At 63.4% G+C, this 218,671-nt stretch carries 232 protein-coding genes, 2 pseudogenes and 1 riboswitch (2 of these 235 only partly in view); of the genes and pseudogenes, 117 read left to right on the top strand and 117 right to left on the bottom strand.

Annotation, left to right across the window (positions count from 1 at the left end; translation table 11 throughout):
* On the top strand, positions 1 to 56 hold the 3' portion of the coding sequence (locus KIP88_RS10930) for a L,D-transpeptidase (protein ID WP_214487876.1). Its footprint begins 736 nt before the window's first position; the window shows 56 of its 792 coding nt (coding positions 737-792); its start codon lies off the left edge, out of view; its stop codon occupies positions 54 to 56.
* Between the two features lie 155 nt (positions 57 to 211).
* Here the strand turns inward: KIP88_RS10930 and KIP88_RS10925 are convergent, their stop codons facing one another.
* From KIP88_RS10925 to KIP88_RS10900, 6 genes are all read right to left on the bottom strand, one after another.
* Positions 212 to 1,048, bottom strand: coding sequence for a DUF2076 domain-containing protein (locus KIP88_RS10925; RefSeq protein ID WP_214487875.1), 837 nt, complete (start codon positions 1,046 to 1,048; stop codon positions 212 to 214).
* A gap of 129 nt (positions 1,049 to 1,177) precedes the next feature.
* Positions 1,178 to 2,020, bottom strand: a complete 843-nt coding sequence (locus tag KIP88_RS10920) for a ChbG/HpnK family deacetylase (RefSeq protein ID WP_214487874.1) — start codon at positions 2,018 to 2,020, stop codon at positions 1,178 to 1,180.
* The gene (locus tag KIP88_RS10915; protein ID WP_214487873.1) at positions 2,017 to 3,063 is read right to left on the bottom strand and encodes a glycosyltransferase family 2 protein; all 1,047 of its coding nucleotides are present in this window, start codon (positions 3,061 to 3,063) and stop codon (positions 2,017 to 2,019) included. Before KIP88_RS10915 ends, KIP88_RS10920 begins: the two co-directional genes overlap by 4 nt.
* Positions 3,064 to 3,138: 75 nt before the next feature.
* Positions 3,139 to 4,116 (bottom strand): ATP phosphoribosyltransferase, encoded by a 978-nt coding sequence (gene hisG / locus KIP88_RS10910; RefSeq protein WP_214487872.1) that lies wholly within the window; start codon positions 4,114 to 4,116, stop codon positions 3,139 to 3,141.
* Positions 4,113 to 5,291: an ATP phosphoribosyltransferase regulatory subunit gene (locus tag KIP88_RS10905; RefSeq protein ID WP_214487871.1), complete on the bottom strand. Its 1,179-nt coding sequence runs from the start codon at positions 5,289 to 5,291 to the stop codon at positions 4,113 to 4,115. Before KIP88_RS10905 ends, hisG begins: the two co-directional genes overlap by 4 nt.
* Positions 5,292 to 5,456: 165 nt before the next feature.
* Positions 5,457 to 6,209 (bottom strand): 16S rRNA (uracil(1498)-N(3))-methyltransferase, encoded by a 753-nt coding sequence (locus KIP88_RS10900; protein WP_214487870.1) that lies wholly within the window; start codon positions 6,207 to 6,209, stop codon positions 5,457 to 5,459.
* A 207-nt stretch (positions 6,210 to 6,416) separates the two neighbouring features.
* Between KIP88_RS10900 and KIP88_RS10895 the strand changes: the two genes are divergently transcribed.
* Both KIP88_RS10895 and ubiA read left to right on the top strand, forming a co-directional pair.
* On the top strand, positions 6,417 to 7,073 hold the full coding sequence (locus KIP88_RS10895) for a hypothetical protein (protein WP_214487869.1): 657 nt from the start codon (positions 6,417 to 6,419) through the stop codon (positions 7,071 to 7,073).
* A 10-nt stretch (positions 7,074 to 7,083) separates the two neighbouring features.
* Positions 7,084 to 8,010 (top strand): 4-hydroxybenzoate octaprenyltransferase, encoded by a 927-nt coding sequence (gene ubiA / locus KIP88_RS10890; protein ID WP_214487868.1) that lies wholly within the window; start codon positions 7,084 to 7,086, stop codon positions 8,008 to 8,010.
* A gap of 200 nt (positions 8,011 to 8,210) precedes the next feature.
* On the opposite strand, the gene KIP88_RS10885 is transcribed toward ubiA, so the two are convergent.
* Complete coding sequence (locus KIP88_RS10885) at positions 8,211 to 8,618, bottom strand: hypothetical protein (protein ID WP_214487867.1); 408 nt, start codon at positions 8,616 to 8,618, stop codon at positions 8,211 to 8,213.
* Positions 8,619 to 9,689: 1,071 nt separating this feature from the next.
* Entirely contained in the window at positions 9,690 to 10,214 is a 525-nt protein-coding gene (locus KIP88_RS10880) for a DUF6101 family protein (RefSeq protein WP_214487866.1), read from the bottom strand.
* A 286-nt stretch (positions 10,215 to 10,500) separates the two neighbouring features.
* Here KIP88_RS10880 and KIP88_RS10875 point away from each other — a divergent pair, with 286 nt between their 5' ends.
* The 6 genes from KIP88_RS10875 (at position 10,501) to lpxK (ending at position 16,040) form a co-directional block, all read left to right on the top strand.
* Positions 10,501 to 11,901: a TldD/PmbA family protein gene (locus KIP88_RS10875; RefSeq protein WP_214487865.1), complete on the top strand. Its 1,401-nt coding sequence runs from the start codon at positions 10,501 to 10,503 to the stop codon at positions 11,899 to 11,901.
* Positions 11,888 to 12,697 (top strand): 3'(2'),5'-bisphosphate nucleotidase CysQ, encoded by an 810-nt coding sequence (locus KIP88_RS10870; RefSeq protein WP_214487864.1) that lies wholly within the window; start codon positions 11,888 to 11,890, stop codon positions 12,695 to 12,697. Before KIP88_RS10875 ends, KIP88_RS10870 begins: the two co-directional genes overlap by 14 nt.
* A gap of 93 nt (positions 12,698 to 12,790) precedes the next feature.
* The gene (locus KIP88_RS10865; RefSeq protein WP_214487863.1) at positions 12,791 to 13,039 is read left to right on the top strand and encodes a DUF4170 domain-containing protein; all 249 of its coding nucleotides are present in this window, start codon (positions 12,791 to 12,793) and stop codon (positions 13,037 to 13,039) included.
* Entirely contained in the window at positions 13,036 to 13,749 is a 714-nt protein-coding gene (locus tag KIP88_RS10860; RefSeq protein ID WP_214487862.1) for a lysophospholipid acyltransferase family protein, read from the top strand. Before KIP88_RS10865 ends, KIP88_RS10860 begins: the two co-directional genes overlap by 4 nt.
* On the top strand, positions 13,712 to 15,046 hold the full coding sequence (locus KIP88_RS10855; protein WP_214487861.1) for a 3-deoxy-D-manno-octulosonic acid transferase: 1,335 nt from the start codon (positions 13,712 to 13,714) through the stop codon (positions 15,044 to 15,046). The genes KIP88_RS10860 and KIP88_RS10855 overlap by 38 nt, the downstream gene beginning before the upstream one ends.
* Entirely contained in the window at positions 15,039 to 16,040 is a 1,002-nt protein-coding gene (gene lpxK / locus KIP88_RS10850; RefSeq protein ID WP_214487860.1) for a tetraacyldisaccharide 4'-kinase, read from the top strand. The genes KIP88_RS10855 and lpxK overlap by 8 nt, the downstream gene beginning before the upstream one ends.
* 85 nt (positions 16,041 to 16,125) lie before the next feature.
* On the opposite strand, the gene KIP88_RS10845 is transcribed toward lpxK, so the two are convergent.
* Positions 16,126 to 16,353: a DUF2093 domain-containing protein gene (locus KIP88_RS10845; RefSeq protein ID WP_214487859.1), complete on the bottom strand. Its 228-nt coding sequence runs from the start codon at positions 16,351 to 16,353 to the stop codon at positions 16,126 to 16,128.
* A 187-nt stretch (positions 16,354 to 16,540) separates the two neighbouring features.
* On the opposite strand from KIP88_RS10845, the gene KIP88_RS10840 reads away from it, so the two are divergent.
* Positions 16,541 to 17,368: a dienelactone hydrolase family protein gene (locus tag KIP88_RS10840; RefSeq protein WP_214487858.1), complete on the top strand. Its 828-nt coding sequence runs from the start codon at positions 16,541 to 16,543 to the stop codon at positions 17,366 to 17,368.
* On the opposite strand, the gene xseA is transcribed toward KIP88_RS10840, so the two are convergent.
* Positions 17,365 to 18,984, bottom strand: coding sequence for an exodeoxyribonuclease VII large subunit (gene xseA / locus KIP88_RS10835; protein ID WP_214487857.1), 1,620 nt, complete (start codon positions 18,982 to 18,984; stop codon positions 17,365 to 17,367). The two genes, KIP88_RS10840 and xseA, sit on opposite strands and share 4 nt — an antisense overlap.
* A gap of 168 nt (positions 18,985 to 19,152) precedes the next feature.
* On the opposite strand from xseA, the gene purD reads away from it, so the two are divergent.
* Positions 19,153 to 20,433 carry a phosphoribosylamine--glycine ligase gene (purD, locus tag KIP88_RS10830; protein WP_214487856.1) on the top strand — a complete coding sequence of 427 codons (1,281 nt, stop codon included), beginning with the start codon at positions 19,153 to 19,155 and terminating at the stop codon, positions 20,431 to 20,433.
* 194 nt (positions 20,434 to 20,627) lie between these two features.
* Here the strand turns inward: purD and KIP88_RS10825 are convergent, their stop codons facing one another.
* The gene (locus KIP88_RS10825) at positions 20,628 to 21,860 is read right to left on the bottom strand and encodes an acyl-CoA dehydrogenase family protein (RefSeq protein WP_214487855.1); all 1,233 of its coding nucleotides are present in this window, start codon (positions 21,858 to 21,860) and stop codon (positions 20,628 to 20,630) included.
* A gap of 124 nt (positions 21,861 to 21,984) precedes the next feature.
* Between KIP88_RS10825 and KIP88_RS10820 the strand changes: the two genes are divergently transcribed.
* Positions 21,985 to 22,890 carry an alpha/beta fold hydrolase gene (locus tag KIP88_RS10820; protein WP_214487854.1) on the top strand — a complete coding sequence of 302 codons (906 nt, stop codon included), beginning with the start codon at positions 21,985 to 21,987 and terminating at the stop codon, positions 22,888 to 22,890.
* A gap of 151 nt (positions 22,891 to 23,041) precedes the next feature.
* On the opposite strand, the gene KIP88_RS10815 is transcribed toward KIP88_RS10820, so the two are convergent.
* Positions 23,042 to 23,500 (bottom strand): nucleoside deaminase, encoded by a 459-nt coding sequence (locus KIP88_RS10815; RefSeq protein ID WP_214487853.1) that lies wholly within the window; start codon positions 23,498 to 23,500, stop codon positions 23,042 to 23,044.
* A 153-nt stretch (positions 23,501 to 23,653) separates the two neighbouring features.
* Here KIP88_RS10815 and KIP88_RS10810 point away from each other — a divergent pair, with 153 nt between their 5' ends.
* Positions 23,654 to 25,777, top strand: a complete 2,124-nt coding sequence (locus KIP88_RS10810) for a pseudouridine synthase (RefSeq protein ID WP_214487852.1) — start codon at positions 23,654 to 23,656, stop codon at positions 25,775 to 25,777.
* Between the two features lie 7 nt (positions 25,778 to 25,784).
* Entirely contained in the window at positions 25,785 to 26,357 is a 573-nt protein-coding gene (rsmD, locus tag KIP88_RS10805) for a 16S rRNA (guanine(966)-N(2))-methyltransferase RsmD (protein WP_214487851.1), read from the top strand.
* A 59-nt stretch (positions 26,358 to 26,416) separates the two neighbouring features.
* On the opposite strand, the gene mutL is transcribed toward rsmD, so the two are convergent.
* Positions 26,417 to 28,222, bottom strand: coding sequence for a DNA mismatch repair endonuclease MutL (gene mutL, locus KIP88_RS10800; protein WP_214487850.1), 1,806 nt, complete (start codon positions 28,220 to 28,222; stop codon positions 26,417 to 26,419).
* 223 nt (positions 28,223 to 28,445) lie between these two features.
* Here mutL and KIP88_RS10795 point away from each other — a divergent pair, with 223 nt between their 5' ends.
* Entirely contained in the window at positions 28,446 to 28,763 is a 318-nt protein-coding gene (locus tag KIP88_RS10795) for a ribbon-helix-helix domain-containing protein (RefSeq protein ID WP_214487849.1), read from the top strand.
* 69 nt (positions 28,764 to 28,832) lie between these two features.
* Here KIP88_RS10795 and KIP88_RS10790 read toward each other — a convergent pair whose 3' ends face one another.
* The 4 genes from KIP88_RS10790 to KIP88_RS10775 are packed head-to-tail and all read right to left on the bottom strand — an operon-like array spanning position 28,833 to position 31,753.
* Complete coding sequence (locus tag KIP88_RS10790; protein WP_214487848.1) at positions 28,833 to 30,401, bottom strand: GMC family oxidoreductase; 1,569 nt, start codon at positions 30,399 to 30,401, stop codon at positions 28,833 to 28,835.
* Between the two features lie 38 nt (positions 30,402 to 30,439).
* The gene (locus KIP88_RS10785; protein ID WP_214487847.1) at positions 30,440 to 30,988 is read right to left on the bottom strand and encodes a gluconate 2-dehydrogenase subunit 3 family protein; all 549 of its coding nucleotides are present in this window, start codon (positions 30,986 to 30,988) and stop codon (positions 30,440 to 30,442) included.
* Between the two features lie 33 nt (positions 30,989 to 31,021).
* Positions 31,022 to 31,417, bottom strand: coding sequence for a VOC family protein (locus KIP88_RS10780; RefSeq protein ID WP_214487846.1), 396 nt, complete (start codon positions 31,415 to 31,417; stop codon positions 31,022 to 31,024).
* Positions 31,418 to 31,753: a cytochrome c family protein gene (locus KIP88_RS10775; RefSeq protein WP_374226453.1), complete on the bottom strand. Its 336-nt coding sequence runs from the start codon at positions 31,751 to 31,753 to the stop codon at positions 31,418 to 31,420.
* A 551-nt stretch (positions 31,754 to 32,304) separates the two neighbouring features.
* On the opposite strand from KIP88_RS10775, the gene KIP88_RS10770 reads away from it, so the two are divergent.
* From KIP88_RS10770 to KIP88_RS10760, 3 genes are all read left to right on the top strand, one after another.
* Positions 32,305 to 32,589, top strand: a complete 285-nt coding sequence (locus KIP88_RS10770; RefSeq protein ID WP_214487845.1) for a hypothetical protein — start codon at positions 32,305 to 32,307, stop codon at positions 32,587 to 32,589.
* Positions 32,590 to 32,763: 174 nt separating this feature from the next.
* The gene (locus tag KIP88_RS10765; protein ID WP_214487844.1) at positions 32,764 to 33,024 is read left to right on the top strand and encodes a DUF2892 domain-containing protein; all 261 of its coding nucleotides are present in this window, start codon (positions 32,764 to 32,766) and stop codon (positions 33,022 to 33,024) included.
* The gene (locus KIP88_RS10760) at positions 33,021 to 33,557 is read left to right on the top strand and encodes an RNA polymerase sigma factor (protein ID WP_214487843.1); all 537 of its coding nucleotides are present in this window, start codon (positions 33,021 to 33,023) and stop codon (positions 33,555 to 33,557) included. Before KIP88_RS10765 ends, KIP88_RS10760 begins: the two co-directional genes overlap by 4 nt.
* A gap of 64 nt (positions 33,558 to 33,621) precedes the next feature.
* Here KIP88_RS10760 and arfB read toward each other — a convergent pair whose 3' ends face one another.
* A complete protein-coding gene (gene arfB / locus KIP88_RS10755) occupies positions 33,622 to 34,041 on the bottom strand; it encodes an alternative ribosome rescue aminoacyl-tRNA hydrolase ArfB (protein WP_214487842.1) in 420 nt (139 codons plus the stop codon).
* A gap of 59 nt (positions 34,042 to 34,100) precedes the next feature.
* Entirely contained in the window at positions 34,101 to 34,631 is a 531-nt protein-coding gene (locus KIP88_RS10750) for a MarR family winged helix-turn-helix transcriptional regulator (protein WP_249790665.1), read from the bottom strand.
* A 140-nt stretch (positions 34,632 to 34,771) separates the two neighbouring features.
* On the opposite strand from KIP88_RS10750, the gene KIP88_RS10745 reads away from it, so the two are divergent.
* Complete coding sequence (locus KIP88_RS10745; protein WP_249790664.1) at positions 34,772 to 35,689, top strand: alpha/beta fold hydrolase; 918 nt, start codon at positions 34,772 to 34,774, stop codon at positions 35,687 to 35,689.
* Between the two features lie 40 nt (positions 35,690 to 35,729).
* The gene (locus KIP88_RS10740; RefSeq protein ID WP_214487840.1) at positions 35,730 to 36,944 is read left to right on the top strand and encodes an ABC transporter substrate-binding protein; all 1,215 of its coding nucleotides are present in this window, start codon (positions 35,730 to 35,732) and stop codon (positions 36,942 to 36,944) included.
* A gap of 27 nt (positions 36,945 to 36,971) precedes the next feature.
* On the opposite strand, the gene KIP88_RS10735 is transcribed toward KIP88_RS10740, so the two are convergent.
* The 5 genes and pseudogenes from KIP88_RS10735 to ileS all read right to left on the bottom strand — a co-directional run.
* Positions 36,972 to 38,417 carry a pitrilysin family protein gene (locus KIP88_RS10735; RefSeq protein ID WP_214487839.1) on the bottom strand — a complete coding sequence of 482 codons (1,446 nt, stop codon included), beginning with the start codon at positions 38,415 to 38,417 and terminating at the stop codon, positions 36,972 to 36,974.
* On the bottom strand, positions 38,339 to 39,727 hold the full coding sequence (locus tag KIP88_RS10730) for a pitrilysin family protein (protein WP_214488026.1): 1,389 nt from the start codon (positions 39,725 to 39,727) through the stop codon (positions 38,339 to 38,341). Before KIP88_RS10730 ends, KIP88_RS10735 begins: the two co-directional genes overlap by 79 nt.
* Before the next feature lie 181 nt (positions 39,728 to 39,908).
* Positions 39,909 to 40,622: a hypothetical protein gene (locus KIP88_RS10725; protein WP_214487838.1), complete on the bottom strand. Its 714-nt coding sequence runs from the start codon at positions 40,620 to 40,622 to the stop codon at positions 39,909 to 39,911.
* Positions 40,623 to 40,715: 93 nt separating this feature from the next.
* Positions 40,716 to 41,213, bottom strand: coding sequence for a signal peptidase II (gene lspA / locus KIP88_RS10720; RefSeq protein WP_214487837.1), 498 nt, complete (start codon positions 41,211 to 41,213; stop codon positions 40,716 to 40,718).
* 564 nt (positions 41,214 to 41,777) lie between these two features.
* Positions 41,778 to 44,762, bottom strand: a pseudogene (gene ileS / locus KIP88_RS10715) (isoleucine--tRNA ligase); the annotation flags it as partial.
* A 249-nt stretch (positions 44,763 to 45,011) separates the two neighbouring features.
* Here ileS and KIP88_RS10710 point away from each other — a divergent pair.
* Positions 45,012 to 45,356, top strand: coding sequence for an MbcA/ParS/Xre antitoxin family protein (locus KIP88_RS10710; protein WP_214487836.1), 345 nt, complete (start codon positions 45,012 to 45,014; stop codon positions 45,354 to 45,356).
* A 9-nt stretch (positions 45,357 to 45,365) separates the two neighbouring features.
* Positions 45,366 to 45,806 carry an RES family NAD+ phosphorylase gene (locus KIP88_RS10705; RefSeq protein WP_214487835.1) on the top strand — a complete coding sequence of 147 codons (441 nt, stop codon included), beginning with the start codon at positions 45,366 to 45,368 and terminating at the stop codon, positions 45,804 to 45,806.
* A gap of 25 nt (positions 45,807 to 45,831) precedes the next feature.
* Here KIP88_RS10705 and KIP88_RS10700 read toward each other — a convergent pair whose 3' ends face one another.
* Together KIP88_RS10700 and KIP88_RS10695 are read right to left on the bottom strand one after the other, a co-directional pair.
* Positions 45,832 to 46,380 (bottom strand): sugar O-acetyltransferase, encoded by a 549-nt coding sequence (locus KIP88_RS10700; protein WP_214487834.1) that lies wholly within the window; start codon positions 46,378 to 46,380, stop codon positions 45,832 to 45,834.
* Positions 46,377 to 47,348, bottom strand: coding sequence for a bifunctional riboflavin kinase/FAD synthetase (locus tag KIP88_RS10695; RefSeq protein WP_214488025.1), 972 nt, complete (start codon positions 47,346 to 47,348; stop codon positions 46,377 to 46,379). Before KIP88_RS10695 ends, KIP88_RS10700 begins: the two co-directional genes overlap by 4 nt.
* Before the next feature lie 240 nt (positions 47,349 to 47,588).
* Between KIP88_RS10695 and KIP88_RS10690 the strand changes: the two genes are divergently transcribed.
* The gene (locus tag KIP88_RS10690) at positions 47,589 to 47,984 is read left to right on the top strand and encodes a response regulator (RefSeq protein ID WP_057835874.1); all 396 of its coding nucleotides are present in this window, start codon (positions 47,589 to 47,591) and stop codon (positions 47,982 to 47,984) included.
* Between the two features lie 163 nt (positions 47,985 to 48,147).
* Here KIP88_RS10690 and KIP88_RS10685 read toward each other — a convergent pair whose 3' ends face one another.
* The 10 genes from KIP88_RS10685 to uvrC all read right to left on the bottom strand — a co-directional run bounded on the left by KIP88_RS10685 (position 48,148) and on the right by uvrC (position 58,393).
* Positions 48,148 to 49,002, bottom strand: a complete 855-nt coding sequence (locus tag KIP88_RS10685; protein WP_214487833.1) for a TIGR01459 family HAD-type hydrolase — start codon at positions 49,000 to 49,002, stop codon at positions 48,148 to 48,150.
* Positions 49,003 to 49,017: 15 nt separating this feature from the next.
* Complete coding sequence (locus tag KIP88_RS10680) at positions 49,018 to 50,487, bottom strand: EAL domain-containing protein (protein WP_214487832.1); 1,470 nt, start codon at positions 50,485 to 50,487, stop codon at positions 49,018 to 49,020.
* 161 nt (positions 50,488 to 50,648) lie between these two features.
* Positions 50,649 to 51,737 carry a YihY/virulence factor BrkB family protein gene (locus KIP88_RS10675; RefSeq protein ID WP_214487831.1) on the bottom strand — a complete coding sequence of 363 codons (1,089 nt, stop codon included), beginning with the start codon at positions 51,735 to 51,737 and terminating at the stop codon, positions 50,649 to 50,651.
* On the bottom strand, positions 51,737 to 52,321 hold the full coding sequence (locus KIP88_RS10670) for a phage holin family protein (RefSeq protein ID WP_214487830.1): 585 nt from the start codon (positions 52,319 to 52,321) through the stop codon (positions 51,737 to 51,739). Before KIP88_RS10670 ends, KIP88_RS10675 begins: the two co-directional genes overlap by 1 nt.
* A 145-nt stretch (positions 52,322 to 52,466) precedes the next feature.
* On the bottom strand, positions 52,467 to 53,813 hold the full coding sequence (locus KIP88_RS10665; protein WP_214487829.1) for an aspartate aminotransferase family protein: 1,347 nt from the start codon (positions 53,811 to 53,813) through the stop codon (positions 52,467 to 52,469).
* Positions 53,814 to 53,919: 106 nt separating this feature from the next.
* The gene (gene prmB / locus KIP88_RS10660; RefSeq protein ID WP_214487828.1) at positions 53,920 to 54,885 is read right to left on the bottom strand and encodes a 50S ribosomal protein L3 N(5)-glutamine methyltransferase; all 966 of its coding nucleotides are present in this window, start codon (positions 54,883 to 54,885) and stop codon (positions 53,920 to 53,922) included.
* A complete protein-coding gene (locus tag KIP88_RS10655; protein ID WP_214487827.1) occupies positions 54,885 to 55,352 on the bottom strand; it encodes a molybdenum cofactor biosynthesis protein MoaE in 468 nt (155 codons plus the stop codon). Before KIP88_RS10655 ends, prmB begins: the two co-directional genes overlap by 1 nt.
* A 9-nt stretch (positions 55,353 to 55,361) precedes the next feature.
* A complete protein-coding gene (gene moaD / locus KIP88_RS10650) occupies positions 55,362 to 55,613 on the bottom strand; it encodes a molybdopterin converting factor subunit 1 (protein WP_214487826.1) in 252 nt (83 codons plus the stop codon).
* A complete protein-coding gene (pgsA, locus tag KIP88_RS10645; protein WP_214487825.1) occupies positions 55,610 to 56,224 on the bottom strand; it encodes a CDP-diacylglycerol--glycerol-3-phosphate 3-phosphatidyltransferase in 615 nt (204 codons plus the stop codon). The genes moaD and pgsA overlap by 4 nt, the downstream gene beginning before the upstream one ends.
* Before the next feature lie 102 nt (positions 56,225 to 56,326).
* A complete protein-coding gene (gene uvrC / locus KIP88_RS10640) occupies positions 56,327 to 58,393 on the bottom strand; it encodes an excinuclease ABC subunit UvrC (RefSeq protein WP_214487824.1) in 2,067 nt (688 codons plus the stop codon).
* A 225-nt stretch (positions 58,394 to 58,618) separates the two neighbouring features.
* Here uvrC and KIP88_RS10635 point away from each other — a divergent pair, with 225 nt between their 5' ends.
* Complete coding sequence (locus KIP88_RS10635; protein ID WP_214487823.1) at positions 58,619 to 59,242, top strand: outer membrane protein; 624 nt, start codon at positions 58,619 to 58,621, stop codon at positions 59,240 to 59,242.
* Between the two features lie 177 nt (positions 59,243 to 59,419).
* Here KIP88_RS10635 and KIP88_RS10630 read toward each other — a convergent pair whose 3' ends face one another.
* Together KIP88_RS10630 and KIP88_RS10625 are read right to left on the bottom strand one after the other, a co-directional pair.
* A complete protein-coding gene (locus KIP88_RS10630; RefSeq protein WP_029583338.1) occupies positions 59,420 to 59,635 on the bottom strand; it encodes a cold-shock protein in 216 nt (71 codons plus the stop codon).
* A gap of 251 nt (positions 59,636 to 59,886) precedes the next feature.
* On the bottom strand, positions 59,887 to 60,747 hold the full coding sequence (locus KIP88_RS10625) for a 23S rRNA (adenine(2030)-N(6))-methyltransferase RlmJ (protein WP_214487822.1): 861 nt from the start codon (positions 60,745 to 60,747) through the stop codon (positions 59,887 to 59,889).
* 44 nt (positions 60,748 to 60,791) lie between these two features.
* On the opposite strand from KIP88_RS10625, the gene KIP88_RS10620 reads away from it, so the two are divergent.
* Complete coding sequence (locus tag KIP88_RS10620; RefSeq protein WP_214487821.1) at positions 60,792 to 60,974, top strand: hypothetical protein; 183 nt, start codon at positions 60,792 to 60,794, stop codon at positions 60,972 to 60,974.
* A gap of 427 nt (positions 60,975 to 61,401) precedes the next feature.
* On the opposite strand, the gene KIP88_RS10615 is transcribed toward KIP88_RS10620, so the two are convergent.
* Positions 61,402 to 62,082: a ribonuclease T2 gene (locus KIP88_RS10615; protein ID WP_214487820.1), complete on the bottom strand. Its 681-nt coding sequence runs from the start codon at positions 62,080 to 62,082 to the stop codon at positions 61,402 to 61,404.
* A gap of 121 nt (positions 62,083 to 62,203) precedes the next feature.
* Positions 62,204 to 62,662, bottom strand: a complete 459-nt coding sequence (locus KIP88_RS10610; protein ID WP_214487819.1) for a hypothetical protein — start codon at positions 62,660 to 62,662, stop codon at positions 62,204 to 62,206.
* Between the two features lie 166 nt (positions 62,663 to 62,828).
* Here KIP88_RS10610 and KIP88_RS10605 point away from each other — a divergent pair, with 166 nt between their 5' ends.
* Both KIP88_RS10605 and KIP88_RS10600 read left to right on the top strand, forming a co-directional pair.
* Positions 62,829 to 63,149 carry a hypothetical protein gene (locus KIP88_RS10605; protein WP_214487818.1) on the top strand — a complete coding sequence of 107 codons (321 nt, stop codon included), beginning with the start codon at positions 62,829 to 62,831 and terminating at the stop codon, positions 63,147 to 63,149.
* A 93-nt stretch (positions 63,150 to 63,242) separates the two neighbouring features.
* Entirely contained in the window at positions 63,243 to 63,785 is a 543-nt protein-coding gene (locus tag KIP88_RS10600; RefSeq protein WP_214487817.1) for a DUF3617 family protein, read from the top strand.
* 107 nt (positions 63,786 to 63,892) lie between these two features.
* On the opposite strand, the gene KIP88_RS10595 is transcribed toward KIP88_RS10600, so the two are convergent.
* From KIP88_RS10595 to KIP88_RS10585, 3 genes are read right to left on the bottom strand one after another with little or no spacing between them, the layout of a single operon-like run.
* Positions 63,893 to 65,278: an ATP-binding protein gene (locus KIP88_RS10595; protein ID WP_214487816.1), complete on the bottom strand. Its 1,386-nt coding sequence runs from the start codon at positions 65,276 to 65,278 to the stop codon at positions 63,893 to 63,895.
* 8 nt (positions 65,279 to 65,286) lie between these two features.
* Entirely contained in the window at positions 65,287 to 66,021 is a 735-nt protein-coding gene (locus tag KIP88_RS10590; protein ID WP_374226443.1) for a response regulator, read from the bottom strand.
* A 2-nt stretch (positions 66,022 to 66,023) separates the two neighbouring features.
* Positions 66,024 to 66,575, bottom strand: a complete 552-nt coding sequence (locus KIP88_RS10585) for a MarR family transcriptional regulator (RefSeq protein WP_214487815.1) — start codon at positions 66,573 to 66,575, stop codon at positions 66,024 to 66,026.
* Positions 66,576 to 66,896: 321 nt separating this feature from the next.
* Between KIP88_RS10585 and KIP88_RS10580 the strand changes: the two genes are divergently transcribed.
* The 3 genes from KIP88_RS10580 (at position 66,897) to KIP88_RS10570 (ending at position 69,532) form a co-directional block, all read left to right on the top strand.
* Positions 66,897 to 67,973 carry a branched-chain amino acid aminotransferase gene (locus KIP88_RS10580; RefSeq protein ID WP_214487814.1) on the top strand — a complete coding sequence of 359 codons (1,077 nt, stop codon included), beginning with the start codon at positions 66,897 to 66,899 and terminating at the stop codon, positions 67,971 to 67,973.
* A gap of 157 nt (positions 67,974 to 68,130) precedes the next feature.
* Positions 68,131 to 69,021, top strand: a complete 891-nt coding sequence (locus KIP88_RS10575) for a branched-chain amino acid aminotransferase (RefSeq protein WP_214487813.1) — start codon at positions 68,131 to 68,133, stop codon at positions 69,019 to 69,021.
* A 322-nt stretch (positions 69,022 to 69,343) separates the two neighbouring features.
* The gene (locus KIP88_RS10570; protein ID WP_214487812.1) at positions 69,344 to 69,532 is read left to right on the top strand and encodes a hypothetical protein; all 189 of its coding nucleotides are present in this window, start codon (positions 69,344 to 69,346) and stop codon (positions 69,530 to 69,532) included.
* A gap of 25 nt (positions 69,533 to 69,557) precedes the next feature.
* On the opposite strand, the gene KIP88_RS10565 is transcribed toward KIP88_RS10570, so the two are convergent.
* Complete coding sequence (locus tag KIP88_RS10565; RefSeq protein WP_214488036.1) at positions 69,558 to 69,776, bottom strand: hypothetical protein; 219 nt, start codon at positions 69,774 to 69,776, stop codon at positions 69,558 to 69,560.
* A 294-nt stretch (positions 69,777 to 70,070) separates the two neighbouring features.
* On the opposite strand from KIP88_RS10565, the gene KIP88_RS10560 reads away from it, so the two are divergent.
* The 4 genes from KIP88_RS10560 (at position 70,071) to KIP88_RS10545 (ending at position 73,093) form a co-directional block, all read left to right on the top strand.
* Positions 70,071 to 70,589 carry a YegJ family protein gene (locus tag KIP88_RS10560; RefSeq protein WP_214487811.1) on the top strand — a complete coding sequence of 173 codons (519 nt, stop codon included), beginning with the start codon at positions 70,071 to 70,073 and terminating at the stop codon, positions 70,587 to 70,589.
* 143 nt (positions 70,590 to 70,732) lie between these two features.
* The gene (hisS, locus tag KIP88_RS10555; RefSeq protein ID WP_214487810.1) at positions 70,733 to 72,205 is read left to right on the top strand and encodes a histidine--tRNA ligase; all 1,473 of its coding nucleotides are present in this window, start codon (positions 70,733 to 70,735) and stop codon (positions 72,203 to 72,205) included.
* 125 nt (positions 72,206 to 72,330) lie between these two features.
* Positions 72,331 to 72,534 carry a tautomerase family protein gene (locus KIP88_RS10550; protein WP_025590867.1) on the top strand — a complete coding sequence of 68 codons (204 nt, stop codon included), beginning with the start codon at positions 72,331 to 72,333 and terminating at the stop codon, positions 72,532 to 72,534.
* Positions 72,535 to 72,697: 163 nt separating this feature from the next.
* The gene (locus tag KIP88_RS10545; RefSeq protein ID WP_214487809.1) at positions 72,698 to 73,093 is read left to right on the top strand and encodes a thioesterase family protein; all 396 of its coding nucleotides are present in this window, start codon (positions 72,698 to 72,700) and stop codon (positions 73,091 to 73,093) included.
* A gap of 100 nt (positions 73,094 to 73,193) precedes the next feature.
* On the opposite strand, the gene proC is transcribed toward KIP88_RS10545, so the two are convergent.
* Positions 73,194 to 74,027, bottom strand: coding sequence for a pyrroline-5-carboxylate reductase (proC, locus tag KIP88_RS10540; RefSeq protein ID WP_214487808.1), 834 nt, complete (start codon positions 74,025 to 74,027; stop codon positions 73,194 to 73,196).
* A 183-nt stretch (positions 74,028 to 74,210) separates the two neighbouring features.
* A complete protein-coding gene (locus KIP88_RS10535; protein WP_214487807.1) occupies positions 74,211 to 74,711 on the bottom strand; it encodes a YbjN domain-containing protein in 501 nt (166 codons plus the stop codon).
* Positions 74,712 to 75,147: 436 nt separating this feature from the next.
* Between KIP88_RS10535 and KIP88_RS47850 the strand changes: the two genes are divergently transcribed.
* Positions 75,148 to 75,282, top strand: a complete 135-nt coding sequence (locus KIP88_RS47850) for an LON peptidase substrate-binding domain-containing protein (protein WP_283848504.1) — start codon at positions 75,148 to 75,150, stop codon at positions 75,280 to 75,282.
* A gap of 498 nt (positions 75,283 to 75,780) precedes the next feature.
* Here the strand turns inward: KIP88_RS47850 and KIP88_RS10530 are convergent, their stop codons facing one another.
* Positions 75,781 to 76,761, bottom strand: a complete 981-nt coding sequence (locus KIP88_RS10530) for a tripartite tricarboxylate transporter substrate binding protein (protein ID WP_214487806.1) — start codon at positions 76,759 to 76,761, stop codon at positions 75,781 to 75,783.
* Positions 76,762 to 76,947: 186 nt separating this feature from the next.
* Positions 76,948 to 77,113, top strand: a riboswitch (FMN riboswitch).
* Positions 77,114 to 77,191: 78 nt separating this feature from the next.
* On the opposite strand from KIP88_RS10530, the gene KIP88_RS10525 reads away from it, so the two are divergent.
* The 10 genes from KIP88_RS10525 to KIP88_RS10480 all read left to right on the top strand — a co-directional run bounded on the left by KIP88_RS10525 (position 77,192) and on the right by KIP88_RS10480 (position 87,573).
* Positions 77,192 to 77,773: a 6,7-dimethyl-8-ribityllumazine synthase gene (locus KIP88_RS10525; protein WP_214487805.1), complete on the top strand. Its 582-nt coding sequence runs from the start codon at positions 77,192 to 77,194 to the stop codon at positions 77,771 to 77,773.
* 166 nt (positions 77,774 to 77,939) lie between these two features.
* Positions 77,940 to 79,157 (top strand): MHYT domain-containing protein, encoded by a 1,218-nt coding sequence (locus tag KIP88_RS10520; RefSeq protein ID WP_214487804.1) that lies wholly within the window; start codon positions 77,940 to 77,942, stop codon positions 79,155 to 79,157.
* A gap of 163 nt (positions 79,158 to 79,320) precedes the next feature.
* A complete protein-coding gene (locus KIP88_RS10515) occupies positions 79,321 to 80,184 on the top strand; it encodes a xanthine dehydrogenase family protein subunit M (RefSeq protein ID WP_214487803.1) in 864 nt (287 codons plus the stop codon).
* A 14-nt stretch (positions 80,185 to 80,198) separates the two neighbouring features.
* Entirely contained in the window at positions 80,199 to 80,699 is a 501-nt protein-coding gene (locus KIP88_RS10510; protein WP_214487802.1) for a (2Fe-2S)-binding protein, read from the top strand.
* Positions 80,696 to 83,116: an aerobic carbon-monoxide dehydrogenase large subunit gene (locus tag KIP88_RS10505; RefSeq protein ID WP_214487801.1), complete on the top strand. Its 2,421-nt coding sequence runs from the start codon at positions 80,696 to 80,698 to the stop codon at positions 83,114 to 83,116. The genes KIP88_RS10510 and KIP88_RS10505 overlap by 4 nt, the downstream gene beginning before the upstream one ends.
* A 177-nt stretch (positions 83,117 to 83,293) precedes the next feature.
* Positions 83,294 to 84,166, top strand: a complete 873-nt coding sequence (locus tag KIP88_RS10500; RefSeq protein WP_214487800.1) for a MoxR family ATPase — start codon at positions 83,294 to 83,296, stop codon at positions 84,164 to 84,166.
* Complete coding sequence (locus tag KIP88_RS10495; RefSeq protein ID WP_214487799.1) at positions 84,163 to 85,365, top strand: VWA domain-containing protein; 1,203 nt, start codon at positions 84,163 to 84,165, stop codon at positions 85,363 to 85,365. The genes KIP88_RS10500 and KIP88_RS10495 overlap by 4 nt, the downstream gene beginning before the upstream one ends.
* Before the next feature lie 12 nt (positions 85,366 to 85,377).
* Positions 85,378 to 86,211 (top strand): XdhC family protein, encoded by an 834-nt coding sequence (locus KIP88_RS10490; RefSeq protein ID WP_214488023.1) that lies wholly within the window; start codon positions 85,378 to 85,380, stop codon positions 86,209 to 86,211.
* 9 nt (positions 86,212 to 86,220) lie between these two features.
* On the top strand, positions 86,221 to 86,682 hold the full coding sequence (locus KIP88_RS10485) for a carbon monoxide dehydrogenase subunit G (protein ID WP_214487798.1): 462 nt from the start codon (positions 86,221 to 86,223) through the stop codon (positions 86,680 to 86,682).
* Between the two features lie 81 nt (positions 86,683 to 86,763).
* Positions 86,764 to 87,573, top strand: coding sequence for an SDR family NAD(P)-dependent oxidoreductase (locus KIP88_RS10480; RefSeq protein ID WP_214487797.1), 810 nt, complete (start codon positions 86,764 to 86,766; stop codon positions 87,571 to 87,573).
* A 109-nt stretch (positions 87,574 to 87,682) separates the two neighbouring features.
* Here the strand turns inward: KIP88_RS10480 and KIP88_RS10475 are convergent, their stop codons facing one another.
* Both KIP88_RS10475 and KIP88_RS10470 read right to left on the bottom strand, forming a co-directional pair.
* Entirely contained in the window at positions 87,683 to 88,636 is a 954-nt protein-coding gene (locus KIP88_RS10475; protein ID WP_214487796.1) for a ribose-phosphate pyrophosphokinase, read from the bottom strand.
* 170 nt (positions 88,637 to 88,806) lie between these two features.
* Positions 88,807 to 89,424: a hypothetical protein gene (locus KIP88_RS10470; protein ID WP_214487795.1), complete on the bottom strand. Its 618-nt coding sequence runs from the start codon at positions 89,422 to 89,424 to the stop codon at positions 88,807 to 88,809.
* Positions 89,425 to 89,557: 133 nt separating this feature from the next.
* Here KIP88_RS10470 and KIP88_RS10465 point away from each other — a divergent pair, with 133 nt between their 5' ends.
* Positions 89,558 to 90,559, top strand: a complete 1,002-nt coding sequence (locus KIP88_RS10465) for an NADP-dependent oxidoreductase (protein WP_214487794.1) — start codon at positions 89,558 to 89,560, stop codon at positions 90,557 to 90,559.
* A gap of 3 nt (positions 90,560 to 90,562) precedes the next feature.
* Here KIP88_RS10465 and pgeF read toward each other — a convergent pair whose 3' ends face one another.
* The 5 genes from pgeF to KIP88_RS10440 are packed head-to-tail and all read right to left on the bottom strand — an operon-like array spanning position 90,563 to position 94,550.
* Positions 90,563 to 91,330 (bottom strand): peptidoglycan editing factor PgeF, encoded by a 768-nt coding sequence (pgeF, locus tag KIP88_RS10460; RefSeq protein WP_214487793.1) that lies wholly within the window; start codon positions 91,328 to 91,330, stop codon positions 90,563 to 90,565.
* The gene (locus KIP88_RS10455) at positions 91,327 to 92,454 is read right to left on the bottom strand and encodes a class I SAM-dependent methyltransferase (RefSeq protein WP_374226442.1); all 1,128 of its coding nucleotides are present in this window, start codon (positions 92,452 to 92,454) and stop codon (positions 91,327 to 91,329) included. Before KIP88_RS10455 ends, pgeF begins: the two co-directional genes overlap by 4 nt.
* Positions 92,455 to 92,462: 8 nt before the next feature.
* Positions 92,463 to 93,308, bottom strand: coding sequence for a prolipoprotein diacylglyceryl transferase (gene lgt, locus KIP88_RS10450; RefSeq protein WP_214488022.1), 846 nt, complete (start codon positions 93,306 to 93,308; stop codon positions 92,463 to 92,465).
* Positions 93,309 to 93,313: 5 nt separating this feature from the next.
* Complete coding sequence (locus tag KIP88_RS10445) at positions 93,314 to 93,802, bottom strand: GNAT family N-acetyltransferase (protein WP_214487791.1); 489 nt, start codon at positions 93,800 to 93,802, stop codon at positions 93,314 to 93,316.
* Positions 93,803 to 93,815: 13 nt separating this feature from the next.
* Positions 93,816 to 94,550: a dienelactone hydrolase family protein gene (locus KIP88_RS10440; protein WP_214487790.1), complete on the bottom strand. Its 735-nt coding sequence runs from the start codon at positions 94,548 to 94,550 to the stop codon at positions 93,816 to 93,818.
* A 199-nt stretch (positions 94,551 to 94,749) separates the two neighbouring features.
* Here KIP88_RS10440 and KIP88_RS10435 point away from each other — a divergent pair, with 199 nt between their 5' ends.
* The 4 genes from KIP88_RS10435 to ychF all read left to right on the top strand — a co-directional run bounded on the left by KIP88_RS10435 (position 94,750) and on the right by ychF (position 97,904).
* Positions 94,750 to 95,043 (top strand): accessory factor UbiK family protein, encoded by a 294-nt coding sequence (locus KIP88_RS10435; protein ID WP_214487789.1) that lies wholly within the window; start codon positions 94,750 to 94,752, stop codon positions 95,041 to 95,043.
* 281 nt (positions 95,044 to 95,324) lie between these two features.
* Complete coding sequence (locus KIP88_RS10430; RefSeq protein ID WP_214487788.1) at positions 95,325 to 96,044, top strand: 50S ribosomal protein L25/general stress protein Ctc; 720 nt, start codon at positions 95,325 to 95,327, stop codon at positions 96,042 to 96,044.
* A gap of 21 nt (positions 96,045 to 96,065) precedes the next feature.
* Positions 96,066 to 96,671 carry an aminoacyl-tRNA hydrolase gene (gene pth, locus KIP88_RS10425; protein WP_214487787.1) on the top strand — a complete coding sequence of 202 codons (606 nt, stop codon included), beginning with the start codon at positions 96,066 to 96,068 and terminating at the stop codon, positions 96,669 to 96,671.
* A 135-nt stretch (positions 96,672 to 96,806) separates the two neighbouring features.
* Complete coding sequence (ychF, locus tag KIP88_RS10420) at positions 96,807 to 97,904, top strand: redox-regulated ATPase YchF (RefSeq protein WP_214487786.1); 1,098 nt, start codon at positions 96,807 to 96,809, stop codon at positions 97,902 to 97,904.
* Between the two features lie 132 nt (positions 97,905 to 98,036).
* On the opposite strand, the gene KIP88_RS10415 is transcribed toward ychF, so the two are convergent.
* Complete coding sequence (locus KIP88_RS10415; protein ID WP_025590606.1) at positions 98,037 to 98,330, bottom strand: DUF4282 domain-containing protein; 294 nt, start codon at positions 98,328 to 98,330, stop codon at positions 98,037 to 98,039.
* A 209-nt stretch (positions 98,331 to 98,539) separates the two neighbouring features.
* On the opposite strand from KIP88_RS10415, the gene KIP88_RS10410 reads away from it, so the two are divergent.
* The 3 genes from KIP88_RS10410 to KIP88_RS10400 all read left to right on the top strand — a co-directional run bounded on the left by KIP88_RS10410 (position 98,540) and on the right by KIP88_RS10400 (position 99,874).
* Positions 98,540 to 98,998, top strand: a complete 459-nt coding sequence (locus tag KIP88_RS10410; protein ID WP_214487785.1) for a MaoC family dehydratase — start codon at positions 98,540 to 98,542, stop codon at positions 98,996 to 98,998.
* 2 nt (positions 98,999 to 99,000) lie between these two features.
* A complete protein-coding gene (locus KIP88_RS10405; RefSeq protein WP_214487784.1) occupies positions 99,001 to 99,480 on the top strand; it encodes a MaoC family dehydratase in 480 nt (159 codons plus the stop codon).
* A 250-nt stretch (positions 99,481 to 99,730) separates the two neighbouring features.
* Positions 99,731 to 99,874, top strand: a complete 144-nt coding sequence (locus KIP88_RS10400; RefSeq protein WP_214487783.1) for a hypothetical protein — start codon at positions 99,731 to 99,733, stop codon at positions 99,872 to 99,874.
* Between the two features lie 35 nt (positions 99,875 to 99,909).
* Here KIP88_RS10400 and KIP88_RS10395 read toward each other — a convergent pair whose 3' ends face one another.
* The 7 genes from KIP88_RS10395 to KIP88_RS10365 all read right to left on the bottom strand — a co-directional run bounded on the left by KIP88_RS10395 (position 99,910) and on the right by KIP88_RS10365 (position 103,779).
* Positions 99,910 to 100,047, bottom strand: coding sequence for a hypothetical protein (locus KIP88_RS10395; protein ID WP_214487782.1), 138 nt, complete (start codon positions 100,045 to 100,047; stop codon positions 99,910 to 99,912).
* Between the two features lie 157 nt (positions 100,048 to 100,204).
* Positions 100,205 to 100,621, bottom strand: a complete 417-nt coding sequence (locus KIP88_RS10390; RefSeq protein WP_214487781.1) for a hypothetical protein — start codon at positions 100,619 to 100,621, stop codon at positions 100,205 to 100,207.
* Positions 100,622 to 100,804: 183 nt separating this feature from the next.
* Complete coding sequence (locus KIP88_RS10385) at positions 100,805 to 101,680, bottom strand: hypothetical protein (protein ID WP_214488021.1); 876 nt, start codon at positions 101,678 to 101,680, stop codon at positions 100,805 to 100,807.
* A 117-nt stretch (positions 101,681 to 101,797) separates the two neighbouring features.
* The gene (locus tag KIP88_RS10380; RefSeq protein WP_214487780.1) at positions 101,798 to 102,232 is read right to left on the bottom strand and encodes a nuclear transport factor 2 family protein; all 435 of its coding nucleotides are present in this window, start codon (positions 102,230 to 102,232) and stop codon (positions 101,798 to 101,800) included.
* A gap of 175 nt (positions 102,233 to 102,407) precedes the next feature.
* Positions 102,408 to 102,674, bottom strand: coding sequence for a hypothetical protein (locus KIP88_RS10375; RefSeq protein ID WP_214488020.1), 267 nt, complete (start codon positions 102,672 to 102,674; stop codon positions 102,408 to 102,410).
* Between the two features lie 167 nt (positions 102,675 to 102,841).
* Positions 102,842 to 103,291 carry a nuclear transport factor 2 family protein gene (locus tag KIP88_RS10370; RefSeq protein ID WP_214487779.1) on the bottom strand — a complete coding sequence of 150 codons (450 nt, stop codon included), beginning with the start codon at positions 103,289 to 103,291 and terminating at the stop codon, positions 102,842 to 102,844.
* 221 nt (positions 103,292 to 103,512) lie between these two features.
* The gene (locus KIP88_RS10365; RefSeq protein WP_214487778.1) at positions 103,513 to 103,779 is read right to left on the bottom strand and encodes a hypothetical protein; all 267 of its coding nucleotides are present in this window, start codon (positions 103,777 to 103,779) and stop codon (positions 103,513 to 103,515) included.
* Between KIP88_RS10365 and KIP88_RS10360 the strand changes: the two genes are divergently transcribed.
* From KIP88_RS10360 to KIP88_RS10350, 3 genes are all read left to right on the top strand, one after another.
* Positions 103,772 to 103,951: a hypothetical protein gene (locus KIP88_RS10360; protein ID WP_214487777.1), complete on the top strand. Its 180-nt coding sequence runs from the start codon at positions 103,772 to 103,774 to the stop codon at positions 103,949 to 103,951. The genes KIP88_RS10365 and KIP88_RS10360 overlap by 8 nt on opposite strands.
* Before the next feature lie 1,467 nt (positions 103,952 to 105,418).
* Entirely contained in the window at positions 105,419 to 105,793 is a 375-nt protein-coding gene (locus KIP88_RS10355) for a hypothetical protein (RefSeq protein WP_214487776.1), read from the top strand.
* 177 nt (positions 105,794 to 105,970) lie between these two features.
* On the top strand, positions 105,971 to 106,267 hold the full coding sequence (locus tag KIP88_RS10350; RefSeq protein WP_214487775.1) for an addiction module antidote protein: 297 nt from the start codon (positions 105,971 to 105,973) through the stop codon (positions 106,265 to 106,267).
* Positions 106,268 to 106,303: 36 nt separating this feature from the next.
* On the opposite strand, the gene KIP88_RS46450 is transcribed toward KIP88_RS10350, so the two are convergent.
* The 9 genes from KIP88_RS46450 to KIP88_RS10305 all read right to left on the bottom strand — a co-directional run bounded on the left by KIP88_RS46450 (position 106,304) and on the right by KIP88_RS10305 (position 115,508).
* Entirely contained in the window at positions 106,304 to 106,444 is a 141-nt protein-coding gene (locus KIP88_RS46450; RefSeq protein WP_249790662.1) for a hypothetical protein, read from the bottom strand.
* Positions 106,445 to 106,575: 131 nt separating this feature from the next.
* Positions 106,576 to 106,830: a non-oxidative hydroxyarylic acid decarboxylases subunit D gene (locus KIP88_RS10340; protein WP_249790661.1), complete on the bottom strand. Its 255-nt coding sequence runs from the start codon at positions 106,828 to 106,830 to the stop codon at positions 106,576 to 106,578.
* The gene (locus KIP88_RS10335; protein WP_214487773.1) at positions 106,827 to 108,254 is read right to left on the bottom strand and encodes a non-oxidative hydroxyarylic acid decarboxylases subunit C; all 1,428 of its coding nucleotides are present in this window, start codon (positions 108,252 to 108,254) and stop codon (positions 106,827 to 106,829) included. The genes KIP88_RS10340 and KIP88_RS10335 overlap by 4 nt, the downstream gene beginning before the upstream one ends.
* Positions 108,255 to 108,285: 31 nt before the next feature.
* Entirely contained in the window at positions 108,286 to 108,786 is a 501-nt protein-coding gene (locus KIP88_RS10330) for a hypothetical protein (protein ID WP_214487772.1), read from the bottom strand.
* Positions 108,779 to 109,405, bottom strand: coding sequence for a UbiX family flavin prenyltransferase (locus KIP88_RS10325; protein ID WP_214487771.1), 627 nt, complete (start codon positions 109,403 to 109,405; stop codon positions 108,779 to 108,781). The genes KIP88_RS10330 and KIP88_RS10325 overlap by 8 nt, the downstream gene beginning before the upstream one ends.
* A gap of 199 nt (positions 109,406 to 109,604) precedes the next feature.
* Positions 109,605 to 112,520 carry an excinuclease ABC subunit UvrB gene (gene uvrB / locus KIP88_RS10320; protein ID WP_214487770.1) on the bottom strand — a complete coding sequence of 972 codons (2,916 nt, stop codon included), beginning with the start codon at positions 112,518 to 112,520 and terminating at the stop codon, positions 109,605 to 109,607.
* A gap of 352 nt (positions 112,521 to 112,872) precedes the next feature.
* Positions 112,873 to 113,085, bottom strand: a complete 213-nt coding sequence (locus KIP88_RS10315; RefSeq protein WP_108522009.1) for a hypothetical protein — start codon at positions 113,083 to 113,085, stop codon at positions 112,873 to 112,875.
* Between the two features lie 307 nt (positions 113,086 to 113,392).
* Entirely contained in the window at positions 113,393 to 114,613 is a 1,221-nt protein-coding gene (locus KIP88_RS10310) for an NAD(P)-binding domain-containing protein (protein WP_214487769.1), read from the bottom strand.
* Entirely contained in the window at positions 114,603 to 115,508 is a 906-nt protein-coding gene (locus KIP88_RS10305; RefSeq protein WP_214487768.1) for a LysR substrate-binding domain-containing protein, read from the bottom strand. The genes KIP88_RS10310 and KIP88_RS10305 overlap by 11 nt, the downstream gene beginning before the upstream one ends.
* Before the next feature lie 90 nt (positions 115,509 to 115,598).
* Here KIP88_RS10305 and KIP88_RS10300 point away from each other — a divergent pair, with 90 nt between their 5' ends.
* From KIP88_RS10300 to KIP88_RS10275, 6 genes and pseudogenes are all read left to right on the top strand, one after another.
* Positions 115,599 to 116,360, top strand: coding sequence for a sulfite exporter TauE/SafE family protein (locus tag KIP88_RS10300; RefSeq protein ID WP_214487767.1), 762 nt, complete (start codon positions 115,599 to 115,601; stop codon positions 116,358 to 116,360).
* A 29-nt stretch (positions 116,361 to 116,389) separates the two neighbouring features.
* Positions 116,390 to 116,614, top strand: coding sequence for a hypothetical protein (locus tag KIP88_RS10295; RefSeq protein ID WP_214487766.1), 225 nt, complete (start codon positions 116,390 to 116,392; stop codon positions 116,612 to 116,614).
* Positions 116,615 to 116,736: 122 nt separating this feature from the next.
* Complete coding sequence (locus tag KIP88_RS10290; RefSeq protein ID WP_214487765.1) at positions 116,737 to 117,444, top strand: glutathione binding-like protein; 708 nt, start codon at positions 116,737 to 116,739, stop codon at positions 117,442 to 117,444.
* Positions 117,445 to 117,610: 166 nt separating this feature from the next.
* A pseudogene (locus KIP88_RS46445) lies at positions 117,611 to 117,721 on the top strand (glutathione S-transferase family protein); the annotation flags it as partial.
* 26 nt (positions 117,722 to 117,747) lie between these two features.
* Positions 117,748 to 118,197: a VOC family protein gene (locus KIP88_RS10280; RefSeq protein WP_214487763.1), complete on the top strand. Its 450-nt coding sequence runs from the start codon at positions 117,748 to 117,750 to the stop codon at positions 118,195 to 118,197.
* 171 nt (positions 118,198 to 118,368) lie between these two features.
* Positions 118,369 to 118,584 carry a hypothetical protein gene (locus KIP88_RS10275; protein WP_214487762.1) on the top strand — a complete coding sequence of 72 codons (216 nt, stop codon included), beginning with the start codon at positions 118,369 to 118,371 and terminating at the stop codon, positions 118,582 to 118,584.
* Here the strand turns inward: KIP88_RS10275 and KIP88_RS10270 are convergent.
* Positions 118,569 to 119,360, bottom strand: coding sequence for a crotonase/enoyl-CoA hydratase family protein (locus KIP88_RS10270; protein ID WP_214487761.1), 792 nt, complete (start codon positions 119,358 to 119,360; stop codon positions 118,569 to 118,571). The two genes, KIP88_RS10275 and KIP88_RS10270, sit on opposite strands and share 16 nt — an antisense overlap.
* An 87-nt stretch (positions 119,361 to 119,447) precedes the next feature.
* Between KIP88_RS10270 and KIP88_RS10265 the strand changes: the two genes are divergently transcribed.
* Positions 119,448 to 120,047, top strand: a complete 600-nt coding sequence (locus KIP88_RS10265) for a TetR/AcrR family transcriptional regulator (protein WP_214488019.1) — start codon at positions 119,448 to 119,450, stop codon at positions 120,045 to 120,047.
* 113 nt (positions 120,048 to 120,160) lie between these two features.
* Here KIP88_RS10265 and KIP88_RS10260 read toward each other — a convergent pair whose 3' ends face one another.
* Positions 120,161 to 121,051: an HAD-IA family hydrolase gene (locus KIP88_RS10260; protein ID WP_308163450.1), complete on the bottom strand. Its 891-nt coding sequence runs from the start codon at positions 121,049 to 121,051 to the stop codon at positions 120,161 to 120,163.
* A gap of 101 nt (positions 121,052 to 121,152) precedes the next feature.
* On the opposite strand from KIP88_RS10260, the gene KIP88_RS10255 reads away from it, so the two are divergent.
* Together KIP88_RS10255 and KIP88_RS10250 are read left to right on the top strand one after the other, a co-directional pair.
* Positions 121,153 to 122,721: a DUF1800 domain-containing protein gene (locus tag KIP88_RS10255; protein ID WP_214487760.1), complete on the top strand. Its 1,569-nt coding sequence runs from the start codon at positions 121,153 to 121,155 to the stop codon at positions 122,719 to 122,721.
* A gap of 5 nt (positions 122,722 to 122,726) precedes the next feature.
* Positions 122,727 to 123,959 carry a DUF1501 domain-containing protein gene (locus KIP88_RS10250; RefSeq protein WP_249790660.1) on the top strand — a complete coding sequence of 411 codons (1,233 nt, stop codon included), beginning with the start codon at positions 122,727 to 122,729 and terminating at the stop codon, positions 123,957 to 123,959.
* Positions 123,960 to 124,025: 66 nt separating this feature from the next.
* Here KIP88_RS10250 and KIP88_RS10245 read toward each other — a convergent pair whose 3' ends face one another.
* A complete protein-coding gene (locus tag KIP88_RS10245; RefSeq protein ID WP_214487759.1) occupies positions 124,026 to 124,934 on the bottom strand; it encodes an AraC family transcriptional regulator in 909 nt (302 codons plus the stop codon).
* A 196-nt stretch (positions 124,935 to 125,130) separates the two neighbouring features.
* Here KIP88_RS10245 and KIP88_RS10240 point away from each other — a divergent pair, with 196 nt between their 5' ends.
* Positions 125,131 to 125,967: a sulfatase-like hydrolase/transferase gene (locus KIP88_RS10240; RefSeq protein WP_214487758.1), complete on the top strand. Its 837-nt coding sequence runs from the start codon at positions 125,131 to 125,133 to the stop codon at positions 125,965 to 125,967.
* Between the two features lie 595 nt (positions 125,968 to 126,562).
* Here the strand turns inward: KIP88_RS10240 and KIP88_RS10235 are convergent.
* From KIP88_RS10235 to KIP88_RS10225, 3 genes are all read right to left on the bottom strand, one after another.
* A complete protein-coding gene (locus tag KIP88_RS10235; protein ID WP_214487757.1) occupies positions 126,563 to 127,501 on the bottom strand; it encodes an aldo/keto reductase in 939 nt (312 codons plus the stop codon).
* Between the two features lie 282 nt (positions 127,502 to 127,783).
* Positions 127,784 to 128,245, bottom strand: coding sequence for a GNAT family N-acetyltransferase (locus KIP88_RS10230; RefSeq protein ID WP_214487756.1), 462 nt, complete (start codon positions 128,243 to 128,245; stop codon positions 127,784 to 127,786).
* A 121-nt stretch (positions 128,246 to 128,366) separates the two neighbouring features.
* On the bottom strand, positions 128,367 to 129,179 hold the full coding sequence (locus KIP88_RS10225; RefSeq protein ID WP_214487755.1) for a PAS-domain containing protein: 813 nt from the start codon (positions 129,177 to 129,179) through the stop codon (positions 128,367 to 128,369).
* Between the two features lie 199 nt (positions 129,180 to 129,378).
* On the opposite strand from KIP88_RS10225, the gene KIP88_RS10220 reads away from it, so the two are divergent.
* Positions 129,379 to 129,732 carry a DMT family protein gene (locus KIP88_RS10220; RefSeq protein ID WP_214487754.1) on the top strand — a complete coding sequence of 118 codons (354 nt, stop codon included), beginning with the start codon at positions 129,379 to 129,381 and terminating at the stop codon, positions 129,730 to 129,732.
* 177 nt (positions 129,733 to 129,909) lie between these two features.
* Here the strand turns inward: KIP88_RS10220 and KIP88_RS10215 are convergent, their stop codons facing one another.
* The 5 genes from KIP88_RS10215 to KIP88_RS10195 form a co-directional block, all read right to left on the bottom strand.
* A complete protein-coding gene (locus KIP88_RS10215; protein WP_214487753.1) occupies positions 129,910 to 130,176 on the bottom strand; it encodes a Txe/YoeB family addiction module toxin in 267 nt (88 codons plus the stop codon).
* Entirely contained in the window at positions 130,173 to 130,451 is a 279-nt protein-coding gene (locus KIP88_RS10210; protein WP_214487752.1) for a type II toxin-antitoxin system Phd/YefM family antitoxin, read from the bottom strand. Before KIP88_RS10210 ends, KIP88_RS10215 begins: the two co-directional genes overlap by 4 nt.
* Before the next feature lie 109 nt (positions 130,452 to 130,560).
* Entirely contained in the window at positions 130,561 to 131,721 is a 1,161-nt protein-coding gene (locus tag KIP88_RS10205; protein WP_214487751.1) for a PQQ-dependent sugar dehydrogenase, read from the bottom strand.
* Positions 131,722 to 131,790: 69 nt separating this feature from the next.
* Positions 131,791 to 131,964, bottom strand: a complete 174-nt coding sequence (locus tag KIP88_RS10200) for a hypothetical protein (protein ID WP_214487750.1) — start codon at positions 131,962 to 131,964, stop codon at positions 131,791 to 131,793.
* 207 nt (positions 131,965 to 132,171) lie between these two features.
* Positions 132,172 to 132,825 (bottom strand): glutathione S-transferase family protein, encoded by a 654-nt coding sequence (locus tag KIP88_RS10195; protein WP_214488016.1) that lies wholly within the window; start codon positions 132,823 to 132,825, stop codon positions 132,172 to 132,174.
* Between the two features lie 674 nt (positions 132,826 to 133,499).
* On the opposite strand from KIP88_RS10195, the gene KIP88_RS10190 reads away from it, so the two are divergent.
* Both KIP88_RS10190 and KIP88_RS10185 read left to right on the top strand, forming a co-directional pair.
* Positions 133,500 to 134,702, top strand: a complete 1,203-nt coding sequence (locus KIP88_RS10190) for a pyridoxal phosphate-dependent aminotransferase (RefSeq protein ID WP_214487749.1) — start codon at positions 133,500 to 133,502, stop codon at positions 134,700 to 134,702.
* A 218-nt stretch (positions 134,703 to 134,920) separates the two neighbouring features.
* Complete coding sequence (locus KIP88_RS10185; protein ID WP_214487748.1) at positions 134,921 to 135,439, top strand: DUF992 domain-containing protein; 519 nt, start codon at positions 134,921 to 134,923, stop codon at positions 135,437 to 135,439.
* 66 nt (positions 135,440 to 135,505) lie between these two features.
* On the opposite strand, the gene KIP88_RS10180 is transcribed toward KIP88_RS10185, so the two are convergent.
* Positions 135,506 to 135,862, bottom strand: a complete 357-nt coding sequence (locus tag KIP88_RS10180) for a helix-turn-helix domain-containing protein (RefSeq protein WP_374226441.1) — start codon at positions 135,860 to 135,862, stop codon at positions 135,506 to 135,508.
* Positions 135,862 to 136,233, bottom strand: a complete 372-nt coding sequence (locus tag KIP88_RS10175; protein ID WP_214487746.1) for a type II toxin-antitoxin system RelE/ParE family toxin — start codon at positions 136,231 to 136,233, stop codon at positions 135,862 to 135,864. Before KIP88_RS10175 ends, KIP88_RS10180 begins: the two co-directional genes overlap by 1 nt.
* 292 nt (positions 136,234 to 136,525) lie before the next feature.
* On the opposite strand from KIP88_RS10175, the gene KIP88_RS10170 reads away from it, so the two are divergent.
* The 8 genes from KIP88_RS10170 to KIP88_RS10135 all read left to right on the top strand — a co-directional run bounded on the left by KIP88_RS10170 (position 136,526) and on the right by KIP88_RS10135 (position 144,237).
* Positions 136,526 to 137,002, top strand: a complete 477-nt coding sequence (locus tag KIP88_RS10170) for a DUF992 domain-containing protein (protein WP_214487745.1) — start codon at positions 136,526 to 136,528, stop codon at positions 137,000 to 137,002.
* A 320-nt stretch (positions 137,003 to 137,322) separates the two neighbouring features.
* Positions 137,323 to 138,201, top strand: coding sequence for an SAM-dependent methyltransferase (locus tag KIP88_RS10165; RefSeq protein WP_214487744.1), 879 nt, complete (start codon positions 137,323 to 137,325; stop codon positions 138,199 to 138,201).
* Complete coding sequence (locus KIP88_RS10160) at positions 138,194 to 138,814, top strand: TetR/AcrR family transcriptional regulator (protein WP_214487743.1); 621 nt, start codon at positions 138,194 to 138,196, stop codon at positions 138,812 to 138,814. The genes KIP88_RS10165 and KIP88_RS10160 overlap by 8 nt, the downstream gene beginning before the upstream one ends.
* A gap of 194 nt (positions 138,815 to 139,008) precedes the next feature.
* Positions 139,009 to 141,057, top strand: coding sequence for an elongation factor G (locus KIP88_RS10155; protein ID WP_214487742.1), 2,049 nt, complete (start codon positions 139,009 to 139,011; stop codon positions 141,055 to 141,057).
* A gap of 51 nt (positions 141,058 to 141,108) precedes the next feature.
* Positions 141,109 to 141,897 carry a GNAT family N-acetyltransferase gene (locus tag KIP88_RS10150; RefSeq protein ID WP_214487741.1) on the top strand — a complete coding sequence of 263 codons (789 nt, stop codon included), beginning with the start codon at positions 141,109 to 141,111 and terminating at the stop codon, positions 141,895 to 141,897.
* Positions 141,898 to 141,976: 79 nt separating this feature from the next.
* On the top strand, positions 141,977 to 142,819 hold the full coding sequence (locus KIP88_RS10145) for a shikimate dehydrogenase (RefSeq protein WP_214487740.1): 843 nt from the start codon (positions 141,977 to 141,979) through the stop codon (positions 142,817 to 142,819).
* Positions 142,820 to 142,906: 87 nt separating this feature from the next.
* On the top strand, positions 142,907 to 143,533 hold the full coding sequence (locus tag KIP88_RS10140) for a hypothetical protein (RefSeq protein WP_374226440.1): 627 nt from the start codon (positions 142,907 to 142,909) through the stop codon (positions 143,531 to 143,533).
* A gap of 77 nt (positions 143,534 to 143,610) precedes the next feature.
* Positions 143,611 to 144,237, top strand: a complete 627-nt coding sequence (locus KIP88_RS10135; RefSeq protein ID WP_214487739.1) for a hypothetical protein — start codon at positions 143,611 to 143,613, stop codon at positions 144,235 to 144,237.
* A 493-nt stretch (positions 144,238 to 144,730) separates the two neighbouring features.
* Here KIP88_RS10135 and KIP88_RS10130 read toward each other — a convergent pair whose 3' ends face one another.
* The 3 genes from KIP88_RS10130 to KIP88_RS10120 all read right to left on the bottom strand — a co-directional run bounded on the left by KIP88_RS10130 (position 144,731) and on the right by KIP88_RS10120 (position 146,369).
* Positions 144,731 to 144,907 (bottom strand): hypothetical protein, encoded by a 177-nt coding sequence (locus KIP88_RS10130; RefSeq protein ID WP_214487738.1) that lies wholly within the window; start codon positions 144,905 to 144,907, stop codon positions 144,731 to 144,733.
* Positions 144,908 to 145,565: 658 nt separating this feature from the next.
* Complete coding sequence (locus KIP88_RS10125; RefSeq protein ID WP_214487737.1) at positions 145,566 to 146,099, bottom strand: NYN domain-containing protein; 534 nt, start codon at positions 146,097 to 146,099, stop codon at positions 145,566 to 145,568.
* Between the two features lie 51 nt (positions 146,100 to 146,150).
* Positions 146,151 to 146,369 (bottom strand): hypothetical protein, encoded by a 219-nt coding sequence (locus tag KIP88_RS10120; RefSeq protein WP_214487736.1) that lies wholly within the window; start codon positions 146,367 to 146,369, stop codon positions 146,151 to 146,153.
* Positions 146,370 to 146,398: 29 nt separating this feature from the next.
* Here KIP88_RS10120 and KIP88_RS10115 point away from each other — a divergent pair, with 29 nt between their 5' ends.
* Positions 146,399 to 147,349, top strand: coding sequence for an AraC family transcriptional regulator (locus tag KIP88_RS10115; RefSeq protein WP_249790658.1), 951 nt, complete (start codon positions 146,399 to 146,401; stop codon positions 147,347 to 147,349).
* A 211-nt stretch (positions 147,350 to 147,560) separates the two neighbouring features.
* Here KIP88_RS10115 and KIP88_RS10110 read toward each other — a convergent pair whose 3' ends face one another.
* Together KIP88_RS10110 and KIP88_RS10105 are read right to left on the bottom strand one after the other, a co-directional pair.
* Entirely contained in the window at positions 147,561 to 148,322 is a 762-nt protein-coding gene (locus KIP88_RS10110) for an outer membrane protein (RefSeq protein WP_214487735.1), read from the bottom strand.
* Between the two features lie 159 nt (positions 148,323 to 148,481).
* Positions 148,482 to 148,757 carry a hypothetical protein gene (locus KIP88_RS10105; protein WP_249790657.1) on the bottom strand — a complete coding sequence of 92 codons (276 nt, stop codon included), beginning with the start codon at positions 148,755 to 148,757 and terminating at the stop codon, positions 148,482 to 148,484.
* A 181-nt stretch (positions 148,758 to 148,938) separates the two neighbouring features.
* Between KIP88_RS10105 and KIP88_RS46435 the strand changes: the two genes are divergently transcribed.
* A complete protein-coding gene (locus KIP88_RS46435) occupies positions 148,939 to 149,208 on the top strand; it encodes a hypothetical protein (protein ID WP_249790656.1) in 270 nt (89 codons plus the stop codon).
* 209 nt (positions 149,209 to 149,417) lie between these two features.
* On the opposite strand, the gene KIP88_RS10100 is transcribed toward KIP88_RS46435, so the two are convergent.
* Entirely contained in the window at positions 149,418 to 150,554 is a 1,137-nt protein-coding gene (locus KIP88_RS10100; protein WP_214487733.1) for an alpha-hydroxy acid oxidase, read from the bottom strand.
* Between the two features lie 515 nt (positions 150,555 to 151,069).
* On the opposite strand from KIP88_RS10100, the gene glmM reads away from it, so the two are divergent.
* The gene (gene glmM, locus KIP88_RS10095; protein ID WP_214487732.1) at positions 151,070 to 152,416 is read left to right on the top strand and encodes a phosphoglucosamine mutase; all 1,347 of its coding nucleotides are present in this window, start codon (positions 151,070 to 151,072) and stop codon (positions 152,414 to 152,416) included.
* A 147-nt stretch (positions 152,417 to 152,563) separates the two neighbouring features.
* Positions 152,564 to 153,820 (top strand): MFS transporter, encoded by a 1,257-nt coding sequence (locus KIP88_RS10090; RefSeq protein ID WP_214487731.1) that lies wholly within the window; start codon positions 152,564 to 152,566, stop codon positions 153,818 to 153,820.
* A 73-nt stretch (positions 153,821 to 153,893) separates the two neighbouring features.
* Here the strand turns inward: KIP88_RS10090 and KIP88_RS10085 are convergent, their stop codons facing one another.
* Positions 153,894 to 154,841, bottom strand: coding sequence for a LysR family transcriptional regulator (locus KIP88_RS10085; RefSeq protein WP_214487730.1), 948 nt, complete (start codon positions 154,839 to 154,841; stop codon positions 153,894 to 153,896).
* Between the two features lie 371 nt (positions 154,842 to 155,212).
* Between KIP88_RS10085 and KIP88_RS10080 the strand changes: the two genes are divergently transcribed.
* From KIP88_RS10080 to KIP88_RS10005, 16 genes are all read left to right on the top strand, one after another.
* A complete protein-coding gene (locus tag KIP88_RS10080; protein ID WP_214487729.1) occupies positions 155,213 to 156,187 on the top strand; it encodes a tripartite tricarboxylate transporter substrate binding protein in 975 nt (324 codons plus the stop codon).
* 26 nt (positions 156,188 to 156,213) lie between these two features.
* Positions 156,214 to 156,738, top strand: a complete 525-nt coding sequence (locus KIP88_RS10075) for a heme-binding protein (RefSeq protein WP_214487728.1) — start codon at positions 156,214 to 156,216, stop codon at positions 156,736 to 156,738.
* Positions 156,739 to 156,759: 21 nt separating this feature from the next.
* A complete protein-coding gene (gene mhpD, locus KIP88_RS10070) occupies positions 156,760 to 157,578 on the top strand; it encodes a 2-keto-4-pentenoate hydratase (protein ID WP_214487727.1) in 819 nt (272 codons plus the stop codon).
* Complete coding sequence (locus KIP88_RS10065) at positions 157,575 to 158,342, top strand: 2-keto-4-pentenoate hydratase (RefSeq protein ID WP_214487726.1); 768 nt, start codon at positions 157,575 to 157,577, stop codon at positions 158,340 to 158,342. The genes mhpD and KIP88_RS10065 overlap by 4 nt, the downstream gene beginning before the upstream one ends.
* Positions 158,343 to 158,345: 3 nt before the next feature.
* Positions 158,346 to 159,317: an acetaldehyde dehydrogenase (acetylating) gene (locus KIP88_RS10060; protein ID WP_249790655.1), complete on the top strand. Its 972-nt coding sequence runs from the start codon at positions 158,346 to 158,348 to the stop codon at positions 159,315 to 159,317.
* A gap of 29 nt (positions 159,318 to 159,346) precedes the next feature.
* Positions 159,347 to 160,384 (top strand): 4-hydroxy-2-oxovalerate aldolase, encoded by a 1,038-nt coding sequence (dmpG, locus tag KIP88_RS10055; RefSeq protein ID WP_214487725.1) that lies wholly within the window; start codon positions 159,347 to 159,349, stop codon positions 160,382 to 160,384.
* Positions 160,385 to 160,647: 263 nt separating this feature from the next.
* Entirely contained in the window at positions 160,648 to 161,505 is an 858-nt protein-coding gene (locus KIP88_RS10050) for an alpha/beta fold hydrolase (RefSeq protein WP_214487724.1), read from the top strand.
* A 380-nt stretch (positions 161,506 to 161,885) separates the two neighbouring features.
* Positions 161,886 to 162,716: an outer membrane protein gene (locus KIP88_RS10045; RefSeq protein ID WP_214487723.1), complete on the top strand. Its 831-nt coding sequence runs from the start codon at positions 161,886 to 161,888 to the stop codon at positions 162,714 to 162,716.
* Between the two features lie 211 nt (positions 162,717 to 162,927).
* Positions 162,928 to 163,761 carry an outer membrane protein gene (locus KIP88_RS10040; protein WP_214487722.1) on the top strand — a complete coding sequence of 278 codons (834 nt, stop codon included), beginning with the start codon at positions 162,928 to 162,930 and terminating at the stop codon, positions 163,759 to 163,761.
* Between the two features lie 79 nt (positions 163,762 to 163,840).
* Positions 163,841 to 164,431, top strand: coding sequence for a glutathione S-transferase family protein (locus KIP88_RS10035; protein WP_214487721.1), 591 nt, complete (start codon positions 163,841 to 163,843; stop codon positions 164,429 to 164,431).
* Positions 164,432 to 164,448: 17 nt separating this feature from the next.
* Positions 164,449 to 164,919 (top strand): GNAT family N-acetyltransferase, encoded by a 471-nt coding sequence (locus tag KIP88_RS10030; RefSeq protein ID WP_214487720.1) that lies wholly within the window; start codon positions 164,449 to 164,451, stop codon positions 164,917 to 164,919.
* Positions 164,920 to 165,178: 259 nt separating this feature from the next.
* A complete protein-coding gene (locus KIP88_RS10025) occupies positions 165,179 to 165,373 on the top strand; it encodes a hypothetical protein (RefSeq protein WP_214487719.1) in 195 nt (64 codons plus the stop codon).
* Positions 165,374 to 165,452: 79 nt separating this feature from the next.
* On the top strand, positions 165,453 to 166,625 hold the full coding sequence (locus KIP88_RS10020; protein ID WP_214487718.1) for a phosphoserine transaminase: 1,173 nt from the start codon (positions 165,453 to 165,455) through the stop codon (positions 166,623 to 166,625).
* Positions 166,626 to 166,691: 66 nt separating this feature from the next.
* Complete coding sequence (locus KIP88_RS10015) at positions 166,692 to 167,456, top strand: enhanced serine sensitivity protein SseB C-terminal domain-containing protein (RefSeq protein WP_214487717.1); 765 nt, start codon at positions 166,692 to 166,694, stop codon at positions 167,454 to 167,456.
* Between the two features lie 17 nt (positions 167,457 to 167,473).
* Entirely contained in the window at positions 167,474 to 169,063 is a 1,590-nt protein-coding gene (gene serA, locus KIP88_RS10010; RefSeq protein ID WP_214487716.1) for a phosphoglycerate dehydrogenase, read from the top strand.
* Positions 169,064 to 169,240: 177 nt separating this feature from the next.
* Complete coding sequence (locus KIP88_RS10005; protein ID WP_374226438.1) at positions 169,241 to 170,833, top strand: mucoidy inhibitor MuiA family protein; 1,593 nt, start codon at positions 169,241 to 169,243, stop codon at positions 170,831 to 170,833.
* Positions 170,834 to 171,092: 259 nt separating this feature from the next.
* Here the strand turns inward: KIP88_RS10005 and KIP88_RS10000 are convergent, their stop codons facing one another.
* From KIP88_RS10000 to KIP88_RS46430, 5 genes are all read right to left on the bottom strand, one after another.
* Positions 171,093 to 172,445 carry an esterase-like activity of phytase family protein gene (locus KIP88_RS10000; RefSeq protein ID WP_214487715.1) on the bottom strand — a complete coding sequence of 451 codons (1,353 nt, stop codon included), beginning with the start codon at positions 172,443 to 172,445 and terminating at the stop codon, positions 171,093 to 171,095.
* 107 nt (positions 172,446 to 172,552) lie between these two features.
* Positions 172,553 to 173,359 (bottom strand): heme ABC transporter ATP-binding protein, encoded by an 807-nt coding sequence (locus KIP88_RS09995; protein WP_214487714.1) that lies wholly within the window; start codon positions 173,357 to 173,359, stop codon positions 172,553 to 172,555.
* Entirely contained in the window at positions 173,356 to 174,447 is a 1,092-nt protein-coding gene (locus KIP88_RS09990; protein WP_214487713.1) for an iron ABC transporter permease, read from the bottom strand. The genes KIP88_RS09995 and KIP88_RS09990 overlap by 4 nt, the downstream gene beginning before the upstream one ends.
* Positions 174,444 to 175,397, bottom strand: a complete 954-nt coding sequence (locus tag KIP88_RS09985; protein ID WP_214487712.1) for a hemin ABC transporter substrate-binding protein — start codon at positions 175,395 to 175,397, stop codon at positions 174,444 to 174,446. Before KIP88_RS09985 ends, KIP88_RS09990 begins: the two co-directional genes overlap by 4 nt.
* Before the next feature lie 20 nt (positions 175,398 to 175,417).
* Entirely contained in the window at positions 175,418 to 175,624 is a 207-nt protein-coding gene (locus KIP88_RS46430; RefSeq protein ID WP_249790654.1) for a hemin uptake protein HemP, read from the bottom strand.
* Positions 175,625 to 175,882: 258 nt separating this feature from the next.
* Between KIP88_RS46430 and KIP88_RS09975 the strand changes: the two genes are divergently transcribed.
* The 6 genes from KIP88_RS09975 to KIP88_RS09950 all read left to right on the top strand — a co-directional run bounded on the left by KIP88_RS09975 (position 175,883) and on the right by KIP88_RS09950 (position 181,365).
* A complete protein-coding gene (locus KIP88_RS09975; protein ID WP_214487711.1) occupies positions 175,883 to 178,252 on the top strand; it encodes a TonB-dependent hemoglobin/transferrin/lactoferrin family receptor in 2,370 nt (789 codons plus the stop codon).
* Between the two features lie 135 nt (positions 178,253 to 178,387).
* Complete coding sequence (locus tag KIP88_RS09970) at positions 178,388 to 178,723, top strand: antibiotic biosynthesis monooxygenase (protein ID WP_214487710.1); 336 nt, start codon at positions 178,388 to 178,390, stop codon at positions 178,721 to 178,723.
* A 13-nt stretch (positions 178,724 to 178,736) separates the two neighbouring features.
* Positions 178,737 to 179,252: a heme utilization cystosolic carrier protein HutX gene (gene hutX / locus KIP88_RS09965; protein WP_214487709.1), complete on the top strand. Its 516-nt coding sequence runs from the start codon at positions 178,737 to 178,739 to the stop codon at positions 179,250 to 179,252.
* 55 nt (positions 179,253 to 179,307) lie between these two features.
* On the top strand, positions 179,308 to 180,069 hold the full coding sequence (gene exbB / locus KIP88_RS09960) for a tonB-system energizer ExbB (protein ID WP_249790709.1): 762 nt from the start codon (positions 179,308 to 179,310) through the stop codon (positions 180,067 to 180,069).
* A 17-nt stretch (positions 180,070 to 180,086) separates the two neighbouring features.
* Entirely contained in the window at positions 180,087 to 180,530 is a 444-nt protein-coding gene (gene exbD, locus KIP88_RS09955) for a TonB system transport protein ExbD (RefSeq protein WP_214487707.1), read from the top strand.
* 4 nt (positions 180,531 to 180,534) lie between these two features.
* Positions 180,535 to 181,365 (top strand): energy transducer TonB, encoded by an 831-nt coding sequence (locus tag KIP88_RS09950; protein ID WP_214487706.1) that lies wholly within the window; start codon positions 180,535 to 180,537, stop codon positions 181,363 to 181,365.
* Positions 181,366 to 181,568: 203 nt separating this feature from the next.
* Here KIP88_RS09950 and KIP88_RS09945 read toward each other — a convergent pair whose 3' ends face one another.
* The 4 genes from KIP88_RS09945 to KIP88_RS09930 all read right to left on the bottom strand — a co-directional run bounded on the left by KIP88_RS09945 (position 181,569) and on the right by KIP88_RS09930 (position 186,012).
* Entirely contained in the window at positions 181,569 to 182,471 is a 903-nt protein-coding gene (locus tag KIP88_RS09945) for a carbohydrate ABC transporter permease (protein ID WP_214487705.1), read from the bottom strand.
* On the bottom strand, positions 182,464 to 183,423 hold the full coding sequence (locus KIP88_RS09940) for a carbohydrate ABC transporter permease (RefSeq protein ID WP_214487704.1): 960 nt from the start codon (positions 183,421 to 183,423) through the stop codon (positions 182,464 to 182,466). The genes KIP88_RS09945 and KIP88_RS09940 overlap by 8 nt, the downstream gene beginning before the upstream one ends.
* A gap of 132 nt (positions 183,424 to 183,555) precedes the next feature.
* Positions 183,556 to 184,893 (bottom strand): ABC transporter substrate-binding protein, encoded by a 1,338-nt coding sequence (locus KIP88_RS09935; RefSeq protein ID WP_214487703.1) that lies wholly within the window; start codon positions 184,891 to 184,893, stop codon positions 183,556 to 183,558.
* 75 nt (positions 184,894 to 184,968) lie between these two features.
* The gene (locus KIP88_RS09930; RefSeq protein ID WP_214487702.1) at positions 184,969 to 186,012 is read right to left on the bottom strand and encodes a C-terminal binding protein; all 1,044 of its coding nucleotides are present in this window, start codon (positions 186,010 to 186,012) and stop codon (positions 184,969 to 184,971) included.
* Between the two features lie 265 nt (positions 186,013 to 186,277).
* On the opposite strand from KIP88_RS09930, the gene KIP88_RS09925 reads away from it, so the two are divergent.
* Complete coding sequence (locus tag KIP88_RS09925) at positions 186,278 to 187,963, top strand: methyl-accepting chemotaxis protein (protein ID WP_308163443.1); 1,686 nt, start codon at positions 186,278 to 186,280, stop codon at positions 187,961 to 187,963.
* A gap of 932 nt (positions 187,964 to 188,895) precedes the next feature.
* On the opposite strand, the gene KIP88_RS09920 is transcribed toward KIP88_RS09925, so the two are convergent.
* The 5 genes from KIP88_RS09920 to KIP88_RS09900 form a co-directional block, all read right to left on the bottom strand.
* A complete protein-coding gene (locus KIP88_RS09920; RefSeq protein WP_214488011.1) occupies positions 188,896 to 189,825 on the bottom strand; it encodes a tripartite tricarboxylate transporter substrate binding protein in 930 nt (309 codons plus the stop codon).
* Positions 189,826 to 189,972: 147 nt separating this feature from the next.
* A complete protein-coding gene (locus tag KIP88_RS09915; RefSeq protein ID WP_214487701.1) occupies positions 189,973 to 190,911 on the bottom strand; it encodes a DMT family transporter in 939 nt (312 codons plus the stop codon).
* 236 nt (positions 190,912 to 191,147) lie between these two features.
* Positions 191,148 to 192,155 (bottom strand): tripartite tricarboxylate transporter substrate binding protein, encoded by a 1,008-nt coding sequence (locus tag KIP88_RS09910; RefSeq protein WP_249790653.1) that lies wholly within the window; start codon positions 192,153 to 192,155, stop codon positions 191,148 to 191,150.
* 66 nt (positions 192,156 to 192,221) lie between these two features.
* Entirely contained in the window at positions 192,222 to 193,130 is a 909-nt protein-coding gene (locus tag KIP88_RS09905) for a VOC family protein (protein WP_249790652.1), read from the bottom strand.
* Positions 193,131 to 193,184: 54 nt separating this feature from the next.
* Positions 193,185 to 194,180, bottom strand: coding sequence for a zinc-dependent alcohol dehydrogenase family protein (locus KIP88_RS09900; RefSeq protein WP_214487700.1), 996 nt, complete (start codon positions 194,178 to 194,180; stop codon positions 193,185 to 193,187).
* A 326-nt stretch (positions 194,181 to 194,506) separates the two neighbouring features.
* Here KIP88_RS09900 and KIP88_RS09895 point away from each other — a divergent pair, with 326 nt between their 5' ends.
* Positions 194,507 to 195,376, top strand: a complete 870-nt coding sequence (locus KIP88_RS09895; protein WP_214487699.1) for a fumarylacetoacetate hydrolase family protein — start codon at positions 194,507 to 194,509, stop codon at positions 195,374 to 195,376.
* Positions 195,377 to 195,458: 82 nt separating this feature from the next.
* Here the strand turns inward: KIP88_RS09895 and KIP88_RS09890 are convergent, their stop codons facing one another.
* The 3 genes from KIP88_RS09890 to KIP88_RS09880 all read right to left on the bottom strand — a co-directional run bounded on the left by KIP88_RS09890 (position 195,459) and on the right by KIP88_RS09880 (position 198,564).
* A complete protein-coding gene (locus KIP88_RS09890) occupies positions 195,459 to 196,676 on the bottom strand; it encodes an alpha-hydroxy acid oxidase (protein WP_308163442.1) in 1,218 nt (405 codons plus the stop codon).
* A gap of 40 nt (positions 196,677 to 196,716) precedes the next feature.
* Positions 196,717 to 197,532, bottom strand: coding sequence for an MlaD family protein (locus KIP88_RS09885; RefSeq protein WP_214487698.1), 816 nt, complete (start codon positions 197,530 to 197,532; stop codon positions 196,717 to 196,719).
* Positions 197,533 to 197,637: 105 nt separating this feature from the next.
* On the bottom strand, positions 197,638 to 198,564 hold the full coding sequence (locus tag KIP88_RS09880) for a DMT family transporter (protein WP_214487697.1): 927 nt from the start codon (positions 198,562 to 198,564) through the stop codon (positions 197,638 to 197,640).
* Positions 198,565 to 198,957: 393 nt separating this feature from the next.
* Here KIP88_RS09880 and KIP88_RS09875 point away from each other — a divergent pair, with 393 nt between their 5' ends.
* Complete coding sequence (locus KIP88_RS09875) at positions 198,958 to 199,122, top strand: hypothetical protein (protein WP_214487696.1); 165 nt, start codon at positions 198,958 to 198,960, stop codon at positions 199,120 to 199,122.
* 23 nt (positions 199,123 to 199,145) lie between these two features.
* On the opposite strand, the gene ybaK is transcribed toward KIP88_RS09875, so the two are convergent.
* Positions 199,146 to 199,619, bottom strand: coding sequence for a Cys-tRNA(Pro) deacylase (gene ybaK / locus KIP88_RS09870; RefSeq protein ID WP_214487695.1), 474 nt, complete (start codon positions 199,617 to 199,619; stop codon positions 199,146 to 199,148).
* A gap of 279 nt (positions 199,620 to 199,898) precedes the next feature.
* Here ybaK and KIP88_RS09865 point away from each other — a divergent pair, with 279 nt between their 5' ends.
* Complete coding sequence (locus KIP88_RS09865; RefSeq protein WP_214487694.1) at positions 199,899 to 201,191, top strand: adenylosuccinate synthase; 1,293 nt, start codon at positions 199,899 to 199,901, stop codon at positions 201,189 to 201,191.
* 50 nt (positions 201,192 to 201,241) lie between these two features.
* On the top strand, positions 201,242 to 202,882 hold the full coding sequence (locus tag KIP88_RS09860; protein WP_214487693.1) for a hypothetical protein: 1,641 nt from the start codon (positions 201,242 to 201,244) through the stop codon (positions 202,880 to 202,882).
* A gap of 306 nt (positions 202,883 to 203,188) precedes the next feature.
* On the opposite strand, the gene KIP88_RS09855 is transcribed toward KIP88_RS09860, so the two are convergent.
* The gene (locus KIP88_RS09855) at positions 203,189 to 203,452 is read right to left on the bottom strand and encodes a hypothetical protein (RefSeq protein WP_249790651.1); all 264 of its coding nucleotides are present in this window, start codon (positions 203,450 to 203,452) and stop codon (positions 203,189 to 203,191) included.
* Positions 203,453 to 203,478: 26 nt separating this feature from the next.
* Here KIP88_RS09855 and KIP88_RS09850 point away from each other — a divergent pair, with 26 nt between their 5' ends.
* The 4 genes from KIP88_RS09850 to KIP88_RS09835 all read left to right on the top strand — a co-directional run bounded on the left by KIP88_RS09850 (position 203,479) and on the right by KIP88_RS09835 (position 207,402).
* Entirely contained in the window at positions 203,479 to 204,042 is a 564-nt protein-coding gene (locus KIP88_RS09850; protein ID WP_214487691.1) for a hypothetical protein, read from the top strand.
* Positions 204,043 to 204,458: 416 nt separating this feature from the next.
* Positions 204,459 to 205,589 carry a DUF2336 domain-containing protein gene (locus tag KIP88_RS09845; protein WP_214487690.1) on the top strand — a complete coding sequence of 377 codons (1,131 nt, stop codon included), beginning with the start codon at positions 204,459 to 204,461 and terminating at the stop codon, positions 205,587 to 205,589.
* A gap of 170 nt (positions 205,590 to 205,759) precedes the next feature.
* Entirely contained in the window at positions 205,760 to 206,182 is a 423-nt protein-coding gene (locus KIP88_RS09840) for a DUF5413 family protein (RefSeq protein WP_214487689.1), read from the top strand.
* Positions 206,183 to 206,865: 683 nt separating this feature from the next.
* Positions 206,866 to 207,402, top strand: a complete 537-nt coding sequence (locus KIP88_RS09835) for a DUF4112 domain-containing protein (RefSeq protein ID WP_214487688.1) — start codon at positions 206,866 to 206,868, stop codon at positions 207,400 to 207,402.
* A 54-nt stretch (positions 207,403 to 207,456) separates the two neighbouring features.
* Here the strand turns inward: KIP88_RS09835 and KIP88_RS09830 are convergent, their stop codons facing one another.
* The 5 genes from KIP88_RS09830 to msrA form a co-directional block, all read right to left on the bottom strand.
* Positions 207,457 to 207,741 (bottom strand): hypothetical protein, encoded by a 285-nt coding sequence (locus KIP88_RS09830; RefSeq protein ID WP_212417802.1) that lies wholly within the window; start codon positions 207,739 to 207,741, stop codon positions 207,457 to 207,459.
* A 223-nt stretch (positions 207,742 to 207,964) separates the two neighbouring features.
* Positions 207,965 to 208,129: a DUF3309 family protein gene (locus tag KIP88_RS09825; RefSeq protein WP_214487687.1), complete on the bottom strand. Its 165-nt coding sequence runs from the start codon at positions 208,127 to 208,129 to the stop codon at positions 207,965 to 207,967.
* 149 nt (positions 208,130 to 208,278) lie between these two features.
* The gene (locus KIP88_RS09820) at positions 208,279 to 208,653 is read right to left on the bottom strand and encodes a hypothetical protein (RefSeq protein WP_214487686.1); all 375 of its coding nucleotides are present in this window, start codon (positions 208,651 to 208,653) and stop codon (positions 208,279 to 208,281) included.
* A 116-nt stretch (positions 208,654 to 208,769) separates the two neighbouring features.
* Positions 208,770 to 209,180: a peptide-methionine (R)-S-oxide reductase MsrB gene (gene msrB, locus KIP88_RS09815; protein ID WP_214487685.1), complete on the bottom strand. Its 411-nt coding sequence runs from the start codon at positions 209,178 to 209,180 to the stop codon at positions 208,770 to 208,772.
* Between the two features lie 9 nt (positions 209,181 to 209,189).
* Positions 209,190 to 209,909 (bottom strand): peptide-methionine (S)-S-oxide reductase MsrA, encoded by a 720-nt coding sequence (gene msrA, locus KIP88_RS09810; RefSeq protein WP_214487684.1) that lies wholly within the window; start codon positions 209,907 to 209,909, stop codon positions 209,190 to 209,192.
* Between the two features lie 266 nt (positions 209,910 to 210,175).
* On the opposite strand from msrA, the gene KIP88_RS09805 reads away from it, so the two are divergent.
* A complete protein-coding gene (locus KIP88_RS09805; protein WP_214487683.1) occupies positions 210,176 to 211,891 on the top strand; it encodes a caspase family protein in 1,716 nt (571 codons plus the stop codon).
* Between the two features lie 114 nt (positions 211,892 to 212,005).
* Here the strand turns inward: KIP88_RS09805 and KIP88_RS09800 are convergent, their stop codons facing one another.
* Positions 212,006 to 213,121 carry an ATP-dependent RecD-like DNA helicase gene (locus tag KIP88_RS09800; RefSeq protein ID WP_214487682.1) on the bottom strand — a complete coding sequence of 372 codons (1,116 nt, stop codon included), beginning with the start codon at positions 213,119 to 213,121 and terminating at the stop codon, positions 212,006 to 212,008.
* Positions 213,122 to 213,307: 186 nt separating this feature from the next.
* Between KIP88_RS09800 and KIP88_RS09795 the strand changes: the two genes are divergently transcribed.
* Positions 213,308 to 214,516, top strand: coding sequence for an LLM class flavin-dependent oxidoreductase (locus KIP88_RS09795; RefSeq protein WP_214487681.1), 1,209 nt, complete (start codon positions 213,308 to 213,310; stop codon positions 214,514 to 214,516).
* A gap of 61 nt (positions 214,517 to 214,577) precedes the next feature.
* Here the strand turns inward: KIP88_RS09795 and KIP88_RS09790 are convergent, their stop codons facing one another.
* Positions 214,578 to 215,564: an ABC transporter substrate-binding protein gene (locus tag KIP88_RS09790; protein ID WP_214487680.1), complete on the bottom strand. Its 987-nt coding sequence runs from the start codon at positions 215,562 to 215,564 to the stop codon at positions 214,578 to 214,580.
* Positions 215,565 to 216,055: 491 nt separating this feature from the next.
* On the opposite strand from KIP88_RS09790, the gene KIP88_RS09785 reads away from it, so the two are divergent.
* The 3 genes in view from KIP88_RS09785 to ssuD are tightly spaced (at most 23 nt apart) and all read left to right on the top strand, a layout consistent with a single transcriptional unit that may run on beyond the window.
* Positions 216,056 to 217,003 carry a sulfonate ABC transporter substrate-binding protein gene (locus KIP88_RS09785; protein WP_214487679.1) on the top strand — a complete coding sequence of 316 codons (948 nt, stop codon included), beginning with the start codon at positions 216,056 to 216,058 and terminating at the stop codon, positions 217,001 to 217,003.
* A 23-nt stretch (positions 217,004 to 217,026) separates the two neighbouring features.
* Positions 217,027 to 217,980, top strand: a complete 954-nt coding sequence (locus KIP88_RS09780; protein WP_214487678.1) for a sulfonate ABC transporter substrate-binding protein — start codon at positions 217,027 to 217,029, stop codon at positions 217,978 to 217,980.
* Positions 217,974 to 218,671 carry the 5' portion of an FMNH2-dependent alkanesulfonate monooxygenase gene (ssuD, locus tag KIP88_RS09775; protein WP_374226451.1) on the top strand. 472 nt of this gene lie beyond the right edge of the window, so 698 of the gene's 1,170 nt are visible here — the first part of the coding sequence; it begins with the start codon at positions 217,974 to 217,976; its stop codon lies beyond the right edge, outside the window. The genes KIP88_RS09780 and ssuD overlap by 7 nt, the downstream gene beginning before the upstream one ends.

Genomic DNA, 218,671 nt, shown 5'->3' with positions numbered 1-218,671 from the left:
ACGTCATCGATCTCTACGGCCGCGTCGGCGTCGGCGCCAGGGTCGTGGTGATCTGAGCCGGTAACCCGTAGCCCGGATGGAGCGAAGCGAAATCCGGGGGCGATCTCACCGCGGAGCGACTGTCCCGGATTGCGCTTCGCTCCATCCGGGCTACAAATAAAAACGGCCGCCCGATCGGGCGGCCGTTTCTCATTTTCAACTCAGACGCCGATCACGCGTAATCGCTGTCCCCATCGCCATCGTCGCCGTCGAAGCCGTCGCCATCATGATCCATGTCGTTATCATCGTCGTGCGAGGCCTGATCGAAGAAGCCCTGCCGCGAACCTGAATCATTATCGTTGTTGTCGGCGCGCTGGCTGGACGAGCCGCGCGAACCGATGTCGTTGACTCCGGCGTCACGCGCCAGATTGCCGCCGGACTGGTCGCTCCATGGCCTGCGGTCTTCGATTCCACCGCTATGGCCCGCCGTGTCGCCGAAGCTTTGCTGGTTGCCGCTGCCGCCCATCATCGAACGGAGGCTGCCGGCCAGCATCGATCCGCCGACCACGCCGACCGCGGCGGCCGCCGCCGTTCCGAGAAACGAGCCGCCGCCGCCGAACGGCGACTGCTGCTGCGCGCCCGGCTGGGCGTAGGCTGGCTGATTGTATTGTCCGGGCTGATTATATTGCCCGGGCGCCTGGTTCTGCTGCAGCACCTGTCCGGTGTTCCAGGCCGGCCGGCTGCCGCCGGCGATCTCGGGCGCGCGAACGTTGGGCACCGAACCATGTTGCTGGTTCTGCCCGAAGATCGCATCGCGCATCGAATCGAGGAAGCCGCCGGATTGAGCTTGCTGACCCGCGCCCGCTTCCAATTCCTGGATGCGCATGTCGGCGCGCTTCAGCGCTTCGTCCTGCACCAGCGTCGTTTGCACCAGCGCATAGACCGCATTGGGCGCATTGCGCAGGCCCTGCATGATCGCCGACATCGCCTCGGGATCGCGCTTGGCGCTTTCCAGCTTGGCAAGCCGGTCGAAAAGATCGTCAATCAGTTGGCGTTCTTGCGGTGTCATGGCCCTCTCCCTCGCGTCGGATCGTCGTCAACGCGCCGGGAAGATGTAGGGCGGGCTTTGTGTCGCAAGTAGTGGGTGGCCGAATTAAATTTTGGTATGCGACAAAACGCCGGGATTACCCGAGTCTTATCAGCTCAATGTAACTTTATTCGCCGCCAGCAATGTCGGGAATCGATCGCCTGCCAGAAACGTGTGTTCCGCCTCGCGCTGGGTGGTGAGGGGGTCGAGACTCCTGAGCGTTTCGTCGACGAAACCAGGGTGGCACATCACGAGCCCGCCTTCCGGCAATCCTTCAAGGAACTCACCCATCAGCACGCCGAAATCGGGCGCTTGCGAAAAATCATAGGCGCCGGCGAAGGCGGGATTGAACGGGATGTCGGCACGGGCGGCGCGCTTGCGGAATTGCGCGCTGAGAACGTCGAGCACCAGCGCCTTCGGGGCGCCGAGCAGCCCGGCCAGCGGCTTGAGGCGTCCGCCCTGGCGGACCCAGGCGCCGGGGGCAGCTTCCTTCACCGCGCGAAGGAAGGCGTCGCGCACCTGCGGAAAGAGTTGCGCATGCTGGTGGCCGTCGACGAAAGCGGGCGCACGGCCGAACAGTGCCTTGAAGGCCGCGAGCTGGGCGAGCATCTCGTCCTCGATCAGTCCCGGATCGAGCCGCCGCAACAGCCCCGATCGCAGCATGGTCGGAAACGGCAGGAACAGACCACCATTGAGCGGCCGAAAGTGCATCGTCAGCGGACGAAACGGTGCGGTCAGCGTCGCGTGCAGGCCGATCGCGCAGCGCGGGCTCGCCGCCACGACGTCCTGCAACGCGGCGACCTCGGCGCGGCCGATCGCTGCGCCAACCACCATCACCGAAGTGGCATTGAGACGGCCGCGGGAGATCAGATCGCGAATGGCGCGGTTGACGCCATCGGCCAGCCCGTAATCGTCGGCGCACAGCCAGATCCGGCGCAGCGCAGCGTCGTTCATTCGGCGGCGGTCCGCTCGGTGGCGCTCGCCGCCGTCTCGCCATCGGCACGCTTTTCGGAGTGCTCGGCGACGAAGTAGATCGGACGCGCCTTCAGCTCGGAGAGGATCTTGCCGATATATTCGCCGACGATGCCGATCATGATGAGCTGCACGCCGCCGATCGTCATCATGCCGATCATCAGCGAGGGATAGCCGGGGACCTGCTTGCCGGTGGTCCAGACCTCCCAGAGAATGGTCAGGCCGAACAGGAAGGCGCTGATCGCCAGCAGCACGCCGAGCAGACTCGCAAAGCGCAGCGGCGCCACCGAGAACGACGTCAGTCCCTCGATCGACAGGCCGATCAGCCGGCCCGGGCTGAATGTCGTGACGCCATGCGCGCGCGGCGCCGGCTCGTAATCGACGCGGATCTGGCGGAAACCGATCCAGTTCGACAGGCCCTTGAAGAAGCGGTTGCGCTCGGGAAGCTGGCGCAGCGCCGTAGCCGCGCGCGGCGACAGCAGGCGGAAATCGCCGGCGTCCTCGGGGATTTTCTGCCGCGCGCCCCAATTGATCAGCGCGTAGAAGCCGTGCACCGCCTGGCGGCGCAGGAGCGATTCATTGTCGCGGTGCGCCTTCGCCGTATAGACGACGTCGTAGCCGTCCTCGATCCAGTGCGAGACGAGTTTTTCGACCAGGCTCGGCGGATGCTGGCCGTCGCCGTCCATGAACAGAACAGCGCCAAGGCGCGCATGGTCCAGCCCCGCCATCAGCGCGGCCTCCTTGCCGAAATTGCGTGACAGCGACACCACCTGGATGTCGAGCGCATCAGCGGTGAGCGTGCGCGCGATCGCCAGCGTGTTGTCGGCGCTGCCGTCGTCGACATAGACCACTTCGCATCCGAGGCCGTAGCGGGCCTTCAGTGTGCGGGCGAGGCCGACCAGCCGCTCGTGCAGCAAAGCGAGCCCTGCCGCCTCGTTGTACAACGGCACGACAATCGACAGCCCCTGCGCCGCGGCGCTGGCTGTGGTCGTCGACAGGCGAGAAACGTCAGAGCCGAGCATCATCGATCAGGTCCCAGATTATTCAACCGTATATGTTACCTGTGCGAAGCTGTCGCAACGATGAACGAAACGGCAGCCTTATTGCCGCAAGAACGCCTCGAGCCTGGCAAACAACGGGTTTTCCCGGTCGAGCACATAGTCGAGCGAGGCGACCGACACCGTGTCGGCGCCGTGTTCTCGCAGGAAGCTGCCGAGGGCGTAAAGGTGCATCGGCGGGCAGTGCAGCGTGAGCATGCCCGACGAGGTCGGCCCGCCGAACGGCGCCACCACGCCAAAACGGTTGTGCGCCTCCGCCAGCAGCGCATCGTTGCAGCCGGCGAAACGCGTTCGCACCTCGCGATATTTGCTGGCCCGGGCGCGCGCGGCGATGTGATCCAGAATCACGCGCGCGGTCTCGCGGGCGTCAGTCGACCAGTCGGCATCGCGGGACGCCACGAGGTTGGCCTGGCTGCGCAGGATCACGCCGTCGTCCAGCACCTTGAGCCCATTGGCGGCCAGCGTGGCGCCCGTCGTTGTGATGTCGACGATCATCTCGGCGGTGCCGACGGCCGGCGCGCCCTCGGTGGCGCCGGCGCTCTCGACGATGCGGTAATCGACCACGCCATGGGAAGCGAAGAAGCTGCGCGTCAGGTTGATGTATTTGGTCGCGACCCGCATCCGCCGGTTATGCTGGGCACGAAAACCGGTGGTGACGTCGTCGAGATCGGCCATGGTGCGGACGTCGATCCAGGCCTGCGGCACCGCGACCACGACATTGGCGCTGCCGAAGCCGAGATTGTCGATCAGCAGCACGCGCTCGTCCGCCTCCGCAATGCTTTCGCGCAACAAATCCTCGCCGGTAACGCCGAGATGCACCATGCCGCGCGCGAGCTGGGAAGCGATCTCGCTCGCCGAGAGATAGGCGATCTCGACATTGTCGAGGCCCGTGATGGTGCCGCGATAGTCGCGCGCGCCGCGCGGTTTCGCCAACGACAGGCCTGCGTGCGTGAAAAACGCCTCGGCATTTTCCTGCAGGCGGCCCTTGGAGGGAACGGCGAGAACGAAGGGGGCGGTCATGTGGCGCTCCCTTGCGAGGCAGGCCGGCCTAGTTGCGTCAGGGCCTCGATCCAGACCGAGAATCCGACCGCGGGGATCGGCATGGGCGAACCGAGCTGCGTCATCAGGCCATCATAACGCCCGCCCGCCACCAGCGGCTCGACGCCGTTACCCATGCTGTTTCCCTTGGCATGCAGCTCGAACTCGAAGCCGGTGTAGTAGTCGAGTCCGCGGCCGAACGAGGTCGAAAACCGCACGAGCTTGGTGTCGATGCCGCGTGCGGCCATGAAGCCGACGCGGCTTTCGAGCTGATCGATCGCCGCCGACAAATCGAGATTGGCGTCCGCGGCGAGCGCGCGCAGTTGCGCCACCGATTCATCGGGGTCGCCCGCGATCGCGAGGAAGCGCTTGATGACGGCGAGCGCGTCGCGCGGCAGTGCGCCGCCCTTCAGCGTCGATTGTTCGAGGAAGCGGTCGGCGATTTCGGCCACCGTGCGTCCGCCCACATTGGTGGTGCCGGCGATCGACATCAGGTCGGTGACCAGCGCCAGCGCCGCCTTGCGGTCGGAGCCGGCAAGTGCGGCCAGCACGCCCTCATATTCGTTGCGGCCGGGCGCGGTCGCAAGCGTCAGCCGCTCGATATCAGCGGTGAGGCTGACCTTGCGGTTGAAATCCTTGATCAGCCGCCGCCGCCACACCGGATAGAGATTAAGCGCATCGATCAGCGCCGTGAACAGGGCGACGTCGCCGGTGCGGATTTCGACGTCCTTCAGTCCGAAGGCTGTGGTTGCTTCCAGCGCCAGCGCCAGCATTTCGGCGTCCGCCGCGGCGCGGTCCTGCCGGCCAAAGGATTCGATGCCGGCCTGCAGGAACTCGCTCGGCTGGCCGCCGCGATAGCGAAACACCGGCCCGAGATAGCTGAAGCCTGCGGGCTTTCCGGCGCTGGCCGAGGCGAGATAATCGCGCGCCACAGGAATGGTGAGGTCGGGGCGCAGGCACAGCTCGTCGCCGGAGGCGTCGGTGGTCAGGTAAAGGCTCTTGCGAATGTCCTCGCCGGAGAGGTCGAGGAACGGTTCCGCCGGCTGCAGGATGCCGGGGTGGGCCTGGACGTAGCCGCCTTGTGCAAACGACAATAGTAGGGCGTCCGCCCAGGCGGCGGATCCGGCAGCACCTCTGACGGCAGCGGTCGCGGTCATTTCACGTCCAAATATCCGGAAAAACCGGGTTCCAGGGTTCGTTTGGGGTTTCCCCGGGGTTCCGGGGCCTCGTTGGCGCAGGCCTTAGCATGGCCGGGGCGGCGTTTCGACAGGGATTGACCAACTGAATTAATGGGCGGTGGCTTATCGGGAGGCGCGTTGGGGCTAGCCCGGTCTGGTCCAGTCCCCGAGCGCCGCCTGCACCAGCGCCAGCGCGGCGACACCAGCGGTATCCGCGCGCAGGATGCGGGGGCCCAAGGATAGCCGCAACGTCCTGGGCTGTCGCAGCAAGAGCGCCCGTTCCTCCTCGGCAAATCCGCCCTCGGGGCCGATCACGACGTCGATGCCCTCAGTCGCGGTTAACCCCTGTCCCAGCGCCTCGATGGGATTGCCGATCTCGACCGCCTCGTCGCAGAACACCAGCAGGCGTCTGGTTTCGCGCTTGTCGAGAAAGCGGTCGAGCGCAACGGGCTCGGCAACCTCAGCCAGGCTCAGGATGCCGCACTGCTCGGCGGCCTCGATGACATTGGCGCGCATCCGCTCAACGTTGACGCGCGAAACCTGGGTGTGCCGCGTCAACACCGGCTGCAGCGCCGAGGCCCCCATCTCGACCGCCTTCTGCACCATGTAGTCGAGGCGGGCGTGTTTCAGCGGCGCAAAGATGTAGGCGATGTCGGGCAAGCGATCCTGCGGCCGCGTGCGCGCGACGATGTTCAAGCCGTCGGGCCGTTTGCGGCCCTCGATCTGCGCCTGCCACTCGCCGTCGCGGCCGTTGAACACCAGGATGTTTTCGCCGGCGGAAAGCCTGAGCACATTGCCCAGATAATTGCTCTGGTTGCGCTCCAGCGCGATTCGTTGACCCTCACCCAAGGGGGCATCGACGAACAGGCGAGGGGCGCGAAAATCGAGGTCAGGCATCGGTAAAGGTTCCGTTACCGAGCGCTTTTAGCCTAAAGCGCTAGAATCCGGAGGCTATTTTTGGCTTCCGGGCGTCGCTGCGCCGCGCTGCTGCCCCAATCCACGGGTTGTTAAGCGGCGGCAGGAATCGTAAAAAGCTTTTTCGCAAATCTGCTTCGTTCGGGACACGTTGGGGCTTTGCCTGACCTCGCCGGAGAACAACTCTTGATGATCCGCCGCCTGATTGTGCCGCTGACCGCTGCCGCCGTGACGTTCCACGCGGGCCACGCCTTTGCGCAAGGTGCCTTTCCGGCGCCATTGCCCAACCAGAGCGCAGCACCTGCGAACGCTTCACCGTTTCCGCCGGTGAATGGCGCTGCGCCGTCGGCCTCGGTCGGCGCTCCGTCGGCGTTCCCGTCACAGGGTGCCGCCCCGGTTTCCAGCGGCTTCAGTGGGCCGCCGCCACAGGCCAGCGGTGGGGCAGACGCCTGCATGAAGGGTTTCGTTCCCCTGCGCGAGGAAGCCGAGCGGCGCGGCAAGATGATCAAGGCCGCGAGCGACCGCAAGGCGCCGCCGGATGAGGCCTGCAAGTTGATCAAAAATTTCGGCGCGGCCGAAGTGAAGATGATCAAATATGTCGAGACCAACTCGGCCAAATGCGGAATTCCGCCGCAGATCGCCGACCAGCTCAAGAACGGCCACAAGAACACCGAGAAGATGCAGAATCAGGTCTGTGCCGTCGCGCAGCAGGCGGCTACGCGAGGACCGGCCGGTCCGAGCCTGAGCGAGGTGCTCGGCTCTTCGGCGGCGCTCCCCGAGGCGCAGGCCGTCAAGAAGGGCGGCAGCACCTTCGATACGCTGAACGGCAACGTTCTCGCCCGATGATCCCAGTCCGATGAGCGACGCGACCACCCGCGTTGCCGATGCCACCGGCAACTGGGTCGATACACGCGCGCCATCCTGGTCGCAGCCCTATCTGAGGCTCTCCCGTTTCGACCGTCCGATCGGATCGTGGCTGTTGCTGATGCCGTGTTGGTGGTCGGCGGCGCTGGCCGCCGGCATTGCCCGCGACGTCTCGCAATTGCCGCTGGTGATCGTGCTGTTCTTGATCGGCGCCTTTGTCATGCGCGGGGCGGGGTGCGCCTGGAACGACATCACCGATCGCGATCTCGACGCGCGGGTCGAGCGGACGCGGTCGCGGCCGTTGCCCGCCGGACAGATCAGCGTGACGCAGGCGTTCGCCTTCCTGGTCCTGCAGGCGCTGATCGGACTTCTGGTGCTGCTGCAGTTCAACCGTTTCGCGATTCTGACCGGCATCGCCTCGCTGGTCATCGTCGCGGTCTATCCTTTCATGAAGCGCATCACCTGGTGGCCGCAGGTCGTGCTGGGCCTGGCGTTCTCATGGGGCGCGCTGATGGGCTTCGCAGTGATCCTGGGGCGGATCGATCTGACCGCGCTCGCGCTCTATGCCGGCTCGATCGCCTGGGTGATCGGCTACGACACGATCTACGCGCATCAGGACGCCGAGGACGACGCGTTGATCGGCATCAAATCCACCGCACGCCTGTTCGGCGCGCGCACCCACCGGGCGCTCGCGGTGTTGTATTCGCTCGCAGTGATCTTGATCGGCGTGGCGCTGGTGCTGGGCGGCGCGCGCTGGCCGGCGTGGATCGGGCTCGTGGCTTTCGCCGCGCATCTGGCCTGGCAGATCCGGCGATTGGACATCAGCGATCCCGCGCTGTGCCTGCGCGTCTTCAAGTCCAACCGCGACGCGGGACTGTTGTTGTTCGCGGGATTGCTGGCCGACGCGGTGATGCGCTGACTTCGTAGGGTGGGCAAAGGCGCGTCAGCGACGTGCCCACCGTCAAGCATTCCACTTGTGAGGGCGGGCACGCTACAGCTCTGCCTACTTCCGCTTTCGGCGGCATAGCGGACATGGCCGGACTTGCTGCCGGTTCGACCCGGTCGCGAATGACGACCCGAAGCGGACTTGGGTCGCGTGCATCGTTCGCAACAGATCAACTACGAGAGGCTCCCTCCAAGGAGCAATATGACGCCGGCCAAAGCGATCATGAAAATCAGGACCATCAAGAGCATCGTAAACATCACTTTCGTTCCAAGACTAAACCGCCCTTCTTTCTTGATCCCGTAGTTCGCCGCCAGTCGTGTGATCATGAAGCCCATCAGCACCAGGGCTGCTAAGTTCGCTAATAAGTCTAACGTTTCGGAGAAGCCAAGCAGCGGCCTAGCAGAAGTGTAGACTGCAAGTAGCGTGCCCGAGACGATGGTAGTTACCACTATTATTAGGTAGGCCTGCCCAAAGGTCAGCTTTCGCTCGAAAAATTTGATTACAGCCGCATGAATCAAGGAAAAGAATAGTATGCCGATGACGAACATTAGGTTCGTCGGAATAACGGCGTCCGGCTGCATCTCGACGACCCCTGAGCAATTTTACGCGCGCTCATTTTGAACACAACCAGTGGTGTATGGGCGAACTCAGTAGAGGATTCAAGCGGGCTGGATCTGGCGAGCCAAAACGTCCGCTCCTGGCACATCGCGTCATTTCGTGGCGGCGCAATAATTCGGTCGCTTTAGCTGTGAAGCGGACATGAGCGCAGCCCGGACGCGCGTAGTGACATCCGGGGCCTTCGTCATTCCCCCGACTCCCGCATATCGTTGCGCTCATGCGGGCTACTTGCTGCGAACTGATTTGCTTTGCGCGCAAGCACAATCGCGATGCGTAACCGCGACAAATCAACACGACGGGCAAATCACTTCTGATTTTCCGAAATTGTGTCAAGCCCGGGAATCAAAAATATTCTGCTTTCGTTCTCACCCAAATCAGTCGCACAACTTCGCCCGTCTCACGGCAGATGAGGGGCGCTTCGCGAACGTCACGAACGCGCGGTGAGATGCGGTGGACGCTGAGGGCGCGATAGACGTACGCGCCTGACGCGTACGGCGAAGTCGTGTGGTTCGGGCGTCGCGGTGCTGGCGCTAAGTCCTGGAGAAGCGAAGCTTCTCGGGGGCGACGGAGGCAAAAGAGCCGTTCTCCGGGGAGAGCACGAAGTAAGCCGTAAAGCCATTGCGCAGGGAAGGCCGGAGTGTTCCCGCTGCCCTGTATGCTCGTGTGCAGTTTTGTTTGCGCAAATCGCACGCGAGACCGCGGGTGCAGCAAGCACCCGGTCTTCCCTGCGCCCTTGACAAAAAGGGCGGGAAGTTTTCCGGCAAACCTCGGGCGGGATGCGTCGCGAGAACGCTGACACGCGCTCACTTGTCATCACCCGCCTTGTGCGCAATTGCGCACTGGAGCGGGTGACCCAGTATTCCAGAGACAGCAATGATTGGACCGATATGCCGCGGCGTACTGGATCCCCGCATGCGCGGGGACGACAGCCGAGTGTAACGTTGCTACCTCCACGTCATTGCGAGCGCAGCGAAGCAATCCATAGCGCCGCGCGTGGAGGCATGGATTGCTTCGCTTCGCTCGCAATTGTCGAGCTAATCCCGCGCGATGATCTCGCGTTCGTCCCGATGGATGGTGTCGGTATTGATCGGGTTACCGCCCCGGCGGCGCACCAGAAATTTCGGGCGGCGGGCGCGGATGGCGTTGTGGCGGCGGCGGCGGGCGGCCGGTTCGCTGTGGTCATCTTCCGCCAGGAGCGGTAGCGCGAAGATGTCGCTCCACATCTGCCACGCGGAGGCGATCTCCTCGTGGTCGGAGCTCACGCACAGCGGAATGTTGAGGGACGGATCGCGATGCACCAGCACCAGCGTCTGCGCGTCGTCGAGACCGCGCAGCGCGACGCCGAGAAAGTCGCTGACGCGAACGTTGATAGCCATCCGCATGCCCTTGACGGCACGGTGCAGCACGACACGCTCGCGATGGAGTTCTATCCTCCGCACGCCGCCGTCTGCGCGGGTGTCGTGCGCATGAAAGCTGAGCGGCAGAGAAAGAGGGTCGAGCCGCATGACACGGCTCGACCCGGCGGGATTGATCCCGCTTATTGCTGTTTGACGCCTCACGGCTCTCATCTCCCCGCCGGGATTATGTTCCCGGTCGATACGCGAGACCTTAGCCGAGCGATTTCCGTTTCGCCTTAAAAAGCCTGGTTAAGGAGAAGTCACCCGCCCTGGATCTCCCGGCATGATTGACAAGACCTTGGCACGCATGATTGACGAGACCTTGCGGAAATGCCGAAAATGTTTGGCATTAGGTGGCGCAAAATGCTTGAAATCCCCGTGAATCAGGCACATCTGGTGGGTCTGCCGATTTGCGCCCAAGCCCCTTCAATTGTCAGGGATTTTGTTTGTGAACTCTTCACCATCCAGCGCTTCGCCGCTTTCGCAGGCTTCCGCAACTTCCGACCTGTTCGATCAATCGGCGCTCTCGACGCTGGCGCAACGCCTGGTCGAGGCCGCCAAGCGCGCGGGCGCTGATGCCGCCGACGCGGTTGCGGTGCGCGGCGTCTCGCAAGGCGTCGAAGTGCGTGATGGCCGGGTCGAGGAATCCGAACGCTCCGAAGGCGACGATGTCGGATTGCGCGTATTGGTCGGGCAGCGCCAGGCCGTGGTCTCGACCAACGATATTTCCGGCGACGGCATCGCCAAGCTCGCCGAACGGGCGGTCGCGATGGCCCGCGTCGCGCCTGACGACAAATATGTCGGTCTCGCCGATCCCTCGCTGTTGGCGCGCGAGTTCGCCGATCTCGATCTGCTCGACCGCGAAGTTCCCTCGACCTCCGAACTCGAACGCCGCGCCTGCGAAGCCGAAGCCGCAGGCATGGCGGTCAAGGGCGTCACCAAATCAGGCGGCGCGTCCGCCTCGAGCGGCATCGGTGGCATGGTGCTGGTGACCTCGACCGGCTTCCACGGTTCATATTTGCGCTCCAGCCACGGCATCTCGATGACCGCGATATCGGGCGAAGGCACCGGCATGGAGCGTGATTACGATTTCACCTCGGCTCCTCACGCGTCCGATCTCGCGTCGCCCGAAAGCGTCGGCCGGAAGGCGGGTGAGCGCACCGTGGCGCGGTCCAATCCGCGCAAGGTCGAAACCTGCAAAGTGCCGGTCGTGTACGATCCCAGGGTGTCGGCATCGCTGGTCGGCCATCTCGTCGGCGCTATCAACGGCGCCTCGATCGCGCGCAAGACGAGCTTTTTGAAAGACCGGATGGGCGAGCAGCTGTTCGCGAAAAACATCCGCATTATCGACGATCCCTTGCGGGTGCGCGGCCTGCGGTCGCAGACCTTCGACGCCGAGGGCGTCAGGGTGAAGAAGGTCGCGCTCATCGACGAGGGGGTGTTGACCACGTGGCTGCTCGATTGCGCGACCGCGCGCGAGCTTGGGCTGGTCACGACCGGGCATGCCCATCGCGGCGTTTCGTCCTCGCCGTCGCCGGGATCGTATAATCTGCATCTCGAGCCCGGCGAGATGACGCCGAAGCAACTGATCTCCGACATCAAGCAGGGTTTTTACGTCACCGACCTGATCGGCTCCGGCGTCAACGGCGTGACCGGCGATTACAGCCGCGGCGCCTCCGGCTTCTGGATCGAGAACGGCGAGATCACTTACCCCGTCAGCGAGGTGACGATCGCGGGCCATCTGCTGCCGATGTTCAAATCGCTCGTTCCCGCCAACGATCTGGAGTTCCGCTACGGCGTCAACGCGCCGACGCTGCGCATCGAGGGCCTGACGCTTGGCGGACGCTGATATCGCTGACAGGGTCTGGGCGCGCGATGCTGCGCTGTTGCGGGACACCGTGCGTGAAGCCGGCGCGCTGGCCTTGTCGCTGTTTCGCACCGAGTTGAAGAACTGGACCAAGGGCGCCTCGTCGCCGGTCTCCGAGGCCGACATCGCCGTCAACGACCTCGTTGAACGCCGGCTGCGCGCGGCGACGCCGGATTATGGTTGGCTGTCGGAAGAGAGCGTCGACGATGACAGCCGTCTCGGCAAGGAACTGGTCTGGATCGTCGACCCGATCGACGGCACCCGCGCCTATCTCGCCGGCCGCGAAGACTGGTGCGTCAGTGTGGCGCTGGTTGCAGGCGCCGCGCCGGTGCTGGCGGCGGTGTTCGCTCCCGCCACCGACGAATTTTTCTTCGCCACCAGTGGCCAAGGCACCACGCGCAACGAAAGGCCGGTGCGTGCGGCCGCAGGCAGCGATCTCGATTTTTCCCGCATGGCCGGGCCGAAGCCGCTGGTGCAGCGGCTGAGTTCGTCACCGGATGAGATCACGCTGCATCCGCGAATCGGATCGCTGGCGCTTCGGCTGTGCCGGGTCGCCGACGGCAGCCTCGATGCCGCTTTTGCAGGCGGTCAGAGCCGCGACTGGGATCTTGCCGCGGCGAATTTGATCGTGCAGGAAGCGAATGGTAGAATGACCACACTCTCGGGGGATGCGATTGAGTATAATCGCCGGGAGGTGGTGCACGGGGTGCTGGTGGCGGCGGGACAGGATCGACATGCGCGCATTGTCGAGCATTTCCGAAATCGTCCGCTGCCCTGAATCGGTCGAAATCCGTGCCACAATTCATCCCGTCCACGCCGCGATATCAACTGTCGCTCCTGCTTGCCGGGCATCTCACTAGGAAAGACCTTCATGCCAGATAGTGCCCCGCAGCAATTGCTTCATCTCGTCATCGGCGGCGAGCTGACCGATCTCGAACACATCACGTTCAAGGACCTCGACCAGGTCGACATCGTCGGCGTGTATCCCAATTACGCATCCGCACACGCTGCCTGGAAGGCGAAGGCGCAGCAGACCGTGGACAACGCCCACATGCGTTACTTCGTGGTTCACCTCCACCGGCTGCTCGATCCAGGTCAAGATACGAAGTCCTCCAGTTGAAACGTTTCCTTCGCGATTTGCTGCGCAGCAGCTGGGTTCAGCGCGCGCTCGGTGTGCTTGCGGCCGAGTATTTGCGGCTGGTCTGGCTGACCAACCGCTTCAGCTATGAGCCTGCCGACGTCTATGACATCGTCGAGCCGGAGATGCCGGCGATCTTCGCGTTCTGGCACGGCCAGCATTTCATGACGCCGTTCATCAAGACCAAGGAGAGCCACCGCGCCAAGGTGCTGATCTCGCGGCATCGCGACGGCGAATTCAACGCCATCGCCGCCGAGCGGCTCGGCATCGGAACCATCAGAGGTTCCGGCGACCATGGCGGCGCCTTTCACCGCAAGGGTGGCGTCGGTGCCTTCAGGGAGATGCTGCAGGCGCTGGATGACAAGTGGAACGTCGCAACGACCGCCGACGTGCCGAAGCGCGCGCGGGTGGTGGGGCTCGGCATCATCATGCTGGCGCGGGAGTCCGGCCGGCCGATCATGCCCTTTGCGATGGTGACCTCCAGGTTCATCCGGTTGAAGAACTGGGATTCCTCCACCATCAATTTGCCATTCGGGCGCGGTGCCGTGGTAGGCATTGAGCATGTATACGTGCCGCCGGACGCCGACGCCGAGACTATGGAAAAGCTGCGTCTTCAGGTAGAAACTTATCTGAACGAAGCGACCCGTCGCGCCTATGCGGCCGTCGGGCGTCCGGAGGCCGCTCTTGGCTAACTCGCTGCCGATGACGTTGCGCGTCTACCGGAAACTATCGTCTGCGATGGTGCCGCTTTCGCCTGCTTTGATCAACCGGCGGTTGAAAGCCGGCAAGGAAGATCCGGCGCGGGTCGGCGAGCGCCGCGGCATGACCGCCGACGCTCGCCCCGCAGGTCCCCTGGTGTGGATTCACGGCGCCAGCGTCGGCGAGGTGCTGGCGGCGGCTGCGCTGATCGAGCGGCTGCGGGCGCTCAACCTGCGCATTCTCGTGACCTCGGGCACGGTGACCTCGGCCGCGATCGTCGCCAAGCGGTTCCCGTCAGACGTCATCCACCAGTATGTGCCGTATGATTCGCCGCGTTACGTCGCGCGATTTCTCGATCACTGGCGGCCCTCGCTGGCGCTGTTCATCGAATCCGACCTGTGGCCGAACCTGATCCTGTCGAGCGCCGCGCGGCGGCTGCCGATGGTGCTGATCAACGGACGGATGTCGCAGCGCTCGTTTCCGCGCTGGCAACGGGTCCAAGGGACCATCTCGGCGCTGCTTGGCAAGTTCGACGTCTGCCTGGCGCAGTCGCAGACCGATGCCGATCGCTTCACGGCGCTGGGCAGCCGCAACGTCGTGGTGACGGGAAACCTCAAGCTCGACGTTCCCGCCCCGCCGGCCGACGGCAACAAGCTGGATATGCTGATGTCGATGACGCGCGGCCGGCCGGTCGTGCTGGCAGCCTCCACGCATCCAGGCGAGGAAGAGATCCTGACGGAAACCCACCGGACGCTCGCCGGCTATTTTCCAAAGCTGTTGACCGTGATCGTGCCGCGGCATCCCGATCGCGGCGAGGCCATCGCGCGCATGATCACAGCTTCCGGCCTCAACCCGACCCTGCGCTCGCACGAGGACTTGCCCACCGCCACGACCGACATCTATGTCGCCGACACCATGGGCGAACTGGGGTTGTTCTACCGGCTGTCGCCGATCGTGTTCATGGGCGGATCGCTGGTCGAGCATGGCGGGCAGAATCCGATCGAGGCGATCAAGCTCGGCGCGTCGGTCATTCACGGCCCCCACGTCTTCAATTTCACCGACGTCTATGAAGCCCTCGATTCCGCCGGCGGCGCGCGGCGGGCCGATACGCAGGAAGCGCTGGTCAAGCAGTTCGGGCAGATGCTCGCCGATTCCAAGGCGCGCGAAGCCGTGCTTACCGCGTCCGAGCGTGTGGTCGGTCAGCTCGGCGGCGCGCTGGAGCGAACGCTCTCTGCACTCGAGCCGTATTTGCTGCAGTTGCGGATCGAGATGGGAGCCGCCAATGCGTGAGCCGGCCTTCTGGCATGGCCCGGCCTCGCTCAGCTCGCATCTATTAAAACCGCTCGGCGCCCTCTATGGCGCCATCGCCGCACAGCGCCTGCAGCGCAAGGGCTTGAATGCCGGCATTCCGGTGCTCTGCGTCGGCAATTATCACGTCGGCGGCGCCGGCAAGACGCCGACCGTGCTGGCGCTGGCGAAGCTGCTGCGCGAGCTCGGCGAGACGCCGGTGGTGCTCAGCCGCGGTTATGGCGGCGAATTGCGCGGGCCGGTCAGGGTCGATCCTGTCAGGCATGCGGCTTCCGATGTCGGCGACGAGCCCTTGATGCTGGCAAGCGCGCTGCCGGTGGTGGTGTCGCGCAAGCGCGCGGACGGCGTGCCGCTGGCGCGCGCGCAAGGCGCGACCGTGATCCTGATGGACGACGGTTTTCAGAGCCCGGCGGTCGTCAAGGACGCGTCCCTGATCGTGATCGACAGCGAGCGCGGGATCGGCAACGGGCAGGTGTTTCCCGCCGGCCCCCTGCGCGCGCCGCTGCGGCCGCAACTGGCGCGTACCGACGCCTTGATCATCGTCGGCAACGGCGGTGCTGCCGGGCAGATTGCGGCCGAGATCGCAGCGCAAGGCAAGCCGGTGTTATCAGCGCGTCTGAAGCCGGATGAGGCGCAGGTCGCACAGCTTCGGGGCAAGCGCGTGCTGGCGTTTGCCGGCATCGGCGATCCCACGCGATTCTTCAACACGCTGCGCGCCAGCGGCATCGAGGTGGCCGGGCAGCGCGCCTTCGCCGACCATCACCCGTATTCGCAAGCCGAGATCGAAAGCCTGATCGCCGAGGCCAAACGCGATGGGCTGACGCTGGTGACGACGGAAAAGGATCTGGCGCGGCTGCGGGATTGGTCGCAGCAAATCGTGCCGTTCGCGGTGACGCTGGAGTTCGCCGAACCAACGCTGTTGCGGAAGTTCGTCGCCGACCGGTTGTTCAAGGCGCGGGAGAGGAAAGAACCGTAGCCCGGATGGAGCGAAGCGAAATCCGGGAAATCGCGCGGCGCTCACCCCGGATTGCGCTTCGCTCCATCCGGGCTACCAGGTAAACCTAGCCCTGCGTCTTCAGCGCGCCGGGAAAGTGCCGCTGCAGCACGGCGGTCGGGACCGCATAGGCCTCCTGCAGGTCGACGCTCCAGTATTTCAATTCGTCGAGCGGGATCCGCACGTCGGTGATGGCGCAGCGCACATAGGTTCCGGGCGAGATCACGCGGAAATCGCCATCCAGATATTGCACCTGCGCTTCGCCATGGCCCGAGGGACCGAATTTATTGAGCACCGTCAAACTCTCCGATGGACCGGCCCGAGCGGGCTGGCGTCAAGTGTATTTTCCGGATTCGATCTATCATAAATAGGTCGTACTGTCCGCCCCGGAAACTGACCTACTTGTGATGATTTTGTGCCCGCCTGCATGGTAGCGTTAATTTTACCGTGCCCGCAGCGTCAAACCGATCCGACAGAGACCGATGCGCCTGTTGTCAGCAACGCTATCCCTGACGCTCCTTGCTGCGGCCTGCACGGCCGGCGCCGCGCCGTTGCCGGCCCCGGTCGATATCCCGGCCACCGGTCTGACCCTGCATGCCCAGCTCTACAAGCCCGATGGTGACGGCCCGTTTCCCACCGTGATCGCGCTGCACGGCTGCGACGGATTGGGTGGACAATCGGAGCCGGTGCAGTCGCGCTATCGCGACTGGGCGGAGCAGCTGTTGAAGACCGGCCACGCAGTGCTGCTGCCGGACAGTTACGGCTCGCGCGAGCTCGGTCCGCAATGCCGCGTCAAGGAGCGCCGTGTGCTCGCCCGCCGCGAGCGGGTAGCCGATGTCAATGCATCGCGGCAATGGCTGTTGCAGCAACCCTGGGCCGCGCGTGACCGGATCAGCCTGATCGGATGGGCGAACGGCGCCAGCGCGGTGCTGTGGGCGGTGCGCCCGCAATCGTTGGCGCGCGGTATCGAGCCGGATTTCCGTTCGGCCATCGCGTTCTATCCGGATTGCCGGATCTCGTCCGGCCTCGGCTGGAGCACGCGGGTGCCGACACTGCTGCTGATCGGCGCGCAGGACGACGTCAGTTCGCCGGCAGCCTGCCGCCAGATGGTGGAGGAGGCCCGCGGCCGCAGCGCGCTGGCGCAGATCGTGGTCTATCCCGGCGCAGCCCATGATTTCGACCGCGCCAACCTTCCGCTGCGGGCGATCGCAGGCTCCGACGCCGCGTTGCCCGAACGCGGCCATATCGGCACGGATGCGGACGCGAGGAAGGACTCGCAACGGCGCGTCACGGAGTGGCTGGCGCGCTAGAACAGACTTCCCTGATCGACCGGCTTTGCCACGCGCTTCGGCGCCGCCGGCTTCGCCTCATGCGACACAGGTTTCGGCGTACTCGCGGCCGGAGCCGTGGCCTGCGGCCGATCCGCATCCGCGGTAGCGCCGACGCGGCCGTCGGCGAATTCGATCGACAGATGCGCGCTCGGTCCGATCGCGGCGGCGGCATGGACGGCGTGGCCATGTTCGTCCCGCACCAGGGCAAAGCCGCGTGCGAGCACGCCGCGGTAGGACAGCGCTGACAACAACTGGCCGCTATGGGCGATGCGTGCGTCGAGACGATGCATGGTGGTCTCGAGCGCGCGGCGGGCGCGCTCGGCCAGCCGTTGTGTGCGCTCGCGGGCGCGCGCGATGGCATTGCGCTGCGCCTCGGCGTTGGAGAGTTTTGAGGCCTTCAGCCTGACCTCCAGCCCGGCAAAGCGGTCCCGCCGGTTGCGCAACAGGGCGCGGGCGGACAGCCTGATTCGTTCGCCGGATACCGTGAGGCGGTGATTGGCTTGGGCAACCTGTCCGCGCAAAACCTTCAGTGTCAGGCCGGCGCTGAGATGCGAGAAGCGGCGGTGGTGGGCGTGCGTATTGGCCTTCAATCCGCGGGGCAGGGCGGCACCGAGGTGATCCAGCCGCTGCCTGGGGATCGCGAGCAGTTCGCTTAAACCCGGCAGCGCGCGGGCGGCGGCGCGCAATTCATTGCGGCGGCTCTCCTGCCCGCGCTGCCAGCACACCATCGTGCGCCGGGCCAGGCTCTCGACCTCGACGAACAATTCGCTGCGGACGGGGACGGCCATTTCGGCGGCGGCGGTCGGCGTCGGGGCGCGCTTGTCGGCGGCGAAATCGATCAGCGTGATGTCGGTCTCGTGGCCGACGGCCGAGATCAGCGGGATCACGCTGTCGGCGGCAGCGCGAACCACGATCTCCTCGTTGAACGACCACAAATCCTCCAGCGAGCCGCCGCCGCGCGCGACGATCAGGAGATCCGGCCGCGGGATTCGCCCCTCTTCGGGCAGCGCGTTGAAGCCGCGGATGGCCGCCGCCACCTGCTCGGCCGAGCCTTCGCCCTGGACCTTGACCGGCCACACCAGCACGCGGCGGGGAAAGCGGTCCTCTAGCCGGTGCAGGATGTCGCGAATGACGGCGCCGGTCGGCGAGGTGACGACGCCGATCACCTCCGGTAGCCAGGGCAGCAGTTGCTTGCGCGCCTCGTCGAACAGGCCTTCGGCGGCGAGCTTCCGCTTACGCTCCTCCATCAGCGCCATCAGCGCGCCGATGCCGGCGGGCTCCAGCGCCTCGATGACGATCTGGTATTTCGAGGAGCCCGGATAGGTCGTGAGCTTGCCGGTGGCGATGACCTCGAGCCCCTCCTGCGGTTTGAACCGCATCCGGGCGTGCGCAAACTTCCAGATCACCGCCTCGATCTTGGCGCTCTCGTCCTTCAGCGCGAAATAGCAGTGGCCCGAGGAGTGCGGCCCGCGGAAACCGGAGATTTCTCCGCGCACGCGGACATGCCCGTAGGCGTCCTCGACCGTCCGCTTCAGCGCGGACGACAGCTCGGAGACGGTAAATTCGGGCGCGTTGATCAGGTTCTCAGCAGGCATATCAGGGCTTAGAATCGGCCTTTTCCGGCGCTTCCGCAAGGTGCTGAGGCCGTGATGGGGGTGTCGGGACACATATCCACACAGGAATAGACACGTTGTTGCGGCTCGCCCCTGTCGTGCTAAACCGTCGCGCAATAGCCGACAACCCTCCATTTGGCTGCGCTCCCCATGAACATTCTCCTGCTTGGTTCCGGCGGCCGCGAACACGCTTTGGCGTGGAAGATCGCGGCGTCCCCGCTCCTGACCAAATTGTGGTGCGCGCCGGGCAATGCCGGCATTGCGCGCGAGGCCGAATGCGTCGTGCTCGATATTGCCGACCATCCCGCGGTGATCGAGTTCTGCAAGCGCAATGCCGTCGATCTGGTCGTGGTCGGCCCGGAGACGCCACTGGCGGCGGGGATCGTCGACGATCTTGCGGCGGCCGGCATCAAGGCGTTTGGTCCGGGCAAGCAGGCCGCCCAGCTCGAGGGATCCAAGGGTTTCACCAAGGCGCTCTGCACCGAATTCAATATTCCGACCGGCGCTTATGGCCGCTTCACGACGGCTGACGACGCGCTGGCTTATGTGCGCGCACAGGGCGCGCCGATCGTGGTCAAGGCTGATGGTCTGGCCGCCGGCAAAGGCGTTGTTGTCGCCAAAACGCTTGATGAAGCCGAGGCGGCCATCGCCATGATGTTCGACGGTGCGTTCGGTTCGGCCGGTACTGAAGTCGTGATCGAGGAATTTCTCTCTGGCCGCGAGATCAGCTTTTTCGCGCTGTGCGACGGCGAAACCGCGATCCCGCTTGCTTCGGCGCAAGACCACAAGCGCGTGTTCGATCACGACGAGGGACCGAACACTGGCGGCATGGGCGCCTATTCGCCGACACCGTTCGTGACGGCTGAAATTCACGACCAGATCATGGCGCGGATCATCCTGCCGACCGTCGCGGGCATGAAGCAGCGCGGCACGCCGTTCCGCGGCGTGCTTTATGCGGGCGTGATGCTGACGGAGCAGGGGCCGAAGCTGTTCGAATACAACGTCCGCTTCGGTGATCCCGAGTGCCAGGTGCTGATGCTGCGGATGATGTCAGACATCGTACCGGCGTTTCTGGCGTCCTGCGACGCAGAACTGAAGCATTTCGACCTGCGCTGGTATCCGGAGCCTACGCTGACCGTGGTGATGGCGGCAAAGGGCTACCCCGGCGACTACAAGAAGGGCACGCGCATTGAAGGCCTTGCTGACGCCGCCGCAATCGAGGGCGTCGAGATCTTTCATGCCGGCACGGTGGCAAAGGATGGCACCATTCTCGCCAATGGCGGGCGCGTGCTGAACGTCTGCGCCATGGGCCAGAGCGTGCTGGAGGCGCAGCAGCGCGCGTATCAGGCTGTGGATCGGATCAGCTGGCCTGATGGTTTCTGCCGCCGCGACATCGCATGGCAGGCGGTGGAGGTGGAGCAGAAACGCTAGCCGCTTCCTCCGTCATTGCGAGCGCAGCGAAGCAATCCATCTATCCGTTGTGCCGTGCGATGGATTGCTTCGCTGCGCTCGCAATGACGATGGCAGCAGTCGCGCAGGGTGGGCAAAGCGAAGCGTGCCCACCATTGCGATCTCAGTCCGCAACGGTGGGCACAGCGCTTCGCGCCTTTGCCCACCCTACGCAATCAGAGCAAATCCCCACCAGCCGCACTCGCGGTCGTGCCATGCTCGCGGAACGCCTTGATGACGTTCTTGCCGATCCGCCACTTGTGCACTTCGTCCGGACCGTCGACCAGCCGCTGCGCGCGCACCTGGGTGTACCACTTCGCCAGCGGCGTATCCTGGCTGAAGCCGAGCGCGCCGTGGAGCTGGATCGCGGTGTCGATCACCTTGTGCACCATGTGCGCATGAAAGATCTTTGCGATCGAGTTCTCCTGCCTGATATCGAGGCCCTTCTCCGCCTTGTAGGCGATATGGAGCAGCATGAGGCGGCCGATATAGAGTTCGCTGGCGCAATCGGCGAGCATGAACTGCACGGCCTGCCGGTCGGCGAGCAATGTGCCGAATGTCGAGCGCTTGGTGACATGGGCAACGGCCATGTCGAGCGCGCGTTGCGCCTTGGCGACGTTGTGCATGCCGTGACGCAGGCGGCCATAGGCGAGGCGGTGCTGGCCCATGGCAAAACCGTTGCCTTCGCCGCCGACCAGATTGTCGGCCGGCACCTTCAGATCCCTGATCTCGATTTCGGAGTGGCCGCCGTGCAGGACGTCGTCATGCGGTCCCTCGATCGCCATGTTCGCGACGTTGCGCTTGATCTTGTAGCCGGGGTTCGGCAGCTCGACGAGGAAGGTCGAATACTGCTTGTGACGCGGCGCGTTTGGATCGGTCTTGGCCATCACCAGCGCCATGTCGGCGACGCTGGCGGAGGAGGAGAACCACTTCTCGCCGTTGAGGATGTAGTTCTCGTTGCCGTCCTTCACCGCCGTGGTCTGCATGCCGGTGGCGTCGGCGCCGGCGGCTTTCTCGGTCATCGAGAAACAGATGCGCTTGTCGCCGTTGAGCAGGGGTTTGAGGAACTTCTCCTTCTGATATTCCGTGCCGTGGGCAAGGATCGTCATCATCGAGGCGTCGTCGGGCCCTTGCGTATTCATCGACAGCGCGCCGAGCATGCTCTCGCCGAGCTCCATCTGCACCAGCGCGTTGGCCAGCGGACCGAGGCCCATGCCGCCATATTCCTTCGGCACCCACGGGCACCACAGGCCGCGCGCACGGGCCTTGGCCCGGAGCGGGCCGAGCACTTCGGCAAGCGGCTTGGTGTCGAGTTCCTTCTCCGCGGGGATGCATTCGTCGTGCACCCATTGGCGGACTTTTTCGCGGATCGCCTTGGCTTCGGCCGGGATTTCGAAATCGATCGACATCTAACGGTTTCCTCGGTTCTTGTTCCTGTTGGTCGGGCTTGAGGAATGGCATAAACCTGCGTTTCACCAGCGGCAACGGCAAACAAAGTTTGAAGCAACAGCCACGGCCGCCAAAGGAGCGTCCATGTCCGATCTTGCCGATCTGTTTCCCGGATACGCCTCCGAATGGATCAACACCTCGTCGGGCCGCATCTTTGCCCGCGTCGGCGGCAAGGGGCCGCCGTTGTTGCTGCTGCACGGATTCTCGTCCACGCATGTGATGTGGCACCCGGTTGCGCCGCAGCTTGCAGACCAGTTCACGCTGATCATTGCCGATCTGCCGGGCTATGGCTGGTCGGACATGCCGCGCAGCGACGACAACCACACGCCCTACACCAAGCGCGCGATGGCGAAGGTCATGGTGGAGGCGATGGAGCAGCTCGGCCATGTGCATTTCGCGCTCGCCGGTCACGACCGCGGCGGGCGTGTGTCGTACCGGCTGGCGCTCGATCATCCGGGCCGGCTGTCGAAGCTCGCCGTGCTCGATATTGCACCGACCTATGATTATTGGGAGAAGATGAACCGGCTCTCTGCGCTGAAGATCTATCATTGGGCGTTTCTGGCGCAGCCCCATCCGCTGCCGGAAACGCTGGTCGCCAGCAATGGAGAGTTCTTCCTCAAGTGGAAGATGGCGAGCCAGACCAAGTCGAAGACGCTGGACGCTATCGATCCGCGCGCGCTGGACCATTATCTGGCGCCATTCCGTGATCCCGCCCGTATACACGCGATGTGCGAAGACTACCGCGCCGGCGCCTATGCCGACTACGAGATCGACAAGGCGGATTTCGATGCCGGTAAAAAGATCACGATCCCGATGCTGGCGCTGTGGGGCGATGCCGGTGTTGCGAGCGCGGCTGCGACGCCGCTCGATACGTGGAAGAAATGGGCGACGAATGTCAGGGGAGCGCCGGTGGATTCCGGGCATTTTCTGACGGAGGAAAATCCGGAAGCGACGGCGAAGTTGTTGCGGGAGTTTTTCCTGGCGACATGAGTTCGTAGCTCGGATGGGCCCAACTCGTCATACCCGCGAAGGCGGGTATCCAGTACGCCGCGGCCTCCCGGTCAATCACTATCGTCTCTGGAATACTGGATCATCCGCCTTCGCGGATGATGACAGTGGAGTGTTTGGCGGCGCCGATCGCCTACCGCCTCACCTTGAAAAACTCCTTGAGCAGCGTCGCCGCTTCGGTCTCCCCGACCGCGGAATAAACCTCCGGCACGTGGTGGCAGGTTGGCTGCGCAAAGAACCGCACGCCGGAATCCACCGCGCCGCCCTTGGGATCGGCTGCGCCGTAATAGAGCCGCCGGATCCGGGCGAACGAGATCGCGCCGGCGCACATGGTGCAGGGCTCCAGGGTGACGTAGAGGTCGCAATCGACCAGCCGCTCGGTGCCGATGGCCTCGGCCGCCTGCCGGATCGCCAGGATCTCGGCGTGCGCGGTCGGATCGCGGTCGGTCAGCGTCCGGTTGCCCGCCGCGGCGATGACCTCGTAATCCCTGACGATGACGCACCCGATCGGAACTTCGCCGGCTTTTCCGGCGTTTTCGGCCGTTTTCAGCGCCAAATCCATGAAAGAAGGGGCAGTCATGCCTCGTATCATCGGAAGAAACCTGCTACTAGCTGCGCCTTCAGCAAACGTGGATGCCGGTTTTGCGTGAGAATGCGCCTTGAGCGAAGTGCGCGCGCGTTACCGCTTTGACAGCCTATCCGCATCCGCCTGATAGCCATTTCATCTGTACCCGAGAGACCATTCATGCCCCGCGATAACGACAAAAACAACGATTCCCGCGGCCGGCGTGACCGGCCCGGCAGCGGCACGGGCCGCGCCGGCGGCGGCGGCAAAGGCCGCTCCGGGGCGGCGAGGGGGCCTGAGAAGAAGTTCGCCAAGCGCGGGTTTGCCGGAAAAGGTGAAGGCGACGGCGAGCGGCGTCCCTATGCCGGGAAGTCCGACGGCGCGAAGTCATTTGGCAAGAAGCCATATTCCGGCGGTGGAAAACCTTACGGCGGCAAGCGCGACGGCGATGATCGTCCGCCGCGCCGGGACTTTGGCGATGCGCCGCGTCCGCGTGGTGACAGGCCATTTGCTGGCCGTCCGTCACGCGGTGACGATGGTGAAAAGCGTTCGTTCAAGCCGCGTGAAGATCGTGGCGGTGGCGACAAGCGTTCGTTCAAGCCACGCGGCGACCGTCCGAATTTTAACCGCGACGACCGTCCGCCGCGCCGGGATCGCAAGGGCGACCCTGGGGATCGCGACGATGCACGCCCGGCTGGACGTTTTTCCGACAGGAAGTTTGGCGACAAGAAGCCCTATACCCCGCGAGAAGGTGGCGGGGAGAAGCGGCCCTATACGCCGCGTGGCGAAGGTTTTCGCAAAGTCGGCGACCGTCCGCGTGGCGATCGGCCCTTTAGCGCCCGGCCGTCGCGCGATGGCGATCGCCCCCGTGGTGATCGGCCTGAGAGAAAATTTGGCGGTGACAAGAAGTTCTCGCGCGGTGCGCCTGACCGAGGGCCGCGCAAGAATTTTGGTGCCGACCGCGGCGATTCGAAGCCATGGCAGAAGCGCGACGACCGCGGCGGCGAGGAGCGTCCGCGCTTTTCGCGCTCGCGCGAGGATCGCCCGGCGGGTGATCGTCCATTTCGTGAGCGGCCGAAATTCGATCGACCACGTGAAGATCGCCCGAAATTCGATCGCCCCCGTCAGCGGCCGGAGGGCCGCACCGACTGGCAGGAGCATCCGCGCAGTGAAGCGGGTGACGATCGGCCGCGTCGCGAGAACGAGGACGACAGCAAGATTTTTGCAAAACGTCCGGCGTTCGGCGGCCGTGGCGCCTATCGCGAGCGCCAACCTGAATTCGACAAGCGCACGCCGCAGCCGCCACGCGTCAAGAAATCCGGCGAGCGCATCGCCAAGGTGGTTTCCCGCGCCGGCCTCGCATCGCGGCGCGATGCCGAGGAATGGATCACGCAGGGCCGCGTCACCGTCAACGGCCGCGTGATCAATTCGCCGGCGCTCGACGTCACTGCCAATGACACCATCGCCGTCGACGGCAAGGTGCTGCCGCCGCGCGAGCGGACGCGGCTGTTCATGTATCACAAGCCCCGCGGCCTGATGACAACGCATGCCGACCCCGAGGGGCGGCCGACGGTGTTCGACAATCTGCCGGAAGGCCTGCCGCGGCTGATCTCGATCGGCCGGCTCGATTTCAATACCGAGGGGCTACTGCTGCTGACCAATGATGGTGGCCTCGCACGCGCGCTCGAACTGCCCGACACCGGCTGGCTGCGGCGCTATCGCGTCCGTGCCCATGGCGAAGTCACGCAGGCGCAGCTCGATGAACTCAAGAAGGGCGTCGAGGTCGACGGCGTCAAATACGGCTCGATCGACGCGACGCTGGAGCGCGACCAGGGCGCCAATGTCTGGCTGGTGTTTGCGATCCGCGAAGGCAAGAACCGCGAGGTCCGCAACGTCATGGCCCATCTCGGCCTCGAGGTGAACCGGCTGATCCGCGTCTCCTACGGACCGTTCCAGCTCGGCGAAATCGCCGAGGGCCAGGTCGAGGAGGTCAAGACGCGTGTATTGCGCGAGCAGCTCGGCGAGAAGATCGCAACGCTCGCCGGCGCCGATTTCAACCGGCCGATGCCGGGCGAAAAATCCGACGACGAAGAGACTGACGCGCCGCGCAGCAAGAAGCCGTTCAAGCCGGCAGGGAAAAGTGCGCTGATCGCCGACCGCAAGGGCCGCCGCGTGCTGGTGCAGCGCACCGGCAGCGAGGAGGCCCGCGCCCGCAACGAGGAAGAGGCCAACGGCTACGGCCCGCCGCGCCGCGCAAAGCGCGGCTATCACGGCAAACGCGATCTGAAGCCGCAGGACGAGTAGCTGGCCGATGCGCGTCGTCGGTGGACGATTGAAGGGCCGTAATCTGGCCTCGCCCTCTTCGCGGGAGATTCGCCCGACGGCGGATCGTTTGCGCGAATCCGTGTTCAACATTCTTGTCCACGCCTATGACGACCCGATCGAAGGCGCGCGCGTGCTCGACCTGTTCGCCGGCACCGGCGCGCTTGGCATCGAAGCGGTATCGCGCGGGGCTCTTTTCACGCTGTTCGTCGACAACGGCGCGGAAGCGCGTGCGCTGTTGCGCAACAATGTCGAGGCGCTCGGCCTTGGCGGCGTGACGAAAGTCTATCGCCGCGATGCCACCAATCTCGGCCCGGCGCATCCGGTTGAGCCGTTCTCGCTGGCGTTTCTCGATCCGCCCTATGGCAAGGGACTTGCGGAGAAGGCGCTTGCCTCGCTGCGCGATGGCGGCTGGCTGACGCCGGGCGCGTTGCTGGTGGTGGAGGAGGCGAAGGCGGCGGCGTTCGCCGCGCCCGAAGGTTTCGAGGAGCTGGAGCGACGGGCGTATGACGATACGGAGTTTGTATTTTTGAAATTTGTAGGGCGGATTAGCGCAGCGTAATCCGCCGATCTCGCAAGCATTGGTGGGTTACGCCTTCGGCTAACCCACCCTACGATTCCTTATCGCCGCCCGAACAGCTTCTCGATATCGCTCAGCTTCAATTCCACATACGTCGGCCGGCCGTGGTTGCACTGGCCGGAATTCGGCGTGTCTTCCATCTCGCGCAGAAGCGCGTTCATTTCCTCCGGCTTGAGGCGGCGGCCGGCGCGGACCGAGCCGTGGCAGGCCATGGTGGCCGCGACGTGCATCAAACGCCGCTCCAGCGGCAGCGCCTCGTCCCATTCGGCCATGTGCTCGGCGAGATCGCGTAGCAACCCTGCCGCGTTGGTCTTGCCGAGCAGCGACGGCGTCTCGCGTACCGCTACCGCGCCGGGGCCGAAGGATTCGATTGCCAATCCAAACGATGCCAGTTCATCGGCACGCGCGAGCAGTTTTTCGACGGTGGCCTCATCCAGCTCGACGATCTCGGGGATCAGCAATATCTGCCGCTGCACGCCATTCTTCGCCAGCGACGCCTTCAGCTTCTCATAGACAATGCGCTCATGCGCGGCGTGCTGGTCCACGACGATGAGTCCATCGCGGGTCTGCGAGACGATGTAGGTTTCGTGGATCTGCGTCCGCGCCGCGCCCAGCGGGCGGTCGAGCAGGTCGGCAGAGGGCTGCGCCTCGAAGCGCACGTCGGCGGTCGGCGCGCCGACGTCGAAGGCGGCTTGCCCGGTTTCGGCAAGTGCGGCTGCGCCTGCGAACGAGGGCGCAGGCCCGACCGGATAGGCCGGCGAACTGCGCCAGTCCCAGTTGGTCGGACGCGGCGTGAAGGACGGGCGAAACGCCGACAGCGCCGCGCCGTCGGTATTGGCGGCGGTACGCCGGCCCTCGCGGGCGAGGCCGTCTTTCAGTGCATGCACGATCAGCGCGCGGACGAGGCCGGCGTTGCGGAAGCGCACCTCGGTCTTGGCTGGGTGCACGTTGGCGTCCACCTCCTGCGGCTCCAGCGTCACGAACAGCGCCACGACAGGATGACGGTCGCGCGGCAGGTAATCCGAATAGGCCGCGCGCACCGCGCCCAGGATAAGCTTGTCGCGCACCGGGCGGCCGTTGACGAAAAGATATTGCCCGAGCGCGTTTGCGCGGGTCAGCGACGGCGCTGCGGCAAAGCCCTCGACCACGACGCTTTCGCGCTCGGCGCGTACTTCGATGGCGCTCGAACGGAAATCGCTGCCCAGGATATCGCCGAGCCGCGTCAGCCGGCCCGCTGCGCCGGGCAGCGCCGCGGCCCAGGTCACTGGCGCGCGTTCTTCGCCGGCGAGCGTGAAGGCGATATCGGGCCGCGCCATCGCCAGCCGCCGCACCACTTCGCGGATCGCTTCGGCCTCGGTGCGGTCGGTTTTGAGGAACTTTAGCCGGGCAGGTGTCGCGTAAAAGAGATCGTTGACCTCGACGCGGGTGCCTTGCGACAGCGCGGCCGGCATGATCTGCGATTTTGCACCGCCTTCGACCGACAGCGACCAAGCGTGCGGCTCGCTGGCGTGGCGCGTGGTGATGCCGAGCCGCGCCACCGCGCCGATCGAGGGCAGGGCCTCGCCGCGGAACCCCAGCGTGCGAATGCGCAGCAAATCCTCGTCGTCGAGCTTGGATGTGGCGTGGCGGTCGACGGCGAGCGCGAGGTCGGCTGATGTCATACCGCTACCGTCGTCGGTGATGCCGATCCGCCGCCTGCCGCCGCCATCGGTGAAGATGTCAACGCGGCTGGCACCGGCGTCGATGGCGTTTTCGACCAGTTCCTTCACGACGCTCGCGGGACGTTCGACCACCTCGCCAGCGGCGATGCGGTTGACGACCTGTTCGGGGAGCTGGCGGACGGGCATGGGCGGGCTTGAGCGTCGATTCGAGGTTGAACCGCCATTCTAGGCGGCCGGGGTGGCAAATGCATGGGAAGAAGCCGAAACAATGCCCGGCTGGGGATGAAGGCAGACTATCGCCTTGAAGATGCTGAGGTTCGCTCTCGGCCGGTCACCGTGACTTGGGATTGTGAGGTCGCGTGGTCAGGTATATCGTTTAGAAAAATTATAATCTGACCGGAGGAACCCCATGTGCCACCTGTTCGCGCACCAGCCTCAACGCGACTATGAATCGCAGACCCGGTCGCTGCGGATGGGCGGCCATTCCACCTCGATCCGGCTGGAAATATCGTTCTGGGACACGCTGGAGGAGATCGCGGCGAAGGAGGGGATGAGCCTCGCAAAGTTCCTCACCACGCTGCACGACGAGGTCCTCGACCACCATGGCGAGGTCAAGAATTTCGCCTCGCTGCTGCGCTGTTCCTGCCTGATCTATCGCGCCAAGAGCGCAGTCGTCGTGCCGGAGTTTCGTGGCAGCGCCCCCGTCATTCTCGACGCCGCCGAATAGTTTCCGTCCGATCTGAAAGAAAAAAGCGGCTCGGTCCATCCCGGACCGAGCCGCTTCCGTTTGCGGGAATTAGATCTCCTTGCGCTGCATAGCGCCGGCGATGTGGTCCGCCTGCCGGATCGCCAGCGAGACGATCGTCAGTGTCGGATTGCAGGCCGCGCCACTGGTGAACTGGCTGCCGTCGGAGATGAACAGGTTCTTGACGTCGTGGGCTTGGCCGAACTTGTTCACCACGCCATCCCCAGGCTTTTCGCTCATCCTGACCGTGCCGAGGTTATGCGTGCTCGGGTAGGGGGGCGTCGGATAGGTCACGGTGGCCCCGACGGCCTCGTAGACGGCGGCCCCCTGCTTGTAGGCGTGATTGCGCATCGCGACGTCGTTGGGATGATCGTCGAAGTGCACGCTCGCCACCGGCATGCCGAACTTGTCCTTGGCCTTCGGATCCAGCGTGATGCGGTTGGTTTCCTGCGGCATGTCCTCGCCGACCAGCCACATGCCGGCCATCCGCGGATAGGATTCCATCGCTGACGTGAAGGAGCGTCCCCACGCGCCGGGATTCAGGAACGCCGCCATGAAGGGCACGCCGATCGAAAGCGTCTCCATCTCATAGCCGCCGACGAAACCGCGTTTGGGGTCGTTCTTGGCTTCGTCTTTGATAATGCCGGCCATGGTGGTGCCGCGGTACATGTGCACCGACTTCTCGAACGCCGCGTACACGCTGCCGGTCATGTGCCGCATATAGTTGCGGCCGACCTGCCCGGACGAGTTGGCAAGGCCGTCCGGGAACATGGTCGAGGCGCTGTTGAGCAATAGCCGCGGGCTCTCGATCGAGTTGCCCGCGACCGCCACCACGCGCGCCTTCTGACGCTGCATCGCGCCGCTCTGGTCGGCATAGACAACGCCGGTCACCTTGCCGGACGCGTCGTGCTCGATCTTGATCGCCATGCTGTTGGGGCGCACTTCGAGATTTCCGGTCGCCTCGCCCCGGGGGATCTCGGTATAGAGCGTCGACCATTTCGCACCCGACTTGCAGCCCTGGAAGCAGAAGCCGATCTGCTGGCAGGCCCCGCGCCCGTCGCGTGGCGCGCTGTTGATCGCCATGTTGCCGGTGTGCACGGACTTGTAGCCGAGCTTCTTGGCGCCGGCTTCCATTACCTTGAAATTGTTATTGCCGGGCAGCCCCGCAATGCCGTTGGTGCGGGTGACGCCCATCTTGTCCTCGGCCTTGGCGTACCACGGCTCCATTTCGGCGAGCGTGATCGGCCAATCCTGCAGATTGGCGCCCGGGATGCTGCCGTAGGTGGTCTTGGCCTTGAACTCGTGCTCGTCGAAGCGCAGCGAGGCGCCGGCCCAATGCGTCGTAGAGCCGCCGACCGCCTTGACGATCCAGGCCGGCAGGTTGGCGAAGTCCTTGGCGACACGCCAGCTTCCGGAGGTCGTGCGCATGTCCGACCAGGCGAGCTGGGTAAAGCTCTCCCACTCATCGTTGACGAAATCCTGCATCTCGATGCGCGCTCCGGCTTCAAGGATCACGACCTTGACGCCCTTTTGCGCGAGCTCATTGCCAAGCGTTCCGCCGCCCGCGCCGGAGCCGACGATCACGACCACGCCGCTGTCATTCTGATCGAATTTTGCCATGTTGAATTCCTCCCTGACTGTTCGTTGCCCGCGGCGCTTTAAGCCTTCGGGAGCCAGTCGATGTCGGCGAAGCCGCGCTGGATGTAGCCGCCGTGCTCGGCGGAGGAACCCTCGTAGCCGAACTTCGGCCAGAGCTCTTTCTGATTGTAGAGGGAGACGACGAGGTCGCCGCGAACCTTCTGGAAGAAGGGGGTCGGCTCGATGCGTTGCAACAGCGCCACGCGGTCGGTTTCCCACTGTACCTGTGCATAGGGAACCTTGTGGCGATCGTTGGCTTCCTGATCCAGGCGCGCGACGCCGTCATTGATCAGCGCCTTTGTGTCCGGATCTTTCGCCGCCTTGCCGTCCCACGGCTTGATTGCGGCGATGTAGTAGCTGTCGCCGAGGAAATCGTGCGGATAGATGTCGCGCGCGACCTTCACCAGCGTCTTCAGCGTCGCCGGCGTCAGCGTGGTGGCGTCGTCGGCCCAGGCGTCGCTGACAGTAAGGCCCGCGCTGGTCGCGATCGCGACGGCCGGCACCGCCGTGGCCGCGCCCTTCAGGAAGACGCGGCGATCATATTTGCTTCGACGATCGACTTCTCTCATTTGTGTCCTCCATTAATTGCTTGTTGATTGCGATTAACCGAAGCGGCCACCTCGTTGAATCACTTCGATCTTGTAGCCATCGGGATCGGCGACGAAGAAGAAGCGCGCCAGCGTCCTGCCGTCATGCTTGAAGTCGCGCAGCGGCCCGGGCGCGAGATCTTCGCGCGCAAATCTTGCGTGTTCGGCGTCGACATCATCGACAATGACGGCAAGATGGCCGTAGCCGTCGCCCAGCGCGTAGGGCTCCTTGCGATCGAAGTTGACGGTCAGTTCGACCTCGAAGGGCGAGGAGGGATGGCGCAGATAGATCAGCGCGAAATCGTCGAACTTGAGATGGTCGGCCACCTCAAGTCCGAAAGCGCGCGTGTAGAAGTCCAGCGATTTCGCTTCGTCGAACACGCGGATCATCGAGTGAACGGGCTTTGCCATTCAGTTCAGCTCCTTCAGATAGGCGATGATGGCGGTGCGGGTCTCCGCCTTGGGCTGGCGGTAGGCCATGTTGGAGCCTGGGACCATCGCCTGGGGATTGGCGAGATAGGCATCAAGCCTGGCGGCGTCCCAGACGAAGTTGGCCTCGGCGAAGCCGGCGGAATAGCGAAAGCCGTCCGCCTTGCCCGCCGGCTTGCCGACGATCTTGAACAGCGACGGCCCCTGCCGGGTCGGGTCAGACAGGTTGGTGGTATGGCAGGTCGCGCATTGCTGCTTGAACAGCGTCGTCCCATCCGGTGGCTTGGCGGGGGGCAGCGGCATCTGTGCGCCGGCCATCGTCACGGCAAGCAGCGCGGCGCAAAATCCCAGCCCGATTGCCCGTATCGTGCGCAGCTTCGTCATGTGCTTCACCGTTGACGTGCGCAGACTGTAGGTCGCGGAAAATAAGCGGTGGTAGTAGCGGGCTGTTTCACGACAGAACAAAAAGCGGCTGGGCTCCAGGCGGCCGGGCGGCCTGATCTTCCGATCGCAGATGCGATAGCCCTGACCGCCTGCGAACTGACTGACGTGGCGGGCGGCTCAGTGGGGCGAGCGCTGCCGTTCTCGCTGCGGCGCGTGCGCTGTCCCCGCCTCGCCGTCGCTAGCGGTCAAATGCATGTGGTCAAATGATTTTTACGGAACTTTCCTGAAGATGCTGCGGCGCCGCATATGCGGTCAAGGATTCGCAAAATGACCCCGAAATCCCTGCACGATCACCACACCGCGCGGCTTGCATAGCGAGCGCGCCGTTCGCGAAATGACTGATCCGGCGATGAGCATGTTCGGGTGTCGAACGGCGCCTGAAGTCACCGAGCCGTTCATCGCCAACCAGAAATTGGGAGAATTGGATGAAGCTAGTGAAAACCTCGGCGATCGCGGTTGCAATCTCGGCCCTGCTTGCCGGTCCGGTACTGGCGCAAGGCGCCTCATCCGACACGCAGATCCGCGGCGGTGCAAAGGGCACCACCCAGATGCAGGGCGGCGCGTCGGGCAGCATCGACGAGGACACCGCCGGCCAAAAGGCCGGCGCGAAGACCGGCATGAAGGGCACGGTCGGAGCCGGCAGCGGAACGCCTCACGGAGCTGCCAAGACCACGGGCGGGGCGGCTACCCCTCCAGCGACCAGCCGATAAGCGCCAGGAGAACACCCGTCTCCTCCGCCGGGTTGCTCTCCAAACTCCGGTCGCCATGGGCGGCCGGAGTTTTTTTATGCCTTGGCCCGAACTCCGCGAACCGAAAGGGCGGCTGGTTGGCTCTATGGGATGAGAACGCATTGAAGTTCTCTCGCTGAATCAAAGGGAGCTGTTATGTTTTATCGCAAGAATTTACCGGGCTGGGAGCGGGCGATGCGGACGATCGGTGGCGTTGTCATGATCGCGTACGGGCTACTCGGCATGCCCGGGCTGCTCGGCATGCCCGGGCTGCTCGGCATGCCCGGGCTGCTTAGCATGCCCGGCACGATGGCCGGCTATCTGATCGCGGGCACCGGCGCGGTCGCTATACTGACCGGCTTTTTCGGCTTTTGCCCGATGTGCGCCATGGTCGGTCGCAGGCTCCCCTCGCCATGACGGCGCTGGCCGGAGCAGGGCGTTGCGACCCCTCGCTGATCGAGGCCGCGCGCGGCGGCGACGCCGATGCGCTGGTCTCGCTGATCGCCGCGGCCCAGCCCGACATCCGCCGCTATGCCGCGCGCAACTGCCGCGCGGCCGACATTGATGACGCGGTTCAGGAAACGCTGTTGCTGCTGTACCGGCGGGTCGGAACGCTGCGCGCGGTGACGTCGTTCTCGGCGTGGCTGTTTGCGGTCGCCCGCCGCGCCTGCCTTCGCCTGCTGCGCCAATCGGCGGGAATGGCGGACACTCCGGCCGACGATGTGGAGATGCGGCTGGCGCATCTCGCGCCCGAAGACATTCGCATCGATCTTTCCCGCGCCATCCAATCCTTGCCCGACCACTACCGCGAGGTGATCCTGCTGCGCGATATCGAGGAATTGTCGATCGACGAGATCGCCGGCGTTCTCGCTTTGACGCGCGAAAGCGTCAAGGCGCGCATTCACCGCGCGCGATTGATGATCCGGGAATATCTGGTGCGGGACTCATAGCGTTTTTCAGCGAAGTGGATTCCGGTTCGCGTCAAGAAAACGCGTCAAAATATAAATCCGATCCTCAATCGTCGAAGCGAGCGGTGTTGCGCTTCGCCTTGACGTCGCTGCGGCGCTTCTTGCCTTCCAGCCTTCGCTGCTTCGAGCCGAAGGTCGGCTTGGTGGCGCGCCGCGGTATCGGCCTTACCATGGCTTCGCGCAGCATTTCGAGCAGGCGATCGATGGCGTCGGCGCGGTTGCGTTCCTGGGTGCGGAAGCGCTGGGCGTGGATCACGATCACGCCATCCTTGGTCATGCGCTGGCCGGCAATCCGGTTCAGCCGCAGGGCGGCGTCCTCCGGCAGCGTGATCTTGCGCGTATCGAAACGGAGCTGGGCTGCGGTAGCGAGCTTGTTGACGTTCTGCCCGCCCGGGCCGGAGGCGCGGACGAAGCCGATCTCGATATCGTTTTCGTCGATCGTGAGGTCGCGGGAAACCCGCAGCATGGCGTTCACCGGGGGCGCAAGGGAGAATCGGCAGCACCATAGCGGTTTTGCGAGGGACGTCACAGTTCGTCGAGGGCCGCCCAGTGCGGTACATGGTCTGCAAGCTTGTCAAGGAGGCGTTCGAACTCCTTGCGCTCGGTTCGCGTCAGGCAGGCCAGCATCGCCTGCTCTCGCTCGCGGAGCGCCGGGATGTATTTCGCGTAAAGCGTCCGGCCGGCGGGCGTCATGAACAATTGCTGCCGACGATTGTCTGATCTGTCGGTATCGCGGCGCAACAGCTTCTTCTTTTCCAGCGCAATGATCCCGCGGCTGATATTGGCCTTGAGGTGACCCGAGAACTCGCAGATGTCGCTCGCGGTTACGCCCTCGCGGAAATTCAGGAAGATCAGGGTAACGATCTCCGGCCGCGTAAGGCCAAGCTCCATCTCGATCTTCCGAAACGACGGCTCCCGGTAGAAGTTCAGCACATAGCCCATCTTGTAGGCGATCTTGATCTCGGTGCCGCCGCGCACGGCGGCGATCCCGTTCGCCTCCCGTTCCTGCAGAACTCGCGCGCTCGTGCTGTTCTTCGCTTTCCCAGATAGTCTCATTTGTGACTTTAATGGTCTCATATGTGACTTTCTAATTGCTTTTCCGGTTGGGGTCATCTTAAATCGCGGCCGATCCACAGGGACGGCCGGCGCTGGCCATGGAAGATCGGGTAGATAGAGTGCGGGCTCGGCAGAAGATCATGGACGCGTTGCATGGACAGGAATCCCGGTGCTTCTACTCGGGTACAAGAACGCATCCGATCTATGTCGATCACGTGCGGCCGCCTCGTGGAGCGCCGGGCAAGATTCCGATCGTGGCGGTGCACGGCGCGGGCCACACAGGCAGCTGTTATCTAGCAACGCCTGATCTGAGGGCCGGATGGGCAGAGCGCTTCGCGGCCGCAGGCCGGGACGTGTTCGTGCCGGACTGGCCCGGCCATGGCCGCTCGCCGCAGCGGCCGGACTTCCCGCGACTTGGAACTGAAGATGTCGCCACGTCGCTGCTCGCGCTGCTCGAGGAGATCGGCCCGGCCGTGCTCGTCGTGCATTCCGCGAGCGGCCCCATGGCCTGGTGGATGACAGAGCGGCGGCCCGATCTTGTCAGCGCGGTTGTCGGTATCGCACCCGGCCCGCCGGGCAATCTGCTGAAGGATCTGCCCGAGGATCCGGCCGCCATCCTTGCGTTGCAAGACGATGCAAGCGCCGGCCGCCCGGTCTATGCGGCGGAGGACAGGCCGGTATGGCTGAGCGCCGAATTTGCGGCCGCCTCCTGGGCCAACGCACCGCGTTTCCCAATCTCCGCATTCGAACGCTATTGTTCTTCGATCGTGCCGGAGAGCCCGCGCATCCTGAACGAACGTTTCAACATCGGAGGGCGCGGGCTCAAGATCGGCGATCCGAAGAACCTGCGCGGCAAGCCTATCCTGATCGTGACAGGGGAGTGCGATCCGCGCCATCCGCGCGAGGTCGACGAGAGCACCGCCGGCTATCTCGGCGCCGAATTCGTGTGGCTGCCGGACCGCGGTATCAACGGCAACGGCCACATGATGATGATCGAAGACAATAGCGATGATCTCGCTGCCATCATCCTTGCCTGGCTCGATGCGGTCGGATGCTGACGCCATCGCGCGATACGCACGGAATTGGAGGAAACAAGAAATGAGATTGAATGTCCTCGGCGGTGTGCTTCTCGCCCTGATGCTTCCGGTCGCGGCTCAGGCCCAGATCAGTGGCGATGTCGTCAGGATCGGCGTCTTGACCGACATGGCGGGCGTTACCGCCGACATCACCGGCAAGGGGTCACTGGTCGCTGCCGAGATGGCCGTGCGGGAGATCGATGGCAAGGTCCTCGGCAAGCCGGTGGAGGTCATCTCGGCGGATCACCAGCACAAGGCGGATGTCGGCACGGCGGTCGCCCGCCGCTGGTTCGATGTCGAAGGTGTCGATACGATCGTGGACGTGCCGAATTCGGGCGTCGCGCTTGCGATCCAGGGCCTTGCGCGCGAGAAGAAGCGGATCGTCCTCTATTCCGGCGCCGGTACCACCGCATTGACCAATGAGCAGTGCTCGCCTTTCGGCTTCCACTGGACCTACGACACCTATGCGGTGTCGCACGGGACCGCATCCGCGGTCGTCAAGAACGGGGGCGCGTCCTGGTTCTTTCTGGCTTCGGACTACGCATTCGGGCATCAGCTCCAGAACGATGCGACCGGGGTCATCACCGCGGCCGGCGGCAAGGTGGTGGGCGCCGCGCGCCATCCGCTCAACACATCGGATTTCTCGTCATTCCTGCTGAGCGCGCAAGCCTCGGGCGCCAAGGTGGTCGGCCTCGCCAACGCCGGCAACGACACCGTCACCGCGATGCGGCAGGCGGGCGAGTTCGGGCTCGTGCAGGGCGGGCAGAGTCTTGCTGCACTGATCCTGTTTCTCCAGGACGTGCACGCGCTCGGGCTCAAGGATGCGCAAGGCACCTACCTGACGACGTCATCCTACTGGGACATGAATGATGCGACGCGCGCATGGTCGAAGCAGTTCATGGCCAGGACGGGCATGATGCCCTCGATGCTGCATGCCGGCGTCTATGGCGCGGTACGCCACTATCTCAAGGCCGTCGCCCGCGCCGGCACCGACGATGCCGACCGGGTCGCGGCCGCGATGCGGACCATTCCGATTGAGGACGTCTTCTCCGAAAACGCTGCTATCCGCGAGGACGGCCGCATCACCCGCACCATGTATCTCGTCCGGGTGAAGAAGCCTTCCGACTCGAAGTATCCCTGGGACTACTTCGAGGTCCTCCGCAGCATCCCTCCTGAGGAGACCGTGTGGCCCCTCTCAGCGAGCAAATGCCCCCTGGTCAGCAGCGCGAACCGCTGACCGCCAGCCGGTTTATAAGTGCGCGGCCTAGTTCGCCTTCGGCGGCGCCGCGGCGGGCTGGGCGGCGGCCTGCGGGGCGCGGCCGACGACGACGGTGAGCAGGCCTTGGCCCCAGAGCTTCTGCGCGGCCTTCTTGGCGTCGTCGAGCGTCACGGCGTCGACGATGGCGTTGCGCTTTTCGATGTAATCGATCGGCAGCTTGTCGAGCTGGTACTGCAGCAGCGCCTGCGCGAGCTTCGAGGAGGTATCGAGCGCCAGCATCTGCGAGCCCTTGAGGTATGACTTGGCCTCGTCCAGCTCCATCTGGGTCGGGCCTTCCTCGGCCATGCGGCGGACTTCCTTTTCGATCGCGTCGACGGTCTCGCCGGCGCGGTCGGCGCGGGTGCCGGTGTTGCCGATGAACAAAGCGGAGCGATCCATCCAGAGCAGGGATTGATAGACCGAATAGGCCAGGCCACGCTTTTCGCGCACTTCCCTGTAGAGCCGCGACGACATCCCGCCGCCGCCGAGGATGTGGTTCACGACATAGGCGGCCATGAAATTCGGATCGTGGCGGCGAATGCCGGGCCCGCCGAACGTCACCACGGTCTGCGGCACGTCGAGCGGTACGAACGCGCGCTGCGGCGGCTTGGTGGCCTCGACCTCGGTGACCTGCGTCAGGCTGGCCTTGGCCGGCAATCCGCCGAACGTCTTGTCCAGCAGCTTGCCGAGCGTATCGGCATCGACATCGCCGACCACGGCGATGCGCAGATTATCCTTCGCAATCACACGGCGGACGTAATCCTTCATGTCACTGACATCGATCTTCGGCACGCTGTCGAGCGTACCGTTGGCCTGCCTGCCATAGGGATGATCGCCGAAAGCGACTTCGAGGAATTTGCGGCTCGCCAGCGAGGTCGGGTTGGTGGTGTCGCGGCGCAGCCCGGAGAGCACCTGGGCGCGAATGCGCTCGACGTCGGCGGCGTCGAAACGCGGCGAGGTCAGCGCCAGATTCAGCAGGCCGAAAGCCTCGTCCTTGTTGTCCTTGAGCATGCGGAGCGAGCCGCGGAAGTAATCGCGGGTCGACGAGAAGCTCAACTCGATGGCGCGGCGCTCGAGGCGCTCGTGAAAGGTTTTCGAATCGAGTTCGCCGGAGCCCTCGTCGAGCAGGCCGGCGACCAGGTTGCCGACGCCGGATTTGCCCGATGGGTCCTGGGCGGCGCCGCCGCTGAAGGCATATTCCATCGCAATCAGGGGCACGGTGGCGTCCTGCACGAACCAGGCCTCGATACCGCCAGGCGAGACCAGCCGCTGGATCTTTGCTGCGGCGTGTGAGGGCGTCGCTGCCAGCACGAGTAGCACTGCGCCGGTGATCAGGCCGGATGCGAGGCGCTGCGCGCCAATCGAAAAACGGATCACGAGCGCTTCTCCTCGCGTTTCGGTGCGGCATCCTTGACCAGATAGCCGGTCACTGAGCGGTTCTTGTCGAGCCATTTCTGCGCGGCGTCACGGACCTGTTCGGCGGTAACGGCACGAATCCGGTCCGGCCAACTCCTGATATCGTCGATCGAAAGCCCCGTCGTCAGCGCGCCGCCATACCAGCGCGCCAGCGTGGCCTGATTGTCTTGGGCGTAGATCGCTTCCGCAATCAACTGGGTCTTGACCCGCTCGAGATCCTCGGCGCGGGCGGGATTCTGGATAACGTCCGCAATGACGCCGTCGATCGCCTGCTCGATCTGCGAAAACTCCACACCGGGCTTTGGCGAAACCGAGATCGAGAACTGCGATGGATCCAGCGAGGTGCCCTGGTAACCGGCGCCGGCGCTGATCGCGAGCGGACGGTCGATCACCAGCACGCGGTAGAGATAGGAGTTGGAGCCGCCGCCCATCAATTGTGCGAGCACGTCGAGCGCGGGGCCTTCGCCGGCCGCAGCGGTCGTGGAGGAGGGGACGAGATAATAGCGCCGAAGGCTGGTCTGTTCGACGCGCGGGTCGGATAGCGTCACCGTGCGCGGCGCGGCAGGCACCGGCTCCTGCGGACGGACGCGATGCGCCGATATCGCCGGCTGCGCCGGGATGCCGCCATAGGCCTTTTCCACCATCGGGCGGACTTCCTTGGCGTCGACGTCGCCTGCAATCACCAGGATCGCGTTGTTCGGCGCGTAGAAGCGCTTGTAGAACGCCAATGCATCCTCGCGGTCGAGCTTCTCGATCTCCTGGCGCCAGCCGATGATCGGCCGGCCATAGGGATGGTTGAGATACAGCGCCGCCATGATCTGTTCGGTCAGCCGCGCGTCCGGATTGTTGGCGACGCGCATGTTGAACTCTTCCAGCACGACGTCGCGCTCGGGAAGCACGTTCTCATCCTTGAGGATGAGGCCGGTCATGCGGTCGGCCTCGAACTCCATCATTTTCGCCAGTTGCTCGCGCGGTACGCGCTGGAAATAGCCGGTGTAGTCGAGCGAGGTGAACGCGTTTTCGTTGCCGCCGATCCGCAGCACGGTCTGGGAGAACTCACCGGCGGGATGTTTGGCCGTCCCCTTGAACATCAGATGTTCGAGGAAGTGCGCCAGTCCCGATTTGCCCGGCGTCTCGTCGGCGGAGCCAACCTTGTACCAGATCATCTGCGTGACGACGGGTGTGCGGTGATCCGGGATCACCAGCACTTGCAGGCCGTTGTCGAGGGTGAAGCTGGCGGGACGTTCCGACGTGACCGTGGTCTGGGCGAATGCGCTGCCGGCGGAGAAAGCGAACGTCGAGATGAAGGCTGCAACGAGAGAGGCGGCAAAGCGGTTTGAAGACATCATGACCTATCTGGCGAGTGTTCCGCAAAACGGGTTACCGGTCCTGCGGCGGGAATTCGCGCAAATGTTAGAAGTAACCCGACAAGATCGTTCGGGATCAAGCCGCGGCACCGTACACCGCGCCGGTAACCGGCAATCGTCACGAAGGCGAGAGATCGGCTTAACTATTCGCCATGCTTAACTATTCGCCATACTTGCCCTTGGACGGGTTGTATTCCTTGTTGAGCGATTCCTTCGGTCCGGTGCCGTAGGCAAAGTTCGACGACGGCGTCTGGTAGCCGGGCGGAGGCTGGGTCAGCGAATCCCGCGTCGGCTCGCCCTTGAACGGGGCCGTCTCGGTCTTGCTGCCGCCGAACAGTCCGCTGAAGCCGCCGGTATAGCCGAGCGCCGACGGGCTCAGGATCGGATTGGTGTTCGTGGTGCCGGGCTGCACCGGATCGTTGTCCTTGCGCGAGGGCGCCGCGGTCTTGCCCACCGCGAGTTCGGCCGGCGTCAGGATGCGGGCCGCTTCGCGCGGGTCCTTGTTCTCTTTCTTGCGCGCCGCGACGGCTGCCTTGCGGCGCTGCTCGTCGGGATCCTTTGGCCAGTTCGGCGCCTTCACTTCGGCCGCGGTCGCGGCCGGCGGAGGCAAATCGAGCTTGGGGGGAACCACCAGGGGGGAACGCTCGCGGTACTCGATGCCGCGGTTTTCCATGTTGGTGCCGCCGATGCCGCGCATGATGCCTTCGATGATCTTTTCCTCGAAGGTCTTGTCGTCTTCGTCCTCATCATCGGCCGCGCGCACAGGGCCGGCGGCCATCACGAGGCCTATGCCGAGGGCAATGGCGGCAAACCGCAGGGCCCGGCTCAGCGAGCTGGTCTGCAGCATCCAGAAGCGGGCTTCGGTCTCGCGCATCGCGCTGTTCCCATTCATAATTTCTGCAACACGCGGGGGCCGACCTTGAGGAGCGCAATAGCCCCATACCGCAGGGGTTCGTATCGGCCGGGATCAGGGCGCTTTTGCGGCGGGTACCCCCAGGAAGGAATCATACAATAGGCCCGCTACCCCGGCAACAATGGCCACATCCGCAAGGTTAAACACGTACCAATTGAAGGTTTTTGCCCCGATCTCGATGTGGAACAGGGCGAAATCGACCACCGCGCCATGCAGGAAGCGGTCGATGCCATTGCCAACCGCGCCGCCGATGATCAGGCCGAGCGCCAGCGTCGCCAGCAGCGTGCTGGAGCGCGCCATCCAGATCCCCAGCACGATCACGGCAATCGCCTTGATCGCCATCAGGGCGACCTGGGCAAGCTGGTTATCGCTCTGGAACCAGCCAAAGCTGATCCCGACATTCCAGGCCAGCACCAGGTCGAAGAACGGCGTGACCCTGACCGCGCCGCGCTGGGCGAGGTCGAACACGTAGAGCAGCCAGAGCTTCGAGGCCTGATCGAGCACCAGCGCGACGACCGCGGCGATGACGCCGGCGCGGAGGTGAGGGGTCATGGCGCGCTCCTTGCCGGACACTTATCTGGCCTTCTTCTTCTTCTTCTTTTTTGCCTTGGTCGCCGGCGGCTTCGTTCCCGGCTTCTTGGTCGTTTTTTTCTTGTTTGCCTTCTTGGCCGCAGCCTTTGCAGCCCCCTTCTTGGCCCCCTTCGTTACCGAAGACGCTTTTTTGGATTTGGCAGCCTTCGTGGCCTTGGCTTTCTTGGCTACGGCTTTCTTAGCCTCGGGTTTCTTGGCCGTGGTTTTCTTAGTCTTGGCCTTCTTGGCTTTGGCCTTTTTGGGCTTCTTGGCTTCGGCTTCAATGGCCTCTTCGGCTTCGACAGCCTTCTTGGCCGCTGCGACCTTCTTGGCTTTGGCCGGTCTCTCGGCCTCCTCAGCCTCCGCGCTTTCCAGAGTCTTCCTGGCCCGGACTTTCGTGTCGGGCTTGGCAGCCGTCACGTTTTCCGAGCCGGCTTGCTCAGGCGGCTCCTGTGATTGCTGCTCTTGTTCGACGTGTTGCGTTTCGATCAGCCCGACAGGTGCGGCGGGCGCTTCGACTGCTTCAACCGGCTTCTCGCCTTCGGCAAGCGCCTTCCACTCGCGCAGGGCCTGCGCGTCGCGCGGCGAGACGTCGGGATACTCGGCGTCTTCACCGACGGTCGGCAGGATCTTCCACGACCGGGCGCATTTGGTGCCCACGGCCTTTTCAACCACGACGGCGACACCGGGCACGTCGGGGAGGGTGAACGCGCCGGCCGGCGCGTCGTCGTTGGTCGCCATTGCGTTCGAGGTGATGCAGACTTCGGCCAGATCGACGTCGAACAACGTGCTGAAGATGTTCGTGTCCGACACATAGATCAGCGGCGAAGCCTCCAGCGAGGAGCCGATGTTCTTGGCGGCGCGTTCGAGTTCGAGTGCGCCGGTGACGACACGGCGGACGTCGCGGATCGTCTCCCATTTCGCGGCGAGCGCATCGTCGCGGAACTGGTCAAAACCTTCCGGGAACAGTGTCAGGTGCACCGACGGCTCGGCGTCCGGCCTGTACATCCGCCACGCTTCTTCGCAGGTGAAGCTGAGCACCGGCGCCAGCCAGCGCAGGATCGCATCGCAGATGGTGTCGATCGCGGTCAGCGCCGCCTTGCGCGTGACCGAGGACGGCGGATCGCAATAGAGCGCGTCCTTGCGAATGTCGAAATAAAACGCCGACAATTCGGTGTTCATGAACGCCGCAAGCGTCGCGACCACCGTCTTGTAGTCGAACTCGGCATAGGCCTGCCGCACGATAGCGGCGCGTTTCGCCAGCTCATGCAGCATCAAGCGTTCCAGCTCGGGCATGTCGGCATGCGCGACTGCATCGGCGGGATCGAAATGATGCAGCGTGCCGAGCATCCAGCGGATCGAGTTGCGCAGCTTGCGATAGGTTTCGATGGTGTTCTTGAGGATCTCCGGCCCGATGCGCTGATCGTCGGCATAGTCGGTGGCGCAGACCCAGAGGCGGAGGATATCCGCGCCCGAATCCTTCATCACCTTCTGCGGCTCGACGGTGTTGCCGAGCGATTTCGACATCTTGCGGCCGTTCTCGTCCAGCGTGAAGCCGTGGGTGAGCACCACGTCATACGGCGCGCGGCCGCGGGTGCCGGCGCTTTCCAGCAGCGAGGAATGAAACCAGCCGCGATGCTGGTCCGACCCTTCCAGATACATCACGGTGTCGTCGCCGCCATCGATCTTGCGGACGATGTTGCCGAGATTGGGAAAGTTCTGACGGTCCTCCAGCACGAAGGCGTGCGTCGAGCCTGAATCGAACCAGACGTCGCAGATGTCGTCGACTTTCTTCCATTCCTCAGCCGCGCGTTCCCCAAGGAAGCGCTCGCGCGCGCCGTCCATGTACCAGGCGTCGGCGCCTTCCTCCATGAAAGCTTCGACAATGCGCTGATTGACGATTTCGTCCTGCAGGATCTCGGCTGCGCCGTCGCCCTTCTCGCGCACGAACACGGCGATCGGCACGCCCCAGGCGCGCTGGCGCGAGATCACCCAGTCCGGGCGGCCGGCGATCATGCCGTTGATGCGGTTTTGTCCTGCGGGCGGCACCCACTGCGTCACCGAGATCGCATGCAGCGCGCGAGCGCGCAGCGTGTCGCCGGGCTTCGTCTTGCCGTCGACCGCAATGTCCTTGTCCATCGCGATGAACCATTGCGGCGTGTTGCGGAAGATCACTGGCTTCTTCGAGCGCCAGGAATGCGGATATTGATGCTTGAGCCGGCCGCGCGCCAGCAGCTTGCCGGCCTCGACCAGCGCCTTGATCACGGCGTCGTTGGCGTCGCCCTTCTCGCCCTTGTCGTTGATCACGCGTTTTCCCGTGAAGCCCGGCGCATGGTCGGTATAGGCGCCGTTCTCGTCGACGGTGTAGGGAATCGCGGTGTTGATGCTGCGTTGATCCAGCTCGCGCGCGTTCGCCATCCAGGCGTCGAAGTCCTCGCGGCCGTGGCCCGGTGCGGTATGCACGAAGCCGGTACCGGTGTCGTCGGTGACGTGGTCGCCGGGGAGCAGAGGGACGGTGAATTCGTAGCCGCCGCTGAAGCCTCGCAACGGATGGGCGCATTCCACTGCGTCCAGCGTGTCGCCCGGCAGGTCGCGCACCTTCTCATAGGCGGTAACGCGCGCCTGTTTGAATACTTCACCTGCGAGCGCATCGGCGAGGATCAGGAGATCGCCGTTCTTTGCCCAATTGTCAGCGGGCGCGTCGGTGACCTTGTAAAGACCATAGGCGATCTTCGGCGAGAACGAGATGGCGCGGTTGCCCGGCAGCGTCCACGGCGTCGTGGTCCAGATTACCACGGACGCCTCGGCCAGCACGCCATGCGCCGGCGAGGTGACCGGGAATTTCACCCACACCTGATCCGAAGTGTAGTCCTCGTATTCGACCTCGGCTTCGGCCAGCGCGGTCTTCTCTACCACGCTCCACATCACGGGCTTGGAGCCGCGATAGAGCGTGCCGTTGGCGGCGAACTTCATCAGTTCGCGCGCGATCTGCGCTTCGGCCGGATAGCTCATGGTGGCGTAGGGGTGATCCCAGTCGCCGATGATGCCGAGCCGCTTGAATTCCTCGCGCTGGACGTTGAGCCAGTGCGTCGCATAGGCGCGGCATTCCTTTCGGAACGCCACCATCGCGGTGGAGTCGCGGAAGTCCGGCTTCGGCTTGCCCTTGGAGCGGTAGTTCTCTTCCTCGATCTTCCATTCGATCGGCAGGCCGTGACAGTCCCAGCCCGGCACGTAGTTGGAATCGAAGCCCAGCATCTGCTGGCTCTTGGTCACCACGTCCTTGAGGATCTTGTTCAGCGCGTGGCCGATATGGATGTTGCCGTTGGCGTAGGGCGGTCCGTCATGCAGCACGAATTTGGCGCGGCCGTCGGCGTCCTTTCGCAGCTTTTCGTAGAGGTCGATCTCGTTCCAGTATTTGAGGATTTCCGGCTCGCGCTGCGGCAGGCCGGCGCGCATCGGGAATTCCGTCTGGGGCAGGAACAGGGTCTTGGAATAGTCGGCAGCTTCGGACTTTTGCGGATTTTGGGACATGAATGCTCTGGTTTGGCTCGTAACGGCGCTGAAACGCGGGGGAAAGCGGCTGAGCAGGAAAAACCCGGTCTTGCGCCGAGCAGAACGCTCAGGCGGAAGCCGGGCCGCTAATGCTGATGGTGCGCCGCGCAAACATGGAGCTTTCCATAGCAGCCGGAAGGGAGAAGCGCAAAGGGCTACATATTGAGCCGGGGTGCAGTTGCGGATTCCTCCAAAGACGCTAATTTATTGATGGACGGAGAGAATTTCATGAGCGCGTCGCCCGCCGAAGTTTTGGAAGAGCTGAAGGAGCTTCGGAGGCACGGAGATCTGAACAACGGGATTCTTTTGAAGGCTGTGCAGGGATTGCCGGTTTTTTCGCGCGAGATTGCTTCGCTGGTAGGTGGTCTGGGACCTGAGGTGTTGGTTCGGCTTCTTGATATCAGAACGCTGGCCGAACGCGTTTTCGGTGACGGGGAAAAGGCCGAAGCTTGGTTGACGCGGCCGAACTCTTCACTCTCCGGCCAAAGGCCCCTTGACCTCTTAAAGGATGAACTGGGCACGGCGGTTGTCCGAGAGATGCTTGAACGGATCGATCACGGAATTTTTGCCTGAGCTTGTAATATGGAGCTCTGGCGCATTTCGAACTATGCTGATCTTTCAGGCATTGGCGGTTTGAGGGCGGCCGGGCGGTGGCACTCGCAGGGCCGGCGGATCGTCTATCTCGCCGATCATCCATCCAGCGCGTTGCTCGAGATGCTGGTCCACATGGACCGCGATCTGATGCCGGCTACCTATCAATTGCTGCGTATCGTTGTTCCCGCCGATATTGCCGTCGAGACCATCGATATCGACCTGCCTGCAGATTGGCGATCGCAGGTGCTGACGAGCCGAGAAATCGGGGATCGATGGCTCGATCGGGCAACGAACGCACTGCTACGGGTGCCGTCGGCAATCAGCGCGAAGGGAAATAATTACCTTTTGAATCCCGAACATCCCGACGCCGCAAAGATTGCAGTGGCGGAAATCATCAAAGCGCCTTTCGATCCTCGATTGCTCGCCTGAAAAGGGAGCGGTCAAGCCGGTCATTTCAGCCGGGCCGGGCCGGGTTTCCGGCGACTATGACGCCGGGGCCGACATCCCGCGTGACCACGCTGCCGGCGCCGATCACGGCGCCATCACCGATGGTGACGCCGGGAAGGATGATGGCGCCGCCGCCGATCCAGACATCGCTGCCGATCCGCACCGGGCGGCCGAATTCGAGGCCGGTCCGCCGCGTCTCCGCGTCGCGCGGGTGGTCGGCGGCGTAGATTTGCGTCGCGGGCCCGATCTGGGTGCGGTCGCCGATGACAACTTCGACCACGTCGAGGATGACGCAGTTGAAATTGAGAAACACCTCGTCGCCGAGCCGGATGTTGTAGCCGTAATCGCAGAAGAACGGCGGGCGGATCACGGCCCCGGTGCCGACGTGGCCGAAATGGGCCGATAGCAGCGCGTGCCGCTCAGCCACGGGTGCTGCGAGCGCCGCATTGTAGCGTGCGAGCCAGGCTTTGTTGGCGGTGGCATCCGCCTGCAGTTCGGGATCGCCGGGCCGGTACAGCTCGCCGGCCAGCATTTTTTCTTTTTCCGTCTTGTTCAACCAATCGCTCCGAGCCTGGGAAAGGCGTCCGGCGCCGCGGCCAGTGCCGCGCGCGCCCTGGCGCTGTCGTCATCCATCTGGCGTATCAACGCTTCGATGGTGTCGAATTTCAGCTCGTCACGGATGAAACTGATGAAGGCGACGTCGAGCACGGTGTCATAGAGGTCGCCCTTGAAGTCGAACAGGAACACTTCGAGCAGCGGCGCGCCGTTGTCGAAGGTTGGGCGGCGCCCGAAGCTTGCCACCGCGTCAAAGCGCTCGGCCCCGCGGCCGACCCGCACCGCATAGATGCCGTGCTTGAGGCTGCAATTTTTGTCGAGGCGGATATTGGCGGTGGGGTAGCCGAGATCGCGGCCGCGCTTCTCGCCATGGATCACCTCGCCGCTCACGAACCACGGCCCGCCCAGCATGGCGGTGGCCTCGTCGATCTGGCCTTCCGCCAGCGCCATGCGGATCGCACTGGAGGACACCGGCCGTTCCTCGATATCGACATGGGCCTGGACGTCGACCTCGATGCCGAGTCGCGGCCCCTCGCTGACCAGCAGGCTAGGTGAGCCGGCACGGCCCTTGCCGAAATGGAAGTCGTAGCCGACCGCAATGCCGCTGACGCCGAGGCGCTGGATCAGGTCATGGTGAATGAAATCTTGCGCCGAGGTTCCGGCGCGGCTCTTGTCGAACGTCATCACCACGGCACCGCCCAGCCCCGTCCCGGCCAGCAGCCGCAGCTTGCTGGCCTCGTCGGAGAGGCGGAATTGCGGGCTGTTCGGGCTGAAAAAGGTGCGCGGGTGCGGCTCGAAGGTGAGGGCAAAAGCCGGCTTGCCGTGGGCGCGACCCATCCGCAAAGCGGCGTCGATCACGGCCCGGTGCCCCAGATGGACGCCGTCGAAATTGCCCATCGCGACCACGGCCCCGCGGGGGATCTCGGCGGCCGGGGTGGTGTCTCGGATAACGGTAAAACCAGTTGTCATTTCAGGGATTCTGCACGGATTCTTCAGGGACTTTTCAGAGATTCTTGGGGTCTCGGCGCGGCCGGACCGTGACGCGCTGCCCCCATCGAAGTCAAGCGGGGCGGGTCGGATCAAAACGGATGCAATCCGGCGCCGCCCGGTTAACTGGCTGTTTAACGCCTGATGCTAGTGCTGGGGGGAGGACTGCGGGTCGCGCAGGCCTGCCGATAATTTGTGGCGTAAGCATTGAGTGGGGGAAAGATGGCGGTTGATTTGTCCATGCCGGTTCTGGTGGTCGATGACTACAGCACCATGATCCGCATCATCCGAAATCTTTTGAAGCAGCTCGGCTTCGACAACATCGACGATGCCAGCGATGGCTCGGCGGCGCTGAACAAGATGCGCGGCAAGAAATACGGGCTCGTGATTTCCGACTGGAACATGGAGCCGATGACCGGCTACGACCTGCTCAAGGAAGTCCGTGCCGATCCCAACCTGGCCACCACGCCCTTCATCATGATCACGGCGGAATCCAAGACCGAGAACGTGATCGCCGCCAAGAAGGCCGGCGTGAACAATTACATCGTCAAGCCGTTCAACGCGGCGACGCTTAAGACCAAGATCGAGGCGGTCTTCCCGGATATGGCGACGGCGTAAGGGCGCCGAACCTTCCCAACGACTGATATCGAATTCGTCATGCCCGGGCTTGTCCCGGGCATCCACGTTTTTGGTGCGACGAGTCTTTTATACGGCGAGGTCGTAAAGACGTGGATGGCCGGGACAAGCCCGGCCATGACGACACAGTGCTAGCAGCCGCTTGCTACCACTTGAGCTCGCGCATCAGCGCACGCGGTGGATGGCCGAACAGCTCTTTCACTGAGGCCGGATCGAGCTGGTCGATGCCCTCGAATTCTTCGGAATGGATGCCGCGGGTGAGGAAAAGACAATCGATTCCGAAACCGAGCGCGCCGGTGAGGTCGGTCCGCACCGAATCCCCGATCGCCAGCACACGGTCGAGCGAGGTCGGCTGGCCGCGGCGTTCGGCGGCCAGCGCCATGGCGCGTTCATAGATCGGCCGGTGCGGCTTGCCGTAGAAGATCGCCTCGCCGCCGAGTTCGCGATAGAGCTCGGCGATGGCGCCCGCGCAATAGATCAGCCGGTCGCCGCGTTCGACGACGATGTCGGGATTGGCGCAGACCAGCGGCAGCTTATGCTCGCGCGCCTGCAACAGCATCGCGCGATAGTCTTCAGCAGATTCGGTCTCGTCGTCGAACAGGCCGGTGCAGATGATGTAGTCGGCCTGTTCCAGCGGCGCCATCACGGCGTCGAGCCCGCGATGGATCGAAGAGTCTCGCTCCGGACCGATCCAGAAGATCTTCTTGCCGGGATGGTCGGCGACGAAATTCCGGGTCAGGTCGCCGGAGCTGACGATGGCATCGTAGGTTTCGTCGGCGACGCCGAGCTTGCGCAACTGGCGCTGCACGGAATCGGCAGGCCGCGGCGCGTTGGTGATCAGGATGACGGTGCCGCCGCGCTGGCGATAGGTGTGCAGCGCCTCGCAGGCTTCGGGAAAGGACTCGAGCCCGTTATGCACCACGCCCCAGATGTCGGAGAGGATGACCTCCACGCCGCCCACGAGGTCGCTCAGCCTCTCCACGAAACGCAATGAGGTCATGAGTACGGAAGCCTGTTAGCCCGGTCCCGCGGCACGGCGCGCCAAGGCGGCATTGCCGGTCGCCCGCATCGGGGGCTCTGCCGCCGGGCCGGCGACGGGTACGGTGCTGCTGGAGCCATTGGGAGTTCCGGATTCCTTGTTCGCTGTCGCCCCGCCGGTAGCAGATGCCCCCTCGGGCCGCAACGGCCGCGGCGGCGCAAACAGGAAGCCCTGCCCAAACCGCACGTCATAGTCGAGCAGGTCCACCACCGCGCGCTCGCCCTCGATCTTCTCGGCGATCAGGTCGATGCCAAAGCGGCCGAGCAGGTCGGAGAGATCGGAAGGGTGGATGTCCGAGGTCGAACTCTGCTTGGGATCGAGCAACAATGCCGCCGGCACCTTGATGAAACGGACGCCGCGGTCGGCGAGATCGCGCGGTTCGATCCGCAAGTCGGTGACGTGATCGATCGAGAAGCGGTAACCGCGCTGCGACAGCGCGGCGAGATTCTCGATTTCGGTCGGGCCGAGGTGGCGGAACGCCGCCTGCTTGAATTCGAGCACGAAGGACGGCGCCAGCGCCCGATTGGCCTCGAGGAAGTCGAGGCATTGCGCGAAATTGGCGGGATTGCCGAGCGTCGCCGCCGAGACGTTGCAGAACACGCCGACGTCCTTGTTGCGCACCATCAGGCGGCGCAACACCTGGATACAGCGCAGCATCACCATGTGATCGATCTTGCCGATCAGCCCGCCGGCTTCGGCGGTGGGGATGAAATCGTCGGCGGCGAGTATCTGGTCCTTGTCGTCGCGCAGCCGCGTCACCGCTTCGTAGAAGCGCACCTTGCGCTGCGGCAGCGTCACCATCGGCTGCAGGTAGATATCGAGCCGGCTTTCCTCGACGGCGTTCTTCACCGCGGCAAGCAGTTGCGGCTGGCTGCGCGAGGGCGAAGCGGCTTCCGCGGCAACCGCTGAAGATGCCGGCTTTGCAGCTGCAACCGGCGCGGGCCTGACCGTGGGCGCCGCTTGCTCCTGGGCGATCGCCGGCTCTTTCGGCGGTTCGGAATGCGGCCTGTCCGACGGGGCGGGGGGCGCGGCCGCCGCGCCCGAGGCCAGCAGATCCTCATGGCTCGCCACCGAGATGGCCAGTTGCTTGACCAGCCCGCCGAGCTCGTTGATCTCGCCGAGGACGGCCTGGATGCGGTCGGAGCTTGCAGAGTTCGCCGACACCACCCGGCCCTCGACGGCGGCAAGCCGGCGGCCGAACTCGGCAACCTGGCGGGCGAGGTCGGCGGTGCCGCGGGAAAGATCGGCGATCTGGCCGCCGACGTCGGAGCGGTCGCGCAGCCGCATCGACACGGCGTTGTAGAGGATCAGGAAGGTCAGCGCGGTGAGCGCCACGATCGCGGATTCGGTGCCGCTGAAGCCGGCCACCGCATGCAGGACGAGGCCGAGGGAGGCTGCAACCAGCACCATGCAGATGGCGATGAAAATCGTCGAAATGCGAATCATGTCGCGCGCTACGCCTTCAGGTCCGAACTGTATTCACCCGGGAAAACACGGAAGTTTCAGCCATGGTCCGCCTTGCGCTCCCCGAGCGACGCAACCTTAGCATCAATGTTGATTCGCAGAGCTAGTGTTCTTTGGGCACGGCGGGAACTGGCCGCTCCAGCCTAAGCGATGGCGCGCGACTTCTGTCCTGGCGATGGGGGGCGTGCGCCGTGGGCCGCGGTCTGACGCTCGATTTCCGAGTTGAGCTGGGCGCCGAACAGCACGATCGTAGCCGAGATCCACATCCACATCATCAGGCCGATGGCGGCGCCCAGCGAGCCGTAGGTCGCGTTGTAGTTGCCGAAATTCGAGAGGTACCAGGACAGCGCGGCCGAGCCGGCGATCCAGAGCAGCGCCGCGGCCAACGTTCCCGCGCCCAGCCACTCCCACCGCGCCGCACGCCGGTTGGGTCCAAACCGGTAGAGCAGGCTCAGCGCCACCAGCAGAACCGCCAACAGCAACGGCCAACGCGCCAGGCCGAGGATAAGCCCGCTTTCGGGCGGCAGGCCGAGATGATTGAACAGCAGCGGAAACACCACCACCGCGCCGACCATCAGCAGCAGGGCTACGATGCCGCCGGTCGTGAATGCGAGCGAAAGCAGGTTTAGTTTCAGGAAGTTGCGCGTCTCCCGCACCTCGTAGACGACATTGAGCGCGTCGATGATCGCCTTGACACCGGCGTTGGCGCTCCACAGAGCAAGGGCGAGGCCAAACAGAAACGTTCCGCCGAGCGCGGCGTTGCCCCTTTCAAGCACACGGGCAATCTGGTCCTGCACGATCTGGAACGAACCTTCGGGCAGCATCAACGCCAGCGTTTGCAGATTGGCGCCGATGGTTTCGGGATCGGTGAACAGGCCATAGGACGAGACCAGCGCCGTCACGGCCGGAAATATCGCGAGCAGTCCGAAGAACACCACGCCGGCGGCGGTGGCGAGCAAGCGGTCATCATTGGTGCGTTCATAGATGCGCCACAGGATCTGTTTCCAGGCGGCCCAGGGAATTGCAGCCCAATTGATCGTAGGCTTGCTACCCGTTCGGGCATCGGGTTCCCGAGCCTGTTCGCGCGCGGGCGAGCCGGGATGCGCGATCAATTTTCCGGAAGAACCAGCTTTTGCTCCGGGCTGAAAAAAATGCTGCGCGGTCAGGACGAGAATGGCCGTCGCCGCCATCAAGCGCAGATTGTCGTCGGGGCCGGATCGCGCGCGGGGCATCAGATGTCCGTTCGTCGTGCTTGCCACCGCCGTCGCGTTGCCGCCCAGCCCAGCAAGGTCGCCATCAGGATCAGGCCGGCCTGCATCTGCCTGTTGTTGCGCCCCGTCCGCGATCGCCGCCTGCGGCGGGCGCCGGCTGGAGGCGCCGAAGGCGCCAACAGGACCGACGCGGCGGTGTCCCGTGCGGCTTCGATCTGGTCCGGCTGGAGCGGATTGGCCTTGATCGCCACGCGAAGGCGGCTGGTGAGCGAGGGAAAATGCGGCGATGGTTGTCTTAGTTTGGCCGTGGCCAGCCCGGCGCAGATGGCGGCGATCGCGAGCAGCAACGCGCCGATCGCGCCGAATGCCCAGAACTGCCCGTAATGGATTTCGATCCAGCGAAACAGCGCCGTGGCGCCGACGAGATAGGCGGCGATGAGGAAAACGCCGGCTACGGCGAGCAGGCCTGCCGCGACGGCATAGGACGTGATGGTCCCGCTCGCCTGGTTGGTCCGGTCGCGCAGATACGATCGCGTCGCCAGCTTGATCTGGTTGAGCTTCAGTCCGATTCCGGCGCGCAGCAGGTCGCTCGAAGGCGCGAGCATCTCTGCAAAACCTCCTCGGGCGGTGACATGATCGTCCCGCCGGAGAATGAACGCCGGTTAGTTTTGAATGTTCCTACGGCGGCCGTAGCGTTTTCGAGCGAAGCGGCTACCGCTTCGCGTAAAGAAAACGCGTCACAACTAAAGACTACGCCGTCGCGCGGATCACCTTGGCGACCTTTTCGATGATCTCGCCGATCTGGTCTTCGGTGATGATCAGCGGCGGGGTCAGCACCAGCGTGTCGCCGGCCACCCGCACCATCAGGTCGTTGTCGTGGAAGGCGCTGTTGAGCCCGGCGAAGCCGCGCTTGCCCGGCGCGTCGGCGACCGGCGCGAGATCGATGCCGGCGGTCAGGCCGACGGTGCGGATATCCACGACATCAGGGTCCTTCCGCAGCGACATCACGGCGTCGGCGAATTTCGGCTCCAGCCCAAGAGCGCGCTCGAACAGCTTTTCGTCGCGGTAGATGTCGAGCGTGGCGAGACCCGCCGCGCAGGCCAGCGGATGGGCCGAGTAGGTGTAGCCATGGGCCAGTTCGACCGCGTGTTCCGGGCCGCTCATGAAGGCGTCGTGGATGGTGTCGCGCACCAGTACACCGCCCATCGGAGCGGCGCCATTGGTGATGCCTTTGGCGAAGGTCAGCATGTCAGGCACCACGCCGTAGCGTTCGGCGGCGAAAGGAAAGCCGAGCCGGCCAAATCCGGTGATCACCTCGTCGAAGATCAACAGAATGCCGTGCTTCTGGGTGATCTCGCGCAGCCGCTTGAGATAGCCCTTCGGCGCTGGCAGCACGCCGGTCGATCCCGCCATCGGCTCGACGATCACGGCCGCAACGGTGTTGGCGCCATGCAAATTGACGATGCGTTCGAGCTCGTCGGCGAAATGCGCGCCATATTCAGGCTCGCCCATGCTGAAGGCCTGCTTCTCGCGGTCATAGGTCGCCGGCAAATGGTCGACGCCGGTCAATAGCGAGCCGAACATCTTTCGGTTGCCGACGATGCCGCCGACCGAGGTGCCGCCAAAACCGACGCCGTGATAGCCGCGCTCGCGGCCGATCAGGCGGATGCGGCTGCCCTGGCCGTTGATCTGGTGATAGGCCAGCGCGATCTTGAGCGCGGTGTCGGCCGCTTCCGAGCCGGAATTGCAGAAGAACACGTGGTCGAGGCCGGCGGGCGCCAGTTCCGCGATGCGGCTGGCGAGTTCGAAGGCCTGCGGGATGCCGAACTGGAACGGCGGCGCATAGTCCAGCGCCTCGGCCTGCTTGGCGATCGCCGACGAAATTTGCGTGCGGCCGTGGCCGGCATTGGTGCACCACATGCCCGAGGCGCCGTCGATGATCTTGCGGCCGTCGACCGTGAAGTAATGCATGTCCTTGGCGCCAGCGAGCAGCCGCGGGTTCTTCTTGAAGGCCCGGTTCGCGGTGAACGGCATCCAGTGCGCGGCGAGGTCGTTCGGAACCGCGACGGGGGTGGGACGGGGGCTCTTGTCCAGCATGGGCGGCCTCTTTTCGGTTTGGAGCGGTGGGCTAATGCCAAACTATCAGTTTCGTCCGTGAACGGGAACGTCAGCACGCCGTGATATTTCCGCGTAATCGGCCGGATCAAAGATCGGCGGCGGCGATCCAGAACACTTCGCCCTCGGAATCCGCGGTATCGAGCCAGAGCAGCGGCAGTTGTGGATAAGCGGCCTCGAGTTGCGGACGGCAGCGGCCGATCTCGCATAGCAGCCCGCCCTGCGGCGTCAGATGCGCTTCTGCTTCGTCCAGGATGCGGCGGACGATGTCGATTCCATCCGGGCCGCCGTCGAAGGCAAGCTTCGGCTCGGCGCGGCATTCGCGGGGCAGGCTGGCCATGCCTTCCGCATCGACATAGGGCGGATTGGAAATGATGAGGTCGTAGCGCTTGCCGTTCAGCGGCTTGAACAGATCGCCGCGGTACAGCGTGAGGCGGTCCCCCAGCCCGTAATCCCGAACATTGCGCGCGGCGACTTCCAGCGCATCCTTTGAAATATCCACCGCGTCGATTTCGGCATTCGGAAAATTCCGGCTGGCCAGAATGGCAAGGCAGCCCGAGCCGGTGCAGAGGTCAAGCACGCTTTCGACCACGGCGGGGTCCGAGATCAGCGAGCCGGCCTCCTCATCGCCGTCGGCGCCGAAATGCTGCTCCAGCAATTCGCCGATGAACGAGCGCGGCACGATGGTGCGCTCGTCGACATAGAAAGGCAGGCCGCGCATGTAGATCTTGTTGACGAGGTAGGCTGTGGGTTTTCGCGTCGTGATGCGCCGCGTGATCAGATCGAGGATCTTCTTGCCTTCGGCCGCGGTGACGCGCGCGGTGGCGAACGCCTCGAACTGGTCAGGGTGCAGATGCAGCGCCTCGCAGACCAGGAAGGCGGCCTCGGCAACCGGATCGGTGGTGCCATGCGCGAACACCAGTTCGGCCTCGGTGAAGCGGCTGACGGCGTAGCGGACGAAATCGAGCAGCGTCAGCAATTCGCCTGCACCGACCTTGGGAAGTCTTGATGAGGTCTGACCGCGCTTTGCCGCCGGCTTTGTGCGTTTGGCCATCAGGCTTTGGTCCAGCGCGCGGCGGCGGCATCATCGTGGTCGCGTGCCTCGATCCAGCTCGTGCCTTTTCCGCTTTCTTCGCGCTTCCAGAACGGCGCGTTGGTCTTCAGGTAGTCCATCAGGAATTCCGCCGCTTCGAAGGCTGCCTGGCGGTGCGGCGACGCCGTCACGACAAGCACGATGTTCTCGCCCGGCGCGATGCGGCCGAACCGGTGAATGATGGTGAGCCCCTGCAACGGCCAGCGCGACAGCGCCTCGTCGGCGTGGCGGGCGATCTCGGCCTCGGCCATGCCGGGATAATGCTCGAGCGTCAGCGCGGCGATCGGCTCGCCGTTCTCGCTGCCGCGGCAGATGCCGCTGAACGAGACGACGGCGCCGATATCAGTGCGGCTCTTGGTGAGAACAGCGATTTCCTGCGCGACGTCGAAATCGGCTTGCTGGATCCGGATGGTCGCGGTGACGGACATCGGTCGGGTTCAACCGCCGGTCATCGGCGGAAAGAATGCAATCTCGCGCGCGCCTGATATTACCGCGTCCGGCTTGACGTGGGCGTGGTCGATTGCGGCGCGGATCACCTTCGGCTTTTCGAAGGCGTAGGCATAAGCCTCGCTGCGGCTGGAAAGCCAGCCGATCAGGTCGTTCACCGTGCGCACATCCGCCGGCGGCTCGACGGTTTCCTCTGCGACACCGACCCGCTCGCGTACCCAGGCGAAATATTTCACCCTCATCCCTCATCCTCCTTGATGAGGTGATGGATGCCGGCGCGGAAATAATCCCAGCCGGTGTAGATCGTGAAGATGGCCGACATCCACAACAGCGCAATCCCGATCAGGGTGGTCGCGGGCAGGAGTTGCTCGCCGGCCTCGCCGGCGATCAGGAAGCCGATCGCGACCAGCTGGATCGTGGTCTTCCATTTCGCGAGCTTGGTCACGGGCACGCTGACCCGCAAGGCCGCCAGATATTCCCTCAGGCCCGAGACCAGGATTTCGCGGCACAGGATCACGATGGCGGCCCACAGCGTCCAGCCATGGATCGAGTTGTCGGCCGCCAGCATCAACAGGCAGGACGCCACCAGAAGCTTGTCTGCGATCGGGTCGAGCATCCGGCCAAAAGCGGATTGCTGATCCCAGATTCGCGCATAGTAGCCATCGAGGTAGTCCGTCACCGCGGCGGCGATGAAGACGGCCAGGGCCACCCAGCGCAGCCAGAGCGGGCCGTCCAGGATGGAATGGGCAAAAACGCAGCCGACCACCACCGGAATGGCGGCAATGCGGGCGTAAGTCAGGATATTCGGCAGGGACAGGGTTTTGCCCTGTCCCCTGGTTGTTGCAATGTTCATCCGTCTTACCAATACCGCTGGAGCGTGAAGGTCAACTGTCGCGGACCTAGATCATCTGTCGCAGGCGACGCCAAAATGACATGCCTCTCGACTCGAAATCCCTCAACCCGGCTGTGCATGGAAAAACTCGAAAATCTTGCGGGCGCTTTCGGCGCTGACGCCTGGAACCTTGCCGAGGTCCGCGATCGAAGCCCGCTCGATCTCCTTCAGCGTTCCGAAGTGATGCAGCAAGGCACGTTTGCGTGACGGGCCGATGCCCGGGATTTCCTGCAGGCCGGCTTCCCTGATGTCTTTTTTCCGCAGTTTGCGGTGGGAGCCGATCACGAAGCGATGCGCCTCGTCGCGCAGCCGCTGGATGAAATACAGCACGGGATCGCGCGGCTCGAGCTTGATGGCTTCGCGGTCCGGCATGAACAGGGTCTCCCGCCCGGCGTCGCGGTCCGGGCCTTTTGCCACGGCCATCAGGGAGACCTGGGTCAATCCGAGACCCCCAAAAATCTCCCTGACGGCGTTGAGCTGGCCGCGGCCGCCATCGATGATGACGAGGTCGGGCCATTGCGGAAACGAATCATCGTCGGCCTTCGCCTTGACGGCGTCGCCCTCCGGCGGCTTCAGGAGCCGCTTGAAGCGCCGTTCCAGCACCTCGCGCATCATCGCGTAGTCGTCGCCGGGCGTCAGTCCCTCGGACTTGATGTTGAACTTGCGGTACTGGTTTTTGATAAAACCATCCGGCCCCGCCACGATCATCGCGCCGACGGCGTTGGTGCCCTGGATGTGGCTGTTGTCGTAGACCTCGATGCGTTTCGGCACCTGCGGCAGTCCGAGCGTGGTTGCCATCCCCTCCAGCAGCCGACTCTGCGTCGCCGTATCGGCGAGCTTGCGGCCCAGCGCCTCGCGCGCATTGGTCAACGCATGCGCGACCAGTTCTTTCTTCTCGCCGCGTTTTGGCACGGAAACTTCGACCTTATGGCCGGCCTTGACCGATAGCGCGTCGGCCAGCAATTGGCTTTCCTCGATCTCGTGCGACAGCAGGATGAGTCTCGGCGGCGGCTTGTCGTCGTAGAATTGCGCGAGGAACGAGGCCAGCACTTCTTCCGGCGTGAACGACTTCTCCGCGCGCGGAAAATAGGCGCGGTTGCCCCAGTTCTGGCCGGTGCGGAAGAAAAATACTTCGACGCAGGAATAGCCGCCTTCCTGATGGATGGCGAACACGTCGGCTTCTTCCACGGTGCGCGGATTGATGCCCTGCTGCGACTGGATCGCCGACAGCGCGGCGAGGCGATCACGATACAGCGCGGCGGTTTCGAATTCGAGCTCGTTCGACGCCTTCTCCATCTCGGCGGCGAGCAGCTCCTTCACGGCGTGGCTGCGGCCGGAAAGGAAGTCGTTCGCCTCGCGCACCAGCTCTGTGTAGCCGGGGAAATCGATCTCGCGCGTGCACGGACCCGAGCAGCGGCGGATCTGGTAGAGCAGGCAGGGGCGGGTGCGGCTCTCGAAGAAGCCGTCGGTGCAGGAGCGGATCAGGAACGCGCGCTGCAGCGCCGTGATGGTGCGGTTGACGGCGCCGGCGGAGGCGAACGGCCCGAAATACCGTCCGGGCCTTGATTGCGCGCCGCGGTGTTTGAGGATCTGCGGCGCCCAATGGTCGCCTGATATCAGGATGTAGGGAAACGACTTGTCGTCGCGCAGTTGCACGTTGAAGCGCGGCCGCAGCTGCTTGATCAGATTGGCTTCCAGCAGCAGCGCCTCGGTCTCGGTCGTGGTGGAGACGATTTCGACCGTCATGGTCGCGGCGATCATGCGCAGGATGCGCGCCGGCAGCGGCGCGTTGACGCGGGCGTAGGAGGAGAGCCGCTTGCGGACGTTTTTCGCCTTGCCGACGTACAGCACGTCGCTGGCGGCATTGAGCATCCGGTAGACGCCGGGAGAGGTTGGCGCCAGCCGCATCGCGTTTTCGATGGCCGCATGGCCGACCGCCAGCGGGCCTTCGGCAATCGCCTCGGCAGGTTCCTCGGGGGCGTCCGGCAGGCGAGCCTCGTCGTCCTCCTCGGCGGCGGATGTCGCGGGGTCGACGTCGGCGGCAATCAGGTCCTGCGGCGGCAGATCCGGCTGGGAAGCCCGCCGCGCCTTGCGCGGGGGCTCCGGATGGTCGGGAGAATCGTGATCCATGGGCCTAAATTAAGCGCTGCAAGGCAGCATCGCCAGCGCTCGCGGCGCGCCTTGCCAGGGAAAGGCGCCGGTAACGCTTTCTTAAGACTGATGAGCGGGCGGTAACCCGGCTTAACAACCCTTTAACTTAAAACTCTCGATAAATCTTACTGGAAAAAAGTGGAGTTCCGTAACCAGGCCGGTCTCTCGCCCGGCGTGGTTGCGGTAGTGGCGTGGAGTTGCGTGATGGGCAGGTTTGTGTGGGGCGCGCTGGCGCTGATCGCTGCAGGCTTGACCACGTCGGCACGGGCGGCCGACCTCTACGGATCCCGCGCGCCCTTGACAGTCAACCGGGCGCAGTTCGGTCCCGATAGCTGGGCCGGTCCCTATCTCGGCGGCAACCTCGGCTATGCCTGGGGTTCAGTCGCCAATAATCCGACCAAACCGTCCGGTTTCGTGGGCGGCGTCCAGGCCGGCTACAATTGGCAGAACGGATCGTGGGTGTTCGGTGTCGAAGGCGACATCCAGGCGACCGGCGCCGAAGAAACCTTCGCGCCATGGAAATTCTCCAACCCCTGGTTCGGCACGGTCCGCGGCCGCGCCGGTTTCGCGTTCAACGACGTCGTGTTCTTCGGCACAGGCGGTCTCGCCTTCGGCGAGCTGCGCGCCACCACCTTCGGCGTAACGGAGTCCCATACCAATGCGGGTTGGACGCTCGGCGCCGGCGCCGAGATGCGCTTTGCGCCGGGCTGGAGCGCCAAGGTCGAATATCTCTATGTCGATCTGGCCAACAGCAACTTCGTCATTACAGGAGCGTCGAATGGTTACCGGTTCGGCTTGATACGGGCCGGCGTGAACTACCACTTCTGAGAATAAAAAAACTGTCTGATATCACCTCCCGGCGGCAGTAAGCCGCCGGGATTTTTTTGTTTCCAGGAAAGGATTATGCGCGCAAAGGCCGCAAGCCTGAACGCTCTGGGGGCGTTGCCGGGCCCAGCGCAGTTTTCGCAGCAGGAATCCAGTCCGCTTCCAATCGCGAGCGTCAGCTCACGACGAAATCACCAGGTTGACCGCCTTGGGGCCTTTGCCCTTCTTGTCCGGTTCGACCTCGAACGTAATGCGCTGCCCTTCAATCAAATCCTTCAATCCGGCCCGTTCAACCGCAGTGATGTGAACGAACACATCGCGGCCGCCATCATCGGGCTTGATGAAGCCGTAGCCGCGTTCTCCATTGAAGAACTTGACTGTTCCAGTCATGGCCATCGGGAAACTCCTCCCCCGTATTGCTACGCGCAACTCGCGTATCAGCCGACCGGACATTCACTGCCGGAAGCATGGCCACCTAAGTCGATCAGATCATGCTGCCGACCGACCTGGATTTTATTCGGCCTTGATCACTCCGCCGCAACCATTCGCGGAAGCGGAACGTAAAGCCAGTCCCAACGGCCTGAGCATAATACGGTTTCGCGTAAATTGCCTACGGCCCAATCGCACTTTTCGGGGGGAGTACCTCTTCAGGGCTTGGGCGTCTCGAGCCTGAAACGGCCGGCGCCGCCCTGGCCAAGCGGTTTTTCGAGTTCGGGTAGAATTGTCTTCAACTCGCCTGCCAGCGTCCACGGCGGATTGACGATGAGGAGGCCGGTCGAGGCGAGGGGTCCGCCCGGGGTCTGCGGCGCCACGCTGAATTCGAGCCGCAGGCATTTCCCGGCCGGCTTGCTGGCGCCGGCAGCGCCCGCGACAAGGCGCGCCAGCGTGTCGGCGGCCCGCCGGCTCTTCACCGGATACCAGATCAGATAACTGCCGGTCGGCCATTTCGCGTAGGCTTCGGCGAATCCGTCGGCCAGCGTCTCGAATTCGTCCTTTTGCTCGAACGAGGGATCGATCAGCACCAGGCCGCGCCGCTCGTTGGGCGGCACGAAGGCCGGCAACGCCGTCCAGCCGTCGAGATCGACCACCCGCGCTTGGCTGTCGCGGCGCAGCGCATCGATCAACTGCCTGCGGGCGCCGGGCTCGATTTCGCAGGCCGTGAGACGGTCCTGCGGCCGCAGCAGCGCGCGGGCGATCAAGGGCGATCCGGGATAGGCCTCAAGCTTGCCCGGCGCATTGAATGCCCTGATGATATCGAGATAGGGGGCCACCAGCGGCAGCGTGTTTTCCGAAAACCGCGCCTGCAACACCCGCGCAATGCCGGTCAGCCATTCGCCGCCGCGGCGCGCCTCTTCGCCTGTGAGATCGTAGCGCCCGGCGCCGGCATGGGTGTCGATGACGCGAAACGGGGCCTGCTTTTCCTGCAGATAGGTCAGCATGCGCACCAGCACGATGTGCTTGATGACATCGGCAAAGCCGCCGGCGTGAAAGGCGTGTCGGTAGTTCATGGGGGAGGGTTACGACATCGCGGCGCGGAAAGTAACCCATATCGTTGAAGACGCGAGCGGCGGACGACATCGGAGCCAGTGACGACAGCATCAGGGTTCATGCCAGCAATCCCACGATCGATGCCGGCGCGGGCGACGATGTGATCGCTACCTATGGCCAGGACAACATCGTCGCCGGCGAGGGTGATGATTTCGTATTCGACCGCGGATGGTGGCGCTGGCGATGATCATATCCGCACTTACGATCATTCAGCGTCGCCGGCGACGTGTGGACCAATCATCATTCCGTCGTCGATAGTGGCGCTGGCAACGATGTCGTTCGGATCGACAACGGCAGCGACAGCGTCGATCTCTCGATCAGTGGTTATTCGCAGAATGTTGTTATCGTCACCCAGCAAAATTCACGGGCTCGGACGATTCACTTGTTTTCGATCACGGCAGCAATGGATCGGCACGACTGAGCTTCGCCGATCACACCAGCGTGGATATTCGTGCCTGACGCAGCTTTGGCGTAAAGAGGGTCCCGGCCATCCACGTGCCTTGCAGACGACGATAAAGACGTGGATGACCGGGAACGCAGACAACCCTGGGCAGTCTGCGCAGGACAGGCCGGCATGCCTTGGTATATTGCCTTGGCATGGCGGAAGAGGATCTTCAGCCGCCCCGCACCGGCGGCATCACCACCTCGTCGCGGCGGCAGGTGCGGCGGTCGATTTCGTCGCAGGCGCGGAATTGCAAGTCCTTGCTCAGGCAGATCCGCACTTCGCTGAGACGCCGGCTCGAGCAGATCACCGAAATTGCCGAACTGCTCAAGCCTGGATTGATCTTGATGAAGGCCGCCTCGAGATCGCCCGGAGCGATGGTTTTCTGCTCCGACAATTGCAGGAATTCCTCGGGGATCTTCACCGCCGCGCGCGCCTTGCGGACGCTTTCGAAATAGGCCCGCGCGCCAAGGCCCGAACAGGTGCCGTGCTTGTCCCACTCGTTGAAGATCAAGCCGGGCGCCGGCATCAGGTCCAGCATCGAGGTCATGATGTTGCGATCGAGCCGCGGCGAGGGCCGCTGGCAATATTCGGGAAAGCCGCGCTCATATTGCGGCCACAGGCCGTGAACCACGAAGGAATAGGGCCGTTCGCACTGGACCTGCGAGCGCCCGCTATTGCCGCGCTCGGCCGCCGCCTCGCAGAACGAGGGCGACCACGAAAGGGCCAGGACATAAAAATCGAACTCGCCCGGGGCGTTCTGCCGGCGGTCCTGCGCGACCGCCATCCCGGCCGAGACGACAACAAGCGCCAGCGAAATCAGAAGCCGCGAAATAATGGTGGATCGGTGCATCGAACGCCCCTCTACTCGACTACCGGGAGCCTAGCAGGGAGCCGGAACATTTCAAGAACAAAATCAGGTAATCACAGACGCCGCCACGGGGCGTCCGTTCAATCGGCACGGATCAGGCGAATCAGGGCCGGGCAGCCCGGCAGCCGGGGCTATACGCCCAGTTGCGGTCAAGGCCGGTCACGCACCATTCGACGCCCTGTCCGTAGCCAGCAAAGCCGCCATCCTCGATGATCGAGTAGTGCACGGTCCGCATCTTGCCGTCGCTCAGCATCACGTCACCGCTGCAGTAGCGGCGCGGAATGTTGTCGGACTGCCAGGGTCGGAACGCCGTTTCATGGATCCGGCCAAAGCCGGTGATCGTCAGCGCCGAATTCCAGAACTTGCCCTCCTTCTCCTGGAACTGCGACGTGATCGTCGCCAGCGCCCGCTCGCATTCGGCGACGCGGCCGTCATATTTCGGGCCGAACAACCCGAAATTCAACTCCAAGGGGTTGGCGGCCTGGGCGGCCTGGCCGGAGGCCAGCAGGGCGAGCGCCGCCATGGGGCCGAGTGCTCTTAAGGATTTGAACAGGTTGCGCATGGGGAATCCGCCGGTAAACCAACGCCCGAGACGGTGCCGCGAAGCCCCGACAACGTCAAGTGCAGCGCGGCAACACCTGACGACCAAGTCCGCCTCGTGCTGCAACCATTCTTTTCACAGCCATCGGCGCACACTATGGTGGGCTTCGAGCGAAATGGAGTCTGCGATGCGAAGAATTGTGGCCGCGAGCCTGATTGCCATGGGCCTGGTAGTGATGGGCGGAATGCTGGCGGGCGCGCCGGCGCAGGCGCAGTGGTTGGACATCGACACGGTACCGCCGTTCAAGGGCAACGACACCGGCGGTATCGTCGCCTATACGCTCGCGACGCAGGCCGATGCCCGCCAGCTCGCCGTCGATCACTGCGCCCGCTACGGCAAGGTGGTGAAATTCCTCGGCGTGCAGCCCTATTACGGCGGATACGTTTCGTTTGCCTGCCGCTGGGTGCCCTATGGCGCCGCTGAGCGGCCGCTGCGCACGCTTTACTGAGCGCGTCCGCTTCCTGATTTTCCGGCTGGACATGTTTTTGCCACGCGAAGCGTGTGTTCACTTCGCATAATATCGCGGAAGTGGAGCACACGCATGAGACGACTGCTTGTTGTATCTTGTTCGGCCGTTAGTTTGCTTGGCCTGTTGCCGGTGAGTGGCGCCGTCGCAGTGGAGTTGCCGGTGCGCAAGGCCGGACTATGGGAGATGAAGGTGCTGAGCGGCGGGTCGGTGCCCGAGATGACCATGCAGCAATGCACCGACGCGACCACGGACAAGGACATGGCCACCGCCATGTCGCCGGTGGCCAAGGATATCTGCTCCAAGCAGGACATCCAGAAGACGGCGACCGGCTATGCGACCGATTCCGTCTGCGGCGTCGCCGGCATGACGATCAAATCAAAGGCCGAGATCACCGGTGATTTCAATTCCGCCTACACCGTGAAATCGACTTCGCACACCGAGGGTGGGATGGCGGGCGCCCCGCGCGACAGCACCTCGACGATCGAGGCCAAGTGGCTCGGCGCCTGCAAGGCCGACCAGAAACCCGGTGACATCATGATGCCCGGTGGCATGAAGATGAACATCAAGGACATGGAAAAGCTGAAGGCGCTGATTCCGAAGCAGCCGGGGAAGTAAGGCAACCGTAGCAATCGTAGCCCGGATGGAGCGAAGCGAAATCCGGGTTTCTTTGTGCGCGGAGCGAACTGTCCCGGATTGCGCTGCGCTCCATCCGGGCTACTAGCCTACACCGGCACCCTTACCGCCGCCCTCAATCCACCCATCGGGCTGTCGCCGAGCGTGATGTCGCCGCCATGCGAGCGGGCGATGTCGCGGGCGATGGCGAGCCCCAAGCCCGTTCCGCCTTCGTCCTGGTTGCGGGCATCATCGAGCCGCAGGAACGGCTTGAACACTTCCTCGCGCATATTGGCGGGAATGCCCGGCCCGTCGTCGTCGACCGTCACCGTCAGATAGCGGTGATCGCGATGACCGGTGATGGCGACCGTCTTGGCGTAGCGCGCCGCGTTGGAGACGAGGTTGGCGATGCAGCGCTTGAACGAGGCCGGTTTCACCGTCACCACCGGCAGGCCGTGGAACGTCACCGTCGCGGTGTGGCCGTGGCGCTCGGCATCGCTGCGTAATTCCTCCAGCGCCATCGTCATGTCGGTCGGCTGCGCGACCTCGCCGCTGTCGCCGCGCGCGAACGAGAGATAGGCCTCCAGCATGCCGGCCATTTCGTCGACATCCTTGCGCATGCCGTCGACTTCGGGACTGTCGCCGATCAATGCGAGTTCGAGCTTGAAGCGGGTCAGGATGGTGCGCAGATCGTGCGAGACGCCGGCCAGCATCGCGGTGCGCTGCTCTATCGAGCGCTCGACACGCGCCTTCATTTCCAGGAACGCCTGCGCCGCCTGCCGCACTTCCCGTGCGCCGCGGGGGCGGAAGTTCGGCGCCTCGCGGCCCTTGCCGAAGCTTTCGGCGGCTTCCGCCAGCCGCAGGATCGGCCTGATCTGGTTGCGCAGGAACAACACCGCTACGATCAGCAGGATCGAGGAGGTGCCGAGCATCCAGAAGATGAAAATTTCCGAATTGGAGGCGTAGGCCGCGCTTCGCTCCGCGAACACGCGCATCACGGCGTCATCGAGCTGGATGCGTATTTCAACCAGATTGGACCTGCCGACGGTATCGATCCAGAACGGGCGGCGGATCTGGCGGCCGATCTGCGACGACAGGGTCTGGTCGAGCAGCGAGAAGAACGGCTTCGGCCCCGGCTGCGGCATGTCGCCGACCGGGAGAAAATCGACCACGAGCTGCAGCCGCTGCCCGACGAGGCGCAATTGCGCGCGCTCCTTGTCCTGCGGATAGAACTTGTAGATGTCGATCAGGCTGGCAATGTCCCGCACCACGGATGCCGACAGGCGCCGCGTCACCGTATTCCAGTGCCGCTCCATGAACACGAACGCCACGACCGTCTGCAGGATCACCATCGGCACGATCATGATCAGGAGCGCCCGGGCATAAAGGCCGGTCGGCATCCAGCTCTTGAACGCGTTGCCCATCCAGCCATTGGCCCTGGAGACGCGTTGCGACGCGTTGCGGATGAACGTCAGCCCGGTGTCGATCGTGCTCATGAGTTGGCTCAGGGCGACGCGACCAGGCGATAGCCGATGCCGCGCACCGCCTGCAGGAACAGCGGATTGGCGGGATCGCGCTCGATCTTGCGGCGCAGGCGGTTGATCTGCACGTCGACCGCGCGCTCGTTCACCGTGCCGCCGCCGGTCAGCGCCGCGCGCGGTACGGTTTCGCCGGGAGCGACCGCCAGAATGCGCAGCATTTCGCGTTCGCGGTCGGTCAGGTGAATGATCTCTTCGCCCTGGCGCAGTTCGCCGCGGTCGAGATGATAGACGTAAGGGCCGAACGCGATCTGCTCCAGCGCCTCCACCGGCGGCGGCGCGCTGCGCTTGAGGATATTGCCGATCCGCAAGACCAGTTCGCGCGGCTCGAACGGTTTTGCGACATAGTCGTCGGCGCCGATCTGCAGGCCCTCGATCCGAGCCTGCGCCTCATGGCGCGCCGTCAGCATGATGATCGGCACCGAGGAGGAGGTGCGAATGAAGCGGGCCAGGTCGAAGCCGGTTTCGCCGGGCATCATGACGTCGAGGATCAGGAGATCGAAATGCAGGCCGAGCAGCTTTGCGCGCGCGTCGCCCGCGCTCGACGCGGTGGTGACGCGATAACCCTCGCCGGACAGAAACCGCGACAATAGATCGCGGATACGGCGGTCGTCGTCGACCAGCAGGAGATGTGGGGCGTCGTCGGCCAGCTGCGGCGTTGCGCGCGCGGTGCCTGCAGCGATGATTACTCCTTGCGCCACGATCACTCCCTTGGCTTCTTGCTGCCGGTCCCGAAGATCGCCTCTAAAACCTTGTCGGGGTCGTCGCGATCGATCATCGCGCGCAGGAACTGGCTGATAACAGCGACGCCTTCGGGATTGATGTCCCGGAGCGCACTTGTAATGCGATCGGTCTGCAGTCCTGCAAGCTTTCCCACCAAGGCTTCGCCCTTGGGGGTGGCGTAAAGAAGGCGCTGCCGGCGGTCGTTATTGCCGGTTTTCTGGACGATGTAGCCCTCGTCGAGCAATTGCTTGAGCACCCGGCCCAGCGACTGCTTGGTGATGCGCAACACGTCCAGCAGGTCGGCGACCTTGAGGCCGGGGTAGCGGTAGACGAAATGCATCACGCGGTGATGGGCGCGGCCGAACCCGAAAGCCTCGAGCTCATGGTCGGCGTCGCCCACGAAGTCGCGATAGGCGAAGAACAAAAGCTCGATGATGTCCCAGCGCATCTCGCCGGATCTCGGGGCGGGCACGCCCTCGGCCCCCTGCGAATCGGAGGTAGTGGCGCCTCTTGAGAAATTTATGTCAGTCATGTTGACATATCTTGGGTTCAATGTTACAAAACTGCCATACACGACGAAACTTTAAGTCGTTTCGGACCTGGTGACGTGTCGGCAGCCGGAAAAAGCCAGCAATGGCGGCAACGGCCGCAAATTGAACTACCGTGCGATTGTCGAGCGGCATTTCGGCAAACATACTGGACTTCGGCATTCCGCAAAAGCATGTCGTCAACCGACATGACGGCGATGGAGACCGGCCGCAAGGCTGGTGGGGAAGTCCGGACCTATTAACCCAGTAGGCCCGGAGAGGCAGGCCGGCGCGAGAAATCGCGCCCGACAGCGGGAAGCAAGGGAATGAGCTTGAAATTCGAAATCCAGCCTGCGGCGAATCCAACGCCTGAGAAGGAACGCACGGCAAGGCTCGCGGACCCGGGCTTCGGCCGGATTTTCACCGATCACATGGCGATCGTTCGCTACAACCAGGCCAAGGGCTGGCATGACGCGCGCGTCGAAGCCCGCGCGAATTTCTCGCTCGATCCGGCCGCGGCCATCCTGCACTACGCGCAGGAGATTTTCGAAGGCCTCAAGGCCTACAAGCGCGATAATGGCGTGAACCTGTTCCGGCCCGACGCCAATGCAAGGCGCTTCCGGAACTCGGCTGAGCGCATGGCCATGGCGCCGGTGCCCGAGCCTCTGTTCATCGAAGCGGTCGAACAGGTCGTGCGCATCGACAGCGCCTGGATACCGGGCGGCGAGGGCAGTCTCTATCTGCGGCCTTTCATGATCGCGAACGAGGTCTTCCTCGGCGTGAAGCCGTCAGCGGAATACATCTTCGCCGTCATCGCCTCGCCGGTCGGCTCCTATTTCAAGGGCGGACCTGCGCCCGTGTCGATCTGGGTGTCGGAGAACTACACGCGCGCCGCGATCGGCGGAACCGGCGCCGTCAAGTGCGGCGGCAATTATGCCGCGAGCCTGCGCGCGCAGGCCGAGGCCATCGAGCACGGCTGTGATCAGGTCGTTTTCCTCGATGCCGTCGAGCGTCGCTACATCGAGGAACTCGGCGGCATGAACGTCTTCTTCGTGTTCGACGACGGATCGCTGCTGACGCCGCCGCTCGGCACGATCCTGCCGGGCATCACCCGCGATTCGATCATCGCGCTCGCAAAGGATTCCGGCACGCACGTGCGCGAGGAGGCCTACACGATCGAGCAGTGGCGCACCGATGCCGCCAGCGGAAAGCTGAAAGAGGCCTTCGCCTGCGGCACGGCGGCCGTCATCTCGCCGATCGGCAAGGTGTGTTCGGCGAGCGGCGACTTTGTCATCAATGGCGGCGCGGCCGGTCCCGTCGCCATGGGGCTGCGCAAGAAGCTGGTCGACATCCAGTACGGTCGCGCTGAAGACCCGCACGACTGGATCAGAAAGGTCCTGTGACCGGCGGCGGAATTATTCCGCCGCTCTGCAACAAGCACACTATTTCAACTTTGAGCGCGGGGCTGTGCGCCGCGCTTCGCGTCGACGCGCGCGTGTGGACTGGAAATTGATCAGGGAGTGTCAGGCGCGAATCTTGCGCCAAATCGGGAGAGAGGCCATGGGAGTTTCGTTTGACAAGATCGATGGCGTCATCTGGTACGACGGCAGGCTGGTGCCGTGGGCCGACGCCAACGTGCACATTCTGACCCATGGCCTGCATTATGCGAGCTGCGTGTTCGAGGGCGAGCGCGCCTATGGCGGAACGGTCTTCAAGAGCACCGCGCATTCCGAGCGGCTGAAGAACTCCGCCAACATCCTCGATTTCGAGATTCCCTGGTCGGTGGCCGAGATCGACGCCGCAAAACAGCTCGTGATCGACAAGAACAATCTGCCGGATGCCTATCTTCGCCCGATCGCCTGGCGCGGCTCGGAAATGATGGGCGTGTCGGCGCCTACCAACACCATCCATCTCGCCATCGCCGCCTGGGACTGGCCGAGCTATTTCGATCCGGCCGAGAAGCTGAAGGGCATCCGGATCGGCATGGCCGAATACCGGCGGCCTGATCCGGCGACAATCCCGGCGATGGCGAAGGCATCCGGTCTCTACATGATCTGCACGATCAGCAAGCACAAGGCGGAGCGTGCAGGCTATGCGGATGCCATGATGCTGGATTGGCACGGACGGGTCGCCGAATGCACCGGCGCCAACATCTTCTTCATCAGGGATGGCAAGATCCACACGCCGATCGCCGACTGCTTCCTCGCCGGCATCACCCGCGCCACCGCGATCGACCTCGCCAGGCGCAGAGGGATCGAGGTGATCGAACGCCGCATCATGCCGGAGGAACTCGCCGGCTTCACCGAATGCTTTATCACCGGCACCGCGGCCGAGGTGACGCCGGTGTCGGAGATCGGGAAGTGGAAGTTCACGCCCGGCAAGATCTGTGAGCAGTTGATGGCGGACTACGCCGCCGAAGTGCAGCCCAAGGGCAAGGCCGCGGCTGCCTAAGGCCCAGCTTCTTCCCTCGGTGGATCTCTCTTCCCCTCTCCCCCTGTGGGTTCCGCTCAGGCCGCACGGTTCAACCCCGCCGATCACGGTGAGGTGCGGGGTCACGGCTTCGTCGTCTGTCATGGTTGTTGAACTGGATAGAGGAACTCGGCTGGTCGGAGCCGCGTTGGTGATGCCGAAGAAGCATTCCCAGCCGGCAGCAGCATCCGCGCGGCACAACCTGATCGGAGCGCACCGGTTTTCAGGCGAAAGGCGAAGCCATCATGGCCACGATCTTGGAGCCCTCAGGAAACGGGGCGGACAAGAGCAACACGGAGGGCACATGAGAAACATCGTGAACGAAGACGGCGAGATCATAGCCAAGGCAACGAAAGACGGTACACTGGTTGGCGGCCACCACCGCATCATAGTGGCGGGCAGCCTCAGTCAAAAACTGTTCTGGCAGGATACCGGCGAACCTGTGAAGCTGGACGCCTTAATGCATCTATGTTCTCACCGACACATCGCTTGATGCGCTCGCAGCGTTAGCGAACGGCTTACTTCTTCTCGTCCTTCGGGGCCGGCGCACCGTCCTTGTCCCTTTTGATATTGCCCTTGGTTGCGCTGATGCCGGTCCTGTCCATCGAACCATCTGGCTTGGCGCCGTTCGTCGTTCCGGGCTTCTCCATGCCGGTCTGCGGAGCGGGGCCGGTGTTCTGGGCAAAGGCCGAGCCGCACAGGAGCGTAAGAGCGGTGACGGTGATAAGCTTCCTCATGGATCTCTCCTTTGGAGACCTACAAATAATTCGGCGCGCAAAGTCTGGTTCCTGGATTGGCGGCTGCGGCCGCGTCCCTTTTGCGTCTCAAAGGCCAACTCGCGGAATGTGGAAAGCGGGGGAGAAGGAAGCATGGCCTTCCATGCCCGACAGTGAGGCATCAAAAGGCGCGGAGTAGCTTTCAGAGCACTCCTCTTTGCCCGCTTCCCGTGCGGGAGTCGTGAACTCTTCAGCGGCTTTGTGCGACCAATTCCCCGGACTTACGGATAGCCTTCAGTTCGTGGAATGGTGACAATGACCTCAGCCCTCTCAACATGCTCCAAATTCGTCGTGGCGGCCGCCGTCGCGGCGGCCCTCTCGGTTCTCGGCTCCCCCACGGGGGCCGTCAGGGCCGAAGATCGCTCGCCGGTGATCGACGTTAGCTCCGCCAATGCGGAGATGAATGCCGCGATCGCAAAGGGGCGGGCCACGCTGCCGACGTTCTGGGCTTCCTACGCCGCGCCGAAGCCGTCGGAGACCGGTCACTCCCTCAAGGTGCGTTTTTCGAAACCGGGGAATGGCAACGAGCACATCTGGATGGCCGAGGTGAAGAAGACCGCGGACGGCCGCTACTCGGGAAGGTTCGCCAACACGCCGCGCGATTTGCCCGGCAAGCGGGCAGGCGACGTCGCCGAGTTCAAGGAGGCCGACATCTCGGACTGGATGTTCACGCGGAACGGCAAGATCGTCGGCGGCGAGACCATCAGGCCGCTGCTGAAGTCAATGCCGAAGGCCGACGCCGATGCGCTTCGCGCTAGGATGGAAACCCCTTAGGGCGGGCCGAAGGGCAAGGCGGCGGCTTAACAATCATCAGGGCCCAAACCGCAAGTTTCCGTCAAGCCCGGCCATGACGAGGTCTGGCGTTGACCGTGCGACACGGTTGCCCGGCCGCGTCTTGGCTGGTACCAACGCCGCCCATGGCTGAAAAACCCAAAAAACCCCAGAAACTCCGCGCCCGCCTACCGCGCGGGCTGGAAGATCGTGGCCCGGCGGCGATTGCCGCCACGCGCCAGATGGTCGAGAAAATCCGCGAAGTCTACGAGCGCTACGGTTTTGAGCCGGTGGAAACGCCGGCGATGGAATTCACCGACGCGCTCGGCAAATTCCTGCCCGACCAGGACCGGCCGAACGAGGGCGTGTTCTCGTTCCAGGACGACGACGAGCAGTGGATCTCGCTGCGCTACGATTTGACCGCGCCGCTGGCGCGCTACGTGGCGGAAAATTTCGACGCGCTTCCGAAGCCCTATCGCAGCTATCGCGCGGGTTATGTCTACCGCAACGAAAAGCCCGGCCCCGGCCGCTTTCGCCAGTTCATGCAGTTCGACGCGGATACCGTGGGCTCAGCGTCGCCCGCGGCGGATGCCGAGATGTGCATGATGGCTGCGGACACGATGGAAGCGCTGGGTATTCCCCGCGGCTCCTATCTGGTGAAGGTCAATAACCGCAAGGTGCTCGACGGCGTGCGCGACGCGCTAGGCATTGCGGATGACGGGCAATGGCTGACCGTGATGCGCGCGATCGACAAGCTCGATCGCCTCGGCATTTCGGGCGTGCAGCAACTGCTCGGTGATGGCCGCAAGGACGAATCAGGTGACTTCACCAGGGGCGCCGGCCTGAAGCCCGATGACATCGCATTGGTCGTCGGTGCGATCGAACAGGGCGCTCAGATCGACGCGCGGTTGCGCGACAGCAAGATAGGACAAGGGGGCCGCGACGAACTCGACGCGATCGGCAAGCTTGTTTTGGCATCGGGCTATGGTTCGGATCAGATCGTCATCGACCCCTCCGTCGTGCGTGGCCTCGAATATTACACCGGCCCGGTCTACGAGGTCGAACTCACCCTCGAAACCAAGGACGAAAAAGGCCGTCCCGTTCGCTTCGGCTCCGTCGGCGGCGGTGGCCGTTATGACGGCCTCGTCTCGCGCTTCCGCGGCGAGCCGGTGCCGGCGACAGGATTTTCCATCGGCGTATCGCGGCTGCAGGCCGCGCTGACGATGCTTGGAAAGGTCAACACGAAGCCGGCATTTGGCCCGGTCGTCGTCACGGTGTTCGGAGGCGAAATCGCCGACTATCAAAAGATGGTCGCTGTTCTTCGCAACGCGAATATCCGCGCCGAGCTGTATCTTGGAAATCCGAAACACAGCATTGGCCAGCAAATGAAATATGCCGACAGGCGAAATGCGCCCTGCGCGATCGTCCAGGGTTCGGACGAAAGGGCGAACGGCAAGATCCAGATCAAGGATCTCATCCTTGGTGCGGGCCTTACCGAGATCAAGGACCGCGAAGAGTATTTGAAGAAACAGGCCGAGGCTCAATACGAGGTCGACCAAGGCAAGCTCGTCGACGCCGTGCGCGAAGTCCTGGCACGCCATGACGTGAAGTGGGGATAGCCATTCATTCCAGGCGTCATGCCCGGCCTTGTGCCCGGCATCCACGTCTTGTTTGATACGGGAGATCGTAGATGGCCGGGACAAGCCCAACCATCGCGACAAGAAACGACAACGAGGAGACAACAATGCCTGAGATTACCGTGAGCATGGCCGCCGGCCGCACCGACGAGCAGAAGGCCGGCATGATGCGTGACATTACGCAGGCGCTGGTCAAGAACCTCGGCGTCGATGCCGACGCGGTGGTGATCCAGATCAACGAAGCGCCGCTGGCCCACAAGATGAAGGGCGGCAAGACGTTTGTGGAGCGCGCGGCGGCGGCGAAGAAGTAGCTCTCCATCGTCGTCCCTGCGAACGCAGGGACCCATAATCACCGATGTTAGTTGTTACTTAGGGCTGGAGCTCCAGCTTGGTGCAACATTAACGTTGGTGGTTATGGGTCCCGGCTCAAGGCCGGGACGACGTTGTAGAAGCAGTGGTGCCTCAGGATTTTCCATGGACGCACGCGAATTCATCAAGGTTGGAATGAGCGCCGAGCGGACGCTGGTCGTGCCGGCCGAGCGCACGGTCGGGCATTTCGTGCCCGACATGCCGATGGTCTATGCGACGCCGATGATGATCCTGGAAATGGAGATCGCCTCGAGCGATGCCATCAAACACCAGCTTCAGCCCGGCTGGATCACGGTTGGGACCGAGGTCGATATCCGCCATCTCGGCGCGTCCCTCGTCGGCGCGACGGTGCGGACGACGGCTAAAGTCATCGCGGTGGAGCGCCGCGTGATCCGCTTCGAGGTCGAAGCGTTCGAGGGCGATCGCAAGATCGGCGACGGCCGCCACGCCCGCGGCCTCGTCAATGTCGAGATGTTTACGAAGCGGTTTGGCGCGAAGTAGAAAAGGAGGGTGGGCAAAGCGAAGCGTGCCCACCATTCCAGACATCGGTCGCGGATAGATGGTGGGCACGCTTCGCTTTGCCCACCCTACGGATTCTCGATTACTTCGCCAGTTCCTTCGATCGCTTCGTCGCCGCGGCAATGGCGCGGATCATCAGCGGCTGCATTCCGTCCTTGCCCATCAGCACTTCCAGCGCCGCCGCCGTGGTGCCACCGGGCGAGGTGACGTTCTGGCGCAGCGTCGCGGAATCCTGTTCGGAGCGGTGCAGCAGTTCGCCGGAGCCGGCGACGGTTTCGCGCGCGAGTTTTGTGGCGAGTTCGGCCGACAGGCCGGCCTCGACGCCGGCGCGCGCCAGTTCTTCGGCGAGCAGGAACACATAGGCCGGGCCGGAGCCGGACACCGCGGTCACCGCATCCATCAGGCTTTCATCGTCGACCCATTCGACCGAGCCGGTGGCGCGCAGCAGCGCATCGGCGGTGGCGCGCTGCGCGGCGCTGACATTCTTCGCCGCGACCGCAACTGTGATGCCGCGGCCGATCGCGGCCGGCGTGTTCGGCATGGCGCGAACCACCATGCCGCCACAGACTTCTTCAAGCGCCGCAATCGTCGTACCCGCCATGATCGAGACGACGAGCGTGGACGGCCCGACGAATGACTTCAGTGCCGGCCCCGCTTCGCGGAACATCTGCGGCTTCACCGCGACCACTAGCGTATCGGCCGCGCCGGCGTCTTTCGGATTGAGACGGACGCCGTTGGCGGCGAGTGCGCTGATCTCGGGGGAGGGCTGCGGCTCGATCACCACGACGCGCTTGGCGTCGAGGCCGCCGGCCAGCCATCCCGTCAGCATCGCGCCGCCCATCTTGCCGGCGCCGGCAAGGGCGATGGTGCCGTGGAGGTTTGCGAGGGGACTAGCAGTGGTGACCGACGACGACATGCGACACTCCCTCGTCGTCCCTGCCGAGTGCGCAATTGCGCACGGGCGCAGGGACCCATAACCACAGGAGTTTTTAGTGAAGCGCGAGAAGAGCCACAAGCAGTTTGCTTGAGCCCTGAGGTCACGGCGTATGGGTCCCTGCGTTCGCAGGGACGACCGCGCGCGTGCGGAAGCGACGAGGGCCTACGCCTCGCCCTCGGTATCGAACATCGCCGCGCTCATCGCCTCCGCGGCGGTCTTCCCGGCCCAGACCACGAACTGGAACGCGGGGTAATAGCGCTCGCAGGCGTGGATGGCGCCGGCCAGCATGGCCTCGCATTGCGTGGTCGAGGCAGTCAGCCCGCCCGGCAACAGTAGCGCCTGCCGGTACATGATCATGCCGGTATGGGTCCAGATGTCGAAATGGCCGATCCATAATTGTTCGTTGATCGCCGCGATCAACCGCTGTACTTCGGCGCGGCGCGCAGGCGGAATCTTCATGTCGAAGGCGGAGGCCAGATGCAGCGCCTCGATCTCCGCCATCCAGGTGAAGGAGAGCTGATAGTCCGTCCAGCTCCCCTTGGAGACGATAGTGACTTCGTCCTCGCCGGAGCGCTCGAACGCCCAGTTGTTCTCGGCGGCAATGTCCTCGACCGCCGCGAGCGGGTTGTTCCGGGAATCGATAATGCCTTCGAGGAGGGACATGCCGTCTCGACCTTGTTTTTGAATTCTTCTGATACGCACACGGAGCACGGCGCGCGTTGAACTCGTGCGCCGCCGCCGGCTGCAATCCCCCGATCGCTGATCGCTCCGGGGCTGCCGAAACTCAACTGATGTGATTTGCGGAATCCGCGCAACTGACCCCTGAGTCCGTCCACAGGCCAAAGCGGCGTCGTCCACAACAGATCGCGGCCACAGTTATTAATGTGAGAACAAACCGGAATCGGATTCGAGCGTCGCGGAGTCTAGGGGCTGGAGAAATCGGGCCGGCCTGCCACAATGGTTAATAGATCGCTAAATGGTTAATAGATCGCTAATTTCCTTGGGATGGCCTCATTTTGCGTTCCCCGCCGCCGACACGCTCGCACATGTCGAGGCAGAGATCGGTTCCCGCCCGAAGTGTGCGCCATGTCGGGCCGGGATGTCGGCCGATGTAGTCGCTCCGCTATTGTCGGTCGAGATAGACCAGCGGCAACAGCTTTTGGAAATCACCGACGTGGTCACGCGGCTGGAGAACATTCTCGAGCTGCTCAAAGCAGACCAACAGGCGGCTTGAAGGACCGGCGGGAACGCTGCGGGCTATTTCTCGCGTGCAACCAGCGGACACGCTTCAATGGCTGTCGCCAGCCACGCGCCTTCGATTTCGACGCAGGAGCGGGAAGCATCGACGCGCAGACCATACCGCCCCAGCAAAGGTTCGCGGATCGGCTTGTGAGATTAGGTGGGGCCGTGACGACGGACCATTTCGTGCCCGAGATGCAAGCGGCGTGAGTGCTGCGAGCCGCGGCCCATTGTACTTTGCATGGGGTTGTTTTCGCGATTTGTGTCTGGGCCCTGCGGTGTACCTGCACTGCGTCCGGGACACGAGATCGTTCGTGCTTCGCGCTAACGGCTAATCGATTCGACTCCAACCCATCCCGCTGTCGGATGCCGGCTCTAAGGATTCGTGAAGCACGAGGCCGCCGCGCACGGTGGAAAGCCGGCCGTCAGCGCCAGCGGTCTTCAGCCGAGAACTGGTTGATCAGCTTCCAGGTCTCGTCGGAACTCGGCCGCCTTACTCCGGCTTGAGGCCGCCGGTGCGAACCACCTTGCCCCACTTCTCGGTTTCGTCTGCGATCAGCCTGCCGAAATCGGCCGGTGAACCCGGCATCGGATTGCCGCCGATGGCGGCAAGCTTTGCCTTCATGCCGGGATCGGCGATGGCCGCATTGATTTCCTTGTTCAGCTTCTCGACGATTTCGGCCGGCGTGTTTTTCGGCGCGGCGAAGCCGTACCACTGGCTGGCTTCATAGCCCGGCACGGAATCCGCCACCGTCGGAACCTCCGGCAGATCCGGCATGCGCGCGGCCGTGGTCACCGCGAGCGCGCGCAGCTTGCCGGTCTTGATGTGATCGGCGGTGCCGGGCGCAGCCGCAAACAGGATCTGCACCTGGCCGCCGAGCAAATCCGATAGCGCCGGCCCCTGGCCGCGATAGGGCACGTGGACCATGTTGACGCCGGTCATCATCTTGAACAACTCGCCCGCCATATGCGGCGCGCTGCCGCTGCCAGCCGATGCCATGTTGACCTTTCCCGGATTGGCTTTGGCGTAAGTGATGAATTCGGAAAGCGTCTGCGCGGGGACTGCTGGATGGACCAGCACCACCATCGGCACGCGGATGACGCCCGCGACCGGTGCGATATCGCGGACGAAATTGAAGTTCAGTTTTTCGTAGAGCGAGGCGTTGACCGCGTTCGGGACCGTTGCCAGCAGCAGTGTGTAGCCGTCAGGAGCGGCGTTCACGACCGCCTCGGTGCCGATATTGCCGCCGGCGCCGGTGCGGTTCTCGACCACGAAGGGCTGCCCGAGATGGTCGGCCAGCCACTGGCCGATCAGGCGCGCGGTGATGTCGACGCCGCCGCCGGCAGCGAAACCGGCGACGATTTTCGTCGGCCGCGTCGGATAATCGAGCGCGGACGCCAGTTGCGGCAAGACGGGGGCGGCGATGAGTGCGCCGGCGAGTTTGAGGAAATTGCGGCGAAGAAGAAGTTTCATGTCGAGCGCCCCCCTGTTTGCAGAAGCCTATCCCAACTGCCGCGGCCCGGGTAAAGGCCATCAGCGGATTACGCTTGTGCGCCCTGTTCCGGCGGCATGGGGACATGCCGATTCCCCATGTCAAAGGTGCTTGCTGACGCCCCGGCGTTGGTCATATCCTCAGGCAGGTCGTCCATTCCGGGCGGCCGATGTTCTCAGGGCGGGGTGAAAGTCCCCACCGGCGGTAAGGGTGACGTAGCCCAAGCCCGCGAGCGCCTTCTTCTCTCACGAAGTTTTCTTTGGGAAAGAAGGGTCAGCAGATTCGGTGTGAATCCGAAGCCGACGGTTACAGTCCGGATGAAAGAGAACGGTTTGCGGCGGCCTTCGCACGTTTGCGCGTAGGCCGGCGTCGTTCCGTATGCCCTGATTCTGGTCCTGAAAGAGGAAAGCCATGAATCAGATGTTGCAAGAGCCTGAAGTCCAATCCCACCCCCAAACAGTCGAAGTGAGCCACGTCCCTGACGTGCCCGAGCGTCCGCCGGCGCCGGTGTATCCGCGTTTCGTCAAGCCGCAGCGGGTCGCCTTCGTGCAGTCGTCCTGGCATCGTGACGTGGTCGAGGAATGCCGCATCGCGTTTCTCGAAGAGATCGAGGCGCGACATATCTCGCGCGCGCAAGTCGATCTGTTCGAGGTGCCGGGTTCGTTCGAGATACCCCTGCATGCGCAACTGCTCGCCAAGACGCGGCGCTACACGGCGATCGTGGCCGCAGGCCTCGTGGTCGATGGCGGCATCTACCGCCACGAATTCGTCGCCGACACCGTGATCAAGGCGCTGATGGACGTGCAGCTCAAGACCGAGGTCCCGGTATTCTCCGCGGTGCTGACGCCGCAGCAATTCCACGACAGCGCCGTGCATCACGACTTCTTCCGCAAGCATTTCGTCATCAAGGGCATCGAGGTCGCGGAAGCCTGTGCCAACACGCTGCACAGTCTTGAGCGGCTGCGCGGCCAGGTCGCGGCAGGAATCGTGTGAGATCGTCACGATTTCGAACGAAAACGCGTCAAACATGAAGTCGCGGTCCGGCTTGGCCGGACCGCGGGCCGCAGTCGCGATCGGCTGATTGTCAATTCCCCCGCCGGGTCTATAAACTCGGCGGCGGGAGGAGGCACGTCCGTGGAGACGGGCGGCCGAGACGATCATGTTCGAAGGACACGATCCCTATCTCGTCGCGCTCTCGGTGGTGATCGCGATTCTGGGTGGATACACCGGCTTCGGCCTCACCGCGCGCATCCGCGGGACGCCGGATGCCAGTCATCGCTTGTTGCTGGCGGGTGCCGCGTTCTTTCTCGCCATCGGCATCTGGACCATGCATTTCGTCGGCATGCTGGCGGCGCCGCTGCCGGCAGGCACGGTCTATCTGGTGCTGCCGACCGTCATATCGTTCCTGATCTGCACACTGGTCGTGGGTATTTCGCTGTTTTTCGTCAGTATCGGCGAGCCTTCGATGCTTCGCGTGGTGTCTTCGGCGGTGCTGCTCGGGGTCGGTATCGCCATCATGCATTATGTCGGCATGCATGGGCTCGCGGGCGATTTTGCGATGACGCATGACCGATCCATGGTGGTGCTGTCGGTCGTGATCGCGATCGCCACCGCCTACGGCGGAGTGCGGATGTTCCTCGCTCGCCAGGGCGGCGTGCAGTTGATGCTGAGCGCAGTGGCGTTCGGCATCGCGGTGCCGGGTATGCACTATACCGCGATGGCGGGGATGCATATGGTTCCGCCGTCGGCCGGATCGCATCACCACATCGAGGGGCTGGCGGCTTCGTCGCAGATGCTTTCGCTGGTGGTGACGCTGCTTTGCTTCGTGATCGCGGCGGGCTTTCTGCTGTCGCTGGTGCCCGACCCTCGCAGGAAGGTCCCGCCGGCGGTCGACGCCGTTGCCCTGGTTCCGGGTGGGGCCACTGCCGGGATGGACGTTCCCTCAACCGACACCAGCGCGGCCCCCACCAGTCCGCGACTACGGCCAACCCCGCTCGGCGGCATCGGCCAACCGCCCCGAGCCGCGCCCGTGCCCCGCTTGCCGGTCGAGGGTGTCGACGGCACCCACTTCATCGACGCCGCGGAGATCCGGAGCGTCCGGGCCGACGCCCACTACACCAAGGTCCATGACGGCATTCGGGAGCGGATGTGCCCGTGGTCGATCTCGGACGCCGAGGCGCGGCTCGACCCCGGCCTGTTCGTCCGGGTGCACCGCAGCCACATCGTGGCGATGGCGCATGTCACACTGGTTCGCAAGGAAGGCGATGGCGCGATCGTCGAACTCGACGGCCCGTCGCCGCATCGCGTGCCGGTGAGCCGGGCCAGGATCGCCGAGGTGAAGGCCCGGCTTGGCCTCGTCAGGCGGCATGCCTCCTGATTAGGTCGGCCAGGCTGACGCATTTCGTGCGCGGCTTTCCGCATTTCGTGCGATTTTCCTGTCCTTGTGCCCGCGCGATTGCGTTTTAGAACCTCTCCAATCAGCCTCCCACCAACGTCCACGCGCCAAAGAGAAGCGCCCAAAGGACGATTTGGAGGAGACGATGATCCCTGGCCCATTCAGCTATCACCGGCCGGCGACGCTGGCCGACGCGGTCAAACTGCTCTCGACCCTGGGTGATGAGGCGCGCCCGCTGGCCGGCGGCCACAGCCTGGTGCCGATGATGAAGCTCAGGCTCGCGAGCCCAGAGCATCTGGTCGATCTGCATGGTATCGCAGGCCTCAAGGGCATCCGGCGCGACGGCAACACGATCGTGATCGGCGCGATGACCACCCAGCACGAATTGCTGGCATCCGACGAGATCGGCAAGTCTTTGCCCATTCTGGACGAAACCGCGCTTCTGATCGCCGATCCTCAGGTGCGCTATCGCGGGACCATCGGCGGCAATGTCGCCAATGGCGATCCCGGCAACGACATGCCGGCGCTGATGATGACCCTGGGCGCGAGCTATCGGCTCGAAGGCGCGTCCGGCGCACGCGAGGTCGCCGCAGCTGAGTTCTACCAGGGGGCCTATTTCACGGCGCTCGAACCCGGCGAACTCCTGACCTCGATCTCCATCCCCGTACCCGCCACCGGTCACGGCTACGCCTATGAGAAGCTGAAGCGCAAGGTGGGCGACTACGCCACCGCCGCAGCCGCCGTCGTGCTGACAATGGCGGGCGGCAAGGTTGCCACTTGCAAGATCGGGCTAACGAACCTTTCGGAAACGCCGCTGCTTGCCGAGGATGCTGCGAAAGCGGTGATCGGCACCAGCCTCGATCCGGCAGCGCTGAAAATCGCCGCCGCGGCGGCGGTCGCGATCATGTCGCCGGCTGCGGACGCCCGCGGCCCGGTCGAATACCGCAAACATGTCGGCGGCATCATGGTGACGCGCGCGCTGCAGCGCGCCGTCGGCCGCGCAAGTTGAGAGGGGATCACAAAATGGCAAAAACCCATATCACCATGAAGGTGAACGGCGCCGAGGTCGAAGGCCTCGTCGAACCGCGCACGCTGCTGGTGCACTTCATCCGCGAAAATCTCTCGCTCACCGGCACCCATATCGGCTGCGAGACCACCCATTGCGGCGCCTGCACCGTCGATATCGATGGCATGTCGGTGAAAAGCTGCACCATGTTCGCCGTGCAGGCCCAAGGTTCCGACATCATGACCATCGAGGGCGTCGCCAATGCCGACGGCTCGCTGTCGGCGTTGCAGGAAGGTTTTCGGATGATGCATGGGCTGCAATGCGGCTTCTGCACGCCCGGCATGATTTTGCGCGCGCATCGGCTGCTCCAGGAGAATCCGTCTCCGAGCGAGGAAGAAATCCGGATGGGCATATCAGGCAATATCTGCCGCTGCACCGGCTACCAGAACATCGTCAAAGCCATTCAATATGCCGCCGCCAAGATCAACGGCGTTGAATTCAGGGAGGCTGCGGAATGAACGACATGACTCCCACGCGGGAACAACGCGAAGCCAAACTCGAAGGCATGGGCTGCAAGCGCAAGCGGGTCGAGGACATCCGCTTCACGCAAGGCAAGGGCAATTACGTCGACGATCTGAAGCTGCCGGGGATGCTGCATGGCGATTTCGTGCGCTCGCCGCATGCACACGCGCGCGTCAAGAAGATCGACGACACCGAGGCGCTGAAAGTGCCGGGCGTGCTGGCGGTCATCACCGCCGAGACGCTGAAGACCGTCAACCTCGCCTGGATGCCGACGCTCGCTGGCGACGTGCAGATGGTGCTGGCCGACGGCAAGGTGCTGTTCCAGAATCAGGAGGTCGCCTTCGTCGTCGCCACCGATCGCTATGCTGCCGATGACGGCATCAACAAGGTGGTGGTCGAATATGAACCGCTGCCGCCGCTGATTGATCCGTTCAAGGCGATGGACAAGGATGCGCCCGTGCTGCGCGAGGATCTCGCCGGCAAGACCACGGGCGTGCATGGCCCGCGCAAGCACCACAACCACGTCTTCGAGTGGACCGTCGGCGACAAGGACCTGACGGATGCCGCCTTCCGCAAGGCGGAGGTGACGATCAAGGAGATGATCTCCTATCATCGCACCCATCCGTCGCCGCTGGAGACCTGCCAGTGCGTCTGCTCGTTCGACAAGATCAGGGGCGAGCTGACGATCTGGGGCACCTTCCAGGCGCCGCATGTGATCCGCACGGTCGTAGCCCTGATCGCCAAAATTCCGGAACACAAGATCCATGTGATCTCGCCAGACATCGGCGGCGGTTTCGGCAACAAGGTCGGCGCCTATCCCGGCTATATCTGCGCGGCGGTCGCTTCGATTGTGACGGGCAAGCCCGTGAAGTGGGTCGAGGATCGGATCGAAAACCTGACGGCGACATCGTTCGCGCGCGATTATCACATGACGACCGAGATCGCCTCCACGAAGGAGGGTAAGGTCACGGGCTTGCGCGTGCACGTGCTGGCCGATCATGGCGCCTTCGACGCCTGCGCCGATCCCTCGAAATGGCCGGCCGGGTTCTTCAATATCGTCACGGGGTCGTATGATTTCCCGACCGCGCATCTTTCGGTCGACGGCATTTACACCAACAAAGCGCTGGGCGGCGTCGCCTATCGATGCTCGTTCCGCGTCACCGAAGCGGCGTACTGCATCGAGCGCGCGATGGATATTCTGGCGCAGAAACTCAACATGGATCCGGCCGAACTGCGGCTGAAGAATTTCATCAAGCCAGAGCAGTTCCCGTATCACTCGGCCTTGGGCTGGGAGTACGATTCCGGCGATTACCACACCGCCATGCGCAAGATGATGGAGACGGTCGACTATGCCGGCCTGCGCAAGGAGCAGGCTTTGCTGCGCGCGGCGTTCAAGCGCGGCGAGACCCGCGAGATCATGGGCCTCGGCGTGTCGTTCTTCACCGAGATCGTCGGCGCCGGTCCGTCGAAGAACTGCGACATCTTAGGGATTGCGATGTTCGATTCCTGCGAAATCCGCCTGCATCCGACCGGTGCGGGCATCGCGCGGGTCGGCTCCAAGAGCCAGGGCCAGGGCCATGAGACCACCTGGGCCCAGATCATTGCTACCGAGATCGGCATTCCCGCCGACGACATCATGGTCGAAGAGGGCAATACCGATACCGCGCCCTATGGGCTCGGCACTTACGGCTCGCGTTCGACGCCGGTGGCGGGCGCCGCCATCGCGATGGCGGCGCGCAAGATCAAAGCCAAAGCGCAGATGATCGCGGCCTACAAGCTCGAGGTGCATGAAGACGACCTCGAATGGGATATCGACGGCTTCCGCGTCAAGGGCCTGCCGGAGAAGACGATGTCGATGAAAGACATCTGCTGGGCGGCCTACAATTCGGTTCCTCCTGGCATGGAGCCGGGGCTGGAGGCGGTGAGCTACTACGATCCGCCCAACATGACCTATCCGTTCGGCGCCTATATCTGCGTCATGAACATCGACGTCGATACCGGGGTCTACAAGGTCAGGCGCTTCTACGCGCTGGACGACTGCGGCACCCGCATCAACCCGATGATCATCGAGGGCCAGGTGCATGGCGGCCTCACCGAGGCGTTCGCAATCGCGATGGGCCAGGAAATTCGCTACGATGCCGACGGCAACGTGGTCACCGGCTCGTTCATGGATTTCTTCATGCCGACCGCGGTCGAGACCCCGCATTGGGAAACTGACTTCACCGTCACGCCGTCGCCGCATCACCCGATCGGCGCCAAGGGCGTTGGCGAGAGTCCGAATGTCGGCGGCGTGCCGGCGTTCTCCAACGCGGTCAATGATGCCTTCTCGTTCCTTGGCTCCACCCATATCCAGATGCCGCATGATTACTGGCGTAACTGGAAGGCAGCGAAGGATCTGGGAGCCGTTGCGTAGTCTCTCGTCATTGCGAGCGCAGCGAAGCAATCCATGGCGGCGCGAAGAAAGAATGGATTGCTTCGTCGCTTCGCTCCTCGCAATGACGACTGATGCAGCAAGCCAAGGTCTCAGACCCTCATGGTGAGGAGCCCGCCGCAGGCGGGCGTCTCGAACCATGAGGCCACCGGAGAAGCAATGAAGAACCGCGAAGAGATCGCGCAAGCATTGGCGGCGTCAGGCTATATCGCCGACGGCGAACTCGCGACCGCGATCTCGCTGATGCAACTGCTCAGACGTCCGCTGCTGCTGGAAGGCGAGGCGGGCGTCGGCAAGACCGAAGTGGCGAAAGCGCTGGCGGCAGCGCACGCGACCGCGTTGATCCGGTTGCAATGCTACGAGGGGCTGGATCAATCGTCCGCACTCTATGAGTGGAACTACCAGCGGCAATTGCTTGCGATCCAGGCGCATCGCGGCAGCGATGCCGACGCCATCGAAGACCAGATCTTTTCGGAAAAATACCTGCTGGAGCGGCCGTTACTGGCCGCCATCAGGCGCGACAAGCCGCCGGTGCTGCTGATCGACGAGATCGATCGCGCGGACGACGAGTTCGAGGCGTTCCTGCTCGAACTGTTGTCGGACTTCCAGGTCTCGATCCCTGAGCTCGGTACGATCAAGGCAACCACGATCCCGCATGTGGTGCTGACCTCAAACGGCACGCGCGAACTCTCTGACGCGCTGCGCCGCCGCTGCCTTTATCACTATGTCGATTACCCCGATGTCGATCGCGAAGCGCGCATCATCATGGCGCGGATCGATGGCGCCAGCGCGTCGCTGTCGCTGCAGATCGCGCGCATGGTCGAAGGCATCCGCAAAGAAGAACTGCGCAAGGTCCCGGGCGTCGCGGAGACGCTGGACTGGGCGGCGGCTCTGGTCGGGCTCGATGTGCGCGATCTGCACGACGCGCCTGAAACGGTCCACGAAACCCTGATGTGCCTGCTCAAGACGTATGAGGATAAGTCGCGGGTCACGCGCGAGGTCAGCGAACGCCTGTTGGGGAAGGTCGCATGAGCTGCTGCGGCACCAGTCCCGGCTACGAAGAGCTCGACGAGGTCTCGCGCCTCGTCTCGTCAAGGCTCGCCGCGTTTCTCAAAACCCTGCGCGACAGCGGATTCGCCGTAGGCCTTGCCGAAGGCCAGGACGCGGCAGAATTGATGACGGCTGGCTACGCGGCCAAACCGGGCCTGTTGCGTTCGGCGTTCAAGCACCTGTTCTCGGCGCGGAAGTCTGACTGGGAAAAATTCGACGGCATTTTCGACGCGTTCTGGCTAGGCAAGCGCGTGCGGTCGCGGTTGATAACCACGGGCTCGTCAAAGTCCGCGAGCAATCCGTCGCTGAAGAGCCTGGCTGACAGCCAGCGATCCAGCGGCGAGGCGGCGATGGATCAGGTTCCTTCCACCGACGATGCCGGCGCCGATCGCGCCGGCGAAGGCCGCATGGAAGGGGCCTCACGTGCCGACAATCTGGCCGAGGTGGATTTCCGTAAACTGGCCGATCCCGCGCAAATCGAGCAGGCGCATGAAGCGGCCGCGCGGCTGGCACGGGCGATGCGTACGCGGCTGACGCGGCGCGATCTGGCGCGGCGGCGCGGCTACCGGCTCGATCTGCGCCGGACTATTCACGGCAATATCAGCCACGGCGGCGTGCCGATCGACCTCGTCAAGCGGCAGCGCAAGGAAAAACCGTTGCGGCTCGTCATGCTGCTCGATGCTTCCGGCTCGATGAGCATGTACACCGGCGTATTCCTGCGTTTCATCCACGGCGTACTCGATCAGTTTCGCGAGGCCGAGGCGTTCCTGTTCCACACGCGGCTGGCGCACGTGTCAGATGCGATGAAGGAAAAGGACGCTGCGCGCGCACTCGATCGTCTCTCGATCATGGCGCAGGGCGCAGGCGGCGGCACCAGGATCGGTGAGAGCCTGCAGACGTTCAATCGCTGGCACGCCGCGCGCGTCGTTCATTCGCGCACCGTCGTGATGATCGTGTCCGACGGCTACGAGACCGGCGACGCCGCGCTGCTGGGCCGCGAGATGGCGGCGCTCGGCCACCGCTGCCGCCGCATCGTCTGGCTCAATCCGATGATGGCGTGGGAGGGCTACGCACCCGAAGCCGCAGGCATCAAGGCGGCGCTGCCGCACGTCGATCTCTACGCGCCGGCCAATACGCTCAATAGCCTGACTGCGCTCGAACCCTATTTGGCGAAACTATAGATGGGCCACACAATGAGCGCGCATGTCGAAGTGATGGATCTGGTCGCGCAGATGAAATCCGCCGAGCAGCCGTTCGTGCTGGCGACGGTGGTGCGCACGGTGTCGGTGACGGCGGCGAAAGCCGGCGCGAAGGCGATCATTCGCCCTGATGGCACCATCGTGGCGGGCTGGATCGGCGGCGGCTGCGCGCGGGGCGCGGTGCTGAAAGCCGCACGCGAAGCGCTGCTGGACGGCGAGCCGCGCATGGTGTCGGTGCGGCCCGAAAATCTCCTCGCCGAACTCGGCGTCAAGCCGGGCGATAATCGCGAGGGCATCCGCTTCGCCAGCAACATGTGTCCGAGCAAGGGGACCATGGATATTTTCGTCGAGCCGGTGCTGCCGCATCCCTCGCTGGTGATCTTCGGCGCAAGTCCGGTCGCGATGTCGCTGGCCGCGCAGGGTCGGCAGCTCGGCTATCACGTCACGCTGGCCGCGCCGGCCGCCGATATCGCCGCCGAGCCAGATGCCCATGTCATCGTCGACGGCTTCGCGCCCCGCTACCTCAACGATGCCAGGCGTTTCGTCGTGGTCTCTACCCAGGGCAAGGGCGATGAGGCCGCCTTGCGCGCCGCGCTCGCCATCAAGGCCGAGTATCACGCCTTCGTCGGCAGCCGCCGCAAGATGGCGGCGTTGCGCGAAAAGCTCGTGGCCGGCGGATCGGAGGCGGTCGCGATCGACCGCGTCAAGGCGCCGGCCGGGCTCGATCTCGGCGCGATCACGCCGGAAGAGATCGCGATGTCGATCCTCGCCGAAATCACCGTCGAACGCCGGCGCGGCCAGCGCACGGCCAATCCCGCAGAAAGTTAAGGACTGACCATGCAGATGAACGACAGCCAGCGCATCCTGGCCTCGAAGGAAGCGGTCTGGGCGGCGCTCAACGATCCCGAGATTTTGAAGCAGTGCATCCCCGGCTGTCAGTCCCTCGACATGTCCTCACCCACCGAGATGACCGCAACCGTCGTCTTCAAGGTCGGGCCCGTGAAGGCGACCTTCGGCGGCAAGGTGACCCTGTCCGATCTCGACCCGCCGAACAGCTATCGGATTTCGGGCGAGGGGTCTGGCGGGGTGGCCGGTTTCGCCAAGGGCGGCGCGCTCGTGCGCCTCGAAGCGGAAGGGCCTGACTTCACGGTGCTGCACTACGACGTCGACGCGCAGATCGGCGGCAAGCTCGCCCAGCTCGGCGCCCGGCTGATCGATTCCACGGCAAGAAAACTTGCAGCCGAATTCTTCAAGTCGTTCGGCGAGGTGGTCGGAAAGAACGTCGCGGCCGGCGTTTAGCGCCGGAATTCGTTTCCCGGTCTGGACCGGCTTTCAGCTATGCTGCCGCCGGTCGTATCACTGGACAGGAGCGCGGACGTCATGGCCGAACAAAAATCTTCCGATTGGCTCGGCCTGTCTGGCCGTGTCTGTGTGGTGACAGGTGGCGGCGGCGGGATCGGCCGCGCTGTTGCCATCAGTTTCGCCCAGGCCGGCGCGCGTGTCGCCGCCATCGATCTTGATGAACGCGGCCTCGAGGTGACGCGCGCCGAACTCGGCAAGTTCGGTACTGACCATGTCATCGCCCGTTGCGACACGTCGAGCGTCGAGAGCGTCACCGCCGCATCCGAGACCATCGAGAAATCGCTGGGACCGTGCCACGTGCTGGTCAACACCGCCGCCGTGCTGCGGCCCGGCGCGCTCGACAGCCTGTCCCTGGCCGAATGGAACAGCGTCCTCGCGGTCAATCTGACCGGCTACTTCGTCTGCGCGCAGGTTTTCGGCCGGCAGATGCGCGAGCATCGCCGCGGCAGCCTGGTTCATGTGGCGTCGATCGCCGGCAGCAACGCGCAGGGGCAGAGCGGTGCCTACAGCGTCAGCAAGGCCGGCGTGATCATGCTGTCGCAGCAACTCGCCAACGAATGGGGACCGCACGGCATCCGCAGCAACGTCGTCAGCCCCGGCATGGTGATCACGCCGATGAGCCAGGCCTTCTACGATACGCCTGGAGTCACCGAGCGACGCGCAGCGGTGGTGCCGATGCGGCGGGTCGGCATGCCGCAGGATATGGCCGACGCGATCCTGTTCCTCGCCAGTGACCGTGCATCCTACGTCAACGGTGACGAGATCACCGTTGATGGCGGTTATGCCAATATGCTGATGAATCTGGTGCCGCGGCCGGGGTTCGAGTGATGACGCCGTAGGGTGGGCAAAGCGAAGCGTGCCCACCATCTATCCCGAAGCGGCATCGTGAATGGTGGGCACGCTGCGCTTTGCCCACCCTACAAGCTACAAGCCTGCCTCAGTCGAACAGGCTCGACACCGATTCTTCCGACGCGGTGCGGCTGATCGCTTCCGCGATCAGCGGCGCGATCGACAGCGTGCGGATGTTTGCGGCCTTGGTGACTGCTTCCGTCGGCAGGATCGAGTCGGTGATGACGAGCTCTTTCAGCTTCGACGAGGCGATGCGCGCGGCAGCGCCGCCCGACAGCACGCCATGGGAGATGTAGGCGTAGACATCCTTGGCACCGTTGGCGATCAGCGCGTCGGCCGCATTCACCAGCGTGCCGCCGGAATCCACGATGTCGTCGACCAGGATGCAGGTGTAGCCGGCGACATCGCCGATCACGTTCATGACCTCGGATTCCCCGGCGCGCTCGCGGCGCTTATCGATGATCGCCAGCGGGGCGTTGATGCGCTTGGCGAGGCCGCGGGCGCGTGCCACGCCACCGACATCGGGCGACACCACCATGACGCTGGTGAGGTCGGAGCTTTCCTTGATATCCCGCACCATCACCGGCGAGGCGTAGAGGTTGTCGGTCGGAATATCGAAGAAGCCCTGGATCTGTTCGGCGTGCAGATCGAGCGTCATCACCCGGTCGACGCCGGCGCGGCTGATCAGATTGGCCACCAGCTTGGCTGAGATCGGCGAGCGCGAACCAACTTTGCGGTCCTGCCGGGCGTAGCCGAAATAAGGGACCACCGCAGTGATTCGGCGCGCCGACGCCCGCCGCAGCGCATCGGTGATGATCAGCAATTCCATCAGGTGGTCGTTGGCGGGAAACGACGTCGACTGGATGATGAAAACGTCGGAGCCGCGCACGTTTTCCTGGATCTGGACAAAGATTTCCATGTCGGCGAAACGCCGCACCACGGCCTTGGTAAGCGGCAGGCGAAGCCAATTGGCGATTTCCAGCGCCAGCGCGGGATTGGAATTGCCGGCGACGAGCTTGATGGAGCCGTTCTTGGCCGACATCGATCCTTCTCCTCGCGCCTTGCTGGATACGATGTTCAGCATATCGAGAAGCCCTCGGGAACCAGCGCGTTTTGATGAGCGAGGAAATACAGGCGGGGGGCCCGGCTGGCAACCCGTTGACGTCGTTTTCCCGGTCAAAAATCGGCCAATACGGGACCTTAACGGGCCGTTTATTGGGCGCTGAAACCGAGCGCCGTGACGCTGGCCTCATCCTGAACGGGTAGGGCCCCTTCCGCACTCGCAACCGCCGGGCCGCGGCTGGCCGGGGCCGGAGCCGCATCCGGCGTTCCATTGACCATGCCGGTGAGGCCGGCAAGGCCGGCCTGCGCAATTTTGCGCAGCACGAGGTCATCAGCCGCCGCCCAGGCGTCGCGGCCCGCCTTGCCGGCGGGTTCTTCGCCGGAAAGCCGCAGCGCGCGCTGCTGGTTGTTGTCGTAGACGTCCCAGACCCAGGCGATCACGGTCTTGCCGCGAACCACCTGCGCCGAGAGATAGCTGCGCACACGGTAGGCAGCCCCGCCCTCGCGGGAGACGATCGACAGGTTGCGCAGCTTCGATTCGCTGTCGAGTACGCCGACCATCCGATCGAATACCTGCGGCGGCGGACCGTCGATCGATTCGAATGCCACGGTGGCGCCGCCACCGGCGCTCGGTGCCATCGCGTACGAGCCGCTGCCCGTCGCACCGCCGCCGGCGCAGCCACCCAGCGCGCAGGAAACGGCAAGGAGCGCCGCGGCGATCATGGCGCGCGGCGCTTTCAGGCACGAAGCTATCAAGGTGTCCCTCATTGCTTCCTGCGATATCGTTAAAATGTGTTAAGGTCTAGGGCAGCGGGTGCACCGGTCCGCCAAAAAGATTGCGTCGAGCTCGCCTCCGTTCACCTTGTTGTTGCCAGAATTCCCCAACCCGGCAGGATGATCCATGCGGGCCTTTGTTCTCGACGGCTATGGCGCGATCGCCGACCATGTCCGCCTGGCGGAAATCGCCGATCCGGTCCCGGGCCCCGGCGACGTCAGAATCGAAATCCATGCCGCCAGCCTCAATCCGATCGACTTCAAGATCGCGCATGGCGACCTGAAGCGCGTCTCGAAATATCAGCTGCCGCGCCCGTTCGGGTTCGATGCCAGCGGTGTCGTGTCCTCGGTGGGAGCCGGAGCGTCGAAATTCAAACCGGGCGATGCGGTGTTTGTCCGCGCGTCGCGCGACACGATTGGTACATTTGCCGAGCAAATCGCCCTTGGCGAAAAGCTCGTCGCGCTCAAGCCGGCTTCAATTTCACACGCGGAAGCGGCTTCGCTGCCGCTCGTCGGGCTGACCACGGTGCAGATGTTCGGGCGTGCCGGTGCGAAGTCCGGGCAGCGGATCCTGATCCATGCCGGCTCCGGCGGCGTCGGCACATTTGCGGTTCAATACGCAAAGCATCTCGGTCTTCACGTGACGTCGACGACGAGTTCGAAAAACGCGGATTTCGTCGCTTCGCTCGGAGCTGACCGCGTCATCGCTTACGACCGCGAGAACTATCTTCAGCAGGATGGCAAGTACGATATCGTCTACGACACGCTCGGTGGCGCATTCACCATCGATGCCTTCAAGGTGGTGAAGCGCGGCGGCGTGGTGATTTCGCTCAGCGGGCCACCGGATCGGGATTTCGCCCGGCGCGAGGGCGCCGGGCTGCTGGTGGGCATCGTCGTCTGGCTGATGGGACGGAAGGTTTACGCCGCCAGCGCGGCCGCCGGGGCGCGATACGAATGGTCCTTCACGGAATCCAACGGCGACCAGTTGCGCAACATCGCCGCCCTGGTGGAGGGCGGCGCGATCAGGCCGGTGGTCGATCGCGAATTCGCCTTCGAGCAGTTGCCCGATGCGCTGACCTATCTCGAGGCCGGCCGGGCGCGGGGCAAGGTGGTGTTGAAGGTGAGATGAGAATCACTCGCGCTCCAGCGCGATCGCGTGGACGTGGCGGCCGTAGTCCGGCTCTTTCCGGTGCACCGAGCGGCGGTAGCTGTAGAACCGCTCGTCGGAATAGGTGTCGACGCCGATGTCGTCGATCATGAGCACGCCGGCATTTTCCAGCCGCATCCGGATGAAACCGGCGAGGTCGAACATCGCATGGCCTGCGCGAGTCGAGGGGATGAAGAACACGCCGTTCTCTGCATCGGCATCCAGGAAGCGCTCGACGAATTCGCTGCCAACTTCATAGGAGTGCTGGCGGATCAAGGGACCGATGGCGGCGACGATGCCGGAGCGCTCAGCGCCGAGTTTCTCCATCGCGTCGATGGTCGATTCCAGCACGCCGGTCAGCGCGCCCTTCCAGCCGGCGTGCGCCGCGCCGATCACGCGAGCGCTCGCGTCGGCGAACAGGACCGGGCCGCAATCCGCGGCGGTGATGCCGATGGCGATGCCTTCCGTGCTTGTGACGAGCGCGTCGGCGCGCGGTTTGTCACCTTGCCATGGTCCGGTCGCCACCACGACGTCGGGTGAATGGATCTGGTGCGCGCTGAGCAGGCGGTCGGGCGCGACGCCCATCTGCTCGGCCATCCGGCGGCGATTTTCCGCGACACTGGCCGGATCGTCGTTCGAACCGAGTCCGCCGTTGAGGCCCTGATAGATTCCGCTGGATATCCCGCCCTCGCGGGTGAAGAAGGCGTGGCGCAGCCCTGGAATGGCTGCGAGCAGCGACGATCCGAACGTCATTCTGTTTCGTCTCCCTGCGCCGGCGGTTCGTCGCTGAGACCCGCGACCATGGTGAGATTGGGTTGGGTGACCGCAAGCACCTTGAACATCGATCCCATGCCGCCGCGGCCGCTGTCGGTCAGGCGTTTCAGTGCGGCGGAAATATCGGCGGAAACTTCCGCCGTGGTTTTTCCCATCAGCGTGACGGCCCGCGTCTCGATTCCGAGCCGCTTGAGGAAGTCGCCCTGCGTCACCGGGCCATGAACGCGCGCGCCGACGTCTTCTGCCGCGCGCGCCAGCGCCTGGAAATCGACATGGGCGGTGACATCGGCCTGGCCCGGATTCTTCAGGGGATCGGCAAAGCTGTGGCGGGCGATCGCCTGGAAGGTGTCGCCGGCGTCGCTGCGCAGATGGCCGTAATCGATGATCAGCGCTGCGCCGTCCTGGTCGCGTATCCGCGCGGCGATCTTCATCATCTCGTTGTCTGGCCGCCATTCGAACACGGCGCCGACAGGGGCCGCGCGCACCAGCGGCGGCAGCAACACCTCGAAGCGAGGCATCGGATCGTCAGCGGCTGCGAATACCAGCTTGCCATCGGGGTCGAGCTTGACGACGCGCTCGTGCCAGCCGGTCTCGCGTTTGACCACCTGATGGATCGGCAGCACGTCGAAGTATTCGTTGGCGAGAATGACCACCGGGCCCTCCGGCACCTCGTCGATGCTGTCATGCCAGCTGATGTTGCGGACGCCGGATAGCGTCGCCCGCTGCTTCTCGCGCAGCACCGGGTTGATCTCGACGAGATGGACATGGAGCGATTGATAGAGCGGCGGCAGCACCCGAACCGCGCGGAGCGCATCCGCCATCATGGTGCCGCGGCCGGGGCCGAGTTCGACCAGCCGCAGCGTCGGCGGCGACCCGATCGCCTTCCACACCGAAGCCGTCCATAGACCGAGCAGCTCGCCGAACATCTGGCTGACCTCGGGGGCGGTGGTGAAATCGCCCTCGCGGCCCAATGGATCGCGCGACACGTAATAGCCGTGCTCGGGATGTATCAGGCACAGCTCCATGTATCGCCAGACCGGCATCGGCCCTGACGATTTGATCAGCTTGTGGATCTCCGCCTGCAACGGTGAAAATTCGGTCACGGCCTGCCTTAAATCGACTTCTGTATATGCTCCGGCGCCTTGCGGCGCCATGCCATCATAATCAGGATGGCCCCGGCAATGATCATGGGTACCGACAAAAGCATACCCATGGTCAGCCCGCCCCACAAAAATCCGAGCTGGGGATCGGGTTCGCGGAAAAACTCGCTGGTAATGCGTGCAAGACCATAGATCGCGATGAAGCTGCCGAGGATCAGGCCCGGCCGTTTCAACGCGCCCATCCGGACCATGACCGCCAGGACCACAAACAGCAGGGCGCCCTCGAGCGCCGCTTCGTAGAGCTGGCTTGGGTGACGGAAAAGTTGGAGCGGGTCATCGGGAAAGATCATTCTCCAGGGCACGCTGGCATCCGCCTCACGCCCCCACAACTCGCCTTTGATGAAGTTGGCGATCCGCCCGAGCAATATTCCGATCGGAGCGACTGCGGTCGTGATGTCGCCAAGCGACAGGATGGAGATATTGTTCTTGAGCGCAAACAGCATCACCGCGGCGACGCAGCCGAGAAAGCCGCCGTGGAAGGACATGCCGCCTTCCCATAGTTTGAGAATGGCGGCCGGATTCTGGACGAAGAAGGCAGGGTTGTAGAACAGCACGTAGCCGGTGCGGCCGCCGAGGATGATGCCGATGGTGACCCAGAGAATGAAGTCGTCGAGTTGCAAGGGCGCGATCGGCGCCGGCCCGCTCCACAATTTCTCGCTCCTGATCAGCGCGCGCGCATAAATCCATCCGATCACGATGCCGCTGATATAGGCCAGCGCATACCATCGGATCGCGAGCGGTCCGACCGAGATGGCGACGGGATCAATTGCCGGAAAGGTGATGGTGAGAAAGGGCATCTGGCTCACAGGGCTTTCGTGTAGACCGCGTAGGCTACGCCGAAGATCGGCGGGGCGTCATAGGCTTTGACAAACCCCATCTTCAGATACATCGGCAAGGCGACCGACATGATCGGACTGGTATGGAGCGCAATGACCGGCGACCCGTCGCGTCTGGCTCTCGCAATACATTCATCACTCAAGGCTCGCCCAATCCCTTTTCCGCGAAACGCGGGGTCAACGACCAGCATGCGAATGATGGGCCAGCGTTGATCGAAGAACGCGGCTTTTTGACTGTTCGGCGCGAAATAGGCGACGGCGCCGGCAAATTTGTCCTGAAGTTCGGCAATGATGACTTCTCCACTCGCACTGAGATCAGAGGTCTTCGACAGGCCGGCAAGCATCGCCGGCCAGTCGCCATAGTGGTCTCGAAACTGATCAAAGGCCGAGACTGCAATCCGGTTCAGATTTTGCGCATCCGCGCTTTCGTAATCTCTGAGTCGGATTCCAGCCATCGCTATCTTGCGATCATGTTGACAGGTTGCGGCGATAGAGCGCCAGCAGACGCTCCCAGTGCCGTTCGGCGGCGTCGCGGTGGTAGACCGGGCGCTTCGGGAAGGCGAAACCGTGATGGGTGCCCGGATAGATCTCGACCTCGTTGTTCGATCCCTTCATGCCGGCCGCGACCTTGTCGATAATCTCCTGCGGCGCATAGATGTCGGTCTCGGCGCAGGCGAAATACAATTCGGCCTTGGTCTTGCTTGCAGCCAGATGCGGGCTGTCGGGCTCGTCGGTCGCAAGGTGGGTGCCGTAGATCGAAGCCGCCGCCTTCACACGATCCGGAAAATGCGTCGCCGCGTTGACCGCGTAGCGGCCGCTCATGCAGTAGCCGACGGTGCCGACGATTTTCGTGTTCGCCGCTTCTTGCGTCTCGGCATAGGCAAGCAGGGCCTTGGTGTCTTCCATCACCATGGGAATGTTGATCGAGTTCATGAAGCCGAACATCTGCTTGCGCTCGGGCGCTTCCGGGTCCGGCGGGATCGGCCCCAGCTCCATGACGCCGGAGCGGTAATACATGTTGGGCAGCATCACGTAATAGCCTGACGTGCCGAGCCGCCGCGCCATGTCGCGCAGTTCCTCGCGGATCGCCGGCGCGTCCATGTAGAAGATGATGACCGGAAAGGGCCCGCCGCGTTCGGGATGGGTGATGAAGGTTGTGGTCTTGCCGTCCTTGGTCGCAATATCGATCTGCTGGTCGATCATGGGCGTTTCTTTTTGCGTTGTGATTCTGGTTACTGGTGAAGCGCTTGATACGATTGCAAGGAAACCGGGGCATGACAAGGCAAAGGGGCATCACGTCTGCCTTGAACGGCGCACTTGAACCTTGCCCTTGAACCTTGCCTTTGGGATCGCCATTGTCTTGCCGGTGACGATCAATTTGCAGCGACCGGAGCGTTTTCAGATGACCCAGACCAGCAATCGGTTTTTCGACGAGATCGGCCGTTTGATGAACGACGCCGCCGGCGCCGCGCAGGGCGTCAAGCGCGAGGTCGACAGCGTCGTGCGCAATCAGGCCGAACGCATCCTGCGCGACCTCGACCTCGTCAAGCGCGAGGAGTTCGACGCGGTCAAGGATATGGCCCGCCTGGCGCGCGAGGAGAACGAGGCGCTGAAGGGCCGGATCGCGGCGCTGGAAGCCAAGCTGGGCATTTCGCCGGCAGTGACGGATGCCGGCAGCACGAAGACGGACGGTTAGGGGTCTTTGCCCGTAGCCCGGATGGAGCGCAGCGCAATCCGGGGCAGTTTTACGGCTGATAGGGTGTTCCCGGATTTCGCTCCGCTCCATCCGGGCTACGGGCGCTTTCCGGCTCAGCCCCCCAAAACCGCAGAAAAATCCCTTCATTTCCTTGTCATTTTGCCCCTTTGGGGCTAAAAGCCCGCCACGTCCGCAGCCCCCGCACCCCTGGAGGCTTGCTGTGGGACGCCAACGGGCCGCGATGCGGCCTTTAACTTTTTAGAAAACAAGGACTTAACACGATGGCGACCGTCAAGGAATTGAAGGCGACCGCGCGTCCGCAGAGCGGCAAGGGGGCCGCCCGGGCAGAGCGTCGCGCCGGGAGAGTGCCCGGAGTGATCTATGGTAACAACCAGCCCCCCGTGACCATTTCGGTCGACGACAAGGAACTGCGCCAGCGCATCCTGGCCGGCCGCTTTCTGACCACGATTTACGATATCGATCTCGAGGGCAAGAAGCACCGCGTGATTCCGCGCGACTTCCACCTCGATCCGGTGCGTGACTTCCCGCTGCATGTCGATTTCATGCGGCTCGGTGAAGGCGCGACCATCCGCGTCAGCGTCCCTCTGCACGTCGTGAACGGCGAAACCTCGCCCGGCGTCAAGCGCGGCGGCACCGTCAACATCGTCACCCACACCATCGATCTCGAATGCTCGGTCGAAAACATTCCGCAGTACATCGACGCGGATGTTGGGGCGCTGGAAATCAGCCACTCGCTGCATCTGTCCGAGATCAAGCTGCCGGCCGGCGTGAAGTCGCTGTCGCGTGAAGACGCGACGCTGGTGACCATCGTGCCGCCGTCCGGCTACGCCGAAGAACAGAAGGCTGCTGCGGCTGCTGCGGCTGCCGGCACGGGTGCTCCGGCGGCGGGTGCCGCTCCGGCTGCTGCCGCGCCTGCGGCGGGTGCTGCAGCTCCGGCGGCGGCCGCCAAGGCGCCGGCGGGCGGCGACAAGAAGAAGTAAACAGCGGCAGGATGCCGCGTCATGCGCCTGTTTGTCGGTCTAGGTAACCCCGGTTCGAAATACGCGAACAACCGGCACAACATTGGGTTCATGGCCGTCGATGAAATCGCGCGGCGTCATGGTTTCGCACCGTGGCGCCGCCGCTTTCAGGGCGAGACTTCCGAAGGCTCGCTCGATCGCGAGAAGGTCGTTCTGCTGCGGCCGACTACCTACATGAACGAGTCCGGGCGCGCGGTTCAGGAAGCCGCGAACTTCTTCAAACTGTCCGCTGGCGACATCACCGTGTTTCAGGACGAACTCGAACTGCCGGCGGCGAAGGTGCGCGTCAAGATCGGCGGCGGCATTGCCGGCCACAACGGGCTGCGCTCGATCTCTTCGCATATCGGCAATGACTATCGCCGGGTGCGGCTCGGGATCGGTCATCCCGGCGTCAAGGAGCTGGTGCACAGCCACGTGCTGTCGGATTTTGCGAAGAGCGACCGGCCGTGGGTGGAAGCGCTGTGCGAGGCGGTGGCCGAAAATGCCGGGCTGCTGGCGACGGGCAAGGACTCGACGTTCCAGAACAAGGTGCATCTGACGCTGCAGGCCAAGGGATTTTTCGACAAGGACGAGAATGGCGGGCAATGAGCTCACCTCGTCATCGCCGGACTTGATCCGGCGACCCATCATCTCAAGAAAGATGGATACGCGGGTCAAGCCCGCGTATGACGACCTCACATCAATTCACGTGCTGCGGGTTCGCACGAAAGATCGGAAGCTGAGATGGGATTCAAATGCGGTATCGTCGGCCTGCCCAATGTCGGCAAGTCGACGCTGTTCAACGCGCTGACCGAGACGGCAGCGGCGCAGGCGGCGAATTATCCGTTCTGCACCATCGAGCCGAATGTCGGCGAGGTCGCCGTGCCTGATCCCAGGCTCGACAAGCTGTCCGACATCGCAAAGTCGGCGCAGATCATCCCCACGCGACTGACCTTCGTCGATATCGCGGGCCTCGTCCGCGGCGCCTCCAAGGGCGAAGGCCTCGGCAATCAGTTCCTCGCCACCATCCGCGAGGTCGATGCGGTGGCGCATGTGGTGCGGTGTTTCGAAGACTCCGACATCACCCATGTCGAAGGCAAGATCGCCCCATTGGCCGACATCGAGACCATCGAAACCGAGCTGATGCTTGCCGACCTCGACAGCCTGGAAAAGCGCGTCGACAACCTCGCCAAGAAGGCCAAGGGCAACGACAAGGACGCCAAGGAGGCGCTCGATCTCGTCAACCGCGCGCTGGTGTTGCTGCGCGACGGCAAGCCGGCGCGGTTTCTGGAGCGCAAGCCGGAGGAAGAGCGCGCGTTCAATATGCTCGGCCTGCTGACGTCGAAGCCGGTGCTCTATGTCTGCAACGTCGAGGAAGGGTCGGCCAAGGACGGCAACAGCTTCTCAAACCAGGTGTTCGAGCACGCCAAGAAGGAAGGCGCGGTCGCGGTAGTGATCTCGGCCAAAATCGAATCCGAGATCGCAACCCTGTCACGCGAGGAGCGCGCCGAGTTTTTGGAGACGCTGGGTCTCGAAGAGGCCGGCCTCGACCGCCTGATCCGCGCCGGCTACCAGCTGCTCGACCTCATCACCTATTTTACCGTCGGCCCGAAGGAGGCCCGCGCCTGGACCATCCACCGCGGCACCAAGGCGCCCGCGTCGGCCGGCGTGATCCATACTGATTTCGAGAAGGGCTTTATCCGGGCTGAGACCATCGCCTATGCCGATTACGTCGCGCTGAACGGCGAAGCCGGCGCCCGCGACGCCGGCAAGCTGCGGCTGGAAGGCAAGGAATATGTCGTCGCCGACGGCGACGTGATGCATTTCAGGTTTAATACCTGAGATACCGGGTGCCGCGGATGCGGACCCCGTGGGGTTGGCAAAGGCGCATTTGCGCCGTGCCCACCATCCTTCAACGATCGTACGGGAATGGTGGGCACGCTGCGCTTTGCCCACCCTACGATTCCGGCGTGATTACCGCATCTGCCCCTGATCCCGGATCGCGCCGAGATGCTCGTTGATGCGGAAGACGATCAGGATGAATTCCGCGGCGATGCGCGAAAACACCACGCCGACCACGACACCGGCGATCGAGGACAGCAGCAGGATGAATCCGCCGAACGGGCTGATCGCCATCGCGGCAAGTGCCGAGAATATCCCGGACAGGCCGAACAGCACGATCAAGCCGATGACCAGCCAGTAGAAGGTCTTGATGATCGTGGGCGTGATGAAGCGGTCCCACTGAAACAGATCCTGAAAATCGAGCATCGATGGTTCTCCGGCGAGTCAAAAACCTGGTCCCAGATGGCACAGGGCTAGCCCCGAAAATTGCTTCGGGCAAGTCAGGGGTGAGCGCCGGGAACGGTACTCGCCTCTGGCGAACGAGCCATGCGGGTGGACGGGTTGAGATTGCCGCAAATAACGGCCACATTCAGGCTTCTCCACAACCAATCCCCAATCCTTATCCTCGATCGATGATGACACTGACCTTTGAAGACTTCACGCCCGGCCATTTCGGCACGTTCGGACCGCGCCACGTGACTCGCGAGGAGATTTTGGCCTTTGCCGCCGAATTCGACCCGCAGCCGATGCATCTGGACGAGGCCGCCGCCAATGCGTCGATGCTGAAGGGGCTGTCCGGTTCGGGTTGGCATCTCGGCTCGATCATGATGCGGATGCTGTTTGACGGCTTTATCGGCCGCACGGCGTCAATGGGTTCGCCCGGCGTCAACGAGATGCGCTGGCTGGCGCCGCTCCGCCCGGGCGACGACCTGACGCTGCATGTCGACGTCGCGGAGGCCAGAATTTCGAAGAGCCGTCCCGAAACCGGCATCGTGACCTTCAAGGGGATGATCCGCAACGCGGCTGGCGTGGTGCTGTGCGAGATGGAGTCGCCGATCATCGTGCGCCGGCGTGCCGAGGCGGGAGCGGAATAGCGATGCGTTTCTTCGAGGACATCGAGATCGGCGCGCAGCGCGAGTTCGGCTCGTTCACCTTCACTGCCGACGACATCAAGAAGTTTGCCGCGCAATTCGATCCGCAGCGCTTTCACCTCGATGAGGAGGAAGGACGCAAATCCCTGTTCGGGGGACTGGCTGCATCGGGCTGGCACGTCGCGGCGGTCTGCATGAAGCTCCTGGTCGCCGACGGCAAGCGCTTGACGGCGGAGGCTGTCGCACGCGGCGAAGAGGTCGCGGTGTGGGGGCCCTCGCCGGGCTTTCGTGAACTGCGCTGGATCAGGCCGGTGTTGGCCGGCGACACCATCAGCTTTTCCAGTGTAGTTGAAACCAAGCGGACCTCGGAGAAGCGTCCCGAATGGGGCATCCTGCAGGCCCGCAATACCGGCATCAACCAGCGCGGCGAAGTGGCGTATTCGTTCCTCGCGACCGCCTTCGTGCCGCGACGGAAGGCGGGTTGAGGGAAGCCTGCTCTCACCGCGTCATTCCCGGCTTTATGCCGGGCATCCACGTCTTAACAGCAGCGGAAGCAAGCCGTGGATGGCCGGGTTACACCCGGCCAATGGGCGCGGGGGCGGGGCCGGAACATGGTTAGCGAATTGTGCCGTTAGCTCCTCGTAATCCATGACTCCACGGAACGGATTTTTTGCTAACGCAATTTGAACTTTCTGCCTGCCAAATGCGTCTCAGGGAAGTACCGAGGGGATGATTATGGCAGATCGCGGCAGCCTGAAATTCGTCGGCTTTGTCTTCGCAACCGTCACGCTGGCGGTGATGCTGACCGCCGGCATGGTGGTGAAATCCTATGCCGATGGTGTCTACACGATCGAGGACACCGCCTTCATCCGCCAGTAATTGCGGATCGGATAGCCATGAGCGCTGAAGAAAGTTCAGCGGCTCCAGATCAGCGTCATTGCCACGACGGCAAACGTCAGCAGTCCGACGAAGCGGATCACGATCGTGCCCACGCTATGCGACGATTGCCGCAGCGGCATTGAATCCATGTTGTCTGGCTGAACGTTCTGCATCGCCGATGTGTCCTTGAAAAAGGTGACTGCCGCCGCGTGACGACATCCGTCTTTGGACGCATCGTGCTTATAGAATTCTGATCGAGTCCTGCCAAACAAAACCGCCGCGCTCCTGTACGGAACACGGCGGAGTGTTAGATTTTTGCAACGATCGGGATCAGCTGTTGCGCAGGCCGTCGGCAGCGCGCTTCCACTGCGTGACGTTGTCGGAGATCATGCGCGTCGACTTCATCGCGGCCTGGCTGAGCTGGGCATAGCCCGAGATCTCGCGCTGGACGCGCTGGCCTTCGGCATGCAGGAGGTCGCGGAGGCTTTCGAGTTCGGAAATCAGCTTCTCGATTTCCGCCAGCGAAGTGCCGGCGACGCGCTGGATCAGCGAATTGACATTGTTGACGGTGGCTTCCGCGTTCGCGTCGAGCGGCGCGGTGTCCGGGGCCACTGCGGGACGGCGCAGGTAGGCGATGTCGTTGCGAACGAAATCGCGGATGCCGGCTTCGACTTCGGATACGGCGGCGAGATCGTTGTCGACCTCCGGGGTCTCATCAATCTGTTCGGGGCGAATGGTGGCGTTCATCGGCAATTCCTCTGTTTCGCTTTCAGGCGAGCGCGGACGTCCCCCGCACGACGAAGTGGAGTGTTCCCATCTGCACTGCCGATTTTGGCCGCATCTTGTCCAATATGCGGCAATGGTTGATCATTCTCTGGGGCGGCGCTTTGGGGCCGGCAAACTGCGTCAAATCGGGACGATTTCCGGCCTCTACCAGCTACGTTTGAACCCCGCGGTGAGGCTTTTGCTGGCGGCGCCGGAAGGCGTTTCGCCGATCGAGCCCGAGATTGTGACGCCGTCGAACAGCTTCTGCTCGGCGCCGACCTTGCGCAGCCATTTATCGTCCGAGGTCGACAGGGTCTGGCCGGCGATCAAGCTGGTGCCAGTGTCGGTGATGCTGAGCCTCGCCGACTGGTCGGTCTCGTAGCTGCGCGCCGGATGGCTGACGATGCCGGGCACCGGCACGATGCCCTGCTGGATCAGGTTGTAGTCGTTCTTCAGGGTCACCGAATACTGCTCGCTGAGCGGCAGCGATTTGCTCAGGGAGGTGCCGAGCCTGCTCTGCTCGGATCCAGGATCGACGCGGGCTTCGACGGAGGTCTTGTCCCAAATCGAGGCGACGCCGGGGGCCGTGATCGCAGCCCAGGCCGTGCCGGACGATTGCGGCAGGCTGCCGCCATTGGCGAGTTTTTCCGAGAGCTGCTCGGACGTCGTCGCCGTGCCCTGCCGCGCGACCGTCATGTCGGCGCCGATGCGGGTATCCCAGAACGGCGTGATGGATTGCTTGATCGACACCGCAGAGGTGCCGTTCGCCCTTTCATTGGCGGACCACGCGGCATCAACGCTGGCAGCGGCTTTCGACGAGCTGCCTCCCTTCGGCGCCTGAAAGGTCAGGGTCGACGCATCGACATTGAGCAGGCTCCAGTCGAGCTTGCTGACGTCGATGTCCTTCATGATGTCGACGTCGTTGACGTCGGGAGCCGCCTCGGTCTCTTCCGCCTCAGGCGTGTCCGGATCGTCGTCCGCCGGCGGTGTTTGTGCCGCTGCCGCCAGCATCGAAACTACACTGACGCCGGCCACCAGCATTGGCAGCCGCGCCCAGCCAAATCGCATTTTGGGAATCATTGCCCGCCCGCATTCCAAGTCGCGCCCAGAATGCGTTCGCTCTGTTGCGAAATTATGGCGGGTGTAATGATGACGCGCCTAAACCGCCATCCGCGGCAGGTGAATCGGATAGCCCACGGTCTGCTCGACCAGATCGAAGGTGTCGACCAGCACGCGGAAGTTGGTCAGGCGGCCGGCCCTGAACTGGGCGAAATGGGCGATCCGCAAGGAGATCGGCTTGTTCGAATCCAGCGCGGTCAGCGAATAGCGCATCATCGATGCGGCCGAATCCACCCCCAGCATGATCGATTCGCGGTCGAAGCGGTGGACGCGGAAGTTGTCGGCGATCTGCCTGATGACATCGATCACGGCTGCCTTGCCGCGGCGCGAGCCGAAGAACGGATACATGTCGATCGGTCCATAGATCGCCCAGTCGACGTCCTCGTCGAGCAGGGCTTCGAGATCGGCGGGCTGGCGTTCATTGATCGCACGATGCAACGCGCGCGAAAAACGCCAGAGACTATGCTCTGTCATTTTGGTTTGGTCCTTGAAACTGGATTTTAATAAGCGGCAATCGCGCCCAAAGGGGGCGTCTTCATCGACGCCGGGCCGAAATGCCGAACTTCACTGTTGCAGCCAGAAATAGAACAGTTTGGCCGAAATACAATTGCCGTTTTTGCATTGCACAAATGCGGTGATTCTGCCGGATTTAGCGCTCGGGGCGGCGCACCGGCTCGCGTTCGATGGCGATTTCGGCGTCGCGAATGGCGATGATGCCGAACAGCAGGGCGCCGCCGATGCCGCCGATCGCGGCCCCCAGCGGCATGAAGGTGAAGAACACCAGCATCCCGCTATAGCCTTCAAAACTCGTGGTTTTGAAGATTTCCACCCAGGCGAGGCCTGCCCCGATGCCCAGTGCCGCGCCCCCCAGCGCCCCCAACGCCAAACCAAGCAAGGCCAGCAAAGCGATCTTCATAGGTTCTTCGTGTACGGAAACAGCCTTGTGGTGTGTCACGGCCGGCGCAACGAGGTTCAATGGTGCGCGGAAAATAAGCGGCGCGTTGGCGTGCACCTCAGATGTGCGATTGCGCATCCGAGGGGTCTGCTCCGCGGCGCATCTCGGAATGACGGAGTCCGTAATCGCTAGATCGGGTCCGGCCGCCTGCCGGTCAGGATCGCGGCGATATCGCGCTCGAGCAGTTGCTGGACCAGATCGAAGGTGTCGATGATTTCCCTGATATGGCTGATCTTGCCGTCGCGCAGCGTGTAGAAGCCGGCGATATCGAACTGCACCATGCGCTGGTTGATGGTCTTGCGGAAGAACACGCGGATGAAGGCGGCGGCCTTGTCGTCCTCGGTGACCAGCATCGGCACCTCGCAGCGCAGCTCGGAATAGCGGGCGCGCACCGCATTCCACATCGCGCGCATTTCAGCCTTGCCGCGGCGGTGGCCCATATGGGGCAGGATATCGATCGGGGCATTGGCGAGGAATTCGACGTCGTCGGTGCAGCGCTCCACGGCGGCTTCGACGTCGCCGGAATACAGGACGTTGAGGAAATCCAGCACGTGCTGGCGATTTGATCCCTCGGTCATTCGCCCATCCTACCTGTGCTCGACCCGGCTCTTGCCAGACCCATTGTGAACGGAACGGCGGAGCTATCAATCAGCAAAAGGATTTAAAGTTTCTGAAAGTATGTTTCTGAAGGTATTTTGACGCGGCCGCCGCGAAGAAGGTTCAAGCCGCCGGTTGCGACACTTGGCCTCCGGCCCTCGAACGACGATCACCGGCCCGTCGGTCCATATAGCGGCGCGCGTTACGGCCTGCCGAATTCCGCTTCCGGCACGGCCTTGCTGGTTTGCAGGTCGATCACGAGCCTTGCCTTCTTCTTATGGGTGCCAGCAGGCTGACCGCGCCGATTACCTTCAAGAGGGTCTCCCATTGTAGCCACAGCAACCACACTGAACCGGCCTTCGCGGCCGGCGACAATGCATGCCGCCGTTGCATGCCGACGTTCCAGGGAACGATCCCGCCACGGCGACCGTTGTCTTGTTCCGTTGATAACGGAGACCATGATGACCAAAACTCCACCTCCTATCCCCCAGGAAAACCAGAGCCACAAGGGTCCCGGCAGCGCGCCCAGCGTTCCCCTCGACACCACCAAGGGCCATCGCGACGACGAGAAGAACAACATCCGCGAACAGGCCGAGCACGGCAACATGACGCAGAACACGAGCAACCGCCGGTCGGGGTGAGGGGGCGGCGTCGCTGCATTCTCGCTGCCGTCCCTGCCTAGTGCGCAATTGCGCACGGGAGCAGGGCCCATAACCACCGGCGGAAGTTTTGCGAAAGGCGTCTGCCATACTGCCTTATCGACAGATCACGCGGTATGGGTCCCTGCGTTCGCAGGGACGACAATGAGTGTGCTGCATTCTTGATTCGAATTTCAAACAGCCCTGAACGCTTTCTCCACCGTCATTGCGAGCGAAGCGAAGCAATCCATCTCTCCGAGTATTCGGCGTTGCAGCCATGGATTGCTTCGTCGCTATCGCTCCTCGCAATGACGCGGCTGCGATGTCGGATTCGAATGTCAAACAGCTAGTCGGTTGTCGTCACCCGCGAATGCGGGTGACCCAGTATTCCAGAGACGCCCGTGCTTGAGCCGAGAAGCCGCGGCGTATTGGATGCCCCGCCTTCGCGGGGCATGACGACCGTGTAGGATGGGTGGAGCGAAGCGATACCCATCAATCGTGATGGACGCGGCGCTTGATGGGTTTCGCTTCGCTCTACCCATCCTACAAGACACGCCCTCGCGTTCTCGCGGCGCGAAGCGCCCGGAGTGATGCGGTCGGCGATGCCCTCGAAAACGAAGAGGGCGCAGGGAAAGCCGGGTGCCCTCAGCACCCGCAGTCGTGCGCACAAAATGCACACGGGTGACCACAGGTGCGCCGGAACACCCGGCCTTCCCTGCGCAATGGTTTTAACGGCTTATATCGCGCTCTCCCCGGAGACGAATTCGTCTTGCCTCCGTCCCTGACGGATTGACGATCCATCGAAGCCCGGTTGAGCCCGATGAATCTCCATCAGCTTGACACCAGCAACGGGTGCCAGGACCACACGGCTTTGCCGTCCGCGGCTTCCCCGGGCCATGCGCTTCGACCGGCTCATGTGCTGCCGGAAGAAGTTTTGGCCGAGGCGTTTAAGCGCCGGTCGTCTGCGCACCGTTCGATCGCTCACAGGCCGAAGCCCGCCCTGCGATCACGTCGCGCGCCCGACGCTGCCGCGTCCACCGCATCCCGCGCCCAACGTCCGTGACGATCGCGATACGCCCCTCTAGCGGGTGCGGGATGGCGGGAGTTGTAAGGGTGATTTGGGGTAACGGCGAAGCGGAATATTTTTGCCGCGCGCACTGGACCAATCCCAAGCGTGATTTGCCCAACAGGCAACGCAACCGGTAGTGGTGTCTTCGCGCGAACGCCGCGCGGGTTCGTCGGATCTCCCGGGCGCACGAAGCGCAACGAAGTCACCTCGCCCCTCACTGGCGGAGTCGAGACGAGCGAAGCTCGCTCTTAGGGTCGGCGCCAGGCGCCGGGTGAGGGGCTATCACCACGCGTCCCGTGCTTCAGTCAGCGTGATCTCCATCACGGCACAGCCTCTCCCGATTTTCTATTCTCCCGCTCATCGCCGTCCTCGCCGAGGACGCAAGCGCAGGAAACGCCGCCATGAACGCCATAGCAGCTCCGAAATCCCGCGCGCTCAACCGGCTCGAAGGTTTTACGCTGACATTCCTCCTGCAGAGCTTCCCGACCTTCGCCACCGCAGCCTTGCTCTTGAAACTCGCCCATCACGAGATCGCCGGCGGCGTCGTGTTGCTCGTCGTGACGGCCTCGATCTTCCATGGCCTGCTCACGCCCTGGCTCGCGCCAAAGTTTCCAAAATTGTTGAAGCACAGCTACGAGCCGCTGTTCTTCAACGCCGGCCTCTCCTTTCTCGAAAAGATCGAGAAGTGGCGCGCCCAGCCCACGACGTCGCTTCAACTGGTGACGAACGTGATGTTGCTGTCGCTGCTGGCGGTGGGGGTGATGAGTATGGGGTGATCCGTGCGGCCGTCATTCCCCGATGCGCAATGTGTACCTGAGCGTGCCGCGAAAGCGGCGCGTCCTGAATTCATCAGCGTGCAGGCCTCGCTTTGACAAAATGATGATGTAGCGTATACGCTACGGATGCCGCCGATCAAGAAAGCGGATGAATTCTCGAACTGGCTCGGGACTGAAATGGCCAAGGCAAAACCGTTCGATGCGGCCGAATATCTCGACAGTCCCGAGATGATCGCAGCCTACATCAACGAAGCTCTCGAATCCGAAGATGCATCTGCCATCGCTGTTGCCATCGGCACGGTTGCCCGCGCGCGGGGCATGAGCGCGGTGGCGGAAAAAGCTGGTCTCTCGCGCGAGAATTTGTACCGGGCACTGGGCGGAGAGGCGAGGCCGGAATTCGGCACCGTCATCAAGGTGCTTCACGCGCTCGGCATCGATCTGGTCGCCCAACCTCAGGGATCGAAGGCGGCGTAGGAAGAAGCCGCGCGGGGAATGACGAGTCAGGTGGAGTCAGTTGAGCCCCCGGCATTCCTCTGCTTTCGCGCGCGATGGAAAACGGCCGAGTTCTCGATAGTCGGGATCATGCTCTGCCGAAGCTGGAGAGCGCAGCGCGACAAATTCGTTGCCATCCTGCTCGATCAGCTCGGTCAAGTCCTCACTGCTGTACGGCGTCATGTCGCGCGCGCCGCAATGCGGGCATTCATCGTCGCACATGCAGGACCATTCATCTGCCCATCGGCGCCTGCAAGGGTCGCCCACGCGAAACGCTTGAGGAAGACAGCCTAGCGATCGGTCGCTGGCTGCCGACGCGGCGGGATACTGGGAGCCACCGGAAGCTTTGCCAGATCGTCCGGGTTGAGCCGGAAGGGCGCCGGGTATTTGTCGGGATCGGTGTTTTCCTCAGGCTCTGTCGAGCGCCAGGCGTAGAGACAGATCTTGCAGTGATAGACCGTCCAGATCCCCGCGACCGGCGAGGTACTTTGTACTTCGACGGTACCGGATCGGCACCGCGGACAAACCGAGCCCATCTGGTTCATTTGCCGAGTCCCTTTATCAGTGTATCGAGCTTCTTCAGCCACACGTCGGTTTGCTGCGGCGTATCGAGTTCCTGCCCATAATCGCCCCGCTTGTCGGGAGCGATCGGAGTGGTCGCGTCGATGATCATCTTGCTGGCCATTCCGCCCGGCTCGCACGCGGGATCGAGCAGATTTTCGGAGAGATTGGGCAGAACCAGCAGATCGCCCGCCGGATTGACCTTGACTGACAACGCCCACATCACCTGCCTGAGATCGAACGGATCGACATCCGCATCGACGACGATGACGATCTTGGCGTAACCAAGACCGTGCGTGGTGGTGAGCACACGCATGCCGACCGCCTTGGCGAAGCCGCCGTAGCGCGTCCTGGTCGAAACGATCACGACCAGCCCATGCGTATACAGGGCGTTGACCGCAACGACCTCCGGAAAGGTCGCGTGCAGTTGCACGAAGATCGGCGCGCTGGTCGTCATCGCCTGCAGATAATCGATTTCAGTCCAGGGCCTGCCGACGTACACGGCATCGAAGATCGGATTCTTGCGGTGTGATACCCGGTCGATCTCGATCACCGGATACTGGTGGCATCCGGAATAGTAGCCGGGAAATTCGCCGAACGGCCCCTCGGTCTCGCGCTGGGCGCCGAGTATCCTGCCCTCCAGCACGTATTCGGAACCCCAGGGGACGTCCAATCCCTTCGCAGTCTTGACCACGCGATAGGGCTTGCCCTGCATGGCGCCAGCCATCTTGTATTCGAGCTGATTGTACAACATCGGCGTCGCCCCCATCAGCGTGATCAGCGGCTCGTTGCCGAGCGCTATCGCGATGTGAAGGTCTTCACCTCGCTCTTCGGCGTGCGCCAGCTGGACGGCGATGTCGTGCTGCGGCACCGTCTGGATACCCAGGCGATTCCGGCCCTTCACCTGCAGGCGATAGACCCCGACATTCTCCACGTCGTCATTGTCCCAATCGTCCGGATCGCGGCTGATGACGCACGGCTTGTCGATGAAATATCCGCCGTCGCCACGGTTCAGGCGGAAGAGCGGCATCAGATCGTACAGGTTCACCTCCTTGTCGATCACCACGTCCTGCCATGGAGCGGTGTCCACGCGCTCCAGTTCGCCCGGGTACTGCTGGTAGCGGCGGACAAACTCGAAAAACTGGTCGCGCAGCGAAGCCTTCTTGTCCATGCCGAGCGCCAGCGCGTGGTTGGGCCAGGAGCCGTGAACGTTCATCGCCACCTGGGCGGTATGGTAACCGGCGACATTGTTGAACAATATTGCCGGGCTGGCTTCGTCGAACTTCGTCAGCGCGCAGGCGGCCGCTGCCAGGTCGGGCTCGAGATTGACCTGCTCGGCAATGCGCAGCAGTAGCTTTTCACTTTCGAGCACCGACAGAAATTCGCGCAGATCCTGATATGCCCGCATGAAATGTCCGCCTTTCCGGCGTCAGTTGTTTTCAACCCGCCACGCGCAGCGCCTCGATCTGGCGCTGCCAGCGCGGAAGTACGGCTTGCGGCTCGTGCAATGCGAAGGTGATCCCCGTGGTGACCGAGGCGTAGGGCGCCACATGCAGGCGCGATGTCTCGACGGTTGCCTCAAAGAAGGCCAGCGGCACCCCGGGATCGGAATGCGCAAGCCGGCGCGCATGCATCCGGATTTCGCACATTCCGCCGTCGAGCGAGAGCGTCAGCGTCATCCTGCCGTCACGCGCGAGATTGGCGGCGGTGCCGGACTGCGGAAAGATCGCAAAGCGGATGCGACCCGGCGGCAACGCCAGCACCTCGCCCGCGCTCAGAAGCGCGGCATGCGGCCATCCCGCCGCGTCGATGGTGGACAGACGCAGCGCCTGCGTCTTCGCCGCCAGGCCGGTACCGTCGAGATAGCTGGCGAATTCCGCCGGCATCGTGCCTGCTGCCGCGCTCTGCGGACGGGTATATGCGTGCTCGGCCTCACCCATGGTCGGTCCCCCTTGTTGCGATGCGCGGCAATTCGGCAGCGGTCGGAGCTTCCCTGTCCGCGCGCATGCCGCTCCAGCGCTTGAGCTGCGGCATTTCCAACCCGAACAGGTCGAGCACCCGCCCGACCGTGTGGTCGATCAGGTCATCGATGGTTTTCGGATTGGTGTAGAAGCCGGGCATCGGCGGGGCGATGATCGCGCCCATCCGGGTCAGCGACAGCATGTTCTCCAGATGGATTTCGTTCAGCGGGGTTTCCCGCGGCAGCAGCACAAGGCGGCGTCGCTCCTTCAAGGTGACGTCGGCGGCGCGCGCTATCAGTCCGTCGGCGTGGCCGAAACGGATGGCGGATAATGTTTTCATGCTGCATGGCGCGACGATCATGCCGTCGTGACGGAATGAACCGCTTGCCATCGGGGCGCCCTGATTGTCGCGCGAATGCACGACGGAGGCCATCGCGCCAACTTCGCGGGCGGTGTAGCCGGTTTCCTTTGGGATCGTGACCTCGGCCCACCGACTCACGATCAGGTGTCGCTCGACGCCAAGTTGCTCAAGTGCCGCAAGGAGACGGACGCCGTAAGCAGCACCGGTAGCACCGGTTATTGCAACGATAATCCGCATCTACGCTCCCGCGTCAAATGCCTTTCCGTAAATCCTAGCCAAGGCTCCCGCCGAGCGCAACCTTGGATGGCCATCCGCGCGTTCATGCGCGACGGTCCAGCGGCGACGGCCCATTTTCGCCGGGTTTATGACGCGCGGTTGAGCGCAAGAACTTCCGTCTATTGCGAACGACAACTGCCGGGTAGCGATCGTTGATCGCCTACCTCTTCTTCCACCCGCCCCGATGCCCCGGTGCGCCGCCGCTGGAGCGCGGGGCGGGGCCGAACTCGGGGCCGGATTGGCGGGAGTCAGTGGGCTGGAAGATCTTGCTGCCGCTGTCGGGCGAAGGTTTGCGTGGCGTGGCGCGGTCCGGGCGGTAGGGCAGGGATTCCGGGCCGTGCATTTCGTCGAGATGGGGTTTGTGGACTTTTGAGCCCGAACCGCCGCTCGCCTTGATCGCCGACGACACGCCCTTCTTCTTCATCGCGCTGACAGGCAAATTCGCTGCCTCGCCATACTTTTTCGTCCCCGCATAGGCGCCGGCCTGTTTCTGCACGCTCCGCTGTTTGGCGGTGGGGTCGTCGACAACGGCCATTTCGGTGGCGCGGAGGCGTTTGACTTCGTCGCGGAGTCTGGCGGCTTCCTCAAAATTCAGGTCGGCGGCGGCTTCGCGCATCCTCGTTTCGAGGTCGGAGAGAACAGCCTCGAAATTGTGGCCGATGGAGATGACGTCATCCGCCATGCCGCCGTCGCCGATCTCGACCAGCACGTGGTCGCGCTCGTAGACGCTGTTCATGATGTCGCCGATGGACTTCTTCACGCTCTCCGGCGTGATGCCGTGTTCGGTATTGTATTCGACCTGCTTTTCGCGGCGGCGGTTGGTTTCGGCGATGGCGCGCTCCATCGAGCCGGTCATCTGGTCGGCATAGAGGATTACCTTGCCGTCGACGTTGCGCGCGGCGCGGCCGATGGTCTGGATCAGCGAGGTCTCGCTGCGCAGAAAACCTTCCTTGTCGGCATCGAGGATCGCGACCAGCGCGCATTCGGGAATGTCGAGGCCTTCGCGCAACAGGTTGATGCCGACCAGCGCGTCGAAGGCGCCGAGGCGAAGGTCGCGGATGATCTCGATGCGCTCAATGGTGTCGATATCGCTGTGCATGTAGCGCACGCGAATGCCCTGCTCATGCAGATATTCGGTGAGGTCTTCGGCCATACGTTTCGTCAGCACCGTGATCAGCGAGCGATAGCCGGCCTGCGCGGTGGCGCGGACTTCGCCGACGAGATCGTCGACCTGCGTGCGGGCCGGGCGAATGTTGACGGGAGGATCGATAAGTCCGGTGGGGCGGATTACCTGCTCGACGAACACGCCGCCGCTCTCGTTCAGCTCCCAGCCGCTCGGGGTTGCCGACACCGCGACGCTCTGCGGGCGCATCATGTCCCATTCCTCGAACCGCAGCGGACGGTTGTCCATGCAGGAGGGCAGGCGGAAACCGTATTCGGCGAGCGTCGCCTTGCGGCGGAAGTCGCCTTTGAACATGCCGCCGATCTGCGGCACGGTGACGTGGCTTTCGTCGGCGAACACCAGCGCGTTGTCAGGCACGTATTCGAACAGCGTCGGCGGCGGCTCGCCGGGGCGGCGTCCCGTGAGGTAGCGCGAATAGTTTTCGATGCCGGCGCAGCTCCCCGTCGCTTCCATCATTTCGAGGTCGAAGGTAGTGCGCTGCTCCAGCCGTTGCGCTTCCAGCAGGCGGCCATGGTTGTTGAGCTCGTCGAGCCGGAGCTTCAGCTCGCTCTTGATCGATTTGATCGCCTGCACCAGCGTCGGGCGCGGCGTCACATAGTGCGAGTTGGCGTAGATCTTGATGAATTCGAGATCGTCCTGCTTGTGGCCGGTGAGCGGATCGAACTCCTCGATATTCTCCACGGTGTCGCCGAACAGGTTCACGCGCCAGGCGCGGTCCTCATAGTGCGCCGGGAAGATGTCGATGACGTCGCCGCGCACCCGGAAGGTGCCGCGGGTGAAATCGGCCTGGGTGCGCTTGTATTGCAGCGCCACGAGATCGGCGATCAATTGCCGCTGGTCGATGCGCTCGCCCTTCTTCAGCGCAAAGGTCATCGCGGTGTAGGTCTCGACCGAGCCGATACCGTAGATGCAGGACACGGAAGCGACGATGATGACGTCGTCGCGCTCCAGCAGCGCCCGCGTCGCCGAGTGGCGCATGCGGTCTATCTGCTCGTTGATGGAAGAGTCTTTTTCGATATAGGTGTCGGTCCGCGGCACATAGGCTTCGGGCTGGTAGTAGTCGTAGTACGAGACGAAATATTCCACCGCATTGTCGGGGAAGAAGTTCTTGAACTCGCCATAGAGCTGCGCGGCCAGCGTCTTGTTCGGCGCCAGGATGATGGCGGGGCGCTGCGTGGCCTCGATCACCTTGGCCATGGTGTAGGTCTTGCCCGAGCCGGTGACGCCGAGCAGCACCTGCGTGCGGTCGTTGCGGTTGATGCCTTCGACCAGTTCGGCGATCGCGGTCGGCTGATCGCCCTTCGGCTCGTATTCGGACTTGATCTCGAAGCGCACGCCGCCTTCGGATTTTTCCGGACGCGGCGGACGGTGCGGGGTCCAGACTCTGATCTGGCCGTCATCGCCCTTGAATTCCGGGCGGCCGTCACGGATCAGATTCTCCAGCGCGTCGGCGGTCGCCTTGACGCCGAGCGCTTCCATCTTGTTGCGCGGCGGTCGGGCCAGCGCCTCGTCGTCGTCTTCCGCCGTCGGCAGGCCGAGCTGGCGCGCGAGTTCGGGATCGAGCGTCGGGATGGTGGCCGAGGTGCCGTAGTTGGCCTGGGGGGCTTCTTCGAGGCCCTGCGGGGATGCGTCGCGCTTCGCGACATCATCGCTGGTTCCGCGGGTCGAGGCGCGCGCACGATGCGCGGCGGCCTCGCCGCCGGCGCGGCGATCCCAGGAATTATCCGGCGGCGGCTGCAGGCCGGTGCCCGAGCCCATGCCGGCATCGCCGCGGTTGAGCGCGGGATTGAGCAGTTCGGCCAGTGCCGGCCCGATCGGCTGCACGTCGGGCCGATGCGCCTTGGATTTCGGGGTTTTGCCGGGCTTTTTGGGAGTGTCGGGTTTCTTCGCCATCCGGCGAATATGGGATGAGTCAGCTAGCGAGAAAAGGGCAAACGGTCTCGCGCGCAATGCTGCGCGTCGTCATGTCAGCAGATGTCAGCAAGCCGATTCGGAACCGCCGCGCCTTACGCCGTCAGCGGGGCTGTCGAGGGATTGACGATATCCAGATGGATCCCGCCGCAACGGGTGCATCGCATGGTCCAGTACTCGGCGCCGGCGCGGCCGGGGATGATGCGCAGGACCGCGAGCGAGGCGCTGCAATCCGGACAGCTCAAGAGCACCGGCGTCGCCTGAAGGGTCTGTTCGGGAAGGGGTACGGAGATTCGGCCGGCCGGCGCGTGGCCGGTAGTTCCACCTGCAGCGCTTACGGATTCGCGAACCGCGGCTTGAAACGATCGATATGGGCCTTCGCGTCCGCGATCGCCGCTTCCGGATCCGACCACGCGAAACCGACTTCGAGGGTCGGAAACGCCATTCCATCGATCACCACCGGCTCCTGGTCGGCCCGTTGAATCCTGGCGTGCCATAGCCCTCTCCCTGCTTCGAACGACTGAATTTCAAAGCCGCCATAGATCATGGCGTGTCCCCCGGATTGTCCCATGGGACGAGAGAAGCACGGGTGGGTAAAGCCCGATGTGAACGGCTTCACATGTTGCGGACTTTTTCGGAGGCGTTCCCCGGATGCGGCGCAGCGCCAACAGCGCGTTCACGCGCGTCTTCGACGCGCTATGGCTTGCGGCGTGGTGCGCTGCTATTCCGGGGTCCATCGGCTGCGAGCGGGCGTGGATCCCGGCTCTGCGAAGCGTCACCATAGCGTGTCGAAGACGCGCGTAAACGCGCTGATGGTGCCGCATCGCGTCCGGGACACGAGAGCGTTCCGACCCTCACCGCCGCGCCAAAATATGATCGGCGAGCACGGCCGCGTCGTCGCCGACGCCGGACAGGAACGAGGAGTTCATTTTCGACAACCATTGCAGGCCGAGGAAATACAGGCCCGGCACGGCTGATATGCCGTTGCGGTGGACGGCTTCGCCTTTGGCGTCGGTGACCGGAAGATCGATCCAGCCGAAATCGACGCCGTAGCCGGTGGCCCAGATCACCGCGGAGATGCCTTCCGCGGCGAGGTCGAGGTGCGTGAGCGGTGCGGTGACGCAAGGCGGGTCGGCGAATGTCGCGCGGGCGTCGGGGTCTTCGGGCAGCTCCATGCGGCGCCGTTTCACATAGGCGTCCACCGTGTCGAGGAAAGTGGTGTAGACGAGGTCGCCATCGCTCATGCTTTCGGCAAGGCCGGGTGCAATCTCGATCACGCCGTGATGCGCCGCCTCGATGCGTCCCACCAGGATCATCCCGTCGGTGGCGAAGTTGCGGAAATCGATGGTGCGGCCGCCATAGGCGCCCGAAATGACAGGGCCCAGGCGTGCGGGCCCACGCTCCTCTGGCGTAACCTGATCGAGGCGCATCTCGGCGAGCCACCAGATCAGGTCGCGGCCGCGGTAGCGGCGCGGCAGGCGGCGGTGCCTTCCGACCGAAAGATAGACGCGGCGGCCGGCCTGCAACAATTCCTCGGCAATCTGCGCGCCCGACGCGCCCGCGCCGGCCACCAGCACCGCGCCCGGCGGAAGCTGTCCGGGATTCTTGTAGTCGGCGGCATGGACCTGGAGCACGGGATGATCGCGCAGCAGGTCAGGGACGAGGTTGCGCTGATAAGGACCGGTGGCGACGACGACATTATCAGCCGCGATCGTGCCGTCGCTGGTCTCGGCGATGAATCCTGCGCCGTCGCGCTTCGAGAGCTGCGTTACCGCGACGCCGCAGCGGATCGGCGGCGCGACGAACCCGGCATAGGCCTCGATGTATCTGATGATGTCGTCCGTGTTTGAAAAGGCATCCGGATCGCTGTGCGGAAACGGAAAGTCCGGCAACCGCACCGACCAGTTGGGAAACTGGAATTTCAGCCCGTCCCAGCGCTCGCTGCGCCAGCGTTCGGCAATCCGATGGCGCTCGAGCACGAGGTGCGAAAGCCCGCGCTCCTTCAGCCGGTGGCTCATCACGAGGCCAGCCTGGCCGCCCCCGATCACGAGCGTTTCGATCTTTTCATCCGGCATGTCTCTGGCCCCTGCGGCGCATGGCGGGTTCTGCCGCCGCGCGGATAATCCAGCGCCGGAACGCGGCGAAATCGCGCTGCTCCGTGCTGAAGCCGCGATACACCAGATACCAGCGCATGCCTTTCGGCACGCTTAACGCAAACGGCGCGACCAGCCGGCCGGCGGCGAGGTCGTCGTCGATATAGGGGCGGATGCCCATGGCGATGCCGAGGCCGTCGACGGCGGCCTGCAGCGCCTGGCCGTAAAACTCGAACTCCGGTCCGCGGGCGGTGATGCGGGCTGTGCCGGCGGCCTCGAGCCAAGAGGGCCAATCGTCGGGCGAATGCGCCACCCGCAGAAGCGTCGGCCCCTTCAGATCGCTGGGGCGTTTGAGCGCGTTCGCAAGGCGCGGCGCGCACACCGGCAGCAGGTCGGCGGCGAACAACGGCTCGGCGATCAGGCCGGGCCATTCGCCGTCGCCCAGCTTGATGCCGCAGCTCCAGTCCTCGCCGAACGGCACCGCGGCGCCGCCGGTGGTAATGCGGACGTCGATATCCGGCTCCTGTTTGCGGAAATCCGCCAGCCGCGGGATCAGCCACTTCATCGCAAAGGTGGGACCGACCCCGATGGTCAGCACGCGGACGCTGGAGGGCGCGGTGACCTGCGCGGTCAGGCTCGCCAGCGCGTCGAAGATCGGCGTCAGCCCACTTTGATAGGCGCGGCCCGCCGCCGTGGTGGCGAGGCGGTTGGCCTTGCGCTCGAACAGCGCAACCCCGAGCCGCTCTTCCAGGAGATGCACCATCCGGCTGACCGCGGCGGCGGATACGTTGAGCTCGGCCCCGGCGGCGGCAAAGCTGCCGGTCCTGGCCGCAGCCTCAAACGCCTTGATACCGTTGAGAAAGAGCAGTCGCCGCACATAACCCTCAGGAAAACTGATGCCAGAGCAAGATAACTCAGTTTGCGCGCGCCGTCCAAGCGCGGCAGAAATATGATTGTGGAGATTCCGATGACGGCCCTGATGATCGCAGCCCTCGGTGCGTTGATGGTCGCGACAGCGTTCCTGTCGGGCCTGTTCGGCATGGCCGGCGGGATGATCCTGATCGGCGTGCTGTTGATGCTGATGCCGCTGCCGACCGCGATGGTGCTGCACGCGATCACGCAGATGGCCTCGAACGGCTGGCGCGCCTTTCTGTGGCGGGCGCATATCCGCTGGCGGCCAGTGTTTGTTTATCTGATCGGCTGCGGGCTCGCGCTCGGCGCCTGGTCGATCATCCGCTACGTGCCGGACAAGCCGATCGCGCTGCTATTGCTCGGGGCGACGCCGTTCATGGCACGGCTGATGCCGAAGAACCTCAAGCCCAACCCTGATAGCATCGCGCAGGGCTCGTTCTACGGCTTCATCTGCATGGGGCTGATGCTGATGACCGGCGTCTCCGGGCCCCTGATGGACACGTTCTTTCTCGGCGGCAATTTCGGCCGCCGCGAGGTGGTGGCGACCAAGGCCACCTGCCAGGTCGCCAGCCATCTCACAAAACTGATCTATTTCGGCGGCATCATCGACCAGGCGGCGACGCTCGATCCGGTGCTGGCGGCGGTCGCCATCGCCGCTTCGATGCTCGGCACCACGCTGGCGCGGCGCATCCTGGAAGCGATGAGCGATGCGCAGTTCCGTACCTGGGCGAACCGGCTGATCACCACGGTCGCGGGCTACTACATCCTTTACGGAGGCTGGCTGTTGTTCACGCGAACGAGCGCAATGGCGTTTTGAGTTTGACCGCTTCTGATGCGGAGGCGCGGATGACCGAGGCAACGGACGCACTGGTGCTCGACCTCGTCGAATGGATCGGCCGCGAGCCGCGACCTTATTCCGAGGTGATCGAGACGTGGCGCACCTCATGCCCGCGCCTGACCATCTGGGAGGACGCCGTCGATCGCGGCTACGTCGCGCGCCAACTGGGCGCGAAGGTTGCGATCACCGAAAGCGGCGCCAAATTTCTGCGCGAGCACGGCCGCGGCGGTTGAGGTCCATCACATTTGCGCGTGCCGACGCCGGCGCCGATTGACATGCGCCGGCGGTCCGCCCAAATTCATGCAGTCGCATCTTTCTTGCGAAAACAACAATCTAGCGCATAGCAGGATCGCCCATGATCGACCTTCACTACTGGACCACGCCGAACGGCCACAAGATCACGATGTTCCTCGAAGAGACCGGGCTTCCCTACAAGATATTCCCGGTCAACATCGGCAAGGGCGAACAGTTCAAGCCGGAGTTTCTGGCGATCGCGCCGAACAACCGCATTCCTGCGATGGTCGATCACGAGCCGAAGGGCGGCGGAAAGCCGGTCTCGATCTTCGAGTCGGGTGCGATGCTGCTGTATCTCGCCGAGAAGACCGGAAAATTCCTGCCGTCGGATCTCTACGGCCGCTATGACGCGATCCAGTGGACGTTCTGGCAGATGGGCGGGCTCGGGCCGATGGCCGGGCAGAACCACCACTTCAGAAATTACGCGGTAGAAAAAATCAAATACGCCATCGATCGCTACGTCAACGAGACCAACCGGCTCTACGGCGTGCTCAACAAGCGCCTGGCGGACCGCGAATTCATCGCCGGCGACTATTCGATCGCTGATATGGCGAGCTATCCTTGGGTGGTTCCTTACAAGAACCAGGATCAGAACATCGACGACTTCCCGCATCTGAAGCGCTGGCTGGAGACCATCCGCGCCCGGCCGGCGACCGAGCGTGCCTATGCCAAGGCGAAAGAGGTCAATCCGAATTTCGGCCAGCCCGTCAACCGCACCGAGGAGGAGCGCAGGATCCTGTTCGGCCAAACCGCGGCGGTGGTGCGGTAGGCGAGGCGGTCTATCCCCGTCATTGCGAGCGAAGCGAAGCAATCCATGCCTCCGCTTGCGGAGCGATGGATTGCTTCGTCGCTTCGCTCCCTTGCGCAAACGCTTCGCGTTTGTCGCAGGCAATGACGTTCTTGTTTCGGGCGCCGACTTCGCACACAATACCGGCATGCCACTCAAACTCTACGAACTCGTCGGCACCGACCCATCCCGTCCGTTCAGCCCATTCTGCTGGCGCGAGCGGCTGCTCGACGCGTTCGATGGGCTGGCGCGGAAGTCGCCAAGCTATTACGGGTAGGCTCGCCGATGCCGGGTTCTGCAGATGCGACATTCTCCAGGGCCGTCATCACGGCCGCAGAGCCGCAACTCTTCGTCGCCGACATCACATCGTCCTGCGATTTCTTCGTGAAGACGCTGGGCTTCGCCATCGTCTTCACCTACGGCGAACCGCCATTTTACGCACAGATCATGCGCGACGGGGCACGGCTGAACTTGCGATGCGTCGAGCAATCCGTGATCGACCCGGTTCTGCGCGACCGCGAGGAATTGCTTTCCGCCTCGCTTACCGTCGCGAGCGCGGAAGAGATCGAGCAACTCTCCCTGGAGTTCCAGGCCGCAGGTGCGACGTTCTTTCAGACGCTCACGCGCCAACCGTGGGGCGCCAGCGATTTCATCGTCAGAGATCCCGACGGTAATCTTTTGCTGTTTGCGGGCCCTGCGGAGTACTGCCGCGATGTCGGCGCCATCGCGTGTTGATTGGCAGCAGGAACGATGACGTTCGCCGATGCAAACCAGCAGGCAATGATTGCGCGACTGTCCGGAATATCGCTTAGATTGTAAATTAGTTCTATCCGATAACGATGTTAGCCGTGACGTAAATTGAAGGCGTAGTCTTATCCCCTTGGTGGCCGTCGGGAGAGACGCGTCATGATCGACTTTGAAGCCAAATTGGAGCGGTTTGAGACTCTCGCTGACGAATGCGACTTGCTCGGCAAGTTGTCGGCGGATGCGGCGAAGCGCGAGTTATACCTGCGCCTCGGCCAGCATTACCGCGAACTGGCTGACGACATGCGGACGGTGATTGCGACCAAGACGCCGCTTAGTCCAGCGGAATATCACGCCTGCCGTCAGCGGCCGGCATAGACCGGCGGCCGGCGCTCGATCCAGGCATTGATGCCTTCGCCGAGATCGCCGGTGGGCACGACCGCGGCAAATTGCTCGCTCTCGACCTGCAGCCCTTCGCCGATGCCCATGTTCAGTCCGCGGGTGACCGCCGTGATGATCCCGCCGACCGCGAGCGGCGAATGTCGCACGATACGTGCTGCCAGTTCGCGCGCGGCCGGCAGCAGCCCATCATGCGGCACCACCTTATTGACCAGCCCGATCTCTAGCGCCTGTTGCGGTGAGAAAGGATCGCCCGTCAAGAGCAGTTCAAGCGCGCGCTTGCGCCCGGCGAGCCGCGGCAGCCGCTGCGTTCCGCCGAAGGTTGGCGGCATGCCGAGATTGATTTCCGGTTTGGCGAAACGCGCTCGCTCGCTGGCGATGGCCAGATGCACGGCCTCGGTGATCTCGCATCCGCCACCGAACGCCAGGCCGTTGACGGCAGCGATCACCGGTTTCCTGAATGCTTCGAGCCACGCGGTCATGGCCTGTCCGCGCCGGACGAAGTCGCGGATGGCCGTATCGCGGCCGCGACGGACGCTGCCTGCGAATTCGTGGATATCGGCGCCCGCGGAGAACGCGCGTTCGCCCGCGCCGGTCAGGATTACCGCGCGCGCATCGGCGTTGGTTTCAATGGCGTCCAGTGCCGCCATCAGGCGGTCGATCAGATCGTAGTTCAGCGCATTGAGCTTGTCAGGGCGGTTGAGCGTGATCAGCGCAATGCCGTCGCTGATTTCGAGCAGGATGGGGTCGGACATCAATGGCTCCGCAAGTGACCGTGGCTGCACGCACCCTAGAAGCCTGTCCGCGTTGTGTATATTCACTGGTTAGTATACATGGCTGACATGGCACGATCTGCGATCCCGACACGCGAACGCATTATCTCGGCGGCGAATGCGCTGTTCTACAATGACGGCATTCGCGGCGTCAGCGTCGATGCGGTGGCGGCGAAGGCCGGTGTCACCAAGCGAACACTGTATTATCATTTCAAGAGCAAGGATGATCTGGTCGCCGCGTATCTTGCCGCCCGCGACCAGCCGAATCTCGCGCTGTTCAGGCAATGGTTCGCCGAGGCTGACGACGGGTTGCCGGCCCAGGTCGAGCGCATCTTTCGCAACCTCGCCCGCTCGGCGCGGCATCCGAAGTGGAAGGGATGCGGATTCCTGCGCACATCGGCCGAACTCGCCAACATGCCCGGTCATCCCGCGATGAAAATCGGCGCCGCGCACAAGAAGAAGTTCGAGGAATGGCTGCGTGTGACTTTTGCTTCGGCGGGGATCGCACAGGCGGCGCAGCTCGCGCGCCAGATCCTGCTGCTGCTCGACGGCTCATTCGCCGTCGTGCTGCTGCACCGTGATCCCAGCTACATGGAAACGGCGGGCGAGGCGGCGCATGCGTTGATCGAGGCGGCGCTTCCTGTGCGAGGGAAGCGACGCGCGCGATAGTTCGCCGTCATTGCGAGCGAAGCGAAGCAATCCATCGCGCCACAAGCGGAGCCATGGATTGCTTCGTCGGCTCCCTTGCGCAAACGCTTCGCGTTTGTCGCAAGCAATGACGGCTAGAGAGAACGGCGGTCAAACTCCCCGCGCGTTCGCAGCACCTCGAGCACCGCGCCGAGGTCGGGTACAACGGCAGCGCATCGTGCGCGCGACTCTTCCGTCGGCGTCACCATGTCAGGCACCATGATGGTGATGGCGCCCGCCGCATGCGCAGCCGCCACGCCGTGGTTGGAATCCTCCACCGCCACGCAAACTTCCGGCTTCAGGCCGAACCGCGCGGCCGCCAGAAGATAGAGATCGGGGCTCGGTTTTCCGCGCGCGACGTCATCGCGGGTCAGGATCGTTTCAAAACGGTGGCGAATTCCCGCCAGCGTCAGATGCGCGTCCGTCGTGCGCTGCGACGAGGAGGTGACGATCGCCATCGGGCATTCGGCGGCCTGCAGCGCATCCAGCAGTTCGACCGCGCCGCTCTTCAGCGGCAGGCCTGCGCTGAGAATTTCATCGCGATTGCTGACGAAGGCCCGGCTTATCTCCGCAAGCGGAAAGCTCTCCCCATAACGCGCGTGCAGCATGGCCTCGCATTCCGGACCGGGGAGGCCGACCATCGCCTGACACAGCGTCGTGGTGTCGTCGGTGTAGCCATGCATCTTCAGCGCCGCGACCAGGCTGTCGAGATAGACGCGCTCGGTGTCGAGCAGCGTGCCGTCCATGTCGAGCAGGACGGCGCTGACATTCCATCTCCCGGTCACGTCGCAGCCTGCGGCTGCGCGCTGTTCTGCGAGTTTGCGCAGGCAGTCCGGGCAGAGACAATCGCTGCCGTCCGCCGGCATCGGCAGACGGAACGCCTCGTCGGAACACCAGCACGGCCCCGACAGGCTGCAATTAAATTCGGTGCCGCAACCGATGCAGGCGAGGCGGCGCGTGGGCTGATTTTCCAAACGATTTGTCATTAACAAGGCCGCATCCTGACGCGGAATTAATCCCGGGTTCATGCCGAAGCGCGTTATACTCGGCAGCTACTATACGCCCGGGAAATTCTAAGGGAAATCCGATGGCCCGCGATTCGCAAGCAGCGCTTGTTGCGCTCAATCGCTTCGGACTGGGCGCGCGCGGCGGGGCCTCTGGCGATATTCTCAATGCGGCCTCCGATCCGCGCGGCTTCGTCAAGCAAGAACTCGCCCGTCCCAATGGCGTGCTGCTCGAAGTGCCGGGACTGCAGTCGACGCCGGCGCTCGGCAAGGCAGTGTTTGATTATCAGTTCGAGATTCAGCAGGCCCGCGACGCAGCCGCCAAGTCTGCGGCGCCGGCGCCCGCGATCGAAGGTCAACCGCCGGCGGATGCGAAAGCGCAACGGCGGAACCTTTCGCTCAACAGCATCGCCATGGACATGGCGCCCAGAGAACCGTCAAGGGAAGCGCCGGCGAAGCTGCCGGAAAATCCCGATGCGGCCATGGCGTCCGCCGAGGCGATGCGGGCCAATGCGCCCAAACCGCCACCGGCACCACTCAACGTCATCCAGAAAACCTTTCGCGCCGAGGCGCTGGCGCGGTTGCAACGCGCCGTCATCGCCGATTGCGGATTCACCGAACGGCTGGTGGTGTTCTGGTCCAATCATTTCTGCATCTCCGCCAACAAGGGCGGGCCGGCGCGAATGTGGGCCGGCTCGTTCGAGCGCGAGGCGATCCGGCCGCACGTGCTCGGGCGTTTCGGCGACATGCTGAAGGCGGTCGAGCAGCATCCTGCGATGCTGTTCTTTCTCGACAACCAGCAATCGCTGGGCCCGGATTCGCGCGCCGGCAGAAACCGCAACCGGGGACTGAACGAAAATCTCGCCCGCGAGATTTTGGAACTGCATACGCTCGGCGTCGGCGGCGGCTATTCGCAGGCGGACGTGACGTCGCTGGCGAACATCATCACGGGCTGGACCTATGCGGGAAGGCTGGGCCAATTGGGTCCGCCGGCCTCCTTCGTGTTCAACGCCAATGCGCATCAGCCGGGCGCGCAGCGGGTGATGGGAAAAATCTACGACGCGTCAGACGTAATGCAGGGCGAGGCGGTGCTGGCGGATCTCGCGGGCCATCCCGCGACCGCGAAATTCATCGCCGGCAAATTCGTGCAGCACTTCGTGGCCGACGATCCGCCACCGGCCCTGGTGGCGCGGCTCGCCGATGTCTTCACGCGAACCGACGGCGATCTGAAGGCGCTGGCGACGGCGCTGGTGGATTCCGATGATGCCTGGAAGGCGCCGCCCTCAAAGATGCGCTCGCCTTACGAATTTCTGGTCGCGGCGGGCCGGCTGCTGGCGCAGATCCCGAACAATCCCGGCCTCTATCTCACCGCTCTCAATGCGCTGGGCCAGCCGCTGTGGGCGCCCGCCGGGCCGAACGGTTTCCCTGATACGAACGCGGCCTGGGCGGCGCCGGAAGGCATCAAACTGCGGCTCGATATTTCCGCGCAGATCGCCGCACGGCTCGCCGACGGCGTCGATCCGCGCGATCTGCTCGAACTCGTTGCCGCGGATGCGGCATCATCAGAGACCCGACGGACCATCGAGCGCGCGGAATCGCGACAGCAGGCGCTGGCGCTGTTGCTGATGTCGCCGGAATTCCAGAGGAGATGACATCCATGGAAACGACAATGGATTGCGAAAGCCTGAGATCATCGGTCGTTTCGCGACGCTCGCTGTTGCTCGGCGGCGCTTCCTTTGCGGCGTGGGCCTATTTGCCGAAATTCGCGCGCGCCGCCGACGGCCGAGATCCGCGGTTGGTGGTCGTCATCCTGCGCGGCGCGCTGGACGGGCTCGCTACCGTAGCACCAATTGGCGATCCTGATTATGCCGGCCTGCATGGTTCGATCGCCTTGTCGTCGAACGGGCCGAACGCGGCCTTGCCGCTCGACAATTTCTTTTCGCTGCATCCGGCGATGCCGGAATTTGCACGGATGTATCGCGAGAAGAATGCCGCCGTGATTCACGCGGTGGCGACATCGTATCGCGACCGTTCGCATTTCGACGGGCAGGATGTGCTTGAAAGCGGTTTTGCCGGGCCCGGGCGGGTGCAGTCCGGCTGGCTCAACCGCGCGCTGGAAGGGCTGCCGAAAGGCGAGCGGGTCATGAGCGCGCTCGCGGTCGGCCCGACCACGCCTTTGGTGCTGCGCGGCGCGGCGCCAACCGTCGGCTGGGCGCCGGTCGCGGTGCCGCAGGCCGCGGAAGATACCGCGATGCGGCTCGTGGAACTCTATCAACACCGCGATCCCGCGCTTGCCGCCGCGTTGAAGCAGGGCCTCGCGCTCGACAAGGCTGCGCAAGGCGACGACATGAAGCCGAAGCCCGGCACCAATGGCGTGGCCGCGATGCGGCTGGTGGCGCGCGGCGCCGCCAAACTGATGGCCGCCGATGACGGCCCGCGGATCGGCGCGCTCGCCTTCGACGGCTGGGACACGCATGCGAACGAAGGCGGGCCGGTGGGGCGGCTGGCACAATTGCTCGGCGGCCTCGATGGCGCGCTGGCGGAATTCGAAAGTGGGTTAGGCGCGCGCTGGCGCGACACGGTAATCGTGATCGCTACCGAATTCGGCCGCACCGCGCGCATCAACGGCACACAGGGGACGGATCACGGCACCGGCACCATCGCGCTGCTCGCCGGCGGCGCGGTGAAAGGTGGCCGGGTGATCGCAGACTGGCCGGGGCTGAAGCCGGCCAATCTCTACCAGGGCCGCGATCTCGCCCCGACCACCGATCTGCGCGCGGTGATGAAGGGCGTGCTGAAGGACCAGTTCGGGTTGGCCGAGAAGGTGCTGGCGGAGAACGTGTTTCCGGACAGCAGCGCCGTGAAGCCGATGCAGGGGCTGGTGGGGTAAGGCGCTAGTCCCAGCCACGGTGTCGTCCCGGTCAGCGGCAGCGCTCTGATCCGAATCGGCTGGTAGTTATTTGAGCGCCGTTTTCAAAGTTGCCGAGGGATACTCGCCGAAAGCCGCATGATAATACTTCGCGAAGTGTCCGGGATTGCTAAATCCACAATCGTAGGCCACCGAGGTCACGGTCGTTTCGGGTGTTGCATGCTCAAGCATATGCTTTGCATGCCGCAGCCGAACCTGCCTGACGAAGGTCATCGGCGACACTCCGCGGCTCTTCTTGAACGTGAAGAACAAGCTGCGGACACTTGCGTTCGCGACATGGGCTAACGCTTCAATGGTCAACGGTTGGTCCCAGTTCTGCTCAACGTATTCTTCTGCGAGACGCACGTGCCAAGGTGCGACCGATCGAATCGGGTCCTCATCAAGCAAATGACTGTAATTGTGTAGATTGCAATTGAGGTAAGAGACAACAAGGGCCTGCTCGAGCTCGGCCAATACAAGGTCGGGAAGCGGAGCATCGACACGATCCAATTCGCCGACCACAAACTCAACCAGGCGACGCTGAGCAACCGCCATTGCTGGAATGGGTCTCACGTTCGTCGCCATCCGCTGCGGATCGACGGGTCGATCGATGAGCGCGCTGAGCGTCTTGATCAGCTTCTGCGGTCTAATTCGGACGATCAGGTGTTCAAAATCGCATGAATATTTGAGCCGCATATCTGCGTTCGGCCCGCAGGCGGTCCCATGGCCGGGCGATACTTCTCCCTCAGTCCCGTCATTAACAACGGAGCCGAGACCGCGAATGGGAAAGCCCTGGAGATAGGTATCGCCGTGCGAAAGGCAGAGTGCCAAGGGCGAACCATAGCGGCCGTAAGTCACGCCAACATCCTGCATTTGCCGATGGTTGAGGCATCCCTCGAAACTCGTTTGGTTCCCGCGTCCCAAGTCCAGCGACCACACAGAAAAAAGGCCAGACATGCGTTGGCGGAGTTCGTCAACGTCGCGTGTGCGGAGCGCCGGAAATCGGCTTAACGGCTCGTACCGCATGCTGAAAGGCTCGGCACAATTGGGCCAAAGGCTGCAGTAACAGAGTAGCGCAAGCCTGCCATCGGGTGAAACACTCGATCGGCGTTTGAACGAAACAAAATGTCGCGGTCCGGCGTGGGCCAATTCAATGATCGAGGTCGCGTCCGACACGAAGCCCGAAAGCCTCGGCCAGGCCGGCCGCTGGCAGAGCCCCTACCACGACGCGATGCTCGATCACGACAAGAACGTGGGAACGGTGCTCAAGGCACTGGACGACCTCGGCATCGCCCAGGACACTTTCGTCATGTATTCGACCGACAACGGGCCGCACATGAACACCTGGCCGGATGCAGGAATGACGCCCTTCCGCAGCGAAAAGAATACCAATTGGGAAGGAGCCTATCGGGTGCCGGCGATCCTCCGATGGCCCGGCAAGATCAAGGCAGGTCAGGTGTCGAATGAAATCACCGCTCACCACGACATGCTTCCGACCATTCTGGCGGCTGCCGGTGAACCGCAGGTGAGCGAAAAGCTGCGCACCGGACAAAAAATTGGGGACGTGACCTACAAGGTCCACCTCGACGGATACAACCTCGTCCCGTACCTGACCGGGCAGACCGCAAAGAGCCCGCGAGAGTCGTTCCTTTACGTCAACGACGATCAGCAATTGGTGGGATTGCGATACGACAACTGGAAGGTCGTGTTCATGGAGCAACGCGCCAGCGGACAGTTGCTGCTCTGGGCCAATCCCTTTACCAGCCTGCGCGTTCCAAAGATCTTCAATCTCCGTACCGATCCTTATGAGCGGGCGGACATCACCTCGAATACGTACTACGATTGGTTGTTCGATCACGTGTTCCTGCTCGTGCCAGCACAGGATTACGTGGGCCAGTTCCTGACATCGTTCCGTGACTACCCGCAGCGGCAGAAAGCAGCGAGCTTCAATCTGGACGAAGTCATGGAGAAGCTGAAAGAGCCGAAGTAGCTCGTCGCCCTACTTTCCGCGGTCCGACGATTGGCGCGTCATCGTCGGACCGCGGAGGAACGTTTCTCCGACAAGCGGGAATGTCGGAGACGGCAGAAAGCGCTCTCGTTCGTTGTTGAGTCCACAGTACGCCAAATGGGAGGAATGACGATGAAAACGAAACTTGCAACGGCTCTTGCGGCATTCGCCTTGGTTTCAGGATTTGTAGCCGCAGGCACCAAGGAAGCCAGTGCTGTCGTGTACTGCCAGTACATCAGCTATCCCGCCGGCTGCGTTGTAAGGCCCGGCGTCGTACTTCGGCCAAGGCCGGTCGCACGGGCCGCCGCGCGCGAGGCGGTGCGCCTTGGAACACCCATGAATCGGGGTGGGCCAGTCAATCGCGTCGGTAGATACTGACGTTTCAATGCCGTGAACCTATCAACTTGTCGTCCCTGCGAACGCAGGGATCCATACGCCGCGGCCGGCGGAAGGGGCACGCCGCGCGACCGCTTCGCTTCGGCAGCCCACAGCGCTAGTTGATTAACGCAGAGCGTCCGCCACCATGCTTCCTCGATGGATCACGCGGTATGGGTCCCTGCTTTCGCAGGACGACAAGTCACTTCGTAATCTGATCCACCTCCGCCATCTCCTCCGCGCTAAGCGTCCATCCGATCGCTTTCACGTTCTGTTCGACCTGTTCGACGCGGGTGGCGCCGGCGATGACGCTCGATACTTGCGTGCGCGACGCCAGCCAGGAGAACGCAAGCTCCAGCATGGTGTGGCCGCGGGCTTGCGCGAACGCCTGCAGCTTTTCGACGATGTCCTCGTTACGCGCCGTGACGTAGCGGTCCTTCAGCGCGGGTGCCTTGGCGAAGCGGGTGTCGTCGGGGGCGGCGGCGCCGCGCTTGTATTTTCCGGTGAGGAGGCCGCTCGCGAGCGGGAAGAACGGCAGCAGGCCGAGCCTGTATTCCGTTGCTGCCGGCAGCAGATCCTTTTCGATGTCGCGCACCACGAGGCTGTATTCATCCTGGCAGGAGACGAAGCGGCTGACGTTCATCTGCCGCGCCATCATTTCCGCTTCCGCGATCCGCCACGCCGGAAAATTCGAATTGCCGATGTAGCGGACTTTGCCTTGCCGCACCAGATCGTCGAGCGCCCGCAGCGTCTCTTCCATCGGCGTCAGGGGATCGTAGTCGTGCTGCTGGTAGAGGTCGATGTAGTCGGTCTTCAGCCGCGTCAGGCTCGCCTCGACGGCGGACATGATGTAGCGGCGCGAGGCGCCCTGCTTGGTGCCGTCGGGCGCCATCGGCTTGGAATATTTCGTCGCCAGCACGATGTCCTTGCGGCGGTCGCCGAGCACGGTGCCGAGCACGGTCTCGGAGCCGCCCATGCCCGCATAGATATCGGCGGTGTCGAACAGGGTGATGCCGAGGTCGATCGCCTTGTGGATCACCTTGCGCGAGGTCTCCAGATCGGTGCGCTGGCCAAAGTTGTTGCAGCCGAGGCCGACGGCGGAAACGCGCAGGCCGGAGCCGCCGAGGTTGCGAATTTGCATGGATCGATCCTGTGGGGTGGTCGCGGGAGGAGGGGCATTGTGGCCCGCGCCACTTGGCGCCGCAAGAAGCGGCGCCACCAGCCGCCACGCTTGGCAGCTATGCGGCACAAAAAAGATGCGGCCCCGGTCAGACGCGGCGACTGACGGGGGCCGCTGGGGCGCGTGATCTGAGACGGGGGGCCTGATCAGACGCGCCCGCAACCTATCCGCGCTTTGTTACGCCGAGGTGACATCAGGACTTATCCACAGGCGGCCTGACGCGACCGTCTTCACGAAACCGTGTCACAACAGCTTGCGGTAAACGACGAAGCCGGAACGCTCCGCCACCTTGTCGTAAAGCTGCATCGCGGTGTGGTTGGTCTCGTGCGTCTGCCAGTAGACGCGGGAAGATCCCGCAAGCTTCGCCTGTTCGTAGACGCCGTCGATCAAGGCGCGGCCGACGCCCTTGCGGCGGATCGCGGCGTTGGTGAAGAGGTCCTGCAGATAGCAAATCGGCTCGATCATGGTCGTAGAGCGGTGAAACAGGTAGTGCGTCAGCCCGAGCAGCTCGCCGCCGGTCTCGGCGACCAGCGCATGCACCGGCTCGTAGGCGTCGAAGAAGCGCGCCCATGTCATCGCCGTGATCTCGGGCGCAAGCGCGGTCGCGCCCGAACGGCCGTAGAAGGCGTTGTAGCCCTCCCACAGCGGAAGCCATTGCGCGTAATCCTGACGGGTGACGAAGCGGATGGTGAGGTCGCCGGACATTAAGCGATTCCGTTTTGCTGGGAGGTGACGCGCGCCGGGGACGCGCAGGAGGGATGTCCGTTCACTACTACAGACACGGGAGGAGAGGATCAATGTCGCCAGGGCGCCGGCGCTGCCGCCGCTATTCCGCGGCGCCGAGGTGTTGGGCGAGGCTGCGATAGTTGCCGCGCAGCGCGCGGTAGTAGTCGCCGCTGCCGGGATCGTCGCTGTGGCGAACAAGGTCGGTGACCGGCATATAGCTGAGCATGCGTCCGCCGTCGGGAAGCGCCGTGCAGATGAAGCGCAGCACCTGTCCATCGGCGAGATTGATGTTGATCGGCGTGGAATCGCCGGTCCGGATCATTTCGGTGCGCTTGGCGATGAATGCGCTCAGCTCGTCCTCGGGCAGTTGCCAGGCGCCGGTGTCGCGGCCGTGATACATCAGCGCGATGAAGGGCGGCTTGCTGTCGGCCTGCTCGTCGGACAGCTTGAAGTAATCGCGGAAGGCGCGGTTGATGAATTCGGCGCGGGTATCGGCATCGAGCAGCACGATGCCGATATCGACCTGATCGAGAGCAGCCGACAGGCGATCCGCGGTCGCATGGTGCTTCTTCTCCCATGCGAACGCATCGACCCATTTCTGGCGCAAGAGGCCGGTGATGAGCGCGGTACCGCCGGCGGTAACCGCCAGCAGCAGCATGCGCGCCAGGTCCGACATGTCGTAACCGGGCGTGGCGCGGTGGTTGAGGAAGAACAGCGCGGAAGACGCCACCGCAATGACGGCGCTGGCCATGCCGGAGACGATGCCGCTGACGGAAGCGGCAAGCGCGACGATGCAGACGAACAGCGGCGCGGGATTGGGGACGGGAACGAAATGCCGGTCGACCAGGAAGGCGATCAACGCCGTCGCTGTCGTAAGAGCTGGACCAGAGATTGCGCGCCAGTTTAACTGCATGCGGTTCTCGTCGCTTGCCGGGAATAAGACGCAAGCATGCCCGATTGTTGCGATTGTGCACGCCTTTCTGCCGCCAGTCTTAAGAGGGCGTTGCAGGAAGCCGGCGAGCTTTCGTATTTTTGAAATCAAATGATATCGAGTTAAGGAACGGGGTACTGCACCCGACGATTAGCGCATGACATTTTGCAAGAGGACATCGATGCCCACTGTTTCCCCGACGCTGCTGCCGATCCTGATGCTGTTTGCCTCCAACGTCTTCATGACGTTTGCCTGGTATGGCCATCTGAAATTCAAGGAGAGCCCGCTGGCGCTGATCGTGGTGGTGAGCTGGGGAATCGCCTTCGTCGAGTACTGGCTGGCGGTGCCGGCCAACCGCTGGGGCAGCGCGGTCTATTCGGCGGCGGAGCTCAAGACCATGCAGGAGGTGATCACGCTGGTGGTATTTGCCTGCTTCTCGGTGCTCTACCTGAAGGAGCCGCTGGGATGGAACCACGCGCTCGGCTTTCTCTTCATCGCAATCGGCGCGTTCCTGATTTTTCACAAATGGGCGTGAGTTGACGGCGATGGCGTGTTCGCGGTCTGAATACCTGACCACTGGCCCAAGCCTAGATTGTAGCCGCAGATGACGCTCCGGCGTCGGATGCTGGCGCGTCCGGTCTTGTGAAGAAAGCCGCTCAGTCGCATAAGCCGAAGAAAGTGGCGAAGAGAAAGATGGCTAAGAAACGGCCCGCTAATAATGATAGCGGCACTGAGCAATGTCGAGTTGCTGAGTGTCACCCTTCCCGGAAACACGATACACCAAGCGATGTTCGCCAGAAATGCGGCGCGACCACCATCCTTGGAGTGCATGTTTAAGGGGCTCTGGTTTCCCAAGCCCCTTAAACGGATCGCGCTTAATATCTTTGATTAGACCGTTTATGACTTCGAGGATCTTTTCATCCTCTTTTTGCCATTGAAGATACTCTTGGCAGGCATCTTCCGTCCAAGCGGTTTTCATGCCTTTGCCGAACCTGCCTTTGTTGGCTCGATCAACTCGTGTTCAGTTAGTTTGCCCTCGTCCGCTTCCTTGATTGAACGTAGAAGACGTACTGCATTGGCGGGACTCTTCAGGAGGTGGGCGGTCTCCATGAGGCTCTCATACTCATCCTCCGCCATGAGAACGACGGTGCGGGCATTCTGGCGGGTGACGAACAGGGGTGCGCGATCATCGCAAACCTCGTCCATGTAGGACGCGAGGTTGTTACGCAGTTCAGTGTAAGAAACGTACGCCATCTCCCGCTCCTTTTGCTGCATGGGGGGATATGTACAGATATATGTACATATGTTGATGCGATGTCAACAAGAGGTTTAGTTCCCCGCCGTTCACACCAAGTGCGCATCGTCACTTCACGGCCGGCGCCACCCGCAGTACCCGTCCGTTCGAACTATCTGTGAGCAGCCACAGCGAGCCGTCCGGCCCCTGGCGGACGTCCCGGATGCGCTCGTGCAGGTTTTCCAGCAGGCGTTCCTCCGACGTCACCGCGTTGCCGTTCAACGTCAGCCGCACCAGCATCGCGCCGCGCAGCGCGCCGGTGAACAGGCTGCCGTTCCATTTTGGAAACAGTTTTCCGGTATAGAAGGCCATGCCCGACGGCGCGATCGACGGCACCCAGTATTTCAGCGGCTGCTCCATGCCGTCCTTGGCCGTAGCATCGTGGATCTTGGCGCCGGAGTAATCGATGCCGTAGCCGATCACCGGCCAGCCGTAATTCTTGCCCTTGCCGATCAGGTTGAGCTCGTCGCCACCGCGCGGGCCGTGCTCGATTTCCCAGGGGTCGCCGGAAGCCGGATTGATCGCGAGCGCCTGCACGTTGCGGTGCCCGTAACTCCAGATCTCTGGCTTGGCGTCAGTGCGGCCCGCGAACGGATTGCCTGATGGCACCGAACCATCGGGCGCGATCCGGATCAGTTTGCCGAGATGGTTGCCGAGATTCTGCGCCTGGTCGCGGTGAGTGAAATGATCGCCCAGCGCCACGAACAGATTGCCGTCCTCGGCCTGCGCGATGCGGCAACCGTAATGATTGCCTGATGACAGCGGCCCTTGCTGGCGGAAGATGATTTTGACGTCGTCGAGGCGGACGTTGCCGTCGTTGAGTTTTGCACGGGCGACCGTGGTGCGCCCGCCACCGTCGGTTCGTTCGGCAAAGCAGAAATAGATGGTCTTGTTCTGCGCAAAGGACTTGTCGACGACGACATCGAGCAGGCCGCCCTGGCTGGACGCCCAGACCTCGGGAACGCCCTTCAGCGGCGGCGAGATCTGTCCTTCGGCCGTAACGATGCGCATGCGGCCCGGACGCTCGGTCACCAGCATCTTGCCGTCGGGCAGGAACGCCAGCGCCCAGGGATTAGCGAGGCCTCTGGCGATGGTCCGGATTTCGAGTTCGCCCGCCGACGAACCAAATGCCTGCTCCTGGCCACGCGTGCCGGTGGCGATCAGGAACGAGGCGGCGAGCAGGATCGCGACCGCCAGCGCGGCCGTCACAAGGCCGACAGGTGTTTTCATCCTGGTCGTCCAGTCGCGATGCCGATCATCGCGCGTTCGCTAATGATGCTAACAGAAAAGCCGCAACTGTCACGGAATCGGCATGGCGACGGTGGCCTTGATCGACAGCACCGTCAGGGTGACCATGACGCAAAGCGACAGCGTGCCGATCGCGAGGGAGGTGGCGATGGCACCAAGCAATCGGGAAGAAGCGACGGGCGCGCGGCTGCTCTCGAAGCCGACCGCGCCGGGTGACCGTATCATTGGCCTAAATCCTTGTAACGCGGGACGAATCACCCGCGACTCACGCGACGTCAGGAAAATGTTGCAATGATCGCCGGCAACATTGCGGCGGGCCAGCCGCTGAAAACGGCGGAATCGCGGCAAAGGTTAATGTTGTGCCCGCTATTGTTAACCTTTGGCGCCGTGCTCGCGCGAAAGTGAGGAGGCCGGCTGCAGGCGTGGCGGCAATTATGCGCCGGCGGCGACGCCGGCCTGGTCGTCCACCGTGGTCTCCCGCCGCCAGTCCATGGTGACGAAGCCGGGGGTCTGCTCGACCCGCCGCAGCCACGCGCGGATGGCAGGGAAGGTCGCGAGATCATAATCGCAGCGGTCGGCGACGTGGGTGTAACCGTACAGCGCAATATCGGCGACCGTCAGTTGCCCCGCCGCGAAATAGGCGCGGGTCTTGAGATGGTTTTCCATCACCTGAAGCGCGGCATAGCCGCGCTCCATCCAGTCCTCCAGCGCATGTGTCTGCAGGTCGCGGCCGCCCTTGACCAGCGACAGCCAGAAATAGGCGGCGCCGATATTGGGCTCGAGCGCGTGCTGCTCGAAGAACATCCATTGCAGCGCTTCGGCGCGCTCGACCCGTGACTCCGGGGCCAGCGATGTGCCGCCGCAGACATACCAGAGGATGGCGTTGGACTCGGCGAGATAGCGTCCGTCGGCGACTTCCAGGAGCGGCACCTGTCCGCTGGGATTCTTCTCCAGAAAATCCGGCGTGCGGCTTTCGCCCCGGAGAATGTCGACTTCGATTGCATGATACGGCGCGTTGAGCAGCGCCAGCGCAAGGCGGACCTTGTAGCTGTTGCCGGAGCGCTGCATCGAATAAAGCTTGTACATCGTCGTTGGGTTCACTCGGGTCGAATCGCGCACGCGGTAGGCGAACTGCGAAAAGCTCTCGCGCCGCAACGCGGCTAAACAATGATGCCGATACGAATGCGTCGCAAGGCCCGGAGAATGGAAAAAGTCGAAAACCTCTACTGCACTGCACGCGCGCAGCATGTCATGCCACAGTGCATGGATCACGTGGCCGGGAGCGGAGGAGCGGGCTGGCTCAAGCCCTCGCGACGAAGGCTGCGTCCACTTCCGGCATGGCCGAGGGGAATCCGAATCGCGGGTGAGACACCCTGGCGTTGAGTCCACCTTGGCCGCGAAGCGACGTGCGCCACATCATCCGCACCCTGGGGTGGAGAACCGGAAGGCCGCGGCGGCCATCCATTGTGGCCATGTCGGACAGTGGCCCCGGGGCCATCAGCCGCTCTCGGCATCGCGGTCCCTGTCGGACGTTCGGGCTTGCCCACCCCCTTGTCAGATATGAGTCAATTCGCCGTGGAACTTAGCGAATATTGCGCCGATATTGCTCCGATCGTACCGAGCCTGCGCGACGTTCCCTAAAGTTTGACCCGTATCCGGCCAAGCTTCTTGCGATGCAGCGCGCAGCGCCTTAGGGTGCGGCGTTCCCATCAAAAAGAGTCGTGAATTTCAGAGTTCACGACGTTTGCCAGGAGATGATGATGCCCTTCCTGTCCGCCTCGCTCGCCCGTGTGAAGCCGTCCGCGACGATTGCGGTCACGGATAAAGCGCGCGCGCTGAAAGCGGCGGGCCGCAACGTCATCGGCCTCGGCGCCGGCGAGCCGGACTTCGACACGCCCGCCAACATCAAGCTGGCGGCGATCCACGCCATCGAGGCCGGCAAGACCAAGTACACCGATGTCGGCGGCATTCCCGAGCTGAAGGAAGCCATCATCGCCAAGTTCCAGCGCGAGAACGGCCTGGCCTACAAGCCGAACCAGATCATCGTCGGCACCGGCGGCAAGCAGGTGCTCTACAACGCGCTGATGGCGACGCTTAACCCCGGCGACGAGGTCATCATTCCGGCGCCGTACTGGGTCAGCTATCCGGAAATGGTGGCGCTCGCCGGCGGCGAGACGGTGCCGGTGGTGTGCCCGGCGTCCAGCGGCTTCAAGCTGCGGCCCGACGATCTGGAAAAGGCGATCACGCCGAAGACCAAATGGATCATCCTGTGCTCGCCCTCGAACCCGACCGGCGCCGCGTACTCGCGCGCTGAACTGAAGGCGATCACCGACGTGCTGGTGAAGCACCCGCATGTCTGGGTGATGACCGACGACATGTACGAGCACCTGGTCTATGACGACTTCCAGTTTGCGACGCCCGCGCAGGTCGAGCCGAAACTGTACGAGCGCACGCTGACGGTGAACGGCGTGTCGAAGGCCTATTGCATGACCGGCTGGCGCATCGGCTATGCGGGCGGCCCGGCCGACCTGATCAAGGCGATGGCGACGATTCAGTCGCAGTCGACCTCGAACCCGTCGTCGATCGCGCAGTGGGCTTCGGTCGAGGCACTGAACGGTCCGCAGGACTTCATCCCGGTGCACAACAAGACCTTCAAGGAGCGCCGCGATCTCGTGGTCTCGATGCTGAACCAGGCCAAGGGCATCGAATGTCCGCGGCCCGAAGGCGCGTTCTACGTCTATCCGTCCTGCGCCGGCACCATCGGCAAGACCTCGCCGTCCGGCAAGGTGATCGCCAATGACGAGGACTTCGTCACCGAGTTGCTCGAGAGCGAAGGCGTCGCCGTCGTGCAGGGTTCGGCGTTCGGGCTCGGCCCCGCGTTCCGGATCTCCTATGCGACGAAAACCTCCGATCTCGAAGATGCCTGCAAGCGCATCCAGCGCTTTTGTGGCAATTTGAGATAAGAAGCGTTTCCAATCGAAGCCTGTCCCGCACTTGATGCGGGATGGCCTTGCGGTTTTTTTCGAAGAAAACGCGTTGGAAAAAAGGCGTGTCAAATCACATTGCGCGTGAAGCACAGCGCGATGTTTTGACGGCTTCTTGAGGAAGCGCCATGTTTTGGACACGGCGCTTCCCTCCTGTCCGCCCGCAGATTTAATTTTTCATGCGGAGACTGGGACACATGCGACTTCTGACTTTGACTATCGCCACGCTGGCGCTGATGGCGCCAATCGCGACCGCCAGCGCGGCGCCGCCGGTTCGCGCCGGCATCCTGCAATGCCAGGGCGGCCAGAATGTCGGCTTCGTGGTCGGCTCGGTCACGAGCCTCGAATGCGTGTTCCGCAGCGAAGGCCGCCGGCCTGAACCCTACATTGCCAAGGTGCAGCGCATCGGTCTCGATCTCGGCGTCACCGAGCAGACGCAGTTGTCCTGGGCGGTCAGTGCGCCGAACAGTCGGCTCGGCCGCGGCGAACTCGCCGGCAGCTATGGCGGCGTCGGTGCCAACGCATCGATCGGCATCGGCGGCGGCGGCAACTTCCTGGTCGGCGGTCCCGCGAACGCCTACGCACTGCAGCCGATCAGCTTGCAGGGACAGACCGGGCTGAACGTCACGGCCGGAATCGCCGGCCTCGAACTGCAGCCGTTCTACAGCAACGGCCCGCGCCGGCACACCCATCGCCGCCATCGTCATCGCGGCTGAGCATGACACGTTAAGGAAAAGGCCCGCGCAAGCGGGCCTTTTTCGTCTCGGACACCTTCGTTTGTTCTAAGCAGCCGAAATGAAAGTAATCCGGCCGGCCGCGCCGCGTTTGCGATGCGGCTTCAAGGTAATCTCTACATCCTGATCGAAGGCGGTCAGCATCCGCATCAGCTTTTCCACGGAAACCAGCCGGAATTGGCCACGCAGCAGCTTCGACAGGTCGGGCTGCTTCATCCCTATCAGCTTGGCCGCCGCGATCTGGGTCAGGCCACGTTCGGCAATCAGTCGCTTCAACTGCACCACCAGTGCAGCCTTGAGCTGGTGCTCCTCTGCATTAGGTAGACCAAGGTCAGCGAAGATGTTGCCGCTGCCGACTTCATGGGCAGGCAGTTTCTTGGCGCTCATCAATTTCTTGGCGCTCATCATCGAACTCCCTTGGTTGCCTTGTGAATGGCTTCGGCGTCGCGCAGGCGTTGGCGTATCAAATCCAAATGTCGCTGAGGGGTCGCGATCCCGCTGGTGGATTTCTTCTGGAACGCGTGCAGGACATAAAGGACGCCCTCAAGACGCACCGTGTAGACGGCTCGATAGGCGTCGCCGTCGAAGTTGTCGCGAATCTCCAAAACCCCGCTCAAACCCTTCAGGGGCTTGGCGCTGTGCGGATGCTCCCCGATTTGCGCTTCGAACAGAGCTTGCCCGATCCCGCTGCGGACGGCCGCTGGGAATCCTTGCAGGTCCTTTCGGCTGGAGCCCACGAAAACCGCAGGTCTGATAGCGCGGAGCAAATCTTTCACAAATTATAGATATATACCTATATACAGTTCGTCAAGGGCCGCTAGTCGGGACGCGAAGCCAGGTCCGGCGGTTGTGCACCGAAGCTTGATGGACCTAATCCCAGATGCGCATGCGTGCAGCGAAAATCTCGCTTCGCTCGCACCGGAATGACGTTCGCCTCTGAAACGGTTGTGTAGCTCCTGCCAATCTGGCACGGCCTGTGATGATATGGCATAGAACGGCGAGCGCAGCGGGCGCGGCGTTGTTCTTGATTTCTGCTCGCATCACAGTTTTTCAGCCGGAGATTACTTCATGCGTCGTTTCCTCATCCTGGCCACGCTCGCCGCGCTGGCTTCGTCGATCGGCGGCGCCAATGCGCAGCAGGTGACGCGCGTGCAGGTTGGCGTGCTGGAGTGTCGCGGCGGCGCCAGCGTTGGGTTTATCGTCGGTTCCGTCACCAATCTCGGCTGCGTGCTGCGCGCCGAAGGGATGCCGGAAGACCGCTACATCGCCACCATCCGGAAAGTGGGACTCGATCTCGGCATCACCCAGGAATCGGCGCTGGCCTGGGGCGTGTTCGCACCTGTAGCACGGCTCGGGCCGGGCGGTCTGTCCGGCGACTATGTCGGCGCGCAGGGCAGCGCCACGCTCGGCGTCGGTGTCGGCGGCAACGTGCTGGTCGGCGGCTCCGCCAATTCGATCGCGTTGCAGCCCTTGAGCCTGCAGGGTCAGGTCGGCATCAGCATCGCTGCCGGATTGGAAAGCCTGGAACTCCGGCCGGGGAGGTAGTCAAGGCTGCCTCTACGTCATTGCGAGCGAAGCGAAGCAATCCATACCTCAACGCGGAGATAGATGGATTGCTTCGTCGCTTCGCTCCTCGCAATTGCGGTGGCTGGCTTTTTCGGTCCCACGATGTAGCGCGCGTAGCCCGGATGAGCGAAGCGATATCTGGGTCTTCAAGCCGGTATTTTCCCGCATATCGCTGCGCTCATGCGGGGTACTTGCTACGCGCTGAATTAGCCGCACTTCATTTTCGCCACGGGGCATCTTGACCTACGACCGTGATCGGCCTTAAAAAGAATAAGCATTCTTTTTGGAGAGGTCGCGAAATGCTGCAGCATCAGCCCAGCCGGACCGCCGAATACATGGCCATGTTCCGGGCGTCAGAGCATGCGAAAGGTGCCGGACGACGCGTGTTTACCGATCCACTGGCCGTCGCGCTGTTGCCAGGAAGCCTGCGGCTATCAGCCAAACTGCTCGCAGTACGTCCGGTGGGCGAAATGCTCAACCGCTACATCGACCGGCAATGGCCGGGCGCGCGAACCTCCGGCATCGCCCGCACGCGCCTGATCGACGACTGGATCGAGGAATCGATTGGACAGGCCGAGCAGGTCGTGTTGCTCGGCGCGGGCTTCGATACGCGGGCCTGGCGGCTTGCCGCGCTGGATTCCGTCAAGGTTTTTGAAGTGGATCACCCTGCAACGGCCAAGGTGAAACGGGAGCGGCTGCAGGCCGCCGGCGCCGATCTGAACCGGGTGACCTTTGTCGCCGTCGATTTCGAGATCAATGATTTCGAACAGCGTCTGCGCGATGCCGGCTTCGATCCGGCGCGGCGCACGATCGTCGTGTGGGAAGGCGTCAGCCAGTATCTGACCGGCGATGCGGTCTGCGGCGTGATGCGCTGGGCGGGCCGGCTTGCGCCGCGCAGCCGGTTCATCTTCACCTATGTTCATGAGGGCGCGATCGACGGCAGCGTCACGTTCGATGGCGCAGAGAAAGTCATCGCCAAGGTCGATGGCTCGGGTGAACCTTGGCGGTTCGGCTTGCTGCCGGGCGAATTGCCGGACTTCCTGCGCGAGCGCGGGCTGAGACTGGTGAGCGATCTCGGCGCCGATCAATACCGGGAGCGGGTGATGGGACAAGCCGGCCGCCACATGCAGGGCTACGGCTTCTATCACACGGTGCTTGCGGAAGTCGGCGATGCCTAGGATATCAGCCGCTCGCGCCAACGAGCAGCGCGGGCGCATCCTCGATGCCGCGCTGACATGCTTTGCGCGCGAAGGTTTTCATGCGGCAACCGTGCAGGACATCGTCGAGGAGTCGAGGCTTAGTCCCGGCGCGATCTACGGATATTTCAAGGGCAAGACCGAGATCGCGATGGCGATCGCTTCCGAACGTCATGCGATGGAACGCCGGCGCATGGAATTTGCGCTGGCCGCGCCTGACATCGATACCGGCCTGCAGCGCCTGGTCGAGGGATTCGTGCTTGAATTGCGCAACCCTAAGGAAAGACGATGGCGCCATCTGGCCGTGCAGCTTTGGGCGGAGAGCCTCTCCAATCCACGATTGAAGCGCGAAGCGCTGGCGGGGGTTTCCCAGGCCGTGGACGTGTTGGCGCCGATGATCGCGCAGGCGCAACGGCAGGGGCGTTGGCCGCAGCATCTCGATCCACCTTCGGCCGCCCGCGTGATGGTCGCGGTCCTGCAAGGCATTTCGCTACAGCTTGCCTGGGACGGCCGCGTCGATATTGAGCGCTTCGCCGTCGCGCTGCGGATCATGCTCGATCCGTCTTCGGACGGAGCGGGTGCCGCGACCGGCTGAGCGGCGAATTGGCTTTCGAGTTCCAGGTTGGGAGACGGTGAGCGGACCCAAGACCTTACGTGCCCGGGCGACGTCGACATATCGACTGGATGCACCGCAGCGAATTTTTCCCGCTTGCCAAAATCACCGGACAGGCGGAGCATTGGAGGTCGCCGACCCAATCACGGGCCGAGCTCCAAACAAAGGAGGCGGCAATGGGACAAGACGTCAGAAGTCCCCGCGGTCCACGGTGCATTGCACTGGTGGGCCCTTTCCAGAGCGGTAAAACCACACTTCTAGAAGCCATACTGGCGCGAACGGGCGCCATTCGTAATGCCGGCAGCGTCGATGCCGGAACTTCGGTCGGCGATTCCAGCCCCGAGGCGCGGAACCACAAGATGGGCGTCGGCCTCTCCGCCGCCACCACCACCTTCATGGGCGACAGTTACACCTTTATCGATTGTCCTGGCTCGATCGAGTTCGCGCAGGACATGCGCGCCGCGCTGCCCGCGGTCGATGCCGCGGTCGTGGTCTGCGAGGCGGACGAGAAGAAGCTGCCGCAACTGCAGATCATCCTGCGCGAGCTCGAGGATCTCGGCATTCCCCGTTTTCTGTTTCTGAACAAGATCGACCGCGCCAACAAGCGCATCCGCGAAACGCTGGCGACGTTGCAGCCGGCCTCCCGTGTGCCGCTGGTGCTGCGGCAGATCCCGATCTGGAACGGCGACTTGATCGAAGGTTTTGTCGATCTCGCGCTGGAGCGCGCCTTCGTTTACCGCGAACACAAGCCTTCCGAAGTCATTGCGCTGGAAGGCGGCAATCTCGACCGCGAGAAGGAAGCGCGCTTCTCGATGCTGGAGAAGCTCGCCGATCACGACGACGCGCTGATGGAGCAGCTGCTGGAAGACATCCAGCCGCCGCGTGACGCTGTGTTCGACGACCTCGCCCGCGAATTGCGCGAAGGCCTGATCTGCCCGGTGCTGCTGGGTGCGGCGAGCCGCGAAAACGGCGTGCTGCGCCTGATGAAGGCGCTGCGGCATGAAGCGCCCGGCGTTGCCGAGACGGCGAAACGCCTCGGCGCGTCGTCGCAAAAGGATGCGCTGGCCTATGTGTTCAAGACGCTGCATCTGCAACACGGCGGCAAGCTGTCGCTGGTGCGGCTGCTCGCCGGCCATCTCGATGACGGCGCGACGCTGCAATCTTCCTCCGGCGAAGCAGGGCGGGTTTCCGGTATTCTCGCGGTGAGCGGCGGACACGACACCAAGCGGGCCGCGGCCGAGGTCGGAGACACGATCGCGCTCGGCAAGCTCGACGCGGTCAAGACCGGCGACACGCTGTCGAGCGGCAAGACCGCGCCGCCGGCGCTGATAGCCATTGCGCCGGCGCCGCCGGTGCTGGCGATGTCGCTCGCGGCGACCGACCGCAAGGATGACGTCAAGCTCGGTCAGGCGCTGCTGCGGCTGAACGAGGAGGACCAGTCGCTGACGATGATCCAGAATCCGCGCACCCACGACACCGTGCTGTGGGGGCAGGGCGAGATGCATTTGCGCGTCGCTCTCGAGCGGCTCAAGGACCGCTTCGGCGTCAATGTCAAATCGCACCCGCCTGCGATCGGCTATCAGGAGACCATCCGCAAATCGATCACCCAGCGCGGCCGCCACAAGAAGCAATCCGGCGGCCATGGCCAGTTCGGCGACGTGGTGCTGGAAATCAAGCCGGTGCCGCGCGGCACGGGCTTCGAATTCCACGAAAAGGTCGTCGGCGGCGCGGTGCCGCGCAACTATATCGGCGCGGTGGAAGAGGGCGTGGTCGATGGCCTTACGAAGGGCCCGCTCGGCTTCCCGGTCATCGATCTTCACGTCACGCTGACCGACGGCTCCTATCACAGCGTCGATTCCTCCGATCTCGCCTTCCGCACCGCGGCGCGGATCGGCATGAGCGAGGCGCTGCCGCAGTGCCAGCCGGTGTTGCTGGAGCCGATCCACGTGGTGGAGATCGTCTGTCCGAACGACGCCACGGCGAAGATCAACGCCATCCTGTCGGCGCGGCGCGGCCAGATCCTGGGCTTCGACACCCGCGACAACTGGCCGGGATGGGATTGCGTCCGCGCCACCATGCCGGAAGCCGAGATCGGTGACCTGATCGTGGAATTGCGTTCGGCCACCGCCGGCGCCGGCAGCTTTACGAGGCAGTTCGACCGCATGGCCGAAGTCACCGGCCGCGCCGCCGACCAGATCATCGCCGCGCATCGCGTCGCGGCGTGAGATATACCGGGATCATGCCTCTCGAACCGGGGGCATGATCCCGAGCAGCCCATGAACAGCATCGATCTGTCCCTGAAAATGAAACGGCTGACGCAGTGGCTGGACGGCCAGCGCCCGTCTGCCCGTTTCATTCGAAAATGCTTCGACGGCCCGCCGTTTGGAAGCTGCTACGTCACCATCGATCCCGACCGGCAGGCACGGTTCGCATCCGGCAACATGAATCGCGTCTATCTGTGCGGGGCCGAGCCCGGCATGGATTCGGACAGTATTCGCCATGTCATCGATCTGTTCGCCGCTGAGGGGATCGGGCGATTTTTCGTCTGGCTCAGTCCAGGCCCCAGGATGGAGGCTGTGCGCGGCTGGCTTGGGGCAAACGGACTTACGCGCGTGCAATGGACTGGTTATCCGACGCTATGCCGCAGCGTCCGTTCGCCCGTTCCGTTCAGCACCGACCTTGAAGTGCGCGAAGTCGGCGCGGATGAAATCGCCGCCATGCACGAGCCTCCGGATCAGACCATTTGGCCGGACTATGTGCGGACGACCGGCAGCGAAGGCTTCTTCTACTACATGGCGTTCGACGGCCAACGTCCGGTGGCGATTGCGGCGCTGTGCATGTTCGAAGACATCGGCTACTTGATGGCGGCGGCAACCGCCGAAAGCCACCGCAGGCGCGGGGCGCAGCAGGCGCTGATCGCAAAGCGGATCGAACGCGCCGAAGCGCTCGGCTGCGCGATCGAAGTATCCGAGACCTTGTACATGCTCGAACACTCCTGGCGGAATCTGCAGCGCGCCGGCTTTCAGGAGGTGTACGAGAAAGAGGTCTACGAGTGGAGCGCCTGATGGCGTAAGTCCTGCCGCGTCGCGGCCTCCGGCGTGTTACGGCATTGACTCCGGGCCCGGCTTGCCTGATGTGACGGGCATGACAAGTGCAGCCAACCCCCCCGCCGCGTGCCTGATCGGATGGCCGGCCGCGCATTCGCGCTCGCCGTTGATCCATCACTACTGGCTGCGGACGCTCGGCATCGAGGGCGGCTATGTCATCGAGGCGGTGCCGCCCGACGAGTTCAAGGATTTCATTTTCCGGCTGTCGCTGCGCGGCTTCGCCGGCGCCAACGTCACCATTCCCCACAAGGAGCGCGCGCTTTCGCTGTCGAAGCCGGACGCGCGCGCCCGCGCGGTCGGTGCGGCCAACACGCTGTGGTTCGAGAATGGCGAGCTCTGCTCGACCAACACCGACGTCGAAGGCTTCATCAACAATCTCGACGCTTGCGCTGATGGATGGGACAGGTGCGAGGATGCGCTGGTGCTCGGCGCCGGCGGTTCGTCGCGCGCGGTGCTGTTCGGATTGCTCGACCGTGGCGTCAAGCGCATTCATCTCGCCAACCGTACCATCGAGCGCGCCCGCGCGCTGGCGGATCAATTCGGCGCGAGCGTTCTGCCGGTGACGTGGGATGCGCTCGGCGCGCTCCTGCCGTGCGCCGGACTGCTGGTGAATACGACCTCGCTCGGCATGAAGGGGCAGCCGCCGCTCGAACTCGATGTCGGGCAGTTGCCGTCACACGCCGTCGTCGCCGATCTCGTGTACGTGCCGCTCGACACGCCATTGCTGACGGCTTCACGCGCGCGGGGACTGAAGACCGCCGACGGGCTCGGCATGCTGCTGCACCAGGCGGTGCGCGGTTTCGAATTGTGGTTCGGCCGGCGCCCCGAGGTGACGGCGGAACTTCGTGCGCTGGTCGAGGCCGATCTCACAAATACATGATCGGCTGATCGCGGAGACTTGAGCCGGAATTTTTTTGAAACGCCGGGGTCAATGGTTACTTCAGTGCCGCCACCGGAGATTCCCGCCATGTCCGTCAGTCGCTTTCAGCTCATTCGCCCGCTTGTCGCCGTCGCCATGGTCGCCGGCTCCACGCTTTACGCGATCGCGCAGCAGCCGCCTACGCCGACGCGCGTTCGCGGCACCATCGAGGCCGTCGATGGCGACGTGCTCGCCGTGAAGTCGCGTGGCGGCGAGGACGTGAGGCTGCGTATGACCGGCGACATCAATATCGTCGGCATCAGCAAGATCTCGCTGTCCGACATCAAGGTCGGTTCCTTCATCGGCACCACCACAGTGCCGGGACCTGACGGCAGCCAGAACGCGGTCGAGGTGCATGTGTTTCCGGAAGCGATGCGCGGCACCGGCGAGGGCTCGCGGCCCTATGATCTGCGTCCCAACTCCACCATGACCAACGCCACGGTGGCGGAGTCCGTGGTCGGTAATGACGGTCACACCCTGATGATCAAATACAAGGGCGGCGAGAAGAAAGTCGTGGTCTCCCCGGAGACGCCGGTCGTGACCTACGTCCCCGCCGGCAAGTCCGACCTCAAACCGGGCGCCAAGGTGATCGCCTTCATGAAGAAGCTGCCGGACGGTTCGCTCGAGACCAGCCGGGTCAGCGTCGGCCGCGACGGGCTGACCCCGCCGATGTGAAGTCGCCTCCTGGAATAGCTACACCCGTGCGGTGTTTGCGTTGAGTTGGGCGCCAAATATACCTCGGGAGGAGTATCATGCTGCAATCTTCTTCATGGCCGCGCCTGCTCGCGGCCTGGCTGACCTTTGCCACCCTGCTTGGATCGGCGGCCTGGGCGCAACAGCCGCCGACGGTTCGCATTCGCGGCACCATCGAGGCCGTGGACCTGCCCATGCTGTCGATCAAGTCGCGCGAGGGCACCGACATGAAGGTGCGCGTCACCGACAATGTCGCGGTGTTCGGCGTGGCCAAGACCGAATTGTCGGAGATCAAGGAAGGCTCCTATATCGGCGTCACCGCGATGCCGGAGCCTGACGGCACCCAGAAGGCGGTCGCGGTGCATATCTTCCCCGAAAACCAGCGCGGCGCGGCCGAAGGTTTCCGGCCCTGGGATCAGCGGCCGAACTCGACCATGACGAATGCCACCGTCGCCCAGACGGTGAAGGGCACTGATGGCCAGAACATCCTGGTCAAGTACAAGGACGGGGAAAAGAAAGTCGTGGTGCCGGAGGGTACGCCGATCGTCACCTTCGTCGCCGGCGACAAGTCCGAACTGAAGCCGGGTGCGAAGATCATCATCTTCGGCGCGGTGAAGAAGGACGACGGCACGCTCGAAGCCGCCCGCGTCAATGTCGGCCGCGACGGGATCACGCCGCCGATGTGATGGATCGAAAGTTGCCTCTCGCGTGCCAGATGGATGACCGAGTCGAGAATATGCGGTTCGAGCGCCGCAGCTCTGCCGTTGCGCATGGTGTCATCGGGACACGCGCACGGTCTCCCAGTTGCGTGATATTGGTTCCGGCTCGCCTTGATGAGGATCGCGGCGATGGCCGCGGTAGTCAGTGCGATCTCAGCCTTGCGCTTGATCTCAGGCGGTGCGGGCTTCTCGGGGACGCGGGCGGCGCGACCTTCTCAGTTTGAATTTTGAGGGTGGAAGCCGAATTGTTGGTCGCACTTGGGGTAGCGGTCGTGGCAATAGGAGGTGATACAGGGGCCGTAAAGGCAAGGGGCTTGGCTACTGGGGCCAGCGGCTGCGCGACAGCCGCGACTGGCGCATAGTTAACCGGGCTGCCGTGGCGGCCTACATAGTAAGCCCCTAGCGCAGTGGTACCCAAGAGAACGAGTAGCGCTTTCGCCCGCATACTCGCACCGCTACTTTAGCCGGTCTTTCGAGCATTCATGGCTCGCTCAACCTCGTCGGCTAGTTGATCCAGATGTCGCGCAAGCCGGTCGAACATTTCACGCTTCGCTTTGCCAGTAGCCAAGTCCCGAACAAGCGCGCATTCGGCCGCGTCTTTGCGCAGCTTCTCCACATGAGTTTGATAATCCTTCATCGTCCCCTGCCTGTCTTAATTTTCCATGACGGTGGCACGGAGAACAGGGAGCTGAACTAAAAAATATTAAGTCGGGACCGGGCTTAGGCTGCGATAAACGCGATCTCCAATTTTCTCAATTGCTCCAAGCTCAAGGCGTTTCGTCTCTAACTTGCTCGCACGTCCACTGTAGTATCGATCAGCGGCCTCTGTGAGCGTGTGTAGAAGCCTTCCCGCATAACTGCGCCGATTATCTCGTCACTAACAGTGCGCGCCGCGCGCTTTTTTCGCCAGCGGCCTGCTATTCCCGCAGGCAGTGGCGCTCCTCGTCGGATCACCAGAAGCTGGCTCTTTCCTCGAACGTATACGTCGAACATGCCGGTCACCTCCAAGTTCGTTATAGGCGCAGCGTGCGCGGAATGAGGTGGCAAAAGCGCAACAGATCGGCGTGAAGCTGCGATTAGAAATACCGCTGCGAACGAATGTGCTGAGTGCGTCGCCCGGTTTCCCGGGTTCTCCAGGAGGCGGGGCTTAGTCGAGAATTAACCGGTCGTTGGTTGCGCGATTTCCAACTCATGGCGACCCCCACGTCGCGCTGCTCCATCGATTAGGAACCGCACGGAACGGCGGCCTTCACTACGGCGGTCGGCGTGCCGGTCAATCCCGCAGATAACGCGCCTCAATGCGGCAACGAGCGAATGATATGGGGCTTTAGTGTCAGCAGATCGGTGAAGACATCGGCTTGCCGCCGCAGATCGTCGGCGATCATCGACGGTCGGCTCGATATCGTCGAGACGACTGTTACCCGAACACCGCGGCGCTGGATCGCTTCAACCAGCCTCCGATAATCGCCGTCGCCGGAGAAGAGCACCATCTCGTCGATCTGCTCCGCCATCTCCATGGCGTCGACGGTCAGTTCAATTTCCATATTGCCTTTGGTACGGCGACGGCCATTGCCATCGAAGAACTCCTTCGTTGCCTTGGTGACAACGGTATATCCGTTGTAATCCAGCCAATCGATCAATGGCTTGACGACGAAGTTCGTCTGGCCCTCGATGAGGCAGGTGTAATAGAACGCGCGCAGAAGCTCGCCGCGGCCTTCGAACTCACTCCGCAAGCGCCGATAGTCGATATCAAAGCCGAGCGTCCTTGCGGTCGCGTGCAGATTCGAGCCGTCGATGAAGAGTGCTATCCTGTTGGGACGAGCAGGCATGCAAAAAAGCTGCTTTGATTCAAATCAACTGGAACTGGTCGCGAACTGCGACTAGGCTAATGACGTCGTTGATGCGAGCAACAGGTTATATTGAACGCCGAACAGCAGGTCTTGTGATTGCTGGCCAACGATTTGGCTCTTGAGGCCAACTTTCGTCGTGATCGCAACAAGCGTTCTGACCAAACAAGCGCCGAGGGCCGATGCGTCCTGCTGAGCGAAATCGCCTCGCTTCGATACCGAGCGCAGCTGGCGGTATCGCGCGGCTGGCATGTACAGTCCTGTCCAAGGCGGAAAAGCCCTTGGTTCCTCTGCTGGCGGCCGCGGGCCTTACCACCGCCGACATAAATGATACGTGCCGACGGCTGGAGGTGAAGGCCCAGATCAAGGTGCTTGAGCTGGCGGCGGAGGCGATCGGTGACGATCTCCTGGGATTTCATCTGGCGCGCGACTTTGAGCTGGGTGAGATCGGCTTGCCTTACTATGTGATGTCATCATCGGAATCTCTCGCGGAGGCTCTTCGCAACGCCGCGCGGTACAGCGCAGTTGCCAATGATGGCGTTCGCCTGAAAGTTCGACAGGATCGCGACGCGGTTATCGAAATTGAGTACGCCAATGTTGATCGGAGTTCCGATCGGCATCAGATCGAATTCTGGATGGTGGCGCTGGTCCGGATTTGCCGGAAAATAACCGATTGTCGGTTGGCGCCGCTTCGCGTCGGTCTCAGGCATTCGCGAAAAAACGCGCCGCCGGAACTCAACGCGTTCCTGGGATGTGAAGTCGATTTCGGGAGCAATGCCGATGAAATCGTGCTTTCGAAGGCTGTTTTTTCTCTGCCCGTCGCCGGCGGCGATCCCCATCTGCACAACCTTCTCGTTGGGTATGCGGAGGAAGTACTTGCGCGCCGGTCGGCACTAAGTGCTGTCGGTGCTCGATCAAAGGTGGAAGACGTGCTGATCAAGTTGCTGCCCCATGGGCGCGCCAACGCCCTCGAAGTCGCGCGGCAGCTTGGAATGAGCCGTCGAACGCTGACGCGTGCGCTTTCGGGCGAGGGGACTTCATTCTCGGAGGTGCTGGAGCAGTTGCGGGAAGTTCTTGCCAAACGCTATCTGCGGGAAAGGGAATTGCCGGTTTCCCAGATAGCGTGGCTCCTCGGCTATCGGGAAATAAGCTCGTTCACCCATGCCTGCAAGCGATGGACCGGAATGACGCCGAGACGGTTGCGTCTGGCTGATCTTCCGTCTGCAAACTAGCTGCAGATCAATGCCGGACGAAGCTGGATGATGGTCAGATGTATCGTGGCCAGTAGGGAACGCAGAAATGTTTCAGAGAGGCGGCTCCATGAGCCGCCTCTCTTGATTCTCGCGACCGGCGTGAAGGCAGCTCGCAACAGCGACTCACGGTTAGGTCGAGAAAAAAGCCCCGGATGAGGCCGGGGCTTTAAGTCTACTGGAGAAGCGTTGATCAGTAACGGGCCGCGATTGGCGCCCCGTAACCGCCGAAGCGGTAGTTGATACGCAAGGTGACCATATCCACGTCTTGGGTGATCCGGCTGTTGGCAAAAGAGGCGGCAAACACAGGGAGGCCCGTGAACGAATTATTAGCATCGCCCATGAACAGGTGGTCGTATTCAAGACCGACCGACCAGTTCGGTGCAAAGCCGTACTCAAATCCGACACCCACGACGCCGCCCCAGCGGGTCGCGCTGGCCGAGGCCAGGTCAACAAAGAATAGGTCATCGCGGATGGTAAAGCGGTTGCTCGTCACCGCCGCACCGCCCTTTATGTAGAGCAGCGCTGCATTCCAGGCGTAGCCAATCTGGCCGGTAAAGAGGCCGATGCCATCGGTTGTGGTGCGAAGCGAGAGCGTAGGATCGAACAGGCTGACGCGCGAGTGGCTGAGATCCGCCCAATCGCCCTGGGCTTCCACGCCAAACACCCACTGATTGGCTTGCCAGCGATAACCGATCTGGCCACCGGCGAGGCCGCCGGACCGCGAGCTGCAGCCCTCATCGAAGGTGCCCAACACGACCACATTAACTAAATCCCAACAATTGCGGCTCTGACCCCAACCGCCATTGCCGCCGATGTAGAAGCCGCTCCAGTTGTAGATCACCGGAAGTGGGGCGGGTGGCGGAGCCTTAACGGCCATGTCGGCGGCCGATGCAGGCGCGGCGGCCACGGTAATTGCCGCGAAACTGACAGCGGCGGCTAAGAACTTTCTCATCGCGATGTCCCCTTCATCCCTAGTTCAAACATTCAACTATGTGCACGTTTGCGCAGCAAATCTGTTGCATTTGCCGTGTGGAGCGTAGTCTGCGTCGGACAACACCCGCGTAACAGAATGGCAACACTCAAGCGCAATCCTAATGCACGGAATCGTGCATTATTCCTGATCGTCGCGGGGAGGCGGCTCGTTGCCTGCTTCGTCAGCGAGCCAGGCGTAAATATGCGAGGAGGGGACAAGCCGTTTGGGTGAGTGCGGATTGATTGTGCCGGCAAACACAGTCAGGCCTTCGTCAAGCTTTGAGCGAGCGAAGATCTTGGCTTCGGCTTCCGTCGCAAACGTCCTTGTCTCACGAGGGCTGCGCTGCTTAGGCAGGATGCCGCGTTTGCGAATTTCAAATGTGACGTACCAGATCGGCGTCGCTGCACCCGTCAATGTCATCCCCCGGACGGCGCGGTCGGTCGCGTGGTGCGAACGTCTTGATCCCGGCAAGAAGAGACACAACCACACCTGCTAGCATGCGGCGCCAAAACGGAAGTCGGTTCATTGATGTAAATCAAGGTGCGCCTGGTGATCCCTCGAACGGCTCGTCGCCTTACCAATAGGGAGGACCACCATGAAGCAGTTTGGCATTATGCGGATGTTGATCGTGGCAGCCGCCTTCGTGTGCGGATTTGGTTCGTTTGAATCGGCGCAAGATAGTCTGGCGCTATCCATTCAAAGCGCTGAAGCAAGGGTCGGACGACCGGCAACGCCTGTGAGCGTCGCTGGCGTAGCGCGTCGGCAGACGCGGCGGGCCGTCTTAGGAGGCGCCGCTGTGGGTGCGGCGGCTGCCGGCGCGGCATGCGTCCGGGTGCTCGTGAATGGAAGATACGTGTGCCGCTGATGCACTTTAAACGTTGAACTCCCGTTCGCTGGCCTCGCGGAGGTGACCTCCGGTATGGTGATCAGCGAAGCGAACGTGTCAGGGTGACAAGAATACATGGAATGCTGGTCATTGTTTGACGACAAGCTCCCGTCTGATGCAGCGCCCCTCCAGCAGGCTGCCTAAGCCTCAATTCGCCTCCGTGGTTCTTGACCAAGGTAGAGGCTGCCTCACACCGCCAGCACGTTATCGTCGATCTCGGCAATCGTGTTGACGCCGCACAGCCCCATCGTCGTGAGCATTTCCTTGGCGAGGATGTCGATCGCCTTCGCGACGCCCTCCTGTCCGCCGGCACCTAACCCATAGGCATAGGCGCGGCCGATCATGCAGGATTTTGCGCCGAGCGCGAGCGCGCGCATCACGTCCATGCCGGTGCGGATGCCGCCGTCGAACATGATTTCCGTCTGCGAGCCGACGGTGTCGACGATTTCAGGCAGCACCTCGATCGACGACGGCGCGCCGTCGAGCTGGCGGCCACCATGGTTGGAGACAACGATGGCCTGCGCGCCGGTCTTGGCCGCGATCTCGGCGTCCTCGACGTCCAAAATGCCTTTCAGGATCAACTTGCCCGGCCAGATCGAGCGGATCCAGTCGATGTCCTTCCAGTTCAGCGAGGTGTCGAACTGCGAGGCCGTCCATTCCGCCAATTTGGTGAGATCCTCGGTGCCTTTGACGTGGCCGACGATGTTGCCGAAGCTGCGGCGCTTGCCGCGCAGCACGCCGGCGACCCATGACGGCTTGCTGGCGAAGTCGAGCAGTTTCGACAGCGACCATTCCGGCGGCACCGACATGCCGTTCTTGATGTCCTGGTGGCGCTGCCCGATCACCTGCAGGTCGACGGTAAGCACCAGTGCCGAGCATTTCGCCGCGATCGCGCGCTCGATCAGCGCCTTGATGAAGCCGCGGTCCTTCATCACGTAGAGTTGGAACCAGAACGGCTTGTCGACGGCGGCTGCGATATCCTCGATCGAGCAGATCGACATCGTGCTCTGGGTGAAGGGAATGCCGGCGGCCTGCGCGGCGCGGCAGGCATGGATCTCGCCGTCGCCATGTTGCATGCCGAGCAGGCCCACGGGAGCGAGGATCAGCGGCATCGCGGCGGGCTCGCCGAGGATCGTGGTGGAGAGATCGCGCTTGGAGACGTCGACCAGGATGCGCTGGCGGAACTTGATCTGCCGCAGGTCCTCGGAATTGGCGCGCAGCGTGTCCTCGGTGTAGGAGCCGCGGTCGGCATAGTCGAAAAACGCCTTGGGAACCCGGCGCTTGTGCAACTGGCGCAGATCCTCAATGCAGGTGATGTGCTTCATGGACGTCCCGGCCCTTCTTGAATTTTCTGGCGGTGTCGTCATCTAGCACGGTTGGATGGCCAGCCAAATCGCATCTCATCCATCTCTTGGGCGCCATTCCCGACGGGAGGACATCCCATGACCGGACCGCGAAAAGCTGCCCCCACTGACGCCGGCTCGGCCGATCGTGAGGAAAAGCGCCGGCTCGACGACGCCCTGGAGGAGGGTCTGGAAGAGACCTTTCCGGCTTCCGACCCGGTTAATGTCACCAGCCGCCGCCCTCGAAGGGCGACCGCCGCGTCATGCGGCGCAACTAGCGCCCCGGTTCCAGGGCTGCCATTCGCAGGAATATCCTGTTATACCAAGCGTTTGCAGGTTGGCCGCGGCCGCTTGCAACCGTAATGATTAATCACATTTTTTGAAGCCATTTTAGTCGTCGAGGGATTATAAGCACCTTGCACGCTACGATGGTGGGCGTTCGGGGGTTCTTGGCCGGGTATGGTCTGAAAGAAAGTCCCGGAATAGCTGGGGGTTACATGAGCCGCAAATATTTCGGTACCGACGGAATTCGGGGCCGCGCCAATGGACTGATCACGCCGGAGCTCGCGCTCAAGGTGGGGCAGGCCGCTGGCCTGGTGTTCCAGCGTGGCGATCACCGCCACCGCGTCGTGATCGGCAAGGACACCCGTCTCTCCGGCTACATGATCGAATACGCCATGGTGGCCGGCTTTACCTCGGTCGGCATGGACGTGCTGCTGCTCGGCCCGATGCCGACGCCGGCGGTCGCGATGCTGACCAAGTCGATGCGCGCCGATCTCGGCGTGATGATTTCGGCCTCCCACAACCTGTTCGAGGACAACGGCATCAAGCTGTTTGGCCCGCAGGGATTCAAACTGTCCGACGACGTCGAAAAGCAGATCGAGCAACTGCTGGACGAGCCGATCGACCGTCGTCTCGCGCAGAGCGCCAGCCTTGGGCGTGCCCGCCGTATCGACGGCGTCCATGACCGCTACATCGAATTCGCCAAGCGCACGCTGCCGCGCGAGCTCTCGCTCGACGGATTGCGCGTCGTGATCGATTGCGCGCACGGCGCCGCCTACAAGGTGGTACCGGAAGCGCTGTGGGAATTGGGCGCGGACGTCATTGCGATCGGCGTCGAACCTGATGGTTTCAACATCAACAAGGAATGCGGTTCGACCTCGCCGGAGGCGCTGGCGAAAAAGGTGCGCGAGATGCGCGCCGACATCGGCATCGCGCTCGACGGCGACGCCGATCGCGTCATCCTGGTCGACGAGCGCGGCCATGTGGTCGACGGTGATCAGTTGCTCGCGGTGATCGCGCAAAGCTGGAAGGACGACGGCCGTCTCGCCAAGCCCGGCATCGTCGCCACCGTGATGTCGAATCTCGGGCTTGAGCGTTTCCTCGAAGGGCAGGGCATCGGCATGGTGCGCACGCCGGTCGGCGACCGCTACGTGCTCGAACAGATGCTCAAGCAGGGCTACAATCTCGGCGGCGAGCCCTCGGGCCATATCATCCTCTCCGACTACGCCACGACAGGCGATGGCTTCGTCGCCGCGTTGCAGGTGCTGGCCGTGGTGCAAAAGCTTCGCCGTCCGGTGTCGGAAGTCTGCCACCGCTTCGATCCGCTGCCGCAGATCCTGAAGAACGTGCGTTACCGCAGCGGCAAGCCGCTCGACCATGCCGAGGTGAAGTCGGCGATCATGGACGGCGAGAATCGTCTCAACGGCCACGGCCGGCTCTTGGTCCGTTCGTCCGGCACCGAGCCCGTGATCCGCGTGATGGGCGAGGGCGACGATCGCATCCTGGTCGAGGACGTCGTCGATCAGATCGTCACCGCGCTCGGCCACGCCGCGGCGGCATAAGCCAGTATTATTCTGATAGCGCAGGATCGCTGATCGGTGGTGCGGCAACGCATCGCAGCCATAAGCTATTGATGCTGGTCGCGACGATAGCCCGGTCGTAGAACACGAGACATTGCCTGTCCGCGATTCTTTTTCGGGAATGCGCCCTTGAACAAGCCCGTCATCGTCTCAGAGGAAACGGCGACCGCGCCGGTCGTCGTGCCGGACCTGGCGGGCCTTGCCGCCAAGGCGGCTGTCGCGGGGCCGGCCTATGTCGTGCTGACCGGTATCAGCTTCTCGCATTTCCTCAACGATACCATGCAGTCGTTGATCGCCTCGGTCTATCCGATCCTGAAGGACGCTTACGCGCTGGACTACGGGCAGATCGGCATGATCACGCTGGCGTTTCAGTTCACCGCGTCGCTGCTGCAGCCGCTGGTCGGGCATTTCACCGACAAGAAGGCGCAGCCGTTCTCGCTTGCGATCGGCATGGGTTTTACGTTTTTCGGATTGTTGCTGCTGAGCGTCGCGCATCTCTATCCCATCATCCTGATCGCGGCGGCGCTGGTCGGCCTTGGTTCGGCGGTGTTTCATCCGGAGTCGGCGCGGATCGCGCGCCTTGCTTCCGGCGGCCGCTACGGCATGGCGCAATCGGTGTTTCAGCTCGGCGGCAGTTTCGGCACGTCGATGGGGCCGGTGCTGGCGGCGCTGATCGTGGTGCCGTTCGGCCAGCCCTCGATCGCGTGGTTTTCATCGATCGCGTTTCTGGCGATCGTGATCCTGTGGCGGATCGGTGTCTGGTACAAGCCGCAGATCGCGACGAAGAAATCGGCTGTGATCGAACGTCATCCGGACCTGCCGGATTCGCGGCGCGTGAAAATTGCGCTCGCGGTGCTGGTCGCGCTGCTGTTCTCAAAACAGCTCTACGTGTCGAGCCTGTCGAGCTATTACATCTTCTATCTGATCGACAAGTTTCAGGTGTCGACCCAGGCGGCGCAGCTCTATCTGTTCATCTTCCTTGCCGCCAATGCGGCGGGTGCGTTCTTCGGCGGGCCGCTCGGGGACCGCTTCGGCCGCAAATACATCATCTGGTTCTCGATCCTGGGCGCGCTGCCGTTCACGCTGGCGCTGCCCTATGCCGGCCTTGCCGCGAGCGCCGTACTGACAGTTTTCATTGGCCTCATCCTCTCGTCGGCGACGTCCTCGATCATCGTGTTCGCGCAGGAACTGATGCCGCATCGCTTCGGGATGATCTCGGGCGTTTTCTTCGGCGTTGCCTTCGGCATCGGCGGACTTGGTGCAGCCGTGCTCGGCAAGCTCGCCGATCACACCGGGATTGCCTTCGTCTATCACCTCTGCGCGTTCCTGCCCGCGCTCGGCCTGCTCGCGGTGTTCCTGCCGAAGATGCCCAAGCACGTGCGCTAATTTGGTCTGTCATGCGGCTGGGTTCATTGACCTGCCGAGCCGTAGCCGCATCAGAAATTGCTTCAAGACAATGTCATTCGCGCGCCGCGCGGCGGGAAGGGCGTGGTCGACCCCGTGGTGTTGGCAGGCTGGTCGGCAATTTCACGGATTTGCGCAACATATCGACGAACGCCTCGGCGGCCGGGGAGAGAGAGCGGCCGTTTCGTGTGATCACCGCGACGGAGCGCAGGATCTGCGGGTTTTCCAGCGGCCGGAGGCTAATCGTCGGGTCGGTCAGGATTCCAACGCATTGAGGCAAGATGGCTATGCCGAGGCCAGCCCGAACCAGCGCCAGCGCCGTCCCCGCATAGGCGACTTCGTAGGCTGGCGTTAAGGTCAGGCCAGCTTGGGAAAAGCCGTCCTCGGTCAAATCCCGGAAGATGCTGTCGCGGTTCAGGGAGATCACCGGCAGACTGGCGAGATCGCTCCAGTTGAGCCGGGGTAGTTTCCCGATCGGATGGCCGCGCGGATAGACCGTCACCAGCGGTTCCTGAAACAGGGGAGTCCATTGCAGTTCCGGCTCGCGGTCGCGAAAACTGCCTATGCCGAGATCGGCTCCGCCGCTGCGGACCTGCATCAAAACCTGCTCGGGCAACGAATCCTTCAGGTGCACCGAGATCGTCGGGTAGCGAGCCCTGAACTCGGCAATCACTTCGACGAGGAATGTGGTGGCAAGGATATAAGGAGCGGCCACGACGACCTTGCCGCGCTGCTTCGCCCCCAGCTCCGCGACGTTCGCGAGTGTCGCATCGAGATCGTCCAACAGTCGTTCGGCGCTGCCCATGAGCTCTAGCCCGGCGGCAGTCAACTCGACCTTGCGAGTGGAGCGTTCGATAAGCTGGACTTGCAGGTTGTCCTCGAGCTGACGGATCAGCAGACTCAGAGCTGACTGCGTCAGGTACAGGCGCTCCGCCGCCTTCGTGAAGCTCTTGAGCTGAGCCACAAAGACGAAGGCGCGCAGCTGACGGACCGTCACATTCATTGGCAAGATTCATAAATCTGGCAGATGATCTCCCCCGCATTATAAGTTCACCAGCCGCCACTTACAACGCCGACGCCCGTCAGCCTCGCCATCGGCGCCCGCGACGTCAGCTTGCGTTGCGGCGCAGGATGCGTGGCGAGCTGTGGTTCATGAATGAAAACGCTTATCGTTCTTCATCGACAACCCAGGGCACATTTGCGGGCACCCGCCTGAAGCTTCGAGCCCGGCCGACGCGCGGACCGCTTCCAACCATCGCAAAGACCTCATTCATGAGTTTTCCAAATCAATTGATTGGAAATATTCGTTTGAATCATGCGTCGCGCGCGCCTCTAGTGAGCACAACAGCGCAACAATCAGAACGAGGAAACGACATGGATCGACGTCAGTGCCTTGGGGCGATGTTGCTTGCAGCGGCCGCAACCATCGCGCCTGCAGCCTGGGCGCAAGACAGCTATCCCTCACGCCTGGTGAAGGTGGTCGTCGGATTTCCGGCGGGAAGTGCCACCGACGTTGCAGCCCGCGCCGTGGCGGAAGCGTTGGCCAAACGGCTGGGTCAACCTTTCATCGTCGACAACCGGCCCGGCGCAGCGAGCAGTATCGCGGCCAAAGCGGTTGCGACGTCTCCTCCCGACGGTTACACGATCTTCGTTGGAACGGTCGCGAACACGATCAACGCCGCCTTCGCGGACGCTAACTCTCCTGACCCGGCAAAGGATTTCACCGCGGTCACGATGATTGGCAGCGTGCCGAACATCCTGGTGGTGAATCCGTCGCTCGGCGTTACATCGGTCGACCAGTTGATCCGCGCCGCGAAGACGAAGCCGGGCGAGATCGCATATGCCTCCTCGGGCCACGGCACCTCGCCGCATTTTTCCGGTGAACTCTTCTCCGCGATGGCTGGCATCAAGATGCAGCATGTGCCGTACCGTGGCAGCACACCGGCCGTGACGGACCTGCTCGGCGGTCAGGTGGCGGTCATGTTCTCGCCGGCCTCCACCGTGTTGCCGCACATCGCCGCCGGCACGTTGAAGGCGCTTGCGACGACTGGCGCGAAGCGAACGCCTCTCGCGCCCGATCTGCCGACGGTGCAGGAACTCGGATTCAAGGACTTCGAAAGCTCGGTGTGGTTCGGTTTCCTGCTGCCGGTGGGCACGCCGCCCGAAGTGGTGGCGAAAGTTCAGGCCGCGACCCACGCCGCGCTCGACCAGCCGGATATCCAGAACCTGTTCCGCGCCCAAGGCATCGAGGTCGTCAAGTCCTCCCCGGACGAGTTTGCTCGCTACATCCGCAGCGAAACCAGCAAATGGGTCAAGGTCATCCAGACTGCCGGCATCAAGCGCGAATAGCCGCTCAACACGAAAGGAGATTGCACATGGCCAAGTTGCGAGCCGTGGAGTGCCGCGCGTTCATCCAGGCCGTCACCGAAAAGGCTGCTGAAATGGGCGTTCCTGTCTCGGTCGCGATCGTGGGACCAGAGGGGCACCTGATTGCGCTGGAGCGCATGGACGATGCCGGCTTCATCACGCCCGATACCGCGCGCGCCAAGGCATTCACCGTCGCCGCCTTCCGATCGATGAGTCCGCGCTTCGCGGACGGGCTGGTCATCCAGCAGTGGTTCAAGGAGCGTAACCCTCAGATGCTGATGAACGCCGCTGTATTTACCAATGGCCAGATTGTCGCCTCCGGTGGCTGTGCGCCGGTCTTCAAGGGCGCCGAGATGGTCGGCGCCTACGGCATCAGCGGCGCTACCGGCGATCAGGACGAAGAGATCGGTCGGTATGCGCGCGAGAAGGCGGGCTGGGCCCATATGGCGGAGCACGACACCACTCCCGAGAACGTCAAACGGCATGTCAACGAGATCTACGCCAAGGTAGGTCTCGGCGACCGTTCCTTGTGACGATCATTGCAGGTCAACTCCATGGCGACATTTTCCATCGATACCGTCGGCGCCGCACGTTCTCTGCGCGATGCGGCCCGCACCGGCAACTTCATCGCTCCGTTGCGCGAGACGTTCCCATTGATGACGGCGGCCGACGCCTATGCAATCCAGCGCACGAACACGGAGCATCGCGTACGCGAGGAGGGCAGACGCATCGTCGGCTGCAAGGTCGGCCTGACGGCGAAGGCGGTGCAGGCGCAACTCGGCGTCGATCAGCCCGACTTCGGAATGCTGTTCGACGACATGGGGTTCGGCGACGCCGAGCCGGTTCCGATGGAAGGGTTGCAGCAGCCGAAGATCGAGGCAGAGGTGGCCTTCGTTCTCGGGCGCGACCTGGACATGGAGAAGCCCGGACACGCCGACGTCATCCAGGCGATCGATCACGTGTTGCCCGCACTCGAGATTGTCGGCAGCCGTATCGCGGGCTGGAACATCCGCTTCGCCGACACCGTGGCGGACAATGCCTCTTCCAGCGCATACGTGCTTGGAAGCACGCCGAAAAAATTATCCGACGTCGACCTCCGGCTTTGCGGGATGGTGATGACGCGGCGCGGTGAACCCGTGTCCGTCGGCGCCGGTGCAGCGTGCCTCGGCAACCCGCTCAATGCGGTGGTCTGGCTTGCCCGAACGATGGCTGCCGTGGGGCAGCCGCTCCGAGCAGGCCACCTGGTGCTTTCAGGCGCGCTTGGACCCATGGTCGCCGTGAACGCAGGCGACGTCTTCGAGACCCGCATCAACGGCCTGGGCAGCGTCAAAGCCGTATTCGAAACTGACCTGACGGGAAGACAACTCACATGATCCGTGTCGAGGAATTGGCAGAGCAGCTCGACGCCGCGGCGCGCGGGGCCCGCGAAATCGCGCAGATCGATCCCGAGGGTCACCTGTCGCTGGAGGATGCGTACGCGATCCAGCGGGCGTCGATCCAGCGCCGCATGTCGCGCGGCGCGCGGCGCGTCGGCGTGAAGATGGGATTCACGAGCCGCGCCAAGATGGTCCAGATGGGCCTCAGCGACGTCATCTGGGGGCGTTTGACCGCCGACATGCTGATCGAGGAAGGCATGGCCGCATCGTTCGCACGCTTCGTGCATCCGCGCGCGGAACCGGAAATCGCGTTCCTCCTGAAGAAGCCGTTGCCAGGCAACGTGACCGCCGTGGAAGCGTTCGCGAGCGTGGAGGCCGTGGCGCCTGCGCTCGAGGTCATCGATTCGCGCTATCGCGACTTCAAGTTCACATTGCCCGAGGTGATTGCCGACAACGCGTCATCCAGCGGGATCGTGGTCGGGCCGTGGAGCGATCCACGCGAGGATTTCAGCAACCTCGGCCTCACCATGAGCATCGACGGCCGCGCCGTGCACGTGGGATCGACGGCCGCAATCCTCGGTCACCCGCTTCGATCGCTGGTCGCCGCTGCGCGCCTTTCCAATGCGGCGGGCGAGCCGCTGCAGGCCGGCTGGGTGGTGATGGCGGGCGGCGCTACACCGGCCGAGTGGATCAAACCCGGCCAGTATGTCTCCATCGAGATGGAACGGCTGGGCGGCGCCGGCTTCCACATGGTGAACTGACCGATGCCCAACGCAACGATCCACAAGGTCAAGGCCGCGATCATCGGCTCCGGCAACATCGGCACCGATCTCATGATCAAGGTGATACGCCAGGCCAGACACATCGAAATGGGGGCGATGGCAGGCGTCGATCCCCAGTCGGATGGCCTCGCACGCGCAAAGCGCCTCAACGTCGCGACCACCGCCGAAGGCATCGACGGACTGCTCAAGCTGGACGTATTCCCTGAGATCGACGTCGTCTTCGACGCCACATCGGCGGGTGCTCACCGGCATCACAACGAGGTACTGCAGCGTCACGGCATCCAGGTGATCGATCTCACCCCCGCTTCTGTCGGTCCCTACGTGATTCCAGCGATCAACCTTGAGGCCGAGAACGCCTCCAACATGAACATGGTGACTTGCGGCGGACAGGCCACGATCCCGATCGTCGCTGCCGTATCCCGCGTCGCGAAAGTTCACTACGCGGAGATCGTGGCGTCCATATCAAGCAAATCGGCCGGGCCGGGTACACGGGCCAACATCGATGAGTTCACCGAGACCACGCGTGCGGCGATCGAAAAACTTGGCGGTGCCGAGCGGGGCAAGGCTGTCATCGTCCTGAACCCGGCCGAGCCGCCGCTTATCATGCGTGACACTGTTTTCGTGCTGTCTGAACTCGCAGAGCAGGCCGCGATCGAGGCTGGCATTGCCGAGATGGTCGCGCGCGTGCAGGCCTATGTGCCGGGTTATCGGCTCAAGCAGCGGGTGCAGTTCGATGTCGTTCCACCGTCCGCGCCACTCAACGTGCCGAAGCTGGGGCCACGGCATGGTCTGAAGACTTCCGTCTTCCTCGAGGTCGAGGGCGCGGCGCACTACCTGCCTTCCTACGCCGGCAACCTGGACATCATGACCTCGGCGGCCCTGGCCTGCGGCGACATGATGGCTCGCCGACGTGTCGAGGCGGGCATCGCCCGCGGTCTGAAGCAACCGGCGTGAGTTTCGCCGAACCATCAGGGAGTGTCGGCATGAGCAGGAAGCTCTACATCTCCGACGTGACGCTGCGCGATGGCAGCCACGCCATTCGCCATCAGTACAGCATCGCCCAAATGAAGGCGATCGCCGCGGCGCTTGACGCGGCCGGCGTCGACAGCATCGAGGTGGCGCACGGCGATGGTCTCGAAGGGTCCAGTTTCAACTATGGTTTCGGCGCGCACACCGACGTGGAGTGGATATCGGCCGTCGCCGAGACGGTAAAGAAGGCCAAGGTCGCCACGCTGCTGCTGCCTGGCATCGGCACCACGCACGATCTGCGTCAAGCCTACGGCGCGGGCGCTCGTGTCGTGCGCGTCGCAACGCACTGCACCGAAGCGGATGTCTCGCGCCAGCATCTGGAGTACGCGCGCGAGTTGGGCATGGATCCGGTTGGCTTCCTGATGATGAGCCACATGGCGACGCCCCGGAAGCTCGCCGAACAGGCCAAGCTGATGGAGAGCTATGGCGCAACGTGCGTCTACGTCGTCGACTCCGGCGGAGCGCTCAACATGAACGACGTCAGGGACCGCATGCGCGCCTTCAAGGAGGTGCTGAAACCCGAGACGCAGACAGGCATCCACGCCCATCACAACCTCAGCCTGGGTGTCGCGAACTCGATCGTCGCCGTGGAGGAGGGCTGCGACCGCGTCGACGCCAGCCTGGCCGGCATGGGCGCCGGTGCGGGCAACGCTCCGCTGGAAGTATTCATCGCGGCGGCCGATCGCATGGGCTGGAATCACGGCACCGACCTGTACACGCTGATGGATGCTGCAGACGAGATTGTGCGGCCCCTGCAGAACCGGCCGGTGCGTGTTGACCGGGAGACATTGGCCCTCGGTTACGCCGGCGTGTACTCGAGCTTCCTGCGCCACGCGGAGATCGCGGCAGACAAGTATGGACTGAAGGCTGTCGACATTCTGGTCGAACTGGGCAGGCGCAAGATGGTCGGTGGACAAGAGGACATGATCATCGACGTGGCGCTGGATCTGCTGAAGGGCTTCCAGCATGAGCGCCAGCCCCTGAGCCGGTGACGCGCGGCGGCCTGACCGCGCGCCCGCTACACATTGACGAATGCACAAAAAGGGAAGGCAATCGCATGGACTCACTATCGCGCGTTTTATTCTCTGTTGGCGTCGTTCTCCTGGCGGGCTCTGCCACGAGCGAGAGGGCCCCGGCGAATTCTCTCGGCGGCCCCCTCAATCTGGCAGACGAAGGCACGTTCTTCGTCGGCGGAACGTCCTTGGTGTCAACGAATCCGGGTGCGTCTCCTGCAGGGCCTTCGCGGCCCGGCACCGTGACCGTCAACCAGATGTATGTGCATTATCGGATCCCGGCCCAACGCACCAATCCGGTGCCGATCGTGCTGGTCCACGGCGGCGGGTTGACCGGCGTCAGTTACGAGACCACGCCGGATGGTCGCGAGGGCTGGGCCACCTACCTGGCGCGCAAGGGCTACGCGGTCTACGTCGTTGATACGCCCGGCCGAGGCCGCTCGGGGTTCAACGCGACGGCAATTAACCAGGCGAAGGCTGAGTCCAGCGTGGCCGCTTTGCCGGGCAACGTGCTGATGGTGACAGCCGAGCTGGCGTGGCCGCTCTTTCGTTTCGGGCCGTCATCCGGAACGGCGTTTCCCGACACCCAATATCCGACCGAGGCGTTCGCTGCCTTCGGGTCGCAAGGTGTGCCGTTCGGAGAAGCGACGCTCGAAGGCGGCGCGATGGCGACCGCCCCTCGCGCACTTGCGGCGTTGCTCGACAAGATCGGTCCGGCCGTGGTCGTCGTGCATTCGCTCGCCGGCCCCTTTGCGGATGCCCTCGTCGAGATTCGACCCCGTCTGGTCAAGGCGGTGGTCAACATCGAAGGTGCGCAGGCCATTGTCCCTACCGAGGCCCAGATCGAAGCTTATCGGGGCATTCCGGTGCTCGAACTGTTTGGCGACCACCTGGATGCTCCCGTCTTTACCGGTCGCGCTCGCTACGAAGGACGAAGGGCTGTGGTGGAGCGCATCAACAAGCAGCAAGGAGGAAAGGCCACTCTCATCCGGCTTCCCGATGTGGGGATGAAGGGTAACTCCCACATGATGATGCAGGACAGAAACAACCTTCAGGTGGCGGATTTTGTGCTTGATTGGATCGGGAGCAACATCAAGTGATGGTCGTTACGCTGCGCTCGCTGGCGTTGGGTTGGGGATGCTCAGATTGCATCAACGCGCCGAGGGCGCGCTTTGGTCGGCTGGCTAAATTTGGCGCGCGCGACTGGCGATGCCGTCGCGTCAACAAAACCTTAACGCTGCGGATGACGAGCGTCTTCCTTCAATAGATCGTTAGGACGTATGGCAGTTTCGCCATTTATCCGTGGCGCAGAAGCATTAACTTTCGCGTCGCGAACAGGGGGCGCGGGAAAAAGTCAGAGTTTGTCAACCTTAAAAATTAGGGTTAAGCGCCGCTTAAGCATTTAATGCGATCGTCCGTCCGTGAGTTTTTGAAGTGGGGCCCATTGCAGTCAGCCTCACCGGACAAAAGGACGAAGCCCATGCGTAGCGTTAAGTCTTTCATTGCCGCCGGTGCGGCCACATTGTTGTCGCAGGCGGCGTTTGCTGCCGACATGGCCATTGCGCCGCCCCCGTACGCACCCCCGGTGGTCGAAGATTTCGGCGGCTGGTATCTGCGCGGCGACATCGGCTTCAGCAATCAGCGCGTCGATCGTCTCAACAACTTGCTCGACCGCAACAACACGTCGTCGGTTCAGACCCTGAACTTCAGCAGCGCGGGCATCTTCGGCCTCGGCGTCGGTTACAAGGTCAACAACTGGTTCCGCGCCGACGTCACCGGTGAATACCGCGGCAATTCAAGTTTCTTCGGCACCGATCGCATCACCTATGTCGGCGGCGTCGGCACCGACACCTATCACGCCACCAAGAACGAGTGGGTCGTTCTCGCCAACGCCTATGTCGATCTCGGTACCTGGTGGTGCATCACCCCGTTCATCGGCGCCGGCGTCGGTGGCGCGCGGGTTGCTATCAACGGCTTCACCGATCAGAGCATCGCGCTGAACGGTGGCGTTGGTCCGGCATTGCCGGGTCTTGCGTTCGGCGACAACGTGTCGAAGTGGAATTTTGCCTGGGCGGTCCATGCAGGTCTGGCCTACAAGGTCACGCCGAACTTCACTGTCGAACTCGCCTATCGCTATCTCGACATGGGCGACGGCCTGACGGGCGACCTCCGCGCTTTCGACGGCACCAACAACTTCAACAATCCGATGACCTTCAAGAACATCACCTCGCATGACCTGAAGCTCGGCGTGCGCTGGGATCTGACCAGCCCGCAGGTCTACGCGCCACCGCCGCTGATGCGCAAAGGTTAATCGCGACTTCCATTCGTTAACGGTTGTCGAACGGCGCGGGAGTTTCCCGCGCCGTTTGCTTTTGGCGCATGCCGATGCGGATGCAGCGCAGACGAAAAATGTTCGCCGGCTTTCCGACAAGATCTCGCCAATTAGATGCCGCGAGAACGATTGGTTAAGGTTAACAGGCGATGATCAACGCAAGTTCAGGGTGTGCTGATGGAGCGTTGCGATGCGTCGATTGTTGCTGGTGGCTGTGATGTGCGGAGTGGTAAGCGGCACGCAGGCGGCTGACATGCCGGACTTGCCCTTTCTCCGCGGCAGCTTCACCGACGGGTTGAGCAAAGCCAGCGTCAACTGGGGCGGCGGCTATATCGGTGGCCACGCTTCCCACGGCGCGGCGGACATGGACTTTACCAACTCCGGCCAGGACTTGCTCGCCAAGCTCCTGAACAACGTCGATCTGGAAGCGCAGTTCAATATCTCCCAGTGGCCCATGCTCGGCAAGGCCCATATGCAAAGCAGCGGCTTTGGCGGGTTCATCGGCTACAATTTTCAGTTTAGCGAGGCCGTCATCGGTGTTGAGCTGAACTATACCCACGGCAATTTCTTCGGAGCCAACAGTGGGAGTCAGTCCCGCGTGTTCCAGTACCCGGTCGACTACGTGTCGTACGCTACCGCATCCTCGTCGGCCTCGATGAAGATCACCGATTACGGCTCGTTGCGGGCGCGAGCCGCATACCCCGTCGACAATTTCCTGCCTTATGGATTTGTCGGCGTCGCGCTGGGGCAGGCGAACATCAATCGCAGGGCCGATGTGACCCTTAATTATCAGTATGTCGGCGCCGCCGTTCCCCCGCTTCCAAATTACGGGGGCACGACTAGCTTGACGGACAACGCCAACTCCCATTTCATCACGGGCTTCGCCGGAGGTATGGGTGTCGACGTAATGCTATACGCGGGGCTTTTCCTTCGTGCCGAGTGGGAGCATCTCCGGTTCAGTAGCAACAAGAATGTCGAGACCAGTGTCAACACGGTGAAGGCAGGCCTCGGCTACAAGTTCTGATCTCGCCGGCGGCGCCATCCGGACGCCGTTGACAGATTTGCCGCCGCCTGTTGCAGTGTCGCCCCAACGAGGGCTGCACATGAAGGTCTACGGCGATACCAATTCCGGCAATTGCCTCAAGGTGAAGTGGGTGTGCGACCATCTCGCGCTGCCCTACACTTGGATAGCGGTCGATACGCTCAAGGGCGAGACGCGCACCGCGGAGTTCCTCAAGCTCAACGGCGCCGGCCAGGTGCCGACGATCGAACTCGACGACGGCCGCACGCTGGCGCAATCCAACGCCATCATCCGTTATCTCGCGCGCGGTTCTCGTCTCATTCCGCAGGATGCGTTCGCGGCAGGGAAGATGGACGAGTGGCTGTTCTGGGAACAGTACAGCCATGAGCCCTACATCGCCGTATGCCGCTTCCAGATGTTCTATCTGGGCAAGCCGATTTCCGATCTCGATCCCGACAAGGTCAAGCGCGGCTATGCGGCGCTGGCGCGGATGGAGCACCAGCTCGCCATCACGCCATTTCTGGTCGGCGACGCCGTCACGCTCGCCGACATATCGCTGCTGGCCTATACGCGCGTGGCGCATGAAGGCGGCTTTCATCTCGACGGCTATGCCGCGGTGCGCCGCTGGATCGGCGCGACCGAAAAATTCCTCGGCCTGCCGCCGGCGCGCTGACTTCATCGGAAATTGTCATGTCTGCCATTTCAGTGGTCACCATCCGCCGCGCGCGCCGCGAGGACGTCGGCATCATCGTCGCCATGCTGGCAGATGATCCGCTTGGCGGCGGTCGTGAGCGGATCGAAGACCCGTTGCCGCAATCCTATTTCACGGCGTTCGAGACGGTTGATCGCGACCCGAACATCAAACTCGTCGTTGCCGAGGACGGCGAGGGCGCCGTGGTCGGCTGTCTGCAGCTGTGCATTCTGCCGGGGCTGAGCTCGCAGGGCGCTTCGCGCGGTCTGCTAGAGGATGTTCGTGTGGCCAAACACTGCCGCAGCCGCGGCATTGGTGAGCAGATGGTGCAGTGGGCGGTTGCCGAAGCGCGGGCCAAGGGATGCAAGGTGGTCGAATTGCTGACGCATCACACCCGCGTCGATGCGCAACGGTTTTACGAGCGGCTGGGCTTTGCGCCCAGCCATGTCGGCATGACCGTGCGGTTTTGATCGCGATGGCGTTTTCGAGCGAAGCATGCCCTCGGACTAGATCCGTGGGTGGAATTCGGTTCTCGTAAAGAAGACGCGTCAGAATAAAGGTCAGCGAACTGCAGTTGAAGCGCATTTGCGATGAATGCCTGAGGTAGTCCTCACTCTCCGATCCGGTTAACAACCGATAAACTACGCATGCGTCCGTGATTTTACGGACCGGAACGTCTCCGCTATGCCAGCGTATCCCATGGGGCTTTGGGCAGCTTGGGGATTTCAGATGAAAAAATATTCGATTGTCCGGATCGGAAGCGAATATGTAGTGCAGGCCGGAGAGACCAGCATTTTGAAGGTCTCGAGCCGGCGGGAGGCTGCCAAACTGGTCACTGATGCCGCCGAGCTTTTGCAGCAAGGGCCGGTGCCTGCCGCGGGTGAACAGCCATCAATCGAGCGTGAAGCGCCCGAAGTTTCTTGACGATCGGGCACGATTCCCCTAATGACCGCCGCGGGACACCTCCCCCCAACGGGAGGCTTACTATCTGGAAGGATAGATCATGACCGTAGCGAAGCCCGCTTCGCGGCCGAACGTGCCGCATTTTTCCTCCGGCCCCTGCGCCAAGCGCCCCGGCTGGAACCCCCAAAATCTCAAGGACGCAGCCCTCGGCCGCTCGCATCGTGCGAAGGTCGGCAAGTCCAAGCTCAAGCTCGCGATCGAACTGACGCGCGAAGTGCTTGAAGTGCCCGCCGATTACAAGATCGGCATCGTGCCGGCGTCCGATACCGGTGCGGTCGAAATGGCGCTGTGGTCGCTGCTCGGCGCGCGCCCCGTCACCACGATCGCCTGGGAATCCTTCGGCGAGGGATGGGTCAGCGACATCGTCAAGGAATTGAAGCTGAAGGACGTCACCAAGCTGCATGCCAGCTATGGCGATCTTCCCGACTTGAGCAAGGTCGATCAGGCCTCCGACATCGTCTTCACCTGGAATGGCACGACTTCGGGCGTGCGTGTGCCGAACGCCGACTGGATCAGCGCTGATCGTCAGGGTCTCACCATCTGCGACGCGACCTCTGCCGCTTTCGCGCAGCCGCTCGATTTCGCAAAGCTCGATGTGGTGACGTTCTCCTGGCAGAAGGCGCTGGGCGGCGAAGCCGCGCATGGCATGCTGATCCTCTCACCGCGCGCGGTGGAGCGGCTCGAAACCTACAAGCCGGCCTGGCCGCTGCCGAAGATTTTCCGCCTGACCAAGGGCGGCAAGCTCAACCAGGGCATCTTCGAAGGCGAGACCATCAACACGCCGTCGATGCTGTGCGTCGAGGATTATCTCGATGCGCTGAACTGGGCGAAATCGATCGGCGGCCTCAAGGCGCTGATCGCGCGCGCCGACGCCAACACCAAGGTGCTGTCGGACTGGAAGGCGAAGACGCCGTGGATCGATTTCCTGGCGAAGGATTCCTCGATCCGTTCCAACACCTCGGTGTGCCTCAAGTTCACAGATCCCGCGATCACCTCGCTGACGGCGGATGCGCAGGCCGAGTTCTCGAAAAAGCTCGTTGCGTTGGTTGAGAAGGAAGGCGCGGGTTACGATTTTGCCTATTACCGCGATGCGCCGGCAGGCTTGCGGATCTGGTGCGGCGCCACCGTGGAAGCTTCCGACGTCGCGCTGCTGACGCAGTGGATCGATTGGGCGTTCGCCGAGACCAAGGCTGCGCTGCCGAAGGCGGCTTGACGTAAGGCAACGTGAAGTTCGGCCGTGCGGATTTTCCGCACGGCAACACCTTTCACAGGCCATCCCATGTTCGAACCTGAGAACGATATCGAGCGTTTGCTGATGCGTGCATCGGCGGAGCCGGCCGAGCGGCCCGGCTTCGCTCGCGCGCTGATGGATGCCGAAGTGTTCGTTGTGCTGGTGTCCGACGGCAGTCCGATCGTCCCGGGGCCTGACGGCAAGGTCACGATACCCCAAGGCACCAAATTGACCCTGCCGAGCGCCATGCGCGGCGAGGAGAGGCTGATCCCGTTCTTCACGGCGCCGTCGCGGGCGCGCATCTGGTTCAAGGACGACCACATCGTTGCGCCGGACCGGACGCGCGATCTGTTCGAACGCTATCCGGACGCGCCGTTCTTGCTCAACCCTGGCTCGGACTACGGCAAGGAGTTTACGCCCCGCGAAGTGAAGCGATTGCTTGCGGGCCAGTTCGACGATGGTCCGAGGACCATCGTCACGGAGGAGCCGCAGCAGGTATTGCTGGGCCATCCCAAGGAAATCCCCGTGACCTTGATCGCGGCGCTGGCCCGAGAGCTTGATGGCGTCAAGACGGTGCAGGGCGCCTGGCTGATGTTGGCGATGCTCCCCGGCAACGCCGAACAAAGCTGGATGCTTGGCGTCGATCACTCCGGCGCGTGGCAGGACGTTCAAGACGCGATCGGCCGCGCGCTCACAGGCGACATTCTCAAGGGACGAATCCTCGACGCCGTGCCGCTCGAGGGCAGTTCGATCGCCTCCACCTTGCGTACCGGAATTCCCGTCACCGCCGCCGAGCGCGGCTCCCTTCATTAGCTCTTCAGGTAGACCAAATGACAAAGCCCAAAGTTCTCATTTCCGACGCGCTGTCTCCCGCTGCCGTCCAGATCTTCAAGGATCGCGGAGTCGACGTCGACTTCCAGCCCAATCTCGGCAAGGACAAGGACAAGCTCGCCGAGATCATCGGCAATTACGACGGTCTTGCGATCCGCTCCGCGACCAAGGCGACCGCGAAGATCATCGACAAGGCCACCAGGCTGAAGGTGATCGGCCGCGCCGGCATCGGCGTCGACAACGTCGAAATTCCCGCGGCGACCGCCAAGGGCATCATCGTGATGAACACGCCGTTCGGCAATTCGATCACGACCGCCGAGCACGCCATCACACTGATGCTGGCGCTGGCGCGTGAAATTCCGCAGGCCGACGCCTCCACCCAGGCCGGCAAGTGGGAGAAGAACCGCTTCATGGGCGTCGAGATCACCGGCAAGACGCTGGGCGTGGTCGGCTGCGGCAATATCGGCTCGATCGCCGCCGACCGCGCGCTCGGTCTGAAAATGAAGGTGGTCGCGTTCGATCCGTTCCTGTCGCCGGAGCGCGCCAAGGACATCGGGGTCGAGAAGGTCGAACTCGACGAATTGTTCAAGCGCGCCGATTTCATCACGCTGCACACGCCGCTGACCGAGAAGACCAAAAACATCATCGACGCGGCGGCGCTCGCCAAGATGAAGAAGGGCGTGCGGATCGTGAACTGCGCGCGCGGCGGCCTGGTCGACGAGCAGGCGCTGCTCGACGCGCTGAATTCCAAGCATGTCGCGGGCGCCGCCTTCGACGTGTTCGTCGAGGAGCCCGCCACCAAGAACGTGCTGTTCGGCCATCCCAACGTGATCTGCACGCCGCATCTCGGCGCTTCCACCACGGAAGCGCAGGAGAACGTCGCACTGCAGGTCGCCGAGCAGATGTCGGATTATCTGCTGACCGGCGCGATCTCGAATGCGGTGAACTTCCCCTCGATCACGGCGGAAGAGGCGCCGAAGCTGAAGCCGTTCATCGAGCTCGCCGAGAAGCTCGGCTCGTTCGCGGGCCAGCTCACCGAGAGCGGAATCCTCAAGGTCGAGATCACTTATGAGGGACAAGTCGCCGAGATGAAGATCAAGGCGATCACCTCGGCAGTGCTGTCGGGCCTGCTGCGGCCGATGCTGGGCGACGTCAACGTGGTCTCGGCGCCGGTCGTCGCGAAAGAGCGTGGCATGGTGGTGGATGAAATCGTGCGCGCGGCGCAGAGCGACTATGAAAGCCTGATCACCGTCACCGTCACCACCGAACGGCAGGAACGCTCGGTGTCCGGCACCGTCTATCATGACGGCAAGCCGCGGCTGGTCGACATCAAGGGCATCCGCGTCGATGCCGAATTCGGCAAGTCGATGATCTATGTCACCAACGAGGACAAGCCCGGCTTCATCGGCAGCTTCGCCGGCCTGCTCGGCGCGGCCCAGATCAATATCGCCACCTTCCATCTCGGCCGCACCAAGCAGGGCGGCGACGCCATCGCGCTGGTCGAGATCGACGGGCCGGTCCCGGCGGACGTGCTGACGAAGGTGCAGGCCTTGCCGCAGGTGAAGCAGGCTAAGGCGCTGGTGTTCTAACCGCGCGTCGCTCTTTTCCCTTCAGAGAGGGGATTGCTTACTCTTCGCCGTGGGTCCCGCCACGGCGAAACTACATGGAAGTCCCAATCGAACCAGTTTCCTTCTCGCCGCGTCTCACGACCGGGAGTGGTGGGGGTTGGCGCGTCGCCAGCCGGCGAACGGTTCAGGAGGGTATCCATGCGATTGATTACGAACGTTTTTTGGACGACGAGCCTCGTCGTGTTCACGGCGCTTGCCGGCGGCCCGGTGCGGGCGGCGGACGTGGCCGCCAGTTCGGCGGTGGATGCCGTCACGGTCTATCCCGATGGCGCGAGCGTCACGCGGATCATCTCGCTCGATCTGCCGGCAGGCGAGAATTCCGCCGTTCTCAAGGATTTTCCGCTCACGCTCGATCCGTCCTCGCTGCGGGTCGAGGGTGAGGCGGGCGCGAAACTCACGATCGGTGCGATTGACGCAAAACCGCCGCGCGCGGCGCCGCCGGTCAACCTGCCCGAACTCGACAAACGCATCGAGGCGCTGAAGGACGAGCGAGCCAACTTACAAGGCGCGATCGATGCGGCGACCGCGCGGCGCAAATTCGCCGAGCGCTTTGCGGATACGTCTCCGGCCGGAATCGGCGACAAGGGCGAAGCGCGGCCGATCGCCGAATGGCGCGCCGCCTTTGCCGCGGTCGGCGATGAAGTCGCCAGCGCTGACGCCGCCATCCGCGATGCCGGGCGCAAGCAGCGCGAACTCGACCGCGAAATCGCGCGTCTCGAACAGGATCGGGCGCAGAAGCCGCCGAGCAAGCTGGAAGTCCGGATCGAGCTCGCGGCGGCCGCCGCGACGAAAGCAACGCTGCGGGTGACCTACGCCGTGCGCAACGCGCGCTGGACGCCGCTCTACGACGCCCGCCTCGACACCGGCGCGAAAGACCGCAAGCCCGCGCTCGAACTGGTGCGCCGTGCCGAAATCACGCAAAACACCGGCGAGGACTGGTCCAATGTCGCGCTCGCCGTTTCCACCGTGCGAACCGCACGCGGCGGCAGCGCGCCCGACCTGAAGTCGCTCGTCGTTCAATACCCGCAAGTACCGCGTCCGATGGCCGCGGCGTCCGCGTCGGATCATGCAATGCCCTCGGCTGTACCGCCCCCGGACAGGCTGCGGCAGTTCCGCGCCACCGGGGGGAAGAGCGATGAGCCCGTGATGGAGAAGGCGGCCGAGCAACAGGCCGCAGCTGATGTCAGCGGCTTCCAGGTGGTGTTCAAGATTCCGGGGCGCGTCAGCCTCGGCGCCAGCGAAGGCGCCAAGAGCCTGCGCATCTCCAGTGCGAGCATTGCGCCCGATCTTACGGTCCGTGCCGTGCCGGTGCTGGACCCGACCGCGTTCCTGGAAGCCAGCTTCAAGCAGAACGAGGACGCACCGCTACTGCCCGGCCGGGTCGCGATCTACCGCGACGGCGCGTTCGTCGGCCGCGGGCAGATGGCCGCTGCGGCCAAGGACGAGACCGTGCGGCTCGGCTTCGGCGCCGACGACAAGATCAAGATCGAACGCACCGTCGTCAAGCGCAACGAGGGATCGGCCGGCCTGATCGTGACGACGTCGAAGACCGACGAACGCGCATTCAAGACCACGGTGCGCAACGGCCACGACTTCCCGATCCGGATCGCGATCAAGGATCAGTTGCCGGTCAGCGAGAACGAGGAGATCCAGGTCGAAATGCTGTCATCCACGACCCCGCCGACCGCGACCAACCTGCGATACGCTGGCCCAAGGACAAGGGCGTCGTGATGGTGCCGGCGGGCTGAGACTTTGCTGAAGCCCACGAGCTTCCCCGTCATGCCTAGGAGGATGACGGGGACGTCGTCTTGCGCACCATCTCTCCCCACGTCGTCCCCGCCTAGTGCGCAATTGCGCACGGGGCGCGGGGACCCATAGCCACCGGCCTTCGTTTTTGAACGAAGGCGTCTGCCATGGCAGTCAAAAGAGAGATCACGCGGTATGGGTCCCTGCGTTCGCAGGGACGACGAAGTCGTGTGCGACGACGAACTCATTTCGCCTTCAAAAACTCGCCCACCTCAAGCAGCACGAACTCATTGTCATCCGCCTTGTTGGGATCGCGGCTCGACGAGAACGGCAAATTGTTGTCGTTGCCGACGATGATATGCGTGTCGTCGACGCGGTCAACGTTCTCGATGGTGAAGAACGGGAAGGTCAGCACGCCGTCGTTGAGCGGCTTGCGCGCCTTGTTGTCGGGATCGCGGATCTTCATCAAATCGATATAGGCAATCTTGCGCACCGGCTTGCCGACATTGGCGTCTGAGAGTTCGATCTTGTAGACGCGCTTGAATTTCGCCAGATCTGCAAAGCAGTTCTCGCCGCGCTGGCCGGCCGGACAAGCCTTGTCGGCGGTGCCTTCGCCATTGTCGCGCTCGATGATCAGGCCGCTCGCCGCGTCGATCATGTTGAAGTCGCCGATGGCGTTGCCGTTCTGCTCGAACACGTAATTCCAGTAGCGGCCGGTAAACTTCTCCGCCGCGACGTCGAATTCGAGAATCCGCGCAGCTTCCTTGCCGTCGATCTTTTCAACGTCCTTCTTCTCGGCGTCCCACAGCGGGCCTTCGAGCAGGCCGTAGAGGAACTTGCCATCATTCGAGGCTGCAAAGCCTTCATATCCCTTGGAGCGGCGCAGATTGACCGTGGTGTAGCTCGCGCCGGGTGCTGCCGGCGACTGCACCGACCAATGATCGGGCGAGCGCACCGGCTTGCCGTCGGCCATGGTGTCGAACACGGCCAGGATCTTGCCGGTCTTGTCAGCCTTCAGCACATAGGGGCCGAACTCATCGCCGATCCAGAAAGTGTCGCCGATGATCTGAAATCCTTCGGTGTCGAAGTCGGCGCCGGTGAGATAACGCTTTGCGGTGTCCTCATGCAGGATGCGGAACGGCACTTTCTTGTCTGGGTCGTGCAGGAAGATGGTTTCCTGCCGCTCGATCTTGCCGGTCGCCCAGTCGATCTTGTGGCGGTTGAGATAGAGCATCGAGTCGGCCGAGTTGTAGCGCGAGCCCATGCCGTTGTCGGTGAGCACCCAGAACGAACCGTCCGGCATCACCTTGATGCCGGAATGGCCCTGCAGCGGCTGGCCCTTGAACGGCAGCGACACGCCGGTCGGCCGCTCATATGATTTGCCCATCACGGTGCCGACGGCATCGACGCGCTTGCCGGTGGTGTATTTGCCCGCGGTCTTGAGATCGTCGGGCGCATCGGTGGGCGCATCGATGAAGGTCTGCGCCGGCAGCACGGCGTGGCCCTTCAGCGTGGCGGGAAACTCACCCTCGCCCTGGGCGAAGGCGGCGCCGGCCAGAAAGACTGACGCGACGGAGCAGAACAATGACACGCGCATGGCGGATCTCCTGTGGGATGACGACGCGCCTGTCTTGCGGAGGGGTTGTTACAATTGGCTGACAGTTCCGTGAAGAAGCTGTAACGCCGTGGGATAACGCTGCGGCGTTATGCCGTCGGCGGGCCTGCCGGCCGCATCGTCTGCGGCAGCAGGAACGGCACGCCCTGATCGGTATAGTCGATCGTGACGTCGACCTCAAAAATCCGGCGGATGGTCTCGGCCGTGATCGCCTCGGCGCGGCCGCCATCGACGGCGAGCTTGCCGCGATGCAGGAGCACGATCCGGTCGGCGAAGCGCATCGCCAGATTGAGGTCGTGCAGCACGGCGATCACGGCGGTGCCGTTCTGCGCGCGCCGCCGCGCCGTTTCCACCAGGTCGATCTGGTGGCGCATGTCGAGGCTGGAGGTCGGCTCGTCCAGCAGCAGCAGGCCCGGGCCGTGCTGTTCTTCGCCGCAGGCGAGCTGCACCAGCACGCGGGCAAAATGCGCGCGCTGCTGCTCGCCGCCGGAGAGCGTCGGCAATTGCCGGTGGCTGAAATGCGCCAGATCGACTTCGCCGAGCGCGGCATCGACCAGCCGCTGCGCGGTGGCGCGGCCGGCGTCGCCCGCGCCCATATGGACGATTTCCTCGACCGTGAACGGGAAGGTGACGTTGACATGCTGCGACAGCATCGCGCGGTGATGGGCGAGAAGGCGCGGCGGATAGGCGTGCATATCGCGCTGCTTCAATTTGATCTGCCCGCGCGTCGGGCGGAGATCGCCGGACAGCATCCGCAGCAGCGTCGATTTGCCGGCGCCGTTGGGACCGACGATTGCGACCATCTCGCCGGCTTTGATGTGCAGATCGATCGCATCGACCAGCGTGGCGCCCCCGATCGTCATCGAGATCGATTGCGCTTCGAGAATGGCGGTCATAGCGAAACCAGCCCGCGCTGGCGCAACAGCATGCCCAGGAAGAACGGCGCGCCGATCGCCGCCGTCAGGACGCCGATCGGCATTTCCGCGGGCGCCACGATGGTGCGGGCCAGCGTATCGGCGCCCACCAGCAGCACCGCACCTAACAGCATCGAGGCTGGCAGCAGCAGCCGGTGCGCCGGCCCGATCGCCAGCCGGAGCAGATGCGGCACCACGATGCCGACAAAGCCGACCACGCCGCAGACGGAAACCGCGACCCCCGTCATCGCCGACACCAGCACGATCGAAATCCGCTTCAACCGCTCGACGTCGACGCCGCTGTGAAACGCCTCGGCCTCGCCGAGCACCAGCACATCGAGCCCACGCGCGATCCAGACGCAGGCGATCAAAGCGAGCCCCAGCACCGGCGCCAGCGCGGCGAGCTTGGGCCAGGTCGCGCCGCTCAGCGAGCCCAGCATCCAGAACGTGATGTCGCGCAACTGGCGGTCGTCGGCGATGAACACGAGCAGCCCGATGCCGGCATTGGCGATGGCGGCGATGGCAATGCCTGCCAGCAGGAAAATCGCAATCGAGGTGCGACCCGAACGGCTCGCGATCGAATAAAGGGCGATCGTCGTCACCAGCGAGCCCGCGAAGGCCGCAATCGGCAGCAACTGGTTTTGCATGAAATGAAGGCTTTGGCCGATCGGGCTGTCGGTGATGACGATCGCCGCGGCGGCTGCCAATGCGCCGCCGGAGGAAACGCCGACCAGCGCGGGGTCGGCGAGCGGGTTGCGAAACAGCCCCTGCATGATCGCCCCCGACGCGGCGAGCAGGGCGCCAACCATCGCCGCGGCGGCGATCCGCGGAATCCGGATCGACCACAGCACGAGCTGGTCGCGCGCGAGCGTTGGACTGGCTGAAGCGTCCGCCCACAGGCCGAGCGCGGCAGGCAGCCGCGCCATCGGAATTCCGGCGGCGCCCATCGTGAGCGCGACCAGCGCCGCACCGGCAAGCGCGGCGAGCAGGCAGATGAGGGTGAGGGAAGCGGGCGGTCGCAGCGCATACCCGCTGCGGCGCTTCGCGCCAGCATCAGTGAGAGCGGTCATTGCCGGCAATCGGCGGTGAGTGCCGCGGGCTTGAACTTCTCCGCCTGAGGCGCCAGCGCCGGATAGAGCTTGACCGAGAGATCGCGCGCTGCGGCTGCCGTACGCGGGCCGAAGCCGAGCAGATAGAGGCCTTCCATGGAGATAAAGGTCTTGTTGGCCGCGACCGGGGTCAGCGCGAAGGCGGGGTGGACATACACGGCTTCCGCGGCCACCGAGTCCTTGCCGCGCTGGATCGAAAGCACCACGTCGGGTTTGGCTGCGACGATCGCCTCGTCATTGATGATCTTGTAGCCGTCATAGCCGTCGATGGCGTTGACACCGCCGGCCAGTGCAATGATCTCGTTCGCAGCAGTCTTGTGGCCGGCGGCCATCGCGCGGCCGTTCAGCAGCGACATCACGAACATCACGCGGACCGGCTTGGTCACCTTGGCGCGCAGCTCCCGCAGCTGGGCCAGATCGCCGGCGACCGCCGCCGTCAGGCATTCAGCGCGCTTGTCCGCGCCCATGGCGTGACCGACCAGCTTGATCTTGTCGATCAGTCCCGCTTCCGAAAAGGTTTCGGGCACCAGCACCAGCGGCACCTTGGCTGCCTCCAGCACGTCCATGGTTTCCTTCGGACCGGATCCCTGCACCGCCAGCACCAGCGAGGGATTGAGCCCAAGAACGCCCTCGGCCGAAAGCTGGCGCATATAGCCGACGTTCGGCTTGTCGCGCAGCGCCGCGGGCGGATAGAAGCTGGTGGAGTCCACGCCGGCAAGGCGGTCCTCGAAACCGAGCGCGTAGAGGATTTCTGTAATCGCGCCGCCGATCGAGACGATTCGCGCGGGATCGCTGATGGTGACGTCGCGGTTACGTGCATCATGCACCGTAATGCCCGCGGCGAGTGCTGTGCCGCCAAGCAGGAAAGCACCCGCGGCGGCCGACAATGCGAGCGTGCGACAAAATGCCATTACCGGTTCACCTGGTCGGGTCATTTGGTCAGGATCAGCTTGTTCTGCGACGTCAGCCGCAAGCGGTAGTTGTCCTCGCCATGCGCGATGATGATTTCGCGCTCGGTCGCGAACAGCTCGCGGCTGTCGATCCGGCTGCCGTTCATGGTGAGAAGGCGCGTCGCAGGCGACGGATTTTCGGAACGTTTTCCGGCGCCTCCGACATTATCTCCTGAAGGTGCCGCCATAATTGCTGTTGTGTCCCCAATGTTCCCGAACAGCTGCTTGTATAATTTGATCGACGCGCAATCCAACTGCTGCACTTTACAATCGATATAAAGTGCGCCCTGGCATTATTGACCGGTTCCGCAACGCGGCGTAACCAAGATAGACGCGATACGAGCGGGGGTGCCCGGTCGCGAGAAATTGGTAGCCAGCAAGCAGCCGCTCATCACCGCGGCTCCCGCCAGCCAAACCCAAGAGACAGAACAACAGGTTGGGGCAATATGGCTTTCGGGGTCAGGCATTCGCGCGCCTTGGTTTTGGGCGCGTCGGCATTTTCGTTCGCATTGATGTCGTCAGGCGCGGCGTTCGCGCAGGCGCTCGACGCGGAGACGATTACGCGCTCTTCGGAGCAGAAGAAACAGAAGCAAGCCAAGCGCCAGCAAGCCAAGCCGCAGCAGGCGCAGCAAGCCCCGACGCCCGTCAGGAATGCGATGGCGCAGATCGGCGCTGGACCGGTGCAATCGCTCGATACGATCACGGTAGCGGCCTCGAAGACCGAGGAGCGCGCGATCGACGCGCTGGCTCCCGTCAGCGTGGTGACGCTCGAGCAGATCCAGGGCCTGCAGCCGAACCGGCTGTCCGATATCTTCTACAACGTGCCAGGTGTTTCGTTCCAGGAGCGCGGCGACGACCCCTCGACCGTCATCAACATCCGCGGCCTGCAGGATTTCGGCCGCGTCGCTGTTGTCGTCGACGGCGCGCGGCAGAACTATCAGCGGACCGGCCACAATGCCAACGGCTCGTTCTTCCTCGATCCCGAACTGGTCGGCGGCGTCGACATCGTGCGCGGCCCGACCGCGAACATCTACGGCTCCGGCGCGATCGGCGGCGTGGTCTCGTTCCGCACCAAGGATATCAACGACGTCGTGCGCCCGGGCGAGCGCTGGGGCGTTGATATGACCGGCTCCGGCGGTACCAACAGCGCTCGCGGCCTCGGCTCGATCTTCGGCGGCGTGCGCGTCAATCCCGATGTCGATGTGTTCGGCGGCGCGGTCTACCGCACGCAGGGCAACTACAAGGACGGCAACGGTACTGAGATCGGCAATACCGGTAACGAGATCGCGGCCGGCCTGATGAAGGTCACGGTACGGCCGGCTGACGGCCACGAGATCAAGCTCGGCGGCATCTTTCAGGACTACCAGTACAGCATCGGCCAGTTCAATCGCGGGCCGGTTCTGACCGCGGCGCAGCGCGCACTCTTCCAGGGGTCGTCGGTCTATGCGTCCGACGCCAAGAACTACACCGGCACGCTCACCTGGAAATACAGCAAGCCGGACGACAATCTGTGGGACTGGAATCTGTCGCTCTACGGCAATCGCACCGATAACGACCAGATCAAAACCGCTCATATTAGCACCGGCGGGGCCGCCTTTTGCGGCGCCGGTAACGTCGGCAATAACGTCTCCGGCTGCGTCGGCGACAAGCGCGGCTATGTGATCGATACGCTCGGGATCGACGTCTACAATACGACGCGCTTCAATGTCGGCGACTGGCGGAACGCGGTTACGTTCGGCATCGATGCCTTCCAGGATGACGTGAGAACATCCGACAGCCGTGGCAACTCCAACATCACCACGCCCGGCGGCCTGCGCACCGTTTCCGGCGGCTTCGCGCAGTTGAAGCAGAATTATTCGACCTGGTTCGAGGCGGTCAGCGCGATCCGCTACGACCGCTACGAGCTTCACTCGCCGACGGTGGCAACCGGTGGCGGCGGCGACCGCTTCTCGCCGAAGATCACCATCGGTGTGACGCCGGTGGCGGGTTTCACGCCCTATGTCAGCTATGCCGAAGGCTATCGTGCGCCCTCGATCACGGAAACGCTGATTGCCGGCGAGCACGCGACCGGCGGCGGCCCTCCGTTCTTTCCCTGCCCGGGTGGTACGGTCGGATTGTTCTGTTTCCTGCCGAATCCAAGTCTGCGGCCGGAGGTCGGCAAGAACAAGGAAGTCGGCATCAACCTGAAGTATGACAACATCTTCAGCGCCAACGACAGCTTCCGCGGCAAGTTCAACGTGTTCCGTAACGATGTCAGCGACTATATCGATCTCGTTGGATCGACGCCGCGGCCGCCCATCCTCTTCCCTACCCCGGGCCTCTTCAGCCAGTTCTTCCAGTACCAGAACATCGCACAGGCGCGGATCGAGGGCATCGAGGCCGAGACGGTGTATGACGCCGGCCTGTGGTATGTCGGCCTCGCCGGCCACCTGATCCGTGGCAAGAACGTCGCGACCAATATTGGGCTCGCGACCATCACGCCGCGCAAGATCACGACAACCGGCGGCGTGCGGCTGCTCGACCGCAGGCTGATCCTGGCCGCGCAGTGGTCCTCGTTCGGCGCCAACAACGACGTGCCCGCCGGCTATCTGCCCGCGACCGGGTATGAGCTGGTCAATCTGTACCTGACCTGGAACGCGACCAAGGACATTGTGTTCTCGGCCTCGATCGACAATCTCTTGAACCAGTATTACCGGCCTTACGCCATCCCCGGCAGTTCCAGCGACGGCACCACGCAGAACGACGTGTTGTGGTCGAGCCCCGGACCGGGCAGGGTCTACAAGGCCGGATTGAAAATTCACTTTGGCGGAGTTTAGTTCGACGAGCTGACAAACCGATCAAGTTGCACCGGGCCGCGCTGATGCTCCAGCGCGGCTTCGGTGCATGCGTGTTTCCAACCAACTCAAACGGTACGCCAGGCGCACCCAGCAACGCAGCAAGGAGATTTTGAAATGTTTATCGCAATGAACCGGTTCCAGGTGAAGATTGGCTCCGAAGCGGCCTTCGAGACCGTCTGGCGCACGCGCGAGTCCTATCTCAGCAGCATGGCCGGCTTCGTCGAGTTTCACCTGCTCAAGGGACCCGTCGCCGACGATCACACGCTGTATTCGTCGCATACGGTCTGGGTCGACAAGGCCGCGTTCGAAGCCTGGACCAAATCGGAAGAGTTCCGCCGCGCCCACGCCCGCGCCGACAACAAGACCGGTGAAAGCCTCTATCTCGGCCATCCCAAGTTTGAAGGATTTGAAGTGATCCTGAGCGAGCGCAAGTCCAGCGCCGCCGCTTGACGGGGAGGGTGCGATGTTGAGCACGGACCTAGCCGACCTCAAGGCCTATATGGCGGAGAATCCCGGTGCTGTCATCGAGGACGTGGCGCGGGACCGCAAGGTTACGCCGCGCGCCGTGCTCGAGGCACTGCCGGAAACGATGGTGCGCATCGGCGGCGGCAGCGAGTTTGGCGCCGCGATGAACGACGTCGCGCAATGGGGCGAGGTGACGCTGATCGTCCACACTGATGATGCGATCTTCGAATTCACCGGCTCCATCCCGGCGGGCGAGGTTGGCCGCGGCTATTTCAACCTGATGCAGCCAAAGGGGCTTCACGGCCATCTTCGTCACGAACGCTGCGCGGCTGTCGCTTTCGTCGAGCGGCCCTTCATGGGCAAGGCGTCGGCCTTCATCGCGTTCATCAATGTGGACGGCGGCATCATGTTCAAGGTGTTCGTCGGCCGCGACGAGACGCGCGCGCTGCGCGGGGACCAGTTGCAACGCTTTCACACGTTGGCCGAAAGGATCGCGCCCGCCCGCGCGGCGTAGCCGATCCGCATTGTCAGTCCGGGAGGTGGCCATGCAGCGAACAGTGCTGGACATTATGATCCGTTGGTGTGGCGCGGCCGGTGTGGCCGCCTTTCCGGGCGTGGCGCTCGCCGCCACTGACGTTGCGCTGCTGCCGCGCAACCTGTCGCCCTGGAACATGTTCCTGAATGCGGACATCGTGGTGCAGGCGGTCATGGTGGGACTTGCCTTCGCCTCGCTGGTGACCTGGACGATCTGGCTTGCCAAGACCATTGAAGTCCGCCGCAAGACGGCAGCCGCCAGGCGCCGCCTGAGCCTGCTGGAAGCCGATACGGTGCTGGCCAAGGCCGAGCAAGAAACCCGCGGCGGCAACGATGCCGTGGCGCAGATCATCCAGTCCGCCGCGCGCGAGGCCAGCTTGTCCGGCGGCCATTTCGACGACGGCCTCAAGGAGCGGGTGGCGCTGCGGCTGGAGCGGGTCGAGGCCGCGATGTCGCGGCAGATCGCCCGCGGCACCGGCGTGCTCGCCACCATCGGCGCCACCGCGCCGTTCGTCGGCCTGTTCGGAACGGTCTGGGGCATCATGAACTCGTTCATCGGCATTTCCGAAGCCCACACCACCAATCTGGCCGTCGTTGCTCCCGGCATCGCGGAGGCGTTGCTGGCGACCGCGCTAGGTCTCGTAGCGGCGATCCCGGCGGTCGTGATCTACAACCATCTCACCCGCACGATCACGGCCCATCGCGCGCTGATCGGCGACGCCTCGGCGATGGTGCTGCTCCTGATTAGCCGCGAGGGCGATCGCGGTTCGTTTCGCCTCGCGCGCGCCGCCGAGTGAGCGAGGGAGTGTGAGCGATGGGCGCCAAACTGGGTAGCGTGGTCGGGGGCCGGGCGCGTGGCGGCAGCGACGATCTTGTCGAGGCGCACGAGATCAACGTCACGCCGTTCATCGACGTGATGCTGGTGCTCCTGATCATCTTCATGGTCGCCGCCCCCCTCGCAACCGTCGATCTCGGCGTCAATCTTCCCGCCAGCGCGGTCGAGCCGTCGCCGCGTCCGGACAAGCCGGTGTTCGTCACGGTGAAGCCGGATCTGTCGGTTGCCGTCGGCGAAGACATCATCGCGCGCGACACGCTGACGGCCACCATCGACGCCGCCACCAAGAGCGACAAGAACGAACGTATCTATCTGCGCGCCGACAAGGCCGTCAGCTATGGCGACCTCATGGAAGTGATGAACCTGTTGCGCAACGCCGGCTACCTCAAGATCGCGCTGGTCGGCCTCGACGGCCGGAGCTAGCGCCGTGAACGCGTTCGCGCTGCATGATGTTTCCGACCAGGCCTCCGCCCGGCGCTGGGGTGCGTCGGCTTTCGCGATCGCGGCCGCGCATGCTGCGCTGATCGCGTTGGCGCTGAACTGGTACACGCAGCGGCCGGTGCCCGGTGTTTCCCTGCCTGCGATCATGGTGGACATGACGCCGGTTTCCACCGCACCACAGCCGACGCAAGCGGATCTCGCGCCGGGACCGGTCATGCAGCAGGCCGATGCCTCGCCGCCGGAGCCCGCGGCTGCGGAAGCAGTCCAGGAACAGATCGCGCCGACGCCGCCGCAGGAGAAGCCGGAAGTTGTCGCCCCGCCGGAGCAGAAGACCGAGCCGACCCCGCCGAAGCCGGAGCCGGCCAAGGTCGAGCCCGAGAAAAAGCCGTCGCCAGTAAAGCCCAAAGTGGTTCGCGTGGACGCGAAGAAGCCTTCCGACGCGCCGCCTGCGCCGCGAACGACGGCCTCGCCCAAGGCCGAACGCCAGGCGCCGGCCGCGTCCGCCGCCAACGCCGGCGCATCGGCGGCGGCCCTCGCCTCGTATCGGCAGATGGTCGCAGCCCATCTGCAACGCTTCAAGCAGTACCCGCCCGCCGCCAAGTCCGCGGGCCAGCAGGGCACCTCGCGGGTCAGCTTCACGCTCAGCCGCAGCGGCGGAGTGCTTTCCGTCAGCCTCGGCGGCTCGTCCGGCCATTCGCAACTGGATGCCGAGACGCTGGCGATGGTGCGCCGTGCCCAGCCGTTCCCCGCATTTCCTGCTGATGTGAAGCAGTCCTCAATGCCGTTTAGCGCGCCGGTGGCGTTCTATATCCGGTAATGTGGGATGGCCATCCCTGGAGGGATTTGTTCCCTCTCCCGCTTGCGGGGAGGGCTGGGGTGGGGGTGTCTCCGCGAGTCACACTGCCCGTGTGGAGAGAGCTTCCCCCACCCCACCCGTATCGCATCTTGCGATGCGATACGACCTAAGAGCGAGGTTCGCTCGTCTCGACCCCCGCAAGCGGGAGAGGTGAAGTTGCGGTGCTATTCCTTCACCGCGCCGGTCAGCGACGACACGTAGTAATCCACGAACAGCGAATAAAACAGTGCGACCGGCAGCGAGCCGAGTAGCGAGCCTGCCATCAGCGCGCCCCACTGGTAGACGTCGCCGGTGACGAGCTCGGTCAGGATCGCGACCGGCACCGTCTTGTTGGCGCCGCTCTGGATGAAGGCGAGCGCGTAGATGAACTCGTTCCACGACAGCGTGAAGGAGAAGATGCCGGCCGAGATCAGGCCGGGCACCGCGAGCGGCAGCGTGATCCGCCGCAGGATCTGCAGCCGTGTGGCGCCGTCCACCAGCGCGCATTCCTCCAGCTCATACGGGATCGACTTGAAATAGCCGATCAGAAGCCAGGTGCAGAACGGCACCAGGAAGGTCGGATACACCAGGATCAGCGCCATCGGTGAGTCGAACAGGCCGAACTGCACGATCACGGTGGCCAGCGGAATGAACAGGATCGAAGGCGGCACCAGATAGGCGAGATAGATGCCGAGGCCAACGTAAGGGCTGCCGCGGAAGCGCAGGCGCTCGATCGCGTAGGCTGCAAGCGTAGAGGCAAACAGCGACAGGAAGGTGGAGCCAATTGCCACGAACATCGTGGTCTTCAGCCAGGTCGGATAGGCGGTGTTGAACAGCAGATGCTTGATATGGGCGAGCGTCGGCGAGGAGATCCAGAACGGATTGTGCTCCTTGAAGTTCAGAAGCTCGGCGTTCGGTTTGAACGCGGTGATCGCCATCCAGTAGAACGGGAACAGCAGGATCAGCACGAAGCAGGACAGCGGCAGATAGATCATCATCACCCGCCGCGCGCGGGAATCCCACGCCATCGTATCCGGCGTGGCGCTGGCGACATTGCTGTTACCGGGTTGGGCGGCTACGTCAGTCATTGGCTTCTCCCTGCTGCCATTTGCGGCGCGCGAGGCCGAAGTAGCTGAACAATGTCGCGAACACGAGGAACGGGATCATCGACACCGCGATCGCCGCACCCTCGCCGAGCTCGCCGCCGGCGATACCGCGCTGGAACGCGAGCGTTGCGAGCAGATGCGTTGAGTTGACCGGCCCGCCGCGGGTGATGGCGTAGACGAGCTGGAAGTCGGTGAAGGTAAAGATGATCGAGAACGTCATCACGATCGCCAAGATCGGTAGCATCATCGGGAAGGTGATGTAGCGGAAGCGCTGCCAGGCACTGGCGCCGTCCAGCATAGCCGCCTCATAGAGCGAGGGCGAGATCGTCTGCAGGCCTGCCAAGAGCGAGATTGCGACGAAGGGAATGCCGCGCCAGATATTGGCTACGATCAGCGAGAAGCGCGCGCTCCAGGGCGTGCCGAGGAAATCGATATTGGTGGTGCGGATGTGCAGCACCTCGACCAGCAGATAGGAAATGATCGAGAACTGCGGATCGTAGATCCACCAGAACGCCAGCGCCGACAGCACCGTTGGCACGATCCACGGCAGCAGTACGATGGCGCGCAACAGGCTCTTGAGCGGGAAGTGGTTGTTGAGCAGCAGCGCCAGCCAGAAGCCGAGCGCGAATTTCCCGAAGGTCGCGACCGCGGTGTAGAACACGCTGTAGAACACCGCGCCCCACCACAGGGGATCGCTCCACAGATACTGGAAATTCTCGAGGCCAACGAAGATGCCGCGCCGGCCGATGGTGGTGTCGGTGAAGGCGAGCCAGACGCCAAGGCCGAGCGGATAGGTGAGGAATACCGCGAGCAGGCCGATCGCCGGCGTCAGGCACATGACGATGAGGAACGGCTTGTAGTCGAACAGCCGGACGATCCAGCCCGGCTGTCGTTGCTGTATCACGCGTCGAGAAGGCAGGGTCGTCACAGACATTGGAGATTGTCCTGGTCCGATTCGGAGCAGTCATTCCGGGATGGTGCGCAAGCACCAGACCCGGAATCTCGAGATTCTCAGGTGCGCAATTGCGCACCATAGTTCGCCCCGGAATGAGCGGCAGTCGCCCTGCTAAGAACGGCGGAAATAACGCTTGGCGCGCCGGTCCGCTTCGGCGGCGGCGGCTTCCGGGGTTGCGGCGTCGGTCGCGACCGAAGCGCACATCTGCACCAGCACGTAGTCGGCGTTGACCGCGCCGCTCGCCGCTGAAATCGGCCCCGCGTATCCGGTGTAGTATTTGTTGGCCATCGTATCCCGGAAGATCTTGATCTTGGGATCGCTCGACCACACTGCGCTGTCGGCATAGGCAGTAAGCGGATGTGCCCAGTAGCCGCTATTGGCGGTGAGCCAGGGATCGTACTGTTCTCTTTCCATCATGAACTGCAGGAACGCTTTCGCCGCATTGGGATAGGGGCTGTGCTTGAACACCATGGCGTTCAGGCAAAGGCCGCCCATCGGCGGGCTCTTTGCAAGCCCCATCGGCAGGAACTGGTGCTCGCTGTCCTCCGCGATCGCCACCGTAGCTGGGTCGTTCTTCAGCGAGAAATACAGCGATACGCCGTTCGCCGTCAGCGAGATTTCCTGCGACGAGTAGGCGCGGTTGTTGCTGACGTCATTCCAGGAAGGCGTGCCGGCGATGAAGGTCGGGTAAAGCTGCTTGAGATATTTGAGTGCCGCCACCGTTTCCTTGCTGTTGATGGTGACGTTGCCGGCCTCGTCGAGCAGGGCGGCGTTGTGCGACCACAACAGCCAGTTGGCAAAGCCGTTGCCATCGCCGACGGCGTTGCCAAGCGCGAAGCCGGCGGGCTTGCCGGCCTTTTGCAGCTTCTGGCACAGGTCCAGAAGCCCGGCATGGTCTTCCGGAACCTTGTCGAAGCCGGCGGCTTTGATGATTGACTTACGATAAATCAGCGGGCCTGCCGTGGCGCCGAACGGCAATCCGATCCATGCATTGCTCTTGTGGCGCTTGCCGTATTTCTCGGCGAGCCACATCCAGCCGCCATAGCGCTTGCCGAGATAGTCGGCGACGTCGGTCAGCTCGATCAGCTTGTCGGCGTAGATGTGCGGCGCGTCCGTGAAACCGATGATGATGTCGGGCCCGGCGCCCGAGTTCGAGGTCACCGCGGTCTGCTGGTTGATATCCTCCCAGCCGACGAAGTCGACCTTGACCTCCACGCCGGTCTTTTCGGTGAATTTCGCCGCATTGGCCCGGAACACGTCTTCGTCCGGCTTCACGAACCGGACCGGGCGCAGCATCCGCAACGTCGCGCCCTTCTCGATCGGTAGCGATGGCGCGGGGACGTCGGCGGCCTTGATCGGCGATGCAGTCTGGGCCGATGCGCCGGTCACGGCCAGGGCCGCGGCGGATGCGCCCAAAGCCAACGCATCGCGACGGGTGATGTCGTTCATGCTTCTCTCCCTGTGCTGGTTCCCGGGGTTGAATCGCCGATGAACCTGTCGTTCGAAAACGCTTCTTGGCCGTCGCTAGCTGTTCGGCCCTCGATCCATGCTGACGGGCTGCCAGCGTCGAAGCGAGGTGTTTTGCAGCACCGACGGATTGACGCAGCTTACCGGCCACATCCCCTGCAGGACCAGTGACAATTCGTAGCCCACGCGACGCTTGCGCGCTTCGTCAAAACGTGCCGATGCCGAGGCCACATGCGCGGTCAGGGTGACGTTTTCCATCGAAAGCATCGGGTTGTTGTGGGACGGCGGCTCTTTTTCCAGCACGTCGAGGGCGGCGTGGGCGATCCAGCCCTCCTGCAGCGCCTTGATCAGCGATTCCTCGTCCACCGTAGCGCCGCGGCCGGTATTGATGAAGACGGCGGATTTTTTCATCTGGCGGAAATGCTTCTCGGTGAGCATGTGATGCACCTCGGGCCGCGCCGGCGCATGCATCGAGACGAAATCCGACTGCGACAGCACCTCGTTCAGCGTCGAGGGGATCACGCCGTGGTCGTACATCAGCGTTTCCTGGATGAAGGGATCGTAGGCCATCATGCGCAGGCCAAAGGGCGCGGCGCGCTTGGCGACCGCGCGCGCCACCCGGCCGAACGAGATGAAGCCGAGTGTCTGGCCCATCAGCCGCGGGATCTTCAAAAGCGCCGGTCGGCCCTCCGACCAGCGGCCGGTGCGCACCATCTTGTCCTGCTCGACCAGCCGCCGAAAACCCGCCAGCAGGAGCATCATGGCGTGGTCGGCGACCTCCTCGATGAAGGTGTCGGGGATGTTGGTGACGGGAATGCCGCGGGCGGTGGCGGCCTTGACGTCGACCGAGTCGACGCCGACGCTGCCGAGCGTGATCACCTTGCAGTTTTCGAGGGCGTCGATGACCGCTTTGGTGATCGGCATGCCCTTGGCGTAGATCGCATCCGCGGTCTTTGCAGCGGCGATGAATTCCGCCTCGTTGGCCGGCGCCTCGATGATCTCGGCTCCGATCGGATCGAGCGCTTCCTTCTCGTAATCATAGCCGCCGCCGGCGACCGTGAAGCTTGCGCCCTTCGGCGTCACCACCCTGTATTTCGGCATTTCCTGCTCCCGATTTTATTCTTCGGTGTTTGTTTGAGGCGGCGGGCGCCGCCCCTTTCTTTTGCGTGATTTCTTTTACGCGACTTCTTCTTTTACGCGAATCGGCTGCTGCCAGTTACAATCGCCGGTTGCTGCCCGGATTGGAAGCAGCGTGTTCCGGCGGCTTTCCGCTGGTCTTCGTAACAAAGCGCTAAAGGGTCTCACGATATTGTGCGCCAAATCAATCGGCCAATCGCGTGCCACGCGCCTATTTCCGGAGATCCCCGTGAAGCTGACCAATCTCAAGATCACCCCCAAGCTCGGCATTCTGGTGGGCGTGACCCTGCTCGGCCTCTGTGTCGCCGGCTTGCTCGCGGGCTATCTGATGAAGCGTGAGATGCTGAATGCGCGGATCGAGCAGACCAGGGCGATCGTCGACATGGCGCGCAACATGGCGCTCGGCCTGCAGAAGCAGGTTGCCGCGGGCCAGATGACCAAGGAGGCGGCGATTGCCGAGTTCAGCAAGCGCGGCAATACGCTGACCTTCGACAACGGCAACGGCTACGTGTTCGCTTACACGATGGATGGCGTTGCGGTGCTGGCGCCGGTTCCCTCGCAGATCGGCCAGAACCGCATGGACATCGACACGGGCGGCAGGAAGCTGGTGCGTGAGTTGCGCGACGGTGTCGCGGCGAATGGCGAAATCATGCTGCGCTATGAATTCCGCAAGCCGGGACAAGACGACCTGATCCGCAAGTTCTCCTACGCGGTTCCGATCCCCGGCTGGAACATGTTCGTCGGCACCGGCGCCTATCTCGACGATCTCGACACCAAGATGAAACCGATCGCGGCGGTGCTCGGGCTTGCCATTCTCGGCATCGCGCTGATTGCAGGCAGCATCGCCTGGACGATCGGCCGCAGTATCTCGAAGCCGCTCAGCCAGCTCGGCGCCCGCATGCAGGATCTGGCCGAGGGCCGGCTGGACGGCGCCATTCCCGGTATCGGCCGCGGCGACGAGATCGGCGCGATGGCCGCAACCGTCCAGATCTTCCAGGACAACGCGGTGCGCATCCGCGGGCTCGAACAGAAGGAAGCCGAGGTGCAGGCGCGCGCCGAGGCCGAGCGGCGGGTGGCGATGGAAAGCATCGCCAGCGACTTTGAACGCAGCGTGACCGGCATCGTTCGCTCGGTGTCGACGGCGGCGGCCGGCATGCAGACCACCGCGCAGTCCATGACCACCACCGCCAGCGACGCCAGCGCGCGGGCTGCGACCGTCGGCGCGGCATCGCAGCGTTCGTCCGACAATGTCGGCACGGTGGCTTCCGCCGCCGAAGAGCTCTCCAGCTCGGTGACCGAGATCTCCCGTCAGGTGGCGCGCTCCAGCGAGATCGCCAGCAAGGCGGTCAGTGACGCCGAACGCACCAACGCCACCGTCGGCGCGCTCTCGACCGGCGCGGAGAAGATCGGCGAAGTGGTGAAGCTGATCCACTCGATCGCCGCTCAAACCAATCTGCTCGCGCTCAACGCCACCATTGAAGCGGCGCGCGCCGGCGATTCCGGCCGGGGCTTTGCGGTCGTGGCGTCGGAAGTGAAGGCGCTGGCCAACCAGACCGCGAAGGCGACTGAGGAAATCTCCTCCCAGGTCGCGGCCATGCAGGCGTCCACCAGCGAGGCCGTGGCCTCGATCGGCGGCATCACCGAAACCATCTCGCAGATGAGCGAGATCACGGTTTCGATCTCGACCGCCGTCGAGCAGCAGGGCGGTGCCACCCGCGAGATCGCCCGCAACATCCAGTCGGTGGCGGCCGGATCGAACGAGATCTCCAGCCATATCGGCGGTGTCACCACGGCGGCGGCCGCAACCGGCAAGGCGGCCTCCGAGGTGCTGGCCAACGCCCGCGAACTCGACACCCAGTCCGGCATGCTGCGCAGCGCGGTGGATGAATTCCTCGGCAAGGTAAGGGCGGCGTAAGCGATAGAATGCAGGAATCGGTAGGGTGGGCAAAGCGAAGCGTCCCCACCATCCGTCAACGAGTCCTAGCGAGAATGGTGGGCACGCTGCGCTTTGCCCACCCTACAAAGCTGAACTCGCTGCAAGTTGGCGCGTGGAAATTCGTGAGGGATGATTACGACCACCTGCGGATACATGAGCCGCACGAGAATACGAGGGATGTTCGCCCTTCTCCCGGCTATTCACTGGGGCAATCAGGCAACACAGATCTCTTCCACATCAAATCACAATCCAACAATCTGACTTCGTGAGGGATTTTATTTTTTTCGGTAACTTTGCACTCCGATTGACAATGCGACCAAAGAAGAGTCGCGAACATCGACCAACTTCAAGCAGAGCAGCGTCGGCGTGATGATCGGGCAGTGACGCTGTCGCAAATCGTGCATCCAGCCTTGCGTTGCAGGTTTGAAACGGACGCTAATTTTGGCAAGCCGCGCCGGCTGATTGCCTGCGCACCGATCCTCTAATTTGTGTGTGTAGTGCGATGATCCGCATGGCTCCATGTTATCTCCAGCCCCAACGGGACCGTGCGGCCTGTCTCTCGGCGCGGATGATCGTCGCGAAGTGCGTTGTGCAACGGAGTGGGAATGAGGCGATGAAGTACAAAGATCGTATTGGCGAACGCGGGTGTCAGGACCGTCTCGAGAGTTTGCTGAAGAGCGCCCTTTACACGAAACTGCAGCCGCTGATGTCACTCGAGACCGCAACCAAAAAGCGGAGAGCCCAGAAGAAGAAGGCGTCAATCGGTTCCGGGCTCGCGAAATCAATGAAGACGACTTCCGGCTAGCGGTGCGGCCCACCGTTAGCGATCAACCCCAACAAGTGCAGCGTACGTCATCGTCCGCTTTCGCGGACGATGACGGCCTTGTTGGCGGCGCCGGGGCACGCTTCCTTTACTGTTTCTCAATCCCCGCTTCTGTGATCAGCTTTTCCCACACCTTGAGCTGCTCCTTCACAAACGCGTCGAATTCCTCGGGCGGGCCCGAGAACGCCTCCATGCCGCGCTCGGCGAGCTGGCTCTTGATGTCAGGTCGTTCGATGACCTTGCGGATTTCCGCATTCAGCCTGGAGACGACATCCTTCGGCATGTTGGCCGGGCCGAAATAGCCCTGCCAAGAGGTGATGTCGAAGCCCTTCACCGTGGCGTCCATGGTCGGCAGATGCGGCAACAGCGCCGAGGGTTGTTTGGTGGTGACGGCGAGCGCCTTCAGCGCCTTGGCGTTGACGTGGGGCAGGCCGGTCGGAACGTCGATGAACATCATCGAGACGCGGCCGGCGATCACGTCGGTCAGGGCCGGCGGCGAACTCTTGTAGGGAACGTGAAGCAGATCGATTCCGGCGAGACGGGCGAACGTCGCGCCCGACACGATCGCCGAAGAACTGCCGCTGGCGTAGGAGTATTTGCCCGGCTCCTTCTTGGCGAGCGCGATCAGTTCGGCCACCGAATTGGCCGGGACGTCCGGATGGATCACCAGCATGAACGGCAGGTCGCCGGTCCGCGCGATCGGCGTGAAATCCTTGACCGGATCGTAGGTCATGTTCTTAAGCAAATACGGATTGGCCGAATGCGACGTGTTGGTCGTCACGAACAGCGTGTAGCCGTCGGGTGCGGAGCGGGCGACATAGCTCGCTGCAATCGAACCATTGGCGCCCGCCTTGTTGTCGATCACCATGCTGACGCCGAGCGCGACACCGAGTTCTTTCCCGATCAGGCGCGTCGTGGTGTCGGTGCCGCTGCCGGCGGCGAACGGCAGCACCAGCGTGATGTTGCGGTTCGGGTAGGGCGCCTGCGCGGAAGCCGTGGCGATCATCGCCAGCATCATGGGAGCCACTGCGGCGACGTGCCGGTACCGTTTCCATAACGCGAACATGTAGTTGTTTCCTCGGTTGTTTTTATGGTCGATTGGCCGGCAAGCTAGCCTGCCGGGATCGAAAGGGAAAGCCGGTAAGACGTCAAGCCGCAGGCCGGCTCAAGCCTTCTTGGCCGAAGCCCGCCTTGAGGCGATCACCACGCCGGCCAGCACCAGCGCATAGCCCACCAGATGGAATAACCGCAATTGCTCGCCGAGCAGCAGGATCGCCATCGCCGAGCCGAACACCGGCACCAGATGGAAGAACGGCGCAGCACGATTGGGTCCGATCAGCGCCAGCCCGCGGTTGAAGAACAGATAGGCCAGCGTCGAGGGAAAGATCACGGCATAGCCCAGCGTCGCCATCGAGATCATGTCGAACTTCAGCGTGGCGCCGGTCGAATATTCCCAGATCGAGAAAGGCACCAGCATCAGCGCGCCGCAGCAGGTGGTGAATGAAATCAGCGACAGCGCGTGCGTCACCGGTCGGCGCGGGATCAGGGCTGAATATAATGCGAACGATACGAGCGAGCTGGCAAACATCAGGTCGCCGCGGTTGAAGCTGATGCTGGCAAGCGCGCCAAAATCGCCGCGCAGGATGATGGTCAAGACGCCCGCGAGCGAAATGGTGATGCCGGCGAGCTGCGCGCCCGTGAGGCGGATGCCGAACAGCGCCAGCGACCACAGCGCGACAAACAGCGGTCCCGACGACTGGATCAGAAGCGCGTTCAGCGCCTCGGTATACTGCAGAGCCCAGTAGGAGATCGCATTGTTGTAGGCGAACCCGACGAACGAAAGAAACAGCATCATCGGCAGATGCGCGCGCAGCATCGGCCAGTCCTGCTTCAGGTGCGGCCAGGCAAAGGGCAGCAGGATCAGAAAGGTGCCGATCCAGCGGACGCAGGACAGCGTCAACGGCGGCACGTGGCCGGCGACATGGCGCGCCAGCACGATGTTGCCGGCCCAGAACAGCGAGGTCAGGCTCAGCAGCAGATAAGGCTGGTTGGTCAGCCACCGGACCGGATCGAGGGCAGGCGGCGCTGGTGCGGGCTGGGTCATGGTCGCGAGTCGGGATAGGGCCGGATTTTCCGCCGCGCGACAAGTCCCATGCATGCAATGCTACAATGTCCTTGATGTCGCGAGGTACCGTCGGTGGTTGTGGACTTGCTGAACGTGAAGGGCCTTCAATATCCCGTAGCCCGGATGGAGCGCAGCGAAATCCGGGGCATCTGACCACTTGCGAGAGACCCGGATTACGCTGCGCTCCATCCGGGCTACGACATCCCGCAACCCACTCAAATACGCGGAATGCCGGCGTCGTTGATCACTTTCGACCATTTGTCGGTTTCGGAAATTATCAGCGCGCGCATTTCCTCCGGCGTGCTGCTGCGGACTTCGCCGCCGGTCGCGGTTTCGAGCGCCGTCTTCGTCGCGGGGTCGGCCAGCATCGACTGGATCTCCGCATTGAGCCGCTTGACGATGTCGGGCGGCGTGCCCTTCGGAACCAATAGCCCCGCCCAGGTCCGCACGTCGAAACCCTTGACGCCGGCTTCCTGCGCGGAAGGTACGTTCGGCAGCAGCTTGGTGCGTGCGGGGGAGGTGACCGCGAGGCCGCGAATGGCGCCGCTTTCGATCTGGCTTGCGAGCAGCACTGTGGTCCCGACGACCACGGGAACGTCTCCGGCGAGCAGGGCGGTGACGGTCAGTGCATCGCCGCGATAGGGGACGTGCACCATCTTCGTGCCGGCGGTGATGTTCAACAGCTCGCCGGCGAGGTGATGCGTGCTGCCGAAACCGACCGAGCCGTAGCTCAGGTCATCGGGCTTGGCCTTGGCCATCGCAATCAGGTCCGCCAGCGTCTTCGCCTGATGGTCGGCGCGAACCGCGACCACCAGCGCGTAATACACCATCGTGGACAGCATATCGAAACTGTCGACCGGGCTATAGGCGAGCTGCTTGTACAACGCGCCCGAGATCGCGTGCGCGCCGGTGACGAGACCGATCGTGTGGCCGTCCGGCGCCGACTTCGCGACGGCGTCGGCGGCAAGGTTGCCGCCCGCGCCCGGCTTGGCTTCCACCAGCACCGGCTGCCCCAGCCGCTTGGAAAGGCTGTCGGAGACGATGCGCGCCATGGTATCGGCGGCGCCGCCCGCCGCAAAGCCGTGCAGCAGCCGGATCGGCCGGGTGGGATAGGTTTGCGCAGTGGCGATCGAGGGCGCGAGGCACGCCATACTTACCGCCGCGACTGCGATGTAACGCAGGGCATACCATCGTCCGCGCAGGACGTTCAACGATCGAGCCATTTTTGTTTCATCCCTGGTGTTTTGTTTTTTGACGTGAGCCGGTCGGCTGGTGGTGACGCGGCGCGATTACTTCACGCCGCGCATCGTTGGAGAAAATTCGGTAGCTTCCTTGGCCGGGCCGACGCCCCAGACGTCGCGCGGCAATCCCACCCAGGTCTTCGGCCGCTGCGGTCGATCGTGATGCCAGGGGCGAGGCTCGAAATAGCCGAGCTCTTCGTCGAGCATCAGGTCCATGCTGTAATAGAGCTCGATCAGATGGCGATCGGGATCGTGGTGGTAGACCGCCACGTTGTGGCCGGGTCCGTGCCGAACCGGTCCCCAGAGAATCTGGAACTGGTTGCGCCCGAGCAGGTCGCAGGCCTGGTGCATGTGCGAGGCGTCGCGCAGCTCGAAGGCGAGATGATGAAGCCGGCCGTCCGTGCCGCGCGCGAAATTCATCGCGTGTTGTTCGGGGCCGCAACGCAGGAAGACGAAGTTTTCCTCGATGCGGTCGGAGACACGGAAGCCGAGAACGTCGCCGAAGAATTTGGCCGCCTGCTCCGGGTCGGGCGAACAGAGCGCGACGTGACCGAGCTTGGCAACGGCAAGGCCGCGGATGGGTTCGACCGCCTTGCAGAACTCCCATTTCGAGAACAATTCGATCCGGTGCCCGTCCGGGTCGTCGAAGACTAGCGCCTTCGGTATTCCAGGCGCCGTGTCGCTCCTGATTTCCGATTTGATGTCGAGGCTTGCGAGCGACCTCTGCAGATCGGCCGGATCGAGGTCGGGGGCAACTTCATAGGCGATGGAGGTGGGGTAAGGGGCCGCGCCGCGTTCCAGCACCAGCGTCAGCTCGTCGGACTCGGTGCCAAGCAGAACCCGGCCGTCGCTGCGCCCAATGACGCCAAGCCCGATGACGGATTGATAGTAGTCGAGTTGTGCCTCGATGTTCGGGCTGGTGAAGGTGGCGTGTCGCAGCCGCTTGACCTTGATCATCTCGGGACCTCTTGAATTCAGGCAAAATTTCCGGGCCGTGCGCGGGTACCTCGCTCAATCCGGCGTCATCACGATCTTGCCGAATGCCGCACCCGAATCGAGCAGTTCATGCGCGGCGCGCACTTGCGAGAGCTTGAAGCGTTTGAAGATCGAAGGACGAATGGCGTCCTCGGCGAGATAGCCGATCATCTTGCGCATGATGTCGCGCCGGCCTTCGCGGTCGTGATCATAGATGTGAAAGGAAAAGCAGCGGATCGCCGGGCAGATGTCGAGATACTTCCGCATCTCGCCCATCAGGTTTTCCGTCGGGAGGCCGGCAAACGCATTGTAGGAGATGACGGTGCCCCATTTGTCGAGCGCGCCGAGATAGGAATAGAATTCCGGGCCGCAGACATGATCGAGCACGAGGCTGACGCCGCGTCCGCCCGTCAGCGCGCGGGTGTGGGCGACCACGTCCTCGTCGCGATAGAAGATGATCTCATCCGCTCCCATCTTGCGCGCGAAGGCGGCCTTCTCCGGGGTGCTGACGGTCCCGATCACCTTCATCCCGGCGATTTTCGCAAGCTGCACCAGCGAGGTCCCGACCCCGCCGGCCGCACCGATGACGAGGGCGGAGTGGGGCGGCGTGCTGGAGCCGCAATTGTTCAACAGTGCCCAGGCGACCTGGTAGTTCGGCAGGCAAACCGCGTCCTCGAACGCGACGTTCTCGGGCAGCACGTGCACGGCGTCCGCAGGGGCGGCGACATATTCGGCGTAGCAGCCGCCGCGCTGGGAAAGGTCGCGCGCGCTCAGCAGCACCCTCTGGCCGACCGAGACCTCGGTCACCTCAGCGCCTATGGCTTCGATCTGTCCGGCGACGTCGTTGCCGGGATTGGCCGGCAGTGGCGGCATCCATTTGTAGACGCCGCTGCGGATCAGCTTGTCCGGCTGGCCGACGCCGAAGGCCTGCGCGCGGATCAGGACGTCCCGCTCGCCCAGGGCCGGCATCGGCACCTCGGTATAGTCGAGCGCCTCCGGGCCTCCCGGACGATGCACCAATACAGCCTTCATGCGAACGCATGCCCCCAATTTCAGCATTTTCGAAAATATTGCTCATTACGAAAATGATTGCAACGGGATTCTGTTGATCTGGGATGGCGTGCCTTTTGCTGCTAAGGAATCAATGACCGCAACGGCGCTCACAGCTTGCAAGGCAAAATGCACCGCCGGCGCCAGCTCCGGCTGATTGCCCGCATGGGCAGTCGATGGCGGTCCATCCCAACAAAGAAGCGTAACGAGGGCACCCAGGCGACGGATTTCGGTTGCGTTCGGCTATATTTTCGAAAATAGTATCTTTTGACGAAATTTAACACCGCAACGAGAAGGATGTCTGTCGCATGCGGCTGCTCTCATTTCTGAACAATGGCCGGGAGACCTGGGGAGCGATCGCCGGTGACGGCGTGGTCGATCTCGGCAGCAAACTCCCTTACGCCACGCTGCAGGACTTCATCGGAAGCTCCGATTTCGACAAGCGCGATGGCATCGTGGGAGGCTTCAAGCCGGACCTGAAGCTGGCCGACGTCGAATACCTTCCGGTCATTCCCCGCCCCGAGAAGATCGTTTGCGCCGTGCGCAACTATCTCGACCATCACCAGGAGGCGGTCGCCCACGGCATGAAGCGCGAACTCACGGGATTTCCGCCGATCTTCCTGCGGGTCTGGCGCTCCCAGGTCGGGCATGACGCGCCGGTGATCCGGCCCAAAGTATCGACCCATCTGGATTGGGAAGGCGAGCTTGCAGTGATCATCGGCAAGCCCGGCCGCCATATTTCCGAGGTCGATGCCATGGGCTATGTCGCCGGCTATTCGATCTACAATGACGTCAGCGTGCGCGACTATCAGCGGCATGCCCAGCAGATCGCGGCGGGCAAGAATTTCGTCGGCACCGGGCCGTTCGGGCCCTGGATGGTGACGACGGATGAACTGCCCGATCCGACGAAGCTCAAGCTCGAGACCCGCATCAACGGCAACACGGTTCAGAAATCGGACACCTCGTTCCTGATCTTCTCGATTCCGCGGCTGATCAACTACGCCTCCGAGATCTTCGACCTGATGCCGGGCGACGTCATTGCCACAGGCACGCCGGCCGGCGTCGGCTTTACGCGCAAGCCGCCGATGTTCCTCGTGCCGGGCGATGTCGTCGAAGTCGAAGTGGAGAAGATCGGCGTGCTGCGTAATCCCGTGGTCGATGAGTGCGCGCAATCGTGACGGCTTACGATATCAGGAAGACGCAAGTCTCGATCGAAGAAATCTGGCAGCAGCGCGAGCCGCGCGGTCAGCGATAGCGCCTCTAGAACTTCCTTACCAAGTCTGGTGTGATCTCGCTGATCGAGCGAATACCAAGCAGCGCCAAGTCACGATCGATCTCGGCCTTGAGCAGCGTGATCGCGCGCTGCACGCCGGCTTCGCCGCCGACGATCGCGGCATAGAGGAAGGGGCGGCCGATCCAGACGAAATGCGCGCCGAGCGCGAGCGCCTTGATCACGTCGGTGCCGCGGCGGATGCCGCCATCGACCATGATGGTCATGCCCTTTGCTTCGGCCGCGACCTCCGGCAGCGTGCGCAGGCCCGACATCGTGTAGTCGAGCTGGCGGCCACCATGGTTGGAGAGCATCACGCCGTCGACGCCGCTCTCGCGCGCCATTCGCGCATCCGCCGGCGAGACCAGTCCCTTGACGACGAGCTTGCCCTTCCAGCGCTTGCGGATCAGTTCGACATGTTTCCAGGCGAGCTGGTCGCGGGCGCCGATATTGCGCATCAGGTTTTTCGCAAGCACCGGCGGGCCGCGTTTGGCATCCATGTTCTCGAAATGCGGCATGCCGAAATTCATCAGCGTGCGCGCCCAGGTGCCGAACAGCCAGTGCGGATGCGTGACCGTGTCCCAGAACACGCGCGGCGTGATCGCGAGCGGCACCTGAAAGCCGTTGCGTATGTTGTTTTCGCGGTTCGGCGGCACCGGCACGTCGGCAGTGATGACGAAGGTATCGTAGCCGGCCGCCGCCACGCGATCAACCAGCGGTTCGATCCGCTCCGGCAGGCCGGCGAGATAGGCCTGATACCACGCGGCCTGATTGGCGGCGCGCACATCCTCCAGCGTGATCAGCGACGAGGCGCTGAGAATCATCGGCACGTTCTCAGATCTGGCCGCCTGCGTCAGCACGATGTCGCCGCGATAGGCGCTCAGCGCCGAAGAGCCCATCGGCGGAATGCCGAACGGTGAGGCATAAGTTTTGCCGAACAGCGTGGTCGTCTGGTCGCGGCCGGAGACGTCGTTGAGCACGCGCGGCACAAAACCGTATTCGTCGAAGGCTTTTCGGTTGTCGCGCATGGCTGCGTCGGTCTCGGTGCCGCCGGAGATGTAGCCGTAGAGGAATTTCGGAATCCGGCGCCGCGCCACAAGTTCGAAATCGTCGAGCGAGAGATATTTTTGCAAAGGCCGCGGCACCGTGCTCTCGGTGCGGGTCACGGTCGTGGGCGGCGCGGTCAGGCTTGCGGATTTGTCGAGCACGTCGGGCGTTCCATTTTTTTGGTTGTTGTGCGGCGGCAGCCTAGCGGCGGCGGGGTGGTGCGGCAGGTTTCGGATCCGACTTGTTAATGGACGCGCTGACCTCGCCGAGCATTTTTCGCGCCTCGGCCAGAACCTGTCCGGATTTCTTGTCAAAACTTTCGATCAGCTCGCGCATCGAGATCACGGTCGGCAGCAATTCGCCGCCATATTTGTCGCTGGCGAGGCTGCCGAGGAAGTCCTTGGTCTTGGTCAGCGCGTCGTCAACGGCGTTGATCCCGGATTCGGCGGTGCCGATGATGGAAGTGATCTTCTCGCCGTTGGTGGACAGCGAGGCCGTGAAACTCTCGAAATTCCGCAGCGTGTCTTTCACCGCCGCCTCATTGTCTGATATCACCCTGTCGACGTTGCGCAGCGCCACGCGGATCTTTTCCTGGGTGTTGAGCGTGCCTTCCGGATCGGCGGTCAGTTCGGGAATGCCGTCCGCGCCCTTTGGCGGCGGCGGCGCCTCGTCCGATCCGCCCGTGAACGAGATCGCCGCAATGCCCGTCAGCCCCTGAAATTCCAGGCCGACCTGGGTATCGCTTTTCACCGGTGTGTTGCCGTCGATCATGGCGAGGGCGACGACGCGGCGCGGATGGTCGAGCTTGAGCGACACCACTTCGCCGACCCGGATGCCGGCGAAATTCACGCTGCCGCCCTTGCGCAGGCCGGATGCCGAGCCTTCGAAAACCACGCGGAACGGCACCTTCTGCTTGATGCCGGCGAGCTTCTGGTAACCGAGCCACGCACTGAGCGACCCGGCGATCAGGGCCAGGGTCAAGGTTCCGATCATCAGATTGCTGGCGCGAACCTTCATCGAGGTGCCCTTAACGTCGCGGGGTCAAGACCTAGCGGATTTAACCCGTCAAGTCACCGCAGCCTTCTCGCGACCTCGCCCCGGGAAGTGGCGGCGAGGGAAACGTCAGGCAGACGCCTTTCGCGACGCCACAAACACCCCGGTCAGCACCAGTGCAAAACCGATGAAGTGGAACGCTTGCGGATGCTCGCCGAGGAAGACGATCGACATGATGGTTCCGAACACCGGGACCACATGGAAGAACGGCGCGGCGCGGTTGGCGCCGATCAGTTGCACGCCGCGATTGAAGCAGAGATAGGCGATCGTCGAGGGGAACAGCGCGACATAGGCGAGCGTCAAAAGGTTCGCGGTGTCGATCTGCATCAGCGGCCGCGCGAACAGTTCCCAGATGAACAGCGGGATCAGGCAGGCCGCGCCGGCGCCGAAGGTGAAGGCGACGAATGACAGGCCATGGATCGCCGGCCGCTTCAGCGACAGCACCGAATAGATCCCGAAGATCGCAAGCGCCACGATGAAGATCAGGTCGCCGATGTTGAACTCGATATTGGAAAGCTTGGTGAGGTCGCCATGCATCAGGATGATCAGCACGCCGGCCATCGACAGCAGGACGCCCGCGGCCTGCGCCAGCGTCAGCCTCACCCCGAGCAGCACCAGCGACCACACCGCGACCACCAGCGGGCCTGCCGACTGCAACAGGAGCGTGTTCAGCGCCTGGGTGTGTTCGAGCGCCCAGTATTGCAGGGTATTGAACGCGCCGATGCCGGTGATGGAGAGCAGGATCATGATGCCGAGGCGGCTGCGGATCGCGCTCCAGTCGCGGACCAGATGCTTCCAGGCAAACGGCAGGATGATCAGGAACGCGAACGACCAGCGCAGGAACGAAAGCGTCACCGGCGCGATGTGGCCGGCGGCCATTCTTCCTACGATGGCGTTGCCGGCCCAGCACAGCGCCGTGATGCTGAGCAGCAGATAAGGCTGGTTGGCGAGCCAGTTCCCGGATGGGGCGGATGAAGTCTGGTCGGTAGCCGTCATTTAAAGGTAAGGCCCGGTTCGTGGCGCCGCGGCCCGCCCGGGCTGACGTCGCCGGGCCGGAAGGTGGCCCGGCCCTGTCACAGACACGGATTTGCGGTGCTCATCAATGGTGCAGGATGCATCGCGACCATGCAGGCCGCCTTGTCTGTTCCTTGTCTGTTGTTTGGGGTTGCCAGCGGACGGGCGGATATGCAATCATAGGACGATTGATTCATGCGACCCAACCTTGGTTTGTTTTCCGGGCGCATGCGGTGGGTTATTCCGGGTTAATTTCAGTACAGGGCGTTCGTTCGATCGCTGGGACCACGGTTTTGCAGGCGGCGGCTGTCCGCAGCTTCGTCTGTCCGTGAGGCGAATTTCTAGAGATGATGGGTTATTCCTTTGAGCAATCCGATGTCGGCCGAAGAAGCCGAAGCCGAAACGCGTCACCAGTTTGCCGTTCGCGCCAATTCTATACTGGCGTTCATCGAATGCGATGAGGAGCAGCGCCCGAAACTGCGCGAGGCCATCATCGAGGCGATGCTATGGGCGCAGACGCAGCCCAGACTCACCAGTTAGGGCCCAGCCGACGCGAAGGCCGCTCACGCCACGAGTGCGCGCGCGATCGCGCCCGCAGCCTTCAGGGCGTCTTGGGGAGCGAGTTCGACCTGCAGGCCGCGCTGGCCGCCATTGAGGAACACGCTGGCATGGCCGAGCGCGGCTTCCTCGATCGCGACCGGCACGCGCTTCTTCTGCCCGAACGGCGAGATGCCGCCGACATGGTAGCCGGTCAGCCGTTCGGCATCCGCCGGCCGCATCATCTTCGCCGCCTTCGCCCCGAAGGCGCCGGCGAGCTTTTTCATGCTGACTTCGCAGTCCGACGGCACCACGGCGCAGACCGGCTTGCCGTCGACCTCGGCCATCAGCGTCTTGAGCACGCGCGCAGGCGCAACGCCGAGCGCGTCCGCCGCCTGCAGCCCGATGCTCGCTGCATCCGGGTCGTAGTCATAGGCATGCAGGGTGAACTTCACGCCAAGCTTTTCCAGCGACTGGGTCGCACGGGTGGTTTTCGACATGGCCTTTCCGTCATTGCCGGATGTTAATGCGTCTATCGCCGCGTGGTCAGGAATTTTACGGGGATATCAATGGGTTGGAGCCGTTCTAAGGCTCCCCTAAAACTGCCTTCTTGCTTGCCTAGAGCACCCGCTTCCTTTATCCGGTGGGGCTGCCTCGCATGCGAACGGCCCCGGCCGTAATTTTGGCTGGGCAGGCTAGCGCATGATCCGGAAAAGTGGAGACCGGTTTTCCGGAAAGGTCATGCTGGGACCATCAGATTTGCAGGGAACACTTTAGAAATGGCCAATGTTGTCGTCGTCGGCGCCCAATGGGGCGACGAGGGGAAGGGCAAGATCGTCGACTGGTTGTCGGAGCAGGCCGATATCGTCGTGCGCTTCCAGGGCGGCCACAATGCCGGCCATACACTCGTCATCAATGGCGAGACCTACAAGCTGGCGCTGCTGCCCTCCGGCGTGCTGCGGCCCTCGAAGCTGGCCGTGATCGGCAACGGCGTGGTGTTCGATCCCCAGGCCTTCCTCGACGAAGTCGCAAGACTGAAGGACCAGGGCGTAGCCATCAGCCCGGAAAACCTGCGCGTCGCCGAGAACGTCACGCTGATCCTGCCGCTGCACCGCGAACTCGATGCGCTGCGCGAATCATCCAATGCCAACACCGCAATCGGCACCACCCGCCGCGGCATCGGCCCGGCTTATGAGGACAAGGTCGGCCGCCGCGCCATCCGCCTGATGGACCTCGCCGACCTCGACACTTTGCCGCACAAGATCGACCGTCTGCTGGCGCATCACAACGCGCTGCGCCGCGGGCTCAATCTGGAGGAGATCGACGGCGGCGGCATCCTCAAGGAACTCAGCGCGCTGGCGCCAAAACTGTTGCCCTACACCGAGACGGTGTGGCGGCTGCTCGACATCAAACGCCGTGAGGGCAAGCGCATCCTGTTCGAGGGCGCGCAAGGCGCGCTGCTTGATGTGGATCACGGCACCTATCCCTACGTCACCTCGTCCAACACGGTGGCGGCGCAGGCGGCGACCGGCACCGGCATGGGCCCGGGCGCGGTCGGCTATGTGCTCGGCATCTGCAAGGCCTATACGACCCGCGTCGGCCAGGGCCCGTTCCCGACCGAACTCAACAACGAGATCGGCGAGGAGATCGGCCGCCGCGGCAAGGAGTTCGGCGTCAACACCGGCCGCAAGCGCCGCTGCGGCTGGTTCGATGCGGTGCTGGTGCGCCAGACCGTCCGCACCTGCGGCATCACCGGGCTCGCACTCACAAAACTCGACATTCTCGACGGCTTCGACACCATCGAGGTCTGCACCGGCTATATGCTGGACGGCAAGGAAATCGACCATCTGCCGGCGGGCGAGGGCGCCCAGGCCCGGGTGTTGCCCATATATGAGACGATCGAAGGCTGGAAGGAGCCGACGGCCAACGCCCGTTCCTGGGCAGATCTGCCGGCCCAGGCCATTAAATATGTGCGTCGGGTCGAGGAACTCGTGGGTTGTCCGATCGCATTGCTTTCCACCAGCCCCGAACGCGAGGATACTATTCTGGTACAGAACCCGTTCGAGGCTTAACGGGATGTTACCGCCAAGACTCCAAAATAGAGCTGCAGTATTGAAGAGAAATGGCTGATTATTACCCGCTGATCGCACGCGCTATCGCCGGCCTGGATCCCAATGCTCCAGGTGAGAGCCGCCGTGCGCTCTATGAGCGGGCCCGCACCGCGCTGATCGCGCAGCTGCGCAGCGTTCAGCCGCCGCTTTCCGAATCCGAAATCACCCGCGAGCGGCTCTCGCTGGAAGAAGCCGTGCGCAAGGTCGAATCGGAAGCCGCCCAGCGCGCCCGCGAGGCCTCGCGGCCGGGCGGCGGCACCGGTGCCGCGCGCGGCGGCGACGCTTTCCGCCGCGCCAATGCCCGGCCGCCGGAATCCGCAGGCCCTCCGGGCCCGCCCGGTACGCCGCGTCCACGTCCGCCTTCTCAATCCCCCTCGCGCGAAGCCCGTCCGCCGCTTGGCCAGGATGAGCAACGCCCGCCGCGCAATCTGCGCGCCGATGCGCCGCCGCCCGGCGCGCCGCGCCCGCAGCCGCCGCAGATTCCAATGCAGGATGCCGGCCTGCCGCCACCGCCGCCCCGCGAGCGCGGCAACGGCAACGGCCCCCGCCGCCCTGACAATGGCGGCCCGCCGCCGATGCCGCCGCAGCCGCCCGGCATGCGTGGCTTCCGCGACATCGCCGCCGACGCCGACGATCTCGGCCGCGCCGCGGCGCAGGCCAATCGCGCCGCGCGAAAGACCTATGCCAACGTGCCGTCGCCCTCGCCGGAATTCGACCGGCTCGAGCCGAACATGGAGAACCGCGGCGCCGATCCCGACGCACCCTATTCGTATGACGAATCGCTGGCGGAGGCCGACCGTTACGCGCCGCAGCCGCCGCAGATGCCGCCGCCGCGTGAGCGCTCGCGGCTCTCGCAGGACCGCGACCGCGAGCCGCCGAAGCGCGCCCGCACAGGTACCGTATTTCCGTTCAAGAGCGCGATCGCCGTCGGCATCGTGCTCATTCTGGTCGGAGCCGGCATCCTGTGGGGCAAGTCGGCCGTCACGGCCGTGAGCGGCCTGTTCAAATCCTCCCAAGTGGCGGAAGCGCCGAAGGATCCGGCAGCGCCGCAGTCGCGCCCGAAGATCCCCGATCGTGTCGGCCAGCCATCGTCGAGCGAGAACGTGGCGCCGGTGGCGCAGCGCGTCGTGCTGTATGACGAGGACCCGTCCGATCCCAAGGGCAAGCAATATGTCGGCTCGGTGATCTGGCGCACCGAACCGATCAAGGCGAGCGGCAACCAGAAGCCTGATATCGCCGTGCGCGCCGACATCGAGATTCCCGACCGCAAGTTCAAGATGACGATGTCGTTCCGCCGCAATACCGACTCGTCGCTGCCGGCGAGCCACACCGCGGAATTGACCTTCATCCTGCCGCAGGATTTCTCCGGCGGCGGCGTCGGCAACGTGCCGGGCATCCTGATGAAGTCCAACGAGCAGGCGCGCGGCACGCCACTGGCCGGTCTCGCCGTGAAAGTCACCGACGGCTTCTTCCTGGTCGGCCTCTCCAACGTCGATTCCGACCGCGCCCGCAATCTGCAGCTCCTGAAGGAGCGTTCCTGGTTCGACGTGCCGCTGGTCTACGTCAATCAACGCCGCGCTATCATCGCGATCGAAAAGGGCGCCCCCGGCGAGCGCGCGTTCAACGACGCGTTTGCGACGTGGGGGGAGTAGCTCTGGGCCGCGTAGCTGGAGCGCAGCAGATGCGCTCTCCATAGCGTTTTCGAGCGAAGCATGCCCTCGGACTTGATCCGGGGTGGACACCGGTTCGCGTCAAGAAAACGCGTCAAAACAAGAATCTAGAGCCCGGTTCTAATTCAATCAGAACCGCAATGGGCTCCAGCCTGAGCGGATCTCCGTTGAGCCAGTAAATCGATAGTTCGATCGATCGCTGCGACAGAGCTTAGCCGGACAGCGGCCTCAGCATTGCACGCAGCGCTGCCAAGGCCGTTCGCGTTTGTCTTCGACCGGCTCGACCGGTCACTCGGCGGTGGCGGCTCGCCTCCGCGCGGCATGGTCGCGGTCCATCACGGCACGGCAGCCCGGACTGAGATTCGCGCGCTGCCTGACCATGCAGGCGGTGATTCGCTGGACGTTGGGGACTTCATGGCCGCATAGCCGCATGGCGTCGCCGGTGCACATCTGCTGCGCCTCCGAGGCGAGGGCTGGGCGTGCGGAAAGCGCCGTCGCCGCGCAGGCGATGGCGAAGAGAAGTGCGATCCTGCTTGTATGATGGAAAGTCATCGATGCGTTCCCCAAGGTTGCACGTGGTGCTGGCCGCTATTCATTGGGGGCGCTGCACGCGGCTTGCGCTGCCGCACGCGTCATCCATCACCCGGGAATCACCCGGTGTGGTTGCTCGATTTCTGCCGATGTTCGAATCAAAAGTGCTGCGCGGCCCCGCCGCGAATTATGCGCTAATGCTGCGAAGCTGCAATGGCTCGCGCCAACACTTCCTTAACTGTTGCGTGCACGCCACGTCGACCGAAGCGCGGATGCGCGACAACTCGATTTTGATGCCGCGCTTTTGCGAGGTTGACGGGTTTCGAGAAGGAACAGACGCAAGTGTCCGCGTCCTGGACCGCGATCGAACAGCCCGCCTGGCGAACGCGCTTTCAATCGCGCGTTTTGCGGCGTTGGGGAGTAAGGCGCTCCCACCCGGTCACGCCGTGCGGCGGGTACTCCGCGTCCATGACGCGGCATCCGTGACCGTCAATTTCCGGCATACCGCCTCCGCTGTCATACCCCGCGAAGGCGGGGTATCCAGTACGCCGCAGCTTCTCGATGGACTACAGGCGTCTCTGGAATACTGGATCACCCGCTTTCGCGGGTGATGACGGTCTTGGTCGGATTGTAGCGGCGTGGCCTTTCGGAAGCGGACGTTGCCTGGCCCGGCTGCCCGAGCCGGCCGGGCTCGCCTTCCGCGCTGCAAAACTCAGTATAAATGCGGAAAATCCCGGCTCCGGAACAACCACCCGTTAGGGAAGCCAGGGTACGATCAGCGGCTATTGCTCGCACCCGCCTTATTGCTTTCGTTGGAGTGAAAAGGCTCCCGAAACCGGCCTTTCGAATGGCGCTCAAATGCTTGTTCATTCCGCTGCCGATGGATCCACGAAGACCCCGGCCATCCGCGCGGTGGAGCGGCCGCTGCTGGACGCGTTCCGAACCGTGGGCCTGAGGGCATGACGCGAACTTGCGGAAATAAGGCCATGCGGCGAGCCGGGACGATCCAGCGGGAGGTCGGATAGCCATGCCTGCCGCATCGTCGGATCTCCGCAAAGAATTGAACGGCGCCGAAGAGGATGGACCCGAGCACGATGCCCGAATTTTCGGGGAGGTGACGGACCTGTTCCTGTCCAATGTCGGTCGCCTCGGCGACTCGCAGATCGCTGCGGTCGACGGCGTCCTCGCCCACCTGATCGAGCGGGTGGAAGCAACGACCGTGATCCAGCTCAGCGAGGCCCTCGCCACCATCGACCGGGCCCCGCGCCAGACGATCCGCAAGCTTGCGTTTCACGAACAGCCCTTGCTTGCAGCACCGGTTCTGAGAAGCTCCAACTGTGTGTCGGAAGCAGACCTTCTGGAAATCATCAAAAGCCGCGGCCAGCAGCATCTGCTGGCAATCTGCGATCGAAAGACGCTCAACGAAGCGCTGACGGACGCGCTGATGAGATTTGGCGACGTCAACGTCTCCAACGCGCTCGCGCGGAACGCCGGCGCGCGTTTCTCCGAATGCGGTTACGCGACGTTGGTGGGGCGGGCCGAGCGCGATGAGGGGCTGGCGGAGAAGCTCGGCGTTCGCCTGGACATGCCCGGCAGCCTGTTGCGGGAGCTCATTGGCAAGGTTGCCGACGTCGTGCGCGCGCGCTTCCTGACGGCGCCGCGGCCTGTTGTGCGGGGGAAAGGTTCTGCCGCGGCCGCCGGACAGAGCGGCGCGCCCCGGAAGGCGATTGACTACACCCAGGCGCAAAGCGAGGTCGTTGCGCTCAATCGCACCGGCAAGCTGAATGATTCAATCGTCAACCGGTTTGCGGTAAGGGGTGAATACGTCCACGTGGTCGCCGCGCTTGCCTTGAAGGCCGACGTCAAGGTCGAGGCGATCGAACCCTTGCTCGAACCCGACCGGGTGTATGGACTGATCGTCGCCTGCAAGGCCGCCCGGCTGACCTGGTCGACAACGACGATGATCGTCCGCAACCGGCCCAATTGCCCGCCATCCACCGACCGGGAGCTCGAACAATGCGTGGCGGTGTTTGAGTCCTTGTTGCTGTCGGTCGCGCAATGGACCATCCGGTTTGGGTCGGATCGGATTCTTGCAAAGAAGAACGAGCCGGCAGCGGTTGCGCCGGCTGCCAATGGCAAACTGAGCCGGTCTGCCTGACGGCGGCTTCTGCATCGAAGGTCGCTGGCCTCTTGACTCCGCCCTGACTGGATTTGAAATTGCGTACGGCCAAGGCGCTGTCGAGACCGGATCATGTCTGGTCACGGAACCAGCGGTTGGTCCGACGGTGAGTCTTCGTTCTCGACACTTGACTCAACGCAGAGGCCGCCATGAAACGCTATCTGATCTTCGGAACCATCGGCCCGCTCGTCGGCGGATTTTTGATGCTGTTCGCGACCACGGTGGCCTCGGGCTACTGGACCGACACCTCTTTGTCGGAGATCGGAAAATTCCTCGGCGCGTTCGTCAAGACGCTGCAGTACAGCTATCTGTTCGGCATCGTGCCATTGCTGATGTTCGGCGCCATCGACGACATTCTCTATCACGTCAAACGGATTTCTTTCGTGGCGCGGATACTGATCCTGGGCGCCATCGGCTTTGCCACCGCCTCGTTGCTCTATGGCTCGCGCGGGCCGGATACCGGCGCGCTGCAGTTTGTGCTCTACGGCCTCGTCGGCTTGGTGCCCGCGATGCTGTCGTCCTGGCTGGCGCACCGATATGCCGACGCGCCGCGGCCGGTGCATTCGACGTAGCGTTTTGTCCTGATCCGTAGGGTGAGCAAAGGCGCGTCAGCGCCGTGCCCACCATGCATCATCGAATGCGCCTCTCGATGGTGGGCACGCTTCGCTTTGCCCACGGGACTGCGAACTGCGCGGGGGATGACAGCCATTGTGCATGTCTTCGTTCTCTCGTCATTGCGAGCGCAGCGAAGCAATCCACCTCTCCGCCTGCCGTATTATGGATTGCTTCGCTTCGCTCGCAATGACGCGGATAAAACGGTGGGTCCCTGCACCCCAGGCAGAGATGACTTCCGACTGGACGAGCCGACTGCGCAAGCAAAAACGGCGGGCCTTTCGGCCCGCCGCTCATGCGCATGTGATTGCAATACGCTTACGTGAAAAAACCCCGAGCCCACTCAACCGTGGTTAAGGCTTGAACTGTAGGTTTTTTTCGCGGCCGGTCTATCCGGTAAACTCCGGGGTCGGGGCAGCGGGTTGCCGATCGCGCGTCATGTCCCGTTGGCGCGGCAGCGGCCGAAGGGGCCGGGGTACCCCACCGCGGCGCGGGGGAGATAAAGCGTTCTCAAGCGAAGCATGCCCTCGGACTTGATCGGGGGTGGGACCGGTTCGCGTGAAGAAAACGCGTCAAAATCAAGCGCTAGCATCGAAAGCGATAATTTGACGCAACTTGCAGCTCGCATTCGCGTTACCATCTGATGGCCATGTCAAACGACGATATCTATACGCCGCCGCGTTCACGTTCCGGGCAGTCTTCCCGGACGCGCGCGGCCGGGCGCGGTCCGGTCATCGACCAGGACGGGCACGAAATCCCCGAGGCGAACCTGCACACGCAGTTCGAGGGATTGCGGTTCGATTTCGGTCATTCCGCCGCCAATCCGTTCGGCGATCTGACGCGCGAGCAGCGGCTGGCGCGGCTCGACGCCATCGCAAAACTTTTGGACGTCGCCTTCATCGTGCCCGGCACCAAATTCCGCTACGGCATCGACGGGCTGATCGGGCTGATCCCCGTGGTCGGCGACATCATCACGACGGCGATTTCGCTGTGGGTGGTGCGGGAGGCACGCGCGCTCGGGGCGCCCTGGCACATCACGGCGCGGATGCTCGCCAATGTCGCTGTCGATGGCGTGGTCGGCCTGGTGCCGGTCGCGGGTGACGCCTTCGACGTCATGTTCCGTGCCAACGTCCGCAATGTGCGCATGCTCAAGCGCTGGCTCGACCGGCAGCCGCGCTAACAAAAACGCCCCCGGGAATGAACTCCGGGAGCGCGCTGTTTGACAATATAGAGCTTAGGCCGCGTCGGCCTTGTCTTCGGCGCTGGCGGGCGCACGCGGACGGCGCGGCAGCGGGAAGGCTTCGCTTTCATAGAGCGAGCGGATGCCGCTCTGGTCGAAGCGGGCTTCCTCGACCTGCAGATAGGCGCCGTTCAGCGAGTCCGCCGGCAGCTCCTCGATCGCGAAGCGAACGGCTTCGGCCGCGGTGCCAAAACGCCGATAGGCGAACCCGGCCCGCTTCTTCTTGCGGATCGCGGCGGGAAACAGTTCGGCGGCGGTGTTGTAGCTGAAGGGACGCATGGACGGTGACCTCAATCTTTCTCGGCTCTTGCGTGTGAGCAATGGGGATTGGACGACGGTGGGCCTCTACGGCGGCCGCGCCGTGCACGTCATTTCGGGGTCTAATATAAGCTTCTTTGACAAAAATGCGACCCCTGAACGAGCGGATCGGGGGTGATGATGAATCCGCGCATGGCTGCGGGGAACACAAATTTAGTCAAGTTTTTTCAATGATTTAACTGGCTCAAATCTTGCCGAGCAGCAGCAGGATCAGGAGCACGGCCAAAATCACCCCGATCAGTCCCATGCCGGAATGGCCATGTCCGTAGCCATAACCCCTGATGCGGCCGGAGAAGCCGCCGAGGAGGATAATGATCAGGATGATGACGAGTATCGTGCCAAGCGACATGACGCGCTCCCCCGAAGGCCCGCGGGCGTCCCCCAAAACGCTCCCGCAGCCCGGATAAAAGCATATTCCGGGCCGCGAGTCGTTGGTCGATCCGTTGAAAACGGGGGATGGTCCGCGCTTTCCTTCTCACAAGGGGAGAAAGGAAGAAGTCACTTTTTCGTCTCGTCGATCGGCAGCACCTTCAACGGCGTCGCATAGGGCTCGACGCGCAGGGAGTCGGTGGCGATCAGGCCGACCTTGTGCAGCGGCGCCTGTTCGAGATCGCCGCCGGCGGATTTGCGCACCGCGTACTGCCACGCGCTCATTGAGCCCCTGGCGACCAGCATTTTGGCGACGCCGCCGGCGTTCTGGCCTTCCATCTGGGCCAGATCGCCCTCGCTGATCCCGATCACGATCTCGTCCTTGGCGGTGATGACCTTGAACAGGGAGACCTTGTCGGTGGCGAAGGCAGGCTGGATCACAACGCTCTCCATGATGAGGGTAGCTGCGCCGACACCGAGCAGCAGACGTTTGGAAATGTGCATTTCGAAATTCATCCTTGTTTGCGCACCGGGTAGGCCGGGAAGCATCCCATCAAATAGAAACCCCGCGCGAGCCCTTGGTCGCGCGGGGGAAATGACAGGTTCGAGTGTTACTCGAACTATTTCGGCTGCAGCTTCAGCGCCGCCGAATTGATGCAGTAGCGCAGGCCGGTGGGGCCGGGGCCATCGGGGAAGACGTGGCCGAGATGGCCGTTACATTTCGAGCACAAGACTTCAGTGCGGATCATGCCGTGGCTGGCATCGCGCTCCTCGTCGACATGGCTGTCCACGGTCGGCGCGGTGAAGCTCGGCCAGCCGCAGCCGGAGTCGAACTTGGCGTCCGATTCGAACAGCGTCTGGCCGCAGCCGGCGCAGGTATAGGTGCCCTTGCGGTGCTCGTGCTCATATTCGCCGGAGAACGGCCGCTCGGTCGCCTTCTCGCGCAGCACGGCGTACTGCATCGGCGTCAGCTCCTTGCGCCACTCGGCCTCGCTCTTGACGACCTTGCCGGATGTTTTGGTGTCGGACATTTAGCCTCCTTAATTGGTAGCCTTCGCGTTGCGCACCAGCGTCGGCTTCTCGATGTAGTTTTCCGCAAAGATCTTCTTCAGGTTCTCGACCTTCGGGATGTCGTTGAAGACAATATAGGGCTGGTTCGGGTTCAGCGTCAGGTAGTCCTGGTGATAGTCCTCGGCCGCGTAGAACGCCTGCAGCGGGCCGACCTTGGTCACGATCGGCTTCTTGTAGACCTTGGCGGCGTTGAGCTGGGCGATATAGGCCTCCGCCACCTTCTTCTGCTCGTCATTGGCGGTGAAGATCGCCGAGCGATATTGCGTGCCGGTGTCCGGGCCCTGGCGGTTCAATTGCGTCGGATCGTGCACGACGGAGAAGAAAATCTGCAGGATCTTGCCGTAGCTGATCTTCTTCGGATCGTATTTGATCTCGACCGCCTCGGCATGTCCGGTCGTGCCGGTGCCGATCATGGTGTAGTTTGCGGTCATCTTGCTGCCGCCGGAATAGCCGGACACCGCGTTGAGCACGCCGGCGGTGTGCTGGTACACGCCTTGCACGCCCCAGAAGCAGCCGCCGGCGATTACGGCGGTCTGGATTTCGTCGGCCGCCTGAACGTCGACGGCGGGCGGCGGAATAATGACGGCTTCCGACGAGGCGCGCGAGGGGCTGATGGTAACAGCGGCGATGGCCAGCGCGCCGATGGCGGCAGCGCACAGCGACAGGCGGCTGAGATGGCGAGGGGACATGGTTTCCTCTTTCGGCAATGGTTGGGGGCAGTCTAGAGCGGGATCGGCGTTTCGCAATCGGCTCAACTCTCTCCGATGCCCAAGATACGGCCCTGGGCGCGGATTGTTACGGTCGGCGCCACACGAGTTCGTGAATAAAGCTGCGCCCGAGCAAGGCCTTAAGGAGGGGGCGATCGGTCACGCTTGACCGGTGCGGGTCTGTCTTTCCACAATGAACCGCCGGTCGCGCGCCGCGACCAAAATCCATGTGCCGGAGCGTTTCGCCGATGTTGCGGGCCTTGTTGCTGGGTCTCGTCATGCTTGCCGCCGCTGCGCCTGCGCGGGCCGCCGGCGATATCGACACCTGCCGCAATTCCACGGCGGAGCCCGCCGCACGCCTGGTGGCCTGCGAGAGCGTGATCGCCGACGAGAAGATCACCGGCCCCTCCCGGGCCGCCGCCTTCTGGTATCGTGGCGACTCCCTGGTGAAGAAGCGCGATTACGATGGTGCGATCGCGGCGTTTACCGCCTCCCACGAAATCGCGCCCCAGAATATCAACGTCATCAACGCGCGCGGCATTGCCTACAGCTACAAGGGCGACGACGAGCGTGCGCTCGCCGACTATGATCTGTGCCTGCAGTTGCGTCCGACTTACGGCAGTGCCTACAACAACCGCGGCCTGATCTTCATGCGCAGGGGAGAGCTGCGGCGGGCCCTCGATGAGTTCGATCTGGCGGTCAAGCATATCTCCAATGATCAGAGCCGCTACCTGCACCATTACAACCGCGGGCGTCTGCAAGGATTGATGAAGCAGTACGACGCCTCCCTCGCTGACTTCGCCGAGGCGCAAAAGGTCAATCCCGACGGTCCGCAAGTGCCGGCCTACCGGTGCATTACCTACATCGGCATGGCCAGGTTCGATGACGCGATCGTTGACTGCAATGCGGCGCTGGCGAAGTCGCCGACCAATGTTTACGCGTTGACCAGCCGCGGCAATGCCTATCTCGGCAAGGGCAATCTCGACGCCGCCCTCGGCGATTACGACCAGGTGCTCAAGATCAATCCGAACTACGTTCGCGCCTATGTCGGCCGCGGGCAGCTTTTCGAGAAGCGCCGCAACCTCGCCGCCGCACGTGCCGACTATCGCGCGGCAGCCAACGCCGTGGCGGCGCGGCGCGAGGACATCGACACCACGCTTGCGCGCGCCGTCGCCAAGGAGCGGCTGGAAGCGTTGCTGGGCACGGCCGCGCCGACGCCTGCGGGCAAGGCGTCGCCGTCGACGCCACAACCAGCGGGGCCGCGCAAGGTCGCGTTGATCGTCGGCAACGGCGCCTACAGGAATGTTGCCCCGCTGGCTAATCCGCCGCGCGACGCCAAGCTGATCGCGTCGACCTTTCGCGAGCTCGGCTTTGCCACAGTGACGCTGGTGCCCGATCTCACCCGGGATAAATTCTTCGCCACCCTGCACGAGTTCGGCATGGAGGCCGAGAAGGCGGATTGGGCTGTCGTCTACTATGCCGGTCACGGCATGGAAATCGGCGGCGTGAATTACCTGATCCCCGTCGATGCCAGGCTGAAGGCCGACAGCGACGCGGAGACGCAGGCGGTTGCCCTTGAACAGGTGATCGCATCTGTTGCCGGCGCGCGGAAATTGCGCCTGGTGATGCTCGACGCCTGCCGCGACAATCCTTTTGAAAAGACCATGCAGCGGACGATTGCGCTAAAACTGGTCAACCGCGGTTTCTCCAACATCGAGCCGGAAGCCGGCTTCATGGTGGTCTACGCCGCCAAGCATGGCGAGACCGCGCTCGACGGCGATGCCCTCAACAGCCCGTTCGCCACGGTGCTCGCGCGCGTCATCAAGGAACCGAAGATCGAAGTGCGAAAGCTGTTCGACATCGTCCGCGACGATGTCTGGAAGGCGACCAATCGCACGCAGCAGCCGTTCACCTACGGCTCGCTGCCGGGGCGCGAGGATTTTTACTTCGTGGCGGGGAAGTAACTGTTGTCGTCATTGCCTGCGACAAACGCGAAGCGTTTGCGCAAGGAAGCGAAGCAATCCATGCCTCCGCACGCGGCCCTATGGATTGCTTCGCTTCGTTCGCAATGACGAGCCCTACACCACCACGCTCAACCGCTTCGCCGCGCGCGTAATCCCCGTGTAGAGCCATCTCGCCCGGCTGTCCTGGAACGCAAAGCTCTCATCGAACAGCACCACGTCATCCCATTGCGAGCCCTGCGACTTGTGCACCGTGAGCACATAACCGTAGTCGAACTCGTCATAGGGCTTGCGCTGCTCCCACGGGATCGCATCGATGCCGCCCTCGAAGCAATCGTGGCGTACCGAGACCTTGGTCACCTTGTGGCCGAACTCCTCGTCGGGCGACAGCCGCATGGTCAGGATTTTTGATTTCCCTCGCGGCTGGGTGCGCGACTTCACCCGCCACAGCCCGCCGTTGAACAGGCCTTTCTTGCGGTTGTTGCGCAGGCAGACCAGCTTGTCGCCGGCCACCGGAAAGGGATCCTCGATGTTCTGCTTCTGGCGAACGCGCATGTTGTAGGCGCGGCGGGTGTTGTTGCGCCCGACCAGCACCTGGTCGGCGCTCATCACGCGGTCCGGATCGAGCTCGCTGCGCAGCACCACCTCGCTCTCGCCATGGCGGCCGATTTCGAGTTCGCGGCCCTCGCGGATATCCATCGACATCCGCACGATCGGGTCGTCCTGCGCCTGGCGATGCACCTCGGTCAGCATCGCGTCGGGCTCGCAGTCCGTGAAGAAGCCGCCGCCCTGGATCGGCGGCAATTGTGCGGGGTCGCCGAGCACCAGCAGGGGACAGTCGAATGACATCAGGTCGCGGCCGAGTTCGGCATCGACCATCGAACATTCGTCGATCACGATCAGCTTGGCCTTCGAGGCCGGCGCGTCGTCCCACAGCTCAAAACTCGGCTGCTCGACGCCGGATTCCTTGGCGCGATAGATCAGCGAGTGGATGGTGGAAGCGTTGTCGCACCCCTTGTTGCGCATCACCAGCGCCGCCTTGCCGGTAAATGCCGCGTACTTCACCTCACCCTCGACGCCCTCGGCGATGTGGCGCGCCAACGTTGTCTTGCCGGTGCCGGCATAGCCGAACAGCCGGAACACCGGCGGCGTGCCGCCCCGGCCGGGCTTGGCCTTCAACCAGTCGGCAACGGCCTTCAGCGCGGAATCCTGGTGCGGCGTAAACGTGGTCATGGGGTCCAGACGGAGATGAAGAGCGGGCGGAAGGCCGCGACTCAACGGAAGCGTAAAGCTAACCATTCGCGCGTGCCATGCAAGGCTGCTTCCGTCCTGCGGAATTGCTGTTTCGCGGTCGAGGCTGGACTTGGGATGCATGGCGAATACACTGACCGAAAATAACAAGCATCCATGGGAGGCGTCATGAAATTCGGCATCTTTTACGAGCTGCAATTGCCGCGCCCATGGGAAGAGGGTGATGAGCTCCGTCTCTACCAGAACGCGCTGATCCAACTCGAGACCGCCGACCGGATCGGCTATGACTACGCCTGGGTGGTGGAACATCATTTCCTCGAGGAATATTCCCACTCTCCCTCGCCGGAATCGTTCCTCGCCGCAGCCAGCCAGCGCACGAAGAAGATCCGGCTCGGCCACGGCATTTTCCAGCTCACCACCAATCATCCCGCGCGCGTCGCCGAACGCGTGGCGGTGCTCGATCTCCTGAGCAACGGGCGCTGCGAATTCGGCATGGGTGAAAGTGCGTCGATCACCGAACTGACGCCGTTCGGCCGCGACATGGAGACCAAGCGCGAGGTGTTCGAGGAAGCGGTGCAGGCGATCTTTCCGATGTTCACGAAAGTCGGCACCGAACATCACGGCAAGTATTTCGATATTCCCCTGCGCAACGTGGTGCCGAAGCCGGTTCAGAAGCCGCATCCGCCGCTGTGGATGGCGTGCTCGCAGCTGCCGACCATCGAGCGTGCCGGCGAAAACGGCTTTGGCGCGCTCGGCTTCCAGTTCGTCAGCGCGGATGCGGCGCATGCCTGGGTGCATGCCTATTACAACGCCATTACAAAACGGCTGAAGAAGCTGGCCGATTACGAGATCAACCCGAACATGGCGCTGGTCTCGTTCTTCATGTGCGCCAAGACCGACGAGGAAGCCCGCGCCCGCGCCGACGGCGCCACCTTCTTCCAGTTCGCGCTGCGCTATTACGGCGCTTCGCAGAACCGGCAGCGTCCGGATCCCGGCACGGTCAACATGTGGGACGAGTACAACAAGTGGAAGCGCGACAATCCGGAAGCGCAGGAGGCGGCGCTGCGCGGCGGCCTGATCGGCTCGCCGGAAACCATCCGCAAGAAGCTGCGGCGATTCCGTTCTTCCCACATCGATCAGGTAATCCTGCTCAACCAGGCCGGCAAGAACACCCACGAGCACATCTGCGAGTCGCTTGAGCTGTTCGGCAAAGAGGTGATGCCGGAATTCCAGAACGACCCCGAGCATGACGCGTGGAAGAAGGGCGTGATGAGCGGCGCGATCCAGCTTGAAGAGATCGACACGGAGGCCTTTAGGGATCGCTACGGGAAGCTGGCGATCAATGTTGCGCCGGCGCCGAAGGTGGCGGCGGGATAGTGGTTTGCGGATAAAGCTTGAACGGCGCGATCTAAATCGCGCCGTTCAATGGTGGGCGCCGTCAATTCGAGTTCGCAGCCGCCGTAAAGCTGCGATCGACCGTCTTGTTGACGTCGAGCTTCTTCGCCAGGATCCCGTAGCGGGTGGCGCGGTCGGAGGCTTCCTGAATTTCCCTAACGATGCTTTCGTCGATCGCGATCGGGCTGGTGCGTTGCGCCTTGTAGGCACTCAGCAGCACGTCCTCGGGAAGCTTGGTGAGTTCCGCGGTGTTCTTCGCGTATTCAGGCAGGTGATCCAGCGACCATAGCCGCGCCTTGTTGAGACGCTGTACGAGATCCTGCACGGCCGCGCGCTTGGTGGCGATGGCACTATCGGATGCGACGATGAAGGTGACGGTCGGCATCAGGCCTTCACCGTTGGCGATGACCCGCGCATTGTCCTTGAGCGTGGCATAGGAGACGTAGGGCTCCCAGACCGCCCATGCATCGATCGAGCCTGCGACCAGTGCGATCTTCGCGTCCACCGGCCCGAGCGGCGCGAAGGTCGCTTCCTCAATCTTGTGTCCGGCCTTCTCCAGCGTCGCATTGATCAGGAACTGGCCCCAGCCGCCGCGCGTTCCCGCAAGGCGCTTGCCTTTGAGGTCGGCGACAGACTTGATCGGCGAGTCCTGTCGGACGAGGATGGCCTGCGTCCTGGCATCGGAGCGGGTGCCGCCGATGGCCTTGATCGGAGCGCCGGCCGCATACACCGTCAGGAACGAGAGATCGCCGGTATAGCCGACATCCAGCGCACCTGCGTTCAGCGCTTCGAGGATCGGCGCGGCAGCAGGAAATTCCGACCATTCGATCTTGTAAGGCAAATCCTTTGCGTAACCGGAGATTTCGAGCAAGGAACGATTGCCGCCCTTCTGGTCGCCGACGCGGAGCGTCACGGTGTCTGCGGCCAGCGCCGATGCGGTAATCGCCACGCCCATCGCCGCGCTGAACAACGTTGCGCCGATGCGACGGAGACGCGCGTAGGTGCGCGATTCAAGTTTGGTTGCATTCATGTTTTTGATCTTTCTCATTTCATCCGCTGCATTGCGTGGGCGCAATCAGCGATGCACAAAGCCTACGAGCGGCCGAAACGCAGTCAATGAAATGGCTGACTGAATTACGTTGTGAGGTCGCAATGAATCGTTCGTTCGAATTCATTGTCGTGAAACGAAATCGTATACAGCGCAGCTGTCGCTTAAATACTGTGCAGAAAGTAGCTCGCGACAAGTGTTGAAAGCGTGTCGGCAAACTTTCACTGCGCAAAGCGATCGGCCGGCAAAGCCGCGGCGCCGTGGAGCGTTGGATGCGGTTCCGATCATGTGTGCTGCGGGAAAAAATATCGTCGCAGTCGTTTATCCAACAATAAATGCGTTGTGCCATTGTCGAATGACAGAACGCACGTCGTTATTTTTTGCAGGCGCTCGACAGCTTGAGCCAACGATCCCATCATTCTGACATCGCATGATCGCGCGACGTTGCGCGCATGATCGTCAGGAGATTTGGAATGAAGCGTCGGGAGTTTCTCGGATTGTCGGTTGGAGGCGCAATTGCTGCGCTGTCGTCGCGCGCAGAGGCGCAAACGCCCGTCAAGGAAATCCGTATTGGTTACCAGAAGACCGGCGTGTTGGTGATCGCGCGGCAGCAGGCCGTGCTCGAAAAGCGGTTCGCCGGCAAGCAAATTGGGGTCAAATGGATCGAGTTCACGTCGGGGCCACCCCTGCTGGAAGCCATGAGCATCGGCAGCGTCGACCTTGGCGCCGTTGGCGATACGCCGCCGATCTTCGCGCAGGCGGCGAACGCCAATATCGTTTATGTCGCGGGATCACGGATCACCAACGGGCAGGGCATTCTCGTCCCTGCTAATTCCAGCATCCGCAGCATTGCCGACCTGAAGGGCAAGCGCGTCGGATTTACCAAGGGCAGCAGCGCGCACAACGTGGTGATCGCCACGCTGGAGAAGGCCGGACTGACCTATGAGGACATCACGCCGGTCTATCTGACGCCGCCCGATGCCGGGCCGGCCTTCGCCAATGGCAGCATCGAGGCGTGGGCGATCTGGGATCCGTATTTCGCGATCGGCGAGAAGCGCCAGAACGGGCGGATTCTCATCAATGCCCATGAAGTCGCCAAGACCAATTCGTTCTATTTGGCCAACCGCGATTTCGCCAACACCCATGTGCGGGAAACCCGCGATGTGATCGATGGCCTGGCGGAGGCCGCGCGCTGGGCCGAGGCCAATCGCGCCGAGGTCGCGAGCGCACTCGCTGCGGTGACCGGCGTGCCGCTCGAGGTCCAGACCGTCGCGGCCAACCGCGCGTCTTTCCTGATCGGCCCGGTGACCGACGAGATCGTCACCACGCAGCAGGCGGTCGCCGACCGCTTCCACAAGCTCGGCCTGATTCCGAAGCCGATCGCCGTGCGCGACATCGTCTGGCGCCATACCCAGAGCTGAATTCCAAAAAAGGGACGTAACTCATGACGCGTTTGTTTCAACGCTTGCTCGCGAGCGCCTTGCTGTCGATCAGCATGGTCGCCGCGACCGTCGGCGCTTCCTACGGCCAGGATAAGGTAGTCCGCATCGGCTTCCAGAAATACGGCAAGCTGGTGCTGCTCAAGAGCAAGGGGACGCTGGAAGAGAAGTTGAAGACCGCCGGTTACAAGGTGGTGTGGACCGAGTTTCCGTCCGGCCCACCGCTGCTCGAAGCGCTCAATGTCGGCGCGATCGATTTCGGCAACACCGGAGAGGCACCGCCGATCTTCGCGCAGGCTGCGGGCGCGCCGATCCAGTACGTCGCCTATGAGCCGCCGGCGCCGAAGGGCGAGGCCATTCTGGTGCCGAAGGACAGCAAGCTGAGTTCGGTCGCGGACCTCAAGGGCAAGAAGGTCGCGCTGAACAAGGGCTCGAACGTGCACTATCTGCTGGTGAAGGCGTTGGAGAAGGCTGGCGTCAAATACTCTGAGATAGAGCCGGTGTTTCTGGCCCCGGCCGATGCCCGCGCGGCGTTCGAGCGCGGCGCGGTCGATGCCTGGGTGATCTGGGATCCGTTCCAGGCCGCTGCTGAAGCCGCCACCGGCGCGCGCACGCTCGCTGACGGCGCTGGCATCGTCTCGAACTATCAGTTCTACTTCTCGTCCAGGAAGTTCCTGGAGACCGACCCGAAGATCGTCGATGTCGTGCTGGCGCAACTGAGCGAGGTCGATGACTGGGCCAAGGGCGACATCCACGCCGTCGCCGAGCAACTTGCGCCGGCGATCGGGCTTTCCGTTCCCGTCGTCGAAGTCGCGCTGAAGCGGCAGTCCTACGGCATCAAGCCGATCACCGAGAGCGTGATAGCCGACCAACAGCAGGTCGCGGACACGTTCTTCGCGCTCGGACTCATTCCAAAACAAATCAAGATTTCTGACGTGGCCCGGAGGTCCGGATCGTGAGCACGCAACCCAACGCCAACATCCTCTGGTTCCTGCCGACGCATGGCGACGGCCGATATCTCGGCACCACCACGGGTGGACGCGAGGTGAACTTCAACTACCTGCGCCAGATCGCGCAGGCCGCGGACCAACTCGGCTATTTCGGCGTGTTGCTGCCGACCGGGCGTAGCTGCGAGGATTCCTGGGTGACAGCCTCGGCCGTGGCGCCATGGACCGAGCGGCTGCGCTATCTCGTGGCGGTCCGGCCAGGGTTGCAGTCGCCCACGGTAGCGGCCCGCATGACCGCGACGCTCGACCGGGTGTCGAATGGACGTCTGCTGATCAACGTCGTCACCGGCGGCGATCCGATCGAAAACAAGGGCGACGGCGTCTTCCTGTCGCATGACGAGCGCTATGAAGTGACGCGCGAGTTCCTCAACGTCTACAGCGACCTGCTCGCCGGCAAGACGGTCAATGTCGAGGGCAAGCATATCCGCATCGAGGACGGCAAATTGCTGTTCCAGCCGGTGCAGTCACCACGGCCGCCGCTCTATTTCGGAGGATCGTCCGATGCCGGCATCGACGTCGCCGTCGATACCGTGGATAAATATCTGACGTGGGGCGAGCCGCCGGCGCAGGTCGCCGAGAAGGTCAATCGTGTGAGAGCCGCCGCGGCCGCGCGGGGACGAAAGCTGTCGTTCGGCATTCGCCT

Origin of the sequence: Bradyrhizobium sp. SRL28 (assembly GCF_018596315.1) — a bacterium.
Classification (GTDB): Bacteria; Pseudomonadota; Alphaproteobacteria; order Rhizobiales; family Xanthobacteraceae; genus Bradyrhizobium.
The sequence above is the reverse complement of the archived record's forward strand: the minus strand, read 5'-3'. Positions and strand labels throughout refer to the sequence as shown.

Excerpts from the sequence above, each read along its gene's own strand:
- KIP88_RS10710 (WP_214487836.1), top strand. The coding sequence starts at position 45,012 with ATGAGCGCGTCGCCCGCCGAAGTTTTGGAAGAGCTGAAGGAGCTTCGG.
- KIP88_RS09840 (WP_214487689.1), top strand. The coding sequence starts at position 205,760 with ATGAAACGCTATCTGATCTTCGGAACCATCGGCCCGCTCGTCGGCGGA.
- KIP88_RS10245 (WP_214487759.1), bottom strand. The coding sequence starts at position 124,934 with ATGTCTGGCCTTTTTTCTGTGTGGTCGCTGGACTTGGGACGCGGGAAC.
- KIP88_RS10435 (WP_214487789.1), top strand. The coding sequence starts at position 94,750 with ATGACCCAGACCAGCAATCGGTTTTTCGACGAGATCGGCCGTTTGATG.
- KIP88_RS10470 (WP_214487795.1), bottom strand. The coding sequence starts at position 89,424 with ATGAGGGACACCTTGATAGCTTCGTGCCTGAAAGCGCCGCGCGCCATG.
- KIP88_RS09935 (WP_214487703.1), bottom strand. The coding sequence starts at position 184,893 with ATGAACGACATCACCCGTCGCGATGCGTTGGCTTTGGGCGCATCCGCC.
- KIP88_RS10730 (WP_214488026.1), bottom strand. The coding sequence starts at position 39,727 with ATGTCTTCAAACCGCTTTGCCGCCTCTCTCGTTGCAGCCTTCATCTCG.
- KIP88_RS10615 (WP_214487820.1), bottom strand. The coding sequence starts at position 62,082 with ATGCACCGATCCACCATTATTTCGCGGCTTCTGATTTCGCTGGCGCTT.
- KIP88_RS10330 (WP_214487772.1), bottom strand. The coding sequence starts at position 108,786 with ATGGGTGAGGCCGAGCACGCATATACCCGTCCGCAGAGCGCGGCAGCA.
- KIP88_RS10665 (WP_214487829.1), bottom strand. The coding sequence starts at position 53,813 with ATGCTGGACAAGAGCCCCCGTCCCACCCCCGTCGCGGTTCCGAACGAC.
- KIP88_RS10855 (WP_214487861.1), top strand. The coding sequence starts at position 13,712 with ATGCGGCCGTCGGGCGTCCGGAGGCCGCTCTTGGCTAACTCGCTGCCG.
- KIP88_RS09785 (WP_214487679.1), top strand. The coding sequence starts at position 216,056 with ATGAAGCGTCGGGAGTTTCTCGGATTGTCGGTTGGAGGCGCAATTGCT.
- KIP88_RS10705 (WP_214487835.1), top strand. The coding sequence starts at position 45,366 with ATGGAGCTCTGGCGCATTTCGAACTATGCTGATCTTTCAGGCATTGGC.
- KIP88_RS10280 (WP_214487763.1), top strand. The coding sequence starts at position 117,748 with ATGCCGGGTTCTGCAGATGCGACATTCTCCAGGGCCGTCATCACGGCC.
- KIP88_RS10925 (WP_214487875.1), bottom strand. The coding sequence starts at position 1,048 with ATGACACCGCAAGAACGCCAACTGATTGACGATCTTTTCGACCGGCTT.
- KIP88_RS46435 (WP_249790656.1), top strand. The coding sequence starts at position 148,939 with ATGAAGCAGTTTGGCATTATGCGGATGTTGATCGTGGCAGCCGCCTTC.
- KIP88_RS09795 (WP_214487681.1), top strand. The coding sequence starts at position 213,308 with ATGAAATTCGGCATCTTTTACGAGCTGCAATTGCCGCGCCCATGGGAA.
- KIP88_RS10005 (WP_374226438.1), top strand. The coding sequence starts at position 169,241 with ATGCGATTGATTACGAACGTTTTTTGGACGACGAGCCTCGTCGTGTTC.
- serA (WP_214487716.1), top strand. The coding sequence starts at position 167,474 with ATGACAAAGCCCAAAGTTCTCATTTCCGACGCGCTGTCTCCCGCTGCC.
- KIP88_RS10745 (WP_249790664.1), top strand. The coding sequence starts at position 34,772 with ATGGACGCGTTGCATGGACAGGAATCCCGGTGCTTCTACTCGGGTACA.
- KIP88_RS09805 (WP_214487683.1), top strand. The coding sequence starts at position 210,176 with ATGTTGCGGGCCTTGTTGCTGGGTCTCGTCATGCTTGCCGCCGCTGCG.
- KIP88_RS09900 (WP_214487700.1), bottom strand. The coding sequence starts at position 194,180 with ATGAAGGCTGTATTGGTGCATCGTCCGGGAGGCCCGGAGGCGCTCGAC.
- KIP88_RS10780 (WP_214487846.1), bottom strand. The coding sequence starts at position 31,417 with ATGGCAAAGCCCGTTCACTCGATGATCCGCGTGTTCGACGAAGCGAAA.
- KIP88_RS09780 (WP_214487678.1), top strand. The coding sequence starts at position 217,027 with ATGACGCGTTTGTTTCAACGCTTGCTCGCGAGCGCCTTGCTGTCGATC.
- moaD (WP_214487826.1), bottom strand. The coding sequence starts at position 55,613 with ATGAGGGTGAAATATTTCGCCTGGGTACGCGAGCGGGTCGGTGTCGCA.
- KIP88_RS10405 (WP_214487784.1), top strand. The coding sequence starts at position 99,001 with ATGCGTTTCTTCGAGGACATCGAGATCGGCGCGCAGCGCGAGTTCGGC.
- msrA (WP_214487684.1), bottom strand. The coding sequence starts at position 209,909 with ATGTCCCCTCGCCATCTCAGCCGCCTGTCGCTGTGCGCTGCCGCCATC.
- KIP88_RS10310 (WP_214487769.1), bottom strand. The coding sequence starts at position 114,613 with ATGCCGGATGAAAAGATCGAAACGCTCGTGATCGGGGGCGGCCAGGCT.
- KIP88_RS10140 (WP_374226440.1), top strand. The coding sequence starts at position 142,907 with ATGTCCGTCAGTCGCTTTCAGCTCATTCGCCCGCTTGTCGCCGTCGCC.
- KIP88_RS09830 (WP_212417802.1), bottom strand. The coding sequence starts at position 207,741 with ATGCGTCCCTTCAGCTACAACACCGCCGCCGAACTGTTTCCCGCCGCG.
- KIP88_RS10675 (WP_214487831.1), bottom strand. The coding sequence starts at position 51,737 with ATGCCCCGCGCGCGATCCGGCCCCGACGACAATCTGCGCTTGATGGCG.
- KIP88_RS09930 (WP_214487702.1), bottom strand. The coding sequence starts at position 186,012 with ATGCCGAAATACAGGGTGGTGACGCCGAAGGGCGCAAGCTTCACGGTC.
- hisG (WP_214487872.1), bottom strand. The coding sequence starts at position 4,116 with ATGACCGCCCCCTTCGTTCTCGCCGTTCCCTCCAAGGGCCGCCTGCAG.
- mhpD (WP_214487727.1), top strand. The coding sequence starts at position 156,760 with ATGGCGACATTTTCCATCGATACCGTCGGCGCCGCACGTTCTCTGCGC.
- KIP88_RS10465 (WP_214487794.1), top strand. The coding sequence starts at position 89,558 with ATGCGGGCCTTTGTTCTCGACGGCTATGGCGCGATCGCCGACCATGTC.
- KIP88_RS10100 (WP_214487733.1), bottom strand. The coding sequence starts at position 150,554 with ATGAAGCACATCACCTGCATTGAGGATCTGCGCCAGTTGCACAAGCGC.
- KIP88_RS10110 (WP_214487735.1), bottom strand. The coding sequence starts at position 148,322 with ATGAGAAAGTTCTTAGCCGCCGCTGTCAGTTTCGCGGCAATTACCGTG.
- msrB (WP_214487685.1), bottom strand. The coding sequence starts at position 209,180 with ATGTCCGACACCAAAACATCCGGCAAGGTCGTCAAGAGCGAGGCCGAG.
- KIP88_RS10750 (WP_249790665.1), bottom strand. The coding sequence starts at position 34,631 with ATGAGACTATCTGGGAAAGCGAAGAACAGCACGAGCGCGCGAGTTCTG.
- lpxK (WP_214487860.1), top strand. The coding sequence starts at position 15,039 with ATGCGTGAGCCGGCCTTCTGGCATGGCCCGGCCTCGCTCAGCTCGCAT.
- KIP88_RS10370 (WP_214487779.1), bottom strand. The coding sequence starts at position 103,291 with ATGACCGAGGGATCAAATCGCCAGCACGTGCTGGATTTCCTCAACGTC.
- KIP88_RS10815 (WP_214487853.1), bottom strand. The coding sequence starts at position 23,500 with ATGATACGAGGCATGACTGCCCCTTCTTTCATGGATTTGGCGCTGAAA.
- KIP88_RS10900 (WP_214487870.1), bottom strand. The coding sequence starts at position 6,209 with ATGCCTGACCTCGATTTTCGCGCCCCTCGCCTGTTCGTCGATGCCCCC.
- KIP88_RS10210 (WP_214487752.1), bottom strand. The coding sequence starts at position 130,451 with ATGGCGTACGTTTCTTACACTGAACTGCGTAACAACCTCGCGTCCTAC.
- KIP88_RS10820 (WP_214487854.1), top strand. The coding sequence starts at position 21,985 with ATGTCCGATCTTGCCGATCTGTTTCCCGGATACGCCTCCGAATGGATC.
- KIP88_RS09970 (WP_214487710.1), top strand. The coding sequence starts at position 178,388 with ATGTTTATCGCAATGAACCGGTTCCAGGTGAAGATTGGCTCCGAAGCG.
- KIP88_RS10905 (WP_214487871.1), bottom strand. The coding sequence starts at position 5,291 with ATGACCGCGACCGCTGCCGTCAGAGGTGCTGCCGGATCCGCCGCCTGG.
- KIP88_RS10605 (WP_214487818.1), top strand. The coding sequence starts at position 62,829 with ATGCGAAGAATTGTGGCCGCGAGCCTGATTGCCATGGGCCTGGTAGTG.
- KIP88_RS09875 (WP_214487696.1), top strand. The coding sequence starts at position 198,958 with ATGTCGGCCGAAGAAGCCGAAGCCGAAACGCGTCACCAGTTTGCCGTT.
- KIP88_RS10120 (WP_214487736.1), bottom strand. The coding sequence starts at position 146,369 with ATGCCAGCCGCGCGATACCGCCAGCTGCGCTCGGTATCGAAGCGAGGC.
- KIP88_RS10385 (WP_214488021.1), bottom strand. The coding sequence starts at position 101,680 with ATGCTGGTGGCCGGCGTCAGTGTAGTTTCGATGCTGGCGGCAGCGGCA.
- hisS (WP_214487810.1), top strand. The coding sequence starts at position 70,733 with ATGGCTGAAAAACCCAAAAAACCCCAGAAACTCCGCGCCCGCCTACCG.
- KIP88_RS10545 (WP_214487809.1), top strand. The coding sequence starts at position 72,698 with ATGGACGCACGCGAATTCATCAAGGTTGGAATGAGCGCCGAGCGGACG.
- KIP88_RS10595 (WP_214487816.1), bottom strand. The coding sequence starts at position 65,278 with ATGAGCACGATCGACACCGGGCTGACGTTCATCCGCAACGCGTCGCAA.
- KIP88_RS10075 (WP_214487728.1), top strand. The coding sequence starts at position 156,214 with ATGGCCAAGTTGCGAGCCGTGGAGTGCCGCGCGTTCATCCAGGCCGTC.
- KIP88_RS10485 (WP_214487798.1), top strand. The coding sequence starts at position 86,221 with ATGCAGATGAACGACAGCCAGCGCATCCTGGCCTCGAAGGAAGCGGTC.
- KIP88_RS10360 (WP_214487777.1), top strand. The coding sequence starts at position 103,772 with ATGACCAAAACTCCACCTCCTATCCCCCAGGAAAACCAGAGCCACAAG.
- KIP88_RS10340 (WP_249790661.1), bottom strand. The coding sequence starts at position 106,830 with ATGAACCAGATGGGCTCGGTTTGTCCGCGGTGCCGATCCGGTACCGTC.
- KIP88_RS10035 (WP_214487721.1), top strand. The coding sequence starts at position 163,841 with ATGAAGGTCTACGGCGATACCAATTCCGGCAATTGCCTCAAGGTGAAG.
- KIP88_RS09855 (WP_249790651.1), bottom strand. The coding sequence starts at position 203,452 with ATGACTTTCCATCATACAAGCAGGATCGCACTTCTCTTCGCCATCGCC.
- KIP88_RS09995 (WP_214487714.1), bottom strand. The coding sequence starts at position 173,359 with ATGACCGCCATTCTCGAAGCGCAATCGATCTCGATGACGATCGGGGGC.
- KIP88_RS10785 (WP_214487847.1), bottom strand. The coding sequence starts at position 30,988 with ATGAGAGAAGTCGATCGTCGAAGCAAATATGATCGCCGCGTCTTCCTG.
- KIP88_RS10680 (WP_214487832.1), bottom strand. The coding sequence starts at position 50,487 with ATGATTCGCATTTCGACGATTTTCATCGCCATCTGCATGGTGCTGGTT.
- pgeF (WP_214487793.1), bottom strand. The coding sequence starts at position 91,330 with ATGACGTTCGGATCGTCGCTGCTCGCAGCCATTCCAGGGCTGCGCCAC.
- lgt (WP_214488022.1), bottom strand. The coding sequence starts at position 93,308 with ATGCCCTTTCTCACCATCACCTTTCCGGCAATTGATCCCGTCGCCATC.
- KIP88_RS09990 (WP_214487713.1), bottom strand. The coding sequence starts at position 174,447 with ATGACCGCTCTCACTGATGCTGGCGCGAAGCGCCGCAGCGGGTATGCG.
- uvrB (WP_214487770.1), bottom strand. The coding sequence starts at position 112,520 with ATGGCGAAGAAACCCGACACTCCCAAAAAGCCCGGCAAAACCCCGAAA.
- KIP88_RS10895 (WP_214487869.1), top strand. The coding sequence starts at position 6,417 with ATGATCCGCCGCCTGATTGTGCCGCTGACCGCTGCCGCCGTGACGTTC.
- KIP88_RS10690 (WP_057835874.1), top strand. The coding sequence starts at position 47,589 with ATGGCGGTTGATTTGTCCATGCCGGTTCTGGTGGTCGATGACTACAGC.
- KIP88_RS09985 (WP_214487712.1), bottom strand. The coding sequence starts at position 175,397 with ATGGCATTTTGTCGCACGCTCGCATTGTCGGCCGCCGCGGGTGCTTTC.
- KIP88_RS10600 (WP_214487817.1), top strand. The coding sequence starts at position 63,243 with ATGAGACGACTGCTTGTTGTATCTTGTTCGGCCGTTAGTTTGCTTGGC.
- glmM (WP_214487732.1), top strand. The coding sequence starts at position 151,070 with ATGAGCCGCAAATATTTCGGTACCGACGGAATTCGGGGCCGCGCCAAT.
- prmB (WP_214487828.1), bottom strand. The coding sequence starts at position 54,885 with ATGGCCAAACGCACAAAGCCGGCGGCAAAGCGCGGTCAGACCTCATCA.
- KIP88_RS10395 (WP_214487782.1), bottom strand. The coding sequence starts at position 100,047 with ATGCAGAACGTTCAGCCAGACAACATGGATTCAATGCCGCTGCGGCAA.
- KIP88_RS10630 (WP_029583338.1), bottom strand. The coding sequence starts at position 59,635 with ATGGCCATGACTGGAACAGTCAAGTTCTTCAATGGAGAACGCGGCTAC.
- KIP88_RS10770 (WP_214487845.1), top strand. The coding sequence starts at position 32,305 with ATGAAGCTAGTGAAAACCTCGGCGATCGCGGTTGCAATCTCGGCCCTG.
- arfB (WP_214487842.1), bottom strand. The coding sequence starts at position 34,041 with ATGCTGCGGGTTTCCCGCGACCTCACGATCGACGAAAACGATATCGAG.
- KIP88_RS10080 (WP_214487729.1), top strand. The coding sequence starts at position 155,213 with ATGGATCGACGTCAGTGCCTTGGGGCGATGTTGCTTGCAGCGGCCGCA.
- KIP88_RS10410 (WP_214487785.1), top strand. The coding sequence starts at position 98,540 with ATGACACTGACCTTTGAAGACTTCACGCCCGGCCATTTCGGCACGTTC.
- KIP88_RS10225 (WP_214487755.1), bottom strand. The coding sequence starts at position 129,179 with ATGCAGTTAAACTGGCGCGCAATCTCTGGTCCAGCTCTTACGACAGCG.
- KIP88_RS10445 (WP_214487791.1), bottom strand. The coding sequence starts at position 93,802 with ATGGCTGGAATCCGACTCAGAGATTACGAAAGCGCGGATGCGCAAAAT.
- KIP88_RS10525 (WP_214487805.1), top strand. The coding sequence starts at position 77,192 with ATGAATCAGATGTTGCAAGAGCCTGAAGTCCAATCCCACCCCCAAACA.
- ubiA (WP_214487868.1), top strand. The coding sequence starts at position 7,084 with ATGAGCGACGCGACCACCCGCGTTGCCGATGCCACCGGCAACTGGGTC.
- KIP88_RS10535 (WP_214487807.1), bottom strand. The coding sequence starts at position 74,711 with ATGTCCCTCCTCGAAGGCATTATCGATTCCCGGAACAACCCGCTCGCG.
- KIP88_RS10515 (WP_214487803.1), top strand. The coding sequence starts at position 79,321 with ATGATCCCTGGCCCATTCAGCTATCACCGGCCGGCGACGCTGGCCGAC.
- KIP88_RS10180 (WP_374226441.1), bottom strand. The coding sequence starts at position 135,862 with ATGAGCGCCAAGAAATTGATGAGCGCCAAGAAACTGCCTGCCCATGAA.
- KIP88_RS10000 (WP_214487715.1), bottom strand. The coding sequence starts at position 172,445 with ATGCGCGTGTCATTGTTCTGCTCCGTCGCGTCAGTCTTTCTGGCCGGC.
- KIP88_RS10135 (WP_214487739.1), top strand. The coding sequence starts at position 143,611 with ATGCTGCAATCTTCTTCATGGCCGCGCCTGCTCGCGGCCTGGCTGACC.
- KIP88_RS10430 (WP_214487788.1), top strand. The coding sequence starts at position 95,325 with ATGGCGACCGTCAAGGAATTGAAGGCGACCGCGCGTCCGCAGAGCGGC.
- KIP88_RS10920 (WP_214487874.1), bottom strand. The coding sequence starts at position 2,020 with ATGAACGACGCTGCGCTGCGCCGGATCTGGCTGTGCGCCGACGATTAC.
- KIP88_RS09790 (WP_214487680.1), bottom strand. The coding sequence starts at position 215,564 with ATGAATGCAACCAAACTTGAATCGCGCACCTACGCGCGTCTCCGTCGC.
- KIP88_RS10550 (WP_025590867.1), top strand. The coding sequence starts at position 72,331 with ATGCCTGAGATTACCGTGAGCATGGCCGCCGGCCGCACCGACGAGCAG.
- KIP88_RS46430 (WP_249790654.1), bottom strand. The coding sequence starts at position 175,624 with ATGGCGGCACCTTCAGGAGATAATGTCGGAGGCGCCGGAAAACGTTCC.
- KIP88_RS10125 (WP_214487737.1), bottom strand. The coding sequence starts at position 146,099 with ATGCCTGCTCGTCCCAACAGGATAGCACTCTTCATCGACGGCTCGAAT.
- KIP88_RS09825 (WP_214487687.1), bottom strand. The coding sequence starts at position 208,129 with ATGTCGCTTGGCACGATACTCGTCATCATCCTGATCATTATCCTCCTC.
- KIP88_RS10230 (WP_214487756.1), bottom strand. The coding sequence starts at position 128,245 with ATGTCCGGCGACCTCACCATCCGCTTCGTCACCCGTCAGGATTACGCG.
- KIP88_RS10185 (WP_214487748.1), top strand. The coding sequence starts at position 134,921 with ATGCGACTTCTGACTTTGACTATCGCCACGCTGGCGCTGATGGCGCCA.
- KIP88_RS10840 (WP_214487858.1), top strand. The coding sequence starts at position 16,541 with ATGCGCCTGTTGTCAGCAACGCTATCCCTGACGCTCCTTGCTGCGGCC.
- KIP88_RS10335 (WP_214487773.1), bottom strand. The coding sequence starts at position 108,254 with ATGCGGGCATATCAGGATCTGCGCGAATTTCTGTCGGTGCTCGAAAGT.
- KIP88_RS10570 (WP_214487812.1), top strand. The coding sequence starts at position 69,344 with ATGAGAAACATCGTGAACGAAGACGGCGAGATCATAGCCAAGGCAACG.
- KIP88_RS10045 (WP_214487723.1), top strand. The coding sequence starts at position 161,886 with ATGCGTAGCGTTAAGTCTTTCATTGCCGCCGGTGCGGCCACATTGTTG.
- KIP88_RS10655 (WP_214487827.1), bottom strand. The coding sequence starts at position 55,352 with ATGTCCGTCACCGCGACCATCCGGATCCAGCAAGCCGATTTCGACGTC.
- mutL (WP_214487850.1), bottom strand. The coding sequence starts at position 28,222 with ATGCCCGTCCGCCAGCTCCCCGAACAGGTCGTCAACCGCATCGCCGCT.
- KIP88_RS10220 (WP_214487754.1), top strand. The coding sequence starts at position 129,379 with ATGCCCACTGTTTCCCCGACGCTGCTGCCGATCCTGATGCTGTTTGCC.
- KIP88_RS10325 (WP_214487771.1), bottom strand. The coding sequence starts at position 109,405 with ATGCGGATTATCGTTGCAATAACCGGTGCTACCGGTGCTGCTTACGGC.
- KIP88_RS10790 (WP_214487848.1), bottom strand. The coding sequence starts at position 30,401 with ATGGCAAAATTCGATCAGAATGACAGCGGCGTGGTCGTGATCGTCGGC.
- KIP88_RS09975 (WP_214487711.1), top strand. The coding sequence starts at position 175,883 with ATGGCTTTCGGGGTCAGGCATTCGCGCGCCTTGGTTTTGGGCGCGTCG.
- KIP88_RS10505 (WP_214487801.1), top strand. The coding sequence starts at position 80,696 with ATGAACGACATGACTCCCACGCGGGAACAACGCGAAGCCAAACTCGAA.
- uvrC (WP_214487824.1), bottom strand. The coding sequence starts at position 58,393 with ATGGATCACGATTCTCCCGACCATCCGGAGCCCCCGCGCAAGGCGCGG.
- KIP88_RS10480 (WP_214487797.1), top strand. The coding sequence starts at position 86,764 with ATGGCCGAACAAAAATCTTCCGATTGGCTCGGCCTGTCTGGCCGTGTC.
- KIP88_RS10500 (WP_214487800.1), top strand. The coding sequence starts at position 83,294 with ATGAAGAACCGCGAAGAGATCGCGCAAGCATTGGCGGCGTCAGGCTAT.
- KIP88_RS10565 (WP_214488036.1), bottom strand. The coding sequence starts at position 69,776 with ATGAGGAAGCTTATCACCGTCACCGCTCTTACGCTCCTGTGCGGCTCG.
- KIP88_RS10020 (WP_214487718.1), top strand. The coding sequence starts at position 165,453 with ATGACCGTAGCGAAGCCCGCTTCGCGGCCGAACGTGCCGCATTTTTCC.
- KIP88_RS10270 (WP_214487761.1), bottom strand. The coding sequence starts at position 119,360 with ATGTCCGACCCCATCCTGCTCGAAATCAGCGACGGCATTGCGCTGATC.
- purD (WP_214487856.1), top strand. The coding sequence starts at position 19,153 with ATGAACATTCTCCTGCTTGGTTCCGGCGGCCGCGAACACGCTTTGGCG.
- KIP88_RS10825 (WP_214487855.1), bottom strand. The coding sequence starts at position 21,860 with ATGTCGATCGATTTCGAAATCCCGGCCGAAGCCAAGGCGATCCGCGAA.
- KIP88_RS10635 (WP_214487823.1), top strand. The coding sequence starts at position 58,619 with ATGGGCAGGTTTGTGTGGGGCGCGCTGGCGCTGATCGCTGCAGGCTTG.
- KIP88_RS10490 (WP_214488023.1), top strand. The coding sequence starts at position 85,378 with ATGAGCGCGCATGTCGAAGTGATGGATCTGGTCGCGCAGATGAAATCC.
- KIP88_RS10725 (WP_214487838.1), bottom strand. The coding sequence starts at position 40,622 with ATGCGCGAGACCGAAGCCCGCTTCTGGATGCTGCAGACCAGCTCGCTG.
- KIP88_RS10355 (WP_214487776.1), top strand. The coding sequence starts at position 105,419 with ATGAACGCCATAGCAGCTCCGAAATCCCGCGCGCTCAACCGGCTCGAA.
- KIP88_RS10610 (WP_214487819.1), bottom strand. The coding sequence starts at position 62,662 with ATGCGCAACCTGTTCAAATCCTTAAGAGCACTCGGCCCCATGGCGGCG.
- KIP88_RS10155 (WP_214487742.1), top strand. The coding sequence starts at position 139,009 with ATGGGACAAGACGTCAGAAGTCCCCGCGGTCCACGGTGCATTGCACTG.
- KIP88_RS10415 (WP_025590606.1), bottom strand. The coding sequence starts at position 98,330 with ATGCTCGATTTTCAGGATCTGTTTCAGTGGGACCGCTTCATCACGCCC.
- KIP88_RS10165 (WP_214487744.1), top strand. The coding sequence starts at position 137,323 with ATGCTGCAGCATCAGCCCAGCCGGACCGCCGAATACATGGCCATGTTC.
- KIP88_RS10040 (WP_214487722.1), top strand. The coding sequence starts at position 162,928 with ATGCGTCGATTGTTGCTGGTGGCTGTGATGTGCGGAGTGGTAAGCGGC.
- KIP88_RS10200 (WP_214487750.1), bottom strand. The coding sequence starts at position 131,964 with ATGATACGGTCACCCGGCGCGGTCGGCTTCGAGAGCAGCCGCGCGCCC.
- KIP88_RS10380 (WP_214487780.1), bottom strand. The coding sequence starts at position 102,232 with ATGACAGAGCATAGTCTCTGGCGTTTTTCGCGCGCGTTGCATCGTGCG.
- KIP88_RS10130 (WP_214487738.1), bottom strand. The coding sequence starts at position 144,907 with ATGAAGGATTATCAAACTCATGTGGAGAAGCTGCGCAAAGACGCGGCC.
- KIP88_RS09820 (WP_214487686.1), bottom strand. The coding sequence starts at position 208,653 with ATGCACATTTCCAAACGTCTGCTGCTCGGTGTCGGCGCAGCTACCCTC.
- pgsA (WP_214487825.1), bottom strand. The coding sequence starts at position 56,224 with ATGAACATTGCAACAACCAGGGGACAGGGCAAAACCCTGTCCCTGCCG.
- KIP88_RS10575 (WP_214487813.1), top strand. The coding sequence starts at position 68,131 with ATGGGAGTTTCGTTTGACAAGATCGATGGCGTCATCTGGTACGACGGC.
- KIP88_RS09940 (WP_214487704.1), bottom strand. The coding sequence starts at position 183,423 with ATGTCTGTGACGACCCTGCCTTCTCGACGCGTGATACAGCAACGACAG.
- hutX (WP_214487709.1), top strand. The coding sequence starts at position 178,737 with ATGTTGAGCACGGACCTAGCCGACCTCAAGGCCTATATGGCGGAGAAT.
- KIP88_RS10300 (WP_214487767.1), top strand. The coding sequence starts at position 115,599 with ATGACGGCCCTGATGATCGCAGCCCTCGGTGCGTTGATGGTCGCGACA.
- KIP88_RS10065 (WP_214487726.1), top strand. The coding sequence starts at position 157,575 with ATGATCCGTGTCGAGGAATTGGCAGAGCAGCTCGACGCCGCGGCGCGC.
- KIP88_RS10195 (WP_214488016.1), bottom strand. The coding sequence starts at position 132,825 with ATGTACAAGCTTTATTCGATGCAGCGCTCCGGCAACAGCTACAAGGTC.
- KIP88_RS10315 (WP_108522009.1), bottom strand. The coding sequence starts at position 113,085 with ATGATCTATGGCGGCTTTGAAATTCAGTCGTTCGAAGCAGGGAGAGGG.
- KIP88_RS09800 (WP_214487682.1), bottom strand. The coding sequence starts at position 213,121 with ATGACCACGTTTACGCCGCACCAGGATTCCGCGCTGAAGGCCGTTGCC.
- KIP88_RS10190 (WP_214487749.1), top strand. The coding sequence starts at position 133,500 with ATGCCCTTCCTGTCCGCCTCGCTCGCCCGTGTGAAGCCGTCCGCGACG.
- KIP88_RS10765 (WP_214487844.1), top strand. The coding sequence starts at position 32,764 with ATGTTTTATCGCAAGAATTTACCGGGCTGGGAGCGGGCGATGCGGACG.
- KIP88_RS10625 (WP_214487822.1), bottom strand. The coding sequence starts at position 60,747 with ATGAACTACCGACACGCCTTTCACGCCGGCGGCTTTGCCGATGTCATC.
- KIP88_RS10685 (WP_214487833.1), bottom strand. The coding sequence starts at position 49,002 with ATGACCTCATTGCGTTTCGTGGAGAGGCTGAGCGACCTCGTGGGCGGC.
- ybaK (WP_214487695.1), bottom strand. The coding sequence starts at position 199,619 with ATGTCGAAAACCACCCGTGCGACCCAGTCGCTGGAAAAGCTTGGCGTG.
- exbD (WP_214487707.1), top strand. The coding sequence starts at position 180,087 with ATGGGCGCCAAACTGGGTAGCGTGGTCGGGGGCCGGGCGCGTGGCGGC.
- KIP88_RS09905 (WP_249790652.1), bottom strand. The coding sequence starts at position 193,130 with ATGATCAAGGTCAAGCGGCTGCGACACGCCACCTTCACCAGCCCGAAC.
- KIP88_RS10240 (WP_214487758.1), top strand. The coding sequence starts at position 125,131 with ATGATCGAGGTCGCGTCCGACACGAAGCCCGAAAGCCTCGGCCAGGCC.
- KIP88_RS10440 (WP_214487790.1), bottom strand. The coding sequence starts at position 94,550 with ATGATCGACCAGCAGATCGATATTGCGACCAAGGACGGCAAGACCACA.
- KIP88_RS10295 (WP_214487766.1), top strand. The coding sequence starts at position 116,390 with ATGACCGAGGCAACGGACGCACTGGTGCTCGACCTCGTCGAATGGATC.
- KIP88_RS47850 (WP_283848504.1), top strand. The coding sequence starts at position 75,148 with ATGTCGGCCGATGTAGTCGCTCCGCTATTGTCGGTCGAGATAGACCAG.
- KIP88_RS10670 (WP_214487830.1), bottom strand. The coding sequence starts at position 52,321 with ATGCTCGCGCCTTCGAGCGACCTGCTGCGCGCCGGAATCGGACTGAAG.
- KIP88_RS10530 (WP_214487806.1), bottom strand. The coding sequence starts at position 76,761 with ATGAAACTTCTTCTTCGCCGCAATTTCCTCAAACTCGCCGGCGCACTC.
- KIP88_RS10810 (WP_214487852.1), top strand. The coding sequence starts at position 23,654 with ATGCCCCGCGATAACGACAAAAACAACGATTCCCGCGGCCGGCGTGAC.
- KIP88_RS10275 (WP_214487762.1), top strand. The coding sequence starts at position 118,369 with ATGATCGACTTTGAAGCCAAATTGGAGCGGTTTGAGACTCTCGCTGAC.
- KIP88_RS09915 (WP_214487701.1), bottom strand. The coding sequence starts at position 190,911 with ATGACCCAGCCCGCACCAGCGCCGCCTGCCCTCGATCCGGTCCGGTGG.
- KIP88_RS09860 (WP_214487693.1), top strand. The coding sequence starts at position 201,242 with ATGGCTGATTATTACCCGCTGATCGCACGCGCTATCGCCGGCCTGGAT.
- KIP88_RS10735 (WP_214487839.1), bottom strand. The coding sequence starts at position 38,417 with ATGGCTCGACAAGAACCGCTCAGTGACCGGCTATCTGGTCAAGGATGC.
- KIP88_RS10265 (WP_214488019.1), top strand. The coding sequence starts at position 119,448 with ATGGCACGATCTGCGATCCCGACACGCGAACGCATTATCTCGGCGGCG.
- proC (WP_214487808.1), bottom strand. The coding sequence starts at position 74,027 with ATGTCGTCGTCGGTCACCACTGCTAGTCCCCTCGCAAACCTCCACGGC.
- KIP88_RS10390 (WP_214487781.1), bottom strand. The coding sequence starts at position 100,621 with ATGAACGCCACCATTCGCCCCGAACAGATTGATGAGACCCCGGAGGTC.
- KIP88_RS10915 (WP_214487873.1), bottom strand. The coding sequence starts at position 3,063 with ATGATGCTCGGCTCTGACGTTTCTCGCCTGTCGACGACCACAGCCAGC.
- KIP88_RS10030 (WP_214487720.1), top strand. The coding sequence starts at position 164,449 with ATGTCTGCCATTTCAGTGGTCACCATCCGCCGCGCGCGCCGCGAGGAC.
- KIP88_RS10170 (WP_214487745.1), top strand. The coding sequence starts at position 136,526 with ATGCGTCGTTTCCTCATCCTGGCCACGCTCGCCGCGCTGGCTTCGTCG.
- KIP88_RS10795 (WP_214487849.1), top strand. The coding sequence starts at position 28,446 with ATGTGCCACCTGTTCGCGCACCAGCCTCAACGCGACTATGAATCGCAG.
- KIP88_RS10290 (WP_214487765.1), top strand. The coding sequence starts at position 116,737 with ATGATCGACCTTCACTACTGGACCACGCCGAACGGCCACAAGATCACG.
- KIP88_RS10235 (WP_214487757.1), bottom strand. The coding sequence starts at position 127,501 with ATGCAAATTCGCAACCTCGGCGGCTCCGGCCTGCGCGTTTCCGCCGTC.
- KIP88_RS10150 (WP_214487741.1), top strand. The coding sequence starts at position 141,109 with ATGAACAGCATCGATCTGTCCCTGAAAATGAAACGGCTGACGCAGTGG.
- KIP88_RS10865 (WP_214487863.1), top strand. The coding sequence starts at position 12,791 with ATGCCAGATAGTGCCCCGCAGCAATTGCTTCATCTCGTCATCGGCGGC.
- KIP88_RS10560 (WP_214487811.1), top strand. The coding sequence starts at position 70,071 with ATGACCTCAGCCCTCTCAACATGCTCCAAATTCGTCGTGGCGGCCGCC.
- KIP88_RS10260 (WP_308163450.1), bottom strand. The coding sequence starts at position 121,051 with ATGACAAATCGTTTGGAAAATCAGCCCACGCGCCGCCTCGCCTGCATC.
- dmpG (WP_214487725.1), top strand. The coding sequence starts at position 159,347 with ATGAGCAGGAAGCTCTACATCTCCGACGTGACGCTGCGCGATGGCAGC.
- KIP88_RS09845 (WP_214487690.1), top strand. The coding sequence starts at position 204,459 with ATGCCTGCCGCATCGTCGGATCTCCGCAAAGAATTGAACGGCGCCGAA.
- ychF (WP_214487786.1), top strand. The coding sequence starts at position 96,807 with ATGGGATTCAAATGCGGTATCGTCGGCCTGCCCAATGTCGGCAAGTCG.
- KIP88_RS10350 (WP_214487775.1), top strand. The coding sequence starts at position 105,971 with ATGGCCAAGGCAAAACCGTTCGATGCGGCCGAATATCTCGACAGTCCC.
- KIP88_RS10580 (WP_214487814.1), top strand. The coding sequence starts at position 66,897 with ATGAGCTTGAAATTCGAAATCCAGCCTGCGGCGAATCCAACGCCTGAG.
- rsmD (WP_214487851.1), top strand. The coding sequence starts at position 25,785 with ATGCGCGTCGTCGGTGGACGATTGAAGGGCCGTAATCTGGCCTCGCCC.
- KIP88_RS10015 (WP_214487717.1), top strand. The coding sequence starts at position 166,692 with ATGTTCGAACCTGAGAACGATATCGAGCGTTTGCTGATGCGTGCATCG.
- KIP88_RS10375 (WP_214488020.1), bottom strand. The coding sequence starts at position 102,674 with ATGAAGATCGCTTTGCTGGCCTTGCTTGGTTTGGCGTTGGGGGCGCTG.
- KIP88_RS10215 (WP_214487753.1), bottom strand. The coding sequence starts at position 130,176 with ATGAAAACCGCTTGGACGGAAGATGCCTGCCAAGAGTATCTTCAATGG.
- KIP88_RS09880 (WP_214487697.1), bottom strand. The coding sequence starts at position 198,564 with ATGACGGCTACCGACCAGACTTCATCCGCCCCATCCGGGAACTGGCTC.
- pth (WP_214487787.1), top strand. The coding sequence starts at position 96,066 with ATGCGCCTGTTTGTCGGTCTAGGTAACCCCGGTTCGAAATACGCGAAC.
- KIP88_RS09945 (WP_214487705.1), bottom strand. The coding sequence starts at position 182,471 with ATGACTGACGTAGCCGCCCAACCCGGTAACAGCAATGTCGCCAGCGCC.
- KIP88_RS10475 (WP_214487796.1), bottom strand. The coding sequence starts at position 88,636 with ATGTCGGCCAAGAACGGCTCCATCAAGCTCGTCGCCGGCAATTCCAAT.
- KIP88_RS10145 (WP_214487740.1), top strand. The coding sequence starts at position 141,977 with ATGACAAGTGCAGCCAACCCCCCCGCCGCGTGCCTGATCGGATGGCCG.
- KIP88_RS10695 (WP_214488025.1), bottom strand. The coding sequence starts at position 47,348 with ATGACAACTGGTTTTACCGTTATCCGAGACACCACCCCGGCCGCCGAG.
- KIP88_RS10250 (WP_249790660.1), top strand. The coding sequence starts at position 122,727 with ATGGAAACGACAATGGATTGCGAAAGCCTGAGATCATCGGTCGTTTCG.
- KIP88_RS09920 (WP_214488011.1), bottom strand. The coding sequence starts at position 189,825 with ATGATGCTGGCGATGATCGCCACGGCTTCCGCGCAGGCGCCCTACCCG.
- KIP88_RS10205 (WP_214487751.1), bottom strand. The coding sequence starts at position 131,721 with ATGAAAACACCTGTCGGCCTTGTGACGGCCGCGCTGGCGGTCGCGATC.
- KIP88_RS09910 (WP_249790653.1), bottom strand. The coding sequence starts at position 192,155 with ATGGCTCGATCGTTGAACGTCCTGCGCGGACGATGGTATGCCCTGCGT.
- xseA (WP_214487857.1), bottom strand. The coding sequence starts at position 18,984 with ATGCCTGCTGAGAACCTGATCAACGCGCCCGAATTTACCGTCTCCGAG.
- KIP88_RS09835 (WP_214487688.1), top strand. The coding sequence starts at position 206,866 with ATGGCCATGTCAAACGACGATATCTATACGCCGCCGCGTTCACGTTCC.
- KIP88_RS10740 (WP_214487840.1), top strand. The coding sequence starts at position 35,730 with ATGAGATTGAATGTCCTCGGCGGTGTGCTTCTCGCCCTGATGCTTCCG.
- KIP88_RS10160 (WP_214487743.1), top strand. The coding sequence starts at position 138,194 with ATGCCTAGGATATCAGCCGCTCGCGCCAACGAGCAGCGCGGGCGCATC.
- KIP88_RS10585 (WP_214487815.1), bottom strand. The coding sequence starts at position 66,575 with ATGACTGACATAAATTTCTCAAGAGGCGCCACTACCTCCGATTCGCAG.
- KIP88_RS10520 (WP_214487804.1), top strand. The coding sequence starts at position 77,940 with ATGTTCGAAGGACACGATCCCTATCTCGTCGCGCTCTCGGTGGTGATC.
- lspA (WP_214487837.1), bottom strand. The coding sequence starts at position 41,213 with ATGACCCCTCACCTCCGCGCCGGCGTCATCGCCGCGGTCGTCGCGCTG.
- KIP88_RS10085 (WP_214487730.1), bottom strand. The coding sequence starts at position 154,841 with ATGAATGTGACGGTCCGTCAGCTGCGCGCCTTCGTCTTTGTGGCTCAG.
- KIP88_RS09885 (WP_214487698.1), bottom strand. The coding sequence starts at position 197,532 with ATGAAGGTTCGCGCCAGCAATCTGATGATCGGAACCTTGACCCTGGCC.
- KIP88_RS10255 (WP_214487760.1), top strand. The coding sequence starts at position 121,153 with ATGGCCCGCGATTCGCAAGCAGCGCTTGTTGCGCTCAATCGCTTCGGA.
- KIP88_RS10885 (WP_214487867.1), bottom strand. The coding sequence starts at position 8,618 with ATGCAGCCGGACGCCGTTATTCCGACGAACCTAATGTTCGTCATCGGC.
- KIP88_RS10025 (WP_214487719.1), top strand. The coding sequence starts at position 165,179 with ATGAAAAAATATTCGATTGTCCGGATCGGAAGCGAATATGTAGTGCAG.
- KIP88_RS10495 (WP_214487799.1), top strand. The coding sequence starts at position 84,163 with ATGAGCTGCTGCGGCACCAGTCCCGGCTACGAAGAGCTCGACGAGGTC.
- KIP88_RS10775 (WP_374226453.1), bottom strand. The coding sequence starts at position 31,753 with ATGGCCGGCGCACAGATGCCGCTGCCCCCCGCCAAGCCACCGGATGGG.
- KIP88_RS10510 (WP_214487802.1), top strand. The coding sequence starts at position 80,199 with ATGGCAAAAACCCATATCACCATGAAGGTGAACGGCGCCGAGGTCGAA.
- KIP88_RS10060 (WP_249790655.1), top strand. The coding sequence starts at position 158,346 with ATGCCCAACGCAACGATCCACAAGGTCAAGGCCGCGATCATCGGCTCC.
- KIP88_RS09865 (WP_214487694.1), top strand. The coding sequence starts at position 199,899 with ATGGCCAATGTTGTCGTCGTCGGCGCCCAATGGGGCGACGAGGGGAAG.
- exbB (WP_249790709.1), top strand. The coding sequence starts at position 179,308 with ATGATCCGTTGGTGTGGCGCGGCCGGTGTGGCCGCCTTTCCGGGCGTG.
- KIP88_RS10760 (WP_214487843.1), top strand. The coding sequence starts at position 33,021 with ATGACGGCGCTGGCCGGAGCAGGGCGTTGCGACCCCTCGCTGATCGAG.
- KIP88_RS10400 (WP_214487783.1), top strand. The coding sequence starts at position 99,731 with ATGGCAGATCGCGGCAGCCTGAAATTCGTCGGCTTTGTCTTCGCAACC.
- KIP88_RS09895 (WP_214487699.1), top strand. The coding sequence starts at position 194,507 with ATGCGGCTGCTCTCATTTCTGAACAATGGCCGGGAGACCTGGGGAGCG.